206 protein-coding genes, 4 tRNA genes and 2 pseudogenes (1 of these 212 running past the window's edge) are annotated in these 230,686 nt (G+C 52.8%); 109 read left to right on the top strand and 103 right to left on the bottom strand.

The genetic code is table 11. The features are described 5' to 3' along the window. Together ACZ51B_RS05900 and msrA are read right to left on the bottom strand one after the other, a co-directional pair. A protein-coding gene (locus ACZ51B_RS05900; RefSeq protein ID WP_464296308.1) for an SMP-30/gluconolactonase/LRE family protein crosses the window boundary here: on the bottom strand, positions 1-514 show its 5' portion. It extends 341 nt beyond the left edge of the window; only the first 514 of its 855 coding nucleotides appear in the window; it begins with the start codon at positions 512-514; its stop codon lies beyond the left edge, outside the window. 85 nt (positions 515-599) lie between these two features. After that, entirely contained in the window at positions 600-1,079 is a 480-nt protein-coding gene (gene msrA / locus ACZ51B_RS05895; RefSeq protein WP_464296307.1) for a peptide-methionine (S)-S-oxide reductase MsrA, read from the bottom strand. Positions 1,080-1,341: 262 nt separating this feature from the next. Between msrA and ACZ51B_RS05890 the strand changes: the two genes are divergently transcribed. The 7 genes from ACZ51B_RS05890 to hutU all read left to right on the top strand — a co-directional run bounded on the left by ACZ51B_RS05890 (position 1,342) and on the right by hutU (position 7,230). Beyond that, positions 1,342-1,977, top strand: a complete 636-nt coding sequence (locus tag ACZ51B_RS05890; RefSeq protein WP_464296306.1) for a PEP-CTERM sorting domain-containing protein — start codon at positions 1,342-1,344, stop codon at positions 1,975-1,977. 62 nt (positions 1,978-2,039) lie between these two features. Next, entirely contained in the window at positions 2,040-2,762 is a 723-nt protein-coding gene (locus ACZ51B_RS05885; RefSeq protein WP_464296305.1) for a type II secretion system protein, read from the top strand. Beyond that, complete coding sequence (locus ACZ51B_RS05880) at positions 2,759-2,926, top strand: hypothetical protein (protein WP_464296304.1); 168 nt, start codon at positions 2,759-2,761, stop codon at positions 2,924-2,926. Before ACZ51B_RS05885 ends, ACZ51B_RS05880 begins: the two co-directional genes overlap by 4 nt. A 21-nt stretch (positions 2,927-2,947) precedes the next feature. Next, positions 2,948-3,655: a DUF3386 family protein gene (locus ACZ51B_RS05875; protein WP_464296303.1), complete on the top strand. Its 708-nt coding sequence runs from the start codon at positions 2,948-2,950 to the stop codon at positions 3,653-3,655. A gap of 55 nt (positions 3,656-3,710) precedes the next feature. Beyond that, positions 3,711-4,037, top strand: a complete 327-nt coding sequence (locus ACZ51B_RS05870) for a hypothetical protein (RefSeq protein ID WP_464296302.1) — start codon at positions 3,711-3,713, stop codon at positions 4,035-4,037. A 21-nt stretch (positions 4,038-4,058) separates the two neighbouring features. Beyond that, positions 4,059-5,561 (top strand): histidine ammonia-lyase, encoded by a 1,503-nt coding sequence (gene hutH, locus ACZ51B_RS05865; RefSeq protein ID WP_464296301.1) that lies wholly within the window; start codon positions 4,059-4,061, stop codon positions 5,559-5,561. Positions 5,562-5,589: 28 nt separating this feature from the next. Continuing rightward, on the top strand, positions 5,590-7,230 hold the full coding sequence (gene hutU, locus ACZ51B_RS05860) for a urocanate hydratase (protein WP_464296300.1): 1,641 nt from the start codon (positions 5,590-5,592) through the stop codon (positions 7,228-7,230). A gap of 5 nt (positions 7,231-7,235) precedes the next feature. Here the strand turns inward: hutU and ftcD are convergent, their stop codons facing one another. Continuing rightward, positions 7,236-8,921 carry a glutamate formimidoyltransferase gene (gene ftcD, locus ACZ51B_RS05855; protein ID WP_464296299.1) on the bottom strand — a complete coding sequence of 562 codons (1,686 nt, stop codon included), beginning with the start codon at positions 8,919-8,921 and terminating at the stop codon, positions 7,236-7,238. A gap of 57 nt (positions 8,922-8,978) precedes the next feature. On the opposite strand from ftcD, the gene hutI reads away from it, so the two are divergent. Together hutI and ACZ51B_RS05845 are read left to right on the top strand one after the other, a co-directional pair. Then, positions 8,979-10,223 (top strand): imidazolonepropionase, encoded by a 1,245-nt coding sequence (hutI, locus tag ACZ51B_RS05850; protein WP_464296298.1) that lies wholly within the window; start codon positions 8,979-8,981, stop codon positions 10,221-10,223. Between the two features lie 44 nt (positions 10,224-10,267). Next, positions 10,268-10,648 (top strand): hypothetical protein, encoded by a 381-nt coding sequence (locus ACZ51B_RS05845; protein WP_464296297.1) that lies wholly within the window; start codon positions 10,268-10,270, stop codon positions 10,646-10,648. 77 nt (positions 10,649-10,725) lie between these two features. Here ACZ51B_RS05845 and ACZ51B_RS05840 read toward each other — a convergent pair whose 3' ends face one another. From ACZ51B_RS05840 to ACZ51B_RS05830, 3 genes are all read right to left on the bottom strand, one after another. Then, positions 10,726-13,899 (bottom strand): ribonucleoside-diphosphate reductase subunit alpha, encoded by a 3,174-nt coding sequence (locus tag ACZ51B_RS05840; protein WP_464296296.1) that lies wholly within the window; start codon positions 13,897-13,899, stop codon positions 10,726-10,728. A 23-nt stretch (positions 13,900-13,922) separates the two neighbouring features. Then, positions 13,923-15,008, bottom strand: a complete 1,086-nt coding sequence (locus ACZ51B_RS05835; RefSeq protein WP_464296295.1) for a ribonucleotide-diphosphate reductase subunit beta — start codon at positions 15,006-15,008, stop codon at positions 13,923-13,925. Between the two features lie 506 nt (positions 15,009-15,514). After that, the gene (locus tag ACZ51B_RS05830; RefSeq protein ID WP_464296294.1) at positions 15,515-15,910 is read right to left on the bottom strand and encodes a hypothetical protein; all 396 of its coding nucleotides are present in this window, start codon (positions 15,908-15,910) and stop codon (positions 15,515-15,517) included. Positions 15,911-16,047: 137 nt separating this feature from the next. Here ACZ51B_RS05830 and ACZ51B_RS05825 point away from each other — a divergent pair, with 137 nt between their 5' ends. Beyond that, positions 16,048-17,235, top strand: a complete 1,188-nt coding sequence (locus tag ACZ51B_RS05825; RefSeq protein WP_464296293.1) for a right-handed parallel beta-helix repeat-containing protein — start codon at positions 16,048-16,050, stop codon at positions 17,233-17,235. A 150-nt stretch (positions 17,236-17,385) separates the two neighbouring features. Further along, a complete protein-coding gene (locus ACZ51B_RS05820; protein ID WP_464296292.1) occupies positions 17,386-19,125 on the top strand; it encodes an FUSC family protein in 1,740 nt (579 codons plus the stop codon). A gap of 512 nt (positions 19,126-19,637) precedes the next feature. On the opposite strand, the gene ACZ51B_RS05815 is transcribed toward ACZ51B_RS05820, so the two are convergent. From ACZ51B_RS05815 to ACZ51B_RS05805, 3 genes are all read right to left on the bottom strand, one after another. Next, a complete protein-coding gene (locus ACZ51B_RS05815; RefSeq protein ID WP_464296291.1) occupies positions 19,638-21,959 on the bottom strand; it encodes a glycoside hydrolase family 127 protein in 2,322 nt (773 codons plus the stop codon). A 9-nt stretch (positions 21,960-21,968) separates the two neighbouring features. Beyond that, positions 21,969-24,359, bottom strand: coding sequence for a glycoside hydrolase family 127 protein (locus ACZ51B_RS05810; protein ID WP_464296290.1), 2,391 nt, complete (start codon positions 24,357-24,359; stop codon positions 21,969-21,971). A gap of 177 nt (positions 24,360-24,536) precedes the next feature. Further along, positions 24,537-25,475, bottom strand: coding sequence for a hypothetical protein (locus ACZ51B_RS05805; protein WP_464296289.1), 939 nt, complete (start codon positions 25,473-25,475; stop codon positions 24,537-24,539). 733 nt (positions 25,476-26,208) lie between these two features. On the opposite strand from ACZ51B_RS05805, the gene ACZ51B_RS05800 reads away from it, so the two are divergent. Both ACZ51B_RS05800 and ACZ51B_RS05795 read left to right on the top strand, forming a co-directional pair. Continuing rightward, the gene (locus ACZ51B_RS05800; RefSeq protein WP_464296288.1) at positions 26,209-28,134 is read left to right on the top strand and encodes an ankyrin repeat domain-containing protein; all 1,926 of its coding nucleotides are present in this window, start codon (positions 26,209-26,211) and stop codon (positions 28,132-28,134) included. 189 nt (positions 28,135-28,323) lie between these two features. Further along, positions 28,324-29,010 carry a hypothetical protein gene (locus tag ACZ51B_RS05795; protein ID WP_464296287.1) on the top strand — a complete coding sequence of 229 codons (687 nt, stop codon included), beginning with the start codon at positions 28,324-28,326 and terminating at the stop codon, positions 29,008-29,010. Positions 29,011-29,146: 136 nt separating this feature from the next. Here the strand turns inward: ACZ51B_RS05795 and ACZ51B_RS05790 are convergent, their stop codons facing one another. Continuing rightward, positions 29,147-30,700 (bottom strand): DUF1501 domain-containing protein, encoded by a 1,554-nt coding sequence (locus tag ACZ51B_RS05790; protein ID WP_464296286.1) that lies wholly within the window; start codon positions 30,698-30,700, stop codon positions 29,147-29,149. A 2-nt stretch (positions 30,701-30,702) separates the two neighbouring features. Continuing rightward, positions 30,703-33,606 (bottom strand): PSD1 and planctomycete cytochrome C domain-containing protein, encoded by a 2,904-nt coding sequence (locus ACZ51B_RS05785; protein WP_464296285.1) that lies wholly within the window; start codon positions 33,604-33,606, stop codon positions 30,703-30,705. Between the two features lie 305 nt (positions 33,607-33,911). On the opposite strand from ACZ51B_RS05785, the gene ACZ51B_RS05780 reads away from it, so the two are divergent. The 3 genes from ACZ51B_RS05780 to ACZ51B_RS05770 are packed head-to-tail and all read left to right on the top strand — an operon-like array spanning position 33,912 to position 36,750. Then, positions 33,912-35,186, top strand: a complete 1,275-nt coding sequence (locus ACZ51B_RS05780; RefSeq protein WP_464296284.1) for a hypothetical protein — start codon at positions 33,912-33,914, stop codon at positions 35,184-35,186. Continuing rightward, positions 35,183-35,929, top strand: a complete 747-nt coding sequence (locus ACZ51B_RS05775) for an SGNH/GDSL hydrolase family protein (protein WP_464296283.1) — start codon at positions 35,183-35,185, stop codon at positions 35,927-35,929. Before ACZ51B_RS05780 ends, ACZ51B_RS05775 begins: the two co-directional genes overlap by 4 nt. Positions 35,930-35,940: 11 nt before the next feature. Then, positions 35,941-36,750, top strand: a complete 810-nt coding sequence (locus ACZ51B_RS05770; protein ID WP_464296282.1) for a sialate O-acetylesterase — start codon at positions 35,941-35,943, stop codon at positions 36,748-36,750. Here ACZ51B_RS05770 and ACZ51B_RS05765 read toward each other — a convergent pair. Continuing rightward, complete coding sequence (locus ACZ51B_RS05765; protein ID WP_464296281.1) at positions 36,747-37,514, bottom strand: PEP-CTERM sorting domain-containing protein; 768 nt, start codon at positions 37,512-37,514, stop codon at positions 36,747-36,749. The two genes, ACZ51B_RS05770 and ACZ51B_RS05765, sit on opposite strands and share 4 nt — an antisense overlap. A 138-nt stretch (positions 37,515-37,652) precedes the next feature. Between ACZ51B_RS05765 and ACZ51B_RS05760 the strand changes: the two genes are divergently transcribed. From ACZ51B_RS05760 to ACZ51B_RS05750, 3 genes are read left to right on the top strand one after another with little or no spacing between them, the layout of a single operon-like run. Then, complete coding sequence (locus tag ACZ51B_RS05760; RefSeq protein ID WP_464296280.1) at positions 37,653-38,474, top strand: alpha/beta hydrolase; 822 nt, start codon at positions 37,653-37,655, stop codon at positions 38,472-38,474. Positions 38,475-38,495: 21 nt separating this feature from the next. After that, positions 38,496-40,313: an ABC transporter ATP-binding protein gene (locus ACZ51B_RS05755; protein ID WP_464296279.1), complete on the top strand. Its 1,818-nt coding sequence runs from the start codon at positions 38,496-38,498 to the stop codon at positions 40,311-40,313. 16 nt (positions 40,314-40,329) lie between these two features. Next, positions 40,330-41,208 (top strand): DUF1684 domain-containing protein, encoded by an 879-nt coding sequence (locus ACZ51B_RS05750; protein WP_464296278.1) that lies wholly within the window; start codon positions 40,330-40,332, stop codon positions 41,206-41,208. Here ACZ51B_RS05750 and ACZ51B_RS05745 read toward each other — a convergent pair. Both ACZ51B_RS05745 and ACZ51B_RS05740 read right to left on the bottom strand, forming a co-directional pair. After that, positions 41,205-42,200 carry a tRNA-dihydrouridine synthase family protein gene (locus ACZ51B_RS05745; protein WP_464296277.1) on the bottom strand — a complete coding sequence of 332 codons (996 nt, stop codon included), beginning with the start codon at positions 42,198-42,200 and terminating at the stop codon, positions 41,205-41,207. The two genes, ACZ51B_RS05750 and ACZ51B_RS05745, sit on opposite strands and share 4 nt — an antisense overlap. Before the next feature lie 79 nt (positions 42,201-42,279). Further along, on the bottom strand, positions 42,280-43,011 hold the full coding sequence (locus ACZ51B_RS05740; RefSeq protein ID WP_464296276.1) for a PEP-CTERM sorting domain-containing protein: 732 nt from the start codon (positions 43,009-43,011) through the stop codon (positions 42,280-42,282). 191 nt (positions 43,012-43,202) lie between these two features. Here ACZ51B_RS05740 and ACZ51B_RS05735 point away from each other — a divergent pair, with 191 nt between their 5' ends. Genes ACZ51B_RS05735 through ACZ51B_RS05725 form a run of 3 tightly spaced genes read left to right on the top strand, consistent with a single transcriptional unit; the run spans position 43,203 to position 46,081 of the window. Next, positions 43,203-44,147 carry a GNAT family N-acetyltransferase gene (locus tag ACZ51B_RS05735; RefSeq protein ID WP_464296275.1) on the top strand — a complete coding sequence of 315 codons (945 nt, stop codon included), beginning with the start codon at positions 43,203-43,205 and terminating at the stop codon, positions 44,145-44,147. Between the two features lie 45 nt (positions 44,148-44,192). Then, positions 44,193-44,699: a rhodanese-like domain-containing protein gene (locus ACZ51B_RS05730; protein WP_464296274.1), complete on the top strand. Its 507-nt coding sequence runs from the start codon at positions 44,193-44,195 to the stop codon at positions 44,697-44,699. An 8-nt stretch (positions 44,700-44,707) separates the two neighbouring features. Then, on the top strand, positions 44,708-46,081 hold the full coding sequence (locus ACZ51B_RS05725) for an MBL fold metallo-hydrolase (protein WP_464296273.1): 1,374 nt from the start codon (positions 44,708-44,710) through the stop codon (positions 46,079-46,081). Here the strand turns inward: ACZ51B_RS05725 and ACZ51B_RS05720 are convergent. Both ACZ51B_RS05720 and ACZ51B_RS05715 read right to left on the bottom strand, forming a co-directional pair. Further along, the gene (locus tag ACZ51B_RS05720; RefSeq protein ID WP_464296272.1) at positions 46,070-47,299 is read right to left on the bottom strand and encodes a YdcF family protein; all 1,230 of its coding nucleotides are present in this window, start codon (positions 47,297-47,299) and stop codon (positions 46,070-46,072) included. The two genes, ACZ51B_RS05725 and ACZ51B_RS05720, sit on opposite strands and share 12 nt — an antisense overlap. Positions 47,300-47,350: 51 nt before the next feature. Then, complete coding sequence (locus ACZ51B_RS05715) at positions 47,351-48,208, bottom strand: prepilin-type N-terminal cleavage/methylation domain-containing protein (protein ID WP_464296271.1); 858 nt, start codon at positions 48,206-48,208, stop codon at positions 47,351-47,353. A 228-nt stretch (positions 48,209-48,436) separates the two neighbouring features. Between ACZ51B_RS05715 and ACZ51B_RS05710 the strand changes: the two genes are divergently transcribed. Further along, positions 48,437-49,105, top strand: coding sequence for an SGNH/GDSL hydrolase family protein (locus ACZ51B_RS05710; protein WP_464296270.1), 669 nt, complete (start codon positions 48,437-48,439; stop codon positions 49,103-49,105). Positions 49,106-49,113: 8 nt separating this feature from the next. Here ACZ51B_RS05710 and ACZ51B_RS05705 read toward each other — a convergent pair whose 3' ends face one another. Continuing rightward, positions 49,114-49,818 carry a cupin domain-containing protein gene (locus ACZ51B_RS05705; RefSeq protein WP_464296269.1) on the bottom strand — a complete coding sequence of 235 codons (705 nt, stop codon included), beginning with the start codon at positions 49,816-49,818 and terminating at the stop codon, positions 49,114-49,116. A 233-nt stretch (positions 49,819-50,051) separates the two neighbouring features. Between ACZ51B_RS05705 and ACZ51B_RS05700 the strand changes: the two genes are divergently transcribed. Then, positions 50,052-51,320, top strand: coding sequence for a TlpA family protein disulfide reductase (locus tag ACZ51B_RS05700; protein WP_464296268.1), 1,269 nt, complete (start codon positions 50,052-50,054; stop codon positions 51,318-51,320). Between the two features lie 3 nt (positions 51,321-51,323). Here the strand turns inward: ACZ51B_RS05700 and ACZ51B_RS05695 are convergent, their stop codons facing one another. Next, positions 51,324-52,442 (bottom strand): substrate-binding domain-containing protein, encoded by a 1,119-nt coding sequence (locus tag ACZ51B_RS05695; RefSeq protein WP_464296267.1) that lies wholly within the window; start codon positions 52,440-52,442, stop codon positions 51,324-51,326. 218 nt (positions 52,443-52,660) lie between these two features. Here ACZ51B_RS05695 and ACZ51B_RS05690 point away from each other — a divergent pair, with 218 nt between their 5' ends. From ACZ51B_RS05690 to ACZ51B_RS05680, 3 genes are read left to right on the top strand one after another with little or no spacing between them, the layout of a single operon-like run. Continuing rightward, positions 52,661-53,518, top strand: coding sequence for a prepilin-type N-terminal cleavage/methylation domain-containing protein (locus tag ACZ51B_RS05690; RefSeq protein ID WP_464296266.1), 858 nt, complete (start codon positions 52,661-52,663; stop codon positions 53,516-53,518). A 50-nt stretch (positions 53,519-53,568) separates the two neighbouring features. Continuing rightward, positions 53,569-56,685 (top strand): alpha-mannosidase, encoded by a 3,117-nt coding sequence (locus tag ACZ51B_RS05685; RefSeq protein WP_464296265.1) that lies wholly within the window; start codon positions 53,569-53,571, stop codon positions 56,683-56,685. A gap of 20 nt (positions 56,686-56,705) precedes the next feature. Then, positions 56,706-57,590 carry an NAD-dependent epimerase/dehydratase family protein gene (locus ACZ51B_RS05680; protein ID WP_464296264.1) on the top strand — a complete coding sequence of 295 codons (885 nt, stop codon included), beginning with the start codon at positions 56,706-56,708 and terminating at the stop codon, positions 57,588-57,590. 323 nt (positions 57,591-57,913) lie between these two features. Here the strand turns inward: ACZ51B_RS05680 and ACZ51B_RS05675 are convergent, their stop codons facing one another. Next, positions 57,914-58,558 carry a hypothetical protein gene (locus tag ACZ51B_RS05675; protein WP_464296263.1) on the bottom strand — a complete coding sequence of 215 codons (645 nt, stop codon included), beginning with the start codon at positions 58,556-58,558 and terminating at the stop codon, positions 57,914-57,916. A 57-nt stretch (positions 58,559-58,615) separates the two neighbouring features. Between ACZ51B_RS05675 and ACZ51B_RS05670 the strand changes: the two genes are divergently transcribed. Continuing rightward, complete coding sequence (locus tag ACZ51B_RS05670; protein WP_464296262.1) at positions 58,616-58,945, top strand: hypothetical protein; 330 nt, start codon at positions 58,616-58,618, stop codon at positions 58,943-58,945. A gap of 48 nt (positions 58,946-58,993) precedes the next feature. Here ACZ51B_RS05670 and ACZ51B_RS05665 read toward each other — a convergent pair whose 3' ends face one another. Both ACZ51B_RS05665 and ACZ51B_RS05660 read right to left on the bottom strand, forming a co-directional pair. Then, a complete protein-coding gene (locus ACZ51B_RS05665) occupies positions 58,994-59,725 on the bottom strand; it encodes a hypothetical protein (RefSeq protein ID WP_464296261.1) in 732 nt (243 codons plus the stop codon). Between the two features lie 31 nt (positions 59,726-59,756). Further along, on the bottom strand, positions 59,757-60,287 hold the full coding sequence (locus ACZ51B_RS05660) for a PadR family transcriptional regulator (RefSeq protein ID WP_464296260.1): 531 nt from the start codon (positions 60,285-60,287) through the stop codon (positions 59,757-59,759). A 58-nt stretch (positions 60,288-60,345) separates the two neighbouring features. Here ACZ51B_RS05660 and ACZ51B_RS05655 point away from each other — a divergent pair, with 58 nt between their 5' ends. Both ACZ51B_RS05655 and ACZ51B_RS05650 read left to right on the top strand, forming a co-directional pair. Continuing rightward, complete coding sequence (locus ACZ51B_RS05655; protein ID WP_464296259.1) at positions 60,346-61,887, top strand: hypothetical protein; 1,542 nt, start codon at positions 60,346-60,348, stop codon at positions 61,885-61,887. A gap of 35 nt (positions 61,888-61,922) precedes the next feature. Then, positions 61,923-62,849 carry a fumarylacetoacetate hydrolase family protein gene (locus tag ACZ51B_RS05650; RefSeq protein WP_464296258.1) on the top strand — a complete coding sequence of 309 codons (927 nt, stop codon included), beginning with the start codon at positions 61,923-61,925 and terminating at the stop codon, positions 62,847-62,849. 67 nt (positions 62,850-62,916) lie between these two features. Here the strand turns inward: ACZ51B_RS05650 and ACZ51B_RS05645 are convergent, their stop codons facing one another. Then, positions 62,917-63,975 carry a hypothetical protein gene (locus tag ACZ51B_RS05645; protein WP_464296257.1) on the bottom strand — a complete coding sequence of 353 codons (1,059 nt, stop codon included), beginning with the start codon at positions 63,973-63,975 and terminating at the stop codon, positions 62,917-62,919. A gap of 2 nt (positions 63,976-63,977) precedes the next feature. After that, the gene (locus ACZ51B_RS05640; RefSeq protein WP_464296256.1) at positions 63,978-64,448 is read right to left on the bottom strand and encodes a hypothetical protein; all 471 of its coding nucleotides are present in this window, start codon (positions 64,446-64,448) and stop codon (positions 63,978-63,980) included. Between the two features lie 612 nt (positions 64,449-65,060). Between ACZ51B_RS05640 and ACZ51B_RS05635 the strand changes: the two genes are divergently transcribed. Next, positions 65,061-66,995 carry a dihydroxy-acid dehydratase domain-containing protein gene (locus ACZ51B_RS05635; RefSeq protein ID WP_464296255.1) on the top strand — a complete coding sequence of 645 codons (1,935 nt, stop codon included), beginning with the start codon at positions 65,061-65,063 and terminating at the stop codon, positions 66,993-66,995. Here the strand turns inward: ACZ51B_RS05635 and ACZ51B_RS05630 are convergent. Beyond that, on the bottom strand, positions 66,988-67,905 hold the full coding sequence (locus ACZ51B_RS05630) for a LysR family transcriptional regulator (protein WP_464296254.1): 918 nt from the start codon (positions 67,903-67,905) through the stop codon (positions 66,988-66,990). The two genes, ACZ51B_RS05635 and ACZ51B_RS05630, sit on opposite strands and share 8 nt — an antisense overlap. Positions 67,906-67,976: 71 nt before the next feature. Between ACZ51B_RS05630 and ACZ51B_RS05625 the strand changes: the two genes are divergently transcribed. Further along, the gene (locus tag ACZ51B_RS05625; RefSeq protein ID WP_464296253.1) at positions 67,977-69,179 is read left to right on the top strand and encodes an MFS transporter; all 1,203 of its coding nucleotides are present in this window, start codon (positions 67,977-67,979) and stop codon (positions 69,177-69,179) included. A gap of 33 nt (positions 69,180-69,212) precedes the next feature. On the opposite strand, the gene ACZ51B_RS05620 is transcribed toward ACZ51B_RS05625, so the two are convergent. Next, a complete protein-coding gene (locus ACZ51B_RS05620) occupies positions 69,213-69,773 on the bottom strand; it encodes a hypothetical protein (protein ID WP_464296252.1) in 561 nt (186 codons plus the stop codon). 377 nt (positions 69,774-70,150) lie between these two features. Between ACZ51B_RS05620 and ACZ51B_RS05615 the strand changes: the two genes are divergently transcribed. Genes ACZ51B_RS05615 through ACZ51B_RS05600 form a run of 4 tightly spaced genes read left to right on the top strand, consistent with a single transcriptional unit; the run spans position 70,151 to position 72,894 of the window. Then, a complete protein-coding gene (locus ACZ51B_RS05615) occupies positions 70,151-70,645 on the top strand; it encodes a DUF4365 domain-containing protein (protein ID WP_464296251.1) in 495 nt (164 codons plus the stop codon). Continuing rightward, complete coding sequence (locus ACZ51B_RS05610; RefSeq protein WP_464296250.1) at positions 70,642-71,841, top strand: hypothetical protein; 1,200 nt, start codon at positions 70,642-70,644, stop codon at positions 71,839-71,841. The genes ACZ51B_RS05615 and ACZ51B_RS05610 overlap by 4 nt, the downstream gene beginning before the upstream one ends. Then, the gene (locus ACZ51B_RS05605) at positions 71,838-72,404 is read left to right on the top strand and encodes a DUF488 domain-containing protein (RefSeq protein ID WP_464296249.1); all 567 of its coding nucleotides are present in this window, start codon (positions 71,838-71,840) and stop codon (positions 72,402-72,404) included. The genes ACZ51B_RS05610 and ACZ51B_RS05605 overlap by 4 nt, the downstream gene beginning before the upstream one ends. Beyond that, positions 72,391-72,894 (top strand): DUF488 family protein, encoded by a 504-nt coding sequence (locus tag ACZ51B_RS05600; protein ID WP_464296248.1) that lies wholly within the window; start codon positions 72,391-72,393, stop codon positions 72,892-72,894. Before ACZ51B_RS05605 ends, ACZ51B_RS05600 begins: the two co-directional genes overlap by 14 nt. A gap of 685 nt (positions 72,895-73,579) precedes the next feature. Here the strand turns inward: ACZ51B_RS05600 and ACZ51B_RS05595 are convergent. The 4 genes from ACZ51B_RS05595 to ACZ51B_RS05580 all read right to left on the bottom strand — a co-directional run bounded on the left by ACZ51B_RS05595 (position 73,580) and on the right by ACZ51B_RS05580 (position 79,355). Beyond that, a tRNA-Ala gene (locus ACZ51B_RS05595) sits at positions 73,580-73,650 on the bottom strand. Positions 73,651-73,927: 277 nt separating this feature from the next. Beyond that, a complete protein-coding gene (locus ACZ51B_RS05590; RefSeq protein WP_464296247.1) occupies positions 73,928-74,074 on the bottom strand; it encodes a hypothetical protein in 147 nt (48 codons plus the stop codon). A 195-nt stretch (positions 74,075-74,269) separates the two neighbouring features. Further along, on the bottom strand, positions 74,270-77,710 hold the full coding sequence (gene dnaE / locus ACZ51B_RS05585) for a DNA polymerase III subunit alpha (protein WP_464296246.1): 3,441 nt from the start codon (positions 77,708-77,710) through the stop codon (positions 74,270-74,272). Beyond that, positions 77,691-79,355: a DNA polymerase ligase N-terminal domain-containing protein gene (locus ACZ51B_RS05580; protein WP_464296245.1), complete on the bottom strand. Its 1,665-nt coding sequence runs from the start codon at positions 79,353-79,355 to the stop codon at positions 77,691-77,693. The genes dnaE and ACZ51B_RS05580 overlap by 20 nt, the downstream gene beginning before the upstream one ends. 387 nt (positions 79,356-79,742) lie before the next feature. On the opposite strand from ACZ51B_RS05580, the gene ACZ51B_RS05575 reads away from it, so the two are divergent. The 3 genes and pseudogenes from ACZ51B_RS05575 (at position 79,743) to ACZ51B_RS05565 (ending at position 81,626) form a co-directional block, all read left to right on the top strand. Next, a complete protein-coding gene (locus tag ACZ51B_RS05575) occupies positions 79,743-80,471 on the top strand; it encodes an SDR family NAD(P)-dependent oxidoreductase (protein WP_464296244.1) in 729 nt (242 codons plus the stop codon). Positions 80,472-80,720: 249 nt separating this feature from the next. After that, a pseudogene (locus ACZ51B_RS05570) lies at positions 80,721-81,011 on the top strand (helix-turn-helix transcriptional regulator); the annotation flags it as partial. A 99-nt stretch (positions 81,012-81,110) separates the two neighbouring features. Then, positions 81,111-81,626, top strand: coding sequence for a hypothetical protein (locus ACZ51B_RS05565; protein ID WP_464297214.1), 516 nt, complete (start codon positions 81,111-81,113; stop codon positions 81,624-81,626). Positions 81,627-81,696: 70 nt separating this feature from the next. Here the strand turns inward: ACZ51B_RS05565 and ACZ51B_RS05560 are convergent. Beyond that, positions 81,697-81,772: transfer RNA gene (locus ACZ51B_RS05560), tRNA-Ala, on the bottom strand. Positions 81,773-81,844: 72 nt separating this feature from the next. Here ACZ51B_RS05560 and ACZ51B_RS05555 point away from each other — a divergent pair. The 6 genes from ACZ51B_RS05555 to ACZ51B_RS05530 are packed head-to-tail and all read left to right on the top strand — an operon-like array spanning position 81,845 to position 86,830. After that, a complete protein-coding gene (locus ACZ51B_RS05555; protein WP_464296243.1) occupies positions 81,845-82,609 on the top strand; it encodes an inositol monophosphatase family protein in 765 nt (254 codons plus the stop codon). After that, positions 82,606-83,019, top strand: a complete 414-nt coding sequence (gene ruvX, locus ACZ51B_RS05550) for a Holliday junction resolvase RuvX (RefSeq protein ID WP_464296242.1) — start codon at positions 82,606-82,608, stop codon at positions 83,017-83,019. The genes ACZ51B_RS05555 and ruvX overlap by 4 nt, the downstream gene beginning before the upstream one ends. Next, positions 83,003-84,031, top strand: a complete 1,029-nt coding sequence (gene mltG / locus ACZ51B_RS05545) for an endolytic transglycosylase MltG (protein WP_464296241.1) — start codon at positions 83,003-83,005, stop codon at positions 84,029-84,031. Before ruvX ends, mltG begins: the two co-directional genes overlap by 17 nt. Then, positions 84,028-85,104: a YqeG family HAD IIIA-type phosphatase gene (locus ACZ51B_RS05540; protein WP_464296240.1), complete on the top strand. Its 1,077-nt coding sequence runs from the start codon at positions 84,028-84,030 to the stop codon at positions 85,102-85,104. Before mltG ends, ACZ51B_RS05540 begins: the two co-directional genes overlap by 4 nt. Continuing rightward, positions 85,101-85,901, top strand: coding sequence for a shikimate dehydrogenase family protein (locus ACZ51B_RS05535; RefSeq protein ID WP_464296239.1), 801 nt, complete (start codon positions 85,101-85,103; stop codon positions 85,899-85,901). The genes ACZ51B_RS05540 and ACZ51B_RS05535 overlap by 4 nt, the downstream gene beginning before the upstream one ends. Continuing rightward, on the top strand, positions 85,898-86,830 hold the full coding sequence (locus ACZ51B_RS05530) for an L-threonylcarbamoyladenylate synthase (RefSeq protein ID WP_464296238.1): 933 nt from the start codon (positions 85,898-85,900) through the stop codon (positions 86,828-86,830). Before ACZ51B_RS05535 ends, ACZ51B_RS05530 begins: the two co-directional genes overlap by 4 nt. On the opposite strand, the gene ACZ51B_RS05525 is transcribed toward ACZ51B_RS05530, so the two are convergent. Genes ACZ51B_RS05525 through ACZ51B_RS05510 form a run of 4 tightly spaced genes read right to left on the bottom strand, consistent with a single transcriptional unit; the run spans position 86,817 to position 91,177 of the window. After that, positions 86,817-87,392, bottom strand: coding sequence for a hypothetical protein (locus ACZ51B_RS05525; protein ID WP_464296237.1), 576 nt, complete (start codon positions 87,390-87,392; stop codon positions 86,817-86,819). The two genes, ACZ51B_RS05530 and ACZ51B_RS05525, sit on opposite strands and share 14 nt — an antisense overlap. A 14-nt stretch (positions 87,393-87,406) precedes the next feature. Then, complete coding sequence (nagA, locus tag ACZ51B_RS05520; protein WP_464296236.1) at positions 87,407-88,462, bottom strand: N-acetylglucosamine-6-phosphate deacetylase; 1,056 nt, start codon at positions 88,460-88,462, stop codon at positions 87,407-87,409. After that, a complete protein-coding gene (dprA, locus tag ACZ51B_RS05515; protein ID WP_464296235.1) occupies positions 88,459-89,547 on the bottom strand; it encodes a DNA-processing protein DprA in 1,089 nt (362 codons plus the stop codon). The genes nagA and dprA overlap by 4 nt, the downstream gene beginning before the upstream one ends. Then, positions 89,498-91,177, bottom strand: coding sequence for an outer membrane protein assembly factor BamB family protein (locus tag ACZ51B_RS05510; protein ID WP_464296234.1), 1,680 nt, complete (start codon positions 91,175-91,177; stop codon positions 89,498-89,500). Before ACZ51B_RS05510 ends, dprA begins: the two co-directional genes overlap by 50 nt. Positions 91,178-91,323: 146 nt before the next feature. Between ACZ51B_RS05510 and ACZ51B_RS05505 the strand changes: the two genes are divergently transcribed. The 3 genes from ACZ51B_RS05505 (at position 91,324) to ACZ51B_RS05495 (ending at position 93,213) form a co-directional block, all read left to right on the top strand. After that, positions 91,324-92,007 (top strand): polysaccharide deacetylase family protein, encoded by a 684-nt coding sequence (locus tag ACZ51B_RS05505; RefSeq protein WP_464296233.1) that lies wholly within the window; start codon positions 91,324-91,326, stop codon positions 92,005-92,007. 47 nt (positions 92,008-92,054) lie between these two features. Then, a tRNA-Ile gene (locus tag ACZ51B_RS05500) sits at positions 92,055-92,131 on the top strand. Positions 92,132-92,292: 161 nt separating this feature from the next. Further along, positions 92,293-93,213, top strand: a complete 921-nt coding sequence (locus ACZ51B_RS05495; protein ID WP_464296232.1) for a DUF6765 family protein — start codon at positions 92,293-92,295, stop codon at positions 93,211-93,213. Between the two features lie 4 nt (positions 93,214-93,217). On the opposite strand, the gene ACZ51B_RS05490 is transcribed toward ACZ51B_RS05495, so the two are convergent. The 5 genes from ACZ51B_RS05490 to ACZ51B_RS05470 all read right to left on the bottom strand — a co-directional run bounded on the left by ACZ51B_RS05490 (position 93,218) and on the right by ACZ51B_RS05470 (position 97,363). Further along, positions 93,218-93,478 carry a DUF4031 domain-containing protein gene (locus ACZ51B_RS05490; RefSeq protein WP_464297172.1) on the bottom strand — a complete coding sequence of 87 codons (261 nt, stop codon included), beginning with the start codon at positions 93,476-93,478 and terminating at the stop codon, positions 93,218-93,220. A 44-nt stretch (positions 93,479-93,522) separates the two neighbouring features. After that, entirely contained in the window at positions 93,523-93,936 is a 414-nt protein-coding gene (locus ACZ51B_RS05485; protein ID WP_464296231.1) for an EamA family transporter, read from the bottom strand. 43 nt (positions 93,937-93,979) lie between these two features. Continuing rightward, complete coding sequence (locus tag ACZ51B_RS05480; RefSeq protein WP_464296230.1) at positions 93,980-94,333, bottom strand: P-II family nitrogen regulator; 354 nt, start codon at positions 94,331-94,333, stop codon at positions 93,980-93,982. Between the two features lie 3 nt (positions 94,334-94,336). Continuing rightward, positions 94,337-95,515, bottom strand: a complete 1,179-nt coding sequence (locus ACZ51B_RS05475) for a cation:proton antiporter (protein ID WP_464296229.1) — start codon at positions 95,513-95,515, stop codon at positions 94,337-94,339. 105 nt (positions 95,516-95,620) lie between these two features. After that, a complete protein-coding gene (locus tag ACZ51B_RS05470) occupies positions 95,621-97,363 on the bottom strand; it encodes an ammonium transporter (RefSeq protein ID WP_464296228.1) in 1,743 nt (580 codons plus the stop codon). A 586-nt stretch (positions 97,364-97,949) separates the two neighbouring features. Here ACZ51B_RS05470 and ACZ51B_RS05465 point away from each other — a divergent pair. Continuing rightward, entirely contained in the window at positions 97,950-99,038 is a 1,089-nt protein-coding gene (locus ACZ51B_RS05465) for an outer membrane beta-barrel protein (RefSeq protein WP_464296227.1), read from the top strand. Positions 99,039-99,106: 68 nt separating this feature from the next. Here the strand turns inward: ACZ51B_RS05465 and ACZ51B_RS05460 are convergent, their stop codons facing one another. From ACZ51B_RS05460 to ACZ51B_RS05440, 5 genes are all read right to left on the bottom strand, one after another. Next, on the bottom strand, positions 99,107-99,913 hold the full coding sequence (locus ACZ51B_RS05460) for a helix-turn-helix transcriptional regulator (protein ID WP_464296226.1): 807 nt from the start codon (positions 99,911-99,913) through the stop codon (positions 99,107-99,109). A gap of 67 nt (positions 99,914-99,980) precedes the next feature. Continuing rightward, complete coding sequence (locus ACZ51B_RS05455) at positions 99,981-100,988, bottom strand: ATP-binding protein (protein ID WP_464296225.1); 1,008 nt, start codon at positions 100,986-100,988, stop codon at positions 99,981-99,983. Positions 100,989-101,074: 86 nt separating this feature from the next. Beyond that, positions 101,075-102,598 (bottom strand): Fe-S cluster assembly protein SufB, encoded by a 1,524-nt coding sequence (sufB, locus tag ACZ51B_RS05450; RefSeq protein WP_464296224.1) that lies wholly within the window; start codon positions 102,596-102,598, stop codon positions 101,075-101,077. A gap of 111 nt (positions 102,599-102,709) precedes the next feature. Next, positions 102,710-103,684, bottom strand: coding sequence for a LacI family DNA-binding transcriptional regulator (locus ACZ51B_RS05445; RefSeq protein ID WP_464296223.1), 975 nt, complete (start codon positions 103,682-103,684; stop codon positions 102,710-102,712). A gap of 456 nt (positions 103,685-104,140) precedes the next feature. Beyond that, a complete protein-coding gene (locus ACZ51B_RS05440; protein WP_464296222.1) occupies positions 104,141-104,476 on the bottom strand; it encodes a hypothetical protein in 336 nt (111 codons plus the stop codon). 120 nt (positions 104,477-104,596) lie between these two features. On the opposite strand from ACZ51B_RS05440, the gene ACZ51B_RS05435 reads away from it, so the two are divergent. From ACZ51B_RS05435 to ACZ51B_RS05385, 11 genes are all read left to right on the top strand, one after another. After that, positions 104,597-105,121, top strand: a complete 525-nt coding sequence (locus ACZ51B_RS05435) for an RNA polymerase sigma factor (protein WP_464296221.1) — start codon at positions 104,597-104,599, stop codon at positions 105,119-105,121. Continuing rightward, positions 105,118-106,524, top strand: coding sequence for a hypothetical protein (locus tag ACZ51B_RS05430; protein WP_464296220.1), 1,407 nt, complete (start codon positions 105,118-105,120; stop codon positions 106,522-106,524). The genes ACZ51B_RS05435 and ACZ51B_RS05430 overlap by 4 nt, the downstream gene beginning before the upstream one ends. A 150-nt stretch (positions 106,525-106,674) precedes the next feature. After that, entirely contained in the window at positions 106,675-107,433 is a 759-nt protein-coding gene (gene sufC / locus ACZ51B_RS05425; RefSeq protein WP_464296219.1) for a Fe-S cluster assembly ATPase SufC, read from the top strand. A 29-nt stretch (positions 107,434-107,462) separates the two neighbouring features. Beyond that, positions 107,463-108,806 (top strand): Fe-S cluster assembly protein SufD, encoded by a 1,344-nt coding sequence (gene sufD, locus ACZ51B_RS05420; RefSeq protein ID WP_464296218.1) that lies wholly within the window; start codon positions 107,463-107,465, stop codon positions 108,804-108,806. A 7-nt stretch (positions 108,807-108,813) separates the two neighbouring features. Beyond that, positions 108,814-109,305, top strand: coding sequence for a hypothetical protein (locus ACZ51B_RS05415; RefSeq protein WP_464296217.1), 492 nt, complete (start codon positions 108,814-108,816; stop codon positions 109,303-109,305). After that, complete coding sequence (locus tag ACZ51B_RS05410) at positions 109,302-109,517, top strand: hypothetical protein (RefSeq protein ID WP_464296216.1); 216 nt, start codon at positions 109,302-109,304, stop codon at positions 109,515-109,517. Before ACZ51B_RS05415 ends, ACZ51B_RS05410 begins: the two co-directional genes overlap by 4 nt. Next, positions 109,514-110,800 carry an aminotransferase class V-fold PLP-dependent enzyme gene (locus ACZ51B_RS05405; protein WP_464296215.1) on the top strand — a complete coding sequence of 429 codons (1,287 nt, stop codon included), beginning with the start codon at positions 109,514-109,516 and terminating at the stop codon, positions 110,798-110,800. Before ACZ51B_RS05410 ends, ACZ51B_RS05405 begins: the two co-directional genes overlap by 4 nt. Positions 110,801-110,831: 31 nt before the next feature. Beyond that, positions 110,832-111,284, top strand: coding sequence for a Fe-S cluster assembly sulfur transfer protein SufU (gene sufU, locus ACZ51B_RS05400; RefSeq protein WP_464296214.1), 453 nt, complete (start codon positions 110,832-110,834; stop codon positions 111,282-111,284). Further along, positions 111,284-111,646, top strand: coding sequence for a DUF59 domain-containing protein (locus tag ACZ51B_RS05395; RefSeq protein ID WP_464296213.1), 363 nt, complete (start codon positions 111,284-111,286; stop codon positions 111,644-111,646). Before sufU ends, ACZ51B_RS05395 begins: the two co-directional genes overlap by 1 nt. Positions 111,647-111,665: 19 nt before the next feature. Beyond that, positions 111,666-112,136, top strand: coding sequence for an RrF2 family transcriptional regulator (locus tag ACZ51B_RS05390; protein WP_464296212.1), 471 nt, complete (start codon positions 111,666-111,668; stop codon positions 112,134-112,136). 8 nt (positions 112,137-112,144) lie between these two features. Then, a complete protein-coding gene (locus ACZ51B_RS05385) occupies positions 112,145-112,504 on the top strand; it encodes a HesB/IscA family protein (protein WP_464296211.1) in 360 nt (119 codons plus the stop codon). Here ACZ51B_RS05385 and ACZ51B_RS05380 read toward each other — a convergent pair. From ACZ51B_RS05380 to ACZ51B_RS05370, 3 genes are all read right to left on the bottom strand, one after another. Then, positions 112,501-115,383 (bottom strand): bifunctional fucokinase/fucose-1-phosphate guanylyltransferase, encoded by a 2,883-nt coding sequence (locus tag ACZ51B_RS05380; RefSeq protein WP_464297171.1) that lies wholly within the window; start codon positions 115,381-115,383, stop codon positions 112,501-112,503. The two genes, ACZ51B_RS05385 and ACZ51B_RS05380, sit on opposite strands and share 4 nt — an antisense overlap. Positions 115,384-115,389: 6 nt before the next feature. After that, positions 115,390-117,297: an alpha-ketoacid dehydrogenase subunit alpha/beta gene (locus ACZ51B_RS05375; RefSeq protein ID WP_464296210.1), complete on the bottom strand. Its 1,908-nt coding sequence runs from the start codon at positions 117,295-117,297 to the stop codon at positions 115,390-115,392. Between the two features lie 158 nt (positions 117,298-117,455). Then, complete coding sequence (locus ACZ51B_RS05370) at positions 117,456-118,001, bottom strand: hypothetical protein (protein WP_464296209.1); 546 nt, start codon at positions 117,999-118,001, stop codon at positions 117,456-117,458. 23 nt (positions 118,002-118,024) lie between these two features. Between ACZ51B_RS05370 and ACZ51B_RS05365 the strand changes: the two genes are divergently transcribed. Then, the gene (locus ACZ51B_RS05365; protein WP_464296208.1) at positions 118,025-118,990 is read left to right on the top strand and encodes a 1-aminocyclopropane-1-carboxylate deaminase/D-cysteine desulfhydrase; all 966 of its coding nucleotides are present in this window, start codon (positions 118,025-118,027) and stop codon (positions 118,988-118,990) included. Here the strand turns inward: ACZ51B_RS05365 and ACZ51B_RS05360 are convergent, their stop codons facing one another. Both ACZ51B_RS05360 and ACZ51B_RS05355 read right to left on the bottom strand, forming a co-directional pair. Next, positions 118,991-119,746 carry an anti-sigma factor family protein gene (locus ACZ51B_RS05360; RefSeq protein WP_464296207.1) on the bottom strand — a complete coding sequence of 252 codons (756 nt, stop codon included), beginning with the start codon at positions 119,744-119,746 and terminating at the stop codon, positions 118,991-118,993. It lies immediately after the preceding gene. Next, complete coding sequence (locus tag ACZ51B_RS05355) at positions 119,743-120,300, bottom strand: RNA polymerase sigma factor (RefSeq protein WP_464296206.1); 558 nt, start codon at positions 120,298-120,300, stop codon at positions 119,743-119,745. Before ACZ51B_RS05355 ends, ACZ51B_RS05360 begins: the two co-directional genes overlap by 4 nt. A gap of 181 nt (positions 120,301-120,481) precedes the next feature. Here ACZ51B_RS05355 and ACZ51B_RS05350 point away from each other — a divergent pair, with 181 nt between their 5' ends. Continuing rightward, complete coding sequence (locus ACZ51B_RS05350) at positions 120,482-121,111, top strand: hypothetical protein (protein WP_464296205.1); 630 nt, start codon at positions 120,482-120,484, stop codon at positions 121,109-121,111. A gap of 26 nt (positions 121,112-121,137) precedes the next feature. Here ACZ51B_RS05350 and ACZ51B_RS05345 read toward each other — a convergent pair whose 3' ends face one another. After that, the gene (locus ACZ51B_RS05345) at positions 121,138-122,073 is read right to left on the bottom strand and encodes a hypothetical protein (RefSeq protein ID WP_464296204.1); all 936 of its coding nucleotides are present in this window, start codon (positions 122,071-122,073) and stop codon (positions 121,138-121,140) included. 92 nt (positions 122,074-122,165) lie between these two features. On the opposite strand from ACZ51B_RS05345, the gene ACZ51B_RS05340 reads away from it, so the two are divergent. The 3 genes from ACZ51B_RS05340 (at position 122,166) to ACZ51B_RS05330 (ending at position 128,837) form a co-directional block, all read left to right on the top strand. After that, entirely contained in the window at positions 122,166-122,726 is a 561-nt protein-coding gene (locus ACZ51B_RS05340; RefSeq protein WP_464296203.1) for a DUF4337 domain-containing protein, read from the top strand. Positions 122,727-122,846: 120 nt separating this feature from the next. Next, on the top strand, positions 122,847-124,193 hold the full coding sequence (locus tag ACZ51B_RS05335) for an ammonium transporter (RefSeq protein ID WP_464296202.1): 1,347 nt from the start codon (positions 122,847-122,849) through the stop codon (positions 124,191-124,193). Positions 124,194-124,409: 216 nt separating this feature from the next. Next, the gene (locus ACZ51B_RS05330) at positions 124,410-128,837 is read left to right on the top strand and encodes a glutamate synthase-related protein (protein ID WP_464296201.1); all 4,428 of its coding nucleotides are present in this window, start codon (positions 124,410-124,412) and stop codon (positions 128,835-128,837) included. A 38-nt stretch (positions 128,838-128,875) separates the two neighbouring features. Here the strand turns inward: ACZ51B_RS05330 and ACZ51B_RS05325 are convergent, their stop codons facing one another. The 10 genes from ACZ51B_RS05325 to ACZ51B_RS05280 form a co-directional block, all read right to left on the bottom strand. Continuing rightward, entirely contained in the window at positions 128,876-129,352 is a 477-nt protein-coding gene (locus ACZ51B_RS05325) for a DUF2752 domain-containing protein (protein ID WP_464296200.1), read from the bottom strand. Further along, positions 129,339-130,157 (bottom strand): tRNA pseudouridine(55) synthase TruB, encoded by an 819-nt coding sequence (gene truB, locus ACZ51B_RS05320; RefSeq protein WP_464297170.1) that lies wholly within the window; start codon positions 130,155-130,157, stop codon positions 129,339-129,341. Before truB ends, ACZ51B_RS05325 begins: the two co-directional genes overlap by 14 nt. A gap of 35 nt (positions 130,158-130,192) precedes the next feature. Next, positions 130,193-131,170, bottom strand: coding sequence for a DHH family phosphoesterase (locus ACZ51B_RS05315; protein ID WP_464296199.1), 978 nt, complete (start codon positions 131,168-131,170; stop codon positions 130,193-130,195). 57 nt (positions 131,171-131,227) lie between these two features. Further along, positions 131,228-132,220: a UDP-glucose 4-epimerase GalE gene (gene galE, locus ACZ51B_RS05310; RefSeq protein ID WP_464296198.1), complete on the bottom strand. Its 993-nt coding sequence runs from the start codon at positions 132,218-132,220 to the stop codon at positions 131,228-131,230. A gap of 23 nt (positions 132,221-132,243) precedes the next feature. Further along, positions 132,244-132,864 (bottom strand): HAD-IA family hydrolase, encoded by a 621-nt coding sequence (locus tag ACZ51B_RS05305; RefSeq protein WP_464296197.1) that lies wholly within the window; start codon positions 132,862-132,864, stop codon positions 132,244-132,246. Positions 132,865-132,897: 33 nt separating this feature from the next. Continuing rightward, positions 132,898-133,755: a dTDP-4-dehydrorhamnose reductase gene (gene rfbD / locus ACZ51B_RS05300; RefSeq protein WP_464296196.1), complete on the bottom strand. Its 858-nt coding sequence runs from the start codon at positions 133,753-133,755 to the stop codon at positions 132,898-132,900. Beyond that, complete coding sequence (locus ACZ51B_RS05295; protein WP_464296195.1) at positions 133,755-134,102, bottom strand: hypothetical protein; 348 nt, start codon at positions 134,100-134,102, stop codon at positions 133,755-133,757. The genes rfbD and ACZ51B_RS05295 overlap by 1 nt, the downstream gene beginning before the upstream one ends. An 82-nt stretch (positions 134,103-134,184) precedes the next feature. Continuing rightward, on the bottom strand, positions 134,185-135,594 hold the full coding sequence (locus ACZ51B_RS05290; RefSeq protein ID WP_464296194.1) for an FAD-binding oxidoreductase: 1,410 nt from the start codon (positions 135,592-135,594) through the stop codon (positions 134,185-134,187). Next, the gene (locus ACZ51B_RS05285) at positions 135,591-136,331 is read right to left on the bottom strand and encodes an SDR family NAD(P)-dependent oxidoreductase (RefSeq protein WP_464296193.1); all 741 of its coding nucleotides are present in this window, start codon (positions 136,329-136,331) and stop codon (positions 135,591-135,593) included. The genes ACZ51B_RS05290 and ACZ51B_RS05285 overlap by 4 nt, the downstream gene beginning before the upstream one ends. A gap of 15 nt (positions 136,332-136,346) precedes the next feature. Beyond that, positions 136,347-137,240, bottom strand: coding sequence for a UbiA prenyltransferase family protein (locus ACZ51B_RS05280; RefSeq protein WP_464296192.1), 894 nt, complete (start codon positions 137,238-137,240; stop codon positions 136,347-136,349). A gap of 144 nt (positions 137,241-137,384) precedes the next feature. On the opposite strand from ACZ51B_RS05280, the gene ACZ51B_RS05275 reads away from it, so the two are divergent. Continuing rightward, positions 137,385-140,183: a S8 family serine peptidase gene (locus ACZ51B_RS05275; RefSeq protein WP_464296191.1), complete on the top strand. Its 2,799-nt coding sequence runs from the start codon at positions 137,385-137,387 to the stop codon at positions 140,181-140,183. A gap of 54 nt (positions 140,184-140,237) precedes the next feature. On the opposite strand, the gene ACZ51B_RS05270 is transcribed toward ACZ51B_RS05275, so the two are convergent. After that, positions 140,238-141,074, bottom strand: a complete 837-nt coding sequence (locus ACZ51B_RS05270; protein WP_464296190.1) for a TolB family protein — start codon at positions 141,072-141,074, stop codon at positions 140,238-140,240. Between the two features lie 25 nt (positions 141,075-141,099). Between ACZ51B_RS05270 and ACZ51B_RS05265 the strand changes: the two genes are divergently transcribed. Continuing rightward, positions 141,100-141,549: a hypothetical protein gene (locus ACZ51B_RS05265; protein ID WP_464296189.1), complete on the top strand. Its 450-nt coding sequence runs from the start codon at positions 141,100-141,102 to the stop codon at positions 141,547-141,549. A gap of 75 nt (positions 141,550-141,624) precedes the next feature. Here ACZ51B_RS05265 and rfbC read toward each other — a convergent pair whose 3' ends face one another. Next, entirely contained in the window at positions 141,625-142,173 is a 549-nt protein-coding gene (gene rfbC, locus ACZ51B_RS05260; protein ID WP_464296188.1) for a dTDP-4-dehydrorhamnose 3,5-epimerase, read from the bottom strand. Positions 142,174-142,179: 6 nt separating this feature from the next. Next, complete coding sequence (rfbB, locus tag ACZ51B_RS05255; RefSeq protein WP_464296187.1) at positions 142,180-143,265, bottom strand: dTDP-glucose 4,6-dehydratase; 1,086 nt, start codon at positions 143,263-143,265, stop codon at positions 142,180-142,182. An 83-nt stretch (positions 143,266-143,348) separates the two neighbouring features. Between rfbB and glmS the strand changes: the two genes are divergently transcribed. From glmS to ACZ51B_RS05240, 3 genes are all read left to right on the top strand, one after another. Beyond that, positions 143,349-145,178: a glutamine--fructose-6-phosphate transaminase (isomerizing) gene (gene glmS, locus ACZ51B_RS05250; protein ID WP_464296186.1), complete on the top strand. Its 1,830-nt coding sequence runs from the start codon at positions 143,349-143,351 to the stop codon at positions 145,176-145,178. 242 nt (positions 145,179-145,420) lie between these two features. Next, positions 145,421-145,615, top strand: a complete 195-nt coding sequence (locus ACZ51B_RS05245) for a sugar transferase (protein ID WP_464296185.1) — start codon at positions 145,421-145,423, stop codon at positions 145,613-145,615. Between the two features lie 62 nt (positions 145,616-145,677). Further along, positions 145,678-146,022, top strand: coding sequence for a sugar transferase (locus ACZ51B_RS05240; RefSeq protein ID WP_464296184.1), 345 nt, complete (start codon positions 145,678-145,680; stop codon positions 146,020-146,022). Between the two features lie 9 nt (positions 146,023-146,031). Here ACZ51B_RS05240 and gmhA read toward each other — a convergent pair whose 3' ends face one another. Continuing rightward, positions 146,032-146,622 carry a D-sedoheptulose 7-phosphate isomerase gene (gmhA, locus tag ACZ51B_RS05235; protein ID WP_464296183.1) on the bottom strand — a complete coding sequence of 197 codons (591 nt, stop codon included), beginning with the start codon at positions 146,620-146,622 and terminating at the stop codon, positions 146,032-146,034. 152 nt (positions 146,623-146,774) lie between these two features. Between gmhA and rfaE2 the strand changes: the two genes are divergently transcribed. From rfaE2 to ACZ51B_RS05220, 3 genes are read left to right on the top strand one after another with little or no spacing between them, the layout of a single operon-like run. Next, positions 146,775-148,250, top strand: coding sequence for a D-glycero-beta-D-manno-heptose 1-phosphate adenylyltransferase (rfaE2, locus tag ACZ51B_RS05230; RefSeq protein WP_464296182.1), 1,476 nt, complete (start codon positions 146,775-146,777; stop codon positions 148,248-148,250). 20 nt (positions 148,251-148,270) lie between these two features. Next, positions 148,271-149,239, top strand: a complete 969-nt coding sequence (gene rfaD / locus ACZ51B_RS05225; RefSeq protein WP_464296181.1) for an ADP-glyceromanno-heptose 6-epimerase — start codon at positions 148,271-148,273, stop codon at positions 149,237-149,239. A 3-nt stretch (positions 149,240-149,242) separates the two neighbouring features. Further along, positions 149,243-150,343, top strand: a complete 1,101-nt coding sequence (locus tag ACZ51B_RS05220) for a glycosyltransferase family 9 protein (protein WP_464296180.1) — start codon at positions 149,243-149,245, stop codon at positions 150,341-150,343. Here ACZ51B_RS05220 and ACZ51B_RS05215 read toward each other — a convergent pair. Beyond that, complete coding sequence (locus ACZ51B_RS05215; protein ID WP_464296179.1) at positions 150,340-151,275, bottom strand: GDP-L-fucose synthase family protein; 936 nt, start codon at positions 151,273-151,275, stop codon at positions 150,340-150,342. The two genes, ACZ51B_RS05220 and ACZ51B_RS05215, sit on opposite strands and share 4 nt — an antisense overlap. Next, positions 151,259-152,353: a GDP-mannose 4,6-dehydratase gene (gmd, locus tag ACZ51B_RS05210; protein ID WP_464296178.1), complete on the bottom strand. Its 1,095-nt coding sequence runs from the start codon at positions 152,351-152,353 to the stop codon at positions 151,259-151,261. The genes ACZ51B_RS05215 and gmd overlap by 17 nt, the downstream gene beginning before the upstream one ends. Before the next feature lie 225 nt (positions 152,354-152,578). On the opposite strand from gmd, the gene ACZ51B_RS05205 reads away from it, so the two are divergent. Then, positions 152,579-153,508: an exosortase/archaeosortase family protein gene (locus ACZ51B_RS05205; protein WP_464296177.1), complete on the top strand. Its 930-nt coding sequence runs from the start codon at positions 152,579-152,581 to the stop codon at positions 153,506-153,508. Then, entirely contained in the window at positions 153,505-154,161 is a 657-nt protein-coding gene (locus tag ACZ51B_RS05200; protein WP_464296176.1) for an exosortase-associated EpsI family protein, read from the top strand. Before ACZ51B_RS05205 ends, ACZ51B_RS05200 begins: the two co-directional genes overlap by 4 nt. A 219-nt stretch (positions 154,162-154,380) precedes the next feature. Here the strand turns inward: ACZ51B_RS05200 and ACZ51B_RS05195 are convergent, their stop codons facing one another. The 8 genes from ACZ51B_RS05195 to ACZ51B_RS05160 all read right to left on the bottom strand — a co-directional run bounded on the left by ACZ51B_RS05195 (position 154,381) and on the right by ACZ51B_RS05160 (position 164,946). Then, the gene (locus tag ACZ51B_RS05195; RefSeq protein ID WP_464296175.1) at positions 154,381-156,678 is read right to left on the bottom strand and encodes a glycosyl hydrolase family 28-related protein; all 2,298 of its coding nucleotides are present in this window, start codon (positions 156,676-156,678) and stop codon (positions 154,381-154,383) included. Positions 156,679-157,214: 536 nt separating this feature from the next. Next, entirely contained in the window at positions 157,215-157,778 is a 564-nt protein-coding gene (locus ACZ51B_RS05190; RefSeq protein WP_464296174.1) for a DapH/DapD/GlmU-related protein, read from the bottom strand. After that, positions 157,778-158,908 carry a glycosyltransferase family 4 protein gene (locus tag ACZ51B_RS05185; RefSeq protein ID WP_464296173.1) on the bottom strand — a complete coding sequence of 377 codons (1,131 nt, stop codon included), beginning with the start codon at positions 158,906-158,908 and terminating at the stop codon, positions 157,778-157,780. Before ACZ51B_RS05185 ends, ACZ51B_RS05190 begins: the two co-directional genes overlap by 1 nt. Next, positions 158,905-160,083 carry a glycosyltransferase gene (locus ACZ51B_RS05180; protein WP_464296172.1) on the bottom strand — a complete coding sequence of 393 codons (1,179 nt, stop codon included), beginning with the start codon at positions 160,081-160,083 and terminating at the stop codon, positions 158,905-158,907. The genes ACZ51B_RS05185 and ACZ51B_RS05180 overlap by 4 nt, the downstream gene beginning before the upstream one ends. Further along, positions 160,080-161,609 carry a hypothetical protein gene (locus ACZ51B_RS05175; RefSeq protein ID WP_464296171.1) on the bottom strand — a complete coding sequence of 510 codons (1,530 nt, stop codon included), beginning with the start codon at positions 161,607-161,609 and terminating at the stop codon, positions 160,080-160,082. Before ACZ51B_RS05175 ends, ACZ51B_RS05180 begins: the two co-directional genes overlap by 4 nt. Beyond that, positions 161,602-162,633: a CgeB family protein gene (locus ACZ51B_RS05170; protein ID WP_464296170.1), complete on the bottom strand. Its 1,032-nt coding sequence runs from the start codon at positions 162,631-162,633 to the stop codon at positions 161,602-161,604. The genes ACZ51B_RS05175 and ACZ51B_RS05170 overlap by 8 nt, the downstream gene beginning before the upstream one ends. Then, the gene (locus tag ACZ51B_RS05165) at positions 162,630-163,760 is read right to left on the bottom strand and encodes a glycosyltransferase (RefSeq protein WP_464296169.1); all 1,131 of its coding nucleotides are present in this window, start codon (positions 163,758-163,760) and stop codon (positions 162,630-162,632) included. The genes ACZ51B_RS05170 and ACZ51B_RS05165 overlap by 4 nt, the downstream gene beginning before the upstream one ends. 43 nt (positions 163,761-163,803) lie before the next feature. After that, on the bottom strand, positions 163,804-164,946 hold the full coding sequence (locus ACZ51B_RS05160) for a glycosyltransferase family 4 protein (protein ID WP_464296168.1): 1,143 nt from the start codon (positions 164,944-164,946) through the stop codon (positions 163,804-163,806). 605 nt (positions 164,947-165,551) lie between these two features. Between ACZ51B_RS05160 and ACZ51B_RS05155 the strand changes: the two genes are divergently transcribed. Then, entirely contained in the window at positions 165,552-166,649 is a 1,098-nt protein-coding gene (locus ACZ51B_RS05155) for a glycosyltransferase family 61 protein (protein ID WP_464296167.1), read from the top strand. Here ACZ51B_RS05155 and ACZ51B_RS05150 read toward each other — a convergent pair whose 3' ends face one another. From ACZ51B_RS05150 to ACZ51B_RS05140, 3 genes are all read right to left on the bottom strand, one after another. Further along, positions 166,650-167,747 carry a glycosyltransferase family 4 protein gene (locus ACZ51B_RS05150; RefSeq protein ID WP_464296166.1) on the bottom strand — a complete coding sequence of 366 codons (1,098 nt, stop codon included), beginning with the start codon at positions 167,745-167,747 and terminating at the stop codon, positions 166,650-166,652. After that, positions 167,740-169,113: a lipopolysaccharide biosynthesis protein gene (locus tag ACZ51B_RS05145; RefSeq protein ID WP_464296165.1), complete on the bottom strand. Its 1,374-nt coding sequence runs from the start codon at positions 169,111-169,113 to the stop codon at positions 167,740-167,742. Before ACZ51B_RS05145 ends, ACZ51B_RS05150 begins: the two co-directional genes overlap by 8 nt. Before the next feature lie 199 nt (positions 169,114-169,312). Further along, on the bottom strand, positions 169,313-171,373 hold the full coding sequence (locus tag ACZ51B_RS05140) for a polysaccharide biosynthesis tyrosine autokinase (RefSeq protein WP_464296164.1): 2,061 nt from the start codon (positions 171,371-171,373) through the stop codon (positions 169,313-169,315). 377 nt (positions 171,374-171,750) lie between these two features. On the opposite strand from ACZ51B_RS05140, the gene ACZ51B_RS05135 reads away from it, so the two are divergent. Further along, positions 171,751-172,971: a glycosyltransferase family 4 protein gene (locus tag ACZ51B_RS05135; protein ID WP_464296163.1), complete on the top strand. Its 1,221-nt coding sequence runs from the start codon at positions 171,751-171,753 to the stop codon at positions 172,969-172,971. 5 nt (positions 172,972-172,976) lie between these two features. Here ACZ51B_RS05135 and ACZ51B_RS05130 read toward each other — a convergent pair whose 3' ends face one another. Next, the gene (locus tag ACZ51B_RS05130; RefSeq protein ID WP_464296162.1) at positions 172,977-174,266 is read right to left on the bottom strand and encodes a UDP-glucose dehydrogenase family protein; all 1,290 of its coding nucleotides are present in this window, start codon (positions 174,264-174,266) and stop codon (positions 172,977-172,979) included. A 305-nt stretch (positions 174,267-174,571) separates the two neighbouring features. Between ACZ51B_RS05130 and ACZ51B_RS05125 the strand changes: the two genes are divergently transcribed. Both ACZ51B_RS05125 and ACZ51B_RS05120 read left to right on the top strand, forming a co-directional pair. After that, positions 174,572-175,636, top strand: a complete 1,065-nt coding sequence (locus tag ACZ51B_RS05125; protein ID WP_464296161.1) for a TIGR03790 family protein — start codon at positions 174,572-174,574, stop codon at positions 175,634-175,636. Beyond that, a complete protein-coding gene (locus ACZ51B_RS05120; protein WP_464296160.1) occupies positions 175,626-176,003 on the top strand; it encodes a hypothetical protein in 378 nt (125 codons plus the stop codon). The genes ACZ51B_RS05125 and ACZ51B_RS05120 overlap by 11 nt, the downstream gene beginning before the upstream one ends. Here the strand turns inward: ACZ51B_RS05120 and ACZ51B_RS05115 are convergent. Further along, a complete protein-coding gene (locus tag ACZ51B_RS05115; protein ID WP_464296159.1) occupies positions 176,000-177,094 on the bottom strand; it encodes a mannose-1-phosphate guanylyltransferase in 1,095 nt (364 codons plus the stop codon). The genes ACZ51B_RS05120 and ACZ51B_RS05115 overlap by 4 nt on opposite strands. Positions 177,095-177,175: 81 nt before the next feature. Between ACZ51B_RS05115 and ACZ51B_RS05110 the strand changes: the two genes are divergently transcribed. Genes ACZ51B_RS05110 through gmhB form a run of 3 tightly spaced genes read left to right on the top strand, consistent with a single transcriptional unit; the run spans position 177,176 to position 179,688 of the window. Beyond that, positions 177,176-178,123 carry a UDP-glucuronic acid decarboxylase family protein gene (locus ACZ51B_RS05110; protein WP_464296158.1) on the top strand — a complete coding sequence of 316 codons (948 nt, stop codon included), beginning with the start codon at positions 177,176-177,178 and terminating at the stop codon, positions 178,121-178,123. After that, positions 178,120-179,157: an NAD-dependent epimerase/dehydratase family protein gene (locus ACZ51B_RS05105; RefSeq protein WP_464296157.1), complete on the top strand. Its 1,038-nt coding sequence runs from the start codon at positions 178,120-178,122 to the stop codon at positions 179,155-179,157. Before ACZ51B_RS05110 ends, ACZ51B_RS05105 begins: the two co-directional genes overlap by 4 nt. A gap of 12 nt (positions 179,158-179,169) precedes the next feature. Continuing rightward, the gene (gene gmhB, locus ACZ51B_RS05100) at positions 179,170-179,688 is read left to right on the top strand and encodes a D-glycero-beta-D-manno-heptose 1,7-bisphosphate 7-phosphatase (protein WP_464296156.1); all 519 of its coding nucleotides are present in this window, start codon (positions 179,170-179,172) and stop codon (positions 179,686-179,688) included. On the opposite strand, the gene rfbA is transcribed toward gmhB, so the two are convergent. The 3 genes from rfbA to fsa form a co-directional block, all read right to left on the bottom strand. After that, positions 179,663-180,538: a glucose-1-phosphate thymidylyltransferase RfbA gene (rfbA, locus tag ACZ51B_RS05095; RefSeq protein ID WP_464296155.1), complete on the bottom strand. Its 876-nt coding sequence runs from the start codon at positions 180,536-180,538 to the stop codon at positions 179,663-179,665. The two genes, gmhB and rfbA, sit on opposite strands and share 26 nt — an antisense overlap. Before the next feature lie 195 nt (positions 180,539-180,733). Continuing rightward, positions 180,734-182,722, bottom strand: a complete 1,989-nt coding sequence (tkt, locus tag ACZ51B_RS05090) for a transketolase (protein ID WP_464297169.1) — start codon at positions 182,720-182,722, stop codon at positions 180,734-180,736. 53 nt (positions 182,723-182,775) lie between these two features. Then, positions 182,776-183,432 carry a fructose-6-phosphate aldolase gene (gene fsa, locus ACZ51B_RS05085; RefSeq protein ID WP_464296154.1) on the bottom strand — a complete coding sequence of 219 codons (657 nt, stop codon included), beginning with the start codon at positions 183,430-183,432 and terminating at the stop codon, positions 182,776-182,778. Between the two features lie 82 nt (positions 183,433-183,514). Between fsa and ACZ51B_RS05080 the strand changes: the two genes are divergently transcribed. Both ACZ51B_RS05080 and ACZ51B_RS05075 read left to right on the top strand, forming a co-directional pair. Then, a complete protein-coding gene (locus ACZ51B_RS05080) occupies positions 183,515-184,720 on the top strand; it encodes a pyridoxal phosphate-dependent aminotransferase (protein WP_464296153.1) in 1,206 nt (401 codons plus the stop codon). A gap of 23 nt (positions 184,721-184,743) precedes the next feature. Further along, positions 184,744-185,175 carry a thiol-disulfide oxidoreductase DCC family protein gene (locus ACZ51B_RS05075; protein WP_464296152.1) on the top strand — a complete coding sequence of 144 codons (432 nt, stop codon included), beginning with the start codon at positions 184,744-184,746 and terminating at the stop codon, positions 185,173-185,175. On the opposite strand, the gene ACZ51B_RS05070 is transcribed toward ACZ51B_RS05075, so the two are convergent. After that, a complete protein-coding gene (locus ACZ51B_RS05070) occupies positions 185,172-185,594 on the bottom strand; it encodes a hypothetical protein (RefSeq protein WP_464296151.1) in 423 nt (140 codons plus the stop codon). The two genes, ACZ51B_RS05075 and ACZ51B_RS05070, sit on opposite strands and share 4 nt — an antisense overlap. Positions 185,595-185,657: 63 nt before the next feature. On the opposite strand from ACZ51B_RS05070, the gene ACZ51B_RS05065 reads away from it, so the two are divergent. The 6 genes from ACZ51B_RS05065 to ACZ51B_RS05040 are packed head-to-tail and all read left to right on the top strand — an operon-like array spanning position 185,658 to position 193,973. Next, positions 185,658-186,419, top strand: coding sequence for an endonuclease III domain-containing protein (locus ACZ51B_RS05065; RefSeq protein ID WP_464296150.1), 762 nt, complete (start codon positions 185,658-185,660; stop codon positions 186,417-186,419). Beyond that, a complete protein-coding gene (locus tag ACZ51B_RS05060) occupies positions 186,416-189,052 on the top strand; it encodes a [protein-PII] uridylyltransferase family protein (protein WP_464296149.1) in 2,637 nt (878 codons plus the stop codon). Before ACZ51B_RS05065 ends, ACZ51B_RS05060 begins: the two co-directional genes overlap by 4 nt. Continuing rightward, positions 189,049-189,756, top strand: coding sequence for a glycerol-3-phosphate 1-O-acyltransferase PlsY (gene plsY, locus ACZ51B_RS05055; RefSeq protein ID WP_464296148.1), 708 nt, complete (start codon positions 189,049-189,051; stop codon positions 189,754-189,756). Before ACZ51B_RS05060 ends, plsY begins: the two co-directional genes overlap by 4 nt. 10 nt (positions 189,757-189,766) lie before the next feature. Further along, entirely contained in the window at positions 189,767-190,546 is a 780-nt protein-coding gene (locus ACZ51B_RS05050; protein ID WP_464296147.1) for a hypothetical protein, read from the top strand. Continuing rightward, positions 190,543-191,637, top strand: a complete 1,095-nt coding sequence (locus ACZ51B_RS05045) for an LptF/LptG family permease (RefSeq protein ID WP_464296146.1) — start codon at positions 190,543-190,545, stop codon at positions 191,635-191,637. The genes ACZ51B_RS05050 and ACZ51B_RS05045 overlap by 4 nt, the downstream gene beginning before the upstream one ends. After that, complete coding sequence (locus ACZ51B_RS05040; RefSeq protein WP_464296145.1) at positions 191,634-193,973, top strand: LPS-assembly protein LptD; 2,340 nt, start codon at positions 191,634-191,636, stop codon at positions 193,971-193,973. The genes ACZ51B_RS05045 and ACZ51B_RS05040 overlap by 4 nt, the downstream gene beginning before the upstream one ends. Here ACZ51B_RS05040 and ACZ51B_RS05035 read toward each other — a convergent pair. After that, the gene (locus ACZ51B_RS05035; protein WP_464296144.1) at positions 193,970-194,755 is read right to left on the bottom strand and encodes an ABC transporter permease; all 786 of its coding nucleotides are present in this window, start codon (positions 194,753-194,755) and stop codon (positions 193,970-193,972) included. The two genes, ACZ51B_RS05040 and ACZ51B_RS05035, sit on opposite strands and share 4 nt — an antisense overlap. Before the next feature lie 31 nt (positions 194,756-194,786). Here ACZ51B_RS05035 and ACZ51B_RS05030 point away from each other — a divergent pair, with 31 nt between their 5' ends. From ACZ51B_RS05030 to folP, 5 genes are read left to right on the top strand one after another with little or no spacing between them, the layout of a single operon-like run. Beyond that, on the top strand, positions 194,787-196,769 hold the full coding sequence (locus ACZ51B_RS05030) for an ArnT family glycosyltransferase (RefSeq protein WP_464296143.1): 1,983 nt from the start codon (positions 194,787-194,789) through the stop codon (positions 196,767-196,769). Positions 196,770-196,821: 52 nt separating this feature from the next. Next, positions 196,822-197,769, top strand: a complete 948-nt coding sequence (locus tag ACZ51B_RS05025; RefSeq protein WP_464296142.1) for an aldo/keto reductase family protein — start codon at positions 196,822-196,824, stop codon at positions 197,767-197,769. Positions 197,770-197,773: 4 nt separating this feature from the next. Beyond that, positions 197,774-198,310, top strand: coding sequence for a hypothetical protein (locus ACZ51B_RS05020; protein WP_464296141.1), 537 nt, complete (start codon positions 197,774-197,776; stop codon positions 198,308-198,310). A gap of 5 nt (positions 198,311-198,315) precedes the next feature. Beyond that, positions 198,316-199,668, top strand: a complete 1,353-nt coding sequence (locus ACZ51B_RS05015; RefSeq protein ID WP_464296140.1) for an aspartate kinase — start codon at positions 198,316-198,318, stop codon at positions 199,666-199,668. 3 nt (positions 199,669-199,671) lie between these two features. Next, entirely contained in the window at positions 199,672-200,478 is an 807-nt protein-coding gene (gene folP / locus ACZ51B_RS05010) for a dihydropteroate synthase (RefSeq protein WP_464296139.1), read from the top strand. Here the strand turns inward: folP and ACZ51B_RS05005 are convergent. Continuing rightward, a complete protein-coding gene (locus ACZ51B_RS05005) occupies positions 200,465-201,868 on the bottom strand; it encodes an MATE family efflux transporter (protein ID WP_464296138.1) in 1,404 nt (467 codons plus the stop codon). The genes folP and ACZ51B_RS05005 overlap by 14 nt on opposite strands. A 111-nt stretch (positions 201,869-201,979) precedes the next feature. Between ACZ51B_RS05005 and ACZ51B_RS05000 the strand changes: the two genes are divergently transcribed. Genes ACZ51B_RS05000 through ACZ51B_RS04990 form a run of 3 tightly spaced genes read left to right on the top strand, consistent with a single transcriptional unit; the run spans position 201,980 to position 203,594 of the window. Further along, positions 201,980-202,651: a TIGR00266 family protein gene (locus ACZ51B_RS05000; protein WP_464296137.1), complete on the top strand. Its 672-nt coding sequence runs from the start codon at positions 201,980-201,982 to the stop codon at positions 202,649-202,651. Next, positions 202,648-203,142, top strand: a complete 495-nt coding sequence (locus ACZ51B_RS04995; RefSeq protein WP_464296136.1) for a TlpA family protein disulfide reductase — start codon at positions 202,648-202,650, stop codon at positions 203,140-203,142. The genes ACZ51B_RS05000 and ACZ51B_RS04995 overlap by 4 nt, the downstream gene beginning before the upstream one ends. Continuing rightward, positions 203,142-203,594: a hypothetical protein gene (locus ACZ51B_RS04990; protein WP_464296135.1), complete on the top strand. Its 453-nt coding sequence runs from the start codon at positions 203,142-203,144 to the stop codon at positions 203,592-203,594. The genes ACZ51B_RS04995 and ACZ51B_RS04990 overlap by 1 nt, the downstream gene beginning before the upstream one ends. Here ACZ51B_RS04990 and ACZ51B_RS04985 read toward each other — a convergent pair. Together ACZ51B_RS04985 and ACZ51B_RS04980 are read right to left on the bottom strand one after the other, a co-directional pair. Beyond that, positions 203,581-204,462 carry a hypothetical protein gene (locus ACZ51B_RS04985; protein WP_464296134.1) on the bottom strand — a complete coding sequence of 294 codons (882 nt, stop codon included), beginning with the start codon at positions 204,460-204,462 and terminating at the stop codon, positions 203,581-203,583. The two genes, ACZ51B_RS04990 and ACZ51B_RS04985, sit on opposite strands and share 14 nt — an antisense overlap. A gap of 58 nt (positions 204,463-204,520) precedes the next feature. Beyond that, positions 204,521-205,003, bottom strand: a complete 483-nt coding sequence (locus ACZ51B_RS04980; protein ID WP_464296133.1) for a hypothetical protein — start codon at positions 205,001-205,003, stop codon at positions 204,521-204,523. A 143-nt stretch (positions 205,004-205,146) separates the two neighbouring features. Here ACZ51B_RS04980 and thrS point away from each other — a divergent pair, with 143 nt between their 5' ends. Further along, positions 205,147-207,018: a threonine--tRNA ligase gene (thrS, locus tag ACZ51B_RS04975; protein ID WP_464296132.1), complete on the top strand. Its 1,872-nt coding sequence runs from the start codon at positions 205,147-205,149 to the stop codon at positions 207,016-207,018. A gap of 40 nt (positions 207,019-207,058) precedes the next feature. On the opposite strand, the gene ACZ51B_RS04970 is transcribed toward thrS, so the two are convergent. The 6 genes from ACZ51B_RS04970 to ACZ51B_RS04945 all read right to left on the bottom strand — a co-directional run bounded on the left by ACZ51B_RS04970 (position 207,059) and on the right by ACZ51B_RS04945 (position 212,148). Beyond that, the gene (locus ACZ51B_RS04970) at positions 207,059-207,433 is read right to left on the bottom strand and encodes a hypothetical protein (protein ID WP_464296131.1); all 375 of its coding nucleotides are present in this window, start codon (positions 207,431-207,433) and stop codon (positions 207,059-207,061) included. A gap of 215 nt (positions 207,434-207,648) precedes the next feature. Then, a complete protein-coding gene (locus tag ACZ51B_RS04965; RefSeq protein WP_464296130.1) occupies positions 207,649-207,867 on the bottom strand; it encodes a hypothetical protein in 219 nt (72 codons plus the stop codon). Further along, positions 207,851-208,756, bottom strand: coding sequence for a prepilin-type N-terminal cleavage/methylation domain-containing protein (locus ACZ51B_RS04960; protein WP_464296129.1), 906 nt, complete (start codon positions 208,754-208,756; stop codon positions 207,851-207,853). Before ACZ51B_RS04960 ends, ACZ51B_RS04965 begins: the two co-directional genes overlap by 17 nt. 148 nt (positions 208,757-208,904) lie before the next feature. Beyond that, on the bottom strand, positions 208,905-210,113 hold the full coding sequence (locus tag ACZ51B_RS04955) for an ABC transporter permease (protein ID WP_464296128.1): 1,209 nt from the start codon (positions 210,111-210,113) through the stop codon (positions 208,905-208,907). 69 nt (positions 210,114-210,182) lie between these two features. After that, positions 210,183-211,484, bottom strand: a complete 1,302-nt coding sequence (gene nuoF / locus ACZ51B_RS04950) for an NADH-quinone oxidoreductase subunit NuoF (RefSeq protein WP_464296127.1) — start codon at positions 211,482-211,484, stop codon at positions 210,183-210,185. Positions 211,485-211,527: 43 nt separating this feature from the next. Next, entirely contained in the window at positions 211,528-212,148 is a 621-nt protein-coding gene (locus ACZ51B_RS04945) for an NADH-quinone oxidoreductase subunit NuoE family protein (protein ID WP_464296126.1), read from the bottom strand. Positions 212,149-212,217: 69 nt separating this feature from the next. Between ACZ51B_RS04945 and ACZ51B_RS04940 the strand changes: the two genes are divergently transcribed. The 7 genes and pseudogenes from ACZ51B_RS04940 to trhO form a co-directional block, all read left to right on the top strand. Beyond that, positions 212,218-212,294 (top strand) — tRNA-Cys (locus ACZ51B_RS04940). A 61-nt stretch (positions 212,295-212,355) separates the two neighbouring features. Beyond that, positions 212,356-213,111, top strand: coding sequence for a segregation and condensation protein A (locus ACZ51B_RS04935; protein WP_464296125.1), 756 nt, complete (start codon positions 212,356-212,358; stop codon positions 213,109-213,111). Positions 213,112-213,165: 54 nt separating this feature from the next. Continuing rightward, entirely contained in the window at positions 213,166-213,723 is a 558-nt protein-coding gene (gene scpB, locus ACZ51B_RS04930; protein ID WP_464296124.1) for an SMC-Scp complex subunit ScpB, read from the top strand. Between the two features lie 70 nt (positions 213,724-213,793). Beyond that, on the top strand, positions 213,794-214,975 hold the full coding sequence (locus ACZ51B_RS04925) for a D-alanyl-D-alanine carboxypeptidase family protein (protein ID WP_464296123.1): 1,182 nt from the start codon (positions 213,794-213,796) through the stop codon (positions 214,973-214,975). After that, positions 214,962-215,762 carry a pseudouridine synthase gene (locus tag ACZ51B_RS04920; RefSeq protein WP_464296122.1) on the top strand — a complete coding sequence of 267 codons (801 nt, stop codon included), beginning with the start codon at positions 214,962-214,964 and terminating at the stop codon, positions 215,760-215,762. The genes ACZ51B_RS04925 and ACZ51B_RS04920 overlap by 14 nt, the downstream gene beginning before the upstream one ends. Continuing rightward, the gene (locus ACZ51B_RS04915; RefSeq protein ID WP_464296121.1) at positions 215,763-216,491 is read left to right on the top strand and encodes an AAA family ATPase; all 729 of its coding nucleotides are present in this window, start codon (positions 215,763-215,765) and stop codon (positions 216,489-216,491) included. It begins immediately after the preceding gene. Between the two features lie 84 nt (positions 216,492-216,575). After that, positions 216,576-217,283 (top strand): annotated as a pseudogene (gene trhO / locus ACZ51B_RS04910) (oxygen-dependent tRNA uridine(34) hydroxylase TrhO); the annotation flags it as partial. 7 nt (positions 217,284-217,290) lie between these two features. Here trhO and ACZ51B_RS04905 read toward each other — a convergent pair. Continuing rightward, a complete protein-coding gene (locus ACZ51B_RS04905; protein WP_464296120.1) occupies positions 217,291-217,854 on the bottom strand; it encodes a class I SAM-dependent methyltransferase in 564 nt (187 codons plus the stop codon). A gap of 732 nt (positions 217,855-218,586) precedes the next feature. Between ACZ51B_RS04905 and ACZ51B_RS04900 the strand changes: the two genes are divergently transcribed. Next, on the top strand, positions 218,587-219,048 hold the full coding sequence (locus tag ACZ51B_RS04900) for a DinB family protein (RefSeq protein WP_464296119.1): 462 nt from the start codon (positions 218,587-218,589) through the stop codon (positions 219,046-219,048). 45 nt (positions 219,049-219,093) lie between these two features. Here the strand turns inward: ACZ51B_RS04900 and ilvD are convergent, their stop codons facing one another. Then, positions 219,094-220,770: a dihydroxy-acid dehydratase gene (ilvD, locus tag ACZ51B_RS04895; protein ID WP_464296118.1), complete on the bottom strand. Its 1,677-nt coding sequence runs from the start codon at positions 220,768-220,770 to the stop codon at positions 219,094-219,096. A 67-nt stretch (positions 220,771-220,837) separates the two neighbouring features. On the opposite strand from ilvD, the gene ACZ51B_RS04890 reads away from it, so the two are divergent. Beyond that, positions 220,838-221,398 (top strand): TlpA family protein disulfide reductase, encoded by a 561-nt coding sequence (locus ACZ51B_RS04890; RefSeq protein WP_464296117.1) that lies wholly within the window; start codon positions 220,838-220,840, stop codon positions 221,396-221,398. A gap of 105 nt (positions 221,399-221,503) precedes the next feature. After that, positions 221,504-222,598 carry a TlpA family protein disulfide reductase gene (locus tag ACZ51B_RS04885; protein ID WP_464296116.1) on the top strand — a complete coding sequence of 365 codons (1,095 nt, stop codon included), beginning with the start codon at positions 221,504-221,506 and terminating at the stop codon, positions 222,596-222,598. Positions 222,599-222,819: 221 nt separating this feature from the next. Here ACZ51B_RS04885 and ACZ51B_RS04880 read toward each other — a convergent pair whose 3' ends face one another. The 8 genes from ACZ51B_RS04880 to ilvB form a co-directional block, all read right to left on the bottom strand. Next, entirely contained in the window at positions 222,820-223,341 is a 522-nt protein-coding gene (locus ACZ51B_RS04880) for a hypothetical protein (protein WP_464296115.1), read from the bottom strand. A 47-nt stretch (positions 223,342-223,388) separates the two neighbouring features. Further along, positions 223,389-225,542, bottom strand: coding sequence for an SPFH domain-containing protein (locus ACZ51B_RS04875; protein ID WP_464296114.1), 2,154 nt, complete (start codon positions 225,540-225,542; stop codon positions 223,389-223,391). Positions 225,543-225,636: 94 nt separating this feature from the next. Continuing rightward, the gene (locus ACZ51B_RS04870) at positions 225,637-226,425 is read right to left on the bottom strand and encodes an ABC transporter ATP-binding protein (protein WP_464296113.1); all 789 of its coding nucleotides are present in this window, start codon (positions 226,423-226,425) and stop codon (positions 225,637-225,639) included. Beyond that, on the bottom strand, positions 226,410-227,048 hold the full coding sequence (locus ACZ51B_RS04865) for a class I SAM-dependent methyltransferase (protein ID WP_464296112.1): 639 nt from the start codon (positions 227,046-227,048) through the stop codon (positions 226,410-226,412). Before ACZ51B_RS04865 ends, ACZ51B_RS04870 begins: the two co-directional genes overlap by 16 nt. Continuing rightward, a complete protein-coding gene (gene ilvC, locus ACZ51B_RS04860; RefSeq protein ID WP_464296111.1) occupies positions 227,045-228,040 on the bottom strand; it encodes a ketol-acid reductoisomerase in 996 nt (331 codons plus the stop codon). Before ilvC ends, ACZ51B_RS04865 begins: the two co-directional genes overlap by 4 nt. Positions 228,041-228,129: 89 nt before the next feature. Beyond that, positions 228,130-228,627 carry an acetolactate synthase small subunit gene (ilvN, locus tag ACZ51B_RS04855; protein ID WP_464296110.1) on the bottom strand — a complete coding sequence of 166 codons (498 nt, stop codon included), beginning with the start codon at positions 228,625-228,627 and terminating at the stop codon, positions 228,130-228,132. Continuing rightward, positions 228,624-228,806, bottom strand: a complete 183-nt coding sequence (locus ACZ51B_RS04850) for a hypothetical protein (protein ID WP_464296109.1) — start codon at positions 228,804-228,806, stop codon at positions 228,624-228,626. Before ACZ51B_RS04850 ends, ilvN begins: the two co-directional genes overlap by 4 nt. A 21-nt stretch (positions 228,807-228,827) precedes the next feature. Beyond that, a complete protein-coding gene (gene ilvB / locus ACZ51B_RS04845; RefSeq protein ID WP_464296108.1) occupies positions 228,828-230,540 on the bottom strand; it encodes a biosynthetic-type acetolactate synthase large subunit in 1,713 nt (570 codons plus the stop codon). Positions 230,541-230,686 lie beyond the last annotated feature (146 nt).

Genomic DNA, 230,686 nt, shown 5'->3' with positions numbered 1-230,686 from the left:
ATTCGTCGTAGTCGAACGTGTAGATGCACCGTTTGGAGCTGTCGGTGTAGTACATCGTTTTGTGATCGAGGGAGAAGTCCATGCCGTTGGAGCATCCGATTCCTTCGAGGACTACACGGATTGAGCCATCTCGATCGAGGCGGTAGAGTCGGCCTGGTCTTGATCCGTTGGGCATCATTCCGCAGAAGACGCGGCCTACTGGGTCGGCGTTGACGTCGTTGAACCTTGTTCCGACTTCGTCTGGGATCTCTGCGATGATCACTCTGAGCGCTTCGCCGTTCCAGCTTACAACCTCGCCGTTTTCGCGAAAGAGAAGCAGTGATCCGTCTTGTTGGATGGTGAATCCACCGATCTTGGGTCCGGTCAGGACTTTCTCGGTCTGAGCCGTGCTTGGATCGAATTTGTACAGAGTGCCACTCTCGATATCGACGAAGTACACCACCTGTTGGTCGGCGTGCCAGAGTGGTCCCTCGTTCAGTTCGGATCGCAGGCTAGTCAGAATTTGAACGGACATACGGTTACGGTATCACTTTTTGGAGAAGTAGGTGCCAAAAATACGAGGTAAGGGCACCGTTTTGTGGAAATGGTGCCCTTGTGGTTTAGATTCGGCAGGAGCTCATGCCGCGTTTGGCGAGGTACTGCTGGTGGTAGTCTTCGGCCGGATAGTAGACGGCTTCGGGGACGATTTGGGTGACGATTCTTCCACCGAACTTGTCTTGGTGGCTGGCCTTTGATGCTTCGGCTAGGGTTTTCTGTTCTGGGTTCATGTACAGGATGACTGACCTGTATTGGTCCCCGACATCTGGGCCTTGTCGGTTGAGTTGCGTGGGGTCGTGGCTCTCCCAGAAGATGTTGAGCAGTTGGTCGTAGCTGACCACGGTGGGATCAAACACGACTCGGACGACTTCCGCATGGCCGGTGTCTTTGTAGCAAACATCCTTGTAGGTGGGATTCTCTGTATGTCCACCTGCGTATCCGACACTGGTTTGCAGGACCCCTGGAGTGGTTCGAAAAGTCTCTTCGACACCCCAAAAACATCCGGCTCCAAACATCGCAACTTGTTGTGTCTCTAAACTCATATGTTCTCCTACGAAAATCAGAACGCTCTGTGGCGGAAAAGCTCTCTCTGGTCCCAGGACCCTGATATTTTGCTTGGGTTGGCTTGATAGAAAGATAATTTTTGATTAATCAAAAATAGCGTCATTTTCGACGAGCGGTCGTCAGAAAAGCGTAACGGTCCCTATTGTGGCTGAATCTACACTTTTTCGTGTGGATTGAGGAGAGACAGGTTTATCCCTAGTAAAGACGACCTGCTCTTTGAGCACCACTCAAAGGACCGCAATGAAAAGAATACTCATTGTCGCAGCGTTTGCTGCGGCCATCCCCTCGTCACAGGCAGATGTTCTTGGAACAGGAGCTTCTGCAAATATTTTCTACGGAGGAAGCTTGTTTGACCTGAAGGTTGGAGCAAGCAACCTCACCCTGACTGGCAACTTCTCGCTGAATGTCGATACCAAGGGAACTGAGCAGTATCGGGTTTATGTGAAGTCAGGCTCTTATGTGGGTTCGGAGAGCACCCTGGCAAATTGGACTTTGCTTGGAGAGGCAAGCGCGGTGGGGCAGGGTGCCAACAGTTGGACGTCGCTTAGTCTTGGTAAGACCTACTCTCTGAGTGCTGGGCAGACTTATGGTGTTGCCGTGTTTCACGTTGGAGGCCCCGGTTGGGCTACGGGCGAGGGTGGTGTTGGTTACCGCTCGAGCACTGGGACATTTAGTGACTCCAATCTGACGATCAAGACGGGCGCTGCGAAGGGGATTGGTGATCCTTCGGATCCGTTTAACATCCACACGCTTCCAGGGAGGACTTGGAGCGGACAGCTTGAGTACCGCGTGCAGAGTGTTCCGGAGCCAGCCAGCATGTTGGCGCTTGCAGTTGGTGGATTGGTACTTGCGAGACGAAGGAAGGCTCGCTCCTAACTTCCTATGAACTCAGGCCTGCCCAAGGGCGTGCGGGCTCGGACCTTCTCGGAGCTAGTTTTATGTCCAAGCGTCTTGCATTTACTCTCATTGAACTCTTAGTGGTGATTGCGATTGTCGCCATCTTGGCCAGCATTCTGTTTCCGGTGTTTGCCATGGCGAAGCAGGCTGCTAAGAAGACGGGTGATACGTCCAATCTGAAGCAACTGGGTGTTGCCTTTCAGTTGTATATGGTTGATAGCGATGGGACGTTCCCGCCACTTTACTATGTTGGGAAGGCTGGGCAGACCGTTCCTGATAATTTTGGTCTGTTTCGGTGGCCTTGGCTGGTGCAGCCTTATACGAAGTCGTTCCAGATTTTCTGGTCGCCTTTGGATACGGATAAGCCGGAGTGGCGCAGTATGAGCGGCGGTTCTGGGATGAACGGCTACTACTTTGGGCTGATCTCCAGTTGGGGCTACAACCAGGAGAGCTTTTCGCCTATGGACTTGACATCGGGGCTGTATGTGCCGATTTCGGAGTCCGTTGTTTCGGAACCTTCCAATACGTTGATGCTGGCGAGCAGCATTTATTGGACGAGTTCAACTGATCCGAAAGTTGGTTACTACCGGTTGTATCCACCCAATGAGTGGGCTGGGACTACGCCTTTGAGTGGTTTGAGTTATGGGCATGTTTGGCCTCGGCTCAATGGCACTCAGGCGAATGTGCTTCACCCGGATTCGCATGTGCGGAGCACTGCTATGGGGGCTGTCAATAACGCTGCCCTTTGGAAGGCGGTCAAGTGATCACGCCTCGACTTAAGCGGCTGATGGGGGCTGCTTTGGTGTTGTTGATTTTGTCGTGCTGTCTTTGGTGGGCGAGTGGTGGTTCAGCCGAACTTCCGAAGGCTGCTGCGGGGCCTCAGGCCCGGACTCAAGACGAACCCGAACCCGTGCCTCAACGATCCTGAAATCGATTTTAAGTGAAACTTATGAAAACAAGAACTCTATTACTCGCACTTCTTTTGCTTCCTGTGGTTGCTTCGGCGGCGAAGGTCATGGGGAGCGATCCTAAGGCGTTTGCCCTTCTTGAACGAGCTCATGAGGCTCGGTACAACCTGCCGAAAGATTTGAAGCAACTGACTGCTGAAGTCGTTTTGATTGAGGATGGCAAGCGTCGTTCTGCGACCTTCAGTTTTGATTACAAGGAGGGTGTGAAGCTCACTCAGAAGGAGCCTGATGAGGAGTTTAAGTATGCGGCTCGGATGATTGTTGGGAGCGTTTTTCAGCATCGACAGCCTGTGGAGTTTTCGAAGGGGGATGGGCGGCATGACCTCCAGCTCACGGGGAATGACAACCTTGTAGGGCAGCAGATTGCGCTGAACGACAAGATGAAGTCTTTCTTCCGGGTGAAGGGGGATGAGATTACGGAGGTGGATCGGACCATTGGTGAGGATCACTTTGTGGTGAATGTCTTGGAGAACATTCGCACCCCAGACGGGAAGACCCTGCCGAAGCATCTGGCTGTGACTCACTTTAACGCTCGTACGGGTGCCGTGACGGATACGGAGTATGTGACGGATAGCTACGCGGAAGTCGATGGGGTTTGGGTTCCTAGTAGTCGAACCAGCATTGTTGCGAAAGCAGGGAAGTTGGTTTCGAAGGTTTGGGAGTTTAGGAACGTCCAGATCAAGCGTTAATATGCGACCGCTCTGCTGGGTTTCCGGCAGAGCTTTTCTCAAGGAATTTAGGTTGATGTCTCATTCATTGCTGGCTGAAAACGAGGTTGGTGCTATTCGGCGCTGCTCAACAGGTTGTGTTTTGCTAGAGGTCGAGGGCATGAGGCTTCGGTTTGAAGACATGACGGCTTTTGCCGATTTCGCGGAAGAGATTTGGCTGATTATGTTGAGGGCCGGCGGGAATTTGAGGGATCGAAAAGAGCCGAAAGCCTGTCGATTTGAGGCGCTTGCCCAGCTTGTGTTTTTGGCGTTGGATGAGGCGAACTGGATTGACGGGAAGAACTCATTTACGGATGACGATTGGCGCGATCTGATCCAGAGCTTTCCATCTTCGGAGGGGTAGTGATCGGTAAACTCCTTGACTATGCTCCTCCTGGATGGTCGACCGCTGTCGCTCGACGAAATCAAATCTGTGGCCTCTCGTAAGGTCCAAGTCTCTGTTGCTCCAGCTGCCATCGCTCGGATGGCGTCTTCGAGAGGGATTGTTGAATCGATCCTGAGTTCAGACCGAAGCGTTTATGGGGTGAACACGGGATTTGGAAAGCTGTCGGATGTCCGCATTGCTGAGGGCGACTTGGCGAAGTTGCAGCTCAATTTGGTCCGTAGCCATGCTTGCGGCGTGGGTGATCCGCTCTCGGAAGAGGAGGCGCGTGTGATGCTTCTGCTGCGGGCTAATGTGCTGACCTGTGGCTTCAGTGGCGCTCGCCCCATGATTGCCGAGATGCTTGTGGAGATGCTGAATCGGGGCGTGCATCCGGTTATTCCCTGCAAGGGATCAGTGGGGGCGAGTGGTGACTTGGCTCCTCTGGCGCATTTGGCGCTTGTGGTGATTGGGGAAGGCGAGGCTTTCTATCAGGGCAAGCGAATGGCTGGAGCGGAGGCGATGCGTTCTGCTGGGCTGGAGCCGATTGTGTTGGCGGCTAAAGAGGGGTTGTCTGTTCTGAACGGGACTCAAGCGATGGGTGCTGTTGGGTCGCTGGCTTTGGTGCGGGCTTTGCAGTTGGTGGAACTGGCGGATGTGGTTGGAGCGATGACTTTAGAGGCTCTGCGCGACACGCCTTCTGCGTTTGATGAGCGGATTCAGAATGCCCGACCGCATCAGGGGCAGCTTGACTCGGCTGCTCATTTGCGCGATTTGATGGAAGGGAGTGAGATTCGTGAGTCGCATCGTGACAACGATCCGCGTGTGCAGGATGCTTACAGTTTGAGATGTATGCCGCAGGTTCACGGGGCGATTCGGGGGGTTCTCAAGCATGTTCGTGAGGTGATCGAGATTGAATCGGGATCGGGTACGGACAATCCTTTGGTGTTTGTGGACAACGGGGATGTGATTTCGGGTGGGAACTTTCATGGTGCGCCGCTGGCCTATGCGTACGACTATGCGGCGATTGCGATTACGGATTTGGCGAGCATTAGCGAGAGGCGCATTGAACGGTTGGTGAATCCGGATTTGAGCGAGGGGTTGCCTGCGTTCCTTACGGCTGATGCTGGGATCTCTTCGGGCTTTATGATGGCTCAGGTTTCGGCGGCAGCCCTTCTGAACGAGTGCAAGGTGTTATCTCATCCGGCGAGTACCGATAACGTTCCGACATCGGCTGGCAAAGAGGATCACGTTTCGATGGGGATGACTGCTGCTCTGAAGTTCCGGCAGATTGTGGAGAACGTGGAGCATGTTTTGGCGATTGAGCTGATGGCTGCGGCGGAAGGGTTGGAGTATCGGAAGCCGTTGAAGCCGGGAGCGGGTGCGCTTAAGGGTTACGAGATTGTGCGTTCTCATGTGCCGCCTGTGTCAGAGGATCGCGTGCTGGGGACGGACATTCAGAAGCTGGCTCGGGCGATTGCTTCGGGCGAGTTTAGCGGGATTTAGGTTATTGGGTCACAATTTTGAGAAGGACATGACAACGAAGACGAGTCTTAAAGCAGCGCACGGCACCACGCTCAGTTGTAAGGGATGGCATCAGGAAGCCGCTCTCCGAATGCTGATGAACAACCTTGATCCGGTGGTGGCGGAAGATCCTGACCATTTGATTGTTTACGGTGGCACCGGCAAGGCTGCGCGCAATTGGGATGCTTATCACGCGATTGTTCGATCCTTGCAGAGTTTGGAGAATGATGAGACTCTGCTGGTGCAGTCGGGCAAGCCGGTTGGGATCTTTCGCACGCACTTAGAGGCTCCGCGTGTTTTGATTGCGAATTCTAATCTCGTTGGGAAGTGGTCGAATTGGGAGCACTTTAACGAGCTGGAGCAGAAGGGGCTGATGATGTACGGGCAGATGACTGCCGGGTCTTGGATCTACATCGGGAGTCAGGGGATTGTTCAGGGCACCTTCGAGACGTTTGCTGCATGTGCTGATCGACACTTTGGTGGCTCACTTGATAAGAAGCTTGTGGTGAGTGGCGGCATGGGAGGGATGGGTGGCGCTCAGCCCCTGGCTGCGACCATGAATGGCGCGAGCTTTATTGGTATTGATGTGGATGCCAGTCGCATCGAAAAGCGGCTTCAAACGGGGTACTGCGATAAGATTGCTTACTCGCTGGATGAGGCTTTGCAGATGCTGGAAGGACGGCCTGCGATTGCGGTGGGATTGGTGGGGAACTGTGCGGATGTGCTGCCTGAGATGGTGAGGCGCGGGGTGATTCCTGATGTGATCACTGACCAGACCAGTGCGCATGATCCTTTGAATGGGTATGTGCCGCACGGAATGGCTTTGAGTGAGGCGCTCGCGCTTCGGCAGAGTAATCCTCAGGAGTACACCAAGCGGTCGATTGACTCGATGGGTGTGCATGTTCGGGCGATGCGGGACATGCAGGATTTGGGGGCGATTGCTTTTGATTACGGCAACAATATCCGGGCGTTTGCGGTGCAGGCGGGGGTTGCGGATGCTTTTGACATCAAGGGTTTTGTGCCGGAGTATATTCGACCGCTGTTCTGCGAGGGGAAAGGGCCGTTTCGGTGGGCTGCGTTGTCGGGGAATCCAGAGGATATTCGGCGCACGGATAAGTTGATTCTTGAGCTGTTTCCTGAGAATGAGAAGTTAGAGCGGTGGATCCGATTGGCGGGTGAGCGGATTCAGTTCCAGGGGCTATCTGCTCGCATCTGTTGGCTTGGTTATGGGGAGCGGGCGGAGGCTGGGTTGGCGTTTAACGACCTGGTGCGAAAGGGTGAGGTTGAGGCTCCGATTGTGATTGGTCGTGATCACCTGGATTGCGGCTCGGTTGCTTCTCCTAATCGCGAGACGGAGTCGATGCGGGATGGCTCGGATGCTGTGGCAGACTGGGCTTTGCTGAATGCGTTGGTGAACACCGCTGCGGGTGCCTCGTGGGTTTCGCTTCATAACGGCGGCGGCGTGGGGATTGGATATTCCCAGCATGCTGGGATGGTGGTGGTGGCGGATGGCACCGAGATGATGGACCGTCGGCTGGAGCGGGTTCTTACGAGCGATCCTGGGATGGGGGTGATCCGGCATGTGGATGCCGGATACCCTGAGGCGATTGCGTTTGCGAAGGCGCACGATGTGAAAGCGCCGTTGGTTTAGTGGCGCTAGAGTTTGGCCTCGACAATCGATAGGATTTCAGCCTCTTGTTGGATGGCTGAAGTCTCGATTGCCTTTGCTCTTGCTAAGACCTCTTCCTTCCAGGCGATGTCTTTGATGCTTCCGCAATTGATCTTTACGTTGAGGTGAGCTCCGATGACCGCCGAGCGGGCGGCTAGGGCACCGACTCCTGCGTCCGAGACGGAGTTCGGGTTGCCGATCTCGGCCATGGCTTTGATGACGGTCATCGAGTCCAGAGAGGTTTGCATGACCCGTAGGGGGATTTCGATGGCGTGTTTGGTTGCATTTTGGATGGCGGCGGATCGGGCGGCTTTTTCTTCGTCGGATGCCTTGGGTAGTCCGAATGCGGCCATTAGGTCGTTGAAGGCGTCTGTGTCTTCATCGATCAGTTGGAGCAGTTTGTCGTGGAAGGCTTTGCCTTGTTCGGCCCAGTTTGAGAACTCTTCCCATCGCTCATCCCAGCCGCGTTTCTGGCTGGAGAGGTTCGCGACCATGGTGGCGAGTGCTGCGCCCATGGCGCCCATGGTTGCGGCGATGGATCCGCCTCCGGGGGCTGCTGACTCGGAGGCGGTCTCTTCTACAAAGCCTTTGACCGTCATGTTGACGAGCTTCTTCTTGGTTTTGTCCTGGATGGCGTACTCGATGATTTTCTCTTGCGGGTTGAACGGGGTGAGTTCGTCGAGGCCCATGGACTTGATGGCGATGCGGATGAGTTCGGCATCGGAGACGCCAGTGGAGCGTTGCTGTTTGCGGAGGAAGTAGCGACCCGCTTCGAGCATGGAGTTTAGGGGGATGAGGCCTATCAGCTCGGAACCTGTGACTCGGATGCCGCGTGCCCATGCTTTGTTGCAGGTCTCGTCGAATGCGAGGTGTATTGGGGTTGCCTGGATGTCGGTCAGGTTCATTGAGACTTGGGCTAGGCCGTACTCTTCGATAAACCAGCCTATGGCGCGGACACTCTTGAGGACACCTGGTTCGTAGACGGTGTTGCCTTTGGCGTCTTTGACTATGTCCCCGGTGATCGGGTCGCCGATTCGCTTGGCTCGGCCTTTTTCTCGTACGTCGAAGGCCACGGAGTTGGCTCGGCGGACTGAGGTGGTGTTGAGGTTGATGTTGTACGCAATCAGGATGTCTCTGGCGCCTACGGCGGTGGCTCCTGATCTTATGTTGAAGGTGGCTGGGCCGAAGTCGGGTTTCCACTCGGGCTTTTTGAGCTTCTCGGGGAGGGCCTCATACTCGCCGCTGCGGATGTATGAGAGGCTTTGGTGTTCGGGCTTGGCGGCTGCGTTGGCGTAGAGGTAGATGCTCATGCCTAGTTCGTTGCCGAGCCGAGCTGCGAGTTGGCGGGCGTATTCCGCTGTCTCTTCCATCGTGATGTTGGCGATGGGGACGAGGGGGCATACGTCGAGGGCACCGAAGCGAGGGTGCTCGCCTTTTTGTTTGGACATATCGATCAGCTCACAGCCAACTTTGGCGGCTCGGAATGCTGCTTCGACAACGGCGTCGGGGGCTCCAGCAAAGGTGTAGACCGTACGATTGGTCGATTTGCCTGGATCGACATCGAGGAGCTTGACGCCTTCGACTGTTTCGATCGCTTGGGCAATCGCCTGGATAATCGCAGCGTCCTGGCCTTCGCTGAAGTTCGGAACACATTCGATGATCTGCTGATTCATAGCGTTACTCGAATGATATCTGTTTGGCGCTTAGCTCCGCCGTGCCAAGATGGATCTATGCGCGACTTAGCCGTTGTCGGCTGTTCCCAACTTGTGACGCTTGCTGGTCCGGCTCGGCCCCGGGTGGGGTTGGAGATGCGCGAGTTGGGGATCATTCCGGATGGGGCGATGCTGGTTCGGGATGGGAAGATTGCTCGCGTGGGGACATGGTCCGAGGTCTTAACTGAGGACTGCGAGGTTCTGGATGTTGAGGGGCGTGTGGTGTTGCCTGGCTTTGTGGATGCTCATACCCATCCTGTGTTTGGTGGCAATCGAGTGGATGAGTATGAGATGCGTGCGCTGGGAGCCACTTATCAGGAGATCGCGGCTGGCGGGGGCGGGATTAAGTCCACTGTGGCTAGGACCCGTGAGGCAACGGAGGAGCAGCTTTTTCAGGCAGGGAAGCGGTACGCCCGGTGGTTCCTTCGGTGTGGCACTACCACTGTTGAGGCGAAGTCGGGTTATGGTCTTTCGCTTGAGTCTGAGCTGAAGCTGCTTCGAACTATTCGTCGTTTGGATACGGAGACGGCTTTAAGCTACGTTCCGACTTTCTTGGGTGCCCATGCGATTCCAGCTGAGTTTGCGGGAGATCCGTTGGGCTATGTGCGGCTTTTGCTTGAGGAGATGTTGCCTGCGGTGGTGGGCGAGGGGTTGGCGGAGTTTTGCGACATCTTTTGTGAGCGTGGCTATTTCGATGTTGAGATGTCGCGCAGGATCCTTATGCGGATGAAGTCTGCGGGGTTTTCTGTTCGCATTCATGCGGATCAGCTGACTCTATCTGGCGGTGCGCAACTGGCGGCCGAGTTGGGTGCGAAGACGGCGGATCACTTGGAGTTGACGGATGCGGCGGGGATTGGGGCGATGGCTAGGGCGGGCGTTCAGCCGGTGTTGCTGCCCGGTTCGGTTTATGCGCTGGGGCATACCAAGTATCCGGATGCGAGGTTGATGATCGATGTTGGATTGGGGATTGTTTTGGCTACTGATTTCAACCCGGGGTCCTCGCCGACGCCGTCTATGCCGATGATGCTGTCCTTGGCTTGCACGCACATGAAGATGTCACCTGCGGAGGCGGTCACTGCAAGTACGATCAACGCGGCTTACAGCGTGGATCGGGGGCATGATCGGGGTTCTTTGGAGGTTGGTAAGCGGGCTGATTTTCTCGTTGCCGACTGTGATGATTACCGAGAACTCGCTTACTTCTTTGGGGTTAACCACGTTTCAAATGTGTTCGTCGAAGGCGAGGCTGTGGCAAAGGACCTGTAGGGAGAACGAAGACCCTCGCAGAAGTGTTCAAAAGAACGTCCACGATGAAAAATTTCCTTAAGGTTTTCCTCTGGATATCCAGCTGCCTGTTTCTGTCGCTTATAGGCGCTTGCTTCATCCAACGTTCCTCTGACAAAGTTATCAGGCGATGGGTGCAGCCGAAGGAAATTCAATACGAGTCATTTGATCCGTATTCGGTGTTTGTCATCGAGCGCGGACTCAATCTTTGGTCTATTCCATGGGAGCCGCACCATGAGCTTCGGATTGGGACGCAGCCGGATTACGGTTATATGGTTGCTGTTAGTTTCGATGACGATGATATAAAAAAGGCCAAGGTTGATTGGGCGCAAGACGGGCTTCGTTTCACAAGAGCCGATGGATCGAGACTCTATGTGCCCAAAACACTATTTATCGGAGGCCGGTAATCCGCGGAGTAGTTCGCGGGTCTATGTGAAGCGTCCCTCCTCTCACGTGATCATATGAAAGGAGGGAACTATTTGGGTTACTGACAGGCTTCGCATTCTTCGCCATTTCGCATGGCTTCGATGCTGCAGGCTGCTTTTTCGGCTTCGCTGAAGACTCGCTTGTCTTTTTGGGCGATGGCGACGGTTGCTTTTTCGATGTTGGAGGCGCCTAGGGTTCGGAGGTAGTAGGTGGTCTTCATGCCGGTTCTCCACGCCAAGCGGTACATGTGAGAGAGGTTCTTCATGTCTGGCGTTGGGAGGAACAGGTTTACGGACTGCGACTGGTCGATCCACTTTTGGCGGCGGGCGGCGGCGTGGATGAGGAACTCGTAGGGGATTTGGAACGCTGTTTGATAGCGGACCTTGATGTCCTGCGGGATCTCTTTGATGTTTTCCAGGTCGCCGTCGAAGTATTTGATCTGGTCGATGACGTCGGGTACCCACTGGCCGCAGGCTTTGAGGTCTTTGACCATGAACGGGTTGAGGACTACGAAGTCGCCTGAGAGGTTGCTCTTGACGAACATGTTCTTGTAAACAGGCTCGATGCAGGGCGAGGTGCCCATGATGTTGGCGATGGTTGCTGTTGGAGCGATGGCTAGCACGTTGGAGTTGCGCATGCCTTGCTTCGCGATCTTCTCGCGGAGTGGCTGCCAGTCCATTTTGCCGCCACGTGGGACTTCGACGGGGACGCCTCGCTCTTGCTCTAGTAGCTCAAGCGTGTCTTGTGGAAGGAGTCCTCGGTCCCACTTGGAGCCTTTGTAGGTTGGGTAGGCACCCAACTCGGCAGCGAGGTCGCTGCTGGCTTCGTAGGCGTAGTAGGCGATGGCTTCCATGACTTCGTCGTTGAACTCGATTGCCTCTTCGGAGCTGAATGCCACGCCCTTCATGTAGAGCGCGTACTGCAAGCCCATGACGCCTAGCCCGATTGGGCGGTGGCGCTTGTTGCTTGTTTCGGCTGCTTTGGTTGGGTAGTAGTTGATGTCGATGACGTTGTCGAGTGCTCGGACCGCTACACGTACCGTCTCTCGGAGCTTCTCGTGGTCGAGATCGCCGTTTGGTTTGAGATGGTTGTCCAGGATGATGGATCCGAGGTTGCAGACTGCGGTCTCATCTTCGCTGGTATTGAGTGTGATTTCGGTGCAGAGGTTGCTGCTGTGAACGACTCCGACGTGGTCTTGAGGGCTTCGGAGGTTGCAGGGATCTTTGAAGGTGATCCATGGATGTCCGGTTTCGAACAGCATCTTGAGCATCGCCTTCCAGAGGTCGATGGCTGGGACCACGCGTCCGAAGATTTCGCCTCGTTTGGCCATCTCTTCGTATTCGACGTACTTGGCTTCGAATTTCTTACCGTAGAGGTCGTGAAGATCGGGGACTTGGTGGCTTTGGAAGAGGGTCCAGTCTTCGCGGGCTTCCATTCGTTTCATGAACAGGTCTGGGATCCAGTTGGCTGTGTTCATGTCGTGGGTTCGGCGTCGCTCGTCGCCTGTGTTTCGGCGAAGCTCAAGGAAGTCGAAGATGTCGTTGTGCCAGGTCTCAAGGTAGGCGCAGCCGGATCCTGCCCGCTTTCCGCCTTGGTTGACGGCGACGAGTTGGTCGTTGTGCATCTTGAGGAACGGGATGACGCCTTGGCTCTCGCCGTTGGTGCCGTGGATGTGGCCGCCGGTTCCTCGGACTGCTGTCCACGACCCGCCTAGGCCGCCTGCCCATTTGGAGAGGAAGGCGTTTTCTGCGATACCTCGGTACATGATGGACTCGATGGTGTCGTCCACTTTGTAGAGGTAGCAGGAGGAAAGCTGGGAGCGGTTGGTTCCTGAGTTGAAGAGGGTGGGGGTGGAGCTGCAGAAGCGTCGGCCTTTGTAGAGGTTGTAGAGTTCGATGACTCGTGCTTCTCGGTCACCCTTCTCGCCTCGGAACAGACCCATGGCGACGCGCATCCAGAAGATTTGTGGGGATTCCAGACGGACTGTTTCGCCCCCAGTTTTGTCGCTGATGAGGTATCGGTCGTACAGGGTTTGGATGCCGAGGAAGTCGAAGCTCAGGTCGGCTGTTGGGTCTAGGGCTTGTGCAAGTCTGCCGAGATCGTAGGTGAGAAGATCTGGTGAGATGCGTCGGAGCTCGACTGCCTTCTCGATGTAGTTGATGAAGGTCTTGGTGTGGAACTCTTTGAGGGTTCCGGGACCGTCTTTGACGATGTCCCATCCGAGGCACTCTTCGTAGATGTAGGTCAGCAGGATTCTGCCCGCGAAGAAGGCGTAGTCGGCATCTTTCTCCATCAGCGCTTTGGCGTTGAGGATGATGACCTTCTTGAGGTCTTTGAGTTCGATGTCGGCATGAACGGATCGTCGCAGTTCGGCTTCGATTTGGGATGGGCTCATGCTGAGATCGAGTCCGATTCCTGCGAATGCGATTCGGTGGCGTAGGTCTTCGCCGTCCCAGAAAGTCGGCTGGTGATCTTCGCCGATGGCCGTGATGAGTGCGAACTGTTCGGAGCTTTCGGAAGCTTCCGCTGGCGCGGCAGCTCTCTCCAGTGCTCGCTGGGTTCGGTAGACGATGTAGGCTTCAGCCACTTTGAAGTGGCCGTTCAACATCAGTTCTTCCTGGACTAGGTCTTGAACCGTCTCGATGCTGATGTAGGACTGACCGAGGTCTTGTGCTCGCTCGCTCACGCGTTGGGCGATGGTGACTGCGGCGTCTGAGACATTACCGCGGGAGAGGAATGCCTTACGAACGGCGATCTCGATCTTGTTGCTGTTCCAGGGCACCACAGAGCCGTTTCTGCGGATGAGTTTGAGCGCTACTTGTTGATCGAGTGCGGTTGCGGTGTGGTGGCTAGCAACCAGCTTGCTAGCGAGCAGTTCCTCGCCCTCTTCCTTGAGGACGGTTTCGATCTGCGAGACTAGATCCGACTCGGTGAGGTTGAGAACTTCCTCTGCGGCGTCCAGCTTTGAAACTCGGAGCGTTACTTCTTGGGCGACTCTGTGGGAGAGTGCTGTGTCTGCATTTCCTTCAAAGAGTGCTTCTACGATGTCGACAACCTCTTTGGGGCTGAAGTCACGGTCGCCGAGGCGGCTGTGTATCGTGATTTTGCGCTCCGTTGAGATGGGTCTTTCGTTGATCTCTTTGACGATGCCTGGGGTGGTTTCCGTCTCGAAGTCGCTTCCTGCGAGGTCGAAACCGGGTTGTTGTAGGGTGAGTTCGTTGCTGGCGCTCATGGGTTAGTTCTCAATCGGGATTCTCAAAGTTCGTCGTCGTCGACCATGGTTAGTGCGGATGCTTTTTGGTATTCGGTTACGCGGCCTTCGAAGAAGTTCTGTTCCTTCTTGATGTCCATAAGCTCGGCGAGCCAAGGCAGCGGATTGGTGATGCCTGGGTTCAGCGCGTTCAGACCGACGCCTTCGAGACGCCTGTCGGCAATGTAATCGATATACGTAATGAATTCGTCGGCGCTCAGTCCGACTCCGTTGGCTGGGAGACAGTCTCGAATGAACTGGCGTTCTAGTTCCACAGCTTCTTTCATGAGGTCGGTGAGTTCTTGTTTGAATTCGGCCGTCCAGATTTCGCGGTTCTCTTCCACGAGATCCATGAATAGGTTGCGGAACACTTCGATGTGGTTGCTCTCGTCGCGGAGCGTGTATCGGAACATCTGGCCGATGCCTGGGAATTTGCCCTGGCGATACAGCGACAGAACCATTCCGAATAGGCCGTAGAACTGGGTGCCTTCCATGCACTGTCCGAACACGAAGATGTTCTTGGCTAGCAGCTGCTTGTTCTCGATCTTGGTGAAATCGAGGTCGCGTCGGAGGAGTTGGCTTACCTTAGTGACGAACTCGTTCTTGCGTCGGATCGTTTCGATGTCCTCGAACATCGCCTCACACTCGTGTGGGTTGATGCCGAGCGAGCTGATCATGTAGAGAAGGGAATCGGCGTGGATGTTCTCTTCATGAGCGTGGCGACCGAGTACGAGTTTTAGCTCGGAGGCTGTGACGCTCTCGCGGACGACATGGAGAACGTTGTCTCCGACGATGCCTTCTGCTGCCGAGAAGTAGCCGATGGCCATTCTCACGATCCAGCGATCGATGTCTGTGAGGGCCTTATCGCTTCGCCACTGTTCGATGTCCTTTTGCATGGGAACGTCTTCTGGTTCCCAGTGGTTGGACTTCATCTTACGATAGAGTTCGTAAGCCCAGTTGTATTTCAGAGGCAGGAGATTGAAGGTCATGGTCTCTCGACCGTTGATCACTCGCTTCGCTGCGAACGCTTCTTCTGCCTTGGTTTTATCGAGTTGGAATTCTTTGCCGCCGACGGTGTACTTAATGCTCATGCGTGATCAATATCTTCTACGAAACATCCCTGCTGGGATTCGCAGCTCTTCACTAGATGTTGTGGTGAAGACGAACTTGAAGCACTAAATGTAGCGTTTTTCTTCATCTTTTTGCTGAAGGAATTTTCGAATGGGGACCGGCGGTTGCCGTGAGACACACCTTCGGATGGGTGGTCTGGAGGAGACCTTTTTGAACTGGTCTCAACTCGTCACACTCATGCTTATGAGCAACGTGCCTATGTGGAGAGATGTGGGGAATTGGGCATCTCAACCGTTGTCGTCAAGCGCTGGAATTTCCCTTGTTTGAGATTTGCTGTGACAGCAGATCCTTCACTCGCTAGAGAGTATATCGCGGTTTCGGACTGCCACTGCAGAAGATTTGCAAAACACGTTGCGGTCCTTTACGCAATAAAAAAGGCTTGACAATGTGGTCTTAAACTACTAGTAAAAATCGCAGGTTCAAAACACAAAAAAGCCCTCTCACATCATGTGAGAGGGCCTGGATTTTAGTGGTGACGAACGAACGTGTAGTATTTGTGGCCTTTCTTGTAGACCGTCTTACGATCGTATCGGTGGCCGTTTTTGTAGTAGTAACCACGATGGATTATTTGAGCACGCTGTTGCTCCATGGTCTTTTGGCTCTTGCGGTCTTTCTCGTAGCGGTCCGCTGAGTATAGCCCTCCGGCTAGGCCAAGGATTGCGAGTGCGTTGTCGTGCTTGATGAGGCCGTAGAGGCCGACGACACCGGAACCGATGGCTAGATTTCGCCATGTGTTCTTTTGCTCTTGTCGGTGCTTGAGATCTTTCTTGCTTTGTGCAACTGCCGAGGCTGGCATCAGGGCCATCGAAGAGACCGTCGTTAGCGCGATCATCGTTGCCAGCAAGTTTCGTTTAGTTGTCATTTTGTTTCACCTCAATGCGTTGGTATTCCTTCGGACTACACTTTTGCGTTGCAGGTTCAGATGGTCCCGGGTCTCTTACACCAAATATATGCACGCCTCGGACCGTGCTGGGCAGATTCAGCTTATATTGGGTGGAGATGTTCCTTCTTGCCGTACTGGCTCCTGTTTGCTTTGCAACCACTCTCAAGGTTGGAGATGGGATGGCTTACTCCCGGATTGAGGAGGCGATAAAGGCTGCAAAGCCGGGCGACAAGGTTGAGGTTCATCCAAGTAAGAGCGGCTATGGCGGGACTGCTCTTCGAATTGAGACTCCGAGGCTGACCATTGTGGGAGTGGGTGATAAGCGGACGCTTATTGATGGAGGGTCGTTTGAATACAGCGGATCAGGCGGTGTGCCTCGCGCTATTTTTCAGATCGATGCAGATGGTGTGACGATCCGGCATTTTGAGCTTGCTGGTGCACACAACCTGAGTTTCAATGGCTCTGGCGTGCGCATCAATGGGGGCAACGACGCAACAGTTGAGGATTGCGACATCCATGGGAACGACATGGGCATCATGTCGGGCGTTCAGGGGGACAAGGATCATGTTGGGCGGAATCAGAAGATTGCCAACTGCTTGGTTCATGAAAATGGAACCTTTAAGGACCCGGGCTACAACCACAATCTCTATCTGGGTGGAGATTCGGTGACGGTTGAATCGTGCGAGATCTTCGGCTCGCTTACCGGGCACAACCTGAAGTGTCGGTCTCATTTTGCCTTGGTGAAGTACTGCTTTATTCACGACTCCTCGAATAGGGAAGTTGAGTTTGTGGATTCGAAAGAGACCGAGGCTCCTCACTCCAACGCTGTACTCATTGGGAATGTCATTGAGAAGAATCCGAAGTGCGAAGGGAACAAAGAGACGATTCGGTTTGGCAGTGAGAAAGGGATCCGCGATGGCTGTCTCTTTTTGCTGAACAACACGATTGTCACTCCTTTCAAGTCTGCGGTGGTTAACCTTTGTTGCTCGAAGTCGTCAGTCCGTTTGGTCAACAACGTTGTGAGCAACACGCAGGAGCATGAGCCTGATTTGGTGCAGGTTTCGAATGGGGCTTTGTGGCCGTCGGTTCAGCTTGTGCATAACTTGCTCACGCCTAATTACGGGGTTCCGCGTGGGAAGAATGGAGCAGTTGATAGTCCTGTTAATTCGGCTGGTTCAGTGAAAGTAGCTCCTGTGTACGAGGACGGCAAGGGGCGCAAGCAGACGGCTCCGTTTGAGATGCGCTATATGGGGCGGGGCAAGTGGGGCAAGAGCGATGGGAAGCCGTTCATTGGTGCTGGGTAGGTCGCATTCGAGTACCCTTATACGCAGGCGTGCAAAGTTGCGCGGGCATTCGCGTAGAGATATTTGCTCGTGTTGTTCACACAGGTTTTAAAGTCGGTTTTTCGTTTTGAACGCTCAAAATTCAGGGCGCTCACGGCCACGCGTTGTACGTTGGCTATTGCCATTCCGCTTCTTGTAGGCGACCTGAGCGGACACTTGCCGCTCGGTGTTATGGCCGCGTTGGGCGCCATCTATGCAGGTCTGAGTTCCTTCCGCGGTGTGTACAAGGACCGTCTTGTTCACATGGCTGCTGTCACGTTTTTGATGGCGTTTGTGACCTTCCTGGGCAGTGTTGTGGGCTCTCATCCTCTTGCGGCGATCATTTCCGTGGCGCTTGTGAGCTTCACGCTCTCGCTTGTCGCCGTCGCTCGTCCTGGCGCGACCTTGCTTTCGGTGTTGGCTACTGGCACGCTGATCATTCTTGCTGGGTTGCCGATGCGCTCAACGGGAGCCCTTGGGAACGCTCTGTTGGTGATGAGCGGCGGTCTTTCTCAGATCGTTTTGCTTGTGATCTTTTGGCCATTCACGCGGCATTACCCAGAACGTAAAGCTGTTGCGGACGTCTATTCGAGTCTCGCCGATTTCCTTGATGAGTTACAGTCTGGGACGGCAGGGCTGATGCCGGACTCGCGGGTGTTTCAAGAGGCGCGCGAGGTGATTGACGGGATCGGCAAGTATCGCATGGATGAGGAGCACTACGTGTTGCGACATGCGATGCAATGTGCGGAATCTGTACGAGCTGGCCTGGTGGGGCTAGGTTTGGACAAGTGCAGTATTGACGACACTTTGGCTGCGACATTCACGGGCGCGATGCGTCTTGTGTCCGAAGAGGCACTTCACGGTCGCATTCAGGGCATCCGATTGGCGTTGCCACCTCAAAACTCGAACCTTGATTGTGATGAGGCCCGGTGTGTGGAGCTTGTGCGTTCTTCACTTGCTGGTTTGATGGAGCCGTATTCGGCAGCCGATCAGGAGCAGGATTTACCTCCAGCTAAGTCTCTTTTGAGTCGTGTTTCGTATCGATTGACGGCCCTCAAAGCGAGTGTTACTCTTCGGTCTATAGCGTTCCGTCACTCGCTTCGGTACAGCATGGCCTTGGGTGGGGCAGTGGCCCTATCGCATTACGTGGATCTGAGGAACTCGTACTGGATTCCGTTGACCGTGTGCATGGTGCTGAGACAGGACTATGCTTCTACCATTAAGACTGGGGCTTCTCGGACTGTTGGAACTCTGGCGGCCGTGATACTGGCAACCGGATTGGCGGCTCTCCTGCATCCCACTTTGCCCATGTTGATTGTCTTGCTATTGGTTAGTTGCTGGGGTCTGTTTGCTTGTTATCAGGCGAGCTATGCGGCTTTCACCATGGCTGTCTCTCTCTACGTGATTTTCTCAACCGCAGCTTCCGGACTCTCTGAGTGGACGATAGGCGAGCAGCGGTTGATGGCGACTTGCATGGGTGTCGCTTATGCCTTTGCAGCCTATTTGATCTGGCCCACCTGGCAGGCATCTCGCGTTAAGGAAGTTCTTAGCGAGGCTGCGAAGGCACAGATCGAGTTTGCTCAGCGAGTTCTCATGGACAATGATGGCGGTGATTGGGAGGCTTTGCTTCACGGGGCTCGCAGTTTGCGCTATGAGGCCGAGTCGGTGGTTCAGGCGGCCTCGCTTGAACCCAAGTGGGGATGGGAGCCGATCAATGAGTCTGCGAAAGAGGTTCTTGCTCAGCTAGAGGCGAATGCTGCGCTGATGTTGTCGCTCCATGCGCAGTGGTTGAATCACCAGCCGGTGAGTCTCGAGGATCGGTTGCAGTGTCTGTATACTGCTCGAAATCTGGTGGACTCGCTGGCGGCTTAATTGATATAGTTTGTTATGCGTGCTCTTGAGGAGGCTCCGCAACGGGAAAAAAGCAGGTCTTGGTTCGTGTTGTGGGTTGGGTTCTTCTGCTTCTTCTATCCGTTGATAAGTTTGCTTTCACTCATGATCCATATCGAGTTCCAAACCTGGCACTCACCGGATAGTTGGTTCTCAGCGTCGGGTTTAAGCACTCTCCAAACGCTTAATCTTTGGTATAACCGACGCCAGCCTGTCGTTGTCAGAATGTCCTCTACAACAGTTCTCAAGAGGTGGAGAATTTGGTTAAGTAGCGTGATTTGTTTGCTTGCAATTGGGTGCGGGCTTCACCTTCTGATTCATCGCCCAAGCGTTTATGAGGTGATCGGATATGCCTTCGAAGTTCCCACATTCATCTGGGTCTCTTTATTTCTGATTCTTCAGTCGGGTGTGCTAGAGTTTCGAGCCGAGAGTGGCGGCTTAAAATAAAAAAGCCTGACTAAGCGATGCTTAGCCAGGCTAGATGAAGGGGTTTATTAGTCTTTGCGACGAACGGTTCGTGCGCCTGCGACGGAGCCTGCGACGTGTCCTGGCACTGACTGGATTCGAATGCGAACCTTTGACTTTCCGTTCGTTAGTTCCGTTGGGATCGAGCGGGTTTCGTCGAAGAATTCGTTGTTCTTTCGGTCAGGGAGAGTTTCGGAGGCGATGTTCTTTCCGTCAACTAGGATCTCGAACTTTGGATCGAGACGGTCGTTGCCCCAGTAAGTGAGGACTAGATCGACTGCGCTCTTGCCATCGACCTTCATATCGAACTCAAACCAGCCGTCCTGAAGTGGGGTTCGGAATCCTCTTCCGTTGACGTCTCGGACATCGGTCTTCTCTGATTTAAGGTCGTGATCGCGCTCTGGCTGCATCTCGCCGATTCGCATGAAGTCGAGGGTTCGGGCGGCTAGGTCGCGTTGTCGCTCCTCTTCGGCACGGTAAGCGGCTTCTGCCTTTTGCCACTGCTCATCGGTGAACTCGTCGAGGTAGACGGCGTACCGGTTGGTGTGGAATTGGTAGAACGGGCGGAACTGGAGGTCGGTTGGACGTCCTGCTTGTTGCGTTGCGAACTCGAGGGTCTTGCCGTCGACCGGTTTGAGCCAGTCGGCAATTGGTTTGTCCTGGGATACGAGAACTGGAGTGCGGGGAGTCTCGCCTTCCGGCTTGCCCATGTCGGCAGCTAGGACGAGAGGGCCGTACATCAGCGCGATACGCTTTGGATTGTCGGGCATGCTCTCGGATCGGAGGGACATGGGGAGGGTGAACTCAACCTTGTCGCCCGACTTCCACTTGCGCTTAACGGACATGTAGGAGGTTGGGGTGGACGAGGTGAGGACAGGTTTGCCGTTCACTTTTACCACCACATCGCCCTTGGCCCAGTAGGGGTGGCGGATGGCGAGTTCGACTTCGCTGGAGTTTGCTTTCTCGATATTGAGAGTGACAGCTCCAGTCTTAGGGAAGTCGGTGCTTTGGACCAGCTTCATGCCTGCGGCCTTGAAGTTCAGCTCGCTGGGGATGAAGAGGTTTACAAACAGTTTGCTCTTGCCGGAGTGGAAGTAGACACTGTCGGCGTGCTTGGTATGGTTCTCCATACCGGAGCCGTGGCAGCATGTCCAATCGTCGTAGGGGTTGCTGTGGTTGCGTGCTGACCCGCTTGCGAGGGGCACGAAGTAGCACATCATTCCGGTTGACGGGTCTTGTGAACCGAGGATGTGATTGATGTGCGCTCTCTCGTAGAAGTCTGCGTACTCTGCTTTGGGTTCCCACTCGAAAAGGTGTCGAGTGAGCTTGAGCATGTTGTAGGTGTTGCAGGTTTCGCAGGTGTTTGAGGAGAGGCGATCGCTTAGCTTGTCTTCTGGTCCGAGGTACTCACCGTTGCTGTTGCCGCCGATGACGTAGCTGTGGTGGTGGACGATTCGATCCCAGAAGTATTCGGCAATCTTTCGATCTCTCGGTTCGCCTGTGGTTTCGTAGAGCCGAGCCAATCCGATGATCTTCGGGATCTGGGTGTTGGAGTGTTTGCCAGGAAGGGAGTCTTTCTCTTCGGCCAACGGGTCGAGGACTCGCTTGTCGTAGAATTTTCTGGACAGGTCCAGATACTTGGACTTCTTGGTGATGGCGTAGAGTTCGGCGAGGGAGTCGTTCATTCCGCCGTACTCGCAGCCGAGCATCTGCTGCCACTTTTCTTCGTTGAGGCCCTTGGTGACGTCGATGGCCCAGTCTGCAAACTTCTCGGCTACACCCAGGGCGGCTTTGTTACCGGTTAGGTGGTAGGCGTCGATGAGGCCTGCGAAGACCTTGTGGTGGGTGTACCAGGGGGACCAGAGGCCGTTAAGATCGAAGCCGTGGCTTCGGATTTCGCCGCGCTTGATCTCTGCCCACATGCGATCGCCGTCGGGCATCGCAGCGATGTAGCCATCGGGACGACTCTTTTGACACTCGACTAGTTCGGAGACGATGTAGTCGACCTTGTCTTTGTATCGCTTGTCGCCTGTACCTGCAAACTGCTGGGCGCAGGCGCTTAGGTAGTGACCTAGGGAGTGTCCAGCCAGCCCTGAGTTTTCCCAGCCGCCATAGATCTCTCCTTTTGGTTTGAGACCGGAGTGTTGTCGGAAGCTATGGAGCAGTCTGTCGGGGTCGACTTTCAGAAGGTAGTCGGCGCATGCCTTCATTGAGTCCATGTAGGGACCGCCGAGCAGCCGGACATCTGTAAGAGCGAACGGTTCGGCTACGGGAACTGGTGGCTTGTTCGTCATGGTGTGAGATCCTGCAAGCATAGAACTCGCAGCGATAATGAGTAGTGAAATCGGCATATGGGTTCCTTACTTGATAATCCACTCGTTGATGCCGCCAGACCACTGCTTCTGTAGCTTCACTTCGAGGCGTAGAGCGGTTGTGGTGACGGGCTTGAACGTAATCTTGTTGAATTTGTCTTTTTCGACGCCGTAGGTGTCGGTGGTTTCGACGGGCTTCCAAGTGTCGCCGTCTTTGTACATGACACGCCATGATTCTGGCATTCGGCACTCACCCTTTCCTGTGTCGTCGAACCAGTAGACGGATGCTTCTGACACGGTGGAGGACTTCTCTAGGGTGTATTCGACCCACTCGTCGGTGCCTTTCTTTGGCCACCAGTGGAAGAATGTGGACTCTTCGAAGACGCTGCGAGGAAACTCACCGTCGTTGATGGCGCCTGGGTTTGCTCCGCCTGAGGTTCTTACTTTGGCGGTTGTTGCGAGAGTTGTAGGGGGAAGTGCTCTTGCAGCCTTGATACTGTTAGGGAGCCATACGACCATCTCGCCTCGGCCTCGATTTGCCCACGCATAGTAGGGGATGGCTGTGAATTCTTGGTCCTTGGGAGTGAGTTGTCCGTCTTGTCCGGTTGAAACCGTTTGCGCATTGCCCCTGAGAACTGTGACGCCACCTAAGGTGTTGGCTTCGTATTCTGGTTTGAGGTCTGCGGTGTCTGGCAGGAGGATGTTTCGGACGTGTCCGCCTGGGTTGTCCTTCCATTCGGCGCAGTACACGATGGGGCCGCGCTGGAGCGCTACTCGACCCTTATCTGCCTCGACGTTGGTGCTTGCTTCTACTCGTCGCACAGGCATGGGGAGATCGAGGTTGATGGTGTCTCCTTTCTTCCAGGTTCGCGAGATCGTGACGTAGCCCTTTTCTTGCGTGATGGGCACTGACTCACCGTTCACCTTGAGTGTGATTGCCTGGTCTGCCTTGTCGGTGAACTTGTAGAGATCGCTTGGAACGGCTTCGTTTTGTGCCCAACCGGGGATGCGGACCTTGACGGCGAACTTGCCTGATTTGGCAGGGTTCACGGTCATTTTGATGTCGCCCTTCCAGGGGTATTCGGTGACTTGCTTCAGTTCGAGCTTCTGGCCGTTTTCCAATTTGATATTGGCGGTGCTGCCGGCATAGAGGTTTACGTATACCGAAGAGCCTTGGACGCCGTACATGTATCCAGGGATGGAAGCAATGAAGCGGGTCATGTTGCCTGGGCAGCATGCACACCCGAACCATGGGCTACGGGCGTGTTGCCCTGTGGACTCAAGTGGGTTTGGATAGAAGAACAGCTTTCCGTCGAGTGAGATGCCCGAGAGAAGACCGTTGTAGAGGGTTCTCTCGAATACATCGACGTACTTGGAGTCGCCGTGGAGTTCGAAGAGTCTTTGATTCCAGTAGTCGTTTCCGATGGCCGCGCAAGTTTCGCAGTATGCGCTCATGTTGGGAAGCTCGTAGTTTGCTCCGAATGCTTCGCCGGCACCGGTTGCGCCGATTCCGCCCGTTAAGTAGAGCTTCTTGGAGACGACGTTTTCCCAGATTTTATCGACAGCCGTAAGATAAGATGTGTCGCCAGTGAGGGCGGCTACGTCGGCCATTCCTGAGTACATGTAGGATGCTCGTACAGCGTGCCCGACTGCTTCATCTTGGTCGATGACGGGTTTGTGGGCTTGGGCATATTCCCCTGAGCCGCCTCGAACGTCGAGCATGAATTTTGCTAGCTTCAAATACTCTTCGTTGCCGGTTGCTCGATACATCTTTGCAAGACCCATCTCCACGATCTGGTGGCCTGGCCAGATTTTGCGCTTACCTGGACCGAAGGTTTTGACTAGGAGATCGGCGCTCTTGATGGCGACGTTGAGGAGGGATTTTTTGCCTGTTGCTTGGTAGTGAGCCACCGCCGCTTCGTAGAGGTGTCCTAGGTTGTACAGCTCGTGGCTGAGATCCTCTTCTTTTTCCCATCGCTCTTTGCCAGACCAGTCGTGTGGCTTGGATGGGCTCATGGTTCTGACTGTGTAGAGGTAGCCATCTGGCTCTTGCGCTGCTGCGATCTTAACAATGAGATCGTCCAGGTACTTGTCAAGTTTTGGATCTGGCTTGACGTTGAGAGCGTAGGATGCGCCTTCCAGGACTTTGTAGACATCGGTGTCATCAAAGGGATATCCGGCCATTTTTACGGTTTTGAGCTCGCCTCGCATGGCTTTTGCGGCCTGCTCAAAATTGAACATGCGGTCTGTTTCTTCGCACTTTCCGAATGCGTATGGGATGGTAACGGCTCGGTTGGTTTCAATGCGAGGAGCCCAGAAATTGTCCTCCATGTGAACTGCAGTGAAGGGGACTGGCTGGATTGGGTAGTCCTTTTTCAGTGGCTTTATAGTCTCTGAAGGCGAACCATTTAGAAGTGCAAGTACTAGGAATTGGAGCATGGATATTTTCCTCTACGTCGAGTCTCAACGCCTTCTTGCAGCGTTGTCGCTTTTGGGATCATATCAGTTAAATCAATGTTTAACGATATCAATTTGGAGTGATTCAGTGGTGGAATTTAGTCGTTTCTCGCGGTTTTCGCAATGTTAACGTGTGCATAAACAACTAGATTGAGTGATTCAGTTTGAGTTGAACTTGGGATCCTCTTTGTCGAACATATCTGCCATTTCTTTGGCTTCCGGCGATGAATCGGATTTGCGTAGCCAGTGTGCAAATTGTTTGCCAAAGAGAGACATTTCCATCTTTCGCTGCGCGGGCGTTGTGCCTTCCTCTATATCCAGCTGTTTGAGCTTGCTCTTCCATGCAGCAACGTCTTTTGAAGTGCCGAATTTCTTCGAGTACTTCATGTATCGGGTGTAGATGGATCTTTGGGCGTCGACTGATCCTTCCTGCTCCGCGAGGGACAAAATTGTGTCTAAGACTCGCTTTTCGTCTTCTCGTGTAGCAACTCCATCCATGTACATCAGAACTAGCTGATACGATTTGATTGCTTCGCTCAGCCGTCCCGCTTCCTGATATGCAGTTGCAGAACGTGTGGCATAGGTCAATTTCTCGGCGTCTGTTGAGGAAGAAAGACAGAGTCCAAAGCAGACCATGCCTATGCCAGGGTTGTAGTTGAGCCTTTCAAATATTTCGAGCGCTTGAAGCTGTTTTTCTCTCGCCAAGTCTTTTTGTTTTTGGAAGTTTAGTTGGGATGCTAGGCGGTCCAGACCTGCGGCGACGGCCAGTTCATCTCCTTCTTCTTCGGCGATCTTGATTGCTCTTTCGAGCATTTCGCGGCCTTTGGGGTGCATGGACGCTGCAGCGCGCAGTGCTTTTGCTTGGCCCAGTCTGTCACCGAGGCGCTCGAAGATTTCGAGTGCTTCTTCGGCGAGTTCTCTCGCCCGGTCGAATGGATGTGCGTCTGTATCTGAGCGGACCCATTTCACGAGGAATCCATGAGCTAACAGTCCGTGCGCTTTTTTGAGTTCGTCTCCCTCTGCTTTCGCCTGCTGGATGTAGTTGAGCACGAACTGGAGACCTTCCTCGGTCTTTGGAATGTTTTGGAGGTCTTGCATGGGTGTTTGTCCTTTGATCGTGTTAACTAATAAGACTTACAGCTCTGACCCGAGAGATTGATCTGGACCAAATGTAGCGTATGGTCCAGATCTGAGTGTTTAGGGGTTGATCTAAGTTAAGAGCGAGAACTGCGTATTATCCGGTTAGCAACTGCTAATGGGATAAGCGTTGCGCAAAGAACCCAGCTCAATGGAGTTTCTCTTCTGGAAGTTTTACTCCCTTTTTGGGTCTTCTTTGGTTTCGACTTTTTGTCTCCTGGTAGTGTGCCTGCTTGTATTTCCGCGATGTTTGTGTAGCCATCGCCGTCCGAGTCTTTTAGGTCGATCGATTTCAAGATCTCCGGGGTAAGCGACCTTGAGTGAGCTGCTTCCATCGCCGCTTGAACCGCTAAACCGTAGGCATTTCGCTTGGGAGGGGCAGGGGGGAGGTGGCAGCTGAGGCATTTGGATTTGCCAAGTACACTATCAGGTTTGATTTTATAGGTATCTACGAATGTTTTCCAAAAAGGTGGTTTGGCTAAAGCGATGGTGCTTGTTGCGAGTAAGATCACGGCCGTGAGAAATCTTGATCGAGACATAATGAGTTAACGCTCCGGTTGGCTTATTGAATGATTGAGTTATTATGTGGCGGGATGCGTCTAGAGCAATGGTCCTAGATGGATCCTTTCCTGTTTTTGAGCGAGTACTATCTCTCACTCGGGGCTACCCTGATTTTACTAGGAGAAAGATTAACATGATTGAAACGAAGAATATTAAGCCGAAGGGGGTGCGAGTCTTTTCTTGGGTTGTGCTTGTCGGCGGGTTAACGGCTTTGGGTTTGGCCTCCAGTTCGCTTCCCCGTGTTGTGGAAGAGGAGATTCTTAAGGATACTGGCCGTCGGTCCAATGAGAACCCAGTTCCACCACGTGGAAAGCTTGGGCAGGATCTCTTTCTTGCAATTGATCATCGGGACCTCGCCGGTGTTAAAGCTCTGCTCAAACAGGGAGCTGATCCGAATTCGCTGAATGGACTTGAGCTGCGACCTCTTTACCTCGCTGCTGCTTCCTATCAGATGGACGTGATGGCCGAGTTGATTAAGGCTGGAGCTAAGCCTGATGTGAAGGGCACTTATGGTAGTCCCCTTGCCTTTGCGGCTTCGAGTGGGAACATGGCTGGTGCTTCGATCTTGCTCAATCAGGGTGCTGATCCAAACACGATCCGAAGCGATGGTATTTCTGTTTTGATGCTGGCTGCGAATGCTGGTAACCCGGCTTTGGTCGGCGAACTGATCAAACGTAAAGCTGATGTGCGCACCAAAGATGATGGCGGAGAGACGGCACTATCGTTCGCCGCTCGTGCTGGGCATGTTGAAGTTGGAAAGCAGCTTGTTGATGCCGGTGCAGATATCGAAAACAAAGATGTCGATGGACTGACTCCTTTGATGGCTGCTTCAATGAGTGGTCATGCTGAGTTTGTCAAACTCCTTCTCTCTAGTGGAGCCAAGCCTAATGTAAAGGACGCTCATGGAAGAACTGCTCTGGTGTTGGCTGCCCGGTATGGTGACTTTCCTGAGGTGGTCAAGGCGCTCGTGGCGGGTGGTGCGAATCCCGCTGCTAAAGACTCCGATGGCCGAATTGCTGCTCAGGTGGCTTCTTCTCGTGGATTTAGCAAGTGCGCGTCGGTTCTGGGTGGTAGTACTCCCGTGCCTGCACTGCGAACGGCTTCTGAATCCGTTAAGTTGAGTCTCGGCAGGCTACAGGCATCGATGCAGACGTTCACTGAATCTGCAACATGCATCTCCTGTCACCACGAAGGGCTGGGTCGGATTGCTACTGGTGAAGCTCAGGATCGAGGTTTCAAGATTGACAAAGGCGTGAAGACCGTACAGACGGGACGACTCCAAGGGATGGTGGGTGCGATGAAGCCGCTTCACCAAAATGTTATTGCCCACCCAGAGAATATGAAGAACATTCCGATGGTGGAGATGAACGAAATCGGGACGACTTACACTTGGTTGCTTGCTGGAATGTATGCAAACCACCAGCCTGCAAATGAGGCGAATGGCGCGATGGCTATGATTCTGGCGCGTCAGCAGGCTCCTGATGGGTCGTGGACATTCTCGGTTCCGAGAGGTCCTATGCAGTCTAGCTTCTTTACTTTTACTGCATTGTCGATCAAAGCGCTCAAGGAATATGGCCCCAAGAGCCATTCGAAAGAGATTGCTGAGCGGATTGGAAAGGCAAAGGCATGGCTCCTGCATGCAGAAGCAAAGTCGAATGAGGATCGGGCCTCGAAGCTTCTTGGATTGAAGTGGGCAGGCGCTGGTCAGGATGCGATCAAGGCGGCAGTTAAGCAGATCGTGTCAGACCAACGACAAGATGGCGGCTGGTCGATTGCTCCGAATGGTTACAGTGATGCTTATGCAACGGGTCAGGCTCTGTACGCTCTGCACGTTGGCGGGAAGATGAACGCTACGAACCCGGTTTACAAACGGGGTTCAAAGTTCCTGATCCGAACGCAAGATAGCGACGGCTCCTGGTTCGTACCGAAGCGCACCTCTCCCAATAACAACTACTTCGATGCTGGATTCCCACACGGTGAATCTCAATATGCATCGTTCAATGCAACATGTTGGGCGACTCTCGCTTTGCTTGAGAGCGCCAAACCTACAGTCAAGTAGAGTTTGATGTGGCTGGTCTGGTTGATTGCCAGACCAGCCTTTTTCTATTTCAGGATGTCGGTAATTACGTGGCCGTGAACATCCGCTAGTCGGAAGTCGCGGCCATAGTTTTCGTGACTCAAGGGAAGCCCTGAATCCCTTCTATGCTGGATGCATCGCAGAAGGTCCTCGTTGCAATTGAAGATACCGATGACTTATCTGGAGCGTCAAATAGAGATGGTGCTTCTTCTTACCGCACTGATATCCACAACTCAACTCGGGTCACCCAAGCAGGCAGTAGACGGCATGAGCCGCCTGGAGATGCTCGCCTTCCGCCGTGGAGCGTTTGAGGGAAAACTCCCTGCCTCGAGTGCCGACCGCATATACGCGATGGCTATGGGGCCAGGCAATGTAGGTTTCTATCCGGTTGGCGTATCTTCTCATCGATACCTACTTCGCGTCCTCGGCGGTCCACCGATGCTGTTATGCCAGAGCATTCATGGAATGGATGCAAAAGCTGACTGGTCGCTCAAGTTGAAAAGTAGGCGAGGACCAAAACCAAGATCTGGCACGTTACGCATTCTGCTTTGGAATAGTGGTTATAGCATCGGAACTAAGCATCTATCGGCGGTGCAGAAAGCCAGTCTTGCTGCGAATGGGGCGTTCGCAGCCTATACCTGTCATGGCCCAGTGTTCTGTGTGGGTTATTTCCGAAGTGACGGAGCGGAGGCTAATTGGGATGCATATTGGAGTCCTGAACAGAAAGGCGGCGGACTGGGCAACCCGCCTCGCTTACCAATCACCGCAGAGGAAGCAGTGGCTCTTGGCCTTGGAAACAGAAGATGGCATGGGCTCAATGACCCTAACATTGAAACGAGGAAGCCAAGAGGTCGATAGAGCAAAACTCCGTCGAATCCAAAGCGTTGCGTTACAGTCGCACTTGCGCTGAGGTTACTGTAGTCCACCCCTTGAAGGGGGTGAATCAAGCTTAACTTTCTTTGAAGCAAATGTTTGCCTCTGATAGTTCGGAAACCTACTTCAACAAGTCCGTTATAACGTGGCCGTGGACATCTGTTAGTCGGAAGTCTCGGCCTTGATAGCGATAGGTGAGCTTTGTATGATCGACGCCCAGTTGATGCAGAATGGTCGCGTTGAGATCGTGGATGTGCACGGCTCCTGGGGTTAGTTTATCGATGCTTGGTTCGATGAGATGTCCGTCTTTGTCCACGATGTTGTAGCCGAAGTCGTCGGTGTGTCCGTAGGTGATTCCGGGCTGGGTACCTGCTCCTGCCATCCACATGGTGAAGCAGCGGGGGTGATGGTCGCGGCCGTAGTTTTCGTGGCTCAATGCTCCTTGGGAGTAGACAGTGCGGCCAAACTCTCCGCCCCAGATTACGAGTGTGTCCTCGAGCATTCCGCGCTGTTTAAGATCTTCTATGAGGGCTGCGGACGCTTGGTCCACGTCTTTACATTGCTGAGGTAGTTCGTTGGTTAGGTTGCTGTGTTGGTCCCAGCCTCGGTGGAAAATCTGGATGAACCGGACTCCGCGCTCCGCCAAACGACGGGCGAGAAGGCAGTTGGCTGCGAAGGTGCCGGGTGTTCGGCTCTCTTTGCCATACAAGTCGAATGTCGCATCCGTCTCCTTTTGCAAGTCCATCAGGTCCGGGACACTGGTCTGCATTTTGTAGGCCATCTCGTACTGCGAGATTCGTGCAGCAATTTCCGGATCACCAAACTGGTCCAGTTGCATGTGGTTGAGTTGCGATAGGTCGTCGAGCATTTCTCGACGCGTCTTGCGCTCCATGCCGTGGGGGTCTTTAATGTAGAGCACGGGATCTCCGGCAGATCGAAGACTGACGCCTTGATATTCGCTTGGCAGGAAGCCGGTTCCCCATAGCCTTGAGTAGAGCGCTTGATCGGAGTTGCCGCGAGATACCTTGGAGTGGAGTACGACGTAGGTTGGCAGGTCCTCGTTGAGGCTGCCTAGGCCATAGCTCACCCATGCGCCGAGGCTGGGGCGACCTGGGAGTTGGCTGCCGGTTTGGATATAGGTGACGGCTGGGTCGTGGTTGATGGCCTCGGTCCACATGGACTTGATGACGCACAACTCTTTTGCCATTTTTGCGGTGTATGGCAGTAGCTCGCTTACCCAGAGGCCCTCGTGGTTGTTGTCGTACTTCTTAAACTTGTATTTGCTTGGCGCGATGGGGAAATGCGCCTGGCCGCTCGACATGGTGGTCAGCCTTTGGCCTCTTCGGATCGAGTCGGGGAGGTCCGTGTTGTACTTTTCTTCTAGCTTGGGCTTGTAGTCGAAAAGGTCCATTTGGCTGGGGCCGCCGTTCATGAAGAGAACGATGACTCTTTTGGCTTTTGCTGGGAAGTTAGGAAAGCCTGGAGCGCCGGGTCTTGCTTTGAGACCTTGGTTGGTCTGTGCGGCGTTGGCACCGGCCGCCATGGAGAACAGGCCTGCGCCGAGCCCTGCGCCACGCAAGAGCGAGTGGAGGGCCGCTGAGCCTACGCCAAGAGCTGTGTTGCCGAACAGTTGTCGGCGGGACATGAGGAGTTCGTATTCGCGTGTTGGGTCCATGGCTAGTGTAGGGTGAGGAATTCGTCGAGGTTGAGGAGGGTGCTGGTGATCAGCATCCAGGTGGCAGTTTCGGTTGGGTCGAGGTCCTTTGCTTGTGGATAGATGCCCACGTTGATCAGGCTCTTCGCATCCTCGGGGGTCGCTTTGAATCTGTCTGAGTAGCGCTGAACGGCTCGGGTTAGAAGCTGCCTCTCCTTGCTTGAGGGATCTCTTCCGAGGGCGAGCCTGTATGCATAGGTGATGCGGTCGTCAAGGTTGGTTTTGGATTTGACGAGTCGCTCGCTGAACACGCGGGCAGCTTCTAGGAAGGCCGGTTCGTTCATGGTTACGAGTGATTGGAGCGGCGTGTTGGTGCGTGCTCGGCGAACGACGCAGGCCTCTCGGGACGGAGCATCGAAGGAGCTCATCACGGGGTGAGGGCTGGTGCGCTTCCAGAATAGGTACAGACTTCGACGGTAGATGTCACTGGTCATGTCCATCTTGTAGATGCCTGTGTCGCTGCCGGGGAAGGCCAATTCTTCCCAGAGACCTGCTGGTTGGTAGGGGCGGAAGCCTCGGCCTCCTGATTTTTCCACTAGAAGACCGCTTACGTACAGCGCTTCATCTCGCAGGACTTCGGCGTCGAGACGGAAGCGCGGGCCTCGGGAGATCAGTCGATTCTCTGGATCTCTGAGTCGCTTCTGGGGAGTGATGATCGAGGCTTGGCGGAATGCCTGGCTGGTGACGATTAGCCTGGTCAGCTTCTTCATGCTGTAGCCGTCCTCTACAAACCGGACAGCGAGGTAGTCCAGTAGCTCTGGGTGGCTGGGCCACTCGCCTTGGTTGCCGAAATCTTCCGAGGTCTTAACGAGGCCTGAGCCGAAATACTGCTGCCAGATTCTGTTCGCGATGACCCTGGGGACGAGTGGGTTCTTCTTATCGGTAAGCCACCGGGCAAGTCCCAGGCGGTTCTTTGGCGCGTTCGGCGGGAGGGTTCCGAAATTGGAGGGTATATCTCGCGAGACAGGCGTGGTGGGCATATCGTATTCGCCACGTTTGAGAACAAATGCACGACGTGCCATCGGCAGTTCTTTTGCGATGAGGCATTGTGGAATGGAGTTTTCCAGTGTGTCGTGGGCTGTCTTTTTTGCTCGATAGGCCTTTGCTAGTTCAGAAATCGGTCCTGCTTCAAGGAAGAGCTTTCTGAGTTCGGCCTCGCCCTTGGGTGTATTGAGGATGGGTTGGATGGAGGCTATCTTTGCTTCCACTTCTCCACCCAGGATCATTCGCAAGCCATCCTGTCCGCCGGCGTTGACGATCTTGATGAGAAGCTTGTTCTCACCGGATCTCAGTTTGACGGGCACGCTGTCGGCGGTGTCGGCTGCACCTCGCAAGACTTTGTTGGAGTGTACGGCCTCGCCGTTCAGCCACACCTTGATGCCGTCATCGCTTCCAAGTTGGAGCACATAGTTCTGATCCTTCTTGCTGAACAGGGTTGCCTTCACGTATGCGTAGGCATTTTCCCTCCCGACGACTGGGATCACCTTATTCATCTCGAATTTGAACGGCTTCCAGTTGGTGGGTTCCGACTCTTTGTCGAAGTCGGTTTCGAAGGATTTGATGGATACGGGGTCTGAAACCTGCCAGTTGTCTACCGCAGGAAGGTCAGTTTTGTGCTCAGCTAGCCAAGACTTTGCAACAGTCAGATCGACTTTGGACTTTGCCTGCTCCATGTCTGCCTGCAAGCTTTTCAGTTGTTTTGCTTCTTCTGGGGTGATGGCTTTTACTGAGGGTTCGGGTGCGGTTAGGTTTCCGTCAAGCGGTTTATCTTCTGTTGAGTTGAAGAACGCGAACAGTCGGTAGTAGTCCTTTTGGGAGATTGGGTCGTATTTGTGGTCGTGGCAGCGAGCGCAACCTACCGTGAGTCCGAGGAAGGCGGTGGAGGTGGTGTCGACTCGGTCGAAGGTGTTCTTGGCTTGGAACTCCGCTTCGATGACTCCTCCCTCGTTGGTTGTGGGGTTCATGCGTATGTAGGCGGTGGCCGTTAGCATGTCGACTGTCGGATTCGGCAGAAGGTCTCCAGCGAGTTGATAGAGCGCGAACTTGTCGAAAGGGAGATCCTGGTTCATGGATCGGACTACCCAGTCTCGGTAAGGATAGACTGCTCGCTCGTTATCGAAGTGGAGACCGTGGGTATCGCTGTATCTCACTGCATCGAGCCAGTAGCGGGCTTGGTGTTCGCCGTATCGCTTGCTGGACATGTAGCGGTCTACTGCTCGCTCGTAGGAGCCTGGGGCCTTGTCGTTGATGTACGTATCGATCTCGGTTGGGCTTGGCGGAAGGCCGGTGAGCGTAAGGGACAGTCTGCGCAGGAGTGTGCGTTTATCTGCGACGGGGGCTGGTTTCAAACCCTCCGTTTCAAGGCGTTTTAGGATGAAATTGTCAATCGAATTGATAGGCCAGGAAGAGTTCTTTACGGAAGGAATTGTGGGTTTTGTGGGAGGGATGAATGCCCAGTGCTTCTCATAGGTTGCCCCTTCCTTAATCCAAGTTTTGATCAGGGCGATCTCTTGTTTTGTTACCCGATGCACACCTGAGTCCTTGGGTGGCATTTGAAGGTCTTCGTTGTCGGTGGTCATCCGTGAGATGATCGAGGACTCTTCTGGTTTTCCGGGGAAGATATCTCGGTATCCGCGGTCCTTGAGGGCACTCTTGGGATCGTCCAGTCTGAGGCCGCCCTTGGCTTCTTTTGCAGCGGGACCATGGCATCGATAGCAGTGTTCGCTTAGGATCGGGCGAATGTCTCGGTTGAAACTGACCGTCTTTTTTGCGGATGCCTTCGGCTTCTGAGTTGATGCGAACGGTGTGGCCACAGCGGCGACAAATATGGCCGGACCTGCCAACGCGATCATCCTGCTTATCTTCATGCAATCTGTAGTCTAACGCAAAAATTTGGCACTTCAACAGGTGGTCAATTGCTTGTCAGATACCGTTTAACTCAGGTTGATATTCGTTGTCAGTTTATGTCTTGAAATCGTCTGAAATAGGTTCGAAATGTTGTTCGTTTAAGTCTGGAATCTGTCCGAAAGGATCCAGCTATCAGACTAGCTACGGTGGTAGCTGAGATTCATTTACTGAGGGGCTAGGTTCTTTAGAGGGGCAAGTGCTATGTTATGACACTTTGAATCGCTTGCGCATACCGTCCAAAGTTGCCGTTTCAGCGGTGTTTATCATGTGTGGACTTCATACATCCTTTTCTCAAACCGATCCGCGTGAGTTGATCAAGGCAAAACTCGAGACCAAGTTCTATCGCGAACTGTATTCGCGAACCTACTACAGCTTATTTGATCGAATTGACAAGGACGGTTTCCAGCCGGAGTCTCTTACTGGAGCCTACGGCGGCATGTTTCCACGCACGACTGGGGCAATGGTGTCGCTGCTGCTTGAGACAGAACAGTTGGAGACGGCTGAGCGGACGATCCACTGTGTGCTGAAGGCGATTGACCAGAACGAGATGGAGCGGATTCCTCGTGTGATTGGGAAGTCCAAGTCGCCTGGGAAGTACGAGATTTTAGATGACCAGCATCAGATTGATGGTCAGGCGCATGTGATCATGGCCTGGGCGAGGCTTGCGGTCAAACGAGGTCATACCAAGTTTGAGGATAAGACTTGGACGCAGGTTGCCAAGCTGATGGACAGGACTTGCGACCGAACGTTTTTCCAATACGGCGGTTGGGAGATTGAGCCGGGGTTGGTTCGGAACATTGCGTTAGAACATTCCAGAGACAGCCGGATGTGGGACACCTGGGATCTTCTGACGCAGTGCTTTACTGGCGCGGCTATGGAAGAGATGGCGAAGGTTGCCGAGCGGCGTGGAGATAAGAAGCGCACGGCGCAGTGGCGGCACAAGATTGAGATCCTGCGCAAGGGAGTTCGAGATCATTTGACGCTTTCCAAGAACGGCAAGACGGTGTACATGGAGATGCTGCTTCCGAACTCGGCAGGTGGTGTTCCGCATCTTGGGATGGGGTGGGTGACTTTGTCTCCTATCGCCGCGCAGTGGGAGCCTGCTGAGCACCAAGTATTGAAGAACACCGTGGATGTGATGAGGAGCGTGATGCTGAAGGATGTGGGTGGGGCGAAGTGGCTGCCTACTGACTGGTATCCGGACGGTCGAATTTCGAACCAGGTGATCGGCAAGGGAATTGGGTGGGAGCTCGACTATGCTTGCAAGGAATCGGAATGGTCACGCGTGTTGGAGTTGCTTGAACTTGTTGAGAAGGTCAACATTCATGACCCTCTCTATATGGAAGGTGGGTGGTTAGATGATGGCAAGCTTTCCCATAGTGACGTCATTTCGGATGAACAGCTTCGGGCCATGAAGTCTCCTGTTTGGAAGATGAAGGACTGTGGCAATGGAGAGCAGTCTTCGTGGTGGTGCTGGTCGATGGCTCGGTTGAGAAAGTCGGTGGGTTTGTCTGCTCTTCCTGAGCGCATCAAAGGATGAACTATAATGGTCACTCGCAGGCAATCCTCATGTTGACTCCCATGCGCGTTCTATTCACCTTTGGCATTGTTATGCTATGTGGGATGTTTGAAAAGGATGCGCCTCGGATTTCCGTTTTTACAAAAGGGGCACGGATTCTGTTCCAGGGCGACTCCATTACGGATGGGAATCGAGGGCGGAGCGAGGATCCTAACCACATTCTTGGGCATGGGTATGCATTCATCATTGCCGCCAAATACGGCAGTTCGTATCCTGAGAATCATCTCACTTTTCTGAATAGGGGAATCAGTGGGAATACGGTGTTGGATCTGCGGAGTCGGTGGCAGCAGGACACGCTTGAGTTGAAACCCGATGTGTTGAGCATCTTGATAGGTGTGAACGATTCGCTTGCGTCTTTGCCTGTGGATCAGTTCGAGCAAGTGTACGATCAATTGCTATTGGAAGCCGAGGCGAGCAATCCTAAGATTCATATTGTTTTGGGGCAGCCGTTCACTTTGCCTGTTGGAAACGTAAAACAAAATTGGGCGTCTTGGGAGAGAAGTGTTCGGGAGCGGCAAGATGTTGTTGCTAGGCTTGCCAAAAAGCACCACGCGGCTTTGGCTGAGTTTCAAAAGGCTTTTGACCATGCTTGCAAAAAAGCACCGGCAGATCACTGGATTTGGGATGGGATTCATCCAACATATTCAGGCCATCAGATCATGACTGACGAATGGGTACGCGCTGTGCGTAAATTTTGGCCCTAATAACGCGAACTATGACTTCACTCCTTTTCCTTGCTGCATCGATGACTCTTGCGAGTTCAAACTCTGCAAAGCCTATCGACCTTTTTATCCTTGCTGGTCAATCCAATATGCAGGGATGGCAGGGTGATGCTGCGAAATACCCGGCTGATCCCTCTGGCGAAGACAAGAAGACTTTGTTCTGGTGGGTTACTCCTGGCATGGGGTCTTCAGAAGAAAGATGGAAGACCATGCAGGCGCAGCCGGGGTGTTTTGCTGATGGGCACTTTGGACCTGAAGTGAGCTTCTCACGAGACTTGGTGAGCAAGGGCTATCAACCGGCCATCTTTAAGTACTCACTGGGTGGGACGAGCCTTGCGAATGACTGGAAAGGACCGGGTGAGCACGGGATGTATGACTCGATGATCGAGTCGCTCCAGAAGTCGCTTGAGAGTCTTAAGAAGCAGCGGAAGAAAGTGAATGTCCGCGGCCTCATCTGGATTCAGGGCGAGAGTGATGCGGAGTCGGACGAAACTTCGCGCCAATATGAGACTCGGCTCATTGTGATGCTGAAAGATCTCCGCGAACACGTTTTGCACAACGATGAGCTTCCCGTGATTTTGGGAGTGGATGAGCAGCATCCTGCTGTCCAGCAACGCCCTATTGTTGTTGACGCACAGATCCACTTGGCGTTGATCATGAAGAACGTGAAGTTCGTTTCGATGAAAGACTTGCCCAAAGCAGACTCAACGCACCTCACACCGGCTGGGCTGGTGGAGCATGGCGATCGGTTGTTCGATGCGATGAGTGAGCTTTTGAATCCTTCTAAGAAACGTGGGCGTTAGCCTTTCTTTCTTCTGAGTTTTGCGCAGGTCAAGCCCAGGGTGATCACGGCCATGGTTGTTGGCTCTGGGACGGACTGTGGAACCGTGGTCATATCCGCCCAATCTCTATGGACTCCACTGTAAAACCCGCTGGTCACGGTTCCATTCGTGGGATTGATTTGGTATCGATCATCGCCGAAGACAATGGCGTACAGGTTGCCGTCCGAGAGAAAGTCGAGGCCCGTACAGGTGTCTGCCAGGTTCATGTTGGGGTTGATCAACGATGTGTTCCAGGTTCCATTTGTGATCTTGCTGAACTGGTTTCCGGCACTCACCACTAGGAAGTCGCCGTTGCTGTCGATGGCTAGGGCGTTCACGGCTGCAAGACCAATTGTGGAGGACCATATTGTGATCGAATTTGAGCCGAAGTTGTATTCAAAAAGCCTGTGACTGGCGTTGTCAAATCCCCATAGAGTGGAGCCAGTTGAGTCCATGGCTCCGACGCTGAGTGAGCCTAGGGAGGTGAGCAGCGTTGGCGATCCTCCTGTGACGTTGTACAGGTTTCCAGCGCCGTCGGTGGCCCAGAGTTTGCCGTTGGAAGTGGCGGCAAGGCCATCCGCAGTGAAGCCAAGGTTGCCGATGAGGAATGTCGCGGGAGTTGTTAAGTCGATTTTCATCAACTCATGGCGATAGTTTGTCGCGTAAGCGAAAACGTTTGCCTTCGTATGGCTGGATAGAGTGGCGAGAGCTAAAGCAGTACAGAGCGCAACGTTGCGAACTTTCATGAAGACCATGTTAAGCCTAAGTCGTTCAAATCGGGGGGTGAATGTTAAAAACCCGCAATTCAGCTTTTGATCGCGACGTTGTAGGCGGAGTTCAGCTATTCGTGTTAGTCTGAGTTTATGAGTCCAATGCTGTGCGTCATGTTCCTTCTTAACCAGACTTCCACGACACATGAAGTGATCCACCTGTGGCCTAACGGGGCGCCAGGTTCGGAGTCGCGGAGGAACGAGCCAGAGCAGCATCCTCAGCCTTGGTCTACGACGAACATCTACAACCCGTCAATTACGGTTTATCTTCCTCCCAAGGACAAGGCGACGGGGGCGGCTATGGTGATTGCGCCGGGTGGGGGCCATTCACAGTTGGTGGTTGGAGCGGAGGGGACACAACCTGCGGAGTATTTCAGCGCGAGAGGGATTGCGTGCTTTGTGCTCAAGTATCGACTTGCCCGTGAGAAGGGGTCTGGGTTGACGATTGATAAGGACACTCGGGCAGACGGCAATCGTGCGATGAGATTGGTGCGATCTCATGCTGCGGAGTGGGGCATTGATCCTCATAAGGTGGGGATGCTCGGCTTCTCTGCTGGTGGCGAGGTGCTGTCGATGTCGGCTTTTGGTCCCACCGCTGGTGACCCGAATGCTACGGACCCGATCGATCGATTGGATGCTCGTCCGGATTTCGGGATGTGGGTCTATCCTGGACCGCTAGGGATTCCTAAAGAGCTTCCGAAGGAAGCACCTCCTGCGTTTTTGCTGGTTTCGAACGACGATGATCATGCGCCTTTTGTGATGGATCTCACCCAAAAGTATCGGGACGCGAAATTGTCTGTTGAGACCCATATCTTAAGCGGCGGTGGGCACGGTTTTAACATGGGTGACCGGTCGAAGCTGCTTGCGGTGAAGACTTGGCCTCTCAGATTGGTGGAGTGGCTGACTGACCTTGGGTATCTCAGGAAAGCGCCTTAATCGATATGCCAGTATGATTAGGTGTCCACTACTCACCTGAAGGAATCAGACTCCTCTGGACTCAAGCGGCTCTGGCAGTATGCCGGCCCTCACCGAAAGCAGGTTATTGCTGCCACCACTTACAGCACCTTGGGCAAGGTCATGGATGTGGTGCCCGAGGTCCTGATTGGTGCTGTCATTGATGTGATCGTCCGAGGCAACAACTCGTTCCTTAGCACTCAGTTTGGCGTTTCAGATCGGTGGCATCAGCTTCTGGTGCTGGCTGTGGCGAACGCTTTTGCGTGGATTTTTGAGTCGCTCTTTGGCTATTTGTCGGCGATCACTTGGCGGAATCTTGCTCAGACGATAGAGCATGAGATTCGGGTTCAGCTTTATCAGCATGTCCAGACTCTTGAGCTTGCTTGGTTTGAAGACAACTCAAGTGGTGGTCTTCTGAGCATCTTGAATGACGAGATCAACCAGCTTGAGCGGTTCTTGGATAACGGGGCGAACGCCATTATCGTGGTGTTCTGGAACATCGTGCTGGTGGGAGCCGTTTTCGCTGCGAGCTCTTTGCTTGTTACGGCATTAGCGTTTCTCCCGATTCCAATCATTGTGATGGGGTCGATCCGATACCAGGAGCGGTTGAAGCCTCTGTATGGCAAAGTTCGGGAATCGGTGGCTGAGTTGAGTTCGACACTTTCTACGAATCTGGGTGGCATCAGCACGATCAAGGCTTTTACGGCTGAATCCAGAGAGGCGAGTCGAATCGAGAAGGTTTCAGATGAGTATCGCCTTGCTAACCGCGATGCGATCAAGTTTTCCTCAGCGTTTGTGCCGTTGATCCGAATGGTGATTCTGTCTGGGTTTACCTGTACGTTGGTGGTAGGCGGTCTCCTGGTGCTGCGGGGCAGTATGGAAGTGGGCATCTATTCGGTGTTGGTGTTCATGACGCAGCGGCTTCTGTGGCCACTCACTTCGCTTGGTGAGACGCTGGATCTGTACCAAAGAGCGATGGCATCTACGAGCCGGATCTTCGGACTTTTGGATGTCAAGCCGAGTATGAGTGTGGGCGAGAAATTGTTACCGACTCCTGTTCGCGGTGAGATCCGGTTTGATCAGGTTGGCTTTGGATATGGCGATGGCCCCGACATTTTGAAAGGCATCAACATCCATGTCCCCGCAGGGGAATCCCACGCGATTGTAGGTGCAACTGGGGCAGGGAAGTCGACGGTGCTCCGGCTGCTGTTGCGATTCCATGATGCGCGTTCTGGGCGGGTTTTGTTGGACGGGCAGGATGTGAAAGAGCTGAGCTATGGCAGCCTTCGCGGTGCGATTGGCTATGTGAGTCAGGATGTGTTCCTGTTCCATGGGACCGTTTTGGACAACATCGCGTATGGTCGAGCTGAGGCGAGTCGAGAGGAGATTGAGGCGGCAGCCATGGCCGCAGAGGCGCACGACTTTATTTTGTCTCTGCCGCAAGGGTACGACACGGTGGTTGGGGAGCGTGGGCAAAAGCTGTCTGGCGGTCAGAGGCAGAGGCTGTCTTTGGCCCGAGCGATCTTGCGCGATCCTGCGATCTTGGTGCTGGATGAGGCGACTTCCGCAGTAGACAACGAGACGGAGGCGGCTATTCAACGATCGTTGGCGAAGGTTACTCAGAACCGAACCTCGGTGGTCATTGCTCATCGGCTGTCGACGGTTCGAGATGCTCACAAGATTTGGGTGCTCGAAGCAGGGCAGGTGTCGGAATCCGGCACTCATGATGAGTTGGTGGCGGGCAATGGTTTGTATGCAGCTCTTTGGCGAGTTCAAACGGGTGAGCTGATGCACCGTCATGCTCCCCAGGTGGTTGAGTAAGAGGTAGTGTAAAAGTATGAAGTGCGTCCTTTCCCTTGCGGTCGGAGCGATGGTTCTTGCCATGCAGACTCCACAACCGGCCCCCTATCGCACGGCCATTCAGCAATGGCGCAAAGGATACGAGGACGGGCTGAAAGCCGATCGCAGTTGGCTGAGTTTGGCGGGCTTGTTCTGGCTTAAAGAGGGTGAGACGTCGATTGGAACAGCGCCAAGCAACGGCATTGTTTTGCCCAAGGGGTCGGCTCCTGAGCTCGTTGGGACCTTGAAGCGGACGGGTGACAAGGTGAGTATCACCTTTGCTAAGGATGTAGCAGCTCTTGTGGATGGCAAATCCGTTACCTATGCGGAGTTGAAGCCTGATTCTCAGGGGAATCCCTCACTCGTAACAATTCATGGTCTTAGCTTTAAGGTGATCCAGCGAGGCCCTCGCTTGGGAATACGGCTTTACGATAAGAATAATCCTGCGCTGAAGGAGTTCAAAGGTGCCTCGTGGTATCCCGTGATTCGCACCATGAGGGTTGTGGCTAAGTTTGTTGCTTACGATCCGCCTAAACAGATTGCTATCACGAACGTGCTGGGTGATACGGAGATGGTGAAGTGTCCCGGCTATCTACAGTTTTCTGTGAAGGGGAAGAATTGTAGACTCGATGTGCAAGAGGCGGGAGAGGGATACTTCCTGAACTTTCAGGACTTGACAAGTGGCAAAACCACTTACCCAGCCGGACGATTCCTTGATACGGAGAAGGCGGTGGATGGGCAGGTGATTGTTGACTTCAATAAGGCAACCAATCCGCCTTGTGCTTACACACCTTACGCAACATGCCCGCTGCCTCCTAAGGGGAATCAGTTACCCGTAGAGATCACTGCTGGTGAGAAGACTCACCACTCTGGTTAGGCTGTTACGCGCTCTAGTGGTGCGGGCACGCTGGTGAGTGTGCCCAACGTATCGAAAAGCTCTTCTAGAGTTGCCGTGTGTTTAAGCGCATCAAAGTGTTGGAAGTTGCCGTGGTTGTTGGCGAGCTTCATCCATTGTTTGAGGCGCATCAGACACCGTCTTCTCAGGCGTTCGTCGGTGTCGCCAAGAAGTGCCGTGAAGCTTTTGAAGAGCGTTGTCCAGTCGAATTCCTCAACATTTCGGTTTGATAGGCCCAGATGCTTGGCGATTTGATAGGCCAGAAGAGGGTTTGCCAACGCGCCTCGTCCGATCATAAAGTGAATCGACTCCGTGTCTTCTTGGCATTGGAGGAAGTCTTCCAGTGTGAAGATATCGCCGTTTGCCACGACCGGCAGCCCGAGGTCTTCGCGGACTTTGCGGATGGGTTTCCAGTAGACCGGAGGAGCGTAACCTTGGGTGCGTGTGCGAGCATGGACGGTTAGCCAGGCTGCTCCGCCTTCGGCGGCCATTGCGGCGGTCTCGTGGATGGCGTCAATCGAGTCCCATCCGAGGCGAAGCTTTGCAGACACGGGAATTTCCGTGGGTACAGCCTCGCGCACAGCCCGCACGATGTCTTTGATCCGTGAGGGGCATCTTAGGAGGGAGGCTCCGCCGTCGTGACGATTGACGACAGGTGCTGGACAGCCGAAGTTGATATCGATGGCTTTGGCTCCCGCACGACAGGCTCTTGATGCGCTGATGGCCATGCGTTCGGGGTCTCCACCCAGGAGTTGGACTTGGACGGGGAGGCCAGAAGGGGTTCGAGCTTGATTGGCAAGCTCGGGAACATCTCGTCGGAAGACCTTTACTGGGAGAGGTTCGATGCTGACTCTTAGGAATTCGGATACAGCGTAGCTAAACGCTCCCGTTGCTCCTTGAAGTTCTCGCATCGGGGCATCGGTGATTCCGTCCATTGGCGCAAGTGCCAGTGCGGGCTGGTTGGGATGAATCATGCCTCTTCATTGAGTGTGACATGAGTCGGACGTAGAGAAGCCCCGCTGACCTACTGGTGAGCGGGGCTTCAAGCGAATCTTAGGCTTTGCGTCGCTTGCGGAGGAGTGCCAGTGCTCCTGTTCCTAGCGCAACCAGTGACACAGGCTCAGGGACAGGGTTGATACTCCAGTCGTAGGTGCCACTCCATGTTCCATCAGTGGTGATTCCGCCGAAAAAGGAGATGTTGCTGTTGGGATTGATCGAAACTGTGTACTGTGTGCCGCTCACTACGGGTGCAGTGAAGACTCCCGAGTCAGCCGGTGAAATCGCATTGCCGACAAAAACTCCTCCGCCAGGGCCGCTCCAACCGATATTTGCTCCCCACAGTCCAAAGGTATCGCCTGTTCCTGTGGCGTTGTATGCCATGGAAAAGGTTCCGTTTGATGTCGCGAGAAAAGTGTAGGTCCACAGCGGATTCACACGATCGATTTCCGCTGAGCCGGGTTGCGTGGTCGCGAAACTCCAACCTGTATCGCGGACAGTGACACTGCCTTGCGCGGTGCTTAGCCAGCTTGCTGAGGCTGTGGTGTGACCTAGAACCGACCCTCCATCGGCGGAATCGAGTGCTTTGATATCACCGAAGTACGAGTTTAGAGTGCCTGCTTGCGAGTCTGAGTAGGTTGCGCTTGCAGCAGGGTTTGAGTCGGATGTGTTGGCATCAACGTATACGCTGAGATCAAAGGTAGACGAGACGGCCACCTGAGCGGAACTGTGCGCGGACAGTAGCCCAAAAGTTGTAAAAGACACGGCAATGTAGATAGCATTCTTCATCGAAAGTTCTCCAAAAGATGCAAGCTCTAAGAGTTTGCAAACGGTTTATATATACAGAGAACTTAGATTTTCGTCAAGCTCTTCGGTTTCGGCTGCTCGCGGAGGGCACGGTATGCGATTATCTGGCGGGGCTTGAGATTGGGAGATTAGTTCTCCTCTGAAAAGGTAATAACAGGTGTTACATGGTAGGCGTGTCGTTTGAACCGGTTGATGTAACGGAGGCAGATGCCCTTGCTGACCTACGGGTTGAGGCGATGCGCGCCAGCTTGGTGCAAGCAGGCAGGTTTCATCCTCGCCGTGCACGAGAGCGCTTCTTGAATAACTTTGTGCCGGAAAATACGTTTCACATCTCAACTGGTGGAATACGTGTTGGGGTCGTTGTGGTAAGGATCGCTGAGGGCGCGATGAACTTGGACCACCTGTATATTCTGCCTGACTATCAGGGGAAGGGAGTTGGGGGGCAAGTGCTTCAATGGGTCTTCGGCAGAGCCGACGCGATGGATCTACCTGTTAACGTGGGCGCGTTGGCTGGGAGTGATTCCAATCGGTTCTACTTGCGCCACGGTTTTGAGGTGGTGCAGGAGGCAGAGTTTGATGTCTACTATCGTAGAAGAGCGAAGAGCGAAGAGCGCACGATGAACGTTGAAGAGTTTGAGCAGTTAGTGGATGAGCACAAGGACTCGGTCTATCGGCAGATGATCCGAGTTTGCAACCATCAGCAGGATGCAGAAGATGCACTTGCGACTGCTTTGTTGCTTGCTTTTCAGTCGATGGACCGACTCGGCTCGAATGAGGCTTTTCGAAGTTGGCTCGGTGTGATTGGAACCCGAGTATGTGGCAAGATGCGTTCGCATCCGGCGATGAAGTCTGTTTGGGAGTTTGCAGAAGAGCACCATCTTCTTGCGGCGTCTGGCAATGAGTCGGACATTGAACTTATGAAAAGCTGCGTCCGTGATGCTTTGGTGACCTTGGATCCGAAGTATCGCGAGGTGTATGTGGCGTGCGAGATTGAGGAGTGTACGGTTTCCGAGGCCGCGGAGAAGCTGGATGTAACAGAGGCGGCTGCTAAATCGCGCCTGTTACGCGCCCGAGCTATGGTGAGGCATCTGTTGGACAGCTCCGTTTGCGGGGGATAAGTTTTTTGAATCGTTCTGGCAAGATGACGGCTCTTACCTGTAGATATGAGTCAAACGATTACCGTAAGTGAACTTGCCGACCGTCTCCAAGTGGATTCGAGCCTGCAGCTTATTGATGTTCGTAGTCCGGGAGAGTTTGCAGCCGGACACATTGCTCGGGCGATCAATATTCCACTGGAAGAGTTACGGGCCAGAGCCGCAGACCTCGGGAACGGGACTGTAGCTATTCTTTGTCAGAGTGGGGCTCGAGCGCAGATGGCTTGTGAGCAGCTTCCGAATTCTTTGAAGGTTGAAGGTGGGACTGCTGCATGGATTCGAGAGGGAAGACCTGTGGTGAGGTCAGTAAGCACTGCCTGGGCTCTTGAACGGCAAGTTCGGCTGATTGCGGGCCTGCTCGTTCTGGTTGGAACAGTGGGTGCAGCTGCGGGCTTCAGCGGTTGGCTTTATCTTTCAATGTTCGTTGGTGCGGGTTTGACGTTTGCTGGGATTACTAACATTTGTGGCATGGCAGTCGTTCTCGCGAAAATGCCCTGGAATCGGGTTTCGAATTAGGAGACAACATGATCTTACGTAGTTTCTTTGACGACAAACTGGCGCAGGCCAGCTACATGGTAGGTTGCGCTGTTACGGGAGAGGCGATTGTGATTGACCCGCTGCGCGACACGCGGCAGTATACGGACATGGCCGAATCTCTGGGATTGAGGATTGTGTCCGTTACTGAGACGCACATCCACGCTGATTATCTTTCTGGAACCCGAGAGCTAGCAGCTGCCACAGGGGCGACTATGTTCCTGAGTGATGAAGGTGGCCCTGATTGGACTTATGCGTTCGGTAACGAGAGCAACGTGGTGCTGATGAAGAACGGCCACGTTATTCAGGTTGGGAACGTGACTCTTACAGCGATGCACACGCCTGGCCATACACCGGAACACATGGCATACCTGCTGGTCGATCATCCGACGAGCGAGATTCCTCACTCACTTTTCTCTGGGGATTTCATTTTTGTGGGTGATGTGGGGCGTCCAGATCTTTTGGAGAAGGCTGCCAACATTGTTGGCACGATGGAAGCGGGCGCCAAACAGCTCTATCAGTCGCTTAAGCTAGTAAGTGATCTTCCTGATTCACTTCTCATTTGGCCTGGGCATGGTGCGGGTTCTGCATGCGGAAAGTCGCTGGGCGGTAGCCCTGTTACGACACTTGGTTATGAGCGAAAGACCAATTGGGCCCTGAAGGCTGCGACAGAGGAGATGTTTGTTCAAGAGGTTCTTTCTGGGCAGCCTGAGCCACCGAAGTACTTCAAGAACATGAAAATGATGAATCGACAGGGGCCCGCCGTTCTGCATTCGATGCCCGATGTCACTCATGTTTCGCAACCTTTGGGGAACCTATTGGACGTTCGGCCCGCGGCACAGATTCGGAAGCAGACTTATCGCGACTCTATCGCGATTCCTATGTGCAAGCAGTTCACTACTTGGGCGGGATGGATTCTCAGCTACGACGAGCCGGTCACGTTGATTGCCAATTCTCAGGAGGAAGCGAATGTGGCTGCCCGCGAGTTAGCGATGATTGGGCTGGATGTCGTCAAGGGTTTTGTTCGCCCTGGGGACCTGCTTCAGGAGAACTTCGGCACGTTCCAGGTTGTGACGAGTGATCAGGTCTCAGAGGGTGATTTTATCCTGGACGTGCGCGGAACCGCCGAGAGACGAGCCTCTAGCATCAAGAGCTCGACGCATATTCCTTATTGGAGTCTCAAGGATCACCTTGCGGAGCTACCAAGAGATCAGAAGGTTGTCGTGCACTGCGCGTCGGGTGCTCGCTCGCTGGTGGCCTATTCTATTCTGCGGCAAGCTGGCTTCCAGGACATTTGGGAGCTACAGGGAGGAATCTCTGCTGTTCAGAAAGATTCCCCCCAGTTGATTGGATCAGGGGTCTAGTGGATCGATCGGGTCGATTGTAAGCGACTCGATGTTGGGCAGGAACGTGATATCGAAATCCGATATCCGTTTCTGCACTTTGATCGGCTGGAAGTTAAACACTCGCTGGCACCGGTTGCGGAAGGCCGCGCTCTCGATGTCGGAGCTTTGGTAGGTGTTTGTGGTGATCAGCCCTGGCTTGTTGAATGGTATGCCGTAGCGGTAGATGATTCTTGCTGCGTTCCTCAAGTTCGTTGTGGTGTGACGAGCGTGGGGGTCGATGAGGATGGCCTTCTCTGGGATTCCGAAGTCTTTGATCAGACTCCGCTTCATCTCGAGAGCCTCGCAGAACTTCGTCTGCTTGGGGTGGACGTAGCCACCGGACACCATGATGAAAGGTGCCAGACCCTTTTTGTAGCGATCTGCAGCCAGTTGGAGTCCTAGTTTGCCGATGGGGGACAGTTGGACATCTGGTTCTTCAGGGCCGAAACCTGGGACGAGAATCAGCGAGTAGGTGTATCTGTCCCACGCTGTGTGGCGAATCGCTTTATATGCTGCAGCGTTCTCGCCCTTCTCCATGGGTTCTAGACGACCAGCTTCATCTCGGCGATTGACGTCCATGAGAGCTAAGCTGAGTCTGAGGGTTGGGTCAAAGAAGCTATCGTTCTCTTTCGACTGTTCCAGCACAACACCGAACACGTTATGGAGCATCATCAGGAACAGCGTTGATTTGGGGTCGTAGGAGATTCCGTCGATTTCCCATGAACGTCCATGCTCGCCCTTTCCGTAAACGCGAATTGCGTTATTGATGCCGCCTGCGCAGACACGCCAGGCTTTATCAAGTAGTTCGCTCGTGCCAGCATTATGGAACTGGTAGTAGCAACCGCTGCTCCGAATCTTGCCTTCGGTGATTCTGGAAAGTTCTGCTTCTTTTGAAGCGAGTTGCGCCAGTTCTTCTCCAACCTGATTCACCTCAGACTCAGAGAATTCCAGGCTGGTCCAATCGATGGTGGAGGACTTGTACGCTTTTTGGAGGGCTTCGATTTTCGTCTGAGCAATTCGTTTGAGTACCTGGGATTTACCAAGGGACTTCTTGGCGATTGGATCAGTTGAGAGAACTGAAAGAGCGTAGAAGTTCTTGTCCTGGATCGCGGATTGGAGGGGAAGTGGGGAAGCCACGGGTACGTCTGAGACTGGAGACGTGAGTGTGACGATGAATGGAATGAGAGCTGAAATCATGCGAGTGGGGTTGGGGAGCGATTCGAGCTCGCTCCCCAGGTTTTTGAAGGATTAAGGAGTGACGGTCGTGGAAGGCTTCAACAGCTTGAACATGTAGAAGTCGTTTGCACGCACTTGGCTCCATGTTCGAGACTTGGCTGAACCATCAGCAAGCACGTAGTTGGAGGAGTTGGACGAGTGGCCGGGCGTCGGGATGTTATTTGCTGCTCCTGCACATGGTCCGGGGAGCGAGTCGCCACCTGTTGTTGCACCCGGCTTGCGTCCTGCTAGCTTCCATAGATCGCAGCCGACGAAGACTGCCGAAGAGGCCGAACCCACGTAGGAGGAGTCTGAACCTTTCATGCTCGGTCCCCACACTTCGAGGAGAGCAATTGTGTTGGATGGCTGATCCACCTGGCTCGCATTGCGACCGATGGGACCGTTGGTCATGCTGATTTTAAGAGGGTAGGTACTAAGACCGGTATTTGCATCGTAGTCGCTGGTTCCGCCCTCAACCGTGACGATGTTGGATACGTATTGGTAGGATCGTGGAAGTGCCTTGGCGCGATATGCGACATCCCAAAAGTTGAGTGATGTGGCAGCGGTTGGACGAGTCCGACTATCGCTTGGGCAGAAGAACACTTGCTCATTCTTGATGTAGGGCATCAACTGGAGGTCATACGGAATTCGAGGATCTCCGGCTGATGTGTTCTTTGCATCTGGGACGATTTGGTCAGCGCCTGGGTAGGTGTCGTCGTTATCTCCAAGATAAAGGTGCAGACCGATGCCGATTTGCTTGGTGTTGCTAAGGCAGGCTGTCTTTTTGGCTGCCTCTTTTGCTTGCGCGAACACTGGGAAGAGAATGGCTGCGAGAATCGCGATGATCGCAATCACGACAAGGAGTTCAATGAGAGTAAATGCTTTCTTCATGAGAAAAACCGTACATTCCGAAGAGTCAAGCCCCTCGTGAATTGAGAGCGTAACGGGCTTGCATTAAGGTTGAGTTAGGTATCTATTAAGGAATCCTTAAGGCCTGATTAAACGTGACAATTACTTTTGGGATTCGTGTATTTCACACTATTTGCGCTGTCTGACATGCACGGAATTGTCCAGTGGAGATTCCACACATTTGGAAGTGTGTGTTAGGATTGGGCAGTGATGATCAAGCGCAGCGCGTTTCTTGTTTGTTCGGCTTTGCTGTTTGGATTGCCGATTGCTCAGACCACTCCGCGTGCTCCGTTTGAGGAAGATATCGAGAAGTTTGAAGCTGCCGATAGGATGCATCCCCCAATTAAGCATGGGATCGTTTTCGTGGGGAGTTCGAGTATTCGGTTTTGGAAGACGCTTAAAGATGATTTTCCAGGTTATCACGTCATCAATCGAGGTTTTGGGGGTTCGCAAGTGAGCGATTCGACTTATTTTGCGCACCGGATCGTGACTCCGTATGAGCCTCAGATGATCGTATTTTTTGCCGGTACGAACGATCTTGCTGCTGGTAAATCTCCTGAGACAGTGTTGGCGGACTACCAAGCTTTTGTTCGCAAGGTCCGCGAGAAGCAGCGCCGTGTGCCGATTATCTACATTTCTGTGACCCCGGCGCCATCAAGGTGGAAGCAGATTGATAAAGTTAGGAAGACTAACGAATTGATCGCTGCCTATTGCAAGCGGGAGCGAGGCTTGAAGTTTATGGATGTGTTTCGGAAGATGTTGAGCAAGGATGGCGGACCGCGACCGGAGTTGTTTGTTGCGGATCAGCTTCACATGAATTCAGAGGGTTACAAGATTTGGGTGGAGGCACTGACTCCCCTGCTCCCGAAGATTAAGTAGATCGTTGTTCACACTCCCCACTTTTCGCGAATGGGAAGTCCTTCGGCAATTCGTTTTGCTTCATCTGGACGCTTTGCCACGACAAAAAGGATGATGGCTGGGAGCTCCGAGTCTGGAGAAGGAGCATATCGATGTTTCTTGACTGCGTCAAAGACGATGGAGTCGCCCTCATTTAGGATACAGGCATCGTCCTCCACAGTGATCATCGCAGATCCTGAGAGGCAGTAGATAAACTCTTCGCCAAAGTGTTGGTCTTCCCAGCTTGGTTGATAGATCTCCATGAGACCGCAGCTCATGACACCACCTTGAAGCTCACTTCGGATAAAGCCTGTGAAGAACCTCTGATAGCCTAGATTTGCGCGGCGCTGGCGCTCATTCGGATCATCGACTAGGCTGTAGTCTATGTCCTTAACGATTCTCCCTTTGTGATCGCGATGACTTGCGGCCATCCATCGGATTTCGTTTGCGTGGCAAGAAGCGTAGTGTTTAGATGCGGAAGGGTGATGGACAAGTTGTGCTGAAAAAAGAGCATATATCGAGCGGAGGGCGTGAAGGCTTTTGTTGCTACAGGCTTTTCCTTTTTCGACTCGCATCACGGTGTCTCGGGAGACGCCTGAGCGCGCGGCGGCTTCTTCGACCGTCCAGCCAAAGAGTTTACGTCTCTCTTTGAATCGCTTGGAAACCTGCTCCCAATCCCACTCGGTTTGTCTCATGTTCCCTCTACATCCGACGCTTTAAGTATTATGAGGCGAAGAATGCGACTAAAGGGTATGGAATAGTCGCAATGGAATCTCGGTTTTATCAGGTGTTTCGAATCGGCGTCTACACGCTTCGTATGATAAGGAGTTGTAGAAGGCATCTCATTGCGTTCACTTTGTTGCCCTTATCTCGAAATTCTGAGGGCAAACGTGCTTAGCGCTGGATCCATCTCGCAGAAGTAATCGCCATGTTCATCTACTCTTTCGCTTTCGCTCTCACACTCTTATCACCCAATTTGCAGGATGCCAAGACTCCGCAAGCGGCAAGTGGCACCCAGAGAGCGATGTTGACCAAGGCCGAGTTCGAAGCCACTCAGAAGTCAGTCAACGATTTCTATCAGAAGGCCTTTGCTGGGGGAACGCCGGATAAGCCGGTCACTCGAAGTGAAGTGGAGGCGAAGGTTGCTGAATATATCCGGACCTTACTAAAAGACGTTCAGCCTCAGCAGATTCCTGATGACCAGGCGAGTGATTGGGCGCAGCTTTTTAGTCAGGCAAAGATGCCTACACAGGCGATGGCTCTTCAGACTAAGGCGCTTGATTACTATAGCGTCCGGACGATGTTTACCCAGGCTGAGCTCATGTCGAACCTGATTGAGGAAGGGAAAGAAGATCAGGTCTATGAGGTTGCCAGGCATTGTCTCAACTGGAATGGTTCCCAGGTTGGGATGATGGGAGAAATTGTTAACGGTGCGGCTGTCCGTAAAGGGCTCGATAAAAAGAAGCCAGCCCTTGTGATCAAGTGGCTGAATGCGCTTGCTGACAAGATCGACATCACGCCTAGTCCAGATCAGAGAAATGGGATGGGCGAATATGCCTATGTGGACCTGAAGATGAAGGTTCTCGAACTGCAGTATCGCAACAATCCGTCCCCGGCCCTGATATCGGAGATGAAAAAGCTTAGAGCGCGGTTTGCGAATAGCAAGTCGAGCAATGCGTTTGGGCAGGGACCCGCTCATCGAGTCGACGAGTTTTTGGCTCAGGCTACTGCCATGGGAACACCCGCGCCCGAACTGGTTTTCCAGAAGTCGATTGGAGAGTTTCAGGGAATCAAATCGCTGAAAGGCAAGGTAGTGCTCCTAGATTTTATGGCTCATTGGTGCGGGCCATGCAAAGCTGCACTGCCTGGCATTAAGAAAATGCAGGATCAGTATGGACCCCAAGGGCTTCAGGTGGTCAGCGTGACCAGCTTCTACGGTTACTACGGTGCTGAGCAAGGTGTTTCGAAGGACAAAGAGTTTGACCTGATGCACGGCTTCGTCAAGCAGTTTGGAATGAACTGGCCGGTGATTTTCGATACGAAGCAAGAGTCGCACCTCAAGTTTCACGTCGGACCTATCCCGCATATGGTACTGATCGACCGCAAAGGAAATATCCGGCACATCCAGGTCGGTGCGGGGAAGCAGAGCGAAGATGAAACCCGCGAAGTTTTGAAGAAAGTGATCGCGGAGAAATAGAGTTCATTTCGATTCGAGCGGTTCGTGAGGGCCGCTCGAATTCCTTACTACCAACTCCATCGGAAGCCGGATATTTGTGTGTCGCGAATCACTTTGTACCGGCCCAAACATACGGTCTAGCAGCAACCGACCAGCAATTCGGCCCAACTCTTCGAATGGTTGGCTCATCGTTGTGAGCCCCATGACATCTAAGTGGCCTGATGAGGCGTTTCCGAAGCCAGTGATTGCGATGTCTTGTGGGACTCTCAGGCCATGGTCTCTGAGCAAAAGCCAAAGAGCTGAAGCCACTGTGTCGTTTGAGCACACCACGGCTGTCGGTCTGTTTGGAACTTCAATGAGTCCAGTCATCACAAACTTGTTGAAGTTTGGCTCGTTGCGTCCGTACGTGAGAATCGTAAGCCTGTCATCCGGGGTGATGCCGTTCTCCTCCAGGGCATGTCGATAGCCGAACCATCTGTTTTGAACGCTCTCAACATAGGGCTCATCGCCCAGGAAGGCGATCCGTCGATGTCCTTGCTGCAGAAGGTGATGGGTGACTGTTCTGCCAGCTTCCCGGTCGTCGAATGTAACGCTGTCAGATTCAAAGCCGATCACTCGGCGATCTACGAGGATGAGAGGCGCCGAAGACTGGAGGCTCTTCAATAGATTGTAATCAACGATGTTGTGCGGCCACATGATGATTCCACCCGCATCGACCGTAGTGAGTTCTTCGATCGCCTTGATGTGACTCGATTCTTCCAAACCTGATGAATCGAATCTGAGCATCGGGACATTTGCTGCCTCTAGCACGTCGCGTAGGCCTATCGCAATTCCATCGATGGTAGCTCCCGTCGGTTTCCGGAAGGTGACCAGCATTACGCGGCGGACAGGTGTCTTGCCCTTGATTGCGGGTACAGAGCTTCCTGATATGTACCAGCCACTGTTTCGAGCCGACCGGATGTGTCCTTCTGATTCTAGAAGTCCTAATGCTTGTCGCACGGTGTTTCGCTGAGTTGCGAAAGTCTTCGCCAGGATGCGCTCGGCGGGAAGGCGGCCCTTGCTTGTATAGACACCCTGCTGGATGCACGCTCGGATTTCCATTGCGATCTCCTCGTAGCGATGCAAGGATGGGCGTGCTGACATTAAGATTCTATTATACATATTGGATTGGTATATATTTTATATACCAATATGTCGTGAGTTTAACTACCATTTAACCAAGCAATTTCAATATAAGTTTCCTTCAGTTATCTTCAAGCTAGAAATCGTAGGTGTCACAGTAGACCAATCGATAAGAAATGTATACCAATTGTAGGTTGCATGGATGGACTTGCTAACTGGATTTATCTAGGAGTCTCAGAATGTTAAATCGAAATCTAAGGTCTCGCGCCTTCACGCTCATTGAGCTGTTGGTGGTTATCGCAATCATCGCTATTCTCGCTGCAATCCTCTTCCCAGTGTTTGCACAGGCAAAAGAGGCGGCCAAAAAGACGGCATGTCTCAGCAACGTGAAGCAGATCGGTCTTGGGCTTCAGCTCTACCTAAACGACAATGACGATACGTACCCAGGCGGTCTGCCAGACGGAGAACCGGCTATTAACGTGAATGGTGGTGCTGACAATCGAAAACCACTCGACGTGATGCTTTATCCTTACACGAAGAACGACCAGATTTGGACTTGTCCAAGCGATGGCTCGCGAATGTTGCCAGCCTCCAACAACGACATCGGCTTTTGGGATGGCAGCTATCGGGTCAAAGCGATTCGACGCTCCTACATGTATGTGGGTGAGATCACCACTGCGGCTGGAGGTTGCAGCGCTGCAGACACGAACACTGGTTTGACTACGTACAACAATGCTCCTCGCCGAACCGGTAAGAACGCTTCGATTGTTGATCAGCCTTCAAATACCATTGCACTTGTTGAAGTTTGGATTCAGAACAGTTCTGCTGCAAATAACGCCTATGTGGGAAGTCCACGTGGATCGCTCTTCACGGGTACCGATTATTGGAAACTTGCCGGACGTGATCCCAATAGCAATACTGGCTCCAATAACCTTCCTTGCGGAGCTAACACAAGTGCTCCAACCGTAGGGCACACTGGTGGTGCGAACTACACGTTGGCGGACGGTTCTGCCAAGTACCGCAAGTGGTCTCAGGTTCGTGGAAACGACTTCTATATGTTCAAACTCCAGAAGCCTAGCGAAACCGTCACTCCTTAACTCAGCTACTCACGGGGCCGCATGTCGGCCCCACCGACCTCATTCCGACTATGCCCTTCTTGACCGCCCTCGCTGCTCTCGCATGTACGCAGAGCAATTTCTCTGATAAGCCGACACTCTATCTCGTCGGGTATTCCCATCTCGATACCGAATGGTGCTGGAACTACCGCCACAGCATTCTCGACTTCATTCCGAAGACGCTGAAGGAGAACTTTGAGCTCTTCGAAACGTATCCCAATTACGTCTTCAACTGGACTGGCGCGAAGCGCTATCAGTTCATGAAGGATTATTATCCTGCGGAGTACAAGAAGCTAAAGCAGTATGTGAAGCAGGGGCGATGGGTCGTTACAGGGTCAGGGTTGGACGAGTGTGACGCGAACATTCCTGCGCCTGAGTCGATCATCCGCCAGGTGCTCTACAGCAATCGATTCTTCAAGAAAGAGTTTGGAGTTGAGAGCAATAACTATTTGGTGCCGGATGTGTTTGGGTTTCCTGCGTCGCTCCCTTCTACGCTTGCTCATGCTGGCTTGAAGGGAATGTCGACATGTAAACTCAGCTACTACCCGGATACAAGTGCGCCGATTCCTTTCAATATTGGGAGATGGGTCGGGCCAGATGGGAACTTCATCGTGGGCGCTCTCAACTGTCAGAGCTATCACACCGGGGTGAAGGAAGATCTTTCGAGCAGCAAGACTATCCTGGCCAGAATGGCTGATCAGAAAGCGAAATCCGGGCTCTTGCTCGATTACACCTACTACGGTCAGGGAGACCAAGGCGGCTCACCGGGGCCAAATTCCGTAGCTTGGGTTGAGAAAAGCAAGACTGGCTCGGGGCCGATTCGCGTGATTGCGAAGGCAGCTGATCAGATGTTTGATGACTTGAGTACAGATCAAGTCAAGTCGCTTCCTAGTTATCAAGGTGAATTGCTGATTTCGAAGCATAGTGCAGGTACGGCGACGTCTGGTGCGACGATGAAGAGGTGGAATCATCGCAATGAACTTCTTGCGGATGCTGCGGAGCGGTCATCGGTGGCGGCAAAAGTTTTTGCAGGAACTGCATATCCTCAAGCAAAGATCACGGACGCTTGGCAGAGATTCTTGGGTGGACAGATGCATGACATCTTGCCCGGAACCTCCATACCACAGGCGTATGCCTATGCTTGGAATGATCAGGTGGTGGCTCTGAATGAGTCTGCTGATGTTGTCACGTCATCTGTTGCGGAAGTAGGTCGATTAATGGACACACGAGCAAAGGGGCGAGCGGTGGTTGTTTTTAACCCTGTGTCGAGTAATCGAAATGAGGTTGTCGAGACAACTCTTGAAACTGGTTCTCGTGTGGTTGGTCCAGACGGCAATGAACTGCCATCACAAAGAATTGGAGATAAGCTGTTGTTCCGCGCTGCGGTTCCGTCTGTAGGGTTTTCAGTCTTTGATGTCCGCTCAGGTGAGAGTCACGTGAAGAGCAAGCTGAGAGTCTCTTCGACCGAGCTAGAGAATGATCGGTATCGGGTGCATCTGAACCAAGCAGGTGACATATCATCCGTTTTCGATAAAACGCTTGGGAAGGAGTTGCTGTCTGGTCCGATACGGTTGGCATTTCTTCACCAGAAGCCGACGCGCCATCCGGCTTGGAATATGGATTGGCAGGATCAAAAGCAGCCGCCGATCGGCTTTGTTGATGGACCAGCGAAGGTGACAATTCTTGAAAATGGCCCGGTTCGGGTTGCGCTGAAAGTGGAGCGAGAGGCAAGAGGTTCGAAGTTTGAAAGTGTCGTGCGCCTGACGGACGGCGGAGAGAACGTAGAGTTTCTGCAAACGATCGATTGGCGTTCTAAAGAGTGCAGCCTGAAAGCGGTGTTTCCGCTCTCTGCAAAGAATGAGAAAGCGACTTACGATTGCGGGATTGGCACGGTCCAGCGAGGGAACAACTGGGAGAAGCTGTACGAAGGACCTTCACAACGGTGGTTTGATCTGACCGATGTGGGTGGAGGTTACGGAGTTTCGGTTTTGAGCGAGGCCAAGTATGGATCGGATAAGCCAGACAATCAAACGTTACGGCTCACGCTTCTTTACACACCCGGAGTTACGGATCGATTCCAACATCAGGGTACGGGAGATTGGGGGCGTCATGAGATTCGATATGCAATTCATGGCCACTCTGGGGATTGGAAGAACGCACAGACACCTAACAAGGCGGCAAGGTTTGTTCAGCCTCTCATGCCTTTTGCGACTGCGTCCCACGCTGGTCAGAATGGGAGAAGCCTCTCTCTCGTGAGTTCCTCTGACCCGAACGTGGAAGTGATGGCACTGAAACAGGCCGAGGATTCGGACGAAATCGTTGTTCGTGTTTTAGAAAAAGCAGGTAAATCAGCATCTCATGTGAAATTGAATTTTGGCCGTCCGGTTCTCGCATCACGAGAGATTGATGGTCAGGAACATGCGAAGACTGGATTAGTTGATGTGTCAAACTTCAGTTTGAGCCCCTACTCTGTCCGCAGCTTTGCGGTTCGGCTCAAGTCGATTGATGCTCAGGTTAAGTCAATCCTAGTGGTCCTTCCTCAAGATGCAGAATTGACAAATGGGCGAGGATTTGATGGAAAGGGACTGTGTTTGCCGAGTGAGTTGTTGCCTCAACAGATTCAGTCCGGTCGCGTTAGTTTTAGCCTCAGTCAACAAGGAGTTCGCTGTGACGGGCAGAACGTGTCTCTTCCTAAGGGTCGGACGCTCTACTTGCTCGCTGCCTCGGCAAGTGGAGATCGTTCGGCAGAGTTTCTGGTGGACGCAAAGCCAAATCGTTTGAATATTCAGGCTTGGGATGGGTTTGTGGGCCAGTGGGATACGCGATTGTGGGATGGAGCGACTGAGGATGAACAAACGGGTTCTTGGCCTCATGCTCTACTTGGCATCGCCCCTGGCTATATCAAGCGTGCGCCAATCGCATGGTATGCAGACCACCGAAAGCTGGCGGATGGCACGAACGATGCCTATCACTTTGCCTATCTGTTCCGATATGCGATCCCGCTACCGGCGGGTGCTAAGACGGTTACGCTTCCTAAAGATCCTTCTATCGTGATTCTCGCGGCAAGTGTTTCGGATGTTGAGGAAGTAACTCCTTTGAATCCGCTGTATGATACGCTGCAAGATCACCCGAGTTGGAAAGCTCCGTGAGCCTTGGCTGAGGATTAGCTATGAAGATATTAGTGACTGGAGCTGCGGGTGTAGCTGGAAGAGAGACCGTAAAGCAGCTTCTGCGCGCTGGGTATCAGGTTCGGATGGCAGACGTGGTTGCGCCCGTCGAGAAGTTTGACGGAGTGGAGTTTGTGCGATGCGACACGCGTTCTCCCCAAGATGCGCATGCTGCTGTGGAGGGTTGCGATGGGGTTGTCCATCTGGCTGCATGGCACTGTGCGCATGTTCCTCCTGTGAGTGATGCAACGATCTTTGCGGTGAACGTGGATGGCACCTTCTACATCTTTGAGGCATGCAAAAGGTTTGCGGTCAAGACGATTGTGTATGCCTCGTCGATGGCTTATGGTCATGGGGGAGTCTACGGGCTCACGAAGGTGATCGGTGAGGATCTGTGTCGCACTTATCACAACATGATGGGAATTCCCGTAGCTTCGCTGAGATACCACGACTTCGTTCCTAAGCCTTATCTTGCTTTTGGCGAGAAGCTGTTGCGCAATGGGGTGGATGCTACGGATGTTGCTGCCTCTAACGTCGCATGTGTAACAGCTGGACTCGCTGGGAAGTACGGTCTTTTCAACTCGATCATTCATACCAATCATGGGTTGCCCGATGCTGTGAGAGCGGATTTTGCTCAATTTGGTCCAGACTGGTGTGAGACTCAACTGCCTGGCAGTTCTGCGCTTATGGTGAAGTATGGTTTTGAGCTTCCTAAGGAGGTTGAGCAACACGACATGTCACAAGCCGATACCGTTTTAGGTTGGACTCCGAAGGTTGGATTCCTAGAGTTTCTCAGTGACTTGAAGGCACGAGATGAACGCGGGGAAGACGTAACCAAGCTCTGGGCAGATGGAAGTCTTATGTATGTCCGCCTCAAAAAAGAGTGAACGCTTCGTTCTCGTTTGTGTGTCTCAAAGTTATGCTTGCTTGTAGTGGACCTCGCATTTTAGAGTTGATCCATCGAAACATTGCTTTCAGTGATTTGATGGCAGGCATTTCGTTCTTACTCACGTCGCTGCTCGTCTTGGACTCCATTCGCGCGAAGCGGCTAAAGCCTAACCTTGTGGTGGGTGTCTTAATCCTCTTGGCTCATCCAGCGTGGACCGTTGGCGCGCTTTCGGGTGATTGCGGCTCCACAAAAAGTGCTTCCTCTTTGATGTTTACACTTGCTTTGGCGGGTGTTCTGGTCGCGTCCTTCATTTCAAAAAGATCAAAGGTAGAAGTCAGCTAAGATCGATTTCTGTTTCCAACCACTTGAAGTCCGTCCGAACAAGAAAGTGACCGACGCTCCGTGCCGGCCGTGTTGTAGCCCCAACTTAACCAAAGCGAAGTTCCCGTCCGGAGAGTAGAGCGGTTGCCAAGGGTAAGCAATGGTGGGCCTGTTTTCTTGAGAAAGATCTAAGTTCGGATCGGAGGTGATCCAAGAGTTCTCTCCAAGATAGAGGACAATTCGAGGATTCCAAGACATTTGCCCGAGTGGAATCGATGGCGCTGGCTTGTAGGTGACTGGTAGGGAATTTAAGTTCTGTAATTTGGCAAGTAATGCAACTTCCTTCTCAAGCGAACTCAAGTCTGGTTCAGGATGATTTAAGTCTCGGTGTTCCTTTAAATCTTTCCGCAAGTGATCACGCCTGATTTCTTTCCGGATCCAAAGCATCTGCAGTGCATTCTCAAATGTTTCGCCATCGTTTTTGTGTAACTCTGCATAAAGGAAAACGTGCTTCTTAGGCTTCCATTCGCTGTCCAACCAAGTCTCACGATGATAGAAACGGAGCATCGCCGCCTGGATCACGTCTCGGTCGTCATTTGCGACCTGACCCGCAGCAAGAAGAAGAGAGAGGACTGTTGTAACCATTTGAGAAGCTCGCTTGTGCAAGTTTAGCCTGAACGGCTTCTGCTAACATGTAACGGATTGAGGAACACGATCGAATACGTAAATAAGGTTCTATATAGGTTCAAACGCTGGTGGGTTTCAAGGCCTTATCTGCTACAAGAGATCGAACAGCTGAAGCAGGAGAACGAGTCTCTGCGTGGGAAGTTGCTGGTGTTGCAGAACGCGAAAGAGCAAGCTGAGCGACAGGCAGACGAGCGAAGACGGGACAAGGATGGGCTTAAGTCGAAGCTCACGTCTCAGAAGAAAGCTGAAGACGCGTCTAAGCGAACAATTGAGCAGCTGAATGCAAAAATCACTGATCTTCGCGATGAGATTGAAAAACTGAAGCAAGGTACCAAGCGGAAGTAAGTCGGCAAGTATCGAGTTGTCACGTCATCCATACTTGCCGACAGTTGGTTAGAATCGATAGCCGACGGTTACGCCAACGCCATATCTGCCACCCAGTGCCGGGCTCAGGCTTAGGCCGGTCGAGTCTCCAAGTTGATTGGTGAGAGAGATGGCGTATCGATAGCCAGTCCCTTTCCCATTTGGACAATATTCCAGACCAATCTTGCCCACTGCAAGTCTCTGGCGGTTTCCGTTAGTGGTATTAATCGTGTTGTTTCCTGTAATGAGCACACCGATCTCGCCGAACAGTGAGAGGGGCACTGATCCAAGTTTATAGGTTCCTCCCACGGATACAAGGCTCAGAGGTGAAGGAGTAAGAACGCCGCGGAATCCTAACCGATACGTTGTGTCGGACCAACTGCTGGAGTAGCCTACGTTGTACGTAACTTGGGCATAACCAGATCGCTCGGCGGTGTTGGTCGCAGAGACTCCGAGGCCTAGATCCAAGTTCGCGTAATCCTTGGGGTTTAGCTGGAGCATGATTTCATGCTCGTCTCCGCCGTGTCGAATCGAGAATCCATTGCCCCTAAAGGTGTTGATCTTGCTCTCCGTGCCACGAAAGATGAGCCAAAGGTCTTTTCTGACAGCTGCCTTTAGCGAGTAGGTGAGTAGATCGCTGGACTCATCCGTGCCGATTCGCTGGCCCGTTACTGAGAAATCGAACTTAGTTTGGGCCTGGGCATGGGTGGCGCTAAGACCAAGAACCGCACATGCTAATGGAAGTGTCAGTTTCATCATCATGATAATGCTTGCACATGACCTCGTGAAAGTTCTAGAGAATGTCTGAGGAATAGGAGCGCTCTAGTTCCTTGATCCATTCCATTCGAGCCTCCGTTTCTAAGATCGCTCCACGCATGGCCAGTTGGGAGATACGATCTCCCGATACTCCGTAAGCTTCACAAGTTTCTTTGCACTCTTCAAGAAGCTGCTCAAGCGCCTGGTAAGACTTGCGACAGAACTCTACTACTTCGTCTCGGTAGAGCACCTTGAGGAAGTAGGCGCGGGAGCGCAGGGCATCTAGATTCGTGGTGATTTCGTTTGGCTCAAACGGCGGCATGATCCACTCTCTCAAGGCTTGGGTTCCTTGCGCTGTTAGACTGTATCTCCGGTCCTCGCAGGTCAGCAACCCAGCGTCGGTCAACCTTTTGAGCAGCGGATAAACAGACCCGGCACCGCTTCGATAGGCATATGTTTGAGAGCCAGCAAACTCAGTGACAATGGTGTGAGCAATGCAGGGACCTTGCTTCAGGATGATTCCAAGGGCGGTCATCTCAAGGGTGGAAAGAGGTCGGTCGATACTCACAGCTTGTCATTATACGGGAACTTTACGAATCGGAAATCTGGTAGTTTACGATTCGTAAATGTTAGTAGTCACCGCTTTAGCTATCCTTGCCTCGCAAGCTCAAATTCAGGTCGATCCACTGATGCTGGTGCAGGCCAACGAGGTTTGGTCGATCATCGGTAAGCCGGGTAACGCTGTTTGGCCAGGTTGGAATGCCCGAAAGACGCCTCTTTTGATCTACCAAACGGGCAAGCAGGATCTTCTGATCAACCACCCCACTCCCCCTGCTGGTTTTCAAAGATACAGCGGTCCGATTCAGTCGCCTATTGGAGCTATCTACTACAAGAATGGCCCAACGATTATGGAGTTCGATGGCCAGAATACATCGACGAAGGTTGCGGGTGTCGAGACACTTGTGATGTCTGACACATTGTCGAACAAGCGTCAGATCATTCAAAGCCTTGTCGGTCAGCTACCATCGGACCCCAAGGAAGCACTGGAGCAGATTGCAGACAATCTTCAGCCTGATCCGATTAGCGCCATGGTGATGTTTGCCCATGAGGCCTTTCACGTATATCAACGGAGCATGGCACCTGGCAAAGGAGGGAACGAGTTGGTGCTGGCAAACTATCCATCGCTGTCCGTCGATAATAACGTGGGGTTTGCGATCGAATCAGATTGTCTTGCGGCAGCTTTAGCTGCAAGAACCAGCGATCAGCTCCGAACGGAAGCGCTCAAATGGCTTGCTGTGCGGCTATCCCGTCAAGCTGCCCTGGGTAAAGACCTTTCCGACTATGAAGATGGAACGGAGTTCAACGAAGGCACGGCGAAGTATGTGGAGTATCGAATTCTGCAGTGCATGGAGGGCAAGAGGCCTGGACGAGACATGTGGTTGATCCAGGGCTTTCCAGGTTATGGTGATCTTCAGGCAGAAAGACAACGATTGATTACGAAGATGCAACGCTGCATGACCGGTGCCATGCGGATCAACAACGACCTCTACGGTGCCTCACCCGTGCGATTCCGACTCTATTTTTCGGGGATGGTTGTGGGTGCACTCCTAGATCGGTTGGGAGCCAAGTGGCATGGTGAGATCTTTAAGAAGGGCGTGAGTCTAACGAGCATTGCAAAAGGAACGCTGAAAGCAGCTCCCGAAGAACTTGCTAAGGCTCTCGCATCCATCAAGTCCTCGCCCCGCTATGCCCAGCTTTTGGCACAAAAGACTAAGCTTGCGCAGGAAGGTGAGACCTATATTCAAGACCAACTGAAGCAGTTTGAGGCGGCACCAGGAGAATTGGTGATTGACTACTCTAAGCTAGAAAAGCCTCAGGTGCAGATGTCCTTTACGCCTTTTGGGATCTTAAGAGTCGACTCTAACCGAACGATCTTTCGGCTGGTGCCAATCCGTGGGACGGTGGGGTCTCTTAGTTTTTCCGAAGACGGACCAAGGCCGGTGATCCAAGATCACAAGAAGAAAACGCTGCACTTTCAGCTATCGTCTGCGGCCGCACTCACGCCTGGCCAGATTGATCTGAAGGAGTTGAAACTTCCCGGTGTAACCCTCACCAACGTTCGAGGAAAGGTTTCTTTGGTTGGAAACAAGCTCCACATCGAACTGTAAGTCTCAATGCCGCAGAAAGGTGCGATACTTGGCTCATGACTTTCGATAGTCTTTCTGTGGCCCGCACCTCAGCCGGTCCAGTGATCAGGGCCGGTGGTGGGCTCATGCTTTGTACGAAGCCTGAGTTCGCTGGTGCGGCAGGATTTCTGCGGCTTCTCCTCAGACCAAGAGAGGAACTGTTTGCCGTTCTGTTGGAGGCACACAAGGTCGGGAAAGCAATTTCAAACCCGAAGCTACTGAATCCGATTGAACCAGCCAAGACGCCAATACTTGGAGCGGGCGTTACGTTTTCGAACTCGTTACGCGAGCGACGCCTGGAGACTTTCCGAGCCGGCAGCCTTGCCGAGGTGACTGACGACGGTAGACCCACTCCGTATGACGTGGTGTACGACCCAGCCAATCCGCCTGAAGTGTTCTTTAAGGCGATTCAGAAGGAGCATTTGTCCAAGCCAAACGAGTTGTGGATTCGGCCCGATGGAGCACCTGATGGTCAGATTGGGTCGAGTGTTCCTGAGCCAGAACGAGTCCTAATCGTCAATCATGTTGGTGAGATCGTCGCCGAAACGATTGGGAGCGATACGACCGCGAGGCAGCTTGAGAGCAGAAGCGCCCTCTACCTTCCTGCTGCCAAGACCTATCCGGGCTGCACCACGCTGTGTCCTTGGCTCACCGTGTTTGCACCTTTGGCTAAGCGGGAGGCGGTCACTATCTCCATGCAGATCCGCCGCAACGGTGAAACACTCTACGATGATCAATACTCAAGCGACCAAATGAAGCGCACACCTGAGAGTTTGGTGGAGCATGCACGGACTATCACCAGCAGCGAACGGGGTTTTGCGTTGTTTACAGGAACTGGGATCATTCCACCGATCGAGTTCTCGCTGGCCGAGGGCGACGTGGTCACGATTTCTAGCCCTCAATTGGGTTTGGTTGAGGCGTCAACTCGGATCGTTCGATATTGATGAAGACTCTCCGAGTGAGGGCAAATATGATTGTGTGATTGACCTATTTGCCCTCATTTTAGGGTCTTTATCCCCCGGAAACTGGAGTCAGGATTACACCTTTTGTTCCAGTGTTGCAGCATATTTGTCCGGCGGCATTAATGCCTGTGGCCTCAACTAGGTGATAGGTAGCCTGATCTGCCGGTGACAACCGAGTGTTGAGGTCAATCACGTTTGGTGAACCTATTGCTCCCAGATCTGTTTGATGTCCTGCTGCCCATACACACGCATGGATTGCGGATCCAAACTTGTCGCGACCTGCCACTTCGCCGCTATTGTTGACCGCCCAGGCAAATGCATTTCCGCCATTCGTGTGAAGTGCTGTGTATGTATTGGATGACAGATCAAAGGTCCACGGAGTGCCTTGGACAGCAAACCCATTGCCGACGACCACGCCCGAGTTATTGATTCCCAAAGCGTATCCTTCCGCCATGGGGCCCCCTGCCTGTGCTGGTCCCGAGCTAGGGTGTGTGTACCAGGAATAGGTGGATCCAGAAAGATTGTAATATCCAATCGTCGTCTTCGAATCATTCACAGCAACGGCTACGCCGTCAGTTCCTGAAAGAGGATCGTTAATTTGATGGAGTCCGTTTGTGCTGTCCCAAATGAAGCCATGGGAACTCTGGGTTGTAGGTGCATAGCTGCCACCGACAACTACGTCATTGTTATTGATGGATGCTCCACTGCTATCTTGGTCTCCTGACAAGAGCCCAATGTCCGTAATCGATCCATTAAAGAAGAATGCATGGTATTCCTGGGACGGAACAAATGCCCAGCCTGTTACGTGGCCTGCTTCATTGATTGCATTAGCGTTCGAGCGAGTTCCGCCTAATGTTGGAATCAAGGTAACTGTGTATCGTGTGGGCGCTTGTTGTCCACTTCTGAGAAACAGTGCCGCATGTGTAACTCCCGCAACGGCAACCGTTCCGACTACGTAGCCATTGCTACTGATGGCCCGACTATCACTTGCATTAGGGTTTGCAGGAACAGTCGTGGTGACACTTGTCGAGTTCACGGGTTGACCGCCACCGCCACAACCGATGGTTAACACAACTGCCAGCAGGGCAAATGTTTGAATCGTTTTCATGGTTAGAATCTGCTCCCTAAAGTAACTGCCACACCGTAGCGCCCACCAAGTGCAGGGCTAAGGCTTAGGCCGGTGGTGTCGCCGAGTCGGTTGGTAAGTGCAACTGCGTATCGATAGCCTGTTCCATTGGCATTCGGGCTGTACTCCAACCCAATTTTCGCGACGGCGAGTCTTTTGCGACTGCCATTGCTCGTATCTAGAGTGTTGTCGCCCGTAATGAGGACTCCAGCTTCACCAAAGAGGGTGAAGTGGGTTGGGCCGAGCCTGTAACTCCCGCCAACAGAAACAAGGCTAAGTGGTGAGGGGAAAAGAATGCCACGAACGCCCAGTCGGTAGTTCGCGTCTCGAACGCTACTTGAGTAACCGACGTTGTATGTGGTCTGCACGTAGCCTGACCGTTCTGCGGTGTTAGGAACGGAGAGTCCAAGTGCGAGGTCGAGATTTCTGTAATCAACTGGATTCAGTTGCAGCATCACTTCATGTTCTCCACCACCGTGATGGATAGCAAAGCTGCTCCCACTGAACGTATTTACTTTGCTCTCGGTCCCTCGAACAAGAAGCCAAAGGTTGCTCCTTAGTGACGTCTTCAGGGAATAGGTCAGCAGATCGCTCGATTCGTCAGATCCAATCCTCTCTCCTGTAAGTGAAAAATCAAATTTGGTCTGAGCCATTGAACTTGTGATAAGCAAGCCTAGCGTAGCCCCTACCAAGAAAGCACGTGGTTTCATGATTGAGAGCCATATTTACATAGCACTGCGTGACAGATCTAGCTTTGTACTGTCACGCTAGTTGCTCGAGGTTTGGCTTCGTTTATGAGAAGGGAAACGTTACTTCGTACCTGGTTATCGATCACCCATGAGTGTTTGCGGCTCATCTGTGAAAAGGGCCTGACGTGACAAATTCGTGACAGATGACAGTCACTCTAATTGGGAGTTTCCACGGCGCGGCAGGAATATTCCTTCGAACTTGTCGGAAAAACTAAATGCAGTGAGATAATCAGGTGTTGACAATTCCTGCCTAAAAAGTGGCCCAAACCAAGCTCGGCTGTTTGGTGAGGAAAAGGAATTGGTTCATAGATGAAAGCAATGAAGCTCCTCCGCCATCACCTCTCTGAGAAAGACAGCCTCCAATTTCCACTGAAAAGCAAAGGACCAGAAGGTTCGCTTGATTACACTGAAGAGGACCTTCTAAAGAGACCGAGTGGTGACCTGTTTGGGATGTCTCAGAATGCGGGGATGGGAGGAACGGGCCAGGGCGCAACGGATCCCAACATGGTGATTCTCTCAACCTTAGGGGGTTGGCCTGGGGCCGCTCTTGGTGCGCATACCGGGCACAACGAGTTGTATAAGCTGGTTGAGATTGCAGCGAAAGAGTTAAAAGAACTTGGGCAGCTGCCGTTTGCGCTCTATACCAGCGATACATGTGACGGTCGAACGCAGGGCACTATTTGGTCGAACATTAGCCTGGCCTCGCGCAACATTATCTTTAAGAGCCTTTCTACACAGCTACGTGGAATCCCTTGTGCCGAGGGTGTGCTCGGTATTGCGACATGCGATAAGGGGCTACCTGCAATGACCATGCTGGTTGCGTCGCTTACCAAGTATCCAGGGAAGATCCCTGGAATTTTGGTGCCCGGAGGCGTGACATTGCCTCCTGAGCACGGTGAGGACGCTGGAACCATCCAGTCCCTAGGTGCGAGATTTGCCAGGGGGCTCATCAACCTGGAACAAGCGCAGGATCTTGGCTGCAAGGCATGCGCCACACCCGGAGGGGGATGTCAGTTCTTTGGGACGGCTGCAAGTGCTCAGGCAACTGCTGAAGCGATGGGACTCACCTTAACCCATGCTGCTCTTGCGCCCTCCGGGTTCGATATTTGGACTGAGCTTGCTCGCGATTCGGCAAGAGCATTGGTTGACATGCGAACTGGGAAAGTGGGTGTGGAAGACATTCTTACCGAGGCTTCCATAGCGAACTCTTTGGCTGTTCATGCGGCGATGGGGGGATCTACGAACATGCTCCTTCATATCCCAGCCATTGCCTATGCCGCTGGACTCGCGAGGCCGACGCGAGAGGACTTTCAAAGCATCAACTTGAAAGTGCCCCGGATTGTTGATTGCTTGCCGACTGGCATCCATCCAACCGTACGGGTGTTCATGGCGGGTGGGGTTCCAGAGGTGATGCTCCACCTGGCGGAGATGGGCCTCATCGACTGTGATGTCCAGACGGTCACAGGGCTTTCAGTTGGAGAGAATCTGGAGATGTGGAGATCAAGCGATAGACGGCGGATCCTCCGTGAACGGCTGTTCTCGGAAGACGGCATCGATCCAGATGACGTTATTCTCCCGCCCGCAAAAGCTCGAGCCCTTGGATTTGGTTCCACTGTGGCGTATCCGACGGGCAACCTCGCATTGGAAGGAAGCGTAGTGAAGGCTACTTCTATCCATCAACGACTGTTGGACTCTAACGGGATCTATCATAAGGTGGCACCGTGTAGGACTTTCACCAGTGAATCGAAGGCGATACAAGCAGTGAAGTCGGGAGAGATCCAACCAGGCGAAGTCATTGTCATCATGTGCCGCGGTCCCATGGGGGCGGGGATGCCAGAGACGTATGAAGTGACTGCGGCGCTCAAGGGGATCCCTGAGCTTTCAGATTGCGCGTTGCTGACCGATGCAAGATTCTCCGGTGTAACCACGGGTCCTTGCTTCGGGCATGTTTCCCCCGAGGCTTTAGCGCCAAACGCAAACCTTGGGAAGTTGCTGGATGGCGATATGATAGAGATCCATCTGGATACCCGGTCTCTTGTTGGATCCATTAACATGGTTGGCGAGAACGGAGTCGCTGTCTCGGTCTCAGCGGGCAATGAAATCCTTCGAAACCGACCTCGAAGGAAGGACTTGGAAAGTGACCCGAATATGCCTGACTACATCCAGCAATGGGCCCTGATTCAGCATCTATCAGGCGGTCCGTGGGGTGGGTGTGTGGAGGATATCGAACTCTTGAGGGCCGCACTTAGCTGAAGGAAACGCTCTCTGGGATTGTCTGTTTCATGAACTGAATAAAGCTCCGGAGTCGGGCAGGGTAGTAGGGTGCGCTGGGGTAGACCAAGTGTACGGGTAGTGGGGCTGCCTGCCATTCGGGGACGAGTTGCACTAGTTTGCCGCTTGCTAAGTCTTCGGAGAGGAGCCAAGCTGAACCCACACAGACGCCGAGTCCCAGTACGGCGGCCGAACGGAGGGCGTATAAGTTGTCGGTGATCACACGAGGCTGTATGGAGAGTCGCACGGACTTCCGTGTGCTCGAGTGTGTGAGTGTGAGACTATTTCGGTAGAAGGTTGAAAGAGACAGCCACGGAAGTGATTCGAGGTCCTTTGCGGTTTGGGGGGAGTTGCTTGCGAATGCGGGGGCAGCAGCGACGATGCGAGGGACCTCCGAGAGCCGAATAGCTACCACGCCTGGCTCGGTCACTTCGCCTACCTGGATGGCACAATCCACGCCTGCGGAGACGAAATCGTGAACGTTATCTCGTAGCATCCACTCCACGGTGATTCCAGGGTGTAAACGAAGAAACTCGGCGAGTTGCACCACCATTCTTTCCTGGCCGAAGGCGTGGGGGACTACGATTCGGAGATGTCCGCTGGTATCAGCCCTCGCACCCTTGAGATCCGATTCAAAAGACTCCCAATCAGCCAGGAGCTCTTTGGCGCGTTCGTAGCAGCGTTCTCCGTCTTCGGTGAGCTTCTGGCTGTGTGTGGTGCGCTTGATAAGTGTGAGACCCAGCGATTGTTCCAGGGTTTGTAGCCGTCGGCTTACCGTTGGCTGCGTGGTGCCTAGGTGTATGGCGGCCGCCGAGATACTCCCAGCATCCACGATTCGCATAAAGGTCTGCAGGAGTCCTAGGCGATCGACGGGCGATGAGAGTTCATTCATGCATTCAGTGTATAACAAACATGTTGAAATGAAGTCTACTCATTCGCGCTGCAGGTGGTCAGAATCTTTGTATGGAATCAGTTCTAGAGCAATCGGAAACTCGACAGCAGATATCGCCCCTGCTTATTGGTTTGCTTGCTGCATCAACGGGAGTCTCTGTTGCCTCGCTTTACTACAGCCAGCCGATGCTCGGAATCTTGGGGCCATCGCTGAAGTCTTCGGGCGCGGTACTCGGTTCGGTGCCAACCTTGACTCAGTTGGGCTACGCATTTGGGATTCTTTTGCTAGCTCCTCTTGGAGATAGGTTTGATCGAAAGAAGATCATCCTTATCAAGGGTGCTGCGTTGGTCTTTATGTTGCTGTTAGCTGCAATCGCTACTTCTATTGAGGTAATGCTGGTTGCGAGCTTTGGAATTGGTCTTACAGCAACGATCGCTCAGGATATCGTTCCTGCGGCTGCCACTCTGGCACCTACCCAACATCGCGGTCGAGTAGTGGGGACTGTCATGACGGGCTTGCTGCTTGGGATCCTCCTTTCTCGGGTAGTGAGCGGTGCCATCGCCGAGTGGTTTGGCTGGCGCGTGATGTTCTTAGCTGCTGCAGTCAGCGTAAGTTTGGTTTGGGTGGCTCTTTGGTGCGCTCTGCCAAAGTTTCATCCCACAACCTCCTTGCATTACCGAGAGCTCATCGGTTCACTTGTTCAACTTTGGAAGCAGTATTCACTGCTAAGAAATGCGACCGCCGCACAGGCTTTGCTCGCTGTCGGCTTCAGCGCTTTCTGGTCTACGCTCGCCGTCATGCTTCACGCGGCGCCGTTCCACATTGGAAGTGCGGGTGCTGGTCTGTTTGGTTTGGCAGGTGCAGCCGGGGCTCTTGGCGCACCTGTTGCTGGCTTGATCGCGGATAAGCGAGGCCCGAGCTTGGTGACACAACTTGGAGCAGGGCTTGTTGCGGTGACCTTCGGAGTGATGGCGCTCGTCCATCTCGAATCACCCCAAGCGGCTCTCGTGTTGCTTGCGGTCGGAGCTGTTCTGTTCGACCTTGGCGTGCAAGCCACCCTCATCGCCCATCAGACCATCGTATACGGAATCGATCCTGGCGCGAGAAGTCGCCTTAACGCCGTGCTGTTCGTGGGGATGTTCGCTGGAATGGCTGTTGGTTCCGCACTGGGAGGCCTGTTGCTCGCTCGCTGTGGCTGGACCGCAGTACCGACTCTCGCTTTCGTCGCCGCGCTCGGTGCCCTGGGGATCCGGGTGAGGAGCGCGCGGGTGTGAGGATCTTCTTTGAGAGCTACCTGGAGCGCCTGTCTAAAAATGGTGGACGCCGTCCCAGGCAGGGTCTCGCCAGTATTTGGCTTGATTGCAATGCCATACGAGGTTGTGAACGGTGCAGTTGGCTTTTACTCCATCCTTTTCATCTGAGGTTCGGAAGTCGATGTTGATATGGTCGCCTTGGATTTGGTGGAGAGAGACGTTGTCAGGAGCGAATCGCCTCCGAAGCTTTCGAGGCAAGCTCTTAGCAATGACTTCGGCGTAGCTCTCGTCAACCACCAACTTATTGCCTTTCACATAAAAGCCGATGAGAGTGTTGTAGTGAGTGTGGTGATGAAAGGGCAGCAGCACCAAGCGACCGTTGTCCATGACTTTTAGTCGTTGGGTCTTACCTGCGCTCGATAGGGAGTCGAAGGAGGTCTTGATCGTTCTTTGCTTTGGGCCGCTTTGTTTGCAAAGGAGGGCTACTTCGACAGTCGCACCATCCTTGGTGATTTCGGTCTTGCACGTGGCCGACACGATGCGTTCGACGTTGGCGAAGGATTGGGTGGCGGGGGGGGGGTAGGTACTCAGAAGCTGGGCTGATAGTAGGAGCATTGGTTAGTAAGCGCTTGGGTAAATGAGTTGACGGTTATTGAGTAAAGGAGTCATCCAACGGACCCTCGGGTTAGGGACTTTGTTTGTTGCCTGATTCCTCGCTCATAAGTGACTTGTGGCTGTATAAGCCTAGCAGTGGCCTCAATCTATTTCAATCACAAAGATAATGCTAAACATAGGTCAGAATACGGTGAATGACCAGAGACCGTGCAGCGATTATAAACTGGCGGCAAGCCCTGGCTTTGGGGAGACCGTTTTGACCACCGTCAGAAACAGGCCTGGCAACATTGGCCAAAAGAAACGTGGAAACGTCAATGCGCGAAGTCGATGCGCTGATAGCTACTTGAGCACCGCTGACTTGCCAAAAGAGGTTGAACTTGACCGTTGACCAGCAAAAGGAGCAACTAAGCGCGGCATACGTACTCGCCATTGCATCAGCTGCTGGTTGCTCATTGAAGGATGTAAAGGTTGACGATGACAGCGTTGATGTCACAGTCGTATCAACAATGAAGGGGAAGAGGCTTCATGCTCCTGAGTTGAACATTCAATTGAAGGCGACCTCTCGCGATCTTCTTAATGACACTGAAATTGCCTTTCCACTCAAGCTTAAGAACTATAACGACCTTAGAAAGAAGACGCTAGTTCCCCGAATCTTAGTAGTCATGGTGATTCCCGAGTTACCTGCTGACTGGCTAAAACAAGGGGAGTTCAAAACACATATCTACCGCTGTGCGTATTGGGTCAGCCTATGGGGCCAAAAAACATCCACGAACACTACCAACGTTACGATTAAAATTCCGCGCAAGAACATCTTAACGCCGGATGTTTTAAGTAGACTTATGACTACTATTTCGGACGGAGGAAGACCATGAGAGTTGCGATCTTGGATGAGCAAGTTTTGAGTTCAATTGCATTTCATGATGTGCTTTCTTACCTGACCTTCAATGGCTGGCATGTTGTCTCCACAGAACCAGGCTTTCGGTCCGTGCTACGAATTTCTGTTGACGGAGTAGAGACCGAAGCTGTCGTGCCACTTGATACTGAGTTGGCAGACTATTCCCAAGCAATTGGACGTATTGTTGAAATTGTGGCGGAGACTACTGGGTCGTCGCAGTTGGATATTCTACGCAATATCCAAGCGATTGGAACAGACGTGATTAGAGTTAGAGCGGCTAATGATTCCTATGCTGATGGGACTATTCCACTCGAATCGGGTACCGCACTTTTTGAAGCTTCCTTCTGTATGCTTATTGCTGCAGCTCTGGCAACCGATGAGCCACGTCCTGCATATCGTGGCAATAGGCCGAACAAGGTTGATGAGTTTCTTCGTGAAACAAGACTTGGTCAGACGGAGCATGGGAGCTACGTAGTTACGATGAGGACGAGGATTCCTCCAAGCTTGTTTAAGGCGTCAGAGCAATTAGGTTTGGATATGGACGTTGAAGAACCTATAGCTGATACGCCATTTGAGCGCAAGGTGACGGAGACATTAGTCAGAGCCCTGAAGGCGACAAAGGATGCTATCGCGGAGTCGGCTGCAACACATAGTAGTAGGCCATTCGTTGAAGCTGTTCAAAGTGGTGTAAGTGCTAATTTGCTCGACTCCATAGTCGCTTTAACGGAGCAAACTGGTGCTATAGAGACTGACGTTGAAGTGGGTTGGTCACCTACGCGGCTGCCTGACCCGGACCTTCAGTCTAAGATACGTTTTCTTCGTAGCGAGTCGGCAACTCTAAAAGAGGCCAGTAATATCTTACGTGAACGAGAACCTGACGACAACTTTGAGCTCGAGGGAATGGTCGTTGGACTTGAGGCTGAGGACCAAACCGCCCCACACATAATAACAGTCAGAGCTAGAGTCGGAAACCATTTGCGCAAGATTCGTGTTCAACTCAGTGAAACTGAATACCAACTTGCTGCAGATGCTCATGTGAAATACTACGTTGTCCTTTGCGAAGGGCAACTCGTGCGTGATGGTAGACAATACTCTCTCAAATCACCGCGTAATTTCCGGCTATACAGTGATGAACCACCGCTTCCGTTCTACGAGGAGCCATTACCCCGATGAATACTGACTCCATAAGGATTCTGACAATAGGTTACTCGGGCCGCAAAATTGATGAATTTGTTGCAACGTTGAAGGCTCAGGGGGTGACCCATCTCGTAGACGTTCGTACGGCTCCTTATAGTAAGTTCCACGAAATGTACAACCGTGTCGAATTGGAAGCCTTACTAAAACTATCTCGAATCAAATACGTCTTCATAGGGGACCTTCTTGGTGGGCGTCCGGACGACCCAGATTGCTACGATGAGGACGGAAGAGTTGTTTATGCAAAGGTTGCAAGCAAGGAGTTCTTCCAAAGGGGGGTGGCACAACTACTTCGGGGATCTTCAGCTAGCGGACGCCTTCTTTGTTTAATGTGTAGCGAGTTAAGGCCTGAGCAATGTCACCGTTCGAAGCTTATAGGGCAAGCGCTATTGAACTCGAACGTTGCTGTCCTCCACATAGACGAGCGGGATCGCCTGGCTGATCAAGCCACTGTAATGTCTCGTATTGACATGGGACAAATGAAACTGTTCGACGAAGCGTCTTCGTCGCGTAAAGCATACAGGAAGAATGGAAATGAGTAAACGAGTGAGCACTATCGGTGTGTATGGGACGTCAGAAGGATCTTTTTTTAAGGCTCTGACAGTAAATGGAGTGACACACTTCGTAGATATTCGGCGCCGTCGTGGGATGCGAGGTTCTCAATATTCGTATGCGAACTCAGGTCGACTTCAACAAACTCTGCGAGAGATGGGAATCGACTACCGCCATCGGATCGACCTTGCCCCCTCCGTTGCAGCGCGGCAAGCTCAAAAGGATGCGGACATCTTAAATCAGAACTCCAAACGATCCCGAGAAGCACTGTCACCTGCTTTCATCGCCAAATATGAAGAGGAGAACTTGAATGGATTCGACATTCGCTCCTTTTGGGATGAATTTCCCGCGAACTCTCACATCGTACTGTTTTGCGTTGAGCGATCTCCTTCCTCTTGCCACCGCTCTCTCGTCTCAGCCCACATTACAGAAACTATTGGAACTCTCAGTTCCGACATCACACCATTAGGAGAATTATGAAGGTAGTTGTGGTTGGCAAAACGAGAATGTCTCGCGGGCAATGGTGCATAGGAGCGTTACGTCTAAGGGATTGGTCTTCACTACGCTTACTGCCCGTTGGAACAGCACATTCCTGGCCTGATGATTCTGATGTTGAGGTTGGTGATGTGTTCGAGATTCAGGGATCTAGGCCCAACGAAATGACTCTTCCTCACAGCGAGGACTTCAGGTTAACAAGCTTCGAATACCATGGCGTGTATGACGGTGACTTGCCAAGAGACATTGTCGAACATACCAAAGTTGCTAGGAGGGGCGGGACACCATTGTTCCAAGATTGCCTTAAAAGAGTCCAGCAAAACAGTGCCGCCGTGCTTCGTGCTAATGTTCCTTCGTTTTCGACACAATTCTGGGTTACCTCCAGTGACCTTCCACATGTCTCCAAATGGGATAAGGATTATTTTGCTCTCGGACGATTTGAGGTTCGGTACGTGGGATCACAGGCAATTATCGAGAGAATCCCGACTGGTTCGCTGGTCCGTCTGTCTCTCGCGAGATGGTGGGCACCTGAAGACCACGAACTTGGATGCTATTTGCAGCTATCGGGATGGTGGTTGCCACCTGTTAATGGCTCTTGGTGAAAGTGTCAGGTCCTTACGGAAACCACGTATAACTCGAAACCCTAGATGGTGAGAGAATCGAATCTTTGTGGAGGTTAAGGGACGCGAACTCCTTATATCTGATTGCAAGTAGATGCTCTCCCAACTGAGCTAAACCCTCGCTGACGCAAAGCATATTCCTCTTCAGAGCTGATCAAAATTTCCGAAGGTACGAATGCTCATGACATCGGATAAAATGCGGGAGTCCGGCCAAGGTCCGGCGTCATTATTCTGATCCATTCTATAAAAACAAAAGGACCGTCCAAAGACAATCTCCTTCAAAAGCCTTGGTGCAGGTCGAACACACCCCAGTTTCTGGAACTCGATCATAGTTTGATTTTTACGAGGGCTACGGTTTCTCAAGCAAGTACTGAGCTGATGTAAGGAGGGAGCCCAGACTAGTGAGCCCTCGCCCAGGCGATGCGGGCTTTGACTTGGGCCAGATTGTCTTCTTCGCTCATGATCATGCGGGAGGCTATGTGGCCGTCTCGATTGATTACTAAGAGCGACGGATAGCCGGTGTCGGCGAATTCCTGGGCTGCCATGGCGAGTGATCTTCTTAGCGAATCTCATTCACACAAATGACGTTGTCCCTTCATGGTGATCACCCCATGTTCATAGTGGGCGAAACCCAACAAGTCCGGCATGAAAGCTCCAATGGGCAAAAAGTCGGATCAATTATATAAGGGCTTAACCTGTTAGGGGAAAACAAGAACAAATCGTACGAAGACCATCTCGACCTATGACATGAGGAAATCTCCGATTTTGATCGGCAAGTCTATTGTGGATTTCACGTCTTCAAGGAGTGGTTCATAGGCGTAGATACGTTGCGCGATGTAGGAGATATGGCCGTCGCGGTTTTGGGCGACGCCTCGGACCGTGACGAATGGGTGGCAGATGACCTTGTGTCCATCTTGCTGGTAGACGTCGTCGAAGCAGGTCACATTGAGCAACCCAGTCTCGTCTTCGAGGTCAAAGAACATAACCCGTTTACCGCTTTGGGTGGGTGGGAAACGCAGGCGAATGGGGTTGCCTACGACGAACACCGGGTCGGAATGGGAGAGACAGGAGGCTTCGGCGGCGGTGATTCCTCCGCGAGAAGCAACGCGCTCACGCTCAAACCTCATCAGGTGGTGCTCGATATCGAGTCCCATAAGCCGTCGTTCTGCGATCGCCTTCTCCGCCTTGCGGAAGTCGGTCAAGTCTAGCGGAAGGGGAGGATCTTCAAACTCCAAGGGAAGGCAACTCTCCGAATCGTTGGTCCGCGCATGGCCAAGGGCTTGGTTCACCACCCAAAGCAACGCTCGGCGATGAGGAGTAAGGCCATCGAACGCCCCGGCGTGAATCAGATTCTCTAGTTCATCCTTTTCCGGTTTGACGCGAAAGACGTAATCGAAGAAGGAGCGGAAAGGGCGTCGTTCGAGCGACCTCTCTAGAGTTGAGGAAGTGATGCCCGAGATCTGCTTGAGCGGCACGCGAATGCCTCCCGCGGGCATGACTAGCTTGGGGTCTTGTGTTGACTTAACGTCTTCCACATGAAAACCTTCCTCGCTGCGATTCACATCGGGCGGAAGGATCTGAATACCACGAGAGCGAGCTTCGTTGGCGATCGTTGCGGGGCCGTAATAGCCTGCTGGTTGGGCGTCAAGGAGTGCGGCAAAATAGGGCGCGGGATAGTTCTGCTGGCAATAGATGGAGCGAATGGATATCTCGGCGAACGAAAGCGCGTGTCCCTCGGCGAAGCCATACCCCTTAAACCCGGCGATCAGTTCATAAACCTCTTGCGCGACATGTGGGGAATAACCCTTAGCAATGATTCGTTGAACGATTCCCTCGCAAGCGGTGCCAGGGCGGTAACGGTCGTGGTGCTTCTGAACAGCCTCGCGAATCTCCTCAGCTTCGTCGCCGGTATAGCCTGCGAATTTGCTAAGCAACTGGTCAATCTGTTCCTGAAAGACGACGATGCCCAGGGTAGCGCCGAGGATCTTTTCCAGATCCGGGTGGATGTACTGGAATGGTTTCCCTTTGCGGCGGGCTATGTACTCGTTCAGCTTGACCGCACCTCCCACACCGGGTCGGATTCCGGCCTGAACGATGCTTGCATCCTTCAAATTCTGGGTTCCAATACGCACGTGCGCCTGCCTCATGGCGGGCGAGGCCGACTGAGGAATGCCAATGAGTTGGCCCGAGCGCATCGCTCGGAACGTCTCCTCGTCGTCCAACGGGATACTGCGGACATCGAGGTTCTCCACCCCTCGCATGGTTCCCCCAAGCACGTCGTTTCCTCGTAGGCAGAGGACGTCGAACTTATCAAATGAGTGTTTTGCGCTACGCTTATCCCATTGGATGATCTTTACGCCGTCGGCACCCGAATACTGGACCGGCACAAAGTCGGCAATCGGGGTTTGAGAGACGATGACACCCGAAGAGTGCGCGCGGAGGTTACGCGGCAGGTCGGCCAGGCGCTCCATGAACGTAAAGACCCAATGGTATTTCTCGCGTGGAATCTGACTTTCGCGTAGCTCGGGGCGGCTGTCGAGTGCGCTTAACAGTCTTTCGGGCGAAACCCCGCCATGAATTCGCTTAGCGAGGAAGGAGATGTGTTCTTCCGGAATCCCCATCACCTTGCCCACTTCGCGCAAGATGCCGCGTGTGCGATAGGTGCCGATTGCGGCGACGGTCGCCACGTTTGCGTCGCCATAGCGCTTCACCAGATGCTGCCGAACGTCTTCCCGACGAGCTGCCTCAAAGTCAATATCGATGTCGGGGCGTTTGCTTCCATCAGGGGGAAGGAACCGATCGAAGTGGAGTTTGAATGCGAACGCGTCGATGCGCGAGATGCCCAGGCAGTATGCGACCATCGAATCCACCACCGAACCGCGCCCGCTGTAGAGGATTTGTTCCCCTTCTGCCCACTGGCACATCTCCCAAGCGATGAGAAAATGCCTAGACCAGCCCAGTCTCGCGATCTGTGTCAGCTCCCTTTCTAGTCGTGCTCTTTGAGCACGGTTAGGGCAACCATAGCGATGCCATGCGCCTTGTTCGACGATCTGCCGAAGAGCTGTGTCTTCGTCACTGCAGAACACCGGCAGTTCGGATCTTCCCGGCAGGACGTTGCTTTCGCACATATCGGCGACAATCTCTGGGGTTGGAAGGTCAGCATAAAGTTGAGCGTATTCCTCCGATGTGCGTAAGTAGCGCTCACGATTGAAAGATCGTCGGGGGAATTGCGGTGTTTGGAGTTGTGTTGCGTCGCGCGAAGGCTTTCGCCCTTCAATCTCTTCGATGAGGCAGAGAGTGTCGACGCAAACGAGTACATCGTGGGCTGGGTAGTGCTCGGGGGCTGCCATGACAATTGGCCCCCCGGAGATGTGCCGAACCTTCTCCTTTTCGGCTAGCTGGCGAAGGTAAGGCTCGACGCTCGGCTGCCATGGCAGATAGCTGCGCTCGATCTGAATAAAAATTCGGTCCTTGCCATAAAGCTTCATCAGGTCGTTCAACATGCGTTCAGCCCTGGCGAAATCTCTTCGCATGAGAGCATGATCCAGCGGTCCATTACTTCCTCCGGTGATGCAGAGGACGCCTTCGGTGTGTCTTTCTAGCCTTGATAGCGTCGCGAGCGGGTAGTGGCGAGGTTCTTCTAAGTGGCAATCCGTCACTAATCGAGAAAGAGAGCGATAGCCTTGCGGGTTTTGTGCGATCAAGACAATGTCGCCACCGCAAGCAAGCTCCACCGTCACGCCCAGTATTGGCTGAACGCCAACCTCATGCGCGGTACCGCAAAACTCTCGCGCACCAGAAAGGGAAAAGCGGTCAGCCAGGCAAACCGCGCGGTAACCCTTTTCGGCGGCAAGCGCAGGTAACTCAGTAGCCAGCATGGTCCCACCCAGAGAGTAGGCGCTCATCGCATGAAAGAGGACGCCGGTCGCATCAGCTGATCGAGGTGAGCCGTAGTGAGATGGAGTGAAGTGGCCAGCGGCGAGGTTGACCTTCTCATCGCGAATGTTGCGAACCCGTACCTTGCTAGACGATCCCTCCGAGGCTTGTGAAAAACTCTCGATTGTCCTGCGGCGAATACCATCGGTGTCGATGAAGCAGTGGATCTCGCGGTCGGATTCCCCCTTCCACCATTCCCCCGCTTCGCGCCATCGTGTGAGGGTTTCAGTTCCATCCGGTTGCATTTCGCCACGCCTTCAGGACTTGCTCGCGCCGAGGAATAACCACTTGGCTGCCGAGGATAACCGATTGCGCGCCCATGGAGGCTTTCAACGAGTTAATCGCCACGTCCAAGCGCACATGATTCGTTGCAGCGTACAGGTTCTGCTGAGATGTTTGGATAGGTTCCAAGCGATCAAGTCGCGCCGTAAGACGGACCACCTCCGCACTGTCTTGCACGAGCTCTTGCAACAGGTAGCGAAGCGAGGCCAGGATCTGCTCAGAGTTGTGAATTGCTCGCTTGTAGACACGCGCGCGCTTCTTTTCGCCCCCATCCTCCTGTTCGGCGATCAGCTGGATGGCTCCCACTTGGTATCCAGCGATCTTGGCAGCGAGTAGCTTCGTAAGTTTCTGGACAATACGATCAAGTGTCTCGGTGTCGCTGACGGGCGACTCGAAATACCACGATTGAGAAGCTGAGCGCGGTGGGTAGCTAGGCACTACCTTATCGCGGGTTTTGCCCTCGGCGGCCATGATCATAGTGTGGGTGCGGTCGCCGAACTGACTCCTCAGCGTTACCGGGTCCACCCTGCTGATGGCACCAATCGTTTCGATACCGAGTGCCCTCATACGCTCGCGCTCTTGCTGATCGACTGCCAGAAGGTATTCAATGGGGAGGTGCGACAGTTCAGCAGCAGTTTGATGCTGATAGCCGAATGGGTTCTTAGTCTGAGCTGCCAATTGGGCGATCCATACAGCGGGTCCGACCCCGTAACGGAGATATCCGCACGGATGCGCCGTGAGTTTTGTAATCATTCGCGCAGCGATGTCGGCTGGCTGAGGGTGAGCGCTGAGGTCTACCGCAGCGCAATGAGGACTCAATGGTTGGATGACGTCGGAGTATCGGACGAGGCAATCCATCCACTTGCTCGTGCTTGGGGCAAAGTTCTTGACATGGCAATTGGGAACTAAAGGCAGAACGTGGTGCAGCCGCATACCCACTGCAATCCCCTTTGTCTTCGCCGCAAAATTGAGGTCAACCACGTAACCCTTATCGACCACTACCTGAGGAGCAAGGATCGGGTCGACGTAGAAATGCTCCCATTCCAACCAAAGCAGGAATGGCTGCGATGAGCGGGGTTGAGGATCGCCGATTTCACTGAGACATCGTCCCGTCAGAACGGAACGTGAGTGCTTCTCGGGTGGCACGCCCGATAGACGCGTGATCGTCCAGTCCTTATGAGTGCGGCAGATGCGGAATCGACCGTTTAGTCGAATTCCTTGCATCTCGATTTCGAGATTGCCCTGCTGAAGCTGTCGGTAAACGTCTTCGTGGGTTCCGAGTGCGGAGCGATAGATGCCGTGGTCCCATACGAGAGTTGGTCCAGCACCATTGTGTCCCGCCGGAATGTGTCCCTCTTCAAGGATGTACTTGAGATCGTGATCGTTCGCTTTTCGAACTGCCACCGAAGCCGTCCAAGTGCATTCTTCATGGGAAATGGCCAGCGAAAAGAGTCTCCCGTAGATCTCAAAACGTAGGTCGTAATGCAGGCTGGTTGTGTGGTGGAGTTTGACCACATAGCGGAGGTTGGGGCCTTCTTCAGGCCCAAGACCCATCTGCGTGTCGGGCGCGAATTCTGGAGTAAGCAACTGAGTAGGCAAGGGCAGCATGTCAAAATAGTATCATAATGTCTACTATTATTTGCGATCAATCCATTTTGCAGTAGACGTGAATATACTTAAATGGATGTGTGACCTAGGAAGTGGCGATAGGCTTGGCCCCGCCGGAGCCTACAGCCTTTTTGAGGTCATGCGGATTTTTAAGCTGGTGTCAACAGCGCAAAAACGCTAATTCTGAGGAGAATCAGTAGTAATGCTCTCAAACTCTTCGTGGGTGGATGGAAAGCTCGAAGTCTTCGATTTGATGCTAATTTGGCTGAATTGGCTCACTAAAACGAAAACGGCCTTGTGAACATCAAAATCTTGATCCTTCTAACATATGGGGAGGTTGCAGATCTGCTCACTAACCTGCCCCAATCAGAGTAGAAGGCCTCACGCATGCAAGTTGAAGAAAAAGTATTTGTAGTGACCGGAGCCTCTATGGTAATTGGTGAGGCTACTGCGAGAGCTTTGGCAGCCAAAGGTGGGAAGGTGGCGCTTCTTGCTCGGAGCACCGAGGCTTTGAATGTACTCGCCGCCGAGTTGCCAGGCAGTTTGGCCTTAACGGTGGATATGACCGACTTCGAAGCTCTTCGGGGCGCGATTGCGTCGGTTCATAAGCATTACGGACGCATCGATGGACTAATTAACAATGCCGGCAGAAGCTATGGCTCGACGCTTGAGAAGATAGATCCGTCTGCATTTGACGAGATATTCCATTTGAACGTTTTTGGTCCGATTGTCGCCATGCAGGCCGTCATCCCGATCATGCGTGAGCAGCGTAGCGGTTCGATTGTCAATGTGAATTCTGGTACTGCCTTCATGACAGTCCCATCCTATAGTGTGTATTCCGCATCTAAGAGGGCACTCATGGGATTCACGTTAACGGCTCGGGGTGAGCTTGAACAGGACGGTATCGTGGTAGGCGAGGTGTATCCCGGCATAACGGCGACTAATTTCGGCAAGAACCGTTTGGTCCGCTCTGCTGGCGACGGTCCTGCAAGCAGCTACGCAGATGGTGACACGCCTGAGTTCGTGGCCGGATTAATTGTTCAGGCTATAGAAGAGGGTGGCGCACAGTATTTTGCCAACGACCATATCCGGAACTTAGCTGGCGTCCATGGTTAGACTGAAAAGGTTTGCCAGGCGGTAAGAGCTGTATGTAAAGCTCGTAAATTAAAAACGCCTCTCGTGAGGCCGCATCTTTGGCAGAGGTTACAGAACGCGTTAGGCGATCGTAAAGCGTGCCGCTGTTTAGCCAGAATGTGCGTCGAACATCCCTGTGCAACCAATATTTAGCAGACGATTCTCTGATCGCATGTATGATGAAAAGCATCAAGTCTTAACCGGAAGCTCTGTCGCATGATGTGACTGCCGATGAGTAAAAGAGATGAATACAATGATCTTCTGGGAGAGCTAGATTCTTCCCTCAATGCCAATGTTTTGGCGGATAGGGTCAGCTACAGTCGATCACAGTTCGATCGAATGGCTCGAAAACAGCTTGGCGAGCCGCCCATGGGAGTTCGCCGCAGGCTACTTCTAGAACGAGCTGCTTACAGGTTGACCCGAACGGCGACCCCTGTGACAGAACTAGCGTTTGACGCAGGATACGAATCTTTAGAAGGATTTTCAAGGGCATTCCGGAATGCCTTTGGAGTGTCCCCACGAGAGTTTCGTGAGTTGTCACCCCGGGAGCACAGAATCGATCTTCTCGAAAGAATCCATTATTCTGAATCTGCAAACTCATCTGGCAAAGGAATACAAAGAATGAACACTACTGAGCTCATGACAGAGCACCACTTCAGAGAAATGAATCGCTTCCTTGAGGCTTGCGAACAACTGCCTGAGGGTGCGCTTGACCAAACCCTACCTGGCTATGAAACCTACCCTTGGATGGAGCCCAGCATCACTTTGAGGCAGTCGCTTGCCCGGGCAAGTGCCTTCGCGGCACCTTGGATGGAAACAATCAACGGCCAGAAGACAAACTACGAACCAACGACTATCGAGGAGATGCGGGAAGCGAACCGCGCTAACAGAGATGGATTTCTCGCGATCATTAAGTCGGTGGAACGTGACCAATCCTATGACCTAACATTTGTTGATTCGGGTTGCGAGCCCCCGCAGGTTTTCAGCTACGCAGGTGTTATTGCACATTCGCTAACAACTGCATCTTACAGGAGGATATCCATCTCGGAAGCTCTCCAAAGGCACGGTATCACCAGCTATCGTGTGACAGATCCGATAGACACGGATGAATTACTAAGAAAATCCCTCGGGAATTAGAGAGCAGGCAACTAGTAAGTTGAGGTCAGCGTTGCGGCGCTATTACGGATGTAGCACCGTTGTATATCTTTGGTGGAGGTTAGGGGACTCGAACCCCTGACCCTCTGCTTGCAAAGCAGATGCTCTCCCAACTGAGCTAAACCCCCGCTGACCCAAAGATTATACCGCAGTCTTTTCCAAGCTGCGCAAGGGGGGAGCAGCCGGTACACTAAAAACATATGTCTCCCAGGCTCGCGTTTGCCCTTGATGCCGCCACCAAGGCCGGAAAATTGACCCTTGCGCACTTCCAAACCGGCGTTGCCGTGGAGCATAAAGGCGACGACACGCCGGTGACAGTGGCCGACAAAGGCGCCGAGAGATTGATCCGCGAGCTGATTCAAAAGTCCTTCCCAGGCGACCAGGTGCTGGGCGAGGAAGAGGGTGGAGAGAGCAATGTCCCCACACGGTGGGTGGTGGATCCTATTGATGGCACGAAGTCTTTTGTGTCCGGCGTTCCTCTCTATTCCACGCTCATCAGCTATGAAGTTGACTTCAAACCGGTGCTCGGAGTGGCGTATTTCCCTGCTCTTGGCGAGGTGATCTATGCCGAGAAAGGTGAGGGTGCTTTCTTCAATGGCCGACCTGCGCGGGTGAGTGAGAAGAGAGAAGTGACTGGCGGAGTGATCTGCTGCGGCGGACATCGGTCGATGATCAACTACGGTCGTTGGGATGGTTTCACTAAACTGGTGGACATCGCCATGGCAACCCGCACCTGGAGCGACGCCTATGGCCACATGTTGGTGGCTACTGGTCGGGTCGATGCGATGATTGATCCCATCGTTTCCCGCTGGGACCTTAGCCCCTTTGGAATAATCATCCCCGAGGCAGGCGGCAAATTCACTAACTTCAGTGGCGGGGAAGTGCTGCATCAGGATAACGACCTAGAGGCCATCAGCAGCAACGGTTGGATACACGATGAGATCCTTGAGGCGTATCGCGGATGAGACTGCTCGGCGTCGACTTCGGCTTTAAGCGCATCGGCCTTGCTGTCGCCGAAACCGAGCCGCATGTCATCACGCCCCGCAACGCCATGGAAGCTTCCGGAACTCTTAAGCGAGACGCCGAAGCGATCAGCCAATTTGCCAAGCGCGAAGAGGCTGCCCAAATCGTCTTAGGTCTACCAGTGGAAGAGGACGGAGTGGAAGGCCGAATGGCCCGCATCTGCCGAACCCTCGCGGGGCACTTACAAGAGTTGGGACACGTTGTTATGTTGGTTGATGAATCGATGAGTAGCGTCCAGGCGGAAAACGCGCTTCGTGAATTCGATTTGAAGGCCAGTCAGCGAAAGAAGCTACGCGACGGCGAGGCCGCCAGCGTGATTTTGGAAAGATATCTGCATGAGCAAGCGATCTAAAAAGACACCCCAAAGGATAGCTGTGCTCGTCACTGCCGCGTGCCTCGGATCTGGGTGGTTCTATGTCAACTCCCGCCTCGCACCTATGCCTGCTGGTCAGCCGTTGTATGTTCGGTTCGAGAGGCAAGACCTTGCGAAGACTCTACAAGAGCTTCAAGAGAAAGGTGTGGTTCGCGATGCCAATTGGCTGAATAAGTACGCGACCTATACCGCTCGAATGCGAGAGGTCGCAACTGGCACTTACCGGCTCAAGCCTGGGATGAGCGCAGCGGAGGTGCTCAAAGCTCTACGGGAGCCTATTAAGCAGATGGTTCGGTTGCCAGAGATGAACTGGGCGCGCCGAAACGGAAGCCTCCTGGAGAAGAAAGAGGTGAGTAGCAGCGAAGACTATCTCGCCCTGGTGACCAAGCCCGAGGAGTTTCAAAAGACCGTGAGCTTTCCCCTTCCGAAGGACACCTTGGAGGGCTATCTCTATGGCGACACGTACGACTTTCCACCGCTACTCGGTGCCAAGCAAGTGATCGAGAAGCAGCTCAAGAATTTTGAGAAGCGTGTTTGGCTAGGTCTGGATCAACCGAAAGATCTCCAGCGTGCCGTCATTATCGGGTCCCTGGTGGAGCTTGAAGTGAAATATGACAACGAGCGAGCGATGGTGGCCGGGGTCATTGAGAATCGACTGAAGAAGAACATGCCGCTCCAGATCGATGCAGCGATCAATTACGGCATTCAGAAATGGCGACCGCTCGCCCTCAAGGAGTATTCCAGCATCAAGAGCCCCTACAACCTCTACTTACACAGAGGACTGCCCCCCACTCCTATCTGTAATCCCTCCGCAAAAAGCATCGATGCCGCACTTCACCCTGCACAGCACGAGTACCTTTACTATGTGGCCCTGCCCGGCGGTGTGAGTTTGTTTGCCAAGACTTTTGATGAGCATAAAAAGAACGTTGCCAAGCGCAAAGCAGCCATCGCTGCCCTTCGAGCGGAAAAGGCTGCGAAAGGTGGGCTATGAGTTGGCGTAGTGGCGATATCGATAAGGCGAAGCTGTCCCAGGTGTGGCACCCATTTGCGCCTGCACACGCGACTGAGAGCCTGCTGGATGTTAACCTCGATCACCTTTATGGTCGTGGCAAAAGGCTTCTCTTGCTGGATGTTGACCACACTTTGGTCGAGTGGCGAAGCGAGCACATCTCTCCTGAAACCATTGCTTGGGTCCAGAAAGCGAAGGATCTTGGCTTTGATATCTGCATCATCAGCAACACCAAAAAGGTTGAGCGGCTTCACCGACTGAAAGACAAATTAGGTGTCGAGACTGTGCGGGGGACTTTTAAGCCAAGTCGAGCTATGTTCCGCTTGGCACTCATCAAGTTCAAATGCAGACCTGAAGACGCCATCATGATCGGCGATCAACTGATGACGGACGTCTTAGGTGCGAACCGGTCAGGTATCGATGCGATCTGGGTGAGGAAGATGGACGGTAAGGAGTTCTCGGGTACCAGGATCAACAGGTTTGTGGAGGGTCTTCTGAAAGGTCCCATCTACAAGGCTTTGGTTGTGCCGGAAAACCGCCCGCTGATCGACCCCGAGCATCCTACAACGTCGGAATTGACTATCGTCAAGCAGATCTCGCGATTCGTTATCGTGGGTGGCACCTCATTTGTGATCGATGCCCTGCTGACTGTTCTGCTGATGAAGGGAATTCACGTGGGGGGAGAACCGCTTGGTATGGCTTTAGGGAAACACCTTCAAACTAGTTATCCTAGTGTGTTTGCCTTTGCCGATGCACCGGATAAGGCTGCTGCCCCCATTCTCGGAGGACTCGCGTCCTTCGTGGCCATGTTCAATAGCTTTATCTGGAACCGAGCATGGACCTTCGAAGCGCGCGGCAAGGACCGAAAAGCTGCTCAAGTCTTGCGGTTCTATCTCATCTCGATTTTTGGTGCATTCTTGAACAGTGGGCTATTCGGCGTGTTCTACAACGCCCTCCATGGGATTTTAGCCGCCAAGGTCTTTTCGGCCGGAATTGTGGCGGTTTGGAATTTCCTGGGGCAGCGGTACTTTGCATTTAGGGCGAAGAATGCATGAACGAAGTCTTCGAATGGCAGACCGCTCCCGAGGGTGATTTCGCTGTTATTGGTGACCCCGTTTCGCACTCGCTCTCGCCGAAGATGCACGCTGCGGCGTACGCGGCACTTGGTTTGTCTTACCGTTATCGTGCGATTCACGTGGTCGCAGGAGAGGTGCCTCAAGCTCTCGACCGCCTCGCGATAATGGGCTATAAGGGCGTTAATGTGACGGTTCCCCACAAAGAGGAAGTGCTTTCGTGGGCAGTAGAAGTTGATCCGTTTGCAACACGAGTCCGTGCAGCAAACACACTGAACCTGCAAACAAAGAGCTGTATTAATACAGACGCTCCTGGCTTTCTTGAAACTCTTAGACCGTTTGCCTTGGCGGATAAGAGAGCGCTAGTTTTGGGGGCAGGAGGTTCTTCACGTGCCATCGTCACGGCGATGGTCGAAGACGGCTGGGATGTTCGGCTGTGGAATAGAACTCATCAGAAAGCTGTCGAGCTTGCTGCTTTGGCGGGCTGTGAAGTGTCTGCGGAAGCCGATCCATCTGGCTGCTCGTTGATCGTCAACACCACCTCGGCTTCTCTTCATCAACAAGATCTTCCCGTGTTGTGGGAGAGTGTCGAGGCTAGTGGCGTTGCCTGCGACCTTATGTATTCTAAAGAGCCTACACGGTTCATGGTGACCGCTGCGGCACATGGCCTTCAAACTGTGGACGGCTTGCCGCTGCTGGTTGCCCAGGGAGCGCTCGCGTTTGAGTATTGGCTTGGTATCGACGCGCCCCGTGAAGCGATGATGGCGGCGTTGCGATGAGCATTCTGAAGCCAACTCCCGAGAACATTCAATTCGCAGCTGATGCCCTTTCCCGTGGCGAACTTGTTGGGATGCCAACCGAGACCGTGTACGGTCTTGCCGCAGATGCACAGAACGCCGAAGCGATTCGGAAAGTGTATCAAGCGAAGGGAAGACCTTCGGATAATCCTCTCATTGTTCATGTGGCAAACTTTGCCCAACTGACAGAGATCGTCGAAGAAGTTACGCCGGTAGCGCAGATGCTTATCGGCTCTTTCTGGCCCGGTCCTATCACGTTGGTTCTGCCTAAAAAGAGTCACATCCCCGACAGCGTAACGGCAGGATTGGATACGGTTGCCGTCCGAATGCCCGCCCACCCGGTGGCACTTCGTCTGATCTCGTTGCTCGACCGTCCGCTTGCTGCCCCCAGTGCGAACATGTTTATGGCACTCTCGCCTACGCATGCTGAGCACATTGCCCCAGAGCTAGCCGGGCGTCTCGCCTGTATTTTGGATGGCGGTCCCTGCCTGGTGGGACTAGAGTCCACAGTGGTCGACTGCACCTCCAACACGCCGATTGTGTTGAGGCCAGGTGTGATCTCTCAAGCGGACATTGAGGACTTGCTCGGTCGTTCAATCGAAATTAGGACAGCTAGCGATACCAAGAAGAGCTCACCAGGCATGTATGCCCGCCACTACGCACCAAAGACGATGCTCAGATTGGTTGAAAAGCTCGGACCTGCGGATGCGGGTCTGACCTTAGAGTCTCCGCTCAATCCTCAGCAGATTCAGTTGCCGAGAGATCCTCAGCAATATGCTGTCGGGATGTATGCCGCACTGCATACGCTCGATGCGCTTGGAGTCCCGCAACTGCTGGTTCAAGAGCCACCTAAGGGATCGGCTTGGGACGCGGTGTGGGACCGTCTGGGTAAGGCGTCTACTCCGCTTTAGAGTGCTGCTGCCTGCTTTTCAAGAAGTGCTTTAGAGCTGTATGTCGCTCCAATAAGATCGCACCAGTCTTGAGTGTTTCCTCAAGTTCTGCTTTGATTGATGGACTCACTTGCATCTCGTCAGTGAGCAAAACGCAGGCGAAGAAAGATGTTCTTAAGGTGCGGGAATGCTCAGTTTCAAGTGAGAGTTCAAGACATCTTTTGACCACCCAGTCAAGCTTTGTTCTTAGTGTGATAAAGACTGAGAGTAAGCACATTTCCAAGTCATCAAGAGAGCGTCGTTCGCAATCTGCTCGGAGCCTTTCCACCTCGTCCATCTCTTGAATGCTCGCTGACTGATCGAGAACTGTGGAAGCCCTAACGAAAACTTCTGTTAACTCAGAAGGTATTTCTTCCCAAGTCATAACACCCTTGCAAGTCGAAAGAGCGAATAGTGTGTTGAGTCGCCGTTGCCGCTCGGTGGGCTGTTTCGCATCTGGAGGTATGTTTTTGATCGACCAGTCTAACAGCACGCCAAGGAGATCGGGGTTAAGGATATCGATTTCGCCATAGCTCCTCATCACCCCACCTGTATTCCTCAGTAGTCCTTGCCCATGATCTTGCGCCCGATAAGCTCAAGGTTCTTATCAAACTCCAGCCACAACCGAGGCATGTATGTCATCTTGAGGGCTCTACGTGGGTTCACAGAGCAGGCCAAGATGGCAAGCTCTGGACCGAAATCCTCATGCAGATTGCGGAAGGCTTGTAGCAACGTGATCGCACTCCCGGCAAGAGTTCCGTCCTCCAGTCGGACGTCACCCTTGCCAACGTGGCACTTGTGCCCCCACATCTCAATATCGATTCCAGACGGCATTCCAGAAGCCATGCTGCTATCGCTGACAGCGATGATGTGATCATTCCCCTTGCACTTCAGTAATAGCCGCGCTGCCTCGGGCACTACGTGGAGTCGATCGTAGATGAGCTCACAGTCGAGATCCTCGTTTGCCAAAGCATAACCCACGGTGCCAGCCTCGCGGTGATGAAGAGGGCGCATGGCGTTGAAGGTGTGAGTCGTGTGCTTGGCACCGAACTCATAGCCCCGTCTAGCTTCATCGTACGTGGCATTCGTGTGCCCCATGCTCACAATGACGCCTTGTTGGAGAAGTCGACTGATGAGCTCCAGAGAACCGGGAAGCTCCGGGGCCATGGTGATGACCCTCAGACGCGGATCATTAAACACCTCATCCCATTCGGATGCGGTCTGGGGTGGATTGAGAATAAATTCCTTGGGTTGCGCGCCGGGATAATTTGGACTGATAAAGGGACCTTCCAAATGGAAGCCCTGAATCATATTGTTGTCGGGCAGATTGGCAAGCGCTTTTTTGACGGAAGCAAAATCTGCCGTGATGGTTGTCGGCAAGAATGCCTCATAACCCTCTGCTTCCAGCTTATAGCAAAGCGTCGACATCTCGTCTTTGCTTGCGCTCATGAAGTCGATTCCGAAGGCTCCATGAATATGGATATCTACGAAACCGGGGACCAGCAAGGACTTCGGAGGCTGACTTACACGTCGGAAACTTGGACCTTTCTTCCAATCGACTTCGTAAGCTCCAAAACCCTCAGGTCCTAGCAGATCGTAGACTTGTGAACTCATATCCTAAGGGCATACCCGTTTCCGTCACGAAAAACCCTCCCATCCAACTCTAACATCGTCAATTCCGAGAGAACATCACTTGTTTCAAGGCCAGTTTTCTCTACAATCATCTCGGTGGGAAGTGAAGTAGTTGAAAGGACATTTAATATCTGTTCTCCCATAGACGAGGCTTCGCTCAAGTTTGAAGGCTGGACGGGTTCAATGCCCATGGATTCGAGTACGTGGTTCGGGTGGTAAACAAGAGTGGCTCCATCTCGAAGCAGATTGAACGAGCCCTTGAAGTTGTGATTGTCCACGTTCGCGGGAATAACAAACACCTCCCTTCCTAGCTCTGCCATCGTAAGCGCAGTCTTCAGGGCACCCGATTTCATAGGTGCCTCAATCACCACGAGGGCTTGGCTTAGGCCGGCTATGAGGCCGTTGCGGGTCAGGAACTTATAGTCTCGGGGTTTGCTTCCTGCCGCAAACTGGCTTACTAAGCAACCCTGTCCGCGGATCTGCTGAAACAGGCCCGAGTGCATGGGCGGGTAGATGTTATCGATCCCTCCAGCCAGCACAGCCGCTGTTTTACCACCAGCAGCGAGGGCTCCTTTGTGGGCCGCTGCGTCAATCCCAAGCGCGCCTCCGCTCACTACGGTAACGCCAGCTCGGGCGAGCGCCTCGCCAAATTTCTGAGCACACGCTTTGCCGTAGGTCGATGCGTGACGCGTTCCTACAATGCCAACCGTTGGCTCATGCAGGCAAGAAGCATCCCCGTCGACGAACAGGGCTGCCGGAGGAGTGGTTTCAAACAGAATCTCAGGGAACTCGTCCTGGAGTAAGAGTTGGACTCCGCGATCTTGGACTTGCTTCAGAGCGGGCCAATTGACCGTCTGAAGCCGTTTCCGCTCTTCAGCAGTCAGGCTGGGGTGATCTGCAATAAATTGCAGTGGATCAGAAACAGAAGAGCCGAGTCCCTCAATGAGGGCTCGGCTCTTGTTCGGATGCAGTTCCGCAGCTAATAGAAGTTGCCAGAATCGCGCATCCAGGATCGGGTTATCGGTCGCCGCCACCCTTTCCGCCAGGACCTCCACCCAGTCCACCACGACCCTTGCCGCCGAAACCGCCGTTGTTCGTGTCTGTTTCGGTACCAGGGAGTGAGACAGGTCTCAGAGCGCTGTCAATCAGCAGCGTGTACGACATCTTGGACTGGTTACCCATCCAGTCGCTCACCGTAATGGTGATGACGCGTTTGCCATCGGATAGAGGCTTGTTGGTCTTACTGCTACTGGAGAAAGTGATTGTTCCGTATCCGTCTTTAGCGAGCTTGATCTCATATGGCTGACCATCGATGTCAGCTTTGAGAGTCGATTCGTCGATTCCAGACGCATCATCCTCAATTTTGAACATCAACTGAAGAGGCTGTGCCGGAGAAACCTGTTCGCCAGGATTAGGGAACACCATTTTGACGCTAGGCGGAGTAAGGTCAACTCCAAGCTCCTTGTCGAATGCAAGGATGCTTCCATCCTGTGCAGGTACTAAGAGGGTGTTGCCTGCGAGCGTTCCGGAACCGGATGCCTGGAGCGAATAGATCTTCTCCGTGGTCGCGTTTGTGCGATTTTGGTTTCCACGACCTGGTCCGCCCTTACCGCCTGGGCCACCTTGGCCTCCAAATCCAGCACCCTTTCCAGTTCCGAATGAACCGGTAGAAGAACTTGACTCAGCTTCAATCGATCCGCCAACTGGCCTTACGATGAAGCTCCAAAGCATCTGTCCACTCTTGGGATCGATTAGCTCGAGTGCTCCCTTGGTTGTCGGCACAAGAATCTTTGTTCCCACAACGCTCGGCTGGACTGCGGCAAGTGATCCTAGGTCCAGCGGCTTCTTAAATGCTGGGAGAGGTTGGCCAGCATCAAGGTCATACATCATCGCCTTGCCGTCTGTAGAAACTACAAATACGCCATCGGTGGACACCGTTGGTGATAGGGCGAGCGGCATCTGGGTGGCTCGCTGCCAGGTGGGGTTGCCAAAAGATGCGTTCAGAGCGATGAGGAAGACGCCTGAGTTAACGAAGACTGTGTCGTGATAGACCACAGGCACCGCGCCCGGCTGGACCTGACTGAGTCTCTGTCGCCAGGTTGACTTCAGGGTAACCGTGTTCAGGCTGACAAGTTGGTTCTTGCCATCAAAGTAAAGAACGTCATTTCGGTAAGCCGAAATCTGGCCTTGGAAGCCATCAAAAACGTTGTAAGGGGAGTTCCACGCGAGGTGCCCATCTGTGAGGTCAACTGCTACGAGCTTGTTATCGCTCTGTGCGGTAACGAGATATTGCTCCGTAGTGACTGCGTTCCCAATGGGGCTGCCTGGTAGGGTCGCACTCCACTTCGATTGACCCGACTTGGGATCAATGGCGTATACAATTTTGTTGTCGCCGACCACTAGCAGCGAGCCGTTTGCAAGAATTGGGGCGTGGCGGAAGGTGCCGTCGATTGGATCAACTGCAGGGAATCGCCATTTGGTATTGCCTGTATCCTTGTCAATCGCAAAAACACGTCCACCAACGGCTGAATAAACCGTATTGCTGGTCGCGTCGTAGAGCGGAGCGCCGCTAGGTACGCCGTTGGTGGTGGATTGCCAACGCCACGCGAGCGGAGCTGGTCCATCAAATTGTGCTGCAGCCACTGCCGCAAGCGAAAGTGCTGCGACTGCGACGGTTAGGGTGCGGATCGTTCGCATCTTCTTTGCTTCTGTCCTCGGAGGCAGGGGCAAACCCCGTCCGCCTCGTGCCATTCTATCCTAGAACCGGTATCTTGTCTACCGGATGATTCGACGCTATTCGGACGTTTCAAAAGGGCAAAGCGTCACGCGTTTTGTGTAAAGAGATGCAATCTATCGTTCTTTGCTATCACAAAGTGGGTCCAGAGGGGGAAGAAGGACGTCGGTTGAACATAAGCCCAGCGCGCCTAGAGAGCCACATTCGATTCTATGCAAGGCGAAATCGGCCCTTTGTGACGGCGAAACACTACGCCCAGGGCTTCCCAAATGGTTCTGTGTGCTTCACATTTGATGACGCCTACGAGTCCGCCTTGAAATATGCCGTGCCGATTTTTGAGAGGTATGAAAAAAGGGCAACTTTTTTTGTGGTGAGCGATCTGATTGGCAAAACCTCCGAGTGGGATAAAGACTTGGCGCGGCCTCTAGCAAACCTCGAATCGCTTATCGAGGCTCAGAGAATGGGGCACGAGATGGCAAACCACACGCGAAGCCACCCTCACCTCTCCCAACTTTCCTTTGAAGAACAGCGCCAGCAGATTCAGCAAGCACATGTCGATCTTGCTTCATTGGGCATCCAGTCTGAGTCCTTCTGTTACCCCTACGGGAGCTACAACAACGTGACGTTGGAGGTCTTGAAGTCTCTCAATTATCAAGTCGGCATCTCACTTCGAAAGGGTCTAGCCAAACCCACCGATGATCGCCTTCTCATTCCCCGTGTTGTCGTTGCGTTCAGTGACTCACTTCCGATGCTGATCTACAAAACAACGCTTCGGCAGAAGCTAAGGCGGTAAACCCTTGCGCTCAGGAAAACGTATGGGTATACTCTTAAACCTCGTTCGGGCTCATAGCTCAGTTGGTTAGAGCGCACCCCTGATAAGGGTGAGGTCGCAAGTTCGAATCTTGCTGGGCCCACCATCCCACTTCTACTCGAACGAGACACCTTCCTAGTAATCAGATCGCGGTTTGTCGTCGCTCTATTTGTTTAAGTATGAGTTAAGTAACTTGTATTTTTTGCAGGTTACTAGTAATGTGAAGGCCTTATGAAGGCAAATGGTTTGACGCTAAAATGTGCCGCTTTGACATTGCTTTCCGCGGTCGCTGCTCCCGCATTGGCCTACGAAGAAGACACGCATTTCCAGATGACCTACATCATCTGCCGCACCGCTGGTTTCAACCACGCTGACGCGATAAAAGTTGCGGCGGTGGATCAGGGAATGGACGACTCTAAAGGCACGGTAGCCAATGGCGGTATTGGGGGGATTATTCCCAATGTGCCGGAAGAGTCGCTCTGGCATGCACTGGATAAAGGCGGAAATATGTACGCCCGAGGTGTGATCAAGCGGAAAGACTTGATGTTCTCGAAGGCAGTGATCAGCCCTGGCGACAAACTCTTCCTTTTAGGGGTGTTCTTCCATTATCAGCAAGACACCTGGGCCCACCGTCATCATTACGACGGAGACTCGAAGAGTTACGCGAATTACATCACGTATAACACACCCTTCGGGCACGCGAAAGACTTCCACCAGCCCGACCGGCCTCCATTCGATCCCGTGACGGCGATTCTCAATTTTGAAGACGGACTGCGGTATGCCATTCAATTTAGGCGAGCAGTCTATAACCAGCCGCCTCCCGCATTCATCGCGAACTATCAACCAAAGGGCGGATCTATCCAGACCAACTGGAAAGATGAAGGGAAGTACTTCCACCAGCTCTCGCCAGATGGGGCAATGTTCACAGCTCGCGGATTCCTTACCGACCTCATCCGAGCTCAGATTGGATCCTACAAGAGTTCAATCGATCCCACCTTTGGTTTTCGGTACACGGCAGATGAAGCAGATCTCAATCTGACCCGAGCGAGTCTTCAACTCATCTGTGATAGGTACGGTGCGGCTATGGGAGATCGAATCGTGATCCCAACTACGCAAGAAAAGGTCCAGCAGGGTTTCACCAATATGACCACTGCGCAGCTTCTGGCGGCAGGCATGCCGAACGACTGAGCCGTCATTTCTTGGTCATGTGCGAGCCCCGAGCGCGCATGACCATTTCACGCACCGAGATCTCCATCGCACCCTTGGCAACCGCTTCTTCTCTACTTATTGGGAGGAGATCATAGTGTGGTATCCGTTTGTCCTGAAACCACTCGCGTTTCATACCAACTGCTTCCGCCATCTCGTGAAGCTCTTCCACCGTGTCTGCCGTCATGTGGCACCATCTTCGATGTCCACCTGGTCCCTCGGCCTCAAAGAGATAATCTACGTACACCGCCAACCTAAAACACTTCTCCAATGAATCTACGACGGTTTGTGTTAGCTAAGCGTGATCAGCACTCCGATCACAATAACGCCTGCACCTGTCGCTACTTTAGGAGATAGCTTTTCGCCCAAGAATGCAATACCCAACAGCGTGGCAATCACAAAACTCAGCTTATCGATTGGAGCCACCTGACTCACCGGACCCAACTTGAGTGCTCGAAAATAGCATAGCCAGGACGCTCCAGTTGCGACGGCGGAAAGGACCAGGAAAGTCCATGCCCTTGGAGTGATCTGATCGAGCTTGGTTTCTTTAGTAGCTACCGCCACCCCGATGGCCAGGAATAGGATCACCACTACCCGGACAGCCAAAGCCAAATTCGGTGGCACATCTTGCACACCCTTCTTGGCTAAAACCGCTGTCGCCCCAGCAAATAGTGCCGACAAGATCGCCCATACTCGAAAGTCCATAAAGCCTCAGTCTCCTGATTCGAGTATGCCCCGAACCAAGAGATTACGAGAGTGCGATCGTTCCTTTCTCGCCAGTACGGATCCTCACCACCTCAGAAACAGGGATGATGAAGATCTTGCCATCCCCTATTTCGCCAGTGTAGGCAGCATCCGTAATCGCTGCAACAGCTTCGTCTAGCATCTCTGGGGTCACAACAACTTCAATCTTGATTTTGGGGGCCAAGTTCAGAGCGTACTGAGAGCCTCGAAATGTATGAGTGACGCCACGCTGCCGCCCCATGCCTCTGGCTTCGGTCACCGTAAGACCAAACAGGTCAATCTCGTAAAGCGATTCTTGTACAGCTTCCAGCCGCTGAGGGCGAATCACGGCTTCTATCTTGTATGCGGTTACTTCCATGGGTTATCGTCGGAGCGAGACGGGCTCCGCAAACGGTTCTGGGGTTTTGCTTGCAACAAACTTTAAAAGGGGAGGTGTGATAAAGGTGGTGCCAACGACCACGAAGATGATTGCACCATATAATCCCTCATTGATAATGTGGCTCGAAAGTCCAATGCTTGCAAAGATCAAGCCCACTTCACCACGAGGAATCATACCGACTGCAACGATCCATCGACTGATGTTTTTCGCGGGAACAGAAAGCCCCCCGATGACTTTGCCAATGATCGCAACAAGTAGTAGTAGAGAACCAATGCCAATAATCGGCCAGGTCATAGAGGCCAGATTCATACGGGCACCCATGAACACGAAGAACACAGGGACAAATAGGTCAGCAATGGATCGGACCTTTTCATCGAAGTGAATCTTGTCCTCAGTCTTTGCCAATACGAGTCCAGCTGCGAAGGCACCAACAATGGGTGCAAGCCCTGCGAGCTCTGCCACGGTCGAGAGCAGCAAGCAGATGACAACCGCCGCAGAAGACGCTGCAGCACGCGTGCGCATGAGGCGCGCTGCTTTTAATAATATAGGTGTTGCTTTGAGGCCGATAACGACAGCACCCACAAGAAAGAGGAGTGCCAGGAACGAGGCCTTTCCGACTGCCGAAGCAGAGAAGACACCCACAGAAGCGATCCCAGAAACTGCGGCCAGAATAACGAGGCCAATCACATCATCGGCGACGGCAGCTCCAAGTACGATCTTCGCTTCCCGACCCTGTAGAAACCCGAGATCTGAGAACACCCGAGCCGTGATACCGACAGACGTGGCCGTCAAAGAGGCGCCGACAAATAGAGCATTCATGGTGGGTTGGCCCAGTGCGATTGCCACGGCATACCCAAGTCCAAACGGAATTACGACTCCAGCGATGGCAACCCAGAGCGCTTCAAACCCTACTTTGAAAAGCTCATCAATATCGCTTTCAAGTCCAACTTCGAAAAGGAGAAGTACAGCTCCAATTTCAGCCATTTGCTGGAGCGTTGTGTTCGTTCCGTCCACCCATCCGAGCAAACTCTTGCCAAGCAGGACTCCGACAATGATCTCAGCAAGAACAGCGGGTTGTTTAAGCACCCGTTCGCAAAACTCTCCACCTAGTTTCGCCGCTGCGAGCATGAGGGCGATGGGTAAGAGGACATTGTTGGTCATAAGATCTGATGAAGATCACAGGGGGAGCCTTCAGCTACGTCGCTGAAAACCTCCCCCCTGTACGATCTTGCTTGAGTGTGACTGCAGTGTTAGGTGCAGGTTAGTTTATTCGATTGGACCTTCGGGAGCAGCTTGGAACTCAGGGTAAGCGAGTACGCCCATCTCAGGCATATCGAGACCGCCAAGTTCCTCTTCGGCCGTAGGTCGGAGTGGCATAACCTTCTTCTGTAGCCAGAAGAACAAGTAGCCTGTTCCAAAGGACCATGCGGCGCAGACGACAGCCGCAATCAGCTGAGCGATTAGCTGCTTCGAGTCGCCATAGAGGATGCCAGTGACGCCTTGTCCTGCTTTGCCGAGATATTCGGTCGCGCCAACTCCATTCCAACCCTGGCCGTAGACTCCGTCGGAGAAGATTCCAACTGAGATCATGCCGAAGAGACCGCACACACCGTGAACGGAAACCGCGCCGACTGGGTCATCAATTCCCTTCTTCTCAAAGAAGAAGCATGAGTAGACAACAAGGATGCCAGCGATTGCACCGATGACCACGGAAGACCATGCCGAGACAAAGGCGCATGGAGCTGTAATTGCAACCAATCCAGCGAGCAATCCATTAATCGCCATGCCTGGATCGAACTTCTGGGTCTTCAACTTCATCAGCATGAGGGAAGCAAATGCGCCACCTGCTGAAGCAAGCATCGTGTTCACTGCGATGATTCCAACCCGAATGTTTCCACCACCGACAACGGCGAGTGTGGAACCAGGATTAAAGCCGAACCATCCGAACGCCAGGATGAACGTTCCGATAGCAGCCATAGGGATGTGGTGTCCGGCGAGAGTTCTCGGCTTGCCGTCCTTTCCATACTTTCCAAGTCGTGGACCAAGAATCATGGCTCCGGCAAGTGCGATGCCTCCACCGACTCCGTGGACGACGCTCGAACCTGCGAAGTCAACGGCTCCATGGCCGAGCCCTTGTAGTTGTCCAAGCATGGCAAGTCCGCCACCACCCCATACCATGTGACCATAGATTGGGTAGCAGATCATGGATACGAAGAAGCCGTAAACGATGAACGCGCTAAATCGCCACCGTTCTGCCATAGCGCCTGTGGGGATGGTTGCAGTGGTGTCCATAAACACCATCTGGAACAAGAACATTGTGTAGACGCCGACGTCGTAAACACTGGATCCTAGACCGAAGCCTTTGAGACCGAGAATTCCGAATCCACCAATGGCAAACTCATGTCCATTGAGAGTTGGCAATCCACCTAGCGAAGGTGGGCCGCCGATCTTGGATGCAGAGACACTTCCAAACATCAGTGCAAAGCCCACGAGCCAGAACCCGATCATCCCAATTGGGTAGATCATGAAGTTCGTCATGATAACGTGTGCTGCATTTCGAGCGCGGCAGAAGCCGGTTTCGACCATCGCAAATCCGGCCTGCATGAACATAACGAGGAACCCGGTTACGAGGGTCCAGAAGATGTTCATTGCGACCTGAGTTTGGCCGACACTGTCTGCGAGCTTTACGGCGAGCGGCTCTTTCTTGGCTAGCTCGTTGTACTCATCAAGATCTTTCTGCTTCTTTGCCTTGGTTGCCGCGTCGTCGGAATCACCTGGCGCTGGAGGAACAAAGGTGTCCCCCGCAGCATTCTTGACATCAGCAATGCCACCCGTCTTGGTTCCGTTGGAGTCTGGAACTGGCTCTGCCGGAGCCGCCGCCGCCGCCGGCTTCGGGTCCTCTGCGAAAGCGCGTTGGTTTGCAAAGATCGTTAGGAACGATGCAACAACCCAACACAAAAGAACGATTCTGGAAAGCTTCTTGCGGTTGCTTGAGAAGAAGGTCAACATGTGTGACCTCCACAGCTACAGACATAGCTGGACGACTTGAACGAAAAAGTGGTCCCACCAGCAATGGCGGACCGATATATCAAATTGTTTAAAAGGCGAAGCCTTCCCACTGGTCCCTCCGGATCAATCTCTAAGGTTTAGCCGCGCCCTTGCGGTTCTGGTGCATTGTAGGCGAAGGTTTCGTAAATCGCAACATCTTAATAAAATTCAATTCGATACCAAGTAAAAATACCTGCAACCGCAGGTTGAAGATTGGCGTATGCCACAGATTGCGAACTGAAGTCAACTGGGTTCAAATTCTATCAACTTACACATGTAAGTTGATAGTCGTTCAATTTATTGCTCAAGGTGCTTAAATGGTTGCAATCTAAATTGATTAAATTTGAACGACTATTGAGGTTCACAAATGATGTTCATTCTCTTGAATTAGGCGAAGTTACTTAATTGTCGCAAAAGTAGCAATATGCTCATTTATCGAAAATCCACTTTGCGATGTTAAGATTTGCACTTATAATCGCCACGTTTTCACCTTGTGGCAAGTGTAAATGCTATGAAAAATCAAATAAGTCGGACACTAAAGCGATCGATGATGCTCGCGACCTTCTCGGCACTGACCGTTGCATCACACGCGGCGGAAGACTTTAAAGGATTTACCTTTAGCGGACATATCGATTACTACTATCAGTATGATTTTGGAAAGCCACCTACGGCTTCCGGTGTAAATCTACGTGAATTTGACGTTAAGAATAATCAATTTGGATTTGCTGTTCTCCAGCTTAACGTGTCGCGAAAAGCTACATCAGAAAATCCATTTGGGATAACAGCTAACTTCACAATAGGCAAGAATGCCGACCTTATTCATGCAGCTGAACCAGGTGGTGTTAACTCCACAAAGCTTCTCCAGCAACTCTTCGTGACCTACAATGTGCCGAAGTCTGAGGTGACCATCGACTTCGGCAAGTTCCTGAGTTGGATAGGATACGAGGGAGTCTTGAGTCCAGATTGTGATAACTATTCCCGTTCTTTCTTGTACACATTAGGTCAACCCATTTACCATACGGGTTTTCGCGCATCGGCTCCACTGAGCAAAGCGCTGACAGCCTCACTCTATCTGGTTAACGGTTGGAATGAGGTCGAAGACTCTAATGGTGGCAAGAGCATTGGTGCGACGCTAGCCTATAGTCTTACTCCCAAGACATCCATAACTGCAAACTATTTCGGCGGGAACGAAGGCAGCAATCAGGTGAGTGGAATCGCATTTCCTTCACCGGGCACCAGAAATGTGAATATGGGGGATCTCATAGTCACACATCAGCTTACAGACAAGATCAAACTAGCAATAAACGCAGACTATGCGGATGCCAAAACCAGCAGCTCGGCAATTGGTGGTAAATGGAGTGGAATCGCTGGTTATGTCTCTGCTCAACTAAGCGATAAGATCACAGGTGCAGTACGATATGAAACGGTATCCGACCCGCAAGGTCTCCGATCCATCGGCAGTCCTGCAAGATTCAATTCACTTACGGGCACTCTTAGCTATGCTACGAGCAAAGACTCGTTATTTAGAGTAGAACTCAGATACGACAAGTCGAATGTGAGCGCATTCAATGGCGAAGATGGTGCTTTGAAGGACAATCGCACGACACTGACATTCTCGCACGTACTACGTTTCTAATTTGACCGGTTACTACAAGCGCTGTCCGTATCCCAATTGATGCGGATGGCGCTTTCTCTTTTAAAGCCTTAATATTCGTGCTCAGTCACGACCACTTTTTCTGGACCGCGTTCTCTCATTTGCCCTGGTGAGACACCAAAGTGCCTTTTCGCCGACTTCGTAAAATGATGAAGATCTGAAAAGCCCACCATAGAGGCAATCTCCTTCACCGAGATGCCGGTATTGAGTAGCAGATACTTTGCGCGAGTCATCCGTTTCTTTTGAATCGTTCCAATAACAGAGTCCCCAACACTCAATTGGAAGAGGCGGGTCAGGTGGCGGGGGGAGATGCCGAGCTCGCTCGCCAGTCCCTCAACCGAGATCGGTTCTGACAACTGCCGATCGATACAAGCAAGCGCCAACTCCACAACCTTGGGATGACTGGCAGACGAAATCGGGTTCTCATAAGCGGCGGCTATCGACATCAGTAGATCCCACAGCCGGATCTCAGAATGCAGACGGTTGGTCTCAGAAAGCGAAGAAACCTGTTCCATCCGATCCCATAGAAGTTCAAAGTTGTTCCCAACTGAAAACAACACCGGCAGCTGCTTTGCACGCGCATCGGCAGGACCCAGAGAGAACAGAGAAGATACGTGCACAGAACGCCCTTCGAAGTAATACTCCGTACGCGCTCCCGGTGGTGTGAAGCCTATATAGCCGGGTCTTATCTGTAATGGCACTCCGTCAATCACAAACTTGGCTGAGTAGCGGTAAAGATGAACAGCCCACAGGTTAGGAACCACAAAGGACTCGTATGGCTTGCTCCCGTGGACACATCTCCAAGCGCAGCCAATGACCGGCTTCTCACCAAGCGGAAGGCTTACCGTACGACTCATGGCACATATTTACCCTGTGCGAAGGCAATCTTCTTGGTCGAATCAATTGCGATTCGTGCAGCTAGCGCTATGATGGCTTGGAGGTGACTTCGGGAAGGGTGAACCAGAAATTGCTACCCCGACCGACTTCGCTCGTCACTCCAATATGACCCTTCTGGGCCGATATGGCCAACTTGCAAAATGTGAGCCCCAGCCCCGTTCCACCTTGGGTTCCTTTGACTTGGGTGAACCGTTCAAAAATGCTATTCACATATTCGGGCGGGATTCCTGGCCCCTGATCAATCACTTCAAACCTCGTACCCTCAGGATCCGGCACAGCTCTCACGAGAACGGCTGATCCGGGAGGACTGAACTTCAAAGCGTTGCCCAGAAGGTTGATCACCACCCTACTCGTAAGGGCTGGATCAAAAACCAGGCTTTCCACCTGTGCCTCAAACCGTAGCTCAACACTCGCCCCCTGAGCCCACAAAGCGACCTGCATCGTGCAGTCATCCAAGAACCGATCCACATCGACCAACTCTGGTCGGACCTCCATCTTGCCGCTTTCCAGCTTGGCAACGTCCAACATGGAGTTCACCAGGCTAAGAGCACGCTGGTTGGAAACAAGCGCAAGCTCCACCATCTCTTTATCAAGTGCGTCTAGATTACGACTGGTCTGGTCCAGGGTCATCAAGCCAGTGATCGCACTGGAGATCGGTGAGCGCAGATCATGGACGATGTAGTTAAGTAGATGCTCCTTCTCAGTTCGAGCTTCCCGAAGACGACTCACCGTGTAGGCAATCGCTATGTAAGCAACCAGACGAATGGTTTGTGTCTGATCCGCATCCTGAGCTTTGATCGTATGCGTGAGATAACCCAGCATAGTCGAGGCAACACTGGTCGCAAACCCTGAGATGCGCCCCGAATACCAGCTGACGAGGGCAATGGGAATCAGATAGAGAATGACAAGGTCTGGACCGCTATACTTGTCAAGATAGGCAATGGCACATGCCAGAAAAATGGCGCACAGGAAAGCAACCGTTCGCGGAACGCTCTCCAAACGCGCATCAATCGCGCGCAACCATCTGGCAGTCATAGGGATTGCAGCTTACCTACGGATCAAGCCGCAAGGTTGGAGGGAGTGTCCAGACTTGCCTTTTGGACAAGTCTGGACCACAACAACTAGCCGACGCTTCCTTCCAACGAAACGCCAAGAAGCTTTTGAGCTTCAACCGCAAACTCCATAGGGAGTTCTCGGAACACTTCCTTACAGAATCCGCTGACAATCATGTTAACAGCGTCTTCAGTAGGAATGCCCCGCTGGTTACAGTAGAAGATCTGATCCTCACCAATCTTGGAGGTAGAAGCTTCGTGCTCAACGGTTGCCGTCGGGTTCTTCACTTCGATGTAAGGGAAGGTGTGAGCTCCACAGCGGTCTCCCATCAGCATCGAGTCGCACTGCGAGTAGTTGCGTGCATTGTCTGCACCAGCATTGATCTTCACCAAGCCGCGATAAGTGTTCTGGCCATTTCCAGCAGAGATGCCTTTCGACACGATGGTGGAACGGGTGTTCTTGCCAATGTGAATCATCTTAGTGCCAGTGTCGGCCTGCTGTTTGTTGGCAGTCAACGCAACGCTATAGAACTCGCCAATGCTATCGTCGCCTTTCAGAATCACGCTTGGGTACTTCCAAGTAATCGCGGAGCCGGTTTCGACCTGCGTCCAAGTGATTTTGGCCCGTCGACCGTTGCAGATTCCTCGCTTAGTAACGAAGTTGAAAATGCCGCCGACACCATTCTTGTCGCCTGGGTACCAGTTCTGAACAGTGCTGTACTTGATGGTTGCATCGTCGCCGGCACAAACCAGTTCAACCACCGCTGCGTGAAGCTGATTCTCATCCCGCATCGGTGCAGTGCAGCCCTCAAGGTAGCTCACGAAAGATCCCTCTTCAGCAATGATCAAGGTGCGCTCGAACTGTCCCGTCTTCTCCGCGTTAATTCGGAAATAGGTGCTCAACTCCATCGGGCAGCGAACGCCTTTCGGAATGTAAACAAACGAACCATCCGAGAACACCGCGCTGTTGAGCGTTGCGTAGTAGTTGTCGCTGTAGGGGACAACCGAGCCGAGGTACTTCTTAACCAGTTCAGGGTGCTCTTGAACGGCTTCCTGAATGGAACAGAAAATGATCCCAAGCTTGGCGAGCTGTGCCTTAAAGGTCGTCACAACGGAGACCGAGTCAAACACAGCATCAACCGCCACACCAGAAAGCTCTTTAGGTTGCGCAAGGGCATCCGCAGCCGAGGCGGCAGCCCCTTTCACGTTCAGAAGCACTTTCTGTTCTTCAACAGGGATACCAAGCTTCTGGAAGGTCTTCAGGATCTCAGGGTCTGCATCCTCAAGGCTGTCCAAAACAGGTTTCTGCTTAGGTGCCGAGTAGAAGATGATGTCCTCCATCTTCGGCTTCTCATAGTGGACATTCGGCCAAGTCGGCTCAGCCATGGTTAAGAACTGCTTGTACGCTTTGAGGCGCCAATCAAGCAGCCACTCAGGCTCGTTCTTCTTCTTGCTGATTCGGCGAACGACGTCTTCGCTGAGGCCTGGCTCAAACGTGTCCGAGTCGATGTCAACGCTCCAACCGTGTTCGTACTCTCGGTTGGCAAACTGTTCTAGCAGTGCAGTGCTTTGGTCAAGATTCTGTTCAGACATGGGTTTTCAAGTGGATTGCCCTCCCGGCAGCACCGGCTACGCAACCACATTTATTCCTACGTCTTGAATTGTGACAGAATCTTGACGGAAAGATACAGTTTGAATTGCTCGCTATCTCAGCGACGATTGCTTGGGAACAAACTTGGCGGTAAGCGTCGCCGTTTGAGGAGCGCTGTTTGGCTCTTTCATGCGATCCACCAGGAACTTGATGCTCGTTCTGCACATCTCATCGATGGGCTGAACAATCGTGGACAGTGTTGGAACACTGATGTCCCCAAACTCAATTCCATCGCAACCCACCACCGCCACGTCACCTGGCACGCTCTTGCCAAGATTGGCCAAAACTCGCAGAGTTGCCAAAGCGGTTCGATCGTTTCGGCAGAACAAGCCATCGGGCACGCCGTTCTCCTTAAAGTAAGCAGTTAGCGTTGGGATGAGGTGGTCAGATTCGGTGTTCTCGATGCCGATCAGCTCGGTCTTAAGACCAGCTGCCTGCATGACCTCGCAGTAGCCTGGATACCGCTCGTTCTCCTCCTCAAGTCTGTAGGGCACGGCGATGAACCCGATTCGCTTGCAACCCTGGTCAATCAGATGTTGTGTGGCGTCCCGCGATGCCTCTCGTAGACTGACCTTTACGTAGTCTCCAGGACCGTGAACGTAGATGCCCGCACTTACAAGCGGAGCGCTTCCGAAAGACTGCCCTCCAGTCACCAGCGCTTCGACATCAAGACCTACGATGCCATCGACTGGCCAGTTGAACGGCGTGCCAGAGGCCGCATTGAGTCGAGCTTCGCAAAACACTGTTTCGTATCCGACTTCCTGGAGCAACTCATGACACTGTCGGAATATTGCACCATAAAACTCGTGGTGAGGGCTAGGAATCCACAGCGCCACCATTTGGGTCCGACCCATCACGAGTGCGCGGGCAGCTCGGTTCGGCCGATAACCCATCTCTTTCGCTGCAGCAAACACACGCTGGCGGGTGACGTCAGGGATGGCAACATCGTGTCTTTCATTCAGAACAAACGATACTGTTGCGTGCGACAGGTTTAAGTGTTTCGCGATATCTCGAAGGGTTACAGCCATCCTAAAATTTTTGCCTTGACCAAGTTTCGATACGACTAAGTGGGCGGGCGCTCCATTTTTAAGGCCGTATATACAGTCGATTCACTTTATACGATTTATGGGTCCCGTTGCGCACGCTTTTCGGTGGGTACATAGCAAATCTAGCTCAATTTTCCAAATGAAAGCTTCGTGTAAATGGATCATTCGCCACTTTGTTGCTGAGTATCGGTTTCAAAGCAATTTAGGTTCAATTTAACCGCGAATCTGGTCGCAGATTGTTGAATATCAAATCATTTAACGAGAAATATATGTTCAATGCATCGAAATCAGGTGCGTATATAGGTCGACCCATCAGGGCGTCGTCAGCAAGGCTTAAGGAAAGCAAGTAAAACTCTAAGTTGATCACTAACCAAATGACCGATTTGGCTCAGTTAATTGCTCAGCTTTTTGTATGAGTGGTCCCCGATCCGCGGAGGCTCACACTAAACTCCGGGTCTCCTTGGACACCAACCTTGGCAAAATCGCAAATGCAATTAAGAAGGGCAGTAGCAGTTGCTCTATTCCATCAAAAGTGATTGTGAGAGCTAGGCCAGCAACTGGCAGGAGAGCGTCAATCATGGCCTCAACAGGGAGTTCCAAAAGGATGATTACGGCAGTCAAGGCGAACCCTAAGGCAACGGCGATTCCCTTCTTTGAAAATGGAACCCGGCGATCCGACATAAGCCTCTTGCCAAGGCCAATATCGAGCCATCCCGCCTTTTTGGCCTGCCGAACGACCCCGTGTGTGATGATTCCCGGTGAGAGTTTTGGCATTTCTTACTAAACTAGACGCCGAGTTATCCGTAGATTGCGAAAAGTCCTGGGCATGCTGACGAATCATATTTCGCCAAGCCTCGATGAGTTCTCGCCCATTGTTTCGAAGGTTAGTTAGGCATGTTGGAATGGAGTTGGGCAACGAAAGCGATCAAAGAGCAGGCGAGCCCAGAAGCGTTACTGGAAAAGCACCTTGCGGAGATTCTGAAGTACGCACATTTTCGTCTGGGTTCTCTCCCAGATGCAGAAGACGCAACGATGGAAGTGATCCATGCAGTGCGCAGAAACAGCAAAGGTCTGCTTTCATCACACGAACCCCGTCTCTACTTAATTGGAATAGCAAGACGTAAGGTTGTCGATATTCTTCGCAAGCGTCCGCGAACGCTCAATCTCGATGAACAACAAGAGATCGCCGCAAGATCTGGGATCGAAGAACTCAATCGAAAGGCGCTGGTCGGGCAGATATTAGAGCTGCTCCCAGACGATCATCGTGAAGTGCTCGCCCTCAAATACTTCCACAGCCTATCCAGCCAAGAAATTGGCGATCTCACCGGCAAGTCCGTTGCCGCAGTCAACAGTCTGCTTCAGCGTGCGAGAGAAGCCTTCGCACGGCACGGTGAAGGCATGTTTGAGGAGGATCGATGAAAGACGAACAGATTCAGAAGCTTTTAAGCGAGTACGTGGAAGATTCACATGTATCACCGAGATTGCTCGCAACTGCCAGAGACGCGAAACCGCTCGCCTCTAAGACCTGGATTGTCGCGACAGGCGTTCTTTTGCCAATGTGTATCTTGTTGGCAATCAGTTTAGGGCCATCCTACGCAACTGCCCGGGCTGCAAACCGTGTGGAACTTGCGCTGGGAAGTGTGGACTATGTGTCCTCTGAATCCACTATTTCGGACAACCGTGGTCTAGGGAACGAGCCATTTGTCAAGCACATGTATGCACACGGTATGTGGCGGGTTGAACGTCAAGTCTTTCACCCAAAACGGATCACAATCTTTCGCGACGGAAGGGTTACCGTGATTGATGAAAAGCTCAAAATCGTCACGCAAAAGCCGGAAAAAATTGTGGGCACGAAAAGTCGATTTCACCTTATTGACTTTGCGCTTGAAAGCCTATTTGTCAATAGGGCATCACTCAAGCACTCTTTGAAGGTTGAAGCGCATTCAGATTTCGAAGGCAAGGGTGTTTACGCTATGTGGCTGTCTGACTCGCAGAACAAGCGTGAGGTGGAACTGCTCATTGAAAAAGGGACCGACCTACCCTTGCTCGCCACGAGCAAGTTCGTTCATCCAGATTTTGGCGAAAGTAGGTTACAGACTCGATTTCAGTACAAGCCCATTTCAGACACGTTGTTCGAGTTGCCCGCTGGGAGTCCTCGACCAGTTGACATCATTGCAGAGTGCGCACGACTCTTAAGAAGATGGGAACTTAAAGCAAAAAGCGCCGAGGGAGTAAATGTCTGTGAGCTAACTTCAAACAAAGCAGGAGATATTTTTATGGTCTATAAGAGGCCAGCAAGTTTGACGGTAAGTCCAACAGAGGTCCACGTGGCTGGAAAGGGTCCATATCTTCAACTCCAAGAGTCCAGCAAAGTTCTACCGGTTTACAAAAAGGTTCTGACCTGTGTCGCGACCTGGTATCCCCTGGAACCCAAAGCAACACAAGTTGGGACACAGGTGAGCATCAAATTTGGAAAGAATCGTCAGCTTACTGGCACTGTGACTGAGATGGTCAATGGATTTGAACCTAACTTCGCCGTACCTTTCGGACTGGTGAATGGTCAGCATGAAGCGATGCGCGACAAAGGTCGGGCAGACTGGTATCACGCCAAAAACGATTTTCAAAACGAACTCAAGTGGAGGAAGAGGGAATATTTACACGCTCTTGAGTGGTTTCCGCTTTGCGCGCGCCAAGATCACCTCAAGCCGCTGATCGACTGCCTCAAGTCCCTTGGGCGAATGAAAGAAGCACAAGAAACGCAGAGGGAGTTGTTGAAACAAACCGCAACCAACAATCTGACGATTGGGCCCAGTAAACCGTAGATGTAACTGACGTTCGGGCAGATTGCGAGTCTTTCAGTCAGGCGAGACCGATATAGTAAAGAATCTTGACTTTACCGTCTACTTTCTGGCGCAATAGATCGTAGAACAGATCGGATACTGTCTGACCGCTGTGCCAACTCCAAAACGACTATGCTAGAGATCAAGAACCTTCACGCCCGAGTGGAAGAAAAAGAAATCCTCAAGGGTATCAACCTCACGGTAAAACCAGGCGAAGTCCACGCCATCATGGGGCCGAACGGCTCCGGTAAGAGCACCCTCGCCAGCATTCTTGCCGGCAAGAACGACTACGAGGTGACCGACGGTTCTGTGACGCTCGATGGTGAAGATGTCCTTGAACTCGATCCTGAAGAGCGAGCCGCTCTCGGAATCTTCCTTGCCTTCCAATACCCTGTTGAGATTCCAGGCGTCTCCAACACCTACTTCCTCCGCGCCGCCCTCAACAATATCCGCAAGGCTCGGGGCGAGTCGGAGCTTTCCATGACGGAGTTCATGAAGCACATCAAGAGCAAAGTTGAAATGATGGAGCTAGATAGCTCGTTGCTCTCCCGCGCTGTGAACGAAGGATTTTCGGGCGGCGAAAAGAAGCGGAATGAAATTTTCCAGATGGCAGTACTCGAGCCAAAGCTCTGCGTGCTCGACGAGACCGACTCTGGTCTCGATATCGATGCGCTCAAGACAGTCTCAAACGGAGTCAATGCCCTCCGTGGTCCGGAGCGAGGGATTGTTGTCGTTACACACTACCAGCGGCTTCTTAACTACATCGTTCCAGATTTCGTTCACATTCTCATGAACGGTCGAATCGTCAAGAGTGGTGGTAAGGAACTTGCCCTCGAACTGGAAGAAAAGGGCTACGCATTTGTTGAGGAGGAGTTGGCCGCTAAGTCCTAACGGACTGAGCGAACCAGCTTAAAACCAACATGCTCGAATTGGATTCACGACCAGACAACTTGATTAAGAACTTTGATCAGGTTAAAGAACTCCTCAAGACAGTAGGTCCTGAGTCGCTTCACGCAACCCGCTTGAGCGCTCTAGAGAAATTTACAGTCGCGGGAATTCCAGCTCATGGGGAAGAAGAGTTCAAATACATCTCCCTCAAAGCCCTGCGAGAAGGCGGCTTCAAACCAGCTTACGGCGCAACCATCGACCGCCATGAGATGGAGCAGACCTGTGTTGGCTCCCTCGATGCCATCACGGTCACGTTCGTAAACGGCGAGTACGCGCCGGAGCTTTCTACCGCACACGCACTGCCCAAGGGAGTTTTCGTTGGCTCTCTTGCTGATGGTTTTCAAGGCCACACTGCGCAAATCGAAGCTCACCTTGGTAAGGTTGCGACTCATGCGAACAAGCTAGGCACGGGCAACGACGAGCGATTTGTGGACCTCAACACCGCGTTCTTGAGCGAAGGTGCTTTCGTCTATGTCCCCAAGAACGTCATTCTAGAGCGTCCAGTTCAACTCTTGTTCTTGAACAAAGCCGATCATGGTCCACTTGTCTCGCATCCGAGAATTCTGGTGGTTCTGGAGGAAGGCGCACAAGCAAAGATTATCGAGAGCTATCTCGGAATCGAAGGCGTTTACTTCACAAATACCGTTACGGAGCTTGCTTTGGGCAAGAATGCGATGCTGGAGCATACGAAGTTCCAGTACGAAGCAGCGGACAGCGTTCATATTGCCACCATCTCAGCTCATCAAGAAGCGGATTCCATCTACACGTCAAACAATATCAACTTTGGCGGCAAGGTCGTTCGAAACGATATCAACGTTTGGCTGAACGATGAGCACACTGAGACTTGGTTGAATGGTGCCAACGTGGGATTAGATAACCAAGTGATCGACAATCACACCAGAATTGATCACGCCAAGCCGAACTGCAACTCGTTTGAGGTTTACAAATCAATCCTGGGTGACGAAGCGGTCGGTGTCTTCAACGGAAAGATCTTCGTTTACGAGGATGCCCAGAAGACCGACGCGAAGCAAACGAACCAGGCGATCCTTCTGTCGAAGACAGCAACCTTCAACACCAAGCCTCAGCTAGAGATCTTCGCCGATGACGTTAAGTGTACACACGGCGCGACAATCGGTCAGCTTCGAGAAGACGCTCTCTTCTATCTGCGAGCGCGTGGCGTTCCTAAGAAAGAAGCGCAAGCAATGCTTGTGTACGCTTTCGCCGCCGAAGTGCTCGACAAGATCACAGTCGCAGATGCGCGCGAAGCCTTTGAAAAGGTGCTGTTCGAGCGCCTCAATGGAGCAAACGCAAGCTAAGGCCACTATGAGCCAGCTTAGTTCGATCATCAATGCGATCCCCAAAGCGGAAAAGCTGTTTGCAGAATTTCCGCTGGAATCGATGATGACTAAGCTGGTTCCAGGAATGACTTCTAGCACCCCAAGAGCTTCTGAACTCGTTTCAGCGATAGTGAGCTCAACAGTCTCCCAAGAAATTGCAGCAGGCTTCTGGCTGTATGTGGATGATCTCCAAAGAGCTCATGAGATTGTTCAAGACATGAACTCTCCTCTTGCAGGAGCCTGGCACGCGGTCATACACCGACGAGAAGGGGATTTCTGGAACAGCAAATATTGGTGGAGGAACGCCGGTGTCCCAAATGAGATTCGACACATCGAACCAGTTAAGCTGGTAGAAGCCGTCGAAGCCCTTCAAGGTGGCGATTCAGCCGATCTTGTCAAAATCCAGCAAGCAGAGTGGCTCGCTCTCATGGAGTTGGCAACTCGAAAGACTCTTAATGCGTCAGGATATGTGCAATGAACAGCCCAATCTTCTTCACCATCATCGTTTTCCTGATGCTGTTCATCTTCCTCTTTGTGGTTGGCGGCATTATCTACGCAATCATCAAGTCGTCCCGTGAAGACCGTGCGGCTCAACAGAATCCTAACGCGCCGAAAGGGCCAAACCCTGGCATGCGCAACGTAGGAAGAGAGAACTCCCAGTCAGAAAAGCCTCAAACGAATAACTCATGAGCAGCCTCGCAGCCCCCGCATTAGATATCGACCGCATCCGAAAAGACTTTCCCATCCTTAGCTTGGATGTCAAAGGAAAGCCGCTGGTGTACCTGGATAATGGCGCTACGTCCCAGAAACCCCAGGCGGTGATCGATGCGTTGGATACCTATTGGGCGGAGCAGAACGCAAACATTCACAGAGGTGTTCACTACCTAAGCCAATTGTCGACCCGGCTCTACGACGAAGCGCGCGTCAAAGTCCAACATCTCCTCAAGGCACAACATGCGTGCGAAGTCATTTTTACCAAAGGCTGCACAGAGAGCATCAACCTCGTAGCCTCAAGTCTGTTCTTTGCCGGACATTTCGAGCCAGGTGATGAGATCCTGGTCAGCACGATGGAGCACCACTCGAACATCGTGCCATGGCAGTTTGTTGCCGAGAGGGCAGGCGCTACTGTGATCCCGATTCCAGTCACAGATAGAGGCGAGATCGATTTGGACGCATACGCTACATTGCTCAATTCGGGCAAGGTTAGGGTGGTTGCGATTGTCCACGTCTCAAACGCACTTGGTACGATCAACCCTATCAAGAAGATGGCCGAGCTGGCCCATCAACACGGTGCATTAGTGATGGTGGACGGTGCTCAAGCTGGCCCCCACCTTCGCATCGACGTGCAAGAGCTTGACGCAGATTTCTACTCTCTCAGCTGCCACAAGATGTATGCGCCCACCGGCGTCGGTGTGTTGTACGGCAAGAAGCGACACCTGGAATCGATGCCCCCATACCAAGGCGGTGGAGACATGATTCGAACGGTAAGCTTCGAGGGAACCACCTACGCGGCGCTCCCGGCCAAGTTCGAAGCTGGAACTCCCAACATTGCCGGAGTCATCGGTCTCGGTGCAGCTATTGACTATATTTCAGGCCTCGGACATCAGCTAGATGCGTCCTCTGAAGATCCACTAGAAACCGCCTTTGGATGGATCCAAGCCCGGGAAAAGGACCTCACCGACTACGGCACAAACCTTTTGTTGGAAATTGAAGGTCTCAAGCTGTCGGGAACAGCTCCTGAGAAGGCGGGCATCCTGGCTTTCACACTAGACGGAGCTCACCCACACGATATTGGCACCATTCTTGACGCAGATGCCGTAGCAGTAAGAGCAGGACACCACTGCTGCATGCCTCTCATGAAACGGTACGGACTCCCAGCAACCGTAAGAGCTTCCGTAGCGTTCTATAACACGCGAAGTGAGATCGAGCAGCTTGCTTCCAGCGTAAGAAAGGTAAGGGAACTGTTCGCGTGATAAAACTGAGATTGCCAGGAGAAGTAAAACGATGTCGCTAGATTTACGCGAACTCTATCAAGAGGTCATCCTTGACCACAACAAGCGCCCTCGTAACAAAGGTCGAATTGAGAACGCCACGAGTCACGCGGAAGGATATAACCCTCTCTGCGGCGACCAATTCGAAGTCACGCTGGTCACCGACAACAACATCGTGACCGACATCGCCTTCGAAGGACATGGCTGCGCCATCTCAACAGCGAGCGCTTCGCTAATGACAGAGGCTGTAAAAGGAAAGACGATCGAGGAAGCCGAGCGGATTTTCCGCGAATTCCAGAACATCGTAACCCACCCCGGGGAACTGCCTGAGCACGAAGACCTTGGGGATCTAGAAGTCCTTGCCGGCGTCCGCGACTACCCGGTTCGCATCAAATGCGCGACTCTGCCCTGGCACACGCTTCACGCAGCACTCGTCGGCGAAGAGAAAATCAGCACGGAGTCCTGATGCCAAAGCCAATCGATATGGAAACACCGGAAGTAAGAAAACTGTCGACCATCGAGAAATCTCTGTTCGAGAATGAAGTCGTCGAGCAGCTTCGCACTGTGTACGACCCAGAACTTCCCGTGAATATTTATGACCTCGGCCTGATCTATGACATTCAAGTGGAAGACAACAAGGATGTCAAGATTCTGATGACGCTCACCTCACCGGCTTGCCCAGTTGCTGGGACCTTGCCCGGAGAAGTGGAGTGTGCAGTCCGCGCTACTCCCTCGATCGGGAATGTTTCGGTTGAATTGACTTGGGACCCTCCGTTTACAGTAGAGCGAATGAGTCAAGACATTCGTCTTATGCTTGGAATCGACTAATCACTCAGGTTTTACGCTTATGAAGTTTTCTGCACAAGAAGAATATGGCCTCCGCTGCCTCATTCAAATTGCGCGTCTTGGACCGGAAGGCAGCTTAACCATTCCGGAAATCTCCAAGTTGGAGGGTCTCAGTCAGACCCACGTCGCCAAACTGCTTATGATCCTCCGTAAAGAAGGATTCCTCGTCAGCACCCGCGGTCAACAAGGTGGCTATGCACTTGCTCGCCCCGCTGATCAGATTGTTGTCGGTCAGTTGCTTGCCGCGCTTGGTGGCAAATTGTACGATGCCGAATTCTGCGGACGTCATGGCGGACTCAACGATATTTGTACCCATGCTGTGGACTGTAGTGTTCGGTCCCTATGGCAGGTGGTGCAGACGGCAGTAGACAACGTCGTAGACCGTCTCACTCTTGCGGACCTGTTCCAAAAAGAGTCTGTCTCGAACGTGACGTTGTACGACAAACCCTACAGAACACCAATACTCAGTTAGTAGATCCTATGGAAACCACTTCACTCGACACATTCCCAGTCACCATCACCCCGGCGGCGGTTAACCAAGTGCGAAGGCTCATCGCCAAAGATGGTCGCGCAGACGTTTTCCTACGCTTAGGAGTGAAAGGAGGCGGATGCAGTGGGCTTGAGTACGTGATGACACTGGACACGAACCGAAAGCCAATCGATCTAGAAAGCCAGATCGACGGTGTTACCGTGGTGTGTGATGCCAAATCGGCCGTATATCTCAACGGCTCCACCTTCGATTTCAATGGCAACCTCTTGGGCGGAGGCTTTAAGTTCGATAACCCCAATGCAACTCGGAGCTGTGGGTGTGGCACAAGCTTCACACCCAAAACAAGCTAGCTGCGAGTGACTTCAAGTCCCTTGCCGCTCACTTCAAACCGGACGAAGCGCGCACCCGGGGCTGGGTTGACTACAGCTAGCGTCTCGCGAATCCGATGGGCAGCATCGGCGTCTTTTGCTAGAAGGAGGAGATAACCTCCTCCACCAGCTCCAAGTAGTTTGCCGCCCAAAATGTAGTCCTGAACAGAGTTCATCAGAATCTGCACGGAAGGCGGATTCGTCCCGGAGTCGAGCCTCTGATTCAAGTCCCAACTTGTCGCAATGGCGGCACCTAGCGCATCAAAGTCTTCCCGCTGGATCGCGTCCGCACAAGGAACAACATTCTCGTAGATCTCGCGGAGAATGGAAAGTCGAGTTCCCGAATTCAGGAACATCCCTCGCACAATTTCCCTTAGGACACTCGCCGCCATGCGTGTAATGCCTGTGTAGTACAGCAAAGCCATGCTATTCGCATTCGATGGCCCCAGCACCCTCTCGGGTAGCCAACGACAGGTTGGAGCCTGTTCGATTCCTGGAGTAGTCTCCAGGATCTTGAGACCGTGAATACATCCGCCAGCCTGATCCTGCCACCCGCCTCCGGTCGTCAAGATCTGCTCCAGTGCCAGTGTTCGCCGGAAGAGATCCGTATTCGTCCAATCAAGCCCGCAGAAGTCGTTCAATACGCCAAGGATGGTCGCTGCTAAAATGCTGCTCGTCCCAAGCCCAGACCCCTTCGGAACGGCCGCCAAAAGCGATATCTCTATTCCTCCACCAAACTCTTTCAGTGTCTGCTGAAGGGTGTTCCCACGTGCCCCAAAAGAAGGCGAAAAGCCACTCAGTGCCAAAGCGATCTTGGCAAGCGAAAACTCCGAGCCAGCCGCCGCGCTGGATTCCAGCCCGCCGTACTCCGTCACACGTTCCTCGGTGCCGAGATCGATGCTCCGCAGAACGAAGTGTGGCTCCGCAATCCTCCTGGCAAACACCTGCACTGGAGGTTGACCATTGATATCCACGGCCACGTTCAGCACTCGTCCACCATGGAGCAGACAGTAAGGAGGCGTATCCGTCCAGCCTCCAGCCAAATCTAACCGCAACGGGCTTCGCCCCCAAACGATCTGCTGATCTTGAACCGTACTCTTGGGTTCTGCCCTGAGCGTGCTGGTATCCACCAGCATCTCTCGCAGTGCTTTGAACGCTTCCGCTTCCTGAGACTCCCAGCCATCCGAACCCTTGGCGCGAAGTCGAGCCGATTCAAACATGGCTCCATGCATCCGCTTGATCAGCGAAGGCTCCCGGGTCAAGTCCAGTTGCAGGTCGGTTTCCGCTGCCTGCTGCGCAGCCGCTTCCAGGTCTAAACGGTAGAACACACTCGTCGAGTGGTTCTGAAGCAGTGTCTGAAGGCTCGTAGCGCGCTGCTCAGACCGGTTTGTATAAATCTGCTCAATGTCGGTCCGAGACAGCAAATCCGAACCACTAACTTTCTCGCAACGCTCCCAAACTTCCTTGCCCGCTTTGCTCGGATCAAGCATCCACTCAAGGAGAATATTGATATCGCTATATTCATGAACGATAGGGAAGAGGGGTGCCTTCTGAATGTCGATTTCAGCGTCAGGAATCGGCAAATTTCTATCAGAGAACCATTCCGAAGCAGGGCTGCCCATCCATAGGGTGGTGGCGTCTCCCAAAGCTCCACTGAATTTGTCGTCGAAGCCATACACGCGAACGCATGTCCCCCCACCCAGTACAGGGGCCATATCGACACAGATGCCCTCAGGCAGTGACACACCTGATATCCCTTTAGCTCCGGTGACCACGTTGTCGCCACCGAAGCTCCAACCATGGACATCGGAGTTCTCCACCCATTCGAGATTCCCTGTTTTGAAAGGAGGTGGCCCATCAAAGTGAGCGTTCTGAACGTGCTGCCCCTGCTTGCGTCTCGCGATCGTGATAAACCCAAGCGGATCCTGTGCCTGAGACTGATCATGGAGTTGAGTCACTCCATCAATCATCTGGCGAGACGTTCCAAAATGGACAAAGCTGCCATCACACGGTACGACCTTACTGGAGAGGTTGGAGAGCACTTCATCGGGCTCCGTTGGGTTCGCACCCATCGCTAAACCAAAGCCTGAGTAAAGCTCGTAGCTTCCGGGCGTATTCCCCTTAAACGCCTGAGCAGCATCATCCCAACCGCACTGCTCCATCAACAACATGGCGGCGTCTTCACTCAGCATCCAGACACCAATGTCTAGGAGGAAGTCGTGGGTTTGGTACAGCGTAGCCGTGATTTCGGGGGAAGGCTTCTGACGAAAGAAATCGAGCACGTCCGGTCTGGTGCGGTCCTGGAAGAAAACACCAAAGTGGCTGACTTCCTCCTCCGTGCCAGTCATACCCAGCGAGACCACATCGCCGACAGGGATGTGAGGAATCTTCCGAAGGCGGATCATCACGTCACCGGCAGTCACCATCACGCGAAGCTGAGACGGTGCACGAGACATGATCCTCTCGTACTCCGAAATCTGAAGATCCAGCAGGGTCTGGTCTAACTTTTGCCCAACCGAACCACGAAGAACAGGCATAGGCATGAGCGCCTTTCCAACCGTCGCATAGGCTGGCAGCCGTCGGCTTTGCCCACCGGAGTGAACAATGATCTTCTGACTATCTCGGAGCCATTCGCGGAAACTTAAGCTAGCACCGGTTCTGCGCCAAGAGTCGGCCAGAAGGTGCGCTGTCCCCCCACCCGAGCCGATGGGGCCACTTGGGTCGCTACTCGCAACCCAAGTGGGTTCGGGCTTATTCTCCAGCCTCGCAAAGTGCGGGGACATCGCAAGGGGCAGAGAAACAAGCCGCTGGACATTCATATGTCTAGAGACTGTATCCGTTCCTGATAACGGTTTGCAAATGTGGTATCAGCTCATCACAACATGGATGGCATCAATCACTTGCTGAACGTCAGGCAGAGCAGCGTATTCATAGATTGGGTTGTAGCCAATATGAACATCCTCGCGGGTAACCAGCTGTGGAGGAGAAAGGAATAGGTTCCATCGCTCTGGGACGCTGGTGATCTCCGCAACGAGCGTCTGACCAAATCCACAGGTGCGATTGTCCTCGTGAACCACCACAAGCCGCCCTGTCTTTTCGAGCGACTTGACGATGGTGTCGTAGTCACAAGGGACAATCGATCGAAGATCAATAATCTCCACGCTCGAACCGCACGCGGCAGCTGCTTCGTGAGCAAGCTCAAGTGTGTTTCCGTAAGTGACCAGAGTGACATCCGATCCCCCTTGCACAACCTTCGCCTTACCAAATGGCACCGGCTCGGCAGAAGCGACATCCATCTGCTTGCGGAAGATGTGCTTCGGTATGAGTACAAAACAGGGATCCTCACTGTGAATAGCAGTCCACAGCAGACCAGCAGCATCCTCGGGAGTAGACGGAATCGCCACCTTGATGCCGGGAGTGTGAGCCAAATACGACTCGTTACTCTGGCTATGCCATAGAGATCCACCGGGTAGGTATGCGCCATAGGGAGCGTAGATCACGCAAGGACAAGCCCAATCCCCGTTCGAGCGCCATCGGAGCGTCGACATATTGGTAGTGATCTGGTTCCAACCTGGAGCCATGAAGTCGACGAACTGGAGCTCGAACACAGGCTTCCAGCCGTAAGCTGCAACTCCAACGGCTGCACCCATAATGGTGGCCTCCGCCAACGGAGCGTTGAAAACTTGTTTGGGGAAGCTCTCGCTAAGCCCTTTGGTGATGCCAAAAACGCCACCCTTGGGGTCCTCAATATCTTCACCGAAGAACACGATCTTAGGGTCACTTTCCAACGCCTTCCGGAAAGTAGTGTTGATGGCACTGACCATCGTCGTACGCGTTCCTGCCTGGATCGGAGGGGCTTCCGCTGTGATCTCGGGTCCGAAGCTGTGATCGAGAACTTCTGAGGCGAGCGGGTCTTGCTCCTTCTCAGCCTTCAAGTAGTCAGCATCAACGAGCTTAAATACTTCTTGGGTGAGTTCCTCAAACAGCTCATCGGTGAGTTCGCCACTCTCTTTGAGTTCTGCAAAGAGTAACTTGATCGGATCTCGAGCATCCATCGCGGCGATATCTTCGAGGGGCCGATAGACGCGGTGGTCATCGCTGGAAGTGTGCGAGGAGAGTCGATCAATATCCGCCCAAATGATGGTTGGGCCTTGGCCGCTTCTTGCCTTAGTAACGGCGTCTTGCATGGCCTGGTAGACGTTAAGCCCGCTTCGGCCATCGATCTTAACGACATGCTCTTCGCTAAAAACGCCAAGATGGAAAGGAAGAAACTTCTCGGTGGGTGTGGAAATGCCGTATTTGTTGTCCTCCACTAGGAACACAACGGGAAGGTTCTCCTGGAGAGCGAAAGCAACAGCTTCAAAGAACTCGCCTTGCCGACTCGCAGCATCTCCGATGCTTGCAAGACAAACACTGTCAGTGCCATCCATCTTCATGGCCCACGCAGTGCCACATGCGGGAAGGAGAGAGCCTCCTGTTGGGGTGCAAACACTGAACACATTCAGTTCGCGGCTTGAATAGTGACCTGGCATCTGACGGCCTGCAGAACTGGAGGTCCGTTTGGCAAAATATGCGACTGCCAGTTCGTAGTTGCTCATCCCGCGAGCCAGCATAAGAGCTCGGTCTCGGTAATAAGGAAAAACGTAGTCGTCTGGTCTCAGCAGCAACGCTGCTGCTGCTAGCGCCTCGTGACCCATTCCACTGACTTGGAACCAGCCCTTACTTTGGCGTAACAGGATGCCTTCTCTGCGATCACCTTCGCGACTGAGAAGCATCAATTTTAGGAAATCGAGCTTGTTTAAAGCTTTATTGGCTGGTATTGCAGACATCGTTGGAGCTCCGAACTTTCTTCGTTGAAAGGCTCGGCACGTGCGCCGGCCGGGCTATCAAGTATATCCGGCAGGTCATTTAACTTGTTCGACGGTTTCCGTTATCACTTGAGACGGATGATCTCTCCATTGATCGAAATCGCGAGGATTTCACCTTTAACTCCGTCCTTTTTGGGATCTCCATGAGCGTTGCGAGTGGTGGATTTACTTTCAAAAATCAAGACTGTCTTCGAGTCTTTTAAGTCACCCTTATATTTGCCAGCAGCGGCATCGTTCATCGCGTATCCAAACTGACCTGGATTCTTTAACAGATCGGGTCGAATGAGTTTCTTTACGGCTTCTTCTTTCGGGAGATCAGCCGCCGGAAGTCGCTTTTCAATGGTGTCCATCCATTTGGCAGCCTCCGGGAATTGCCCTTCTGAATCGTGGTGCAACATCATGGCCACGTACAGAGCCTTCAGATTCTGCTCACTATTCACCGCCGAGTAGTCACGTGGTTTCGTCTCAGACACAAGTGCAGAGATCGTCCCATTGCCCCATAGGTCTCGAATCGCTTTGCCAGCAGGCGTCAAATAAACGAATCCCACACCAATGGCGATGACAACCAAACATCCAATTCCTACCTTCTTTAACCTGCGGCGACCGGCCATGGAAAGATTGTAGACTCTCCATTGTGGTTCCCGAACGAATTCCGCTGATTCTAAGTCCAACGCCTCTCCATCGACTTGACAGGCTGTCCGAAGAGTTGGGCGTCGATTTGTGGATCAAGCGAGACGATCTGACCGGATTCGCGCTCGGCGGCAACAAGGGTCGGAAGCTCGAATATCTCATGGCAGCGGCCGTGCAGATGAATGCGGACGTGGTGGTTACGTGTGGATCCATCCAATCAAATTTCGTGCGCCAGTTGGGCGGCGCATGCTCCAAACTCAAAATGCGATGCGTCGCAGCGGTCATGGACCTCCCATATGAGTTCGAACCCCCGACCGCTCCACGTTTAAGTTGCACGGGCGGCAACGCGGTCCTCGATCGCTTGCTAGGCGTGGAACTCAATGTCTTTCCCGATGCGACTTGGGAGGAGTTGTATGCAATGGCTGAGAACCTGGCTGCTGACCTTGAAGCGCAAGGCAAGGTCGTCTATCGCATTCCCATCGGAGGATCCTCGCCGCTAGGAGCCTTCGCGTTCAAGAAAGCCGCAGAAGAGCTTCAGGAGCAGGCCGCTCCTTTTGACTGGATTCTTACGGCAAGCTCCAGTGGAAGCACCCAAACAGGCTTGACCTACGCACTGCGAGACTCTGAGACGAAGGTGATTGGCATCGCTTCGGATCCCGAACCGGAGATCGTAGAAGACTTTGCAGAGCTCGGGACCCAACTCACCGAACTTCTCGGAGATCCCCGTTCCATGACGCCCGATGAGTTCCATCTCAACATCGACTTTGTCGGGCCAGGCTATGGAGTTCCCAGCGCAGAAGGTGATGCAGCAATCGCCCGGCTGGCCCAAGCTGAAGGTATTTTCTTGGATCCAATCTATTCCGGAAAGGCCTTCGCAGCTCTGCTTTCTCTGGTTGAATCCAATCAAATTTCTGGACGAGTTCTGTTCTGGCACACCGGCGGTGTTCCCACCTTGTTTGCAAGAGAGTGACTAAGCGCGCATGGCAATCTTTCGGAGTTCACTTTCGGCCATCACAGAGGCAAGCATGAAAACGCGTTCGCCATTACTCCAGACCACGAGGTGCTTGGGACCTTTCGAACAACAATGGAAGACTCGCCCATCTACCTCCATTCTTGCCAAACCCTCTAACGAGATCTGCCCCTTCCTAGCCTGATAGAGAATGACGTCCTGACCGTCCATCTCATACACGAGAGCGACCACATGAACACCCGACAGACAAGCTTCCTTTGCACAAATCAACTTGCCAATGGCAACGTTGTCCCCAGGAACCTTAACATTAAATCCCGCAAGCTTCCCCAGACTAGAAAGATCTTTCAGTTCGTCGGGGCGATGAGTGTGTGTCACGTTGGTCGCCAACACGAGTTGTGGGTTCAAAAGCTGCTCGCTCTCATTAATTGGCACTGGCCCCGAGCGCAAAAGCATCCAAGACAAGACGAGCACCCCAACGGAAGCTGCCAAAGCATAGGATTTCCACGTGAACCACTGGCGGGCTGGGCGACACTCATGAGAAAGGCTCAATCGGAGCCGCTCACACATTTGAGGGGGAGCAGTGAGGTCGGTCGAAATGGCACGCCCGATCATCGAAATGTCTCTTCGAGTCTGGATGGCAAACGCCGCACATTGGTCGCACTCAGAAAGGTGCTTCTCCACGGTCTGATCTGTCTTCAGGTCCAATTCACCTAACACATGGGCAATCAGGTGCTGTCTTACTTCGTGACACATCATGGTTCGATCACCCCGGCATCAAGCTTGAGGAACTTTTGCATCCTCTCAAGGCCCTTGGTCACCCGGAACGCAACGGTTGGCAATTTTATTCCAGTCTGTTCAGAAATTTCTCTGAAAGAGTTTCCTAAAACAAATCGCATGACGATGAGCAACCGGGTGTTCTCATCCAGTCGCCCCAATGCGTCAAGAATGTCTTGTCTTTCCGACCGCGCAAACGCCTGAGACTCAGGGGTGTCTGTGTGGAAAAGCTCATGGTGATCCTCTTCCAGTGGCTGCTCCAAAAGGTTCTGCCGCTTGAGGGTCTTGGCATAGTTGAGACAGACATTGGAAGCCACCCGCATAAGCCAGGGCAGGAAAGGACGTTGAGTGTCAAATCGGTTGATCTGCCGATAAGCCCGGATCATGCAGTCTTGGCAAAGGTCCTCTGCCTGTTCCACCGAACCAGCAAACCGGTACACGACCCGATAAAGCTGATTCTGGTAACGATGAATCAACTCAACGAAGGCTTCCGAGTCACCTTTCTGGGCTTTTCGGGCGAGGTCCTGGTCGGTCATTCCTGCACGTAACTCTATGCTACTACGGTGAACTTGGCCACTGGATGGCAATCCAAAACCGCCGTCGTTCACTAGGTACAACGTCCTCTTATACAATTGCGTGGTCGCTTTTTCTAACAGGTTGATCCAATGTTCAAATGCTTTTGGATGCTTCGAACTTAAGTTCTCGTATAATCGGGGCATGCTTGACCAATCGAACGATCCAATCCAGACGCGTCTCTATGATGCGGATGAGCAAAAACGGATCCTGGAATTGGCAATGCGGTTGCAAGAGCAAAGCGGCGGTAAGGCGTCACTTGGCGACCTTGAAAACGTGGCAGCAGAGATGGGCGTCTCTCCAGAGTATGTGCGTCGAGCCGCTGGTCAATTGTCTGCACCCACTAATGCGCAGGTTGGGCGATTATCTTCCGGTCAGCGAGTTGCTGCTTCAGTGACTGCCGTTTGTGCGGTTCTGGTGTTTGCCATTAACCAGTACTATGTAATGTCTCATTACTTCGAAGTCAGTCTGTTCTCAAGAACTTCTCTGCTTGTAATCATATTGAGCGCAATCTTCTACAGAAGCACTCGGTTCAAAATCGCCGGTTATGCGGCGATCTTGTCATCAACTGTGGGCAGTTTATATGTGTATTACCTCACCGCTGGATTTGCACACGCCTACACATTTAATCGGCAGCTTCCGCCATCCAATACCTCCAAACTGGTCATCCTTGAACTAGTTCTCTACACTTTTGGAATTCTGATAGCATCGCTCGTCCACAAGATCGCCACGGAAAGCGAAGCAAAGCCTTCTGCAGGTCTCGATCTTCAGTAACAACTACTGAAGACCGAGTTCTTCCGCTACTTGGGATCCAACGGGAAGTCCTTCACGAGCACCCGATGATGATGGGAATAGCTTAGTCCGATTCGCGAGATCTTGCCTGGATTCACGTTAGTTGTTATTCGCAAGACATTTGAAATCTCGGTCTTGTATGCGTAGCACGATGCCTGGAAGTATTTTCGTGGTCCCATGTAATTCTCTTGCTGTTGCTTCTGCGAAAGTTTGACTGGATTTCCTTTGCCGTCCACATAGGAGAGCACTGGCTGAGTAAGCGAAGCGCTGTATTCTAGTTTCGGGTTGAAGTTCTTTTCGAACTTGAGCTCAATCTGCCAATTTTGGAGACTCTCTCCAAAAGGTATGTACGTTCGGGAATTATCTTTTTGCAACCGAATACTCTCCACTTTGCCCTTGAGGCCGTTAAGATTGACCACTTCACCTACCTTGCAGTCGAACTGCTCTGGAACAGAACTCGGACTTACGTGGTCAAAAATGAGAGCACCTTGGGTGTCCGTCTTTTCACCCGTGTAGCGATACCATCTAAGTCCAACACCATCGGAAGTTTGCGAACGAACCTGACCAGCTTCTGAGAGATAGGTTCCCGCTGTGGTCGTAACTCCTTGGAATCGGTAGGAGTTAGGTTTAAAGTTGTTATCAGGTGCGCGGACTACGACGTATCGGTTCTTCTTTCCGAACCGAAAACCAACATCGCTTGAGTTTTGAATAATGTAGTAGGCCTTCACCTGCTCAGCAATAGAGGCAATCTCACTGCCGTCGGTGTCCCAGCAACGTACGTCTGAGACACCGACATCACACACTCCTACAATATCGACCTTAGTTGAATCAGGAAGAGAATAACCCTTCGTCGCAACCTCGTCTGGTTCGGTCGTAAGAGTCTGTCTGGCTGCAATTCCTGTTACAACTGGCAAAAATGCTACAAGAACGAGGTAAGTCTTCATCACATAACAGACGTTTGTCACTCTCTAGGGAGTTTGCTTATTTACATCTCTGGCTTCGCGCTCGTCTAAACTGGATAGAGGAAGACTACGTAATGCCAGAAGAAATCGAGATCGAAACGAAGGAATTGCAGGAAGCAATTCAAGAGATGCACGCGGAGCGAGATGAGCATCATCGGGAAGAGAAACAGAACGCATGGACCAAGTACGTCGCTCTTTCAACAGCGATCTTGGCCGTGTTTGCGGCTGTTGGCGCAATGCAGTCGGGTGCCTTAGTGAACGAAGCGATGATGAAGCAGTTACGGGCTTCAGATACTTGGAACGAATATCAAGGCTCGAAAGTTAAGTTTCACCTCTACAAACTCCGTGTCGACGAAATAGCTCCTGGTTCTCCTCATCAAGCGGAATACACCAAAGAAGTAGCTAAACAGACGGAGAAGTCCGGTGACCTCAGTAAAGAGGCGAAAAAGCTGGAGCATGAATCCGAAGAACTGATGCACAAACATCACAAGTTCGCTTATGCTGTCGCGCTTGTCCAAGTCTCCATCGCCCTGGGTGCCGTCGCAGCAATTGCTCGTCAAAAGCTTGTTTGGTTAGCCAGCATTCTCATTGGCTTGGCCAGCATGTACTTCTTTCTTTCCGGGTTTCTAAGCTAGTTTTTTTCGTGATCTGAAACAAAAACTCGTGATTCTCCAAAAAGTTGCTTTAAAATAGGTCCCTTAACACAGGCATCTTCTCGCAACGGAGCGAGTGAGCTTCAACTTGGAGGAATTCCGTTGGGAAGAAAGCTAGCTCTCGTAGTGTCGATGATCGGCATGACATGTTCGGCCCTTGCACAAGGACCAGACAAATCCGCAGTTAATCCAGCCGATAGCGCTTGGATGATCGTTGCGACTGCACTCGTTCTCCTCATGACCCCAGCCTTGGCGCTGTTCTACGGTGGCATGGTTCACCGAAAGAACGTGCTCAACACCATGCTCATGAGCTTCCTCATGATGGGTGTGATCAGCATCCTGTGGGTGATGGTCGGATACTCGCTTGCCTTCGGGCCATCCAAAGGTTTCATAGGTGACTTCAGCTACCTATTTGGAAACAACATCTCGTTCACCAAGCCCTATGCGACCTTAACGATCTCAGCCGCGCTCTTCATGATGTTCCAGATGAAGTTCGCAATCATCACTCCCGCGCTCATATCGGGAGCGATTGCGGAGCGAGTGAAGTTCGGCGGTTACGTCCTCTTCATGATCCTATGGTCACTGCTCATTTACTCGCCGATCGCCTGCTGGGTCTGGAATGCAGATGGGTGGCTCTGCAAGCTGGGCGCACTCGACTTTGCGGGTGGAACCGTTGTCCACGTAGCAAGTGGCGTTTCAGCATTGGCTCTCTGCATCGTCACAGGTCGGCGAAAGTCCTCAACTCCGCCACCGAACAACATCACGCTGACACTTCTCGGAGCAGGACTTCTCTGGTTCGGTTGGTTCGGATTCAACGCAGGGTCAGCCTACGCAATCAACGAGGTTGCTGTAAGCGCCTTAACCACGACGCACCTTGCAGCCGCGGCAGGAATGGTTACTTGGCTTCTCGCAGAGAAGATCAAGACCGGGCGTGTAACCGCAATCGGCGGCGCATCGGGTCTAGTTGCGGGGTTAGTCGCGATCACCCCAGCCGCTGGCTACGTTGGCATCATGTCGTCCATCTGGATGGGCTGCATTGCCGGAGTCATCTGCTTCATGGCAATCGACTGGAAGCATAAGCTCGGCTATGACGATGCCCTCGACGTGGTCGGTGTCCACGGCGTCGGCGGATTCTGTGGAGCCATCCTAACCGGTGTGTTTGCAGACATCACGATCAACAATGCAGCCACTGGCCCAGCGCTGGAGCATGGGCGTATGTCCCTGGTCTTGAAGCAAGTGGCTGCTGTGAGCGCAGTTGCCGTGTTTGCCTTTGTAGGTTCGCTTCTCCTTGGCAAGCTCATCAACGCCGTCATGGGCTTACGAGTTCACGAAGACGATGAGCATCGAGGTCTCGACAGTTCGCTTCACGGAGAATCCGGCTATGCCCTGGATGAAGCCTATGCGGACTCCAACGAGGAAGCCCCTCGTGATCTCGCGGGATTGTACTAATCAACGAAGCCAGGCTCACGCTCTCTAGACTACGTCTAGAGAGCGTGAGCCTGTTCACACCTTCGCATCTCCGTTTGTAACGAAATCTGAAACAATTAACAAAAAACTAACGATATTAGTTGGATATACGTCGAATGTGATGTAAAGTCTTTTCCCCACTCACTCAGTGTTGTGCGAGCAGGGACCGGCGGTGTTGCCATTGTTAGGTGCACCCGCATGTACGAAGTTCAGAGAAACGGAAAAACGATCCTAGAGTCCGATGCCTGTGGCATTGGCTTTGTTGCAACCAGAAAGGGCGTAGCCGAACGACGTGTTGTTGAATTGGGACTTGAACTCACTCGTGAGTTCGACCACCGTGGCGCTCCAGGCCACGGAGCAGGCGTTCAGCTCGATATCCCTTGGGCTCTCCTCATCGATCGTTTCCCGCGTCACATTCGAGCAATCGCTCAGCGAGACGTCGCTCTCGGAATGTTCTTCATGCCTTTCGAAGCAGTTGCCCGAGCCGAGTGCGTCGAGAGGGTCGAGGCCCTTGCACACTCCGCAGGTGCCGACGTTCTTCAGTGGGCAGACGTCCCCATCGACCCACGAGCTCTACCTGAAGGTTCCCCTGCACTCCGAACCCTTCCTGTCGTTCGCCAGGCTCTCTTCAAGAGACCTGATGGACTGAGCGAGGCCGGTTGGTTTGCTTGCCGATACTTGCTTCGTCTGGCACTCGACTCCGAGCTGAGCCGCAGCTTTGGCGATAGCTTCTCGCTGGTAAGCCTCTCGAACAGAACAGTAGTCTACAAAGGCCTCGCCGAGCTTTCTAAGATTGACAAGCTCTATCCAGACCTGGCAGACGACTGCGTTGCATCACGATTTCTTCTATTCCACAGCCGATACTGCACCAACACCTCCACCGCTTGGAAGCGCGCTCAGCCGTTCTGGGCGTTGGCACACAACGGGGAGATCACGACCATCCGAGGAAACGTCGCATGGATGGAGGCTATTGGCAAGGATCTCCTGGCCAGCCTAGCAGAGCAGTTCCCACAACTGTCGAAGGTTGCCGAGAAGGTCAAGACCGTCATATGTACCGGGGGCTCGGATACTGCCAACCTCGACGACATGGCGATTGCGTTGATGGCTGGCGGTATGACGATGCCCCAATCGATTTTGGCCCTCATGCCAGAGAGTCGTGACGGACGTGCGCAGCACGACGGCCTCGATGCTTTCTACCAGAAAATGGGTGTCCACTTGGGTGGATGCGATGGTCCAGCGGCTGTCGTTTGCTGCGATGGCGACGATGCGGTTGCTCACCTCGACCGAAACGGACTGCGACCTCTATGGGTCTGGGCAGACGATGAAATCGTCTTTGCAGGTAGCGAGCTAACCGAGCCAATGACCCGCAGCGTTCCGAAGATTCAGCGATGTCTCGGACCAGGAGATACCTTCGTGGTGCGAATGAATACGGGCGGACTCTTGTTTGATGACGAGTGTTCCAGCCTCGTTGCCCTCGAAGCGTCCGACGTTCCAGCCTTCAAGACCATCGGCGAGGCAGCGGTTGAAGATATCCAAGACATTCTCGCTGTCCAGAAAGCTCTTGGGATGACAAAGGAAGATGTCGAAGTCATTCTTGAGCCGCTGATCAAGACTGGTAAGCCAGCACTTGGTTCGATGGGAGACGACACACCTCCGTCTGCACTCCTTGACGAAATGCCTCGGCGTCTCGAAGACTATTTCGCCCTACGGTTTGCTCAGGAGACCAGCCCAGCGATCGACCCGATTCGCGATGAATGGGTATTCGACCAAGGCGGTTGGCTTGGAGACCGTGGTGGCCTTTGGGGAACCTCTGGCAAGTCTCTGTACAAACTGAAGAACCGAGTTCTTTCCCAGGCCGAACTTGCTTGGATTAAGCAACAGCCGCAGGTTCAAGTTGTGAGCTTGCAGGTCGATGCACAGACAGGCGGGGACACGACTTGGTTCGAAGAAGCGCTCGATAAGGTTGTCGAGTCGGCTATTGCCTTAGCTGATTCACAAGCTATTCTGGTCATCAGCGATAAGCAGCCGACAGCAGGGAAGATCACGCTCAGCATCCTCAGAGCGGTCTCAAGAATCCATTCTCAGCTGGCCCGCTCTGGACTCCGCCATCGAGTCGGTATCGTCGCCGAAGCGGGTGTTTGGGATATTCAGCAAACGGCACTTCTAGTCGCCATGGGTGCTGACGCCGTGCAGCCCTGGCTCGGGTCTCAAATCGCTCAGGAAGCAGAGAAGACCTACCTTAAGGGGCTTCGATCCGGTTTCTTAGAAGTGATGTCCATGGTCGGTGTCACCCCATCTGCTGCCTACTGTGGAGCGGCTTTGGTTGAGTCTATCGGCCTCGACCCACAGTTCGTCGCTCGTGAGTTTCCCAACGTACAGTGTCACTTGGGTGGAATCAATGAGGGCATCATTGACCAGGAATGGATCGCACTGCACCGAGCCGCTTTCCCTGAGTGCATCGAACTCGTAGATGCTGGTGAGTACCGACAAAGCCGAAACGGACGTCCACACTACAATGACGCCCAGGTCGTACGAGGTCTCCATCTAGCCACCGGCTACATGAAGAAGATTCACGGTGCTGCGCCAGGAACTTGGGAAGCCTATCAGATCTACAGCAACCTCGTTGCTGAGCGCCCTCCCATCACGGTCCTCGACTGTCTCAAGGTGAAAGAGCAGGAGCCGATTCCTCTGGATGAAGTTGAATCCGTGGAGAACATCCTGTGGCGATTTATGGCTCCTGGCATGAGCGAAGGAGCCCTTTCAGAACCTGCTCACCGAACTGTTGCCCGAGCTTTCAACACCATCTACCGCCTCGCACGCATCAAACTTTCGGCAGAAGGTCAGCCGTTGCCATATGGCATTGGGCCTGTTGCCAACAGTGGTGAAGGTGGGTTCGACAAGAAGCGCATCGGCACTCGTGACGGAAACAGAAGTGTTCAGTATGCGGGTGGACGATTTACGATCACTCCAGCAGTTGCAGCTTGCGCAGACGAAGCCGAAGTTAAATTCGCTCAGGGTGCTAAGCCCGGTAAAGGCGGACAGCTGCCTGGAAAGAAAGTCAACGAGCGTGTTGCCAACCAGCGCGGATGCGAGCCCGGCTACGAACTGGTCTCCCCTCCGATCAACCACAACCTTTACTCCATTGAGGACGTAAAGTTGATGGTTGAGAGCTGGCGCACCATTAACCCCAAGGTCAACTGTGCCCTCAAGTTTGTAGCGACACACGGTGTTGAAATGGTTGCTGTTGGAGGTGCCAATGCAGGTGCTAATAGGCTCCATATCAGCGATGGCGGTGGTGGTACTGGCGCGGCCAAGCGCGTGGACCAAAAGCATGCAGGTGTTCCGGCTGCGGCCGTTCTGCCAAGAGTTCAGGACATGCTGATCGAAGAAGGACTTCGGCAGCAGATTGAACTCAGTGTTGACGGAGGCGTTCAGGCTGGCGAACAGTTCCTGAAGCTTGTACTGCTTGGTGCAGACCGTGTTGGATTTGGTACGAGCGTGCTCATTGCCATGGGCTGTAGCATGCTCCGAAAATGCCACCTCGCAGGACCCGACCCTGCAGACCCAACCGGTAAGCGACGTCTCGGCTGCGCACCCGGTGTCGCAACCCAAGACCCTGCTCTTGTTGCCAACTTTAAAGGTGACAGCAAGCAGGTGGCAAAGTATTTCCTCTTCGTAGCTCGTGAGGTTCAGGAGCGCATGGCAGCCGCAGGTATCAGAAACCTTGCTGAGGTTGTCGGACGACGCGACTTGCTAGAGAAAAAGTCTGGATTGGAAGGCAAAGCTGCCTTGTTCGATGTGGACTCTCTGCTTGGCGTGCCCCCGTCCGACTGCCTTAAGCGGGTTCAACCAAAGGTTGACCTCCTGGACCACCACGAAGAAGAGGATGCCGCTCGATCTGCTCTTTCAGGTAGCAATGTTGTGAAAGAGCGAGTTCTGGGTCGCGACAATCGATGTCTGGGGTTAGCGGCCTCAGGAATCATTGCGCGAACCAAGGGCGATCTTGGTCTGACTAGTGGATCCTTGAGATTCAAAGACCAAGGTGCTGCTGGCCACTTCTACGCTGCCTACGCGGTGGATGGAATGGAGTTTGAGCTGGAAGGCGTGGCGGCGGACTCATGTTTCACCGCTTCCTATGGCGGAACACTCGTCATCAAACCTCAGCCAGGCGTCGAGGGCGCAACGCTCGTTGGAAACACCTTTGGGTACGGCGCTCGCGGCGGACGTGTGTTCATCGCCGGCAGGGCTGGTAATCGCTTCGGTATCTGCCTCCGCAAAAACCACGAAGGTGGCGGCCCTGAGATCGTGGTAGAAGGACTTGAAGCTAACGGCTGTCAGTATATGACTGGCGGTAAAGCCCTCATTCTTGGGTCCATAGGTCGAAACTTTGGTGCAGGTATGACCGGTGGTGTTGCATACATCTACGACCTACAAGATGGCCGACTCAATAGCAGCTATGTCCATGCGACAGACTTGGAAGAGCATGATGTCGAGTGGATTAAAGCAATGCTTACCGAGCACCACGAAAAGACGGGAAGCCCACTGGCAGCATGCATTTTGAAGAACTTCGATGCGAGCAACTTCTCGAAGGTGATCACGAAGCTACTGCCTGAAGCTTACGCCTGATAATAAAAAATGCCCCTCAAGCAATTGAGGGGCATTTTTTATTTCGAAGAGTAGTGAGCAATGATCAACTCGCGGACCGTTGCGTAGTTGGGTGTTGTCTGCATTCGATAGATGCCAAACACCATGAAAATCGTGCAGGTCACGATGAAAACTCGATTGGCAAGCGGAGTGTCCGTAGGCAATCTGAGGCCCTTGAAATAGCCATACAGCGCCAAAAAGGCGGATGTCGTAAAGAGTAGGTACAGGGGTGGTCCCAGTGGGTGTGCGTGGAATGCCATGGCAAGGTTGCCATGCAGGAGGGAAGTCCAGCTGGTGGTAAGTCCACAGCCGGGGCAGGGGCGGTTAAAAAGCAGCACGCTCGGGCATGGGGGCAGCCCTAACTGTTGATGGGTCCCGTGCCCAGCGGAATCAGCATGCAAGAACACGCCGATGCCTGTTAAGGTTGCCCAAAAGAGGAACCATAACACCTGACTGAAGAGTGCGCGTTTTGAGTAAGGCTCCTCAAACAGCGTCATAGCCTGCCTCGGCAGGGATCACGCACTCGGGTTGAAGGCGGTTTTCGACAACTCTTGCGATGCTAAAAACTGTGCCACCTGGCTCAAGCAGCGCAACAAGTTTCGAGTCGTACTGTTCTTCCATCGCTATCTGGCGTCCCTCCCTCACATTACGCGTCTGCTCAACATCGAGTTGCATCATAGGCATCGGAGCGAGAGAATCCTTCAAAGAATAGAGACTTGATGTATCGAAATGTTCAAGTTCATGTGCTTGATCTAGTCTAAATCGTCCGACTTCGGTGCGGACCAACTTCGAAAGATGAGCACCGCATCCAAGCTTCTGGCCCAGATCGTGCCCGAGTGTTCGAATGTAAGTTCCACCGGAACATTCGATGGTGGCGATAGCTCGCCTCTCGTCAATGGCCTGGATATCAAACCTGCCAATGTGGACGTTTCGCAGCTCTCGCTCAATTTCGTTTCCAGCCCGAGCGTGCTTGTAGAGTGGTTGGCCGCCCACTTTAACAGCACTGTACATGGGTGGCAACTGCTGAATAAGTCCCAAGAACTGGCCCTTTACCTCGTCTATAGCTGCTTGCAGGTCAGCCGGGACCGGTGCTTCACGGATAATCTCTCCCTCCTTATCATAGGTAGAGGTCTCGACTCCAAAGGTGATCTCTGTTTCGTAAAGTTTAGGTTCTAGTGGTAAATATTGTAAAAATCGTGTTGCAGGGCCCACTGCGATGACCAACAAACCTGTCGCAAGGGGGTCAAGAGTTCCTGCATGGCCAACGCGTTTGGTGCCCAGTCTGCGGCGAACTCGGTTCACCGCATCATGTGACGTCAGGCCAAGAGGCTTGTTAACTAGTAAGACGCCAAGCACGTCTTCAGTTTCTCCATGAGGATGGTTTCAACTTCCTCTACGGGAAGGTCAAATGTGCAGCCCGCTGCGTTCTTGTGACCACCACCGCCGAACTCACGTGCGACCGAAGCGACGTCGATATCATCTCGGGAGCGAATGGAACATCGCACCTTGCCTGCCTTGGGTTCTCGGAGAATTGCTGCGATACGAACACACTCAATGAAGAGCATTTCGTTCACAAATCCTTCTGTGTCTTCGTCACGCGCATAGGCCGAGTCAAAGTCTTTAACGGTCAGCACACCCATTGCGATCTGGTCATTGCTCTCAAGACGCATCGTGTCGAGCATGTGACCCAGAAGCCTAGTTGAAGAGAGCGGTTTCCGCTGGAATACCTCTTCACTTACCCTGTTAATGTCGCCACCGCGCTCTAACAAGAAAGCAGATAGGCTAAGTGCTTCTGGAGTCGTGTTTCGGAACCGGAATGAGCCAGTGTCCGTGACGATTCCTGTGAGCAGACAAGTTGCGATTTCGGGAGTGATATCCGCATCGAGGTCGATCAGGATCTGAGCGATCAATTGCGCTGTCGCACTAGCCCGAACATCCACAATTCTGAGGTCACCGGGCATTTCGTGAGGAATGTGATGATCCACAACGATGAGCCGCTTGCAACTTGCAAAAAAGGGCTCGGTGCTCCCTAATCGATCCATTGCTTCAAGATCCAGCATGAATCCAAGTTCATGGCTTTCGTTCTTGGGGACCTGCCGAATCCGGTCAACTCCCGGCAAGAACTGAAGACTTTTAGGAGCGACGTGGTGGCAAAGAACTTCGTTCTGGACTCCAATAGAGTCAAGATACATAGACATCGCAAGGCTACTGCCTAGTGCATCGCCGTCTGGATTAAGGTGCGTTCCAATAATCACTCCAGATGCATGGAGTGCCTCTTCGCGAAGCTGGAGTGCAAGCGCCTTGGTCTCGCTCAAGCGATACCCCCGAATAGAATGGGTGCTGCCAAAACGTTCCCAGTGTACTCTAGGCGGCTAGAAACTACTTGCAAATCCTTTGGGATGATTCTTGTGCCAATTCCATGCATGTTGAACAATGGTCTCCAATTCAGGATAGGAGGGATTCCAACCCCAGTCTTCGCGGATCTTGTTGGAACCTGCGATCAGCGTTGCAGGATCTCCTTGACGCCTGTCTGCGTCTTCAGCAGGAACCGGATTCCCTGCCACCTTGCCAACCGTTTCTAACACTTGGCGAATTGAGAAACCTACACCATTACCGAGGTTGTAGGCTCTTGATGTGCCTCCAGCTCTTAAGTGTCGAACGGCCAAAAGATGTGCTTGTGCGAGATCCAGCACGTGCACATAGTCTCTTACGCATGTGCCGTCTGGCGTGTTCCAATCTGTACCAAACACTTTGAGCGCAGGGCGACGACCCATGGCCGCCGCAATGGCGAGAGGGATCAAATGTTCTTCTGGTGTATGGTCCTCGCCAATTAAACCCTCAGGATCGGCGCCAGCTGCGTTGAAGTAGCGAAGACAAACGCTCTGGAGTCCATGCCCAATCTCGAAGTCCTTGAGCATCCGCTCGACCGCTAATTTGGTCTGTCCGTAACAACTTGTCGGATTCTTCGCGTGCTCTTCATCGATGGGAATGTAATTGGGTTCTCCAAAGATTGCAGCCGTAGAGCTAAACACAAGCTTCGAGATCTTGGCGCGACGCATCTCCTCAACCAGGTTCAGAACGCCCAGCGTGTTGTTCAGCCAGTACTTTCCTGGCTCGCGGACGCTCTCGCCCACCGAGATGTAAGCCGCGAAGTTGATTACTACATCAATCTCTGGATGACTTTCAAAAACAGCGCGTAGAGTCTCGGGCTTCCGAAGGTCCCCTTCGACGAACTGAGTGCCGTGAAGCGCTTCCTTATGTCCAAACTCAAAGTTGTCTAGAACGATGTGCGGTTCGCCTGCATCTCTCAAAACCTTGAGCATGTGCGATCCGATATAGCCTGCTCCACCAATCACTAAGATCATCGAAAGGATCGTACCACGCGATTTTAGAGGATTCCGATTTCTTGCAGAGATGCTCTTATTTGGGGTGTAGGATTGGAGGAATCTACATGAAATGCGATCCATCCAAAAGCCAGTGCAGCCTGAATGTTCGGGAAACTGTCGTCGAAAAAGACAACTTTTGTGTCGTGATGATAGCGCTCTTGGACCGCGTGAAAGATCGCTTCGTCTGGCTTGGATACCTTCAGCAAGTGCGAAGCATAGTGGTCATCTAGAGAAGCTATGCTCGGGCAGTGTGATGGTGAAGTGAGGATCTCCCAGTGCAGTGCATTGGTGTTACTGAGGCAACACGTCTTTACCGTCGTTTGCTTCAGGTCAGCAATTAGCTGAGGAGTGCCTTCAAACTCTTTCCCAAGGATCGCGTTGTGAGCCTTAATCGCTTGATCAGGCGTTACTCCGAGGCAGACCGCCAGCTCCTGCCCGTATTGCACCTCGTCAATAGCGCCGTCCTGGTAGCGGATAAAAGGCTCAAACTCACCTAGCGGAGTTTTCGCAGTCATATCCAGATTCGATGCTATCCCGAGGGTTTGAATAATCTGCTGCCAATTGTGAATGACGTCGATCAGGACGCCGCCTAGATCAAAGCACACGAGCGTATTAGAACTCACGATCCATTCTATCGGAAGGAGGTTACTGCTCGGTTACTGTGCGGAGATCCCTTTACAAAAATCTTGTAGTGCGTCTTGCAAGCGCCGCATGGGGCTAACTCCGAGTGAAAGCAACTTCTCTGTCGAGAGAACGCTGAAATGTGGTCGTTTTGCAGGTGTCGGCCAATCCGAGGTCGCGATGGCCTCGATGTCTGCTTCCTCACCGGTGCAAACAGAGATGGCTCGTTTTGCAAAGTCGTACCAACTCATCGTTTCGGGTCCGCAGGCGTGGTAGATCCCGGGGAAAGCGTTCATCTCCATGAGGTCGATCAGCACGCGCGCAAGGTCGAGTGTGTAGGTGGGATTACCAACCTGATCTGACACGACGCGTAGGCTCTTTCCAGCCCGATACGCGTTGAGCATGGTTTTTGGAAAGTTGCTTCCTGTCGGACCAAAAACCCAGGAAGTCCGAACAACAAGTCCCCGGTGATAGCCAAGAACCGACTTCTCCCCAGCCAGTTTTGTCCGCCCGTATGCGCTCAATGGGTTGGGAATGTCCTCCTCGGTGTAAGGGGCTGAAGCAGAGCCATCAAAAACGAAATCAGTGCTGATATGTATAAGTCCACAACTTGCAAGACTGCACATTTGTGAGAGGTAAGCCACTCCTAGAGCATTGGCTCCGTAGGCCTCTTGTTCGTGGGTCTCTGCAAGGTCAACCTTGGTGTACGCGGCGCAGTTGATGCACCAATCGAGTTGACCATATTCGCCCGCAGCAATGCGGGCTGAAGATTCAGGATCCGAAATATCGAACTCTGTTCTTGTGACCGGGATGCATTCGTGGTTGCGTTTTGCGAGTTCTGCAACGACGGCAGAACCCAAAGCCCCAGATGCGCCAGTGACCAGAACTCGCATCAGTCGAGGTTCTGCGCTGCTCGCTTAAACCAAAGCTCAGCACCTACTAAGCAGAGGATCACGATGACAGGAATGATCGCCACGGCGTAGTGTGCGTAGATCATCTTCTTCGTGCCTGAAAGGGCTTGTCGGTAGATGAAGCCAGTGTTTCGGTCGAAGAGATTCCAGAGCGTCTTAAAGCCGAGAATAAATGCAAGACCGCTGAGAGCGAACCCAACCCACCGAGCCCATGGCAGCTTCCCAGTTCTCCATCCAGAAGCAAATGCCAAACCATAAACCACTATCCCGAAGAAAAGGCAGAGGAACGGAAGCATGAGTACGTCGGTGACTTTTGCGGGAATATCCATTTTGCGATAACTATCCTTGGGGCTGAGGGATGATACCTGCGAGCCGTGTTAACAAACTGGCAAGAATCGTGCCACTCCAGACTCAGATGATGCCTAACCTGCTGGCAAGATTGCTAGTGAACAGCCGTTCTGGATCCAGTTCCTGCTTGAGAGCGCGGATCTCGCCTAAAGCTGCTTGACCGAGATACCGCTCAAGGTCTTCGGGGCGAAGGGTGCTATCTTTCGCCAAGTAAAAACGCCCGCCAGCATCGAGTACGAGTTCATTCATTCGGTGTGCAAGATCAAACAAACGGTCTTGATTCTTCGGCGTCAACTTGAAGTCCAACGCAAACGAGAACCCATCGACTCCGTGAGAGAACATGAACTTGTCGCGTCGATGCCGTTTTAGAACGCCAAGAAACGACTCTAGTTTGGCCTCTTGCTGCAACTCAACTTGATAGGCAAAGACCTCGGGAGCACGCTCCTTTGGCACGAACGATTGATACTGAATGAAGCCGCCTGGGAGGTACGAGTTCTGCCAACCTGGAACGTAGTCCAGCAGGAAAGAGAACCCGACAAGGCTTTGGCTGTGAGGCTTACCGTTCCCCAGCGTTCTGGATGCGAAGTCTTTGGCCGCGTTCACCGTGCGCATGCCGAGTCGGTTGTTAAACAGCTTCAGAATTCGCCATACCGAGGACTTGGGAAACACCCCCATGACGGTATCGGGAAGGTCTTGGTGTTCTGGCCGCAGGCTAGAGGGGCGCTCGGCGCTCTCATGGGTGTACCAGGCCGCGTGATACAGGCCTCGCCCCATCTTCTTCCCACGGGCAAAGCAGTCCACCCAGCTGACTTGGTAGTCCGACTCACCTTCAAACTCCCAGAAGCACTCAAACTGTTCGTCCCAGTTTGAACAGCAAATGGGCAGAACGCGTAAGTCCCCGCTATGAACGCGCTTCATTTGGAGCTTCACCCGAGTGATCGCGCCAAAAAGTCCACACCCGCTGATGAACGAGTAGAACAGCTTGTCGTTGGGAGTGTATTGCTTCAGCTCACCATTCGCGAGCAGGACCTCGATCTCAAGAACTTGCTCACCGATCGTGCCGACCTGCGGGTTGTTCTTACCGTGGATATTCATGCCCAGGGCACCCGCCATGGTAGGGAACATGGTGCCGCTTACAACGGGTGGCCACCATCCATCTTCAAGAGAGGTCCTCCACAGGTCCTCGATTGTCGCGCCTGCTTCTACTTCGATGATGCCTGTCTTTGGATCCCAATTGAGCACTCGGTTCATCCGGGTGATGTCTAGGATGACGGCTTCATCGGCAATGCTCGCATCGCCGTAGCTACGCCCAGCGCCCCTTAGGACCACTTTGCGTCCTGCTTCTCTCGCGATCCGGAGCACTTCCTGCATCTGCGCCACGTTTGTCGGGCGGTAGAGGTAGCCGTCCGCATGCGAGGAAAGGCCGAACCCTTTCAACTTGGCGATTCTTTCCGCAGGCAGGCTGGTGTTCATATCTTGAGCTTTTGGAAGATGAAGGAGGGAATGTTTCGAAGGATAAGGAAGATCGCTTTGTGGGAAAACTTCAAGTAGTGCTCGCCTGTTTTTGAACTCAGCTGTAGCGTCTTAGCGGCTGCGTCTTCCGGCTTCATGGCCCCTTTGAAGTGAAGATGCTGAATCAGTTCGGTCTCAACAGGGCCTGGCTTGATCGTGACGACCTTGACCCCTTGCTTGGAGAGTCGATTGCGCAGGGCTTCCATGTAGGTTGCCAGTGCTGCTTTGGTCGCGTTGTAGATAGGCTGCCCGGAACGGCCTCGGTCACCTGCCACACTTCCGATCGCCACGATGGATCCACTCTTCGTGTTGCCAAACCGTATCGCGGCCTGATTGAGCCAAGCCACGGCACCTAGTAGGTTCACATCAATCATGGCCTTGTCCTTTTCAAAGGAAAACTCGGTGATGCCGACATCGGGCATGATGCCAGAGTTGTAGATCACTAAGTCCAGCCCTCCGAGTTCTCCGGTGATCTTTTGGAAAAGGGCTGGGATCTCATCAAAGTGGGTGACGTCGTGCACGTAAGCCGTGACTTTGCTCGAATGCTCGTTGACCAGCTTTTGAAGTAACTCCTCCCGGCGTGCAAGAGCCGCGACTTTACAACCGGAGTTCGCAAGCTGCTTCACGAGCTCGGCACCAATGCCAGATGAGGCACCGATGACGATGGCATGCTTGTATTTCGAGGGCGGCATAGACATGAGGTTACCGTGCGGCTAGCTGCCCTCTATGAAAGGAATCCGAAGACCGCCCAATGCAACTGCTGCTGACGCCACAAAACAGATAACGCTGGCAATGATGTGTTTGTCCCGTAGAAGGAGATTTTCTGGCTCGCCACCTTCCCCCTGAGTTAACACGAGGAACAGGTAACGATAGATCCCATAGAAGACAAAGATCGAGGTGACTATGAGGGCTGGATATTGCTTTGCGGTGGGGCTTTCCAGGCTGTAGATGCCGTAGCTCAACGCGGCGCTGGCTGCGGCGACCATGAGCATCGCATCCAACGATTGCTGTGTGTAACCGGAAAGGCTTTCCCGACATTCGTTCCGCTGCTCGCCTTTCAAAATGAACTCATGTCGTCGCTTACCGAAGGCGAGAAGCATCGCGAGAGCTCCTGTGCAATAGAGAAGCCACCCAGAGATATAGGCGTGTATCGCAGCCGCACCTAACGACGCCCGAAGCACAAAGCCGAGGCTTAGGCAAAACACATCGGCTACAGGAACACGCTTGAAATAGCCGTTGTACAAGACCTGAAGCACGAGATAGCTCAGGATGATGGTTATGCTTCCCACTCCAAGAACCAGCGACAAGCCGATACCGGAGATCAAACACAGAAGGCATAACACCCACGCGATTTGAACCGAAATGCTGCCCGCTGCGAGTGGGCGGGTGTTCTTGGTGGGGTGGTTTCGGTCTCGTTCGATATCAATGATGTCGTTGATTACGTACACCGCTGAACTCACAAGCGCCATCGCTGCGAAAGCTATGAGTGAGGAGCCGATCTTAGCAGGGTAGAGATATCCCTTCGTAAAAAGGAGCGCCGCAAAAACCAGAAATCCTTTGGTCCACTGTTTGGGCCGGAGCAGTTGTAGGGAAGTAGGCAGCGGCATGATCTGATTTACTTAACACCTTTCAGGCAAGAAACGAGCCTACCGTTAACTAGCAAAAGAAACACCTTCAAACCCGGCAACTTTCCCTATACAATGCGGTTGCGAGCATTTTTGCCCGCGCACATTTGTCAGGAGGGTTATTTGATGCCTTTCAGGTTTGTATTTTCTTTAGCTGCTGGAGTGGTGGTTGCTAGTGCCTTGGGGCAGCAGTTACCCACTATTCGTTCAAAGGCGTTTTCAAGGCTTCCGAGTGGACCGAAAAACGAAATCTTTGCGGGTGAACTTCTTGTTAAATTCCGGCCTTCGGTGGCTGCACAGTTTGTCGCCGAAACCTCTGCCGCGCCACAACAAAAAACTAAACTGCTCGCCGTTCAACAACGCATTGGGGAAAAGCTCCATGGCGCTACGTTCTCACGGCGTCTACGAGCGCCGGGTTGGACTCGCTGGAAAACCTCGTCACTCATAGATCCCAACCGGCTCATGATGGCGATTAAAAACGATCCAGATGTTGTGTCGGTACAACCGGTCAATCGTATCTACTCATTGATCACCACACCAAACGATCCGGACTATCCAGTGATCGAAACAGACCAACCGATGGTTTTTGATCTGGAAGATACCGGTGAAGCTTCTTTTCGACGTTTATGGCATTTGGATGACACGGCAGCCGAAACAGCCTGGGGCATCTATCCTAACACGTGGTACACGGCAGTTACCAAGCCTCGAAATGCCCCGCTCATCGCGATCATTGATACCGGCGCGGATGTGGACCACCCAGACTTTGCCAACGCGGGAAGCTCCAACACGGACTCTGCGTTTGGCGGTCAGATCGTAAAGTCACTCAGTGCTCAGTTCCAGGATGGGGACGTCGTCCCAGGTGGCAGTTATGTGGACACCAATGGACATGGCACCCACGTCACAGGCCTCGCTGTAGCGGCAGGCAACAACGGTGGCTTTGATAGTCATGGAGTGATCGGAGTGGGTTATAACTCCCGCGCGATGATTCTTAGAGTCTTCGATGACCAGGGTGTTGGGAGCGACATGGATGCGGCCATGGCGATCTATTACGCTGCCGACAATGGCGCCGACATCATCAATCTCTCACTGGGAACCACCAACTACTCACAGATTTTCCAGGATGCGGTCACGTACGCCTGGCAGAAAGGGTCACTCGTCGTGGCTGCAGGCAATGAAGATGGTAGTGGAGGAGGCAATCTCGGGCCGATCTATCCTGCGGCCTGCAGTGGAGCCCTTGCGGTTACCGCAAACGGCCCCAACTTTGTCCATGCCAGTGACAACTATGCTGGTTCAGGCTATTACGTCGGGATCGCCGCGCCAGGCGGAAATCTCGTCACTTACAGCCAGACCGCGTTTGCGCTTCAATACATCTTCTCGACCGCATGTAGACAGCCTTGTGACCTCAGCAACATCGCGGCGCTATTCCCACCATACACTCTCGAATACACTTACCTCATTGGCACGTCGATGGCATGCCCGATCGTCTCTGGTGCAGCAGGATTGTTCTATGGTGAGAACAACCTACGACAAGGGAATTACAACAACATTCGGGCGTTTCGAGCTTTGGAGGCTTCTGCTTTCAACTCCAATGGATCAGCAAAGGGTGGGTGGGATCCGTCACAGGGCTACGGTGCTCTGAACTGTGAAGGACTCCTCAACGAGTCCAACGAACGCGGTGCTTCCATAGGTGGTGCGCACGGGATTATCTACTACGGAGGAACACCCGTCCCGAACGTGCGGGTGACGGCGAAACCGTTCCCTCTCACAAAAAAGACCTATCAAACGACCTCCAAGCAGGATGGTACTTATCGGTTTGATGGCATGCCAGCTGGCATTTACAAGATCTCAGCGGCACCGTTTGGTTCGTCGAAGACGCGTACGATCCGAGTCAAGCAAGGATCTGACTTGACGGGAGTGGACTTCTGGTGCGGTGGATTTACGGGTGATGAGACACCTCCGATCATTGACCACTTCAAAGTATTGTCCACTTCGGCATCCACGATCACGTTCGATCAATTTGCCTACGACACGGAGACAGGCATCGACAAACTGACGTTACGCATTGGGCGGACAGAAGGTGGTAGTGAGGTGCTTGGAGACACCGAAGTCGTCTCGGAAACAGCCGTAACAACCGTTCCGGCCCTGCCTGTGCCGACTTCAGGCAACTGGTACCTCACGGTCACTTACACGAATGGTGCTGGACTTACGAGTGTCGTTTCCAAACGGTTTGGCAATTCGGTAAGCAACGCTGCATTCGTCAGTCAAACCATTCCGGCAACCATGGTGCCTGGACAAACGGCTCCTGTATCCTTCACTTTTAAGAATATAGGAACCGATCCTTGGACAGCCTCTTCGGGTATTTGGCTGAGTTCAATGAACTCCCTCGCCAACACTACTTGGGGTGTAAGTCGGATTGATCTTAATCCAGCCGACACGATTGCGATCAACGCAAGCAAGACATTTAGCTTCAATGTGACAGCGCCCAATACAGTGGGTTATATCGACATGCAGTTCGGCATGGTGAACAACGGAGCTCCTTTTGGAACTCCCAGTACAACTTACTCTGTGTTGGTTGCTCCTCCACTAGCAAGCCAGTTCGTCTCCCAATCGGTTCCAGCAACGGTATCTGCAGGATCTAGCTTTACTGCACAGATAACGATGAAGAACCGAGGTAGCAGGGCATGGCACCATGCGGTGTATCAACTCGGCTCCAAAATGCCGAACAACAACACGACATGGGGTCTCAGTCGAGTGGCAAATAACGGAAATGAGCAGATCATGTTCAATCAGGCGAAGACGTACACGTTAAATTGCACCGCTCCCACGACGCCTGGCACCTATGCCTTCAAATGGCAGATGGTGAAAGACAATGTGAGTTGGTATGGAGAGGAAACTCCAACAGTGAACATTGTCGTGACACCCTAAAAACGAAAAATCGGCAGCAAGGCTTTCGTCTTGCTGCCGGTCTTGTTCGATGTCTTATCGTTTGTGCCGGATTCTTTGGAAGAATCCCCTTCTCGAACCGAATGATCTTCCTTGACTGGTTGTCCAGTAGGTGCTCGTCGAAGGAACTGTGATCAGCTTGATCAGCACAGGATTTTGGGTCCCATTTGATGCGACTCGGTAAAGCCCCGTCGTGCTTGGGCTAAACGTGTCGTTGATGAACGAGATCGTATTTCCATCTTCACTAAACGAGCCGCCCATTTCGGATTCGCCTGGTGTGTTCGTGATCTGTAGCGGTGTACCACCACTCGCGGAAATAACGTACAGATCGCTAGGGGTGCCGCTGCCAGGGTTGTCCTTATTTGAGGAATAGACCACCTTCGTTCCATCCTTGCTAAATTGAGGAGAGGAATTGTAGGCAGTGTCGTCCGCTAGAATCAAAACATTCCCAAGCGGGCTAAGGGTGCGTGTGTAAAGGAAACTTCCGTTTGCTGATGGCTGGGTGTAGACAACCTTTGATCCGTCATAACTGACGAAGGCGTACTCTGCGCTATCGATTAGCTTGGGTGTGCCACCAGATAAGGGCATTGTGTACAGATTGTTGCCTGTGATGTCTTGTGCGACGAAGGCGAATAGGTTGCTACCCGGAATGCTTTGAAGCATGGTAACGCCATAAAAGGGGCCTGCGACAAGGGTCGTTGCACCAGACGCGCTCACCGTTGTGTTCTTAGCGATGCTAAACGATCCGCCGTTATTCACCGCCATGATCCAGCCTCCATCAGAAGATGGGATTGCAGCTGTAACCGTGGAGTCAAAGGTTCCGAAAGTGGCATCGGTGCCGGTGGAAACAGCATAGTAACGCGCTTCTAGCACGCCTGTGGTTTCATCACCGTAAATAATGGCATTGGTTGGTAGAGTGCCCGTCCCACCGGAGGTACTTCCCGAAGTGGATCCGGAAGTGGTTCCAGATGTTGTCCCAGATGTTGTTCCTGAGGAAGAACCAGAGGATGAACCCGCTGAAGAGCCAGCCGATGAACCGGATGACGAGCCTGCAGATGAACCCGCCGATGTTCCTGCTGAAGAACCAGCGGATGATCCTGCAGACGTGCCCGCGGATGTACCGGCCGACGTTCCCGCTGAAGTTCCTGCGGATGATCCTGCAGACGTGCCTGCGGATGTACCGGCCGACGTTCCTGCTGAACCTCCAGCGCTCCCAGGCGTACGATCTGGGGTCGCACCACCTCCTCCACCGCAAGCAATCAGCAACAGAGCAATACTCGTGCCTGCAAGGGGAGTTCTCATCGCGCGCAATCGCCGCCAAAATTCCGAAGATTCGTACATCTTGTAGAAATCTTCGGTACCCCGCGATCATGCCTGTAGCAAACACGTTTCGGAAGCCGAAAAAATTAAAGAATTCTTACGCCTAAAACGTCAACTTATCTTTAGGAATGGCTGCCAGGGGAAGAGCCCGAGCGTCCTTTTCGGAGATGATCGGAGTTTCAATCGGCCACTGGATGCCAATCTCAGGATCATTCCATAAAATGCTGCCATCAGCGCTAGGATCGTATAGGGAACTGCATTTATAGGCAAACAACGCTGTCTCGCTTAGTACGACAAAGCCGTGCGCATATCCCGCTGGGATGTAAAACTGACGGTGATTCTCACTCGAAAGAAGAACACCTACCCACTTGCGAAAGGTGGGCGATTCAGCGCGGATATCAACGGCGACATCGAACACTTCTCCCTGCAAGACATGCACTAATTTTGCTTGAGGATTCGGATTTTGAAAGTGCAAACCCCGCAGGACACCTTTAGTCGAAAAAGAAAGATTGTCTTGAGGGAATTCAATATCGATCCCAGCTTCACGGTATCTGACTGCGTTAAAAGTCTCCAGGAAATATCCACGGTTGTCGTGGAAGCACTTGGGATCTATGATGAGGACTCCCTCTAACTCAGTCTTCGAAACGGTCATAGATTCCTAGCGGGCGACGTAGTTTTGGTCTATCCAGGACTGGTACGCACCCGTCCGGACACTCTCGACCCACTTTTCGTTGTCAAGGTACCAGCTAACGGTCTTTGCAAGTCCCGAGTCAAAGCTCTCGACAGGCTCCCATCCCAGTTCGGTGCGAATCTTCGTGGCATCAATGGCATACCGCAAGTCGTGACCGGGACGGTCCTGAACGTACGTGATCAAAGATTGTAGCTCTGGAAGGGGCTTTCCAGTGAGATTGGCCACTGTTGCCAAAATCTGGTTGACTACATCGATATTTCGTTTCTCGCTGTTGCCCCCAACGTTGTAAGTTTCGCCGTCTCGCCCTTTGCAGGCGGCCGTCCAAATGGCTCGACAGTGATCTTCAACATATAACCAATCCCGCACATTGAGCCCCTTTCCATAGACAGGCAGCGGCTTGCCTTCGATTGCGTTGAGGATCATGAGGGGAATGAGCTTCTCAGGGAAGTGGTAGGGGCCGTAATTGTTGGAGCAGTTCGTGATGCGAGTGGGCAGCCCGTAGGTCCGGTTGTAGGCTCTCACAAAATGGTCGCTGCTTGCTTTGGAGGCACTGTACGGACTGCTAGGGTCATAAGCTGTGCTTTCAGTGAAGAGCCCATCTTCGCCAAGTGAACCATACACCTCATCGGTGCTTACGTGGTGGAACAGCTTGCCGCTCTTGTCTGCCCAGAGCTTGCGACACGCCTCTAGCAGATTATAGGTGCCCACAACATTCGCAAAAACGAAGTCTTGCGGGTTTAGAATGCTTCGGTCAACATGGCTCTCGGCAGCAAAGTGGATTACCCAATCCGGTTGATATTGATTGAAGGCCGAAGCCACTTGAACTGGGTCTGCGATGTCCACTTTGGCAAATGCGTAGTTCGCTGCATCATGAATCGATTCAAGGTTTAGAGGATTGGCAGCGTAAGTGACTTTGTCAATATTTACAAAATTTACATTTGGTAAATGCGGCACTGCAAGCCTCAAAAAGTTTGATCCGATGAACCCTAAACCGCCCGTTACAAGAACGGTTAAGTCGTTAGGAATAGGTATGTTCCACGTAGAGTCAGACAATAGGGTTCTCCTTCAAATAGGGCATTTTCATTCTACCTAAGCACTGATTTGGGTTCGAAAAGGGGTAGGTATGCTCTTTCTATATGTGTGGCATCGCAGGTTATGTAGGTCCAAGGAACGCTCCAGAAATTGTTTATGATCAGTTAAAGCGACTGGAGTATCGCGGATACGACAGCGCTGGCATGGCCTACATCGTCTCAGGCGGGCTGGACGTGCTGAAGAAAGCCGGCAAGCTTTCTAACCTCAAGGCCCTCCTCGATGAGATCCATCCTCAGTCACACTGCGCGATTGCTCACTCGAGGTGGGCAACCCACGGCGGTCCTACCGATACCAACGCTCACCCGCACTACGATGGTTCCGGGGAAATTGCACTGGTTCACAACGGCATCATCGAGAACTACCTGGATCTGCGTGAAGAACTGCTTCGTGATGGACACACCTTCCTCTCGCAAACCGACACCGAGGTAGCCGCTCACATTGTTGGTGTTGAGTACGCGAAGGGCGGTTTGCTGGAAGATGCGGTGCGCAGAGCGATCCAAAGACTGCGGGGTGCCTATGCGCTTGTGGTCGTCTCCTCCAAAGAACCCAACAAACTGGTTGCCGTTCGAAACGCGAGTCCATTAGTGCTGGGCCTTGGCAAGGGCGAGAACATGCTTGCAAGCGACATCCCAGCGCTCTTGCCCTACACCCGAGAAGTGATCATTCTGGAGGAGGGCTGCCTGGCCATCATAAATGATGAAGAGATCCGAATCCTAGATCGAGACGGTCGGGCGCTCCCCGTTAAACCCATGCACATCGAGTGGGACGTCGCCGTAGCAGAGCGCGGCGGTTACGAACACTTCATGCTGAAGGAGATCTTTGAACAGCCAGATGTGATCCGGAATTCATTAGCAGGCCGATTTGATGATGAGGGCAAAGTGCATCTGGAAGGGTTGTTCTCAGAGCATATTTGGAACGAAATCGACCGAGTGAACATCATCGCATGTGGAACGGCATACCATGCGGGTCTGATGGGTAAGCACCTGTTCGAGAAGCTTCTCCGACTGCCCACCGATGTCTACTTCTCCAGCGAATTTCGGTACGGAGACCCCGTTCTCTCGCCTAAGAGTTTGGCGATTTTTGTAAGTCAGTCGGGTGAAACGGCGGATACTCTTGCCGCTTTAAGACTGTGCAAGTCGCGCCGAATCAGAACGCTTGGCATCGTCAATGCGGTGGGTTCCAGCATAGCCCGTGAATGCGACAGAACACTTCTAACCCAGGCTGGACCTGAGATTTCCGTCGCTAGCACCAAGGCTTATACAGCTCAGGTGATGGTTCTCACACTTCTGGCGCTGTATGTGGCCCAAGTCCAAGAGACGCCTGGTATTCGAGTTGACGAATGGCTAGACGCACTGAGACGACTGCCTGACTTAGCACAGGAGGCTCTGAAGTGCAACGATGAGGTCGCCAAACTCGCCGAGGAGATCAAAGACACAAAGCTCTGCTTCTTCCTAGGTAGAGGAGCAGATGCCTATGTGGCTTTTGAAGGGGCGCTGAAGTTGAAGGAAGTTGCCTATATCCCCACGCAAGAGTCACCCGCTGGAGAAATGAAGCACGGTCCACTGGCACTGGTCGAGAAAGGCGTCGTCTCTATCTTTGGCTCGACGGACCTTGCGACTACCGACAAGATCATCAGCAATATGAAAGAGGTGCAGGCTCGTGAAGGAACCGTTGTTTGCGTGACCAGCGATCCAACTGGCACCACCCGGAAGGCGGCTGACTACACGATTGATCTTCCTTCAAGCAAGTTCGATTTTCTGAACGCCCTCCTCTCCGTGATTCCGCTCCAATTGCTTGCCTATTACGTAGCGAAGGCGAAAGGATGTGAGATCGACCAGCCGAGAAACCTGGCAAAATCCGTGACGGTTGAGTAGTCAAGGAACGAGCAACGCTATCCGAAGATTAACAGTGTATTTATTCGAAGCTGCAAAAGTGGAAAAGAATTGTATGCACCAGGGAAGGGGTATATAATCAGATTGCACATCGTAGTGCAGTTTGTTTTTGTTTGGAGAATTTTTTTGAAAGTTGGGCTACGATGATAACACCTGCTCACCGAGAAGCTAACTCCTATGGAGAAGTACCTGGGCCCGTGATATTTAACGTGGAGATTCATCCTGTGAAATATCGCTTTGCTAAGAGAGCCTTCGACATAGTGGCGTCGACCATTTGTCTGCTTTTGGCTCTGCCCATCATTCTGGTCATTGGACTGCTTGTGAAGATCATGAGTCCCGGACCGGTCTTCTACAAGAGCCATCGGATTGGCTTAGGTGGTCAGCCATTCCTCTTCCTCAAGTTCAGGTCTATGTACTAGATGCGGATGCTCGCCTTGCCGAACTGCAAAAGCATAACGAGAAAGACGGCCCAATTTTTAAGATGAAGGACGATCCACGCGTGACGCCGATCGGTCGATTCATCCGTAAGTACAGCCTAGACGAACTGCCGCAGTTCATTCATGTGCTCACAGGGCAAATGAGCATGGTTGGCCCAAGACCGCCTGTGCCTCGCGAAGTGGAAAAGTACGACGACCACTGCCTTAAGCGACTCTCTATCAAACCGGGTATCACCTGTTACTGGCAAATCATGGGCCGAAGCAATCTCACCTTCGAGCAGTGGATGGACCTTGACAGGAAATACATCGAAGAGATGACCTTCTGGAACGATTTGGCCATCATTGTAAAGACTCCGGCCGCTGTGTTTAAGGGACGCGGAGCCTACTAAGTTCTCGTGCTATTTTTGGTTTGCCAAGTGAGCCTCGGAAAGCTCGCAAAGTGCATGTCCAATCATGATGTGCATCTCTTGAATGCGCGCGGTAATCATCGACGGGATGCAAAAACACTCGTCGCACTCCGCAGCCAGCTTTCCGCCGCTCATGCCGGTGAATCCAACCACCTTCATGCCCTTCTTCTTAGCGGAGGCGACTGCCTTCAAGATGTTGGCGCTGTTGCCGCTTGTTGTAAGTCCGATCAGTACGTCTCCGGCCTGGCCAAGAGCATCGACTTGTCGCTCATAAACCACGTCGTAGCCGTAGTCGTTCGCAACAGCCGTGAGAATGGTGGTGTCCGTATGGAGTGCGATGGCAGGATAGGCAGCCCGATCCAAGAGGAATCGGCCAACGAACTCGCCTGCAAGGTGCTGAGCGTCCGAAGCCGAACCACCATTTCCGCAAAGCAGTATCTTGCCGCCCGACTCAAGGCAATCGACGAGCAGGTTTGCCACACGCTCTATCTGGGGAACAAGGCTTCTGGTGTCCTGGAGAACCGCCTCGTGCTCAGAAAAGATCGCTTCAATGCGGGCGTGGGTGTGTTCATGGTTCAGCATAGATTTCCCTCTGTCTCCGGCTGGAGTCTGCCGATTTATACCTCAGCCTTTCGGTTAAATCAGAGGAAAGCTAATTTTGTCCGTGCAGGTATTCTTATGAGCCTCGGAGGTTTGGAACGGCTATTTCTATCGCTTAGTACAAGTTGATTCATATGTTCCACGATCCTCTTGCAGTGAAGTCTGCGATCATCCACGAGTTTCCCAAGCTAAAGGTGCTGGTAGTCGGCGATCTTATGATCGATCGATACGTTTGGGGGAGCGTCAGCCGTGTCTCGCCAGAAGCCCCTGTCCCAATCGTACGGCTTGAAAGAAGAAGCGAAACGTTGGGTGGCGCTGCCAACGTGGCCAACAACTTGGTCCATCTCGGAGTTAAGGTTGACCTCGCTGGATATGTCGGTCATGACCGCGATGCGGCAGTTGCACACGAGTTGTGCGCGTCTAAAGGCGTCGGCTCGAAGGCAGTCGTATCGATTAACGATTTTTGCACGATCACCAAAACACGTGTCTTTGGTGAGCACCAACAGCTCCTGCGGATTGATGAAGAGACGACCGACGCCAGAGGCGAGGAAGATGAAGCAATCCTGCTCCAAGCGATCCGTGAGCTATTCATCGAGAACCCTTACAACGCCGTGATTCTCTCAGACTATGCAAAGGGGGTATGCGGTCCTTCGTTCTGCCAAGCACTGATGAAGCTGGCGAAACAGAACGACATTCCGGTCTTTGTGGATCCCAAGGGGGTCGATTACGACAAATATGCCGGGGCGACCGCAATCAAGCCCAACAAGAGCGAAATGACCGACATCGCTCGTAAATTAGGCTGGCCTCTCAACGATCTTTATGAAAGCGCGCGACTGCTCCAGAAGCGACTCGATCTCGAGTTTGTCGCCTTGACCCTCGGCGCGAATGGTATCGCCCTGCTGCAGGGTGATCAGCTTAACCATGTGCCCGCAAAGGCGCGAGAAGTGTACGACGTCTCGGGCGCGGGTGATACCGTTATTGCCACTCTCGTGTCCGCCTACGCATCCAAGCTGACGCTTCTCGATTCACTGGCACTCTGCAACTTGGCAGCCGCACAAGTGGTTGCTAAGCTTGGCTCTACCCCAGTCGAACGAGACGAGCTTCTTCTCGCGGTTCAGTCAGAGAATCGGGCCGAGGGTCTGCGGAAGCTCTTTGCAACCGATGATATTCTGCGGCTGGTTGAGGCGTGGAGAACTAAGGGCTATAAAATTGGTCTGACCAATGGCTGTTTCGATCTGCTTCATGCAGGACATGTGCGACTGCTGGAGGATTCCGCAAACGCGGCAGACAAATTGATCGTGGCGATCAATTCGGACGATTCAATCCAGAGGTTGAAGGGCAACGGAAGACCGCTTATGCCAGAGAACCAGCGGGTCCAGGTGCTTTCGGCCCTGGAATGCGTGGATGCTATCGTGGTGTACGGAGAAGATACACCTCTAGAGCTCTTGGATGCGATTCGTCCAGATATTTTGATTAAAGGGAACGACTACACGGCTGATAAGGTCGTTGGAGCCGATTTCGTGGAGTCATACGGTGGTGTAGTCAAGCTAATTCCTCTCATGGAAGGGATTAGCACCACTAAACTAGCGGCTGCAATTAACAGTCTATAAAGTGCCTAAAGGAAAATTGAATGATCGTATTAACGGGTGGAGCGGGTTTTATTGGTAGCAACATTCTTGGCCGTCTCAACGAGATGGGCGAGGAAAACATCCTCGTGGTGGACAATCTCAAAAGTGCGGACAAGTACCGCAACTTGGTAGGGAAGAAGTTCATTGACTACCTTCCGAAAGCAGAGTTCCGCGAACTTCTCCTAGAAGGCGCATTCGATAACGTGACTGCTATTTTTCACCAGGGCGCATGTACGGACACCATGGAATACAACGGTGAGTACATGATGGATAACAACTACGAGTACTCGAAGGATCTACTTCACTTCGCACTTGAGAACAAAATCCCCATGGTCTATGCTTCAAGCGCGGCAACCTACGGCCACTCTGAGATTGCAGTCGAAAATGCCGAGAGTGAAGCTCCTCTTAATATCTACGGCTATTCAAAGCTGATCTTCGATGAATATGTGCGTCGCGTGGCTTTCGGCGCGGAGTCCACAGTGGTCGGCCTTCGGTATTTCAACGTATACGGCCCAGGTGAATGGCACAAAGGTCGAATGGCTTCCATGGTTTATCAACTCTACAGTCAAGTGAAATCGACGGGTGTAGCCAAGCTGTTTGGAAGCATCGGCAAATACGCTGACGGTGACCAGCGCCGAGACTTTATCTACGTCAAAGACCTGGTGGATCTTAACCTCTACTTCTGGCAGCGAGACCCTGTTCAGGCTGTTGTGAATGCAGGTACCGGGGAAAGCCGCTCATTCAACGATCTTGCCAACGCTGTGATCAAGGCTGTTGGTAACGGACACATTGAATACATTCCGTTCCCACCCCAGTTGGTCGAGAAATATCAGTTCAATACAAAAGCAGACTTAACACAACTGAGGTCGTTGGGTTATGATAAGCCTTTCTACAGGTTGGAAGACGGCGTTGCGGAGTATCTAGGCGGGATTGACGAGATGACTCGCAAATTCCGTGCTGAGACTAATTAACTTATGGATAGGGAAACCAAGCGCGTAGCCATCTATCGCATTGGGCATATTGGGGATATGATCGTGGCGTTGCCGGCTCTATGGGCCGTGAGGCGCTACTATCCGAATGCCAACATCACCCTCTTAACGAAAGAAAGACAAAAGGGGACTCTGGCTCAGGGAACCGAGGTTATCCGACAAGGCACCGTTTATGACGACGTGCTGGCGTACACGCTGGGTGAGAGTGGCGGCTCGAAGCGTTCCGTTTTCGAGACTCTTCTCGCCCTACGCCGTAAGAGAATTCAGACCCTTATCTATATGCCGGCCTCTAATCGTAGCCACCGGCAGCTCAGTCGCGACCACCTATTCTTCAAACTTGCAGGTGTCAAGCGGGTGATTGGCATGGAAAGCATTCGTGCATCGAACTACATGCCTGCAGGCGTGCCTTTGCCAGTTGTACGCAATGAAGTCAACAACCTCGTAGAGCACCTCGTTGAAGAGGGAATTAAGCTGGACGCTGAGGTTCAAGAGCTCTTCGATATGGGCTTTACAACTGAGGAAAAACAGTTTGGTGAGGCCTGGTGTAAGGATCGTAACCTCTTGCCATCTCAGAAGACTGGGCCTGTTATTGGCATCGCACCCTGTAGCAAGATGCTTGCGAAATTGTGGCCAAGTGACCGGTTCCGTGAGGTGGTCAAACATCTTTCAGACAAGTATGGAGCGACGTTCGTTTTCTTTGGAGCCCCAGGTGAACGACAATTATGTGAGGATGTTGCACAGTCGGCATCCAGCTACGTTAACGCAGCGGGCGAGCTTACCGTCCGTGAGTCAGCCACTGTTCTGGGTTATTTCGACATGTATTTAGGGAACGACACCGGCACCATGCATATTGCCGCGGTGTCAGGCACTCGTTGTGTGGGTCTTTTCTCTGCACGGGACTGGGCTGGAAGGTGGTACCCATACGGCGCTGATCACATCGTGATCCGCAAATATGTGGAATGCGAAGGTTGCCTTCTGGAGACGTGTCCAAAAGAAAACCTCTGCATGTCGCTTATTGACGTTGCAGAGGTTATCGAAGCGTGCGAGACGCAGCTTGCAAGAGCGGGGTTCGAGCCTAAAAGCTAAGCTCGAACTTCGGTCTTGTGGTCTTTAAACCATTGGTAAGCGGATCGTATTCCGTCTTCCAACGGAATGCTTGCATGCCAACCCAGTGCGTTGATCTTGCCAACATTCATCGTTTTCTCTGGGAACCCGTCAGGCATGGATCGGTTCCATTCGAGTGGTCCGCTATGGCCAACAACGCGTTGAACTGTTAGAGCCAACTCCTCAATTGAAACTGATTGCCCAGTTCCGATGTTGAGGTGTCCCTCGATTCCACCTTTCTCCAACAAGAAGGTGCAAGCGGCAGCAACATCGTCCGAGTGGAGAAACTCTCGCTTTGGCTTTCCAGAGCCCCAAACTTCGACGGGACCGTTTGGAAGTGCCTCGTGGAACTTTCGGATCAGCGCGGGTAGAACGTGGGAGGTTTTGAGGTCGAAGTTATCGTTCGGACCATAAACGTTCGGCGGCATCACCGTAAAGTAGTTGTGGCCATGCTGCTTACGGATTGCATCACACAGGTACAGCCCTGCGATCTTAGCAATCGCATAAGGGGCGTTTGTTGGTTCTGGAGGAGCTGTGAGCAGGACATCCTCAGCCATTGGCTGGGGAACGTCCCTTGGGTATACACAGCTACTTCCTAGGAATAGGAAGTTCTCCACCTTGTTCTCGAAGGCGCCCCAGATGACGTTCTGCTGAATGGCCAGGTTGTAGCCAATGAAATCCGCAGGGTACGTGCTGTTGGCATGTATGCCACCCACCTTTGCAGCTGCAAGAATAACCGCATCCGGCCGAACGTCCTGATAGAACTTGTAGACAGCCGTCTGATCCGTCAGTTCAAGCTCAGACCTTGTACGAACCACTGGTTCGTACAAGCCGTCTGCTTCGATTTTTCGCAGGATCGCAGATCCAACGAGACCGCGGTGACCCGCGATGAATATCTTATCGCCCTTCTTCAACACTTTGGTAAACCTTATAACCTTCACGCTTGACGAGTGCGTCACGACGTGCCGTATCAAGGTCAGCAGCGACCATCTCTTTTACAAGTTCAATGAAGCTGGTCTTAGGGTACCAACCAAGCTCTCTGTTCGCCTTCGCTGGATTGCCGAGCAGAGTCTCGACCTCCGTCGGTCGATAGTAACGTGGGTCGACTGCAATCACAACTTGGCCGTTTGCCTTGTTGATGGCAACCTCGCTTTCACCAGAGCCTTGCCATTCAATCTCAATGCCGCACTCGCGGAATGAGATTTCGCAGAACTCACGCACACTGTGCTGCTCGCCCGTTGCAACAACAAAGTCGTCTGGCTTCTCTTGCTGAAGCATTAGCCACATGGCTTCTACGTAGTCACGAGCGTGTCCCCAGTCGCGAAGAGCGTCCATGTTTCCAAGGAACAGCTTCTGTTGCAGACCCTGAGAGATCCGGGCTGCAGCACGCGTTACTTTGCGTGTCACAAACGTCTCGCCTCTCAGTGGCGACTCATGGTTAAAAAGAATTCCATTGCAGGCGTACATGCCGTATGCCTCGCGGTAGTTTCGAACAATCCAAAAGCCATACATCTTTGCAACAGCGTAGGGGCTTCTCGGATAGAAGGGCGTCGTCTCTGACTGGGGAATCTCCTGGACGAGACCGTACAGTTCACTCGTTGAGGCTTGGTAGAAGCGAACCGACTTGGACATGCCCAAAATGCGAATCGCCTCGAGAACACGTAGTGTGCCTATCGCATCGCTTTCGGCGGTGTACTCTGGCTCCTCAAAACTGACTTTCACGTGCGACTGTGCACCCAGGTTGTAAATTTCGTCTGGTTGGACTTCCTGAATCACTCGAATGAGTGACGTGCTGTCCGTCAAATCTCCATAGTGAAGAAAGAGCGGGGGACCTTCCTCGTGTGAATCGTGGAAGATGTGATCGATTCTCTGTGTGTTAAACAAGGACGTACGGCGCTTAATACCGTGGACCTCATAACCTTTCTCTAAAAGCAGTTCGGCAAGATACGCACCATCTTGGCCGGTAATACCGGTTATCAATGCCTTTTTCATAATGCTCAATCGTGGAATCAACTCCGACAAGAGATATAATACCGAGCGTCGGGGAACCTTAAACGGTTGTTGACCGTTTCTCTAATAGAGAGTTCCACAAACATCACGATCTTGCAAGGTGATGCGTAAGAGAGTGGTTAGTTTTTACTCACGGTTGAACCATTTATCGAGATCTTTTGATCTAGGTTGTTATGTTCAGCGCCGATCATACTTGTACTAGTTCTCATGGATACGTCTTTTATAGAGCCAAGCAATAACTCAACTGTGACGGTTGAGTCGCCCCAAGGCGAAAAAAGTCAGCAGCAAGATCTGTGGGCAAACTTGCAAGATATCGTTCGCGCAAAGTGGTTTCCATGGGTGGCAGCCATTGCGATCACATTGTGCTTAGCATTTACTCCTTTTCTCAAAACTCTTTGGGCTACTTGGTTCCTGCCTGATGGACTTTACAGCCACGGTCCACTCGTCCCGCTCTTAAGTGCCTATATCGTTTGGGACCGAAGAGAGAAATTAAAGCAATTGCCGGTAAAGGGAAGTTACTTTGCTTTGCTACTTCTGATCCCTGTGTTATACGTCACATGGATGGCGTCCCGCACGGAGATGAAGACCACCGGTTCGATTCTCTTCATTCTGGCGGTCATGTCGTCAGTTTGGTTTATGGCTGGCTTCAGATGGCTCGTAGCGACAGCACCTGCCATATTGTTCCTGCTGTTCGGCTTCCCCGTGTGGTCTCAAATCATTGACAAGTACACGCAGCCACTACAAGCGCTCTCAACCGACATGTCTTTTCAGATCCTGCGTCTTCTTGGAATGCAGCCATATCGACCTGATACGACAACCATAATGTTGCCGAACTTTGAGATGAATATTGCTGCAGCTTGCAGCGGGGCTAAGCTGACATTGGCTTTGATTGCCCTCACCACATTTTTCATCTTCATTGGCAAAAATAAGCTTTGGGCAAACGTCGTGCTGGCCGTGATTGTAGTTCCCTTGTGTCTTTTGGTAAACGGGGCAAGAATTGCAAGCATCGGAGTCGTTGGAAACGCCTTCGGTCATGACGCGGGCATGAAGTATCACGACTACGGTGGATATCTTGAGCTGTTGCTCTGCTTCTACTTACTGAGACTTATCTTACGAGCGTTGGAGCCCAAGTCATGATCAAGCGTGCAGTCGTTCTTTCAGTCCTATTCGGAGCAGTCGGTGCAGGGATTTTGGCTCGGCCCGCCAAGAGCGCAGACCCATTCAATGAGAAGATCATGGAACAGGTCTATCCGCACACCATCGGAGACTATCACATGCTCCCGAGCGCAGACAACCCTGAACAGACGTACAAAATGGATGAGAATTCATACCGAGCACTAGATCCGTTCGGCATCGTTTCTCGTCACTTTGACAACGGGGTCAGGAGGCTAGACGCGGTCGTGATTGCAAGCAGTCGCAACGACTCATTCCATAATCCTTTGGCTTGTTTCGCAGCCCAGGATTGGAAAGTCGGACAAACCAAAGTCGGATCGTTCCAGAGCAAGACCCGCGGCACGGTAAACTACACGATCACTCACGCAATCCATGCAGGTAGTGATAACGACCAGATCGCCATTTACTTTTACGAAGGGCCATCTGGCATGTATCCGGCCAACGTGAATCTTCATACGGATCTATTTTGGTCGCAACTTAAGACGGGCCGAGAGCAGGTGGGAGCGTTCTATCGTTTCATTTCTCTCACCCCGAACTTCCCTGAAAAGGAGCTTGTGGATTTTGCTGCAAGCTATCTAGACGCATCGCCCTTGTGCAATAAGATAGGTTCTAAGTAATTTGCGCCAACTGTTAATATCTTCAACCTGAAGCCAGCTTTGGTACGTCGGCGGAAGCAGCGTTCCACTGGGGAGTGGCGTCCGCCTGCTATAAGCTCCAATTGGCTCAACTCTCTGAGCGATATCGCTCGCATTGGGTTGAAGCGGTTGGTATGGAACCCATGAACGGCAAAGGTCCTCTCCAGCTAGCTGGAGAGGACCTCTACTACTGATGAGGGGCTAGTTTGCCTGAATCGTTGTAATCGAAGTGAAGGTCGAGATGTCCTTGCTGAAGTGATAAGGACTCGTTATGTTCTGAGATCGATTACTGGTGTAGATCGTTCCCACATTGCCAAGGGTGTAGCCTGGGTCGTTTGGACCCTTCCCAACCATGACGTTATGATTCCAGAAGCCTTCAGTACCTCCCATCTGCTCGGAGATGGTTGTATTGGGGCTGGTCGCCTGAATGTAGTTGTTCGTCAACTCGTTTCCAAGCATAACATTGCCACGTCCAACTCCATTTTGGTGGATCGCCACAACGAAGATCTGAGCTGGTCTGAAAGCATTCGTATTCACAACTGAATTGTTTGAGATCGAGACACCCCATCCCAAGCAATGCTGCATTGTCGACCAATTCGAAGAACTGAGGGTCTGGCTCGAGCCTCTTAGCGCTATATATCCTGTATTAAGTAACTGGTTTGAGTCGATGATAGTGTCGATGGCTCCGTCATACATTGAAATCCCCGTATTGCTACCTACAATCGAGTTTCCGATGATGAGCTGCTGATAGTTCGTCACTGTCTGGATGTCATATGTACTGGACGAGTCGGGCAACACGGTCCAGGGTTTATCTACCGTGAGTGTGTTGCTGGTGTTGGAGATGATTCTTCTCCACTGACCAATTCCTTTGCCACCAACTATCGCCACCGCTACTCTGTTCGCGGCACTCGCAAGAACGACCTTAGGATCTGCGAATTTGCGGTCGGTTCTCCAGGATCTAGTCATGTCCTTTAGAGTGGTGCTCGTTGCACTCGTAACAGTCCCAAGATCCTGGAAGTCATCAAGAGTTCCGCGTTGGCTCATGATCATTTCACCATCGGCATTGCCTCGAGTCGGGAATGGTCCAACAGCCTGAATGGTGTTACCCATGATCACGATTCCGTCAGCTCCACTCGTTTGGATCCCACCAGATTCAATTGCACCTGGAACAGCGTAATGATTGTCTCTTGTGAAAGTGTTACCTTCCATGACAGCATCTGCGGTGAAGCTCATCTCAATGCGTCCTACGTCATAGGAAAATTGGCAGCCACGGATGATAGGACGAGTCACGTCTTTCAAGTACAGGGCGGAGCCTGTCGGATTGTGTGACGTGAACTTCGAATTCAAGAGAAGAATATCCGAACCTGGTGAAAGACCCATCGCGGTCGCTGTCCCCATCTGCCAATCAACATTCTTCGAGAAGAATTTGCTGTCATAGGGGGTGCCCGAATAGGGACGAAGCATCACGTAAGGCGTAGTGCTCGTGTTCTTGTTGATAATGGTCATGTCGCATAAGCCATTACGCGTTGTATAAGCTGCCGCCATCCAAGGGGAATCTGGTCCTTTAGGTGGGTTTGAGATAGTGTATTGTGCGCCCACGTTGAAAATCGTCGCACCCATGCCAGCGCCTTTAAGGACGACGTTCGATTTCAAGAAGATAATCGTGCCGTCATCTACTTTATAAGTCCCAGCGGGGAAGTAGACCACACCACCACCTGCGCGATTGGCTGCGTCTATGGCACCCTGAAGTGCTCGGGCGTCATTGGTAACACCATCGCCTACTGCACGTAACGCTAACCGAGAATCAGTTTTGATGTTATATACATTCGTTGCAAAGGTAAAGTCGGCGGCCCAGGGTACTCCGAGTCCGAATGAGTCTGGTCCGGAAGCACGAACCTTAAGAGGAAGTGACTTTGTTTCGCCAGCTGTACCACCGCCTCCATTGGAAATATAGACATCGTACGTGGTGCCCGCCTTAACTTGTCCCGGAGCGCGCACATCTAAATAGTAGTCCGAGCTGGCTTTGACCGCTCCTGCGTAAGACGCCCCATTGCTCGCCACAAATCGGATCGTCGGAACAGCTCCAGCTGCTGTGGACTTCATATTCCGGCCATAAACTCGGAAGTTCCCGCTTGGCGCGATTTCTCCGACGTCATATCGATAAGGGCGAATCTTGTTGATATACCAGGAGTTGCTAACCTTGGTCCCGTCTTGCGCGTAAACCCTCCACAGACCAGCAGGAAGCGTCGCAGCTGCTTTTACCTGAGTCATGAAGTTGCTCTGAACTAGCACCTGAAGTTGAGTAGCGCTTCCTTCTTTGCCTGCATTGCTTACTGGCACGGCGAAAATCTTTGTTGAAGCTGTGAAGCTGTCGCCCACTAAGTTCATCGATTGGCCAGCTGTAGCCTTTTCCGTACCCCACAGAATGACTGAGCCAAAGCTAGAACAAGGAACGATGACCGCCGCAAGTGCGGCTAGCTTGCCAATCCGGCTAACCATGGAGAAACGTGGTTCCCTGGTCATGGATCTCACTGGATATCCTAAACTTAAAAGTCGATTCATTTACTGCCCTCTGTTTCTCGAACACGAATCTTCGTGATCACAACACACTTGGTTTTCCGCATGCCCGTAGGAAAGGCACATGCACTCTTACGTGCTAGCAATATTGAGAGTCAACGGAAACAGAGGTAATGCAGAACAAATCAACGTCCCAGCAATCATCAGATCTTGTCTCCGAGCAGGTAAAAGCAACCACCAAGTTTATACGTCCTCCGCAAGTTGTAAAGACGGTCAAGAGTCAAGAAAGATCGTTTTGAGCTTGAATTTGCAGTTAGGCAGATGCGAACTCACTGGAATAAACCAATTTTCGTCTTCGGTATATCTCACGGATTCAAAGGCCATTCCCATTCTAAAAGTGCACCGAATTGTTCAATGATCAAGTGTGGCATGGCAAACTTACCTGCCTGAGCAGGACAAACAGACGATGATTTCCACAAGATCCAGACCTTCAATGTGGCGCTGTCATATACATGGTTTCAAACCCCAATAGGACCGCGTGGACGAATCGGTTTCGCCGGGTTTCCGCCTACAATCATGTCGGATTCAACACTCTTGGTGACAACAGAGCCACCACCCACGACCGCTCGATCACCGATGGTCACGCCCGGGAGTATGAGAGCGCGTACGCCCACGAATGCATCTTCGCCGATCTCTATTCTTGCTGTAATCAGTGGAAGCGCCTTCCTGGAGAAGTCGTGTGAACCAGTGCAGAGATAGACTTCCTGGGCGACTGTACACCCAGACTTCAACACAACTTCACCAAGTGTGTAAATGACAGCAGCATCTCCAATACAGGCGCGGTCGTACATCGTTAAATTCCATGGCGCGTGGATTTTGGCCCTCTGGTGTACGAAAACGTAGCCGTGCAGTCGAGCACCGAACAGCTTCAAAACGATTAGGCGCCATCTATTCGCGGGCTTCGGTGTCCAAGAGCAGAAGATTGCCCAGCAGAACTGCCAAAAGGCAAGCTTCAAGCGTGCACCTAAGGAGTGGGGCGACTCATATGCTGAGTCCTGCTCATATACGGTGTAGGATTTCATCAGTTGCCAGCCTTCACTTTCTCAAAGTCTGCGAGATACATGTTCGCCACAATTTCAGGCGCAAATTTCTTCGACGTCTCATAACCCTGATCGATGATGGAACTCTTCTGGGATTCGGTCAAGCGGAGTGCAGACGATAGCGCCGTTGCCAAATTGGAAACTACGTTGCCATCCAAATGGTTGAAAGCAATGCCGTTCTTACCATTCACAAAGAACTCCTGGAAACACTTCAGTGAAGACACGACAGTGATTGCTCCATGTGCCATTGCTTCCAGCGGCACCAGGCCAAAAGACTCGCCCAGGTCAGCCAAAGATGGGTAAGCAACATACTCTGCGCGCCGATACCAATCACGCAAGTTATCTTCCCCGAACACCGGGCCAATCCACTCTACATTCAGCCCCTGTGAGAGAGTCTGAAGCTCATTGTAGTACGCTTCGCCGCCGCCGCCATGCTTTGCTTCCCAAGGACCGAGAACCACAAGCCTATAGTCGTATTGATGCTCCTCATTCAGAAGTTTGTAGGCCTGAATCAGTTCAGAGAGTCCTTTTTCTGGATGGACTCGCCCCACATACAGAATGATTTTCTCTTTCTGAAAGTGTGCGCCAAATCGTGGGTCCTGGATATAGCTGGCGGGCAGTGGGTTAGGAATCGAAATAGCCTTGCGAGCCATCTCCGGACACTGCTCCACAATGGCTTGTCGGACGTGCTCTGAGACACCCTGCAACCGGTCAGCATGCTTGTAAAACTTCAGCTGACCCTTCGGGAATCGCGCAACGTGCACGTATACAGCACCAAACTTATGCCTGCGCATTAAGATCGGTAAAAAGAACGAGTTCGTCACGTTTATGTCTGCTTTTGTTGCCTTTCGAATCACTCTGAGGCTGTAGATTAAATCATACAGTTTGAGTTTGAGGCCACTTTGCGGAGTGTCAAAGCCTGGAACCCGCAGATACCGAATGCCGTCCGCAGTCTCCGTGTTAGGTTGGTCAGTAAAAGTGCGGCTGATGCAGGTCACCTCATGCCCCTGTTTGACCATTTCCTTCATCAGTGCATACCAGCACTTCTCGACGCCACCTCCCAGAACGGGTGGCATTGGCAGTGACGATCCCATCAAGACGTTGATCTTCATTTCGAGGTTGCAATCTCCTCAAGCTTGTCCACGAGATCTTTGGCGGCGTCTTCTATGCGGTATCGGTTTTGATAGCAGGCCAGAGCGTGGGAAGCGAATTCAGCTTTCTCTGACTCGGACTTCTGAATCCACTCGCTAAACATATTGCCAGTTCCAACTGGAGTTGCTTCGCTTGCTAAACCGGCCTTGTCGCCCACAATGTCCTTCCAAATGTCGATGCTTGTGGAGACCATAACAGGCTTACTGCATGCAAGGGCTTCCGCTACAGAAACGCCAAAATTCTCCTGATGAGACGTAAGTGCAAATACCTCACAAGCCTTAAGAGCGGACCACTTCATCTCCCCAGAGATCATTCCTGTCCAATGAACATGATCGTCCACTCCGAGGCTCTTCGCTAGCGAAATCAATTCAGCTTGCAACCCGTCATGATCAGGTCCGGCGATCACAAGCTCATACCCTGAGTTCACGGCACCCGACGAAGCTAAGCCATGCACTAAGAGATCAATGCCCTTCTTCTCATGCAAACGGCCGAGAAAGAGAACAATCCTCTTTCCACGGAGCATGGGAAATTTCTCGTATATCTCATCGCTAGTTCCGTTCTTACCTTGAGGGGGTGCCGGGGCTCCATATCGAACCACTGTTCCTTTGGCTGAGTACGGCTTGAACGCCAAGGCTGCTTTCCGCATCTCCTCTGAACTAGTGAATAGAACTCGCGCTGCACGTGAGAGTGTTTTACGCTCTGCTAGAAGCCAATATCCATATTTTTTGATGAACTTCTTTGGATAGGTTTTGTTGAACCAAGGATCCAGCATCCCATGGGTATAAAGCGCGTACGGCCTTTTCAGGTCGGTCAGGGCCTTGGAGGCTGCCTCGTTGATGTAATGCCAAAGGCCGTGTACCACGAAGTGGTCGTAGTTCTGGTGATGTGCTGCCAGCCAGGGAGTAAAGTTCGGCGTTGTTCCAAGAGGGCCTCGCCCCGGACCAACCGCGTGTATCGTTAGCTTCGAACTCTTTATCCAGTCTTCGTTAGGATCGTCGACAGTTAAGATCTCTTGCCGGTACCCCAAGGCTTCCAAGGCTGGTTGCATGTGCATTATGGCCTGGATAGGACCACCATGTGATGGATTAGCGGATGAGATGATTCTGAGGATCGATTTCATTGGGCCTGCGCTCATAGAGCGGGTTCAACGGACTCCCCAGTTGAAGGAACCTTACTCCATTGGCGCTGCCTGGGTTGTAGCAGTTTGCTCAGAAATATAACCGTACCAAACATCACGAACATGATGATGAACCCTTGCAGAGAGGCCAGGATATGCGTGTTGATTGCACCCTCGGCAAAAGCCCAACCGCCTTGGAAGAAGGTAGCAAGGAGGAACACATTTCGTTTCATTTCTAACCGCACCATCATTCCCAGGGTGGCTTGGTAAAAAATGATCAGCACCATTGGAATGATCGCCACGCCATACCACTCGTATGCACTGAAGGCATCCAAAGTGATACCACCAGAAATCGAAGTTGTATGGTCGTGAGTTCCAACCAAACCTTGAGCTCGGTGAGCCAACAAGTTGGATGTGTTGATCGAAAGCTTATCAGGGGCTAATACGGTTGGTGCGAGTTGCTTTACGCCTACGCCAATGGTCGTCCAGCCCCAGGGATGGGTCTTCAGAGTATTGTCAATCACGAGATCAGTCGTTCGAATCAGTGAGTAACGCTCGTAGCTTCGTTGCTCCTGGCCGAAATACCAAGTGTTTGAGATAGCAAGACTCTTCGCCTGCTCCATGCTCTGCTCACTGGTTCGACGACGGAACGCCGCAGGGTCAGTGATCGCTTCAACGAGTAAGGCGGATCCCGACTTCAGCGCTTGCATAGCAGACTCCTGTCGAATGATGCCACGAGCAACGTGCGCCCATGGGAAGATAATCATCTGAGCAAAAGCAGCAATCAGACCGATCACGACGTACTGGCGTAGCTTAAACTTATAGCCGAAAGCCCAACATGTTGCAAAATACGTTGCTACGGGAACAAGAAACCCTTGACGAGCCGCCGTGACGAACGCGGCGATAATGATAATCGCTCCGACTACAAGGCTCAACGGATCAAAAGTGCTCTTACCTCTCGACGATACTATGGCGTGGGCTGTTCCGGCCGCTACTGCGCAAGTTCCCACAGATGCGAATAGAATCACCTGACTGCCGCCAACGGTGGCTCCTTCACTGTTACGAGAAAGGGTAGGTAGCAAAACAAGAGGGATCGACAAAACCAAACAAACGATCGTGAGATATCGAAGACCCATCGCCGAAGTAATCGGCTCGAACACAACCTTCTTTCTCTCTTTGAAGAGGGAACGGTAAATCCAGCCACCCAGGGCAAATGAGAGCATCGTGGCGATGTAGGCTCCCATTGTCACAATCGGCTGGTCAAGTCTCGCGTCCGCAGCCTGACGATAAAGCGACTTAAGGACCTGGCAGGCAATGACATGCTGGCCCGCATAGACGATCACATAGTAGCTGAGATAGTTGCTAAATCCGCCAAGACACTCAACTGCTATGTAGGTGCTGAAGACGAAGACAAGAAGGAGTGTGCAGTAGAGAAAACTGGACCCAAACAAGAGTTGGGTGCCAAATAGGAATAACGCAAGGAGAGTGGTGATGAGTAAAGGCTTCGTCACCTTGATGCTGTCTATCCATGAATTCTCATTCATTTGAACCTCCTTTCATCAGCTCTTTCAAAATCCTCTGTGCTACCTGCTCATTGTAATGCCCGTTTGCAATACAACGCTCGTGGCCTTTCTTGGCAATCGAATCTCGAAGAGCTTTATCGTTTAGGAGGCGATTGCAAACCTCGGCACACTCCTCGGCTGAGGACCAGAACACGGCCTCCTCACCGTCTTTGTAGAGGGAAAGATGCTCATCAGTTCTTGGAGCGCACAAAACCGACCCAAGGGCAGGGATCTCCAACGAACGGGTTGTATGAACATCCTGATTCCCCTTCGACAAGAGACACAGACAAATCTTCGCATTTTGAATGGCAGCAGCATAGTCTGTGTCCGTCGTGGTGCCAGGACCTTTCCATGCATTCTGTAGTCTGGGCCACTGTTTGGTCTTTTGCCATCCATTCCCATAGATGCTCAAAGGGACGCCTAGATCGAGCAGTTTGACCATGAATGTTCCACGGTCTTCAAAGTTAGTTCCAACGAAGACAACCTCGGTAGCCCATTTTGCCTTTGTCGCGTCGTCAAATTCTCTTGGCTTATTGGCAACTTCGTCTGCAGACTGAACGACTCGAATGACTGCCTTGGCACCTGCCCGCTTTGCCTCGTCAATGTTCGTTTCCCGTACGACTGCCAAAAGGTCATAGAACGGCACTGCGTTTTTGAAGGTCTGCCAGGAGAATCCGTCTCGGTAGTGGAATGGGTTGTCGACGTTGTAGTTAACAACCGGACCATGCTGCTTCTGCAAGGCTTGAATGAGTTCCCGCCCCACAAACCGTCCCTTATCAACCCATGTAAGATCAAACTGCTGGTTCTTGATCTCTGCCAAGATCTGTTGCCCGACTGCCTTTTGAGCGAAGATGCCACCTGTTTCATAGTGGAACTTCGAGACGAGACGTCCTTTGGGGACGAACTGTTCGGGAGTGATAATCGTAACTTCGTGCCCAATTCTTCCAAGTGCATCTGCACGATACTTGGAGGTGCCACTCTTTTCGCCCAGGTAAAGAATCTTCATGCGTTTCTGTTTGCGGTTAATTCCCTATATAAATTAAGAACGTTCTTGCCGTAGGTGTTCCAACCTCCGAGCAACTTAACCCGTTCCAAGGCAGCTTTTGAGAGATTGTCGCGGAGTTCAGGTGAATCTGCAATGAGTTGAAGTTTTTCAGCCAGTGCTTCGGAGTTTCTCGGCTCTACAATGAACCCTTGTTGACCATCTTCAAACAGGTTACTACTCCCGGTGTTGAAGGAAGCAACGACTGGACACCCGCTTGCGAGTGCTTCCGCTTGCACAAGCGCTAACCCTTCTTCTACGCTTGGCAGGACCAGCACATGGCTGCTGCTCATCATGTTTCGCACGTCCGCCTTGTTCTTCTGCCCGTGAACGATAATCTCACCGCTCCCGCTATATGCATCCACGAGAGATTTCGCAAACGGATCAATGATCCCAACTAAGTTTAGTCGTTTGCGTGGGTGGCTGATCGCATCAAAAGACTCTAGAAGATAACGCACCCCTTTTCGAATGCTCAAACCACCTACAAACAGTACATCGAATGCTTCAGGATCTGGTGTTCCAGTAGGAGTAAACGAGGATATATCGACACCATACGGGATCAACCTCATTTTAGATTCGCTAACACCCATCTCCAAGAAGCTGTTGTAGGCAAAAGTTGATGGCACGGTGATCACATCAGCTTCGGCATACTCTCTGATCTCTTTCTCAACGATGCGTGGATCAATCGGGCGATACGGACGGTTGTACCGTTCGTGCTCCTGTCGCATGATCTCATCTTGATAACGGATGTGGGATGATCCCCGGTCACAAATGTAGATGGCCCCCATCTTCCTGGCTTTCGAGCTCGAACGAAGCCCAACCCCAGAGAGAGCCATGTATACGTCGCATTTCGGCATGGTTGCCTTGGCATAGCTATCCAGAGTTTCTTTAGCCCACCAAGCTAAGTCTCTACTGAAATTTTCGTTATGAATCCCTAAACGACCCTGCGACATAAACAGAGTCTGTAGAAAAGGGAACGACTTGATCCGACTTAGAGGCAATCGTTCATTCTTGAGTTTGAACATCGGATAGCCGGTATAGATGGCTTCCAAGCAACCTTCACTCTCTAAATAGCGAGCGAGATCAAACACATGAAATCGGCCGATGACGTTCAGAACAACCCTCATGGCAATTTCACTTAGTCTTCTTGGAGTACTCAATGGCAGCTAAAAGCCCATCGATGTTCTCCTTGAATCCCCACTTACTGATGATCTCTAAACTCTTCGCACCCATCCGGGCTGCATTCTCGGGATCCGACACTACTTTGTTGATAACATCCGACAACATGTCGATATCGCCAGCCTTAAACGTATAGCCGTTCACTCCGTTTTGCACGAGATCAGCGGCACATCCCACCTCATCCGTAACAACAATTGGCTTGGATGCATTCATCAGCTCGTTTACAATTAGGCCCCACTGCTCTCGAACGGACGGCAGTACAAATACATCGCATAGGTCAAACAGAGCAGGAAGCTCTGTTTGGTTTTTGAAGCCCAGAAACTTTATGGATGACCACTTAGTCTTGGCGGCCTCTTCCTTCAACGAATCAAGAATCTCACCAGTCCCGATGTAAACCAGATAGGGTTTTGGTTCTGTAACACCGTCTGGAGAAAGCTTTTTGTATGCCTCTAGGAGGTGGTCACCGTGTTTGCGTCCAGAAATCTTCGATGCGTATAAGATGATCGGACGGCCAGGTTCCAGCCCCAAACTCGCTCGAAGCTCCTCTCGGTTGGGACGGGCCAACTCGGCCTTTTCTTTGAAGAAGTCATTGTCGACTGCGTAGGGAACCATGAAGATCTTCTCCTCAGGCACTCCGTATCGAAGATAGTAGTTCTTGTTGTTGGTGCCAATGGCAAGAAAAGCATCGACCTTTTTGAAAAGCTTTCGAATGATTGCTTCTTTGATCACTCGCTGGAGACCCTCGCCCTCGACACTCGCTGACTGAGACTCTGCACGCACGAAAACCTTGATGCCGAGCTTCTTTGCAATAAGGATCGCCCGGATATTTGTCCAGTGAGCATAGCCATGCAGCCAGATCGCATCATACTGACCACGAACCAAGGCTTCCTTAATGCCAATACTGTAGGGCCGAGTGGAAGTGAGGGGTAAGTCTGGCCCCTTGCAAGGGAGAAACTCGTGCTTATAGCCTTCAGTCAGTGGCACGTCCCATGTGACTACTTTTCCGAACCCGGGGTCTTCGTAGGCTCGAACCGAAAAGTCGCTCATGAAGAGAGCGGTAAGGTCGATTTGATCATTCTGCGCGACTTGCCTAAGCAATGGGGCCTGATACTGAATGGGATGCGAAACTAAATAGGCAAGCTTCGTTTTTGAAGAGGACTTCACCAAATTTCTCCTTGTGCAAGCAAGCAAATTATCGGGGGAAAGCAACGATACCTTACGGTAATGAACCCAGCGAACTGCAACTTATTCAGATCGAGGGTCTCTTAATCTTCAACGACGAAGCTTTGAACCACTTTTGAACCCAGACTTGCTGTAACGTATACCACAACTCAGACTTCTGTTTAGCGCTTGCTGGCAAAACCCTAACACCTCGTTCACTCCAAATTTGGCTAAGCAAGCTCTGAAGAGTACGACATTTTGCCCGAGCATGGAGAAACTTAACCTCGTGAACTTGGCGACAAGTCGTCTTTTAGGTAATAGTGTACAATCGCGTTTTCAGGAACCTGTCTGCGTGTCCCACAAGGATAGGCGTCTAGAGGAGTCCTGAGGCATACGATTGTCATCAGTTCTCCTGCAAGTGCTCTATGGCTTCCGTTAAAGTAACCCTTCGCATCGTAAAGTCTAAGTTCTCCTTTCTTCGAAAATTCTTAAGATCTTTACGCTCTTTCGGCAAACAGACAGGTTACTACCGTCTTCGCTCGATGATAGGGTTGGGCATTCCTGTCAGGTCCGTGGTCAAGCTAAGAGAAGCTAACCACGACGCCAGCATGACGGTGAGGACCATCGATGACGGATATCAGCTGACGTGCCCCGCCTCAACTATTTATGGCGAACCGGAGTACGCGCTGTTTCCGCACCAAGTCTGGGACATTCCCTCGACACTCGTGGCTAAATTTGAGGATGCACACGTTTGGGGGTACTTCGATGGTGCGCTGGTCACAAAGGAAGGCTCTCTTGTCGCAGAAACGTCATTTGATATGTACGGACCCGAGTTGCACCGAATCTACACCCAACTGAGACTTCCTAAAGCGGTGAAGCTCGAAGGCAACACTCTCTACCTTGGCTGCCAGGACCACGCAAACTACTATCACTGGACCACCGATTTCATCACCCGCTTACTCCTGATTGAGTCTCAGGGAACCCGCATACGAGATTTCGATCATGTCATCATGCGGCCTCCGACAACAGGCTTCCATCGCGAAATCTATAACTACTTTGGAATCACGTCGTCTCAAATTCGTGAGTTCACTGTAAAGGATCTTTTCCTATGCGATCACGTAACGACTGCCTTTACGAAGAGACCAATGGCAGCGGTACACCAGGCATCCATAGAACTCCTGCGGACGCTGCCACATGCGGATCTGGAACAGTATCCACGGAAACTGTACCTAAGACGAAATGGCAAGTTCGGTCGGTTCCTTCGAAACGATGCCGAGATCTCCGAGCTATGTGAGCAATTTGGGTTCACAGTTGTAGTCCCAGATGAACTGTCTCCAGAGCAACAGAGAAGCCTCTTCGCAAAAGCAGAAATCATCATCGGGGTACACGGTGCCTCGTTCTCAAATCTGGTCTTCTCAAAGAACTGCACGCATGTCATCGAGTTGATGCCACGGGACTACGCCGACCAGAGCTTCTACTGGATCACGGCTGCGATCAAAGCAAAGCACATCATCGTGCTCGGAGTTGAGGGCACACTGGCCACAAAACACACCACGGCATCGACGCGATTCAATTCATTTAGCATCGACCCCGCACTCTTGAAAGAGTGTCTCACAAAAGAGATCGGCGCGTTGCCCTAGTCACGAAACCAGATAGGTCTGTACCCAGCGAGAGCCTAATGCTTCCTCACTCCAGAGGCGCAGATATTGTTCCTGCAAACCATGCGAGCTGATCTCACCGAGCTTGATTCGGCGTTGCATGTTTAAGAGACCTTCGTAGATGGCTTCCTCTGAGTTTTCGACTGTCAGGACGTTAGGGTTATCTCTGGCAATGTCGATAATCCCACCGACACTCGTGGCCAAGAAGGGAACTCCATGCGCCATAGCCTCAATGAGGACCAATCCAAGACTCTCACTGTCCGCAGGGTGAACCAACAGGTCGATCTTAGAAAACACGTTCGACAACTCTTTGGGCAAGAAAGGTCCCGCCAACGAGACATTTGGGAGATCCTCAACACCTTCAAGCACATGTGCGTTTGGACCGTAAAACGTAAGGTCCATATCCTCAATCCTGTAGTTCTTCCAAATTCGGATCAGCTTTGCCGCGCCTTTTTCCGTGGCAGAGATGTTCCCAATGAAAGCTACGCGCAGCCTCGGTACAGCTTCTCCAGATCGAGTAGGGAGCTCATTCCCTGATACCCCCGCAAGCGCAGGGAGAACATAGATCGGAACGGCATCTCGCATCTGTTCAGAAAGCTGATTGGCATTCTGAGTCGAATTCACAGTCAGAAAGTCCATTCCCTTGAGAAGGGATGTATACCAATTATCTGTGCCTTCTAGGTAGCTGGAAGTTTGGTGCTCATGGTAGGTGATTCGCCCGCCGGGTTTAACACACCGGTGAAAGCGAGTTCCAAACGCCCCGCTCGCATTAATCGAAACCAAGTCATAGTCTCTGCTTTTTAGCTTCTGACGAAAAGTCATCTCACCAAGAACATTGCTGAGAAGTTTTCGGAACATCCGTGGAAGTTTAGAGTTCGAAACGAGTTGCGCTAATTTTGGATAAACCAGTCGGATCCCTAGACTTCCAAAATAGGTCTCATACCGCTCCGGATCCTTCACCCACTTGGCAGCCACCGTAACGTCAGCCCCATTTGCTCGAAGAACCCTTGAAAGGCTCTGAATGTGTGTCTCTATGCCACCCTGTTTGTCCAGCACGCAGTAGAGCAGAATCTTAGCCAACGCTTGATCTCCTTTTGAGTTTGCCAAGCAGCTTGCCAATAGGCGGGTTGAAAACTTCAGAGGCCCACCCAGCAAAACTGTCTTCTACCATGGCACACGACTTCGGAACGACGTACACGAACATCGCCGACTCCACAAGGAGAACCGCAATCGCGGCTCCGAGGTTTCCGAGCGCGTTCACAGAGAAATATGTGAACACTAAGCACAGCACCGTGACCACGATGAAATATCTCGCTAGATTGTTGTGTCTGTTAACCGACATTTGTACAACAGAACTTGCACAGTAGCCACCATTCACGACCATCGCCAGCAGCAAAACGTAAAAGACTTTGTAATCCAGGTTCAACTCTTTATGCGAGTAGATCTGATAGGCAGTCGGACCGAGAACGACTAAGCTCAAGCTTGCACATAGACCCAACCAAAAGCTCAATTGGCACATCCTACGATGAAGCTTCCTGGCAAGAACTAAGTCTCCATTTCCAAGAGCCGCCGACATTTCTGTCCAACCAGAGGCGCCCACAGCATCGGTCGCTTGGTTCACAAATCTTGTCATGGTGCGGGTTGCAAGAAATCCGAGCGCAATCGTTGGGTTCTTGACGATCGTGAGAATTGTCGAAAGGCCATTCACGTAGAGCGCATTACCTAGAGGAAACGCATTGAAACTGAGGGCAGGAAGGATAACGGGCTTAATGGCTGCCTTGTCAAGTTTAGGAAGCGCACCCTTTGCCCAAGGCACCTTGGTCTGCGCAGTGAAGATAATATAGGAGGTTACGCAAAGAGCATTGAAGTCCAGGAGCATCGCCAGATGAAGCGGTTGGATATGCGCAGCAATGGCACCCATTGTCACTGCAAATTCAATACACCTCGCAGTCGCCCCAATCGCAACCGTTTTTGCATACATCTGATTTGCCCGCAAAGGGCCGTAGTGCACCCCTTGCTGTAAAGAAATGCAAACCCTCACCGCAAGCAGCACCAAGATCCATTTAGCATCGGATATTGAAATAAGCCGAAGATGGAACTTTTCAAGTGGCGTGAAGTAAACGATGACGCTAAAAATCGCCAGAGATGTAATGGCAATCCCCGTGACAACCACGGCAATGCTCTGATAAACCTTGCGAGCTTGAGGCTCATCTCCACTCGCCACAAGAACGGTCATTTGTGACGCCGCGACTTGCCCAAAGGAGAGATCCGACAGGGACAGGAATGCAAGAAGACCCGTGATAGCAATCCACTCAGCGTACAGATCTTTACTCCAAAAGATGAAGAAGAGTGGCTGCGTGAGGACGAGGATTACTAAGTTGATGAGCTGGTTCGCTCCGTTTGCAAACAGGCCACGGACAATGCGTCCCTTGATATCAGAACTCATTCGTGTCCCCAAAACTTCGCAAACTTACAGCTGTGTTCTCTTTCATATGCCTGACCTAATAACAATAGAAGTGATCCTTTCGAGCGGCAATTCTGTTGTCATCATCGACAATGAGCCTTAGTCCCTAACACATACCTCTGAAATGAAACGAGGTGCTTAGCAGATACCAAGCACCTCATTAAGTTTTACGGACTCTGCCTCACCAACCCGGTTCGGCGAACGGATCTGAGCCGGGCTTGCGACTGCTGTCGCTAAACACCACGCCAAGAATTCTTGCGTTCGTTCGGCGAAGCATCTCGATCGCATACTTAAGCGCTCTTCGCTTTGTCTTTCCAACCTGAGCGACACAGACCACGCCGTCAGCGAGTCGAGCCAGGATTCGGGCATCTGCCGCCAGAGTACAAGGAGCGCCGTCCAGGATGACGATGTCTGCTAGCTTTCGCAACTCCTGGTGAAGCTCACTCATCTTCTCAGACGCCAACAGGTCGGTAGGATTAGTATTGCTCGTACCAGCCGGAATTAGAGTCAGCCTTTCTTGCGAAGTCTGTTTCAAAATCTGCTCAAGCGTAGCTGCACCCGTTAAGTAATCTGTAAGGCCCGGTGACAGCTCAAGGTTGAGCTTCTTGTGGAGGACTGGGCGGCGAATATTGGTGTCGACCAATATGGTTCGACGCTGGTCAGTCGCAGACTCCATCGCAAGGTTAAGGCTCATTTCAGATTTGCCTTCGGAAGAAGAAGTGCTTGTTATCAGAAGTGACTGAACCACCAAATCTTGAGAAGCCAACTGGATGTTGAACCTAAGAGCACGGTAGCTTTCCAACAATGCACTCTTGGAGAAGGTAGAGCGCCCCATCAGCTGGTTGGAGGTTGAAACCGCGCCAATAGGAGGGCTGCCCATCAGGCCATAGACCTCGTCCGTCGAAGTAACTCGATCCTCAAGTTTGTCCTTGAAAAGCGCCAGAGGAATAGCTAACGCAATTCCAATGATGAGCGCAGCAATCATGTTCTTCACAGGCTGAGGCTCAACTTGTTCAGGGCGAGAAATATTAATTACCCGAACTGGGTCCTTCTGCGTTTGGCTCTTAAAGCTGAACTCATCGAAGTCTCGCTTTAACTGATCAACAGTGGAGGATTGCTTTGCGAGATTTTGGATGAGCTTCTGACGCTCAGGTTGAACCTTCGTGACCGTCTCAAGATCCTTCTTCGCCGCTTCAAGACCAGCTTCTGCCTTAATGCGCTCTGCTTTGGCCTGGTCTAGACTTGCACGAGTCTCCGCAATTCGATCCTCAAAGCTTTGTAGAATCGGGTTGGGTGCGTCGCTGTTAACTTTACGAATCGCAGGAAGCGAGTTCAGGTAATCCTGTTGAACCTTGATTTGCGCGTCAAGTGCCTTGACTTCAGGACTCGACTCATCGAGATTCGTAATTAGGTTCGCACGCTGTGCCTTCAGCTGAACCAGCTCTTTACGCTGCGCCTCAACTTGCGGATTTGTTTCGGAGATGGATGTATCCACCTTCTTCTTAAATTTTTGCCGCTCAGCAATTAACGTTGAGATCTTCTTCTCTAGGCCTGCAATGGTCTGTTCAGAATTTTGAACGGTGGATTTTGCCCCACTCAACCTTTGAGCCCGCTCCTGAAGAGAGCCTTCTAGGTTATCGAGCGGATTGGAAATTTCAAACTTGTTGAAAGCCTGGCGAGCCGCCTCAAGCTTTGCCGTCTCAGAATCAAGACGCCCTTTGAGCACTTCAGTCGCTTGGGCTAGCTCTTGCTTACGTCGCTTGGTCAAGATTTCGCTGTAAACCGTAGGAAACGCAGCTGCAACTTTGGACGATCTGTCTTCGTTTGAGAGCTCGATGGCAATGTCGATGGCAGAACTAGTGTTGACTTGCTTAACAACCACCAGACGACCGGATGCAAGATCAACTTCATTTGGAGCCGGAACCTGTGCGGTGTTGAAAGCGCGCTGAATGATGTCCGGACTCGCAAGCTCTTCCATCTGGTTTTGAACTTCTGGTGCAACGTTTGGCACTAGAACCGCATTGACCGGGTCAGCTCGCTCTTGAGTGGAGGTAGGTGTCTGTGCATCAACCAAGATGCGAACTACCGTTCGATAGCTCGCCTCGGTGATTACCGTCTTGACGCCCGCGAGGACTGCGGCGACGATTACCACGAGGATAATAATTCCTTTCTGTCTCTTCAGAGTTCCAAAAAACTCCCTCAGACCCTGATCCTCTTGAACTTGCTGTGAATCCTTGATCATATGATGCTCAACACCAGCGCCGAGACGCTTCCATGCTCTGCGGAGAATGCAATTATTGAGCCAACCGGCCCTTTTTGCCTGCAATCACCCGTGCAATCCAAACCTTCTCTCTCGTAAACGCCCATAGCATGAAACATTTAAGAGACGCTTTTCACTCCACATTGCACGGATCCTATTAAAAATACCACCAGAGTATCGCTCTGGGTACACTTTACATCCAATTGCTAAGCTCAATGCGTCCTCATCAATGCTGTGATGCGTCGCCTTCAGTTAGTGTTCCACACACCAGGTATTTCTTAAGGCAATCCCTTAACTTCTGCCTAAACTGACCATAACCAATAGCGGGCAATTAACCAGCTTTACGAGGGGTTTTTTATTTGAAGGTTTGCGTTCTAACTGAGTTCTTTTTCCCAGACAATCTCACTGGCACTGGTAACGTCGTTTCTGATCTTGCCAGACGCCTCAAAGACGAATCAGGGCTAGAGGTATACGCAATAACCGGCAGGCCTGCCTACCACGACCCAAATAAGAACTATGATCGTTTTGAAGACTGGAACGGCATCAATATCTACCGAGTGAGTGCTCCTGGTTGGAATCGCTCGGGTACAGCACTACGGACCGTCGGTAACTGGCTTCTCACATTCGGAGCACTCTGGAAGTTACTCACCATGCCTAAGCCCGATGTGGTGTTCGTCACTAGCGCTCCTCCTTTTCTCGTAGCGGCTACCTCGATTGCAAAGAAGCTGCGCAAAATCCCTTTCGTTTACTGCATTTATGATATGGAGCCAGACCGGGTACTGGGTCTTGGAGTCATGGCGGAAGGAAGCCTCTTCGTGCGCCTCATGCACTGGTTCCAAAACAAAAGCGTGAAAACAGCCGATCGTGTTCTTGTCATCGGTCAATGTATGTCTGACCGATTGCAGCGCGTGTACTCGCTCCCAAAGAGTCAAATTGCGGTCATACCGATCGGTGCCGCCATTGATGCCGAGGAGGCGCAATCCGATCCTGCTCAAAGCGCGAAATACAGAGGAGACGCAACATTCGTTTTGCTTTACTCAGGGAACTTCGGCAAATATCACGACTTCAACAGCATCCTGGATGCAGCCAAGAACCTTGAGAAAGATGCACCCCATATGAAGTTCGTTCTAGTGGGAGGAGGTGCACAGCGCCAACACGTTGAAGACCGTGTCGCAAACGAGAAGATAAGCAATGTCGAACTCCTTTCATTTGTTTCCGATGAGGAGTATCCACATTTGCTCGGTGCAGCCGATGCCTGCCTAGTAACCATGGAGAAAGGACTCGAAGGCACATGCGTTCCGAGTAAGTTTTATGCCTATCTTGGTGCAGGCAGCCCGTCTGTTGCAGTTGTGGACAAAACCTGCGAAATCGCTCTCACAATTGAAGAAGTCAAGTGCGGAGTAGTGGTCACCCAAGGGGACTCAGAAGAACTAACAAGGGCAATAAGAAGCCTTGCGGAAAACCCCGAGCAAGTGAAGACCATGGCTAAAAATGCAAAAGCGGCTGGTGCCGGAGCATACAGCCGCAGTGCAACAACCACTCGGATAAAAGAACTTCTATCCGAGGTAGCTAAGAGGTAGCAAATCTAGGAGCCAATGGTTTCGAAGTGAAAGCCGGCTCTTTCGGCCTGCAATCGCGAGTAGATTCGACGACCGTCGAACAGAATTCGGGTCTTCATCGTCGATCCCAATCGCTCCAAGTCGAGCTGTTTAAACTCATTCCACTCAGTTGCCAAGATCAGCGCGTCAGAGTCCTGAGCTACTTCGTAAATGGAGTTCACATAGGTGAGATCAGGAAACACAGCTTTCACCCGTTCCATCGCAACTGGGTCATAAGCCCGAACAGTGCCGCCCTCTTTAGTGATCTCCTCAATCATGAGAAGTGACTTCGCATCGCGGATGTCATCTGTATTCGGTTTGAACGCCAAGCCCATCATTCCAATGGTCTTGCCTTCAAAGCCTCCAAGCTTCTTGCGAAGCCGATCTAAGAAGTGAGCACTCTGCGCGTCGTTGATCTCGACTACATTTCGCATCAGATCAAAATCGTATCCAAGCTTCTCGGCTGTTTTGATCATGCCGTGAACGTCCTTAGGGAAGCAGCTTCCGCCCCAGCCCAGCCCAGCCTGTAGGAACGGCATACCGATACGGTTGTCCATCCCAATGCCTTTTGCAACATCCGCAATGTTAGCGCCGCACTGCTCGCAAATCCGGCTCATCGCGTTGATGAACGAGATCTTCATCGCGAGGAAGGAGTTCGCGCCGTACTTAATCAATTCAGCAGAGTTGATGTCTGTGACGATCATAGGAGCCTGTAGGGTGGCGTAAAGCTCAACCAGCTTGACCGCAGCCTCTCGCTTCTTGGCTCCGATTACAATGCGATCAGGTCGCAAGGTGTCGGAAATGGCAGACCCCTCGCGAAGGAACTCTGGATTGCTGACGACGTCGAAAAGGCTGGGGTCAACACCGTTATCGAGAATGATCTGCTCAACCATGTCACCTGATCCAACTGGAACGGTGGACTTGTTCACCACCACCACATGGTGCTTGATGCTCTTGGCGATGGAGGTGGCGACAGCACGCACGGCGGTAAGGTCAGGAGTTCCATCTTCAGCCGGGGGAGTTCCTACCGCAATGAAAATGACTTCGGCATGCTCTGTCGCTTCGGCAATCGAGGTGCTGATTCGGAGAAATCCATCCTTAAGACCTCGCTTGAGCATCTCCTCTATGCCAGGTTCATAAATGGGTGGGATGCCTTTCTGAAGCATCTCAACCTTCTTCTGATCGTTATCTACGCAAATTACGTCGTTCCCAAGGTCTGCCAAAACAATGCCCGTTACGAGACCAACGTATCCTGTGCCAATTACTCCAATTTTCATCCTGTATTCTCAAATTAAATTTTACGAGTGAGTTTGAGCGAATTTGCTCCAACCTCTCTTTCAGCGTGCGGTCGCGCTTCCTTCGAAGCAATTTCTGTGCCAGGATTTCAACGCAGTTCGAAAACTGAATCGAAACCGCCATCATGATGAGCTTTTGTGGAATTAGGATCTGCAACGGCGCTGGTCAAATTCCGGGAAGATAAACTACATACCTAGTAAATCCTCAAGCACAGACTGTACCTTGTTGTACCTTTCCGAATAGAAGAAACATCGGCTCGACAGGTGTCGCATCGTATACTCTTTTAATGTTTTTGGCGGCAAGTTGGGTTTTGCTGAGAACCTTAAAGACCCCCGAAATGGGCCGTGTTTCGCCTACGAAGGTTGCAGTCGTGTACAACCTTGCAAGCAAGGAAAGCCAACTCATCGCTCGCTACTATGCCGCGAAGCGCCATATCCCGGCAACCAACCTCTTCGGGGTAAAGGTGCGACCCTCCGAGGAGATTCGAGATGGTGAGTATCAAACGTTAATATTAGCGCCCGTTAAGAAGTTCTTATCATCCAAGCGCGGCAAGCTTGACTATGTCGTCCTGACGAAATTCGTTCCAATAAGAGTCAAAGAAAACGGATGCTCAGTCGATTCGTTATTGGCTTCCATGGACATGAATGTCCCGCTGATGCCGGCAAGACCGTCCAGAGACCAGATCATTCGCTCACTCAACCCATACTTCGAGAAGCGCGAGAGGTTTTCTCATGCTAAGTTCGGCCTCTACCTCGTTACAAGGCTGGATGGCTACACCGTGGCTGACGCAAAAGCACTCGTCGATCGATCGATTCAAGCTAAGCCTGAGCGGGGTTTGTTCTTCATGGACGAAGCCGAGAACCGGAAGAAGGACAGCTACGGGAGTTTGCAAGCTACCATGTCCCTCGCTCAAACTGAATTGCGCTCAAAAGGACTCAGCGTCTACATAGACGAAACTCCAGAGTTTGTAGCCCCTACTCAGCCCCTCATGGGATACGCAAGTTGGGGCAGCAATGATGGCAAGTTTGACCCAGCTGAATACCACCGGTTAAAGTTCAAAAATGGATCTGTGGGCGAAACGTTCGTTTCGACAAGCGGCCGAACCTTTAACCGCACCATCGGAGGACAAAGTCTCGTTGCAGACCTCATTGCTCAAGGTCTAACGGGTGTCAAGGGATATGTCAGCGAACCTTACACCATTGCGCTTGCAAGGCCAAACATTTTGTTTGAGCGATACCTAAGCGGGTTTAATTTAGCGGAGAGCTTTTATATGGCTTCGCCAGTGATCAAGTGGAAGGATCTCGTGATAGGAGATCCGCTGTGTGCCCCTTATGCAAAGAATGGAAGTTAAATACCTTAGCCGACTGATGCTCGCCGCCGTCACAGCGACCTACATCCTGGGTTGTTCGAAACCGGCACCCGTAACGAACACCAAGGCTCCGGAAGGCAAATGGACTACTGTCACTGGCTTCAGTGTCAGCACAGGCAACGACGCCATCACCATTGATGTGCCTAAACTTCCTGCGCGACTTATTCTGGAAGATGGAAAGAAAGCTTGCAAACTTGGGGCGCAATCTCCCGGCTCAGGAGGCTTCGTTCAATACGACCTGAACCCAGATTCTCAAGTGGAAAAGACGATCCCCCTATACAAGACGGGAAGCTGGCAATTTACCGGCGAAACCTTCCAACAGAAGGTTTTGTTACAGGTTCAGGGCTAACGAACTGCCTCGGCACATGCTTGGCCCACTTTTCTAACATTCTGTGCCTCAGATGCTGAGCACACGAGAATAGCATCGTCGGTAACGGCCACCACAATGTCCTGTAATCCTAAGGCACCCACCACCTGACGGGAAGACTCATTCACCAAAATGCAGTTATTCGAATGGAGCGCCACAACGTTGCCCTGGGTCACATTGCCGTCTGCATCTTGTGCAAACGTCCGACCCAAAGCATCCCACGAACCGACATCATCCCAAGTGAAATCTGCTTGGACAACATAGACGTCGCGAGCCTTCTCCATCACAGCGTAATCAATGGAGACATTAGGAAGTTTTTCAAAAGCTTCTGTGGCTGCAATCTGATCATTAGCCTTGAGCGCCTGGGATATCTGATCAATCACAGTTCTCACATCCGGTAGAAGCTCACCGAGTTCTGAAAGTAGAGAAGCGATTGTAAAGACGAACATGCCGCTGTTCCACAAGAAGTTCCCAGCACTCAAGAACTGCTCAGCAGTCGCTAAGTCTGGCTTCTCACGGAATCTCGATGACTTCCAAGCCCGATCACTTGTTGGTTGAGAATGGTCCACCTCGATATAACCAAACCCGGTCTCAGGTCGTGTAGGTGTGATCCCAATTGTCACAAAACCTCCACGAGTCTCAGCGATTTCCATCGCATGTATAAGAGTTCCCTGAAAAGCGGCTGCGTCACCAATCATGTGATCCGCCGTAACAATCGCAAGTGTCGCATCTTGCTCTCCACGCGCTATCAACTGGGCGGTGAACCAACAGAAGGCTCCAAGTGTATTGCGCTTTGCGGGTTCTGCAAACACGTTCTCAATCAACGCGATATTGGCCTCCGTGACAGGCTTGATCAACGTGGTTGTCGTGGCAATGAACACCCCTTCACGCCCAAATAGTGGCGAAATTCGGTTGAAAGACTCTTCAAGCATCGTCTCAGAAGGGTGGGTGAGCTTTAACAATTGCTTGGGGCGCTGAGGCGTAGAAAGAGGCCAGAATCTCTCTCCAGAGCCACCGGCAATCACGATTCCTTTCCGTCTCGGACGGCTCTGTAGTTCCTCAGGAGTGTTCATTCTTGCTTTCAACGTACCTTACCCATTGACCTTATCACTGGATTGCTTGACTTGTTGACTATTAGGCACCACAATCAACTCATGCGCGCTGTAGTTACTGGTGGTAGTGGATTCCTAGGGTCTCATCTCGTCGACCGTTTGCTGGCAGAAGGACATGAAGTCGTTATCATCGATAATCTGATTACAGGTTCGACTGACAACATCGAGCACCTTGTTGGTGACGACCGAGTCCGATTTATCAAACATGACGTCTCCAACTACATATATGTTGCCGGACCAGTTGACTTTGTGTTCCACTTTGCAAGCCCTGCTAGTCCAGACGACTTTAAGCGATTTCCGATCCAAGTGCTGAAAGTTGGCGCGCTTGGCACGCACAACGCCTTGGGACTCGCCAAAGCAAAAGGCGCCAAGTTCATGCTGGCGTCAACCAGCGAAGTCTACGGCGATCCGCAGATTAACCCACAGCCAGAAACGTATTGGGGAAATGTAAACCCAATCGGACCTCGCGCAGTCTACGACGAAGCGAAGCGATATGCCGAAGCCATGACCATGGCATATCGAAACTTCCATGGGCTAGACACACGCATCGTGAGGTTCTTCAACACTTACGGCCCCAAGATGCGTCTTGACGACGGACGTGTCGTTCCCAACTTTGTCAAACAGGCGCTATTAGACCAAGACATCACCGTTTATGGGGATGGCTCACAAACCCGGTCATTTGGCTACTATGAAGACATCATTGATGGCGTATATAAACTTGCAAGTTCCGATTATCGTGAGCCAGTCAATATTGGAACCCTTGAGGAACGCACAATTCTTGAGTTTGCGCAGGAAGTCATCAAAGCAACGGGATCAAACAGCAAAATTATCCACCTGGATGCAGCTGTCGACGATCCAAAGCAGAGACGGCCTGATCTAACGAGAGCAAATTCGATCCTTGGATGGAGGCCAAGCACGAGTCTCGAGACCGGTCTTGCAAAGACTATCGAATACTTCAAAGGTAGAATCGATAGAGGACATACAGTTTGAGTGATCGTCCCATCCTTATCACCGGCGCCGGAGGCTTCATTGGTTACCATGCAGCCGAGGCTTTACTGAGTCAAGGACACGAAGTTGTTGGCTTCGACAATCTTAACGACTACTACACAGTTGAGCTAAAGAAAGCCCGCCTCGAACGATTGGAAGCTTACAAAGGCTTCCACTTCGTTCGTGGAGATGTCGCCAGCCTGCCCGAGATCCAAGCGGTCTTTGATGAGCACAAGCCTGAAGTTGTCCTTCACTTGGCCGCCCAGGCCGGTGTGCGATACTCATCAGAAAGACCCGATGTGTTCGCCCAATCCAACGGACTCGGCTTCGCGAACATCCTCGAACTCTCCAGACGAAGAGATGTCAAGCACTTCGTATACGCCTCATCCAGTTCAGTCTATGGGGCAAACGTCAAGATGCCTTTCTCTGAGAAAGACAGCGTCGATCACCCCGTGAGCTTCTACGGAGCACTCAAAAGAGCCAACGAACTTATGGCTCACTCCTACAGCATCCAATATGGGCTCCCAACCACCGGGCTCCGCTTCTTTACCGTTTACGGACCCTGGGGACGACCGGATATGGCGCCAATGCTCTTTGCAAAAGCAATTGCAGAAGGCGGAGAGATTCGTCTCTTCAATCAGGGCAACATGAAGCGTGACTTCACGTTTGTCGGCGACATTGTGAACGGAATTCTGGCTGTCCTAGATCACATCCCGCAAGGATTTGAATCGTGGTCAGGACTCGAAACCGATCCAGCACGATCCACCGCTCCTTTTCGTGTATTCAACATCGGCCGAGGTGCTCCAGTGAATCTCCTGGACTTCGTGAACATCTTAGAACGTGAAATGGGTGGCCAAGCGGTCAAAGTCATGATGCCCCTTCCACCAGGTGAAGTAATAGAAACGTGGGCAGACATCACCGAACTGAGTTCAGCCGTGGGATTCAAGCCTTCAGTTAGCATTGAGCAAGGCGTCGCGCAGTTTGCAGCTTGGTACAAGGAATACTGCCTGCAGCCCTCTGCAAGGATCCAACTCTAGCTCATGCAAGCCATGCGTCCTGCCACGTTCCTAGACCGTGACGGAGTGATCAATATCGACCACGGCTATATCTCGACGGCTGATCGCTTCGAGTTCGTCGAAAACGCCCCCGAGGCAATCCGACACCTCAACGAGCAGGGACGGTACGTACTTGTTGTCACAAACCAATCTGGAATCGCCCGAGGAATGTACACCGAAGAGCAATTTCTAGAGTTCACAAGCTGGATCGACGAGGAACTCAAAGCTCGCGGAGCCCGAGTAGATAAGTGGTACTACTGTCCCCACCATCCATCAGGCACAATCCACGCATTTACCTGCGAGTGCGAATGCCGCAAGCCAAACCCGGGAATGCTAAAGCAAGCCCTGACAGAATTCGACATAGACCTCAGTAACAGCTATATCATCGGGGATAAGAATTCAGACTTAGCCGCCGGTGCAGCCATCGGTGTTTCTGGATATCTCTTCGAAGGCGGCGACCTGCTCGCCTTCATTAAAGAAATCGAGTCTAAAGAGCCTCTGCCAACTGCTTGAGGTACTGACCGTACTCGCTCTTGATCGGCCGGTTGGCGAGTTCGCGGAACTGATCCTTGTCGATGTACCCCTGAGAGTAAGCAACCTCTTCAGGGCAAGCAATCATAAGCCCCTGGCGCTTCTCGATGGTCTCCACAAAGTTGCTCGCCTCAAGCAGAGATTCATGCGATCCTGTGTCCAGCCAAGCAAAACCACGCCCCATCAACTCAACGTTGAGATTTCCTGCTTCCAAATAGATCCGGTTCAGGTCGGTAATCTCAAACTCGCCACGAGCTGAAGGCTTTAGATCCCGCGCATATTCAATGACCTGCCGGTCGTAAAAGTACAAACCGGTCACCGCGAAATTCGACTTCGGATGCTCCGGTTTTTCCTCAATGCTGATCGCCTGCTGTTGATCGTTAAATGCAACGACACCGTAGTCACGAGGATTCTTCACGCGTTGAGCAAACACCGTAGCTCCCTCCGTCCGCGCAGAAGCTCGCTTAAGCAGGTCAGGAAGACCCTGGCCGTAATAGATGTTGTCCCCGAGGATCAGGGTGGCCAAGTCATCCCCCACAAAATCCTTGCCAATATGAAAAGCCTGCGCCAAGCCCTCAGGTTTAGGCTGGGCCTCATACACGAGTTCGATGCCCCATGCCGATCCATCTCCGAGTAGCTTTTTAAAAGCTGCCTGGTCTTCCGGTGTCGTGATGATGAGGATCTCCCGGATGCCAGCTAACATCAGCGTGGTCAAAGGGAAGTAGATCATCGGCTTGTTGTAAACCGGCATCAACTGCTTACTTACGGAAACAGTGAGTGGGTACAACCTCGTGCCCGAGCCACCCGCAAGGATAATTCCACGCCTCTTCATGTATGAATCCTCATTATCATGACTTCGGATGCCGAATGCTGGAAACAAGCCCGTAAATCAACCAAGCAAGTGTGTTCTTGCTTGGGGAATGAACTGAGTGGAAGGTAGTGGACCTCCCAAACCAGACAGCAAAGACTGTCTAGCCCAGGAACAAAAACCTTGCACGCTTGAGCACCGTGCAAGGTTTTCTGTCATTTAGCTGCTAGCCAGCAGCTCTTTAGCGACTTTCACCACGTTGGCCGGAGTGAAGCCCAACTCCGCCATGACTGTGTCACCAGGAGCAGAAATTCCAAATCGGTCAATACCAATCTGGGCCGTAGAGTACTTGGGCCAAGCAAGAGTGGAACCGGCTTCGACGGAGAGAGTGGGAACTTCCTTCGGCAGAACGGAACTCTTATACTCAGCAGTCTGCTTCTCGAACAAGAACCAGCTGGGGAAGCTCACCACTCGTGTAGGAACTCCTTCTGCTTCCAAAGTCTCCTTCGCGGCAAGACAGTGCTGAATCTCGCTACCTGTTCCGATAAGAACCAGCTTAGGAGTGCCTGTGCTTGCCTCTGCCAGAACATAAGCACCCTTCTCAGCAGGGTGATTGCGAACATCAGCAGGAGTCACTGGGGGCAGAGCCTGTCGACTAAGCGCCAAGAACGTCGGGGTCTCTTTCGATTCCAGTGCCAACTTCCAAGCAACGGCTGTCTCATTTCCATCCGCTGGACGGAACAGGTTGAAGTTGGGAATCGCACGGAGAGACATCAACTGCTCAACCGGTTCATGAGTCGGACCGTCTTCGCCCACGCCGACGCTGTCGTGCGTGAACACGAAGATCGAAGGACAGTGCATCAGGGCAGCCAACCGCATAGTTGGCCGTCCATAGTCGCTGAAGATCATGAACGATGCGCCAAAGCCACGGGTTGCGCCGTGAAGGTTGATGCCGTTCACTGCCGCCATCATGCCGTGCTCGCGAACACCAAAGTTGATGTTCTTGCCAGCCTGACTCTCAGGTTCGAACTCACCAAATCCCTTCTGGGTCGTAAGGTTGCTCTCGGCAAGATCCGCACTTCCACCAAGCAGAGAAGGAATCTTCGAAGCAACTGCATTGATCACGGTCTCGCTAGCCTTTCGTGTTGCCACCTTCGCATCGATTGAAGGAAGAGCCTCCAACCAACCCGCTCCGAGCGAACCGTCGATAGCCGCCTGAAGGGTCTTTGCCTCCTCAGGGTATGCCGCCGCATAGCTTTTGAAGGCTTCGTCCCACTCTGAATGAGCCGCCGCACCCTTCGCGCCAAAGCTCTCAAATTCAGCCCGAACGTCGTCAGCAACAAAGAAAGTTGGCTCAAGGGGAATCCCCAAAGCTTCCTTAGTAGCCTTTAGCTCGTCTGCACCGAACGGATTGCTATGGGCCTTGTTCGTTCCGGCCAGCTTTGGACTTCCAAAACCGATGACGGTCTTCGCAAGGATCAGCGAAGGCTTGTTCGTCTCAGCCTTAGCATTTGCGATGGCCTGATCAACAGCATCCACATCCATGCCATCAACATGCTGGATGTGCCACCCAAAAGCCTCAAATCGCTTGCCAACATCCTCAGTGAACGAGATGCTTGTCGGGCCATCGATCGAGATACCATTGTCGTCGTAAAGCCAGATCAGTCGACCCAGCCCAAGGTGACCAGCCAACGAGCCTGCCTCGCTCGAAACACCTTCCATAAGGTCGCCGTCAGAGCAGATAGCGTAGGTGTAATGATCGACAATCTTGTGGCCTTCTTTGTTGTAGGTAGCCGCAAGGAACCGCTCTGCAATAGCAAAACCGACGGAGTGAGCAACACCCTGTCCAAGTGGGCCGGTTGCCATTTCCACACCAGGTGTGTGGGTGTTTTCCGGGTGACCTGGGGTCATCGAGTTGAGCTGTCGGAACTGTTTGAGCTCATCAAGAGGAAGGGCATATCCCGTGAGATGAAGAAGGGAGTAGAGAAGCATCGAACCGTGGCCAGCCGACAGGATAAATCGATCTCGATCAAACCACTTGGGCGACTTCGGGTCGAATTTAAGGTGTCGCGACCAGAGAGCATAAGCCATAGGCGCAGCACCCAAAGGTAGTCCTGCGTGTCCGCTTTTAGCAGCTTCTACACCGTCGAGAGAAAGACCGCGAATCGTATTAATACTTCGCGTTTGGAGGTCCCGGCCAGATTCCATAGACATGGCTAGGGTACCCCGCCGAGGAGAGTTTCCTCGGCGGTATTACCGATTTAGAGAATCGATAGACCGGCTTTATCCCAGTCGGCGAGGAATTGTTGCAAACCTTTGTCAGTGAGCTGATGCTTGAACAGCATCGCCATGATCTTAAAAGGCATGGTTGAGACATGTGCTCCAGCCTGGATCGCTTCAACAACGTGCATTGGGTGTCGAATGGAAGCCACCAGAATTTCGCTATCGAAGCCGTAGGTGTCAATCATGTTGACGCTGTGTCGCACTGCTTCCATTCCATCAGCACCAAGGTCGTCTACGCGGCCCACGAAGTTAGAAATGTAAGTAGCGCCAGCCTTTGCAGCCATCAACGCCTGAGGAACGCTGAAAACGAGCGTCACGTTCGTGCGAATGCCTTTGTCAGACAGGGTCTTGACCAACTGGATACCAGGCTCAATCAGAGGAACCTTTACGACAATCTGTGGGTGCCAAGAGCTAACTTCAAGAGCCTCTTTCAGCATCGTGTCGTAGTCAGTTGCAACTACTTCTGCGCTGATGTCGCCATCTGGAACCAGCTCGCAGATCTTGAGAACGGTCTCTTTGAAGCCCTTCCCAGACTTTGCGATCAAAGTGGGATTGGTGGTTACGCCATCCAAAATCCCCCATTCAGCAGCCTGTTTAACCTCTTCAACGTCGCCTGTGTCTACGAATAGCTTCATGAACCCTAGTTTACTAACATTCGTGTACCGTCTTGCACCTTCTATGGCGCAGCTTGGTTCTCCAAACGGGTACGTTCAAACAATGCCAAAGCTCGCAGATCGAACTATTGCCATGCCAAGCTCGCCAATTCGACGGTTGGTCGACTTCGCAGTTGCAGCAGAGAAAAAGGGCACCAAGGTGTACTACCTTAACATCGGACAACCCGACGTGGCTTCTCCCAAGCCTTTCTGGGACGCTGTAGGCAACACCGGCATCAAAACCCTCGAATACTGCCATAGCGCAGGAATTGCCACTCTCCGCGAGGCAATGGCCAACGACTATCGCAAGCATGGAATCAACGTAGAAGCGTCCAACCTCATGGTGACCACAGGCGGGTCGGAAGCAACACTCTTCGCTTTCCTGTGCTGCTTCAACCCAGGTGACGAGCTCATCGTCGTCGAGCCGTTCTATGCCAACTACGCAGGCTTTGCAGTCACAGCCGGAATCACGCTAGTCCCCATCACCACCTACATCGATGAAGATTTCGCGCTGCCGAAAACTGCCGACATCGTTGCAAAGATCACCCCTAAAACTAAAGGCATCCTTCTCTGCAACCCAAGCAACCCAACCGGCACGGTCTACCCAACATCGCAACTGCTAGAGATCGCCGAAGTCGCTAAACAAAAAGACCTGTTCCTTATCGTCGATGAGGTTTATCGAGACTTCTACTACGGCTCCGAAACCCTCATGTCTGTCCTCAATATCCCGGGACTGGAAGAGAATGCCGTGATGATCGATTCAGCCTCGAAGAAATTCTCACTCTGCGGTTCGAGAGTCGGTTTCCTTGCCTCCAAGAACAAAGCAGTGATGGACGCGGCTCTCAAGTTTGGCCAAGCCAGACTTAGCAGCCCAACACTCGATCAGATGGGTGTTGAGGCGTCGCTGAAAGAGACTCCCCCTGAGTACTTCGATGAAATGCGAAGCGAGTACATGGCCCGCCGAGACATCCTCATGTCGGAACTCTCCAAGATGCCAGGAGTCACTTGTCCCAAGATCGAAGGGGCATTCTACGCAATCGTGAAACTCCCAATCGACGACACAGACAAGTTCTGCCAATGGATCCTCACAGACTTCGAGTTCGAAGGTCAAACGGTTCTCATGGCACCTGCCACGGGCTTCTATATCACCCCAGGTCTAGGTAAGAACGAGGTGAGACTTGCATACGTCCTGGAGCAAGACAAACTGGAGGCCGCCATGCGCTGCCTTTCGGAAGCACTCAAGGTCTACCCAGGAAGAACGGAGGCCTAGATTCCGAGTAGTAAGAGATAGGAATGCAAATCGATAGCCACAAGCTCCAGGAACTTGTTTCGGACGGCCCCGTTGTCTTCTATGACGGAGTTTGTGGCCTTTGCGACCGATCTGTGAAACTCCTAATCCGTCTTGATAAGAAAGGTGTCTTGCGTTTTGCACCCTTGCAAGGCGGAACAGCGAGGGAAGTGCTGGGAATAGAGGAGGGCCAAACAGAGTTCGGCTCCATCATCCTGGCAAACTCCAATGGCACCTTTGAGCGATCCTCAGCGATCCTCAATGCCCTGATTGAAGTTGGAGGTTTCGGCAAGATCGCCGTACTTGGCAAGCTTTGCCCTAGACCCCTCCGCGATGCGATCTATCGGCTGATTGCTAAAAACCGATACCGAATCTTCGGAAAAGCCGATGCTTGCATCGTCCCAGCACCGGCTCTCCGTAAACGATTTCTGCCTTAAGCCTTGTCTTTTACGCGCTTAAGAATTTCTGTGCTGTCCTTTCCATCAGGACCCTTAAGGGTGAGCGCGAGCTCATCTGCCGTCTTCAACTCGGCAGTCCCCTTTTCTTCCTTGAGCGAAGGCTTGATCATGTCTGCAAGCTTCTGGTCGTTTGCAGGCTTGTTTGTCTTGACTTTAACATCCTTAAAGTTGAGCGTGAGGTTCTTGCCTTCAAGCTTATACTCGCCAATCAGCGTGATGTCTCCCACTGGCAGTTTTGCGTCGATATTGAAGGCCTTCTCGTCCTTGAACTCTATAGAAGTCTCCTGACCCTTCATTGTGCCGGTCCACTTGCCAATGATAGTTGGCTCCTTCTTGCACCCAGTCATTGCAGCTACGAGTGCCAGTGCGGCCATTCCAACCACGATACGATTTCGCATAGCGCATAGTGTAGACCGCTTTTGATACGAATTAGGGACCTTGGGGCAGTATCCTCATAGTGTATGCCGGTGATCGTAAGGGGAAAGGCAAAGCGACAGGAGTCCGTACGCAATGCTATCGAACGCTTGGAGGCGGTCTATGGCCGTCCCAGAATGATCTCCCGATTCGACCCAATGGAAGAGCTTGTCAGCTGTATTCTGAGCCAACATACCAGCGACGCGAACTCATTTCCGGCTTTCACCCGACTTCGAGAGACCTTCCCGGATTGGCAGGACGTGGTCGATGCAGGTCCCGAAAAACTAGCCGACGTCATTCGCAAAGCAGGACTCGCAAATCAAAAGTCGAAGAGCATCATCGCCTGCCTCCAGCAAATAAAAGAAAAAGCAGGAAACTACGATTTAGAGCATCTGAGGAAGATTCCTACCCTCGAAGCGCGCGACTGGCTCCTCCGACTACCCGGTGTAGGACCGAAAACTGCCAGCATCGTCCTCTGCTTCGCCCTCGGACAAGAAGCAATCCCAGTAGACACACACGTCTACAGAGTTTCATGGCGACTAGGTCTCATCCCAGAAGACATCGGAGAGAACAAAGCCCACGATCTCTTGCTGGAAATCGTGCCACCAGATTTCGCGTTTCGGTATCACACCACTCTCATTCAGCACGGACGAATCACCTGTAGAGCGCCACTACCGAGCTGTGAAACATGTACGGTCCAAGATCTCTGTCAGTGGTTCAAGAAGGGTGGCCCCGAGAAACGCAAGCTCGAACTCTCCAAAGCAAGAAAGAAACCCGCCACCAAACCCAAGGCCGTGAAAGCAAAGTGATCCCATTCGCCGATCCCGAAGCATCCGCCAGAACCTGCGAGAGGCTAGAACAGTTCGTCGGCTTTCCCCTCGAGTCCGCCTTAGAAAATGCGTTGGTAGGAAACGCAGCGCCCGATCTTGCGCTTACCAACTTAGAACGCTGGGTTAGAGCAACTTCAAGCCCGCGACTGCACCTCGAACAACTGGCAGGATATCCAAACCTGGCGCGCCTTCTCATGACCCTCCTAGGAGCCAGCCAGCCCATCGCTGACTCGCTTATCCAAAACCCGGAACTGGCTAGTCTTGTGCTCGAGCCTGGAACATCCTTCGAGCCTCCCTCAATAGCGTCCCTGCTCTCCGAAGGCCGAGCACTCCTGAAAAACTCGACATCGCAATCGCACTCCCTCGACCGACTCAGGTTTCTCAAGCAGTCCCACACCATCCCCATCGTCCTCAGCGATCTCTCGGGCACCTGGCCACAAGAGACCGTCTGGCAAGTGCTGTCGGATCTCGCGGAAGCTCTCATTCAGTTGGCGCTGGAAGTCGTATGGCCACCCATCGCCGCTGCAAAAGGACTCCCGGAAGAGTGTCCCGTCTCCATCATCGCATACGGCAAATTAGGGGGACGAGAGCTTAACTACTCGTCGGATGTTGACCTCGTATACATCCTCCAAGATGGCCTCGACGAAAAGACTGACCGAGAATGCGCGCGCTTCTGCGAGGCACTCGGCCGAGCGCTGACGGACCGAATGGGACGTGGATTCATCTACCGAGTCGACCTCAGACTCCGTCCCTACGGCGGCGCAGGACCTATTCTCCGAAGCATGTCGAGCACCGAGGTGTACTACAAACTCTACGCCGAACCGTGGGAAGTCCAAGCCCTCCTCCGCTCCCGCCAAGTAGCCGGTGCAGACATCGCCGAGCGGTGGGAAGCAATGATCCGCGAAATCGCCTTCCGCCCCAAACTGAGCGACATCTCCCTAGAAGAGATGGTGAAAATGCGCCGCCGAATTGAGGAAGAATCATCCTCATACGACCTAAAACGCGGAGCAGGCGGCATCAGAGACGTCGAGTTCCTAACCCAAATCATCCAACTAGCAAACGGCTACGAACATCCAGAACTCCAATCCAAGCAGACTTGCGACGCACTCCGCTCGCTCTCCGAAGCCTCGCTGCTAGAACCTGCCATCGCGAATGTCCTCATTGAAGGCTACACATTCTTAAGAAAGCTCGAACACCGAACGCAACTCGTAGGCGATCAGCAGACTCACGAGATACCCACCTCACCCACCGCCCGCCAGGGCCTTGCCAAGCTCATGGACTTCGCCGCATGGCCGGAACTAGAGCACACGCTCAACCTCCACCGCCAGTCGATCCACTCACTCTACTTATCCGTCCTCGGCCTAGAAGAGCCAAAACAGAACGACCGAGACCAAGTGGCCAAAGAGATCGGAACTCTCGCCTCAGTGCTCCTTCAATGGTTTGACGTACTCCCCGAGTCGGACGCTTTTTACGAAAGCCTCCACCTAAACCAAGACAGCTTGAGCCGAGTAAAGACAATTCTGAACCTAGCACCAAGGCTCATCACCAACTTCAAATCTTCGGTGCCTCTCACCGAACTCCTTCTGAGCGGCGAAATTGAAGAACCTACGGATGCATGTGCTCGCCTCAAAAGGATCGCCTCGTCAGCACCGCTCAAGACTCTGGCACAAGCCTACGTCTCATCGCGAACAACGCTGTGCGCGCGCTGGACACTCGCTCCAGACTTTGACCTCTGCCAAGAACTCACCCAGCTAGCCGAGCAGTTGCTGCTCCAATGCTTGGAGCGCCTCAATGCCGATCTCCAAGTCATCGCCCTCGGCAGCTTTGCCAACTTCGAATTCGGTGTCCACTCCGACTTAGACCTGCTTTTGCTCACCACAGGAAACCACCGAGCGGCAGAACAGAAAGCCCAAGACCTCCTAGCGATGTTCCGAGAGCTTTCGAGAAATGGTGCCTCGCTCAACGTAGACCTAAGACTCCGACCAGAAGGTGGCAAAGGCTTATTAGTCCGAACTCTCGAAGGCTTTGAAGCTTATCGAAACGAAGACATCGAACTCTGGGAGAGGTTCGCCCTCGGCCACGCCCGTCTCATTTCAGGCGAAGAATCGGTGCTCAAACTCGTCCAAGACGCCGCGTACCTGCCCGCCATCGACTCAGCTGAACTCCATGAGCTGCTCGCGATGAAACGCCGAATCGAGACCGAAAGGGTCCAACCCCACCTAGCCAAGCGAGACGTAAAACTCGGCACAGGTGGCCTCAACGACATCGAGTGGCTGGTACATCTCTGCGAAATGCGTCATCCTGTAAGTACAAATGCAGGTCAGAGCCACTCCATGAAGGATCGAATCAAGCAGCTTGAGCAAGCCTCCATGCTAACGAGAGAAGAAGCAAGTCTTCTGAGTTCGGCTCATCCCTACCTATTGCAGCTCCGGAACAGAATCGCTCTCCTCGATTTTCCGGAGAACCTGTTGCCCGAAAATAGTGAGAAGCTGGGTAGATTGGCAGCCGGGTTTGAGATAAGTGACGTGCAGAGTTTCATGAAGCAGCATGACCAAGTAATCGGTGACGTGAGGAGTCTTTACGAAAACGTCGTAGGAAGGATATCGAGTTGAACTTACTCCTCCTATTCATCTTCGCTTACTTCCTTGGGGCGGTCCCTTTTGCCGTCATCATTTGCCGCTCACACGGAATCGATATCCTCAAAATCGGCAGCGGAAACCCTGGCATGACCAACGTGACCCGGGTCATGGGCAAAGGCTGGGGAATCACCTGTTTCGTTCTAGATGTCTTCAAAGGCCTCATCCCTTCCGTCATCGCCCACTGGGTAGTGCCAACCAAGCTTGGAGTTTTTGATGCGCAGTTCGTTTGGTTTTGTGTAGGTTTGACGGCTGTAATTGGACATTGCCTTAGCCCCTTCCTGCGCTTCAAGGGCGGTAAAGGCATCAGCACCTCCCTCGGCGCCATCATCGGCTCCAGCCCAATCGTTGCAGCACTCTGTTTTGGACTGTTCGGAATCATCTTCCTCATTACGCGCTATGTGTCTGTGGCCAGTGTGGTCGGCGTAACCTCCGTGCTCCTTTTCAGTCTGATTGTCCCCAACCAGACCAATCAGCTTCTCCCGATCTTCGCCATCCTCGCAGCCTTCATCGCCTGGCGCCACCGCAAGAACTTCCAGCGTGTCCGAGAAGGCACCGAGCCAAAGTTCAGCCTCAAAAAGACCATTGACGCTCAAAAATCAGAAGACGCAGAAAAACAACCGCAAATAGCAAAACCCTTAACCACAGAGAAACCGTCCGAAGATGTAGCTCTGAGCTAGGCATAAATACATGGATTTTCTTGCCGTCATTTTTGGGTGCTCCGTCTGGTTTCCGCTCATGCTCTGGATTGTCTCGCTGATCCACTGGATGATCGGCGGGGAAGTGGACGTTCCCAGCGGTGTTCTGGGCATTTCAATTGGAGTAGCACTGGGCTACATCACCTTGAAGCCCCCCCTCCCGTGGATGCCACCCGTGACGTTCAGCATGGTCATCCTCACCATGGTGATGTATCCGTTTATCCGTATGGCACTCGACAGACGAGAGCTAAAGAGTATCGATGTAGACATGATCGGGCGAGCGTACGAAATGATCGGTCAGCGACCCGACAACCCAATGGGCAAGTTCAAATTAGCGATTCACGTCTACAACGTAGGAATGACCGCCCACGCCATCGCCATCGGGGAGTCCGTCATCGGTCAGATGCCACAGCATCTATTCGGAGAGGAACACAAGCTCCTGAAGAAATGGAAAATGCGGCCACAAAAAGCAGATGGCGCTGCTCCAATCGAATGTATCGAGTGCCATACCCTCTGCCAGCCCGGCTGGACACACTGCCGACAGTGCGGCGCGCCGTTCCTCTATGATCGTGCTCGTGGAAAAGTCTTCAACAAGCAAGCTGGGCAAAAACTCATCGCCGCATGGATCACCCTCGTAGCAACTATCGCGGGAATCCCAGCAGCAACGGCTCTGCCCCCAATCTTCAGCATCCTCGTGATCCTCGCCTTGTTCGCTGTGTCAGGAGGCGTCGTGTATCTAGCTTTTAGGAAACCAGAGGTCAAACAAGCGTGAGAATCCGGTTGGACCGTTACATCATCCGCGAGATGGTGGTTCCGTTTCTCATCGGAACCCTCACCATCGTCATGATGTTCCAGGCCAACTCCTACATCGCGATCGCCAAAGAACTCAACCTCGAAAACATCCCCCTCGTCGCACGTTTCCAGTGGATCCTGTACCAAACGCCGGGTTACCTCAAGCTCACATTGCCCACCGGTATGTCCTTTGCCGCGGCCCTCGCCATGACGCGATTGGCTCGTGAGTCGGAGTTGACAGCCCTCAGAGCAGCCGGCGTACGCGTCGTTCGTGTCGTTTTCCCAATGTTTCTCTTCGGAGCGCTTGTAGGACTGGGTGACTTCTACATGGTCGACAAGATCCTGCCAATCTCCGAGCGAAAAGCCGCCGAGATCGCCAACAAGAACGCCATCCTAGGCATCGTCGATAACAACTTCGCGACCAATAGGCTGATCCAACTGGACAAGTACGCTGCTTCCTTCGGTCAGGTTCAGCGCACCAAAGACGACCAAGTCCAGATCAAAGACATCATGCTGGTCGAACGGTCCCAAGACTCAGTCACCCGTCTCATCACAGCGAAAACCGGCAGCTACTTCAACAACGTGTGGCGCTTCCAAAACGCGATGGTCTACCAAGTGGATGGAATCAACATCCTCCCCATCCAAGCCAAAGATATGGTCATCAATCAGCGCCAAGCGCTCGACCAACTCTTTAGCAACTCCATCGGCTACAACAGCGGCCGACTCCAAGAGATGCCCACCGCCGAACTGCGCGCAAGCATCCTCTCAACTGTAAAAGCCAAAGGCAACCCAAAGCCCTACCAAGTCGAGCTGTTCCAACGCTACGCTGTAGCCGCCTCCTGCGCCATCTTCTCCATCACGAGCCCAGTCTTCGCGGTCTTCTTTGCCCGCTCCGGTGGCTTCGTAGGCGTGCTCGTGAGCCTCGTAGTGGTTGTCCTCTACTACAACGCGTACATCATCTCTACGGTCATTCTGCCCAAATACGACTACATCCCAGCATGGCTAGCAGCTTGGCTCCCCAATATCCTTTTTGGAGTCATGGGCCTCCTTGCGCTTAGGCGGTTGGAGTGAGACGCGTAGTAGCTCTCTCATTCGGACTCGTATGCGCAGGCAAAGCGAGCGCACAAGTTGATGGAGAACTGTTTAACGATGCCTATCGCACGCTCCTCAACCATCAACTCGTTAAAATCACGTCTGGCAACCCCACGCTTCTCTCTGGCTTCCCAGGGCTTCCCGCAAAGAAAACCACAGACCCGGACGAGCTAGGTCAAGAGAAAGCCTTCCGCCTGATTCACGCCGACCACCAGCGGAAGAAGGGCGATAAGATCGAACTAGAAGGGAACTGTGCGTTCCTAGTCCAAGGCTATCGCGTCCTAGCAGACAAAGTTGTAGGCAGCCTCAAAACCAAGGTCTTCACCCTCACGGGCAACGTGTCCATCGATGGAGTGGACATGGTCGTGTCGGGCCACGAGATCACCATCGATTTCGTCCACGAAAACTACCTTGCACAAGACACTCAATCCCAAATCGATCCCAAGCTGCTTCAAGGTCACCTAACCGACAAGCTTTACGTAAAAGGCAGGGAGTCCTCTGGCGACCGCTACAGGACCATCACCTACAACGGCGACTTCACCACCTGCAACCTCGAACAGCCCCACTTCGATATCGAATCCGAAAGCTCCGACGTCAAACCCGGCAAGCGAGCCATCCTCCGAAACGCCAAAATACGGCTCTTCGGGCGAACCATCGTCAAAGTCCCGTACCTCCTAATCCCTCTCGACGACCGAAACTACAAGAACCTCCCCGTAGTCGGACAAAGTGAGGACGAAGGCTACTACATTAAAGAAACCTGGGCCATCCCACTCAAAGGTGACAACTACCTCGTCACCCACGAGGACTACATGTCTAAGCTCGGTCTTGGGCTTGGTGCGGACTACTACTACAACCAACGCAACTCCAACGGCGTCGCCAAGCTCTATAAGATTTTCGGAACGGGCAAAACCATCACGTTCTCAAACGATCACCGGCAGACCTTCAGCTGGGGATCGATCAACATCGCCAACGACTACCAGCAGGACAACTACCTCACCTCGCCAGGGACCACCCAGCTGTCCAGCCGCGCCGTCTTCACCCTTCCACAAGGCGATCGAGGCACAGACCGCATCTCCTTCTCCCGGAGCAGCAGCTCCGCGTCGGGCTACAGCACGGTCAGCCAGACCATCGGCCTAAACGATCAACGTTTCTTCGGGCCTACAGCTCGCACCAACCTAGACCTCAACCTGCTGGACAACAAATCCTCATCCACAGGATTCAGCTCAGAAAACCGACAACTCGATGTCCGCTTCAAGGGCGATAAAGAAGTTGCGCTAGGTACGGCCTCCCTGGAATATCAGCGCCTCGTCCCAATTGGTGACACCAAGGGAAGTTCAGGAAGCTCAGACCGAACCCCGGTGTTAACCTTCCAATCCGATGCAAAGCGTCTGCTCGGAGATTCAGCGGCCAAAGCGTTCCCATTCCGCACGAGTCTCGCTTGGGGGCAATACCAAGACCCACTCAAAGGCGACCCCATCACGCGAACATCGTTCGACTTCAACTTCAACAAAGTTGGGAACTCTCCGTCACGGTTCAATATCGATTACAGCGGCGACTTCAAGCAGTCCATCTACAGCGACGACCTCGCTCAATACATCCTTAATTTCGGAACCGCCGTTCGTTACTCACTCGGAAACGACACAGGGCTTAACTTCCGCTACAACTACCTCCGCCCCTACGGCTCCTCGCCGCTACCGCTAGACCGAACCGGAAGAACCAACTTCGTCAGCATGGATCTCAGCGCCAGGCCCATCAAGTCGTTCCTCATCGGCGCACAAACCGGATACGACATCCTTAGCATCGAGAGCAAATATGTAAACGGAGTGCAAGTAGGTAAGAACACAGGCTGGCAACAGGTGGGCGTCCGCACCGAATACCACCCCAACGGAAGGTTTCTGGCAAGAGGCCTCTACAGCTACGACACCTTCAATCGAATCTGGAACAACGCCCGCCTCGACCTATCCTATGCCTCGGGTGAAACCCTCATCAGCTTCGGAAGCCGCTACGACGGCGTCGCACATACCTGGAGCAACGCCAACCTGTACATGGAGAACCTAACGATAGGCCGTCTCAAAATAAGCGCCGCCCTCACCTACAACGGCTATCTCAAGGAGTTCGACAACCGACAGTACAACCTCATCTACGACCTCCACTGCGCCGAGGCCATCCTCTCAGTTCAGGAGACCACCACTGGATTCCGCCCAGGCCGCCAAATCCAGTTCCTCATGCGCATCAAGGCACTCCCCTTCGACCTCCCCTTCGGAGCTGGCACCCGAGGCCAACCCATCGGCTATGGCACGGGCCGCGACTTCTAACTGCTCGCGCTGGAGTAGTGCTTCAAAGCAAACCGCCAAAAAACACGCGACCCCACAAAAGAAGCTGCCGCCCAAGCAATCCCGACAAGCAGCATCGTCCCATCAAACCCCTCCACCAGCTGCCGTGTCGGCACGGTCGCCAGGAAGCCCAAGGGAACAACAAAAGTAAGAAACCGCTGCAATCCCTGGCTGTAAATGTCCAGCGGATACCGAGCGACACCAGTCACCGACTCGCTCAACACCCAAAGATTATCAACCTTCACCAGCCAAATCCCCGTGGTCATTAGCGCCAGGTTAAACGAATAGAAAATCACCAGCGAACACACCAGCAACAAACCAAACGCGCCCCATTGCATCGGTGAAGCAGCGATTTTGCTCTCAATCGCTCCATACACCAGCATCCCGATTCCAGCGATCAAGGTCCCAATCTGGTCGAAATTAAAGCGCCGCGTGCTGATCCAAAACTGGTTGTCGATAGGCTTGGTGACAATGAAATCCAAGGTCCCCATCCGCACCTGGGTAGGAATCTCCGTTAAGGAAAAGAAAAACGCTCCAGAAAAAGAGGTCATCAAGAACAAGCTCGACGCCAACAGCATCGTGTCGCCCCTTTTCCAACCGGCAATCGAATCCGTCCGGCTATAAACCACCAAGATGATCACCACAAAAAACGCAATCCAAGTGGCGTTCTGAAGGATCTTGGCGATGAAATTCGCCTTGAATTCCAGCTCCCGAGCAAAGGAACTCTTAAAGAACGTTCGATAGATTCGCCAGTATCGACCCATAACCCTATTTTAGAGCGGTACGATTGCTTCAATGCTCGGGGTCCTCATTACGGCTCTCTTTTCTATCGGAGCGATCGGCTTCGGAAAGCTCCTCATCGGTCGATGGCTAGACCCAGAAGACGCGGCCGCACGTGTCGGTATCTCCGGCCTTGCAGGCCTCGCCAGTTTAGGGCTCATCACCTTGTTGGTCGGTCTCATTCCGGGCGGCCTCAAATGGGGAGTCTTCGTCGTGGCAGCGGCGGCCCTGTTTGGTTGGTTCAACCTTCTAAAAGGTGGCCTCAAACCCAAACTAGCCGCGCCAAAAGGACCGTTAGCCCTCGTACTGCTCATCATGGTGCTCCTAGCAGGTTGCAGCTTGGTCAGCGTCCTCGCACCCAGCAGCATGAATGAGTGGGACACACTCGCCTACCATCTAGCAGCGCCCAAGATGTGGCTCGCAAGCGGTCATATCGACTTCATTAGCTTCATCCACCAGTCCAACTTCCCAGCAGCAGTCGATAGCCTCTACATCTGGGGACTCCAGTGGGGCGGCCAATCCGGTGCCCAAGCATTCACATTTGCCTACGGAGTCTTCGGTGCCATCACCGTGTTCGGCCTCGCTCGAGGCTGGTACGACGAGCGCGCAGGCTGGTTCGCATCACTCGCCTTCGTCAGCATTCCCATGGTGGTCTGGGAATGCGGAACAGCCTACGTAGACGTCGCCAATGGCCTCTTCGTGGCCCTAGGCATCATGTTTGCCGCAAGGCTCGTGCAAGAGCCAACCGAAAACCGAAACCTCTACCTCAGCGGCATTTTCCTTGGCTTCGCCTCTGCCAGCAAGTACACGGGCGTCCAGACCGTCATCGTCGTCGGTGTCGTCCTGATTGCGTACGCACTCAGCAAGAAAGCGGCCTCCATCAAGTCAGCTGTTCTCATTGGCGTCATTGCCCTCGCGATCTGCAGCCCCTGCTACATCAAGAACATCGTCAACACGGGCAACCCCGTATATCCCTTCTTCTACAGCATCTTCAAAGGCAAGAACTGGGACGCGTTCGGTGAGCGGATCTACAAGAACCAGCAACAAACCTTCGGCGTAGGGCGTGAGCTTCCCACAGACGGCAAGACCTCTTACACGGAAAACCCCTTACAACCCGCCCGAATAGGTGGAAGCATCCTCGGCCTCGCCTACCAGCCCGGTCGCTACGTGGATCCAGCCCCCACCATGAACATGGGCCTCCCCTACGTCACCCTAGGAGCCATCCCCCTCATCGGCCTGTTCGTATGGGCACTCTCCGGCAGGTTAAGGCGGTTCGAGGGAGCCACCATCGCCATCGTCTTCCTCAGCCTAGCCATGTGGTTCGTGCTGAGCCAACAATCACGCTATATCGTCGGCCTCATGATCCCACTCTGCGTTCTGGCAGGTGGAGCAGTCAGTCGCCTACAGGTCGGCAAGCTAGTCGGCGGCGCAATCGTGGCACAAGCGGCATTCACACTCCTCATCTTCACCAAGATGCAGCAGCCTGGCGAAGCTGACCCTCAGCTCATCCAAAAGCTCCGAGTCGTACTCGGAACCACCACCCCAGAGGAGTACGAGGAAAAACACGTCGGCTTCTACAAACCAGCCCAAGAACTCAATAAGATCGTAAAGGGTGGCAAAGTCGCTCTCTACGAAGAAGTATTCGGCTTTTTCCTTGACGTCCCCTATTTCTGGGCAAATCCTGGCCACACCACAGAGTTGGGCTACGCCGACATGCAAACATCCGACGATCTCGTCGCAGCCTGGAAAAGACTCGGCATCACCCACGTCTACATCGACATCGGCTCAAACAAGTGGGCACCCGCCGATGCCACACGTTGGTTAGCCGCAACAGGCATCCAAACACAGGCCAAACCCTACACGCAAGCAGAAAGAGAAGGATTCATGTCAAACTTGGAGATCAAATGGAAGCCCCTCTTCGCCGAATCAATTGCGGCTGGAAAGCTCAAACTTGTCAATTCATTCGGACCCAGACTAATCTTCGAAATAAATCAGTAGGTCTAGCAACTGGTTCGGATAGCATTTTGTGCTCGGGGGGTACCCTTTCAGGGTGCAGTACCGCAAGCTTGGGAGATATGGTGTCCGCGTCAGCGAAGTTTCGCTAGGCGGATGGCTCACTCATGGGAGGACGCTCGACGACGGAACGACAGAGAACATTGTCAAAACCGCTTTCGACCAAGGCGTCAACCTTTTCGATACCGCCGATGTGTACCACTCTGGTGCCGCGGAGTTATCTCTAGCGAAAGCAATCAAAGGCTTCCGACGACAGGATATCGTTTTGGCAACAAAATGCTTCTTCCCCATGTCGGATCGTCCGAACGATCGCGGACTGAGCCGAAAACACATCTTCGAATCCGTCCATGCCAGCCTCAAGCGGCTCGAAACCGACTACATCGATCTGATGCAGTTCCACCGCTTCGATGCTGAAACGCCGCTGGACGAAACCGCGCGAGCCATCGACGACCTCGTCCGTCAAGGCAAAGTCCTCTACTGGGGTGTCAGTGAGTGGCAAGCCCACCAGATCGCAGAGATAGTCGGCATCACAGAAAAGCTGAACCTAAACCCTCCAGCAAGTAACCAGCCTGCCTACAACATCCTGTCACGACAAATCGAACCCAGCGTCGTACCGGTATGCGAGCAGAAGGGAATCGGACAGATCGTGTTCTCGCCACTTGCACAAGGAATCCTCACAGGGAAGTACCTCCCAGGCCAATCCGCGCCCGAAGGAACCCGAGGCGCAGACGACACCAGCAACCAGTTCATGCGCGGCATGATGACCGACGCCAATCTCACCAAAGTCCAAAACCTGAAGGCACTGGTCGAGCAGCATGGCTACACACTCCCTCAGTTCGCACTCGCGTGGTGCCTGAGGAAACCCATCATCAGCAGCGTGATCATCGGAGCAACCCGCCCCGAACAGGTGATCGAGAACATCAAAGCAAGCGGCGTGAAACTAGATCCGGCGCTGATCGAGCAGGCGGAGGCCCTCTTAGCTTAGAAACATGCGTCAGAGCGTACGAACAGAAACCATCAATTGCGACATGACCCCCTCGTCGCCCGCCTCCGTGCATCGGGAAACCGATTTCGAAAAGCGCCGAGGCGTCAGTCAAGTCGAAACACGCGAAGGATTTTGCCAGGTTCACGTCAGTCAACTTGCACATAACATCATGGGTGAGCGCTTGCGTGTGCTCGAAGCAGTGACCAACAGTGAAGTCAGCATCGACTTCCTAAAACTCACCCCAAGCGGCTTATCCTTCCTTGCTCCCCAAGATCGGATGCAGGTGCTCGAATCCACTCTCCAAGGCTGCGGTGTCCACTTTAGCATCAAGCCCGATCGCTGCATCGTGATGGTCCACGCCGTCAACATCCGCGACGAAGAAGGCATGATCGCCGAGATCGTCAAAACCGCCATCGGTAGCGGCGTCCAAGTCGACCACATCGGCGACGGACACGACCGCCTCCTCCTCGTCATGAGCTCCGGCGACGCCGCCAAGCTGGCACGCCACCTCGAAGACACCCTGTCAAGGAGCAACGCCTAGTCATCATGAGAATGAAAGTCATGAAGTTCGGTGGCACCAGCGTTGCCACAGCAGAAGCGCGAATGACCTCCGCACTACGCGTAGTGCAAGCCAAAGAGCAAGGTTTCCGCCCAGTCGTCGTCGTCAGTGCCATCGGTCGAAAGGGTGCGCCCTACGCAACCGACACGCTGATCAACATGCTCCGAGACATCGATCCAGCAGTAGACCCAGATCCAAGAGAACTGGACCTCCTCGTCGCCTGCGGTGAAATCCTCAGCGCGGTCATCTTCGCCCACACCCTCAAAACCCTTGGCCACTCGGCACAGGCGTTCCGAGGTGGTCAAGCAGGAATTCGAACCGACGGAGTCTACGGCAACGCCCGAATCGTCGGTATCAATCCAATCAGCCTCATCCGAAGCGTCGAAGCCGGCAACATCCCCGTCATCTGCGGCTTCCAGGGTGTCTACGTCTCAGGCGACGGCGCACCAGGAGGAGAACTCACCACGCTAGGACGTGGAGGTTCAGATACCACGGGATCAGCGATAGGTGCAGCTTTAAAGGCTGAAGCTGTAGAAATCTACACGGATGTGGACGGCATCAAGACCGCCGACCCAGACGCAGTCAAAGACGCCAACACCCTCCGGAAAGTCACCTACGACGAACTTGCAGAGATCGCCCACCTCGGCGCGAAAGTCGTCCACCCCCGAGCTGCAGAAATCGCCATGCAGTACGGCATTCCCCTGTGGGTCAAGAACACCTTCTCAGACGAAATCGGAACGATCATCGTCAAGAAAGAAGACCACCCAGGCCGACGTGTCACAGGCGTCACTCACACAGGCAAACTCGTCTATCTCCAGTTCGATCTTAGCGAAGTCAAAGACACAGAACGAGTCGCCATCGAGAGCCACATCTACGAGACCATGGCCCGGTACGACATCAACCTGTTCATGCTCAACCTCAGCCCGAGCTCCACAGGCTTCGCCGTGCCGAGAAGTCAGTACAGCATCGTCGCCGACGTCCTCGACGGCTTGGTCATCCCCATGGGCGAGGAGCGCAAAACGGTGTACCTGTTCCAAATCGGACAGCAGGCCAGCCGAGAAGTAGAAACCCAGGCAACCCTCCTGGCTCCGTTCGGAGAAGTCCGTCGGGTCAAGGCGCAGCTCACAGAAGGCTGCACCATGGTTAGCCTCGTAGGTCACGACTACCTGCAACAACCAGGCGTCTACCTAGAAGTGCTCTCCACACTCCATCAGGAACAGATCCAAGTCCTTCAGACAAGCGACAGCGACTATTCGCTCAGCGTGCTCGTGCCAGAAGCCGAAACCAATCGTGCCGTCAAACTGCTACATGCCCAGTTCAAACTGGCCGAAGTGGTGTAACCCATGACCCTGCCCATCCATCGACCCGCATTGATGGGCATCCTCAATGTAACGCCCGACTCGTTCAGCGACGGCGGGCGTTACACCACTCCCCAAGATGCCGTAGACGCAGCCCTGAAAATGCTCGATGAAGGGGCAGACCTCATCGACATCGGAGGCGAATCCACCCGCCCAGGTTCTCAGCCCGTCCCTCTCGAAGAAGAAATCGCCCGAGTCATCCCAGTAGTAGAGCTGCTCGCCAGACACCAAGTTTCTATCTCGGTAGATACAACCAAGTGGGAGGTTGCCGAGGCAGCACTCCAATCAGGCGCAAAGATCCTCAACGACATCACAGCCCTCTCTGACCCTCAAATGTTAGAACTGTGCGCGGCCACAAAGTGCACCGTCTGCCTCATGCACATGCAAGGTTCGCCACAAAATATGCAGGTAAGCCCGACTTACGAGAACGTCACTCAAGAGGTCAAGCAGTTCCTGATGAAACGGGCAGCCCAAATCCACTCAGCCGGAATCCCACGAGATCAGATCTGGATCGACCCAGGCATCGGTTTCGGCAAAACAGACGCTCACAATCTTCAACTGCTCAGGGACGTACCGAGCTTCGTCGAAACCGGCTACCCGGTGCTCGTCGGCGTCAGTAGAAAGGGTTTCATAGGCCGTGTACTCAATACACAAACAACCGCCGATCGCCTAGAAGGAACCCTTGCCACCCAAGCCTGGGCCCAAATCCAAGGCGCAAAAATCATCCGAGCACACGACGTAAAAGAAGCGCGAAGAACCATCGACATGGTCGAAGCGATCAGACTTTCTTAGTCTTCCAAGCGCCCTGCTTAAACGCAATCAAACTCAGAACACCCTGAACGGCCTGCGTCAAAGACATCGAAAGCCACGCTCCCTTAGACCCCAGCCCCAAAAAGAATGGCACGGAAACAACCCCTGCCAATGCAAACCCTTTTGGCAACGCAAACACCACAGCCAAAGGAACACGCATAAACCAGAGTGAGACAATCGAAATCCACATGGGCCGAACCGTGTCCCCGGCTCCCTGCATTGCCCCAATCATCACCATCGAGTAAGCGAACAACAGCTCAGTGACGCACAAGTAACGGATCAGAGTGCTCGCCTCACCAATGATGCCAACCTTGCCATCCAACATCATCGCCGCAATACTTGGAGCGGCATAGTAGATCGGCACGATCAACGCCAGAGTCACCAGCGCACCATGATGTCCAGCTACCCAAGCCAGTCGCTCAGCCCGCTCAGGCTTCTTCATGCCCAAGCTCTGTCCAACCAATGCGCCAGCCGCGATGGAGAGACCGAAAGCGGGCATGAACATGATCGACTCGATCGCAAACCCAACACTCATGGCCGCAATCGCCTCCGATGCGTTGGGGATGTACTTCAAAACAATGGTAAACGCCGTCAGCGAGAACACTCGCAGCGTCGCCATGGTTGCAGCAGGAACAGCAACACGAAGGATTCGCATCGTCCAATCTTTCTTGGGAATCCGCCACAAAGATAGACTTCCCAAAGGCGTCCGCGAAACGTACCAAACATACACAATCGCAGAAGCCCACGCGCTACTAGAAAGCGCACACCCAGCACCAACCAATCCCAGCCTCGGAACCAAAACGAAGTTCAGGAACATGTGCAGCAAAATCTGCAATCCGGAAATCGTCATCGGACTCCGTGTGTCCCCAATCCCGCGTAGAGAACCCGCCAGAACCTGGATCACAAAGATAGCCGGAAGCCCGGCCGCATAAGCGGCAAGGAACCGAACCATGATCGCCTTAGCCTGCAGATCCTCCGCTGGAAGCACCAGATGAGCTACATACGCGGAAACCAAAACCGTAAGCAGCGAGATGAAAATCCCGCCAAAAACAGCCAACCCGAGTGCCTCTTGGGCACCCCTCCGGAACTCCGACTTATTTCCTGCACCAAATGCTCGCGCCACAATTGCGGTGGCACCTGTCGCGAGCGCCATCGCCAGCGAGAACATCAAAAACATCACGTTCATCGAACCGCCGTAAGCAGTCAACGACGATGCCGGAAGGTGACCCACGAAGAAACGATCCAGCAAAGTGTTGACCACTTGCAGGGAGTTCAGCGCAACGGCAGGACCCGCAAGCGCCCACACAACTTTGGAATAGTTCTCGTGAAGGGGCGCTGGGTTTTGGATATTGGGATCGGCTAAGTCAGCCACAGATATCAAGACTCTACCTACCTTCCACCAATTTCATTTCGCGCATTGCAACATTTAAGCAATGAGCCTCACGATTGGCACGCCCCATTGCAGGGTAGTGTTAACTTCAAAATGCGCTTTGAAATCGTCCACAAACCCTGGCACTCGATGCTCCGCGCCTACCTCGATTCTGACGATTGTCTGCGTGCGGAAAGCGGCACCCTGGTCGCAATGACCCCCAACATCGAGATCGAGTCAGGCTATGTAGGAGGCATCAAGAAAGCCATCACGCGCTTCCTTAAAGGGGAGGGAGCTGTCCTCACCATCTTCAAAGCAACACGCGGCTCCGGAGAAGTGCTCCTCGCCCCAAGCGTATTTGGCGACATCACCGCTCTAGAACTGCGCGGCGACGCCTTCATGATCGGCAGCGGAGCCATGCTGGCCGCATCCGGCGAAATCATGCTCCACAGAAGAACACCCGCTAAGGGCTTTCTACACGGTGACAACCACTTTATGATGCGCATTTCAGGCTATGGCACCGTATTTGTAAGTTCAGTCGGTGGCCTTGAACCTATCGAACTCATCGCCGGACAAAACTATCTGGTCGACACCGCGCATGTTGCGGCTTTTAGCGACACCATGGACTTCAAAGTCAAAAAAGTGAGTAAGAAGTTCTTAGGAGTGATCACACCTGGTGAGGGTGTCATCGCGGAATTCGTAGGTCCTGGCGTAATCTATATACAGAGCCGTTCGCCCCACGCAGTGGCAGCGTTCACTGAGGGCTTTCTGAGCAACGACAAATGAAACGATCTTATATTCTTGTCTTGGCCATCGCAGCCTTGAGCTTCGGCTGCTCCACAGCAGAAGAACCCCTCAAAACCCAGTCGCTCGATTTCGAAGTAGAAAGCGTCCAAAGCGCCAACATCAAATCCACGCTGAAGCAGATGCGAGGCAAAGTCGTCGTGCTCGACTTCTGGGCCAGCTATTGCGGCCCCTGCCACATGCTCACACCAGACATCGAGTCGATCTACCAAGACTACAAAAACAAGGGACTGACCGTCATGGCCATCTCATCTGAAGAACGACCAACGATTGAGCAGTTCGAGAGAATGCGACCCCACAAGTTGCCCGTTTTCGTAGACTCCAACCGAATCGCCGCAACCGCATTCAAAGTATCAGCAATCCCGCATGTCTTTGTTCTAGACAAACAAGGCAATCTCATCTACGAAGCACAGGGCTACTCCCCAACCGTAGGAAAGGAAATGCGAGAAGCTATCGATAAGGCATCTATCTAATGCTCTGGAGAACGCACTACGAACCTCGCGTTCTCCGAAACCTTCCGATCCCACCCCTCTCACTCTCGGAGCTGGATCAATCAATCTACACCGGACAGACTCCGAAAGTGATCTTAGGAGCGTTCTCGGTGACTGCGCAAGCCGAGCTTGGAGTCTGGAGACGTCTCTTTCAAGAAGCCTTTCCCAAGGCGGATTGGCTCAAGACGGTCTTCTTCCTAGAGAATCACAGCTCCAAAGCGCTCCGAGACATAGCAGCCGTAACCCCAAGAAGTCAGCGAGATGAGACGCTGCTGGCAACGCCTGGAGCGGAATGGCGAGCACTCATTCAGCCAGACAAAGACGAACGATCTTTCCTGGTGGTCATACAACAAGAAACCTCTCCACTGGCGGTCGTCGGACCACCCACTGAAGAGGTCTGGGATCTAGTCCGCGAAACCGTTACTCCCAACTAACTGCTTGAGCAACAGGCATCCAGTTCTGGATCTCAGTCGCAGAGTAAGGCTGATAAGCCCACTTAGGTGTCTCCACGGGAACAAAAATCATCGACCAATCAGTGATCCTGTTCGGCCCACGCTCGGCAAAACAAACCAATCCCAAAGACGACACATTCGTCGTACTGTCCGTGTCGATGCGGAACGCCACAGACCGGTTGGTCGTCGTCTCTTCTTGCCCATAAGTCACATACATCTCCCCGTCTGAAGCTGGTATATAGCTGCGGGTTGCCACAATCGGATCCTGATAGTAACTCGTCGGCTGGTTCACAGGCAACGTGATTTGGCGTGGCCGATGAGCAGGTGCCCAAGCTCGCAAAGTCGGAACCGCTCCCCCGTAAATGTCCTTCAAGAATTTCACGGCGTAGCTAGTCGTTCCCTCGGAATTCGAATTCAAGAAAGTTAAAAGAGCCGCATTGGCGCCTGGGTACTGCTTCGATGCCTGAGACTTGTCGTAGCCATAACGTGCCACGTTGTATCGGTGCGTGGAAATGTCGTAATTAAAGTAGGTCGTCCCATCCCCTACAATCCGCCGCCGCAAAACAGGAGTCGTTGAAGTCGTGTCGTACTCATCAATCTCCACCTTAGCCGGGACATAAACAGACTCTCCAGCCCCAGATCCGGTCGTCCAGTAAACATAGGTGGTGAAACTGCGATTCCGAGTCCCAACTCGCTCCGTTCCTGTGATCTGAAAAGTAACCGTGCTCTGATAGCGCAGCGTAGTCAAAGCGTTGAGGATTGGCTGCTCTCGCACATCAACCTGTGAATGCCCAACCTGAACCAGCATCAGCGCACCCGCAACTGCGAAAAGAGACTTAAACGAACGCATAATAACCAACCAACCTGCCCTGTCTATATGACTCATTTGAAGCGAGTTTTGTTCGCGCTTAATGAACCAGCGGTGCGCCGAACCGATTCTTCAACACTTTCAACAGCCCATCCCACCGCTGAGCATCCTGCATTGAGCCAAACGGAAGCATTACAGTAGGGAAGTTGAAGTCATCTACGGTAAGCACTACATAGTTGTTCACATCCCGTGAATAGTCCGTGACCCAGGCATTGGTGTTCAAGTCATGCCGTCTGTGACTCCGCGTCTTCACCTCTTGCTCAAAGCGAACATCAATTAGGCTAGACACATGAAAGGAATGCAGATACCCATCGGGAGTGATCGCGGCAACATTCCCCGATGTGGTGTTGATGCCTATAGCCCCTTGCCCCCACTTAAGCGCAATGCGCTGATCCAGGTTTAACTGAGCCGGGAGTCGCGCCATACACTCCATGCCACGAGTGACCTGAACATTGTTCGCAATAAGTGCAATCACAATCAGCACCGTAACGGCCACTACGAACATAAGAACTATGAAATCCATTCACGAACAATTTAGCACTTGAAGTTGACAACACGTGGGTACATCAATCCGTCTTTAAGCCCAACCTTTACGACCCCATAACAGCCACCAGATATAATAAGGGAGACACAACTCAATCCCGTTGTTAGGGAAGGTCAAAAATCATGGCAGCAGAACGATACGAAGATTCGTACCTATACCGGCTGCGGCACTCCGCCGCGCATCTGATGGCCCAAGCCATCACAGAGCTCTACCCAGGCTCCAAACTCACCATCGGCCCACCCATCGAGAACGGCTTCTACTACGATATCGATTTTGAAACACCTCTCAAAGAAGAGGAACTCACCAAGATCGAAGCCAAGATGAAGGAGCTCTCCAAGCTGGATCAGCGCATCGTCAAGATCGAAGCAAAAGATCGCGAAGAAGCAAAATCCATCATCCTAGAGCAGTGCACCCTCGGCCAACCTGTCGATACCGTGAGCTACAAACTAGAGCTTCTCGACGCAGTGCCCGCAGGCGAAGTCATCTCGTTCTACGATCAACAGCGAACCGACCGTGAAGGAACACTCCACCGGTTTATCGACCTCTGCCGTGGACCTCACGTCGACTCCACTAAAGAGATCAAGAACTTCAAGCTGATGCACCTCGCAGGAGCATATTGGCGCGGCGATGTCAAAAACAAGCAGCTCACGCGAATCTACGGCACTGCATTCGAGACCAAGGAAGAGCTAGAGGCCCATCTTCACATGCTCGAAGAGGCCAAAAAGCGCGACCACCGCATCCTGGGCAAAGAACTCGGACTCTTCATGTTCTCCCCACGCGTGGGCACAGGCTTGCCACTTTGGCTACCCAAAGGCGCGACACTACGCAACACCATGGTCGAGTTCCTCCAAAAGGAGCAGCTCCGACGTGGCTACCAGCCAGTCGTCACACCCCACATCGCCAACATCAAACTGTACGAGCGAAGCGGACACATCATCAACTACCGAGACAAGATGTTCCCGTTCATGGAAGACGAGGAGAAGGAAACCTACATCCTCAAACCCATGAACTGCCCGTTCCACATCGAGATCTACGCGTCTCAGATGCGCTCCTATCGCGACCTCCCCGTCCGATACGCCGAGTTCGGAACAGTCCACCGATACGAGCAAAGCGGAGAAGTCACCGGCATCCTACGTGCCCGAGGCTTCACACAAGACGACGCACACCTCTTCGTCCGCCCCGACCAACTCCTTGAAGAGTTTATCGGCGTTGTAGACCTCATGAAGACGGTCCTCAAAAAGCTGGGCCTTACCAACTTCCGAGCAAGACTCGGAACGAAGGACCCCACAAACGCCAAGTATGTCGGCCACGACGATAACTGGACAGCAGCCACGTCTGCTATCGAACAGGCCTGCCAAAAGATGGACATGGAATACGAAGTATCACCCGGTGATGCCGCATTCTATGGCCCCAAGCTAGACCTCATCATCAAAGATGCCCTCGGTCGAGACTGGCAAATGGGAACCGTTCAGGTGGACTACAGCCTCCCAGAGCGGTTCGAACTCGAGTACATCGGCGAAGACAGCAAGCCCCACCGACCCATCATGATCCACCGCGCCCCATTCGGCTCGCTGGAAAGAATGATCGGCCTCATCACGGAGCAGTACGCTGGTGCCTTCCCATTCTGGCTAGCGCCTGTCCAGGTCGCTCTGCTCCCAATTGCAGACCGACACGTACAAGCTGCCTACGATATCGCCGAAGCCCTCCGAGGGCCAGGCCATCTTCACCCAGAACTCGAACCAGACCTGCCACGCTTCCCCAAAGAGCAGATCGAATCAGCCGGTAATAACACCTACCGACTAACCATCGACGACCGACGAGAGACACTCGGCAAGAAAATCCGCGACACGCAGATGCAAAAAGTGCCGTTCATGCTCATCATCGGAGACAAAGACCTCGAAGCAGGCACAGTTGGAGTCCGCTCACGAGAAGAAGGCGACCTAGGCGCCATGACGCTTACCGCGTTCCTGGAAAAGCTACGCCCTCTGGCATAGCAAACAAACTTGGCAGGCCACAGCGCCTGCCAAGCCACCCCTAACCCTTGAGATTCTCAATCGCATTCTTCAGAATCACTGGGTCCAACGACGTCACCACAATCTCCACTCCATTCTTGGTGACCGAGTCCGAGACAAACCTCGCATCTCCATACGAGTCGTGAAAATAGCGAGACTCGATGATCTTCTTAAGCAGCCCCTTTCCCTTCACCCCAGGGATGCTCTTAGTCTCATACAGCCTTACCAAGCCACCCTTCTTCCAGCCGTAAGTGATGTAGGCCATCTGCTGCGAGTTCTTAATTCCTGCAAATCCTTTCGGTAAAGGGAGGAGTTCAGCTCGTGAAAAGTTATAAAGAGATTTAGGAAGCTCAGCTACAGGAAACCCGGTCTGTTTCACCAGCTGAAACATTGGCATCAGAGTTCCTCGAACAGTAACCCGCTTCACGGATTCCTGTCCCACAGAAGAAGACGCCATCGCCGAAGTCAAAATAAGACTTAGTAGTAAGGATCGATTAGTTGAAATATTCATGATGCCAAAACAATATTCCTGATTCGATAAGTGCCGATGAGTACACGAACAAGTCATCCAGCATAAGATAAATGCTAGATGACCTATTCGTAATCCTGACGCTACTTCGGAATCCCTGTCTTCACACCCGGTGGAGCAGGTTCAGGAATCCCATCCTCCGCGTTAGATGCTTGCTTGTTGCCCTTAACCATTGGCTTAGCATTCTTAGATGCTTCCAGCTGAGCCGCAGTAGGTCCTGGGGGAGTGGACGAACCACATCCCCACAGACTCACGCACCCAACAAGCAGTGCCAAGGCTGAGATCTTAGAACGTAAGATCATTCGTAGTGCCATCCAAAGACCACAAGTACTTCGAGAAGTCGGTGATAATAGCGCCAAGCCCACCGTTGCTGGCAGCCGTAGCAGATCCATAGTCCGTACCCGCTGCAAGAGCCGAATCAGACATGAACTTGGCATGTCCATCCACCCAAACGACGTTAGCACCTCGATAGGGCGTATAGGCTCGTGTATTGGAGGTGTAATGACCCGCAGCGTAGTCCGATGCCGTTCCCTTTGAGAACCACCCGGTCGACCAGTTATTCAGACCGTCGTACCAAACGCAAGCATTTGGAGCAGGGAGAATGTAAGGCGACGTGCCAGGAGGTGTCGCACCAAGCCAGCCTTCTCCCTGAACTCCAAGGTTTGGCCAAATCTGAGATGTTGTGAACAAAACCGTCTCAGCAGGTTTCTGAGCCGAGGTACCAGAGCGCCCCAGAGCTACATCACAAGCATTCCAAGGGGAGAGGAACTGATAGTTGTATCCGTATTGGGCGTAACGATACTGGTTGTACCACCAAGCGTTTGGCCCACTTCCATAGATGCCCTGTCCATCACCAAAGCCAGGATCCACATACATCGTCATGCTCTTAATGTAAGGTTGTACCAACTCACTCCAGAACTTAGAGTGATCAGTAAGGCCATCCACGCACTGAGCACCAGCAATAGGACATTTCCTATTATGATAGCGACCGTTGATCAGCAGAACAAACATGTCGTCTGAGTCAGCCTGATACATAATCTCAGCAAGGCCAATCTCTTTGACATTAGAGAGGGAAGATGTCTTCTTAGCAGAGAGCTTTGCCTGAGCAAAGACAGGGAAGAGGATTGCGGCTAGAATCGCGATAATGGCGATTACAACAAGTAACTCTATGAGCGTAAAAGCTTTTTTCATGAAACACCTGGCTAAGTAAAATCCAACCGAGAAACTCCTCGGTATAAACCCTATCTTAATCCGATCTTTACAAAAAGCAAAATGGAATGTTGCGGATTTTATATTCCAACCAAACGTCTTGGTTAACGATATAAAAGCTGGCCAGACTTTACTCTTGGCGAAGACTAACAACAGGATCTTTAGAGGCTGCACGCATAGCGGGGATGAGGCCGAACGTAGTGCCAATCGCAATACACACTCCCAACGCAAGACCAATCACGCCACCCGTGATCAGCGGCTTAATAGGAGTGTAAGTCCGTAGTGCCATACAAGTCCCGTAACTAAGCGCAAGCCCAACAAGACCGCCAATGAACGAAACAGCGATCGCCTCAAGGAGAAACTGCTGGAACACATCCGACTTCCGAGCGCCCACAGTCTTCCGAATACCGATCTCCTTCGCGCGCTCATTCACGGACATCAACATCACCGTCATGATCCCGACTCCTCCCACCACAAGGGCGATCGAAGTAAGCCCAGTCAGCAGCCAAGTCAAAATCCCCATCAACTTGTAAACCAACCCCAAAAGATCTTCCTGGGTTAGAACCTGATACTGCTGTCGATCCAGCCTTTCCCCAAGAACCTTGTCCAAATTCTTCACCAACTGCTTGGGCTCAGCAGTCTCCCGGATCTGAATCATGATCCGGTCCGTCTGCGTCGATGGCTCCATCTGCACCAGCCGCCGATAAGGGATGTAGACCACGTTCTGCAAGCTACTCATCGAGAAAAGACTCTGCTCCTGATGCTTGTCCTCAGTCACTCCCACAACGCGGTACTCGCGCTTGTTGATCGTGACAAGCTTCCCAATCGCATCCCCAGAGCCGAAAAGCTGCTCCTTAGCAATGGAGCCCAAAACCACCACATCAGACAGTTCCTGATCAGCCGTAAACGTCTGACCACTCTGCATGTGCATCGGCCGCATGGCAAACCAACCGGGAGTCGCCGCTGCAAGAAGGGGATTTGAAACCTTTGAACCGTAGCGGATACCACCCCCCACAAAACAAAACGGTTCAGCCCGAAGAACCCCAGGCACACGCGCCAAACGATCAGCATCTTCAGCCTTCAGATAACTGGCGCCACCCAAATTTGGATTAAAAGTGCCGTCCTCAATCCGCCCAGGCACCACCACCAGCACATTAACGCCGAGGTCCTTCACCTGGTTCGTGATGTCATCCCGCACACCAAGTGCGATGGAGACCAACAAAACAATGGCAAGGCACCCAATGGTTATGCCCAGAGCACTCAAAAGAGTCCGGAACTTCTGCTCCCGAAGACTCACAAGCGCAATCTCTAAGTTGGAGAGGAATACTTTCAAACTCATTCTCGATCCGAAAGCTTATCTACGCATGCTTTTGCTTTGCGTGCACAGATAAGCTTGCGGATACTAGAACTAGTGGGCCGCAGCCGTGACGCGAGGAGCGCCAACCATGCTCTTGCCGTGCGTCACGTAATACTCAAACTCTTCAGGGAACACGCGGATCATTCCCATAATCGGCCAAGCAGCCGCATCTCCAAGAGGACAGAAGCTTCGACCGTCAATCTGCGAAGCAACGTTATTCAATAGCTCCACATCACCCGGTCGTCCGCCGCCAGCCAAGATCCTCTCAAGAATCTGAACCATCCAGCGAGTCCCCTCGCGACAAGGAGTGCACTTTCCGCAGCTCTCATTCGCATAGAAAACAGCCGTCCGCCAAGCGAAGGTCACGATGCAAGCAGTGTCGTTCAAGAACATACAACCACCGCTACCCACCATCGACTTCGACTCCATCATCTCTTCATAACCGATAATGGCCGTCTCAACAGTCTCAGCGCGAATGATCGGCATCGAACTACCGCCAGGAATGCAAGCCTTCAACGTTCCCTTAGGCCCGCCTGCCAAAGCAAGCAGCTCTTTCAAAGGCGTCCCAAACTCAATCTCATAGTTGCCAGGCTTGTTCACATGACCCGAAACCGAGAATATCTTGGTTCCACGTGAGTTCTTCGTGGAAGCCCCCAAAGAAGACCACCACTCAGCCCCACGATCAACAATGTAAGGAATGTTGCAGTAGCTCTCAACGTTATGAATGAGCGTCGGCAAGTCCCAAACGCCCTTGATAACAGGGAAAGGAGCATGAGGGAACTTCAGACGAGGCATCCCACGCTCACCCATCAAAGAACTCATCAGGGCAGTCTCTTCACCGCACTCATAAGACCCTGCACCCATGTGAATGTAGAGGTCAAAGTCCACGCCGGAACCCATGATGTTCTTGCCAAGCAAGCCAGCTGCATAGGCTTCATCAATAGCCGCTCGAAGCGATCGCGCTGCATCAATGAACTCGCCGCGAATGTACACATAACCGGCGTCTGCCTGAACAGCAAACCCCGCAATGGTCATGCCTTCAACCAGCTCAAATGGACAGGTCTCCAGAAGCTGCTTATCCTTGAAAGTGCCCGGCTCGCCCTCGTCCGCATTGCAGATCAAATAGTGCGGACCCTTCTTCTCTTTTGGCATACCGCCCCACTTAAGGGCAGCAGGCGCACCTGCACCACCGCGACCACGAAGACCCGCAGTCTTAACGGAATCGATGATGGCACCGCGCTCCATCTGAAGAGCCTTCTCAAGCCCTTTATATCCACCGGTGCGGCGATATCCTTCAAGGGTTCGAAACGAAGGGTCGTGAGAATGCTCGAGAAGAAGTTTGTACTCGGCCATGGGTCAATTAGATTCTACTGTCTGGCAAACCAAATCGGCTGCCTTACTGTGCGCGCTCCGTAACGCGAAGTTGAGTGAGGACGATCTCGTTGGCCATCTGCACCACCGTCGAATGCTCAGTGGCGCGAAGCTCTTCCAGCAGAGCGTCAAACTTGGCCTCATCAAGAGGTCCAACATAGCGGTCGCCAATCTGCATCACAGGAGCACGGTCGCAAGCGTTCAAGCACTCCACCTCTTCAAAGGTGAACATGCCGTCCTCCGTCGTCTCGCCATGACCCACACCAAGCTTCTTCACAATGTAATCGCGAAGACTAAAGGCGTTATTGAGATGGCAAGACAAACAAGTGCAAAGCTCCAGCTTGTGACGGCCAGGCTTATGAGCCGTGTTGTACATGGAGTAGAACGTAGCCACGCCCTCAACCTCCACATAGCTCCGGTCCAACCGGTACGCTAGCTCAGCAATGGCTTCCTTGGAAAGGAACCCGCCGTACTCCTTTTGTGCCAGCCATAGTCCCGGCAATATACATGCCTTCTTGTTCGGGTAGTGGCTAACCAGGGCAGCCAGTTCGTGTATGCCCTGCTCAGAGAACTGTAGATTAAGTTCATCGGCTCGAGGCGCTGCTGCACGGTCGGTGGTGCTTCCAAGTTGAATAAGTTCGCTCATGATCGCGTAACACATAGGATACCGATTGAAAGCGAGCGCATGAACAGGCTACAATAGAAATGTCTGAAAGGTGCCGTGCCCAAGTGGCCCAAGGGGATGGTCTGCAAAACCATTATTCGGCGGTTCGAATCCGCCCGGCACCTCCAAATCCCTTCTTTACAAAATGTTGCTCCTTTCTGGATGGCAATGTCGTCTAGAATCCCTGTAATGGCCCCGAGGTCCCCCGGCAACAGCGCTTTAGCAGAACGCCCCATCCAGGCGCTCGGTGTTGTCGCGCCTCCACCCATCCACGTACAGACCCCCGTCTTCGAAGGTTCGCTCGGCACGCTCTTCTCCTTCGTGCGAGATCACAAGATCGACTTACTGGATGTCCCCCTCTTCCCAATCTGCGAAGCCTACTTCGTCTACATGCTCGCAGCCAAGGTAGAAAGCCTCGACGAAGCCGCCGCCGCTCTCTCAGCCCTTGCTTATCTTCTAGAAAGAAAAGCCTGGCTCCTGCTTCCAGTCCCGGATCCAGAGCCCGAATACGAAGAGTCCTACGAACTCCCAGAGCCAACAAGCCACGAATACCGGATCGCCATGGACACGCTCCAAATCTGGAACGAAGAACGGTCCATGATGTTCTTCCGATCAGGAGACGCCGGCCCCAACCCCTACGAACTCCCCTACACACTCAAAGACGTAGGCCCAATCGACCTCGCCCGCGCCTTCCAAAGAATCCTTCACAAAGCCGAGCCAGAGGAAGTCAAACCGCTCAACAGGCCGCGAAAATCGTTAGCCAACCATATGAAAGTGGTCCTGCTCGCGATCTCTTATGAGTGGAAGAACCTCGAATCCCTCGTCCCAGCACCCTTCACCAAAGAAGAAGCGGTCTACTGGTTCCTCGGACTCCTCGAACTCATGCGGTTAGGTCAAGTCCAGGCGCGACTTGATGAGGATGACGTACAGTTTTCTAGGGTGTAAAACCTTAGCCTTCCTAATAATGTGGAATCTTAAGTATTCAGCGGAGCCAAGCCTATGCAACTCGTAGCCGTAGATTCGGTGATGGCGCTCCTTTTCGTCGCGGACGCTCCCACCACGGCCCAGCAACTTGCATCCTCTCTCTCGCTAACAGAGGGGCAAGTCGAAGAAGCCCTCGACATCCTTAGAAAGAGGCTCCGCAAGTCCGGACCCATTCAACTCGTCAAATTGGCCGGTGGCTATCAACTCTCCACCAAAGAAGAGTTCGCCGAGATCGTCGCCAACTTCCTACAGCCTCAAAGACAGAGACTTAGCCGTAGCCTCATGGAAGTCCTCGCGATCATCGCCTACAAACAACCCCTCACGATGGCCGAGGTAGAAGTCATCCGAGGCGTCCAAAGCGACTACAGCGTCCGAAGCCTCCTAGAAAGACGACTCATTAAAGAAGTAGGAAGAAAACCCGTCCCAGGACGCCCAATCCTCTACGGAACCACCCAGCAATTCCTTCACACCTTCAAGATGGACAACCTGTCGCAATTGCCCTCTTTAGAGCTGGATGTGCCCGTATTAGACTTACCGGTAGTTTTACCGCCCGAAGATACGGAAGAATCTTAGATAATTTACTGACCTATACGGTCAACGCTTCAGTCTTACGTTGGTAGACTCGCGTCACCGCCTTCACGGAATGACAGTTTTACGCAATGCCCTGGTAGCAACGGCCCTTTGTCCCGCTTTCGCCGTCGCTATGGACCCCACCGCAGAAAGCGCGATCATCATCGATGCCGCAAGCGGAAAAGTTCTTCTCCAAAAGAACGCCGACACTTCGCGGTTCCCAGCCAGCACCACCAAAATCATGACGGGGCTGCTCCTGGTCGAACACTGCAAGCCAGACGACATCATCGTCACCCCACCGGAAATCGAAACCGTAAAAGAGGCCAGTATGCACCTCCGCCCCGGCGAGCGCATCCGAGCAAAAGATCTCCTCTACGGCATCATGCTCCGCAGCGCAAACGACGGCTGCTACGCCCTCGCCAAGCACCTAGCAGGTGACACCGCCTCGTTCGCCCGAATGATGAACGAGCGCGCCGCGAAAATCGGCTGCAAGCACACCCACTTCAACAACCCCAACGGTCTCAACGACCCCATGCACACCACCTGCGCCCGAGACCTCGCTCTCATCGCCCAAGAGGCCATGAAGAACGACTGGTTCCGAGAAGTCGTCAAAACCCGCAAAACAAAGATCAACCGAGGCACCAACTGGCAAGACCTCTGGATGCTCAACCACAACAAACAACTTCGAGACCCAACCTGTGACGGAATCAAAACCGGCTGGACCGTCCCAGCAGGCAAATGCTTCGTCGGGTCCGCAACCCGAAAAGGCTGGCAAGTCATCACCGTCGTCCTCAAAAGCAAAGACTGGCAAGGCGATACCGGCCACATGTTTGACTGGAGCTTCAAAAATTTCGAAAAACGAGATGAAGTACTAGCAGGTCGAACCATGGGAACTGCCACCGTTGCAGGGGGCAAAGCCAACACTCTCGACGTAGCACCTGCCGTAAACGCCTATAATCTAGTAAGAGCCGGAAGTCCGGCCAGTGCAAGCAAGCGAGAACTCAAGCTGCCCGCATCCGTTGCTGCACCAATCAAGAAGGGCGAAAAAGTAGGTGAACTGATTTTTACTGATGGTGATGGCTTCGAGCAGCATGTTCCAATGCTCGCTCAAGCAGACGTAGCTGCAACACCCGTTGCGGTAGCAACCAAAGCTGGCAAGGACAGCTCGAAGATGTTGATCGGCGCAGGACTGTTGTTCGGCGCGTTTTGGGTACGTGGTCGCTCCCGAAAGAGGAGTTACAATGGCCGATACTGAGAAAAGGGAACGCCCAGCAAAGAAGAAAAAAGCAGCCACACAGCCAGACGGCGAACGACTGCACGTGAGAATCGCACACTCGGGCCTGTGCTCCAGACGTGCTGCCGAGAAACTGATCCAAGAGGCACGCGTCACCGTAAACGGCGAAATCGTCCGAGAAATGGGACTCAAAGTCACACTCTCCGATGACATCCGAGTAGACGGCCAACGCGTGGGCATCGCCAAGATCTACACCGTAGTCCTCAACAAACCCGCTGGAGTCGTCACAACACTCTTTGACCCACAGAGAAGACCGACCATCGTGAAGTTCTTGCCAGACTACGGCGTGCAACTCAAACCAGTCGGACGGCTCGACATGGACACCGAAGGCCTCCTCATCTGCACCAACGACGGCGAGCTAGCAAACCGATTAGCGCACCCTCGCTACGGAGTGGAGAAGGAATACCAAACCATCGTCACCGGAGTGCCCGACGAGAAAGCGCTCACCAAATTGCGCGAAGGTGTCTTCGTAGAAGGCCGTAGAACCGCACCTGCCCGAGTGGAAGTCATCCACGCCGAGCACAAGAGCAACTCCACCGGTCTCAAAATCACCATCCACGAAGGAAGAAAACGGCAGATCCGCCTCATGTGCGAGTCCGTCGGCCATCCCGTACAAAGCCTCAAAAGACTGCGCTACGGCCCACTCTTCATCAAAGGCATGAGAGCCGGAGAAGTCCGCCTCCTCGGAATGAAGGAAGTCGACGAACTCCGCAAACTCGTAGGCCTAGAACCACTCGTAGGTCAGTAAATGGCCTTCGAGCCCTTCTTTTCCAAAGTCCGTATTCGTTGGCAGGACGCTCCCGCCAACGAATACCCTTTCAACGTCCCAGCAGTGAAGTCCCTGGACAAACTGGTGTTCGACAAACCCGTCACGTACCTAGTGGGCGAAAACGGCTCAGGCAAATCCACCCTCATCGAAGCCCTAGCAGTAGCCGCAGGCTTCAACGCCGAAGGCGGCACGAAGAACTTCAACTTCAGCACGAACAAAGCACACAGCGATCTGCACGACTGCATAACCCTCGCCCGCTCAGCCCGAAGAGAAAAGGACGGCTTTTTCCTGCGAGCCGAGAGCATCTTCAACGTCTCAACAGAAATCGAGCGCCTCGACAAAATAGTGCCCCTTATGAACTCCTATGGAGGGGTGTCTCTACACAAACGCTCACATGGTGAGTCCTTCCTTGCTTTGGTTACGAACCGCTTCGGAAAAGATGGCCTCTTCTTCCTAGACGAGCCGGAATCCGCTCTCTCCCCCGCCAGACAGCTCGCCTTGCTCATGGAGATCAGTCGGCTCATCAAACAAGGCGGACAGTTCATCATCTCCACCCACTCCCCCATCCTCATGTCTTACCCAGGATCAAGGCTCTACTGGCTAGACGAAACCGGAGCTACCGAGAAGGATTGGAAACAGACAGAGCACTACGAACTCACCAAGATGTTCCTAGAAACCCCTGCTGCCTTCCTCAAACGCCTCATCTAGCGTCATGATTTTCCATGACACGCAAATCCCTAGTGCTTTTCACAAACGTCGAACAAGCCCCGCGTGAGCCACAATAGAGAAGATATGTCCGAGGTAGTCGTCGCCGCGTTTTACAAGTTTGTCCAAATCGATGATCGCGAGGAACTACGTCGACTCATGTACGCAGTCGCATGGCTCTGCGACCTAAACGGAACCGTCCTTCTGGCAAGGGAAGGTATCAACTCCACCATGTGCGGCCCCCGCGAGGGCGTAGACACCTTCCTAGGCGTCCTGAGGTCGGACCCCCGCTTCGCGGACATGGAGCACAAAGAGTCCTACACAGACACCCGCCCCTTCGGCCGATTCTGGGTCCGGATGAAGAAAGAAATCGTCCGAATGAACGTCCCCTCCGTGGACCCCAACAACCTAGTCGGCCACTACGTAGAGCCCAAAGACTGGAACGCTCTCATCGAAGATCCCGAAGTGCTTGTCATCGACACGAGAAACGACTACGAGATCGAATTAGGCACCTTCCCAGGATCTATTAACCCGCAAACCAGCGCATTCGGTAAGTTCCCCGAGTACGTCAAAAACAACCTCGATCCAACCAAGCACAAGCGGATCGCCATGTTCTGCACAGGCGGCATCCGCTGCGAAAAAGCAACCTCCTACATGCTGCAAGAAGGCTTCCAAGAGGTCTACCACCTAAGAGGTGGCATCCTCAAATACATGGAAGAGATCCCCATCGAAGAAAGCAAATGGGAAGGCGAGTGCTACGTCTTCGACCAACGCGAATCGCTCGACCATAACCTAAAGTAGGTTATGGTCTGCGACGCCCAATCACTAACAGGGAAGGCGTAGGGCGCGGTGGGTAAGGCGTGTAGCTCAACACAATATCAAACCCTCGCGCTTGAAGCATCCCTTCTAACCGCTCACGCGTATAACCTGACTTGTGGAACATCCCCTCATGTTCCTGGGACCCATAAACCATCCGAATTGTGTCAGACCACCGATACTTAGGCCGCAATATCCACCGCAGCACAAGCCGCTGAAAATCTGGACAAGAGATCACACAAAGCGCCCCCGGAGCCAACACCCTCTGCCACTCATCCAAAGCAACCTCCACCTCAGAAAAAGAAAGGTGCTCAATCACATGATTGGCCTCAATGTAATCCACCGAGCCAGTAGCAAATTCACCCAGATCCGTCAGACCAACCTTTCGGTCCGCCGAATCATCAAACAAATCACAATTCGTCAGCCCCTCAATCCGATGCCGCCCACACCCTAAGTGCAGCCCACTCACCGAACCAGCCCGAGCCTGGTCAATAAACAAACGCAGGTCATCCTGAACCTGCCGCCGCTTCCGAAAACGCGTTCGTATCAAGGCACAAAGTTTAGCCGTTCCAACAACAAACACGCGCTACCCGAGGGAGATACATCAACTTTTACCCCCTATGCCGTGAGAGAAGATTCCACCTTGGCCCAGGAGAGGCTGGCAATCCATCAGCTCCATCAGAACCCTTCAGGTGAATCCCTGCGGAAGAGAGCTGGATGAGGCTGGACAACAACACCTAACTGGTAGACCACACCAAGTCCCCTCCGAATGACCCCGGATGGGGTCAAAGCTCGTTAGCCGGGGCGTCGAAGACCCCCGGATAGCCTATATTTTCCCCGACTCTGGAGGAGTCGCAGAACGACCAACTACCATAACTTCTCTCACTGCACTTGAGCCACCAGATTAGAAGATCATCCAATTCCCATACCCTGCTGTCAGGATGTATGGGAATGGCGGCTATGAGGAAGAAACACACCAGCCCTCACCAAACACCAATCCTAAGCGCTACCTACTCAGCCCAAAATGGGGCGCTCCGTTCGAGCGAAGGACAAGCGAACGCGTAGTCCTGGTACCAAGACCATCCACAATCCCCAAGTGCTAGTAAGAACGCTCCCGTCCCCTCCGAAAGGTCTAGAATAACCGTCATACATTAGATCAGCGGCGTAAGCTGTCCATTCAGCTCTCCAGACCCCAAAAAACCAACGATTAAGAGTTTGAAAATAAGTAGACAAAAAGATACATATCTTGTATCATGAGGTGTCTCAGTTTAAGGAGAAACACATGTCAGATATCAAGAACCTAATCATCGAGAACGCAAAGAACAGCGTCCAAACCATCATCACCGCCTCCAAGTACATCCCCGCCGACAAACTCACCTGGACCCCAGGCGGCGAAGCACGATCAACGCTGGCACTGCTCCAGGAATGCACCACTTTCCCAGCATGGATCATCGACACGATCAACACTGGCGCCATGAGCCAGGATCAAACTCTTTGGGATGAAGTCGCCAAAATCGACTCCTACGACGCAATCATCGCGAAACTAAACGAAGAGACCGCGAAGCTCGTCAAGTACATCGAGGAAATCCCTGAGGACAAACTCAGCCAGACCATCACATTCCCATGGGAAACCACAACGGTGACTCGTGTGTTGGGCTACCACAGCTGGAACTGCACCTACCACCTCGGCCAGATCAACTACATGCAGCTGATCCTGGGCGACAAAGAAATGCACGTGAGCTAAAAGAAGCAAAGGCTGCACGGCCATAAAGCCGTGCAGCAAACAGATTTAGTGAGTAACCGCGCCCTTGCACGCAGGGCCGACAAGCTTCGCGTACTTCGCCAAAGCACCCTTCGTGTAACGAGGAGCAATCGGCTTCCAAGCAGCCTTTCGCTTAGCCAGCTCTTCATCGGACACCTGCAGAGCCAGCACACCGGCCTCAACATCTAGTTCAACAATGTCGCCATCTTCAACCAGAGCGATCGGACCGCCGTCCATCGCCTCAGGACCCACGTGCCCCACCATCAAGCCGCGAGTAGCACCGGAGAACCGACCGTCGGTGAGGAGAGCCACGTCATAACCTAGCCCCTGCCCAACAATCGCCGCCGTCACACCCAACATCTCGCGCATACCCGGTCCGCCCTTAGGGCCCTCGTACCGAATAACCACCACATCGCCGCGCTGGATCTCCTGCCGCTGAACCGCTGCCATCGCATCGTCCTCACAGTTGAATACACGAGCCGGACCCACATGTCGCAGCTTCTTCACGCCCGTCGTCTTCACCACACCACCATCCGGTGCCAACGAACCACGAACAATCGCAAGACCTCCGTGCGCATCTACCGGATTCGCGGTAGTGCGAACCACATCCTGCCCGCTCGGAATCACCACATCGGCCAAGTTCTCAGCCATCGTCTTGCCGTTCACAGTCATACAGTCGCCATGCAGAACACCGGCATCCAACATCGCCTTCAAAACAGCAGGCACGCCGCCCACCTTGTGAAGGTCTAACATTACGTATTTACCGCCAGGTCGCAGGTCCGCCAGAGTCGGAGTCCGCTTGGAAACGCGCTCCACATCATCCAACGTAATCTCAATCCCCAACTCATGAGCCAAAGCTGGGATGTGCAAAGCCACATTCGTCGAGCCACCCGTCGCCGCACCCACCGCAATCGCGTTCTCAAACGCCTTCTTGGTAAGGATGTCGCTTGGCTTAAGACCGGTCTTCAAAAGCTCCATCACGGTCTCGCCGGCCTTCTTCAACCAAACGTCTCGCTCAGCAGACTCCGCAGGAGGGGAAGTGGAACCAATAACCGCGAGTCCAAGAGCCTCAGCAACACAAGCCATCGTGTTCGCCGTGTACTGCCCACCGCAAGCACCCGCGCCAGGGCAAACCGCGCACTCAATGTCGTGCAGCTCTTCCTGAGTAATCGTCCCGGCAGCATAAGCGCCCGCAGCCTCAAAGGCGTCCTGAATAGTAACGTCTTTGCCCTTGTACTGCCCGGGCATAATGGTGCCGCCGTAAACAAACACGCTCGGCACATCCAGCCGCGCCATCGCCATTAACATTCCAGGCAGAGACTTATCGCAGCCCGCAACGCCCACAAGCGCGTCGTAGCAGTGACCGCGCATCATCAGCTCTACCGAGTCGGCAATCACTTCGCGACTCGCAAGGGAGGCCTTCATGCCCTCATGCCCCATTGCAATGCCGTCACTCACGGAAATCGTATTGAAACGTCGGCTCGTGCCTCCGTTGGCTCTCACCGACTCAGCAATAATCGCTCCCTGTTGATCAAGGTTTACGTTGCAGGGGGTGGATTCGCTCCATACGGTAGCTACGCCTACCCAAGGCTGAATCATGTCCTTGTCACCAAGGCCCATCGCGCGTAGCATTGCGCGGTTAGCGGTCTTGTCGGACCCTTCGGTGATCGTACGGGATTTGTGTCTAGCGTCGAACTCGCTCATTTGAATGATTAGGTTACACTGCTAAGCAAGCATCACGCTTAAGCGAGACGTATCCTAGGGAAGAACAATGAACAGATTTGCCAAGTTTGCAGCCGCAGCCCTTCTTTTGTCAGCCACTCAAGCAATCGATGCAAATCCAAACCGAGGCCAGTTCCTCAACGGCAAGACCCTCCGAGTAGGCAGCCCCGCCCCGGCCCTGAAAGTCGCCAAGTGGGTGAAGGGAACACCTGTGAACAAGTTCGCCAAAGGCAAAGTGTATGTGGTCGAATTCTGGGCCACCTGGTGCGGACCGTGCATCCAAAGCATCCCCCACCTCACCGAGATGGCCAAGCAGTTCAAAGGCAAAGTCACCTTCTGTGGCATCAATATCTGGGAATCACACGACCCCAAAAGCACCGCCTACATGCAAAACGTCCAGGCGTTTGTCAAAGAAGCCGGGCATCACATGGACTACAACGTCGCCATCGACGGCCCTTCCGCAACCGTCGCGAAGAGTTGGATGGACGCCGCCGGCAAGAACTCAATCCCAACCGCCTTCATCGTCGATAAGAAAGGAAAAATCGCTTGGATCGGCCATCCCATGGACAATCTAAACGAGGCACTCAAAGCGACCCTGGCGAAAAAATAGGTCCTTAGTCACGCATAAACCCAATGAACGATGGGACCAGTTAAACTGGTCTCACCAGATACTGCTGATTTTTCCAAGGAATCAGAAGGTGCATTGAGGTCAAAAATGAAAACATCGAAGTTGCTTCTCGCTTCAACAGCCATGCTCGCTGTCGCAGCCTCTTCATATGCCGGAGATCTAAAGGTAGGCGCTCCAGCCCCCGCTCTCAAAGTAGCCAAGTGGGTTAAGGGTAGCCCAATCAAGACTTTCAAGCCAGGAAAGGTCTACGTTGTCGAATTCTGGGCAACCTGGTGCGGACCCTGCAAGCAGAGCATCCCTCACCTCACCGAGATGGCCAAGAAGTTCAAGGGCAAGGTCCAGTTCACCGGCGTAGACGTCTGGGAGAAACAGGGCGCAACCGATAACTCCTACTTCCCAGAAGTTGTCAAGTTCGTGACCGATATGGGCGCCAAGATGGACTACAACGTAGCCCTCGACGGCCACGAAGGAACCATGGCCAAGACCTGGATGGCAGCCGCGGACCAGAACGGCATCCCAACAGCCTTCGTCATCGACCAAAAAGGCAAGATCGCCTGGATCGGCCACCCAATGGACGGCCTCGATAAAGTCCTCGACGGAGTCATCGCAGGCAAGTTCGATGCCGCCGCCGCAGCAAAGCAGCGAGAAGAAGCCGAAGCAAAGCAGAAACTCGTCAGCGTAGCAATGCAGAACGTCATGACCTTGAGAGGTGAGGGAAAGAACGCCGAGGCCATTACAGCGCTGGATAAAGTAATCGCTGACAATCCAGAGTTAGCCAATAACCTGCAAGTGTTCAAGTTCGACATGCTTCTCAAAGTCGACGAAACCAAGGCCTACGCTTTGGCGAAGTCACTTGGCGAGAACCAGTTCAAGAACGACCCAATGACCCTCAACCAGATCGCCTGGAACATTGCAGAAGGCAAGGGCCTCAAGAAGCCAGACTACGACGTAGCCCTCGCCCTAGCCCAACGAGCCTCCGAGCTAACCCAAGACAAGGACCCAATGATCTTGGACACTCTGGCTTATGTCTACGACAAGAAAGGCAACCTAGTCAAAGCGCTAGAAATCCAAACCAAGGCAGTAGACATCCTCAGCAAACCCGACTCGACGGTGGCAGCCGAGTTCAAAAAAGAAATCACCGACCGCCTAGCCGAGTACAAGAAAAAGAAAGCCGGCAACTAACTCTCAGTCCTCCAAAGCCCTCTCCTTCGTCCGCGAGGGAGAGGGTTGGGTGAGGGTGGACAACCTACCAAACCGGGCTCGATTACCAACGGTATCGATGACAAAGGTCTAGTTCCTCCCCTCCTTTCTTCCCAGAGAGGAGGGGACCGAGGGGAGGAGAGTCCGGTCAACTAACCGAAATATCTTCCAATGAGAAATGACTTAGATCGAACAGGCCGGCGCTATCCACCCAACTCACGAACCGCCTGCCGACGCTCATCGCGCAACGTCGCTTTCTCTAACTCAACCTTCAACTTCGTCACCAGCTCGATCGCTAAATTCCCAGGCCGATCCCCATGCGGTGGCCTTTCGATCAGCGTGCATATCTCCGATTCGCCAACGCAACAGCTAAACTCAGCCCGGTAGTAAATCTCGGCATACCCGTTGCATATCAACTCCCCCTGAATCAATAGGTCCGCAGAATCCAACGTCCGCCCACCGACCAAAACCTCAGACACATCCTCCTTAAGAAGCGCCTCCTTAAGCAGATTCGCGAAAACTGCGTGTGGATGATCCTGCTGAATAGCTAGCGAGATGCGTAAACCTGACAGCGGGGAAGGAGAAGGCAACACTTCCTGGCCTTGGCTACGAGGAACGACCATAGCCAGCTCCATCGCATGCAACCGGCGTTCTAACCGATGGCACTTCAAAGCCACCCACCCAACCCCCACCAATGCCACTAAGGCAACAACGATCTCCAACATAAATGTAATCATCCCCCCAGAACGGCCCCGGAGGGATGGTGGTTTAACTATTTGGCTTTATCAGAAACGGCTGCCGGAGTGGAGCCATCGCCCATGCTGGCCATGATCTTCTTCAGAAACGCTTTGGCCTCTGGCCCCATGTCTGCGTCACTTCCCTCATCATTGCCAACATCCGTCAGCCCAAGCTTGTCGGTCAAAAGAAGAGTCAGCATCTGCGAAAGCACGTTGCCGTCAGAACCACCCTCTCCACCGCCGCCCATCGTCACCACACTGTGGGGAACCAATGGATGCTTCGTATCCTTCAAGGCTTCAGCAACTTGACCGATCATCTTCTGCTTCACCATCAAGCTGGATGAGCCGTAAGCCTTTCGCACTTCTCGAATACCGAGAGCCTCAGCAATCTGAATGCGAGCCTTACTCTCGGCTTCAGCATTGGCCAATAACACAATCCTCTCCGACTCGGCCTTAGCTCGCAACACGGTCTGCCGAGAGTCGCCTTCCGCCCGCAAAACAGTCTGCTTGGCATCAGCCTCAGCAATCGTGATGTTCCTCTGAGCGTCCTTCTGAGCTCTCTGAGCAGCCGCATCAGCCTGGTTGACTTCAATATCGATCTGAACCTTAGAGTCCGTCAGGTCGGTCTGGCGGCTAGCAATCGCCTTCGCTTCATTCAAGCTTCTCAATCCAGCTTGAGCCTCTTCCTGCTTCTTATAAGTCTCACTCTGCTCCACAGCAACCTGTCGCTCGCGAAGCTGATTCAGAATCGTCTCAATCTGAGTGTCTCCCTTCGGTGAGTGAGGAGTGCCAATGAGCACCTCCTGCAAGCCCAGGTCGTACTCCGAAAATCGAGCCTTCATGTCCGTAGTCGCAGTTGCCTGAATCTCACTGCGCTCCTGAATCAACTCAATCAACGTGCGCCGCTGTCCCTGATTCTTGAAGTAGCTCGAAACTAGAGGATCCAAACTCTGCTCAATCAGGTTCTTCACGCTACCAAACCGCTGAATCACGTTCGGAGCCTTCTGGTAGTCGATGTTGATGACCACAGACAGCGGCAACTCCGGCTCAAACGCATCGTTGGTAATCAGACCAATCTCGCGCAGACTCGCATCGAGCTTGTGAATACCTGTGTCCGTCGCGATCCACTTCAAGATGATGTTGATCGTGGGCACCATGATCACTTCGCCAGCATAAGAGTTAAACGCATACTTGCCAGGCAACAGAGCCTCGTCCCAAATACCGCGTCCACCCTTCTTACACATCTCACCATGCCGGAATGCGTCGCCCGAGACGTCCTCGCCCCGCTCGCCATAGTAAGAAACGACAACGCCCACATCTCCCACCTGAACGTGAGTCTTTGGCCTAAACTCCACCGTCGCGAACAGCCGGTTGATCCAATACGTTCCCTCAGAAAGCACCTGATACTGCCGACCCCGGAATCCACCGGCACTCAAGAAAGCCTGTGGGTCCTGGAAGTTGTTGTGATAATGCTCGTCCGTCTTGCTGTCGCCAACAGTCGGAGCAATAATATCGCCCTGACGCAACGAAGGACCGTCGTGGACAGTCACAATGCCGATCTGATCCGCAGAGCCGTCGATCACGACCGGCGAGAATCCATTCTGCTGAGAAATCTGTTCAGCGATCCGTTGCATCGCAGCAAACTCGTCCTTGCCACCCACCGGGTGGTAATAGATGTCCTTTGCGCCGCAGATCACCACAAACTGAGCGAGATTGATGGCGTAGGTTCCTTCACGCAAAATCGCGCGCTGGGGACCCTGCTGACCACCCGCCTTCAACCAAGCCCGAACATCGGTGAAATCACCATTATTCACAAGATGGCCAAGCGTCTGTCCTGCCTCAACAATCTCTTTGCCGTCCCTCATGTAGCGGCCCAAAGGCTGGCCATCTCGGGCAAACACGTAGCCAATCTGACCACGGTGGATCGTCACAAGCGGAACTCGGTGAATACGAAAACGGTAGCCAGGCTTAAAGTGAAGTCCACCCCGAAGAACGTCGGGTTGAAAACCTGCTTCATTGTTCAAGGCGATGATATGACCGGTCAAATGCCCGCCACCCCACGTCTTTTCGACAATTCCAACTTCCGTGTTGCCGATGAATCTCGGACCAATAAGGAATCTAACGACGAGAGGCCCTACAATAGCGAAGGCGAGAAACGTGATCAGTACCGGTACTGCCCAGGTGGGCATCTTTATCTCCTGTTATGTTCAGAAAGCAAGGCGATCACCCAATGCAAACGCCCTCAATCCGACATAGCAAATACGGAACTTCACAATTTGGGTTTCAATAACTGAGTCCAATTCTCAGTTTCACAAACCCGCTCAGCGCATGCTCCGCCGTCGCCAGATCCGCATCAAACAACTCTGCAACACGACCCGGATTCAACAGTTCCTCAGTCCGACCATCCGCAAACACCCGGCCACTCTTCAACATCACCACGCGTCCAATCTCCGGAATCACCTCGTCCAAATGGTGAGTCACCAAAATGATCGTCGTCCCCTCCTGAGCCAACTTGCGCACAGTCTCCATAAAGAGCTGACTCGCCTTAATATCTAAGCCAGTCGTCGGCTCATCCAAAACCAGCCCCTTCGGATGGTTAATCAATGCGCGAGCAATGAAACAGCGCCGATGCTCCCCAGTAGACATCGTCTCCACCGGCTGATCAGCAAGATGCAGCCCATCCACGCGAGCCAAAGCCGCCCGACCCTGCTCAAACATCTCTGGGGTCACATCATACTGAACCAACACCCCATACGTGCCAAGCAGCCCAGAAACCGCCACTTCCAGCCCCGTAGGACTCCCCAACAAAGGCTCCTTCGGCTCGCCACTCACCACACCAATCAGCTTCCGTAAATCGCTCTGCACCCACCGCTCGCGACCACAAATCTGAACCACCCCTCGGCCCGCGAAGGGATGAATCTCCCGAGTGAGCGACTTAATCAGCGTGCTCTTCCCGCACCCATTCGGCCCCAAAATAGCCGTATGCTGCCCTTCGGCAATATCGATGGAGAGCGACTCAAGAATCGCCCGGCCATCCCGAACAATAGAAACGTCTTTTAATGAGAGGAGCATGGTTTAAAACCGACCAACAACGCTAATTCGTACCACTTCCAGTAGCAATCAACCTGCACAAATCCACTCTCTTCAAGCCAACGAAGCTGAGGCTCAACCAAAGTGCACCGATTCGACTGATCTTCCTGTTCCCGAGTGATTCCAAGCTGCAAAAGGAACCGATCATGCACCGCTTCCGACCGAGAAGCCACATGTTCCAAATTGCAAAACACCCCACCCGGAGTCAAACACTCAAAGATCTCGCGAAACAAACTCTGCTTCCGCTCATCCTCAACGTGATGGATCGCAAAACTCGATACAACCGCATCAAATTGCCCCAACGAAGATAATGAATTGTTCAAGTCATGCTCAATAACTTGCGCATTATCGCAATCGACGAAACGAACTCTCGCAGCCTCAAGCATCGTCGAGGAAAAGTCCGTGGCCACAATGGCAGCAGAAGGGAAGGCCAACTGGACAAGACTCGCAAGTCGCCCATCACCTGTTCCCAAATCTAAAACCCGAGAACATCCGGGAGGAAGGAGTTCTAATAAATGACGCTCACCCTCTGTGCGATGAGGGATGGAGTCCGCCTTAGCCAAATAGGCTAAGGCGTGCTCCGGCGTCTGATACTCTGAGATCACTTCGCCTTGATGAATGGCATCATCGAGCGAAGCTCTTTACCAACCGTCTCCAGTTGGCTGTTCTGATCTTCCTCTCGATACTGGTTCATGCGAGGTCGACCGTTCTTGTTCTCCTCAATCCAATCCTGAGCAAACTTGCCGCTCTGGATCTCGCTGAGAACTTCCTTCATGCGAGCCTTGGTCTCCGCAGTAATGATCTTAGGACCCGTGATGTAGTCGCCCCACTCAGCAGTGTCGCTGATGGAATATCGCATGTAGTTAAGACCGCCTTCGTAAAGAAGGTCCACAATCAGCTTGGTCTCGTGAAGACACTCGAAGTAAGCGGCCTCAGGCTGATAACCAGCCTCAACCAGCGTCTCAAAACCAGCCTTAATCAACGCGCTCAAACCACCGCAAAGAACAACCTGCTCACCAAACAAGTCGGTCTCGGTCTCTTCCTTAAACGTCGTCTCAAGAATTCCAGCCTTCGCGCTACCAATGCCCCAAGCGTAGCTAAGAGCGATATCCTTCGCATTGCCCGTAGCATCCTGGTGAACAGCAATCAAAGCTGGCATACCCGCGCCATGAGCGAACTCATAGCGAAGTCGATGACCAGGTCCCTTAGGAGCAACCATCGCCACGTTAACCGTCGCAGGAGGGTTGATCAACTTAAAGTGAACGTTCAAGCCGTGAGCAAAAAGAAGTGTCTGGCCATCGCGGAGGTGAGGCGCAACCTTCTCATTGTAAATGTCAGCCATCGGAACGTCAGGCACGCAGAACATGAGAACGTCGGCCCACTGAGTAGCCTCATCCACGTTGAGAACAGCAAGTCCAGCCTCTTCAGCCTTCTGTCGGCTCTTGCTCTCTGCATGAAGCCCAACTCGTACGTCAACTCCGCTTTCCTTGAGGTTGAGTGCGTGCGCGTGCCCCTGAGAGCCGTAGCCAACAATGGCTACCTTAAGCGATTGGATAAGTTCAGGGTTGACGTCTTGAGTGTAATAAATCTTTGCCATGAGTCTGGTTCTATTGTTTGGTAAATTCAGTCGGGACAAGAAGAGAGAGCAACCTTTCTGGGGTTGCTCTCTTTTCTCGTAGGTTCGTCTTAGCCTTCGATCTTGATGGCGACAGTGCCAGTCCGGACGATCTCAGCAACGTTGTAAGGTCGTAGCGCCTCGATCAATTTCTCAATCTCAGCGGAACCGGATGCCTTCTCAACCACAATGCTTGTAGCGGTCTGCTTAGGAGTCGTAGCGAGAAACTCCGACGCAATGTTGCAAACGGTGTGGCGATCCTCATCCTTAGGCTCAACGCGAATCAGTGCAAGTTCGCGTCCAACCATCGAATCCTGCTTCAGGTCCTCGCACTCAACCACATCAATCAACTTATCAAGCTGCTTGATGCACTGAGTCAACTGCGTGTCGTCACCATTGACAACAAGCGTAAGGCGGCTGAAACCGGCCTCTTCGCAATCTCCCGCATTGAAGGAAGCGAGCGAAATGCCCCTTCGGCGAAACATCGAGACAAGACGATTGATCGTTCCGGCTTCGTTCTGAACGAGCGCCGTAATAGTGTGTTGGTGGTGGTTTTCTGATGCGCTCATTTGAGGCGAGTCTCCAAATCCTTGATCTGGTGCGGCTTCACCTTTCTTCCGGCCACCGCACGCAGCATGTTCTCAACCCCAATGCAACTCTCTCGACGATTGTCGAAAGAGTCCCTTGGGAGAATAGTCTTGTTCTTGCGGTCCGTCAAAGGTGCGTTGAAAAAGCTGTATTCTTTCATGATTGAATCTCCTGGCTCTCGTTACTTGGTAGTTGCCAGTTCCTCACTCTTAGAGGCAGGTGCCGTCAGCGCAGGATCCATGATCAAGTTGCTGTTGCTGCCGCCCGCAGGAACCATCGGGAAGACGTTCTCTTCCATCTCCACTACAAACTCACAGAGTACAGGGCCTTGGTGAGCATGAGCCTCTTCCAGGGTCTTTTGGAGGTCCTCTTCACGAGAGCAACGGAAGAACTTGACTCCATAAGCATCGGCCAGCTTCCCAAAATCAGGGGAGCTCATCGCAACACTGCTGTATCTATTCTCATAAAACAGCTCCTGCCACTGCCGAACCATGCCCAAATAGCCGTTGTTCAGCAAGCAGATCTTCACGTTGACGCCGTACTCAACAGCCGTCTGAAGCTCCTGAAGAGTCATCTGGAAGCCGCCGTCGCCAACAACTGCCCAAACTTCCTTCTCAGGGCAAGCAAACTTAGCCCCAATAGCAGCAGGGAAGCCAAAGCCCATCGTGCCAAGTCCGCCACTGGAAAGCCAGCAATAAGGCTTCTTCAGCTTCACGAACTGAGCGGTCCACATCTGGTGCTGACCTACGTCCGTGCTGACAATTGCCTCTCCCTCAGTAACTTCGTTGAGGGCACGAAGAACCGTACGGGAGAGGAATTTGCCCTCAGGAACGATCAGCGGGAACTCCTTCTGCCAAGCAGAAATCTGGCTGTTCCAAGCGGTCTTAGGCTTCGGCTCAACAACCTTGTTCAGCGCTTGCAGGGCGAGCTTCAACTCACCAATAACGAAGGCAACAGGAGAAACAGTCTTGCCCACCTCAGATGGGTCCAAGTCAAAGTGCAGAATCTTAGCTTTAGGAGCAAACTTGCTGGTATCGCCAGTCAATCGGTCGTCAAACCGAATGCCAACACCCATAACCAGGTCGGCTTCCTGAACCGCAAGGGTTCCAGTAGCCTCGCCATGCATGCCCATCATGCCAAGAGAAAGTTCGTGGTCGCGGGGGAAAGTTCCCAGTCCCAGGAGCGAGTTGATGACTGGAATGTTAGTTTTTTCTGCCAATTCAAGCAGTTCGTCGAACGCAGCTGACCAAAGAACACCAGCGCCAGCAATCATAACTGGGCGCTCAGCCTCCTGGATCATCTTCGCAGCAACAGCAATCTGCTCCGAACTCGGCGCGCCAGGAATCGAATACCCGCGTCGCTCAATCTTGTCAGGGAAAGGCACATCCGTCATTGCAGTGAAAACATCCTTTGGAATGTCCACCAAAACCGGACCCTTTCGACCTGTGCTTGCCAAGTGGAAAGCCTCAGCCATCACATAAGGCAACTCGTTGATGTCGGTGACCAAGTAGTTGTGCTTGGTAATAGGGATGGTAATTCCCTGGATGTCTGTCTCTTGGAACGCATCCTTACCAATTGCCCACGAATTGACATTGCCCGTGATCGCAACCATCGGCACGCTGTCCATCATCGCATTGGCAATTCCAGTGACCAGGTTGGTAGCACCCGGACCACTTGTAGCCAAACACACGCCGACCTTACCAGTCGCACGAGCGTATCCATCAGCCATGTGGGCCGCACACTGTTCGTGTCGAACAAGGATGTGCTTGACCTCAGGCCACTTCAACATCTCGTCATAAAGGGGCAGCAGCACACCACCCGGGTATCCGAAGAACACGTCAATGCCATTTCTGGCAAGACTGTCCATAACAATATTCGCTCCGCTACGTTTCACGCACTAACTCCTGTTTGTTTCGCCCCGCCGCTCTTCGTCTTTGTAGATGGCTCCGGCGACATTGCCGAATCCGTGCGTCTGAGTTATAAAAAAAGCCCTCCGGTCTTTCCTGACCGGAGGGCTTGCTTTTCGTCGCTACCAACCGG

It is taken from the genome of Fimbriimonas sp. LA-C6 (assembly GCF_055398105.1).
Note: the sequence above shows the minus strand (reverse complement) of the source record. Positions and strands in the feature narration are given on the sequence as shown.

Bases quoted from the DNA above. Each gene is read 5' to 3' on its own strand.
- msrA (WP_464296307.1), bottom strand. From the start codon at position 1,079: ATGAGTTTAGAGACACAACAAGTTGCGATGTTTGGAGCCGGATGTTTT.
- ACZ51B_RS05890 (WP_464296306.1), top strand. From the start codon at position 1,342: ATGAAAAGAATACTCATTGTCGCAGCGTTTGCTGCGGCCATCCCCTCG.
- ACZ51B_RS05885 (WP_464296305.1), top strand. From the start codon at position 2,040: ATGTCCAAGCGTCTTGCATTTACTCTCATTGAACTCTTAGTGGTGATT.
- ACZ51B_RS05875 (WP_464296303.1), top strand. From the start codon at position 2,948: ATGAAAACAAGAACTCTATTACTCGCACTTCTTTTGCTTCCTGTGGTT.
- ACZ51B_RS05870 (WP_464296302.1), top strand. From the start codon at position 3,711: ATGTCTCATTCATTGCTGGCTGAAAACGAGGTTGGTGCTATTCGGCGC.
- hutH (WP_464296301.1), top strand. From the start codon at position 4,059: ATGCTCCTCCTGGATGGTCGACCGCTGTCGCTCGACGAAATCAAATCT.
- hutU (WP_464296300.1), top strand. From the start codon at position 5,590: ATGACAACGAAGACGAGTCTTAAAGCAGCGCACGGCACCACGCTCAGT.
- ftcD (WP_464296299.1), bottom strand. From the start codon at position 8,921: ATGAATCAGCAGATCATCGAATGTGTTCCGAACTTCAGCGAAGGCCAG.
- hutI (WP_464296298.1), top strand. From the start codon at position 8,979: ATGCGCGACTTAGCCGTTGTCGGCTGTTCCCAACTTGTGACGCTTGCT.
- ACZ51B_RS05845 (WP_464296297.1), top strand. From the start codon at position 10,268: ATGAAAAATTTCCTTAAGGTTTTCCTCTGGATATCCAGCTGCCTGTTT.
- ACZ51B_RS05840 (WP_464296296.1), bottom strand. From the start codon at position 13,899: ATGAGCGCCAGCAACGAACTCACCCTACAACAACCCGGTTTCGACCTC.
- ACZ51B_RS05835 (WP_464296295.1), bottom strand. From the start codon at position 15,008: ATGAGCATTAAGTACACCGTCGGCGGCAAAGAATTCCAACTCGATAAA.
- ACZ51B_RS05830 (WP_464296294.1), bottom strand. From the start codon at position 15,910: ATGACAACTAAACGAAACTTGCTGGCAACGATGATCGCGCTAACGACG.
- ACZ51B_RS05825 (WP_464296293.1), top strand. From the start codon at position 16,048: ATGTTCCTTCTTGCCGTACTGGCTCCTGTTTGCTTTGCAACCACTCTC.
- ACZ51B_RS05815 (WP_464296291.1), bottom strand. From the start codon at position 21,959: ATGCCGATTTCACTACTCATTATCGCTGCGAGTTCTATGCTTGCAGGA.
- ACZ51B_RS05810 (WP_464296290.1), bottom strand. From the start codon at position 24,359: ATGCTCCAATTCCTAGTACTTGCACTTCTAAATGGTTCGCCTTCAGAG.
- ACZ51B_RS05805 (WP_464296289.1), bottom strand. From the start codon at position 25,475: ATGCAAGACCTCCAAAACATTCCAAAGACCGAGGAAGGTCTCCAGTTC.
- ACZ51B_RS05800 (WP_464296288.1), top strand. From the start codon at position 26,209: ATGATTGAAACGAAGAATATTAAGCCGAAGGGGGTGCGAGTCTTTTCT.
- ACZ51B_RS05795 (WP_464296287.1), top strand. From the start codon at position 28,324: ATGACTTATCTGGAGCGTCAAATAGAGATGGTGCTTCTTCTTACCGCA.
- ACZ51B_RS05790 (WP_464296286.1), bottom strand. From the start codon at position 30,700: ATGGACCCAACACGCGAATACGAACTCCTCATGTCCCGCCGACAACTG.
- ACZ51B_RS05785 (WP_464296285.1), bottom strand. From the start codon at position 33,606: ATGAAGATAAGCAGGATGATCGCGTTGGCAGGTCCGGCCATATTTGTC.
- ACZ51B_RS05780 (WP_464296284.1), top strand. From the start codon at position 33,912: ATGTGTGGACTTCATACATCCTTTTCTCAAACCGATCCGCGTGAGTTG.
- ACZ51B_RS05775 (WP_464296283.1), top strand. From the start codon at position 35,183: ATGAACTATAATGGTCACTCGCAGGCAATCCTCATGTTGACTCCCATG.
- ACZ51B_RS05770 (WP_464296282.1), top strand. From the start codon at position 35,941: ATGACTTCACTCCTTTTCCTTGCTGCATCGATGACTCTTGCGAGTTCA.
- ACZ51B_RS05765 (WP_464296281.1), bottom strand. From the start codon at position 37,514: ATGAAAGTTCGCAACGTTGCGCTCTGTACTGCTTTAGCTCTCGCCACT.
- ACZ51B_RS05760 (WP_464296280.1), top strand. From the start codon at position 37,653: ATGTTCCTTCTTAACCAGACTTCCACGACACATGAAGTGATCCACCTG.
- ACZ51B_RS05750 (WP_464296278.1), top strand. From the start codon at position 40,330: ATGAAGTGCGTCCTTTCCCTTGCGGTCGGAGCGATGGTTCTTGCCATG.
- ACZ51B_RS05745 (WP_464296277.1), bottom strand. From the start codon at position 42,200: ATGATTCATCCCAACCAGCCCGCACTGGCACTTGCGCCAATGGACGGA.
- ACZ51B_RS05740 (WP_464296276.1), bottom strand. From the start codon at position 43,011: ATGAAGAATGCTATCTACATTGCCGTGTCTTTTACAACTTTTGGGCTA.
- ACZ51B_RS05730 (WP_464296274.1), top strand. From the start codon at position 44,193: ATGAGTCAAACGATTACCGTAAGTGAACTTGCCGACCGTCTCCAAGTG.
- ACZ51B_RS05725 (WP_464296273.1), top strand. From the start codon at position 44,708: ATGATCTTACGTAGTTTCTTTGACGACAAACTGGCGCAGGCCAGCTAC.
- ACZ51B_RS05720 (WP_464296272.1), bottom strand. From the start codon at position 47,299: ATGATTTCAGCTCTCATTCCATTCATCGTCACACTCACGTCTCCAGTC.
- ACZ51B_RS05715 (WP_464296271.1), bottom strand. From the start codon at position 48,208: ATGAAGAAAGCATTTACTCTCATTGAACTCCTTGTCGTGATTGCGATC.
- ACZ51B_RS05710 (WP_464296270.1), top strand. From the start codon at position 48,437: ATGATCAAGCGCAGCGCGTTTCTTGTTTGTTCGGCTTTGCTGTTTGGA.
- ACZ51B_RS05705 (WP_464296269.1), bottom strand. From the start codon at position 49,818: ATGAGACAAACCGAGTGGGATTGGGAGCAGGTTTCCAAGCGATTCAAA.
- ACZ51B_RS05700 (WP_464296268.1), top strand. From the start codon at position 50,052: ATGTTCATCTACTCTTTCGCTTTCGCTCTCACACTCTTATCACCCAAT.
- ACZ51B_RS05695 (WP_464296267.1), bottom strand. From the start codon at position 52,442: ATGTCAGCACGCCCATCCTTGCATCGCTACGAGGAGATCGCAATGGAA.
- ACZ51B_RS05690 (WP_464296266.1), top strand. From the start codon at position 52,661: ATGTTAAATCGAAATCTAAGGTCTCGCGCCTTCACGCTCATTGAGCTG.
- ACZ51B_RS05685 (WP_464296265.1), top strand. From the start codon at position 53,569: ATGCCCTTCTTGACCGCCCTCGCTGCTCTCGCATGTACGCAGAGCAAT.
- ACZ51B_RS05680 (WP_464296264.1), top strand. From the start codon at position 56,706: ATGAAGATATTAGTGACTGGAGCTGCGGGTGTAGCTGGAAGAGAGACC.
- ACZ51B_RS05675 (WP_464296263.1), bottom strand. From the start codon at position 58,558: ATGGTTACAACAGTCCTCTCTCTTCTTCTTGCTGCGGGTCAGGTCGCA.
- ACZ51B_RS05665 (WP_464296261.1), bottom strand. From the start codon at position 59,725: ATGATGATGAAACTGACACTTCCATTAGCATGTGCGGTTCTTGGTCTT.
- ACZ51B_RS05655 (WP_464296259.1), top strand. From the start codon at position 60,346: ATGTTAGTAGTCACCGCTTTAGCTATCCTTGCCTCGCAAGCTCAAATT.
- ACZ51B_RS05650 (WP_464296258.1), top strand. From the start codon at position 61,923: ATGACTTTCGATAGTCTTTCTGTGGCCCGCACCTCAGCCGGTCCAGTG.
- ACZ51B_RS05645 (WP_464296257.1), bottom strand. From the start codon at position 63,975: ATGAAAACGATTCAAACATTTGCCCTGCTGGCAGTTGTGTTAACCATC.
- ACZ51B_RS05640 (WP_464296256.1), bottom strand. From the start codon at position 64,448: ATGCTGCAACTGAATCCAGTTGATTACAGAAATCTCGACCTCGCACTT.
- ACZ51B_RS05635 (WP_464296255.1), top strand. From the start codon at position 65,061: ATGAAGCTCCTCCGCCATCACCTCTCTGAGAAAGACAGCCTCCAATTT.
- ACZ51B_RS05630 (WP_464296254.1), bottom strand. From the start codon at position 67,905: ATGAATGAACTCTCATCGCCCGTCGATCGCCTAGGACTCCTGCAGACC.
- ACZ51B_RS05625 (WP_464296253.1), top strand. From the start codon at position 67,977: ATGGAATCAGTTCTAGAGCAATCGGAAACTCGACAGCAGATATCGCCC.
- ACZ51B_RS05620 (WP_464296252.1), bottom strand. From the start codon at position 69,773: ATGCTCCTACTATCAGCCCAGCTTCTGAGTACCTACCCCCCCCCCGCC.
- ACZ51B_RS05610 (WP_464296250.1), top strand. From the start codon at position 70,642: ATGAGAGTTGCGATCTTGGATGAGCAAGTTTTGAGTTCAATTGCATTT.
- ACZ51B_RS05605 (WP_464296249.1), top strand. From the start codon at position 71,838: ATGAATACTGACTCCATAAGGATTCTGACAATAGGTTACTCGGGCCGC.
- ACZ51B_RS05600 (WP_464296248.1), top strand. From the start codon at position 72,391: ATGGAAATGAGTAAACGAGTGAGCACTATCGGTGTGTATGGGACGTCA.
- ACZ51B_RS05590 (WP_464296247.1), bottom strand. From the start codon at position 74,074: ATGGCAGCCCAGGAATTCGCCGACACCGGCTATCCGTCGCTCTTAGTA.
- dnaE (WP_464296246.1), bottom strand. From the start codon at position 77,710: ATGCAACCGGATGGAACTGAAACCCTCACACGATGGCGCGAAGCGGGG.
- ACZ51B_RS05580 (WP_464296245.1), bottom strand. From the start codon at position 79,355: ATGCTGCCCTTGCCTACTCAGTTGCTTACTCCAGAATTCGCGCCCGAC.
- ACZ51B_RS05575 (WP_464296244.1), top strand. From the start codon at position 79,743: ATGCAAGTTGAAGAAAAAGTATTTGTAGTGACCGGAGCCTCTATGGTA.
- ACZ51B_RS05565 (WP_464297214.1), top strand. From the start codon at position 81,111: ATGAACACTACTGAGCTCATGACAGAGCACCACTTCAGAGAAATGAAT.
- ACZ51B_RS05555 (WP_464296243.1), top strand. From the start codon at position 81,845: ATGTCTCCCAGGCTCGCGTTTGCCCTTGATGCCGCCACCAAGGCCGGA.
- ruvX (WP_464296242.1), top strand. From the start codon at position 82,606: ATGAGACTGCTCGGCGTCGACTTCGGCTTTAAGCGCATCGGCCTTGCT.
- mltG (WP_464296241.1), top strand. From the start codon at position 83,003: ATGAGCAAGCGATCTAAAAAGACACCCCAAAGGATAGCTGTGCTCGTC.
- ACZ51B_RS05540 (WP_464296240.1), top strand. From the start codon at position 84,028: ATGAGTTGGCGTAGTGGCGATATCGATAAGGCGAAGCTGTCCCAGGTG.
- ACZ51B_RS05535 (WP_464296239.1), top strand. From the start codon at position 85,101: ATGAACGAAGTCTTCGAATGGCAGACCGCTCCCGAGGGTGATTTCGCT.
- ACZ51B_RS05530 (WP_464296238.1), top strand. From the start codon at position 85,898: ATGAGCATTCTGAAGCCAACTCCCGAGAACATTCAATTCGCAGCTGAT.
- nagA (WP_464296236.1), bottom strand. From the start codon at position 88,462: ATGAGTTCACAAGTCTACGATCTGCTAGGACCTGAGGGTTTTGGAGCT.
- ACZ51B_RS05510 (WP_464296234.1), bottom strand. From the start codon at position 91,177: ATGCGAACGATCCGCACCCTAACCGTCGCAGTCGCAGCACTTTCGCTT.
- ACZ51B_RS05505 (WP_464296233.1), top strand. From the start codon at position 91,324: ATGCAATCTATCGTTCTTTGCTATCACAAAGTGGGTCCAGAGGGGGAA.
- ACZ51B_RS05485 (WP_464296231.1), bottom strand. From the start codon at position 93,936: ATGGACTTTCGAGTATGGGCGATCTTGTCGGCACTATTTGCTGGGGCG.
- ACZ51B_RS05480 (WP_464296230.1), bottom strand. From the start codon at position 94,333: ATGGAAGTAACCGCATACAAGATAGAAGCCGTGATTCGCCCTCAGCGG.
- ACZ51B_RS05475 (WP_464296229.1), bottom strand. From the start codon at position 95,515: ATGACCAACAATGTCCTCTTACCCATCGCCCTCATGCTCGCAGCGGCG.
- ACZ51B_RS05470 (WP_464296228.1), bottom strand. From the start codon at position 97,363: ATGTTGACCTTCTTCTCAAGCAACCGCAAGAAGCTTTCCAGAATCGTT.
- ACZ51B_RS05465 (WP_464296227.1), top strand. From the start codon at position 97,950: ATGATGCTCGCGACCTTCTCGGCACTGACCGTTGCATCACACGCGGCG.
- ACZ51B_RS05460 (WP_464296226.1), bottom strand. From the start codon at position 99,913: ATGAGTCGTACGGTAAGCCTTCCGCTTGGTGAGAAGCCGGTCATTGGC.
- ACZ51B_RS05455 (WP_464296225.1), bottom strand. From the start codon at position 100,988: ATGACTGCCAGATGGTTGCGCGCGATTGATGCGCGTTTGGAGAGCGTT.
- sufB (WP_464296224.1), bottom strand. From the start codon at position 102,598: ATGTCTGAACAGAATCTTGACCAAAGCACTGCACTGCTAGAACAGTTT.
- ACZ51B_RS05445 (WP_464296223.1), bottom strand. From the start codon at position 103,684: ATGGCTGTAACCCTTCGAGATATCGCGAAACACTTAAACCTGTCGCAC.
- ACZ51B_RS05440 (WP_464296222.1), bottom strand. From the start codon at position 104,476: ATGCCAAAACTCTCACCGGGAATCATCACACACGGGGTCGTTCGGCAG.
- ACZ51B_RS05435 (WP_464296221.1), top strand. From the start codon at position 104,597: ATGTTGGAATGGAGTTGGGCAACGAAAGCGATCAAAGAGCAGGCGAGC.
- ACZ51B_RS05430 (WP_464296220.1), top strand. From the start codon at position 105,118: ATGAAAGACGAACAGATTCAGAAGCTTTTAAGCGAGTACGTGGAAGAT.
- sufC (WP_464296219.1), top strand. From the start codon at position 106,675: ATGCTAGAGATCAAGAACCTTCACGCCCGAGTGGAAGAAAAAGAAATC.
- sufD (WP_464296218.1), top strand. From the start codon at position 107,463: ATGCTCGAATTGGATTCACGACCAGACAACTTGATTAAGAACTTTGAT.
- ACZ51B_RS05415 (WP_464296217.1), top strand. From the start codon at position 108,814: ATGAGCCAGCTTAGTTCGATCATCAATGCGATCCCCAAAGCGGAAAAG.
- ACZ51B_RS05410 (WP_464296216.1), top strand. From the start codon at position 109,302: ATGAACAGCCCAATCTTCTTCACCATCATCGTTTTCCTGATGCTGTTC.
- ACZ51B_RS05405 (WP_464296215.1), top strand. From the start codon at position 109,514: ATGAGCAGCCTCGCAGCCCCCGCATTAGATATCGACCGCATCCGAAAA.
- sufU (WP_464296214.1), top strand. From the start codon at position 110,832: ATGTCGCTAGATTTACGCGAACTCTATCAAGAGGTCATCCTTGACCAC.
- ACZ51B_RS05395 (WP_464296213.1), top strand. From the start codon at position 111,284: ATGCCAAAGCCAATCGATATGGAAACACCGGAAGTAAGAAAACTGTCG.
- ACZ51B_RS05390 (WP_464296212.1), top strand. From the start codon at position 111,666: ATGAAGTTTTCTGCACAAGAAGAATATGGCCTCCGCTGCCTCATTCAA.
- ACZ51B_RS05385 (WP_464296211.1), top strand. From the start codon at position 112,145: ATGGAAACCACTTCACTCGACACATTCCCAGTCACCATCACCCCGGCG.
- ACZ51B_RS05375 (WP_464296210.1), bottom strand. From the start codon at position 117,297: ATGCTTCTCAGTCGCGAAGGTGATCGCAGAGAAGGCATCCTGTTACGC.
- ACZ51B_RS05370 (WP_464296209.1), bottom strand. From the start codon at position 118,001: ATGGCCGGTCGCCGCAGGTTAAAGAAGGTAGGAATTGGATGTTTGGTT.
- ACZ51B_RS05360 (WP_464296207.1), bottom strand. From the start codon at position 119,746: ATGATGTGTCACGAAGTAAGACAGCACCTGATTGCCCATGTGTTAGGT.
- ACZ51B_RS05355 (WP_464296206.1), bottom strand. From the start codon at position 120,300: ATGACCGACCAGGACCTCGCCCGAAAAGCCCAGAAAGGTGACTCGGAA.
- ACZ51B_RS05350 (WP_464296205.1), top strand. From the start codon at position 120,482: ATGCTTGACCAATCGAACGATCCAATCCAGACGCGTCTCTATGATGCG.
- ACZ51B_RS05345 (WP_464296204.1), bottom strand. From the start codon at position 122,073: ATGAAGACTTACCTCGTTCTTGTAGCATTTTTGCCAGTTGTAACAGGA.
- ACZ51B_RS05340 (WP_464296203.1), top strand. From the start codon at position 122,166: ATGCCAGAAGAAATCGAGATCGAAACGAAGGAATTGCAGGAAGCAATT.
- ACZ51B_RS05330 (WP_464296201.1), top strand. From the start codon at position 124,410: ATGTACGAAGTTCAGAGAAACGGAAAAACGATCCTAGAGTCCGATGCC.
- ACZ51B_RS05325 (WP_464296200.1), bottom strand. From the start codon at position 129,352: ATGACGCTGTTTGAGGAGCCTTACTCAAAACGCGCACTCTTCAGTCAG.
- galE (WP_464296198.1), bottom strand. From the start codon at position 132,220: ATGATCTTAGTGATTGGTGGAGCAGGCTATATCGGATCGCACATGCTC.
- rfbD (WP_464296196.1), bottom strand. From the start codon at position 133,755: ATGCGAGTTCTGGTCACTGGCGCATCTGGGGCTTTGGGTTCTGCCGTC.
- ACZ51B_RS05295 (WP_464296195.1), bottom strand. From the start codon at position 134,102: ATGGATATTCCCGCAAAAGTCACCGACGTACTCATGCTTCCGTTCCTC.
- ACZ51B_RS05290 (WP_464296194.1), bottom strand. From the start codon at position 135,594: ATGAACACCAGCCTGCCTGCGGAAAGAATCGCCAAGTTGAAAGGGTTC.
- ACZ51B_RS05285 (WP_464296193.1), bottom strand. From the start codon at position 136,331: ATGTCTATGCCGCCCTCGAAATACAAGCATGCCATCGTCATCGGTGCC.
- ACZ51B_RS05280 (WP_464296192.1), bottom strand. From the start codon at position 137,240: ATGCCGCTGCCTACTTCCCTACAACTGCTCCGGCCCAAACAGTGGACC.
- ACZ51B_RS05275 (WP_464296191.1), top strand. From the start codon at position 137,385: ATGCCTTTCAGGTTTGTATTTTCTTTAGCTGCTGGAGTGGTGGTTGCT.
- ACZ51B_RS05265 (WP_464296189.1), top strand. From the start codon at position 141,100: ATGGCATTGGTTGGTAGAGTGCCCGTCCCACCGGAGGTACTTCCCGAA.
- rfbC (WP_464296188.1), bottom strand. From the start codon at position 142,173: ATGACCGTTTCGAAGACTGAGTTAGAGGGAGTCCTCATCATAGATCCC.
- glmS (WP_464296186.1), top strand. From the start codon at position 143,349: ATGTGTGGCATCGCAGGTTATGTAGGTCCAAGGAACGCTCCAGAAATT.
- ACZ51B_RS05240 (WP_464296184.1), top strand. From the start codon at position 145,678: ATGAAGGACGATCCACGCGTGACGCCGATCGGTCGATTCATCCGTAAG.
- gmhA (WP_464296183.1), bottom strand. From the start codon at position 146,622: ATGCTGAACCATGAACACACCCACGCCCGCATTGAAGCGATCTTTTCT.
- rfaE2 (WP_464296182.1), top strand. From the start codon at position 146,775: ATGTTCCACGATCCTCTTGCAGTGAAGTCTGCGATCATCCACGAGTTT.
- rfaD (WP_464296181.1), top strand. From the start codon at position 148,271: ATGATCGTATTAACGGGTGGAGCGGGTTTTATTGGTAGCAACATTCTT.
- ACZ51B_RS05220 (WP_464296180.1), top strand. From the start codon at position 149,243: ATGGATAGGGAAACCAAGCGCGTAGCCATCTATCGCATTGGGCATATT.
- gmd (WP_464296178.1), bottom strand. From the start codon at position 152,353: ATGAAAAAGGCATTGATAACCGGTATTACCGGCCAAGATGGTGCGTAT.
- ACZ51B_RS05205 (WP_464296177.1), top strand. From the start codon at position 152,579: ATGGATACGTCTTTTATAGAGCCAAGCAATAACTCAACTGTGACGGTT.
- ACZ51B_RS05200 (WP_464296176.1), top strand. From the start codon at position 153,505: ATGATCAAGCGTGCAGTCGTTCTTTCAGTCCTATTCGGAGCAGTCGGT.
- ACZ51B_RS05195 (WP_464296175.1), bottom strand. From the start codon at position 156,678: ATGGTTAGCCGGATTGGCAAGCTAGCCGCACTTGCGGCGGTCATCGTT.
- ACZ51B_RS05190 (WP_464296174.1), bottom strand. From the start codon at position 157,778: ATGAAATCCTACACCGTATATGAGCAGGACTCAGCATATGAGTCGCCC.
- ACZ51B_RS05185 (WP_464296173.1), bottom strand. From the start codon at position 158,908: ATGAAGATCAACGTCTTGATGGGATCGTCACTGCCAATGCCACCCGTT.
- ACZ51B_RS05180 (WP_464296172.1), bottom strand. From the start codon at position 160,083: ATGAGCGCAGGCCCAATGAAATCGATCCTCAGAATCATCTCATCCGCT.
- ACZ51B_RS05175 (WP_464296171.1), bottom strand. From the start codon at position 161,609: ATGAATGAGAATTCATGGATAGACAGCATCAAGGTGACGAAGCCTTTA.
- ACZ51B_RS05170 (WP_464296170.1), bottom strand. From the start codon at position 162,633: ATGAAGATTCTTTACCTGGGCGAAAAGAGTGGCACCTCCAAGTATCGT.
- ACZ51B_RS05155 (WP_464296167.1), top strand. From the start codon at position 165,552: ATGATAGGGTTGGGCATTCCTGTCAGGTCCGTGGTCAAGCTAAGAGAA.
- ACZ51B_RS05145 (WP_464296165.1), bottom strand. From the start codon at position 169,113: ATGAGTTCTGATATCAAGGGACGCATTGTCCGTGGCCTGTTTGCAAAC.
- ACZ51B_RS05140 (WP_464296164.1), bottom strand. From the start codon at position 171,373: ATGATCAAGGATTCACAGCAAGTTCAAGAGGATCAGGGTCTGAGGGAG.
- ACZ51B_RS05130 (WP_464296162.1), bottom strand. From the start codon at position 174,266: ATGAAAATTGGAGTAATTGGCACAGGATACGTTGGTCTCGTAACGGGC.
- ACZ51B_RS05125 (WP_464296161.1), top strand. From the start codon at position 174,572: ATGTTTTTGGCGGCAAGTTGGGTTTTGCTGAGAACCTTAAAGACCCCC.
- ACZ51B_RS05120 (WP_464296160.1), top strand. From the start codon at position 175,626: ATGGAAGTTAAATACCTTAGCCGACTGATGCTCGCCGCCGTCACAGCG.
- ACZ51B_RS05115 (WP_464296159.1), bottom strand. From the start codon at position 177,094: ATGAACACTCCTGAGGAACTACAGAGCCGTCCGAGACGGAAAGGAATC.
- ACZ51B_RS05110 (WP_464296158.1), top strand. From the start codon at position 177,176: ATGCGCGCTGTAGTTACTGGTGGTAGTGGATTCCTAGGGTCTCATCTC.
- gmhB (WP_464296156.1), top strand. From the start codon at position 179,170: ATGCGTCCTGCCACGTTCCTAGACCGTGACGGAGTGATCAATATCGAC.
- rfbA (WP_464296155.1), bottom strand. From the start codon at position 180,538: ATGAAGAGGCGTGGAATTATCCTTGCGGGTGGCTCGGGCACGAGGTTG.
- tkt (WP_464297169.1), bottom strand. From the start codon at position 182,722: ATGGAATCTGGCCGGGACCTCCAAACGCGAAGTATTAATACGATTCGC.
- fsa (WP_464296154.1), bottom strand. From the start codon at position 183,432: ATGAAGCTATTCGTAGACACAGGCGACGTTGAAGAGGTTAAACAGGCT.
- ACZ51B_RS05080 (WP_464296153.1), top strand. From the start codon at position 183,515: ATGCCAAAGCTCGCAGATCGAACTATTGCCATGCCAAGCTCGCCAATT.
- ACZ51B_RS05075 (WP_464296152.1), top strand. From the start codon at position 184,744: ATGCAAATCGATAGCCACAAGCTCCAGGAACTTGTTTCGGACGGCCCC.
- ACZ51B_RS05070 (WP_464296151.1), bottom strand. From the start codon at position 185,594: ATGCGAAATCGTATCGTGGTTGGAATGGCCGCACTGGCACTCGTAGCT.
- ACZ51B_RS05065 (WP_464296150.1), top strand. From the start codon at position 185,658: ATGCCGGTGATCGTAAGGGGAAAGGCAAAGCGACAGGAGTCCGTACGC.
- ACZ51B_RS05050 (WP_464296147.1), top strand. From the start codon at position 189,767: ATGGATTTTCTTGCCGTCATTTTTGGGTGCTCCGTCTGGTTTCCGCTC.
- ACZ51B_RS05035 (WP_464296144.1), bottom strand. From the start codon at position 194,755: ATGGGTCGATACTGGCGAATCTATCGAACGTTCTTTAAGAGTTCCTTT.
- ACZ51B_RS05030 (WP_464296143.1), top strand. From the start codon at position 194,787: ATGCTCGGGGTCCTCATTACGGCTCTCTTTTCTATCGGAGCGATCGGC.
- ACZ51B_RS05020 (WP_464296141.1), top strand. From the start codon at position 197,774: ATGCGTCAGAGCGTACGAACAGAAACCATCAATTGCGACATGACCCCC.
- ACZ51B_RS05015 (WP_464296140.1), top strand. From the start codon at position 198,316: ATGAGAATGAAAGTCATGAAGTTCGGTGGCACCAGCGTTGCCACAGCA.
- folP (WP_464296139.1), top strand. From the start codon at position 199,672: ATGACCCTGCCCATCCATCGACCCGCATTGATGGGCATCCTCAATGTA.
- ACZ51B_RS05000 (WP_464296137.1), top strand. From the start codon at position 201,980: ATGCGCTTTGAAATCGTCCACAAACCCTGGCACTCGATGCTCCGCGCC.
- ACZ51B_RS04995 (WP_464296136.1), top strand. From the start codon at position 202,648: ATGAAACGATCTTATATTCTTGTCTTGGCCATCGCAGCCTTGAGCTTC.
- ACZ51B_RS04990 (WP_464296135.1), top strand. From the start codon at position 203,142: ATGCTCTGGAGAACGCACTACGAACCTCGCGTTCTCCGAAACCTTCCG.
- ACZ51B_RS04985 (WP_464296134.1), bottom strand. From the start codon at position 204,462: ATGCGTTCGTTTAAGTCTCTTTTCGCAGTTGCGGGTGCGCTGATGCTG.
- ACZ51B_RS04980 (WP_464296133.1), bottom strand. From the start codon at position 205,003: ATGGATTTCATAGTTCTTATGTTCGTAGTGGCCGTTACGGTGCTGATT.
- thrS (WP_464296132.1), top strand. From the start codon at position 205,147: ATGGCAGCAGAACGATACGAAGATTCGTACCTATACCGGCTGCGGCAC.
- ACZ51B_RS04970 (WP_464296131.1), bottom strand. From the start codon at position 207,433: ATGCCAATGTTTCAGCTGGTGAAACAGACCGGGTTTCCTGTAGCTGAG.
- ACZ51B_RS04965 (WP_464296130.1), bottom strand. From the start codon at position 207,867: ATGATCTTACGTTCTAAGATCTCAGCCTTGGCACTGCTTGTTGGGTGC.
- ACZ51B_RS04960 (WP_464296129.1), bottom strand. From the start codon at position 208,756: ATGAAAAAAGCTTTTACGCTCATAGAGTTACTTGTTGTAATCGCCATT.
- ACZ51B_RS04955 (WP_464296128.1), bottom strand. From the start codon at position 210,113: ATGAGTTTGAAAGTATTCCTCTCCAACTTAGAGATTGCGCTTGTGAGT.
- nuoF (WP_464296127.1), bottom strand. From the start codon at position 211,484: ATGGCCGAGTACAAACTTCTTCTCGAGCATTCTCACGACCCTTCGTTT.
- ACZ51B_RS04945 (WP_464296126.1), bottom strand. From the start codon at position 212,148: ATGAGCGAACTTATTCAACTTGGAAGCACCACCGACCGTGCAGCAGCG.
- ACZ51B_RS04935 (WP_464296125.1), top strand. From the start codon at position 212,356: ATGGCCCCGAGGTCCCCCGGCAACAGCGCTTTAGCAGAACGCCCCATC.
- scpB (WP_464296124.1), top strand. From the start codon at position 213,166: ATGCAACTCGTAGCCGTAGATTCGGTGATGGCGCTCCTTTTCGTCGCG.
- ACZ51B_RS04925 (WP_464296123.1), top strand. From the start codon at position 213,794: ATGACAGTTTTACGCAATGCCCTGGTAGCAACGGCCCTTTGTCCCGCT.
- ACZ51B_RS04920 (WP_464296122.1), top strand. From the start codon at position 214,962: ATGGCCGATACTGAGAAAAGGGAACGCCCAGCAAAGAAGAAAAAAGCA.
- ACZ51B_RS04915 (WP_464296121.1), top strand. From the start codon at position 215,763: ATGGCCTTCGAGCCCTTCTTTTCCAAAGTCCGTATTCGTTGGCAGGAC.
- ACZ51B_RS04900 (WP_464296119.1), top strand. From the start codon at position 218,587: ATGTCAGATATCAAGAACCTAATCATCGAGAACGCAAAGAACAGCGTC.
- ilvD (WP_464296118.1), bottom strand. From the start codon at position 220,770: ATGAGCGAGTTCGACGCTAGACACAAATCCCGTACGATCACCGAAGGG.
- ACZ51B_RS04890 (WP_464296117.1), top strand. From the start codon at position 220,838: ATGAACAGATTTGCCAAGTTTGCAGCCGCAGCCCTTCTTTTGTCAGCC.
- ACZ51B_RS04885 (WP_464296116.1), top strand. From the start codon at position 221,504: ATGAAAACATCGAAGTTGCTTCTCGCTTCAACAGCCATGCTCGCTGTC.
- ACZ51B_RS04880 (WP_464296115.1), bottom strand. From the start codon at position 223,341: ATGTTGGAGATCGTTGTTGCCTTAGTGGCATTGGTGGGGGTTGGGTGG.
- ACZ51B_RS04875 (WP_464296114.1), bottom strand. From the start codon at position 225,542: ATGCCCACCTGGGCAGTACCGGTACTGATCACGTTTCTCGCCTTCGCT.
- ACZ51B_RS04870 (WP_464296113.1), bottom strand. From the start codon at position 226,425: ATGCTCCTCTCATTAAAAGACGTTTCTATTGTTCGGGATGGCCGGGCG.
- ilvC (WP_464296111.1), bottom strand. From the start codon at position 228,040: ATGGCAAAGATTTATTACACTCAAGACGTCAACCCTGAACTTATCCAA.
- ilvN (WP_464296110.1), bottom strand. From the start codon at position 228,627: ATGAGCGCATCAGAAAACCACCACCAACACACTATTACGGCGCTCGTT.
- ACZ51B_RS04850 (WP_464296109.1), bottom strand. From the start codon at position 228,806: ATGAAAGAATACAGCTTTTTCAACGCACCTTTGACGGACCGCAAGAAC.